Below are 228,278 nucleotides of genomic sequence, written 5' to 3'. Positions count from 1 at the left end.
TGGACGACGTCCTTCTCCTCCGCGAAGTGGCACGCCGACTCGTGTGCCGCCGGGGTGTCCGCGCCCTTGAAGCGTTCCGGGATCGCCAGCAGGGGCACCTCCTCCGCGCACTTGTCCTGCGCCTTCCAGCAGCGCGTACGGAAGCGGCAGCCCGAGGGCGGGTTGGCCGGGGACGGCACGTCGCCGGTGAGGATGATCCGCTCGCGGTGCTCGCGGGCCTCCGGGTCCGGCACGGGCACGGCCGACAGCAACGCCTGGGTGTAGGGGTGCGTCGGGTGCTCGTAGATCTGCTCGTCGGTGCCGATCTCGGCCATCTTGCCGAGGTACATCACACCGACCCGGTCCGAGATGTGCCGGACGATCGACAGGTCGTGCGCGATGAAGATGTAGGAGAGGTTGAACTCGTCCTGCAAGCGCTCCATCAGGTTGATGACCTGCGCCTGGACGGACACGTCCAGCGCCGACACCGGCTCGTCGCAGATGATGATCTCGGGGTTGAGTGCCAGGCCGCGGGCGATGCCGATGCGCTGGCGCTGACCGCCCGAGAACTGGTGCGGGTAACGGTTGATGTACTCGGGGTTGAGGCCCACGACGTCCAGGAGTTCCTGGACCTTGCGGCGCCGGTCGCCCTTCGGTGCCACCTCGGGGTGGATGTCGAAGGGCTCCCCGATGATGTCGCCCACCGTCATACGCGGGTTGAGCGAGGTGTACGGGTCCTGGAACACCATCTGGATGTTGCGCCGGACGGCCTTCAGCGCGCGCCCGGACAGCTTGGTGATGTCCTGGCCCTTGTAGAAGATCTCGCCCGCGGTCGCCTGCTCCAGGTTCATCAGGAGCTTCGCCACCGTCGACTTGCCACAGCCGGACTCGCCCACGATGCCCAGGGTCTCGCCCTGGTGCAGGTCGAAGGAGATCCCGTCGACGGCCTTGACCGCGCCGACCTGCTTCTTGAACAGGATGCCCAGCGTCAGCGGGAAGTGCTTGACGAGGTTGCGCACCTGGAGGATGGGCTCGCCGCGGTCGACGGGCGCGTCCAAGGCGGTTACGGCCTCCGCCTCGGAGTGCACCTCCGCCACCTCGACGTCGGAGACGTTCGGCGTCGCGTCCTGCGGCTCGTCGTTCTTACTGAGCTCAGCCATGGAGCGTCTCCTTCCAGAAGTGGCAGGCCGAGGCACGGCCCGGCAGCTCGCCGCCGTCCTGCTCGGTGACCGGCAGCAGCGCCGGGACGTCCGTCCGGCAGATGTCCTGCGCCTTGGGGCAGCGCGGGTTGAAGGCGCAACCGGTCGGGATGCGCAGCAGGTTGGGCGGCAGGCCCTTGATCGCGTAGAGCTCCTGGCCCTTCTGGTCCAGGCGCGGGATCGAGTCCAGCAGACCGCGCGTGTAGGGGTGCGCGGGCCGCTTGTACAGCTCGTGCACCGGCGCGGTCTCCACGATCCGGCCCGCGTACATCACGGCGATCTTGTCCGCGACGTCGGCGACCACGCCGAGGTCGTGGGTGATCAGGATCAGACCCATGTTGTACTCGCGCTGCAACTCCGCGAGCAGGTCCATCACCTGGGCCTGCACGGTCACGTCGAGGGCCGTGGTCGGCTCGTCGGCGATGATCAGCTCCGGCTCCAGCGCGAGCGCCATGGCGATCATGATGCGCTGGCGCATACCGCCGGAGAACTGGTGCGGGTAGTCGTTGACACGGGCCGCGGCGGCCGGGATCTTCACCCGGTCCATCAGCTCGATCGCCTTGGCCTTGGCGTCCTTCTTGGACATGCCGTGGTGGACGCGGAACATCTCGCCGAGCTGGTAGCCGACGGACAGCACCGGGTTCAGGGAGCTGAGCGCGTCCTGGAAGATCATGGCGATGCGCCGGCCGCGGATCTTGCGGCGCTCCTCGCCGGACATCTGGAGCATGTCCTGGCCGCGGAAGCGGATCTCGCCCTGCGGGATCTTCGCCGGCGGCATGTCGAGGATGCCCATGATGGCCTGCGCGGTCACCGACTTGCCGGAACCGGACTCGCCGAGGACGGCGAGCGTCTCGCCCGCGCTGACACTGTAGTTGACGCCGTTGACGGCCCTGACCACGCCCTCGCGGGTGTGGAACTCGACGTGCAGGTCACGCACTTCGAGCAGCGGGCCGCCGTCGCCGTCGCGCGGCGAGGGCACGGAAACTTCTTCGATGATGGTCACGTACGCCTCCCTCAGCGCATCTTCGGGTCGAGGGCGTTGCGGACGGCCTCACCGAGCATGATGAACGCCAGCACCGTAAGGCTGAGCATGATGGACGGGTAGAGCATGATCCACTTCGCGATACGGATCGAGCTGCCGCCGTCGGATATGTCGTTGCCCCAGGACACGCCGTTGAGGCCGAGGCCCAGGAAGGACAGTGTGGCCTCGGCGCCGATGTAGATGCCGAGCGAGATCGTGGCGACGACGATCACCGGAGCCAGGGTGTTCGGCAGGATGTGCCGGAACATGATGCGCGGTGTGCTCGCGCCGAGTGCCTTGGCCGCCACGACGTAGTCGGCCTGCTTGGTGCTGATGACGGCACCACGCATGACACGGGCGATCTGCGTCCAGCCGAAGAAGCTCAGCGCCCCGATGACGATCCAGATCGAGCGGTCCGTGAAGGAGTTCAGCACCACCATGGTGCCGAGCAGGAACGGAATGCCGAAGAAGATGTCCGTCAGGCGCGAGAGGACCGAGTCGGTGATGCCGCCGAAGTAGCCAGCGATCATGCCCACCAGTCCGCCCACGATCGTGACCGCGATCGTCGTACCGAAGCCGACGGCCACCGATGCCCGGGTGCCGTAGATGAGGCGCGCGTAGACGCTGCGGCCCTGCTGGTCGTAGCCGAGCCAGTCCGGCGAGCCTATGTCGCCCAGCTTGGGCTTCTGCAGGTAGTGCTTGGACAGGTCGCCCAGGATCGGATCCGCGCCGGTGAACCAGCCGGGGAAGAACGTGATCGTCAGCAGGATCAGGATCAGCACGCTGGAGACGATGAAGATCCAGCTGCGGCGCAGATCCGCCCAGGCGTCGCCCCACAGGCTGCGGGCCTTCTCCGGCTTCGGCTGGGGCAGCGGCCCGCCGGCCGCGGCGACGGCCGCTTCCTCGGCACCGGTCTCGGGCGCGGTCTTGGTCACGTCAGGCATAGCGAATCCTCGGGTCAAGGACCGCGTAAAGCAGGTCTACGAGCAGGCTGGCGAGGAGGTAGACCAGGACCAGGATGGTCACCAGGCCGACCAAGGTGGTGCCCTCACGGCGAGTGATGGCATCGGCGATCGTGCCACCGATGCCGTGAATGTTGAAGATGCGCTCGGTGACGACCGCGCCACCCATCAGCGCACCGATGTCGGTGCCCAGGTAGGTGACCACGGGGATCAGCGAGTTGCGCATGACGTGCACACCGATCACCCGCCGCCGGGGAAGGCCCTTGGCAACAGCCGTGCGGATGTAGTCCGCGCGCAGGTTCTCGGAGATCGACGTACGGGTCAGGCGCGTCACATAGGCCAGTGAGGCGGTGGCCAGGACGAAGCCCGGCATCACCAACTGTCCGTAGTTGGTGGGGTCGTTGACGCTCGGATCCGTCCAGTGCAGCTGGTCGGCGAAGACGAGCTGAAGGATGAAGCCGAGGACGAAGACCGGAATCGAGATCAGCAGCAGGGTGACCAGCAGGATCCCGGTGTCGGTGGCCCTGCCGGCGCGCAGGCCCGACACGATGCCCAGGGCGATGCCGAGGACGATCTCGATGGCGAAGGCGACGGCCGCGAGCCGGAGCGTCACCGGGAAAGCGGAGCCGAGCACGTCCGTGACCGGACGGCCGCTGGCGACCTGGGTGCCGAAGTCCGCGTGCAGGATCATGTCCCGCATGTAGTGCCAGTACTGGACCAGGATCGGCTGGTCCAGGCCGTACTCATGTCTCAGCTGGGCGATCACCTGCGGGCTGGCGCCCTTGTCGCCGAACAGCCCGCGCACGGGGTCACCGGGCAGGGCGTACACCATGAGGAAGATCAGCAGGGTGGTCCCGATGAAGACCGGGATCATCTGGAGCAGTCGTCGTGCGACGTAGCGCCCCATCGTGCCTCCATGTCAGTCACAGCGGCAGCCGACGGGCCCTTTCCTCGCGCACCGGTGCTTGATGCGTGCGGAAAGGGCCCCCCAGCCACTGCCGTTGCCCGGGGCGCGAGCAGCCGCGCCCCGGGTACGGGCTTGTGGTTACTTCTTCTTGACCTGAACGCCGGTCAGGATCGGGTCGCCGTCCTGGGCGTACTTGACGCCGGTGACGTTCTCCGAGTAGCCCGCGTTGACCTTGTAGTACCAGAGCGGAATGCTCGGCATGTAGTTCGGGAGCTGCTTCTCGATCTCCTGGTACTTCTTCTCCGAGTCCTCCAGCGTCGGCGCGGCGTCGGCCGCGGCGATCTCGCTGTCGATCGTCTTGTTGGAGAAGCCGCCCTGGTTGCCGTCCGACTTGGTGCCGTACAGGTCGCGGATGAAGTTGGCGTTGAACGGGTAGTCCAGCACCCAGCCCGAGCGGTACAGCGACTTGACCTCGTGCGCGTCACGCGCGTTCAGGTCGGCCTGGAAGTCGGCCTTCGAGTCGCCGGAGCACTTCACACCGGTGGCGTTGGTGATGGAGTTGCAGACCGCCTCCACCCACTCCTTGTGGCCGCCGTCGGCGTTGTACTGGATGTAGATCTGGTTGCCCGGAACGCCGCCGCCTTCCTTGATGAGCGCCTTGGCCTTCGTCGGGTTGTACGTCGTGACGTCCCCGGCGGCGTTCGGCTGGTAGCCGAGAACGCCCTTGGCGACCCAGCCGGTGGCGGGCTCACGCGTGCCCTGCAGCACCGTCTTGGTGATGGTGTTGCGGTCGATGGCCATCGACAGACCCTGGATGACCTTGGGGTCGATGTCCTTCCACTGCTTGGTGTAGTAGGCCACGGCGATCGTCTGGATCGCGGAGTAGGCCTGGTCCACCGCGCGGTCGCCGAGGTCCTGCTTGTAGACCGGCAGGTCCTTGGGCGCGATCTGGCGCAGCACGTCGACGTTGTTGGACTTGAGGTCCTGGTACGCCGTCTCGAGGCTGGTGTAGTTCTTGAAGATCACGCCGCCGTTCTTCGCGGCGTTCGGGCCCTTGTAGCCGTCGAACTTGGCAACTTCGATGGACTTGTTGTGCTGCCAGCTGACGAACTTGTACGGGCCGTTGCCGATCGGGTGCTGACCGGCCGCCTTCGGGTCCTTGTAGAAGGACTCCGGCAGCGGGTCGAAGACCTCGTAGCCCAGCTTGTAGACGAAGTACGGCAGCGCCTTCGACAGCGTGATGGTGAAGGTGTTGTCATCGACGACCTTCAGGCCGGAGAGCGTGGTGGCCTTCGGCTTGCCCTTCGCGGGGGCGACGTCGTCGTAGCCCTGGATGTCGGAGAACCAGAAGCTGTTGGTCTGCTTGTTGGCCGGGTTCGCGGCCCAGTTCCACGCCTTGACGTAGGAGTCGGCGGTCACCGGGGTGCCGTCGTGGAACTTCCAGCCGGACTTCAGCTTGACCGTGAAGGTCTTGTTGTCCTTGGAGTCGACCGACTGCGCGTTGACGTAGACGATCTTGCCGCTCGAGTCGTAGTCGACCAGGCCCGAGAACAGCGAGCGGATGACGATGCTGCCGTTGGACTCCATGGTGTTCGCCGGCTGCAGCGGGTTCTGCGGCTCGCCCACCTCGACCGAGAACTTGCCGTTCGGGTCGACGGCGGCCTTGCTGTCGCTGCCCTTGTCGTCACTGCCACCGCCACACGCAGTGGCCCCCAGCGCCACAACCGCAGCTATCGCAACCCACTTGGCGCTCTTGGCACCACGCATGGGGCTCCTCCTCATGAGTCCATTGGTTCACCGCATGGAGGAGCACATGACACGTCACCGTCACCGGTGCCTGAAACGGTCAAGTGCCCCCGCGCTCGTGAGTCGGCGCCGCCTGCGACGACGTGACCCGTTGATCCGAGCTCTACGCGCCTAACTATCTGCCATGCACCGTGGCCGAACCACACTGAAAAGGTCTCGGTTCGATCACACCTGACACGAACATCTTCCAAAATCCGGACAAACGGTTTGACGAAAGATCCCTGCGAAACGGACTTGTTACACACCTATCGGACCTGCATGTCCGTATACCGAACGCGAACGGCATGAAAATTCGCTTGCGGATCCGAGTCCGCTGTGTATGGGCGCCCGACAGACCGCTTTCGGCCAACAGGCCTGTGTCTGAAGGCAGTTGGCGGGCTTCACAGCGGAGGGACAGTTCTCACCCTGGCAGAAGCCTAGTGCGGTTCGATCCGCCTTTGCGGAACCGGAACGAGAACTAGGGTTTTCCCTATCTCTGCGCCCCACGCCACTGCACACATGGTCTGTGCACACAACACGGCGCCGGGCACCCCGCGTTGCGGAATGCCCGGCGCCGCGTGGGACGGGAGCGGCCGGAATCAGCCGTGCTTGGCGCGGCTCGCGGCGCGGGCGCGGTCGCGGGCGTCCAGGTTCACCTTGCGGATGCGGACGGCCTCCGGGGTCACCTCGACGCACTCGTCGTCGCGACAGAACTCCAGGGACTGCTCCAGGGAGAGCTTGCGCGGCGGGACGATCGACTCGGTCACATCGGCCGTGGACGACCGCATGTTGGTGAGCTTCTTCTCCTTGGTGATGTTGACGTCCATGTCGTCGGAGCGCGAGTTCTCGCCGACGATCATGCCCTCGTACACCTCGGTGCCGGGCTCGACGAACAGCACGCCGCGCTCCTGGAGGTTGGTCATCGCGAACGCGGTGACGGCACCGGCGCGGTCGGCCACCAGGGAGCCGTTGTTACGGGTCTGCAGGTTCCCGAACCAGGGCTCGTGGCCCTCGTGGATGGAGTGCCCGATGCCCGTACCGCGGGTCTGGGTCAGGAACTCGGTGCGGAAGCCGATGAGTCCACGGGAGGGCACCACGAACTCCATGCGCACCCAGCCCGAGCCGTGGTTGGACATGTTGTCCATGCGGCCCTTGCGGACGCCCATGAGCTGCGTGACGGCGCCCATGTGCTCCTCGGGCACGTCGATGGTCATGCGCTCGACGGGCTCGTACACCTTGCCGTCGACGTCCTTCGTCACGACCTGCGGCTTGCCCACCGTCAGCTCGTAACCCTCCCGGCGCATGGTCTCGACGAGGATGGCGAGCGCGAGCTCACCGCGGCCCTGGACCTCCCAGGCGTCCGGGCGGTCGGTGTCGAGCACGCGGAGGCTGACGTTACCGACCAGCTCGCGGTCGAGGCGGTCCTTGACCTGACGGGCCGTGACCTTGCGGTCCTTGACCGCGGCCTTCGCGTCGGCACCCTTGCCGGAGCCGCCGCGGCCCACCATCGGGGAGGTGTTGGTGCCGATGGTCATGGAGATCGCGGGCTCGTCGACCGTGATCAGCGGGAGCGGGACGGGGTTCTCGGGGTCGGCCAGGGTCTCGCCGATCATGATGTCCGGGATACCGGCGACGGCACAGATGTCACCCGGGCCGGCCTTCTCGGCGGGCTTGCGGGTGAGCGCCTCCGTCATCATCAGCTCGGAGATGCGGACGTTGCTGACGGTGCCGTCCCGCTTGATCCAGGCGACGGTCTGGCCCTTCCTGAGCTCGCCCTGCTCGACACGGAGCAGCGCGATACGGCCGAGGAAGTTGTCGGCGTCCAGGTTCGTGACGTGGGCCTGGAGCGGGGCGGCCTCGTCGTAGGTCGGGGCCGGGATGTGCTCCAGGATCGTGGAGAAGAACGGCTCCAGGCTGTTGGAGTCGGCGGGCACGGTGCCGTTCTCCGGCTTGGTCAGCGAGGCGATGCCGTCGCGGCCGCAGGCGTAGACGATCGGGAACTCGATCTGCTCCTCGTCCGCGTCCAGGTCCAGGAAGAGGTCGTACGTCTCGTTGACGACCTCGTCGATGCGGGAGTCCGGGCGGTCCGTCTTGTTGATGCACAGGATGACGGGCAGGCGCTGCTGGAGCGCCTTGCGCAGCACGAACCGGGTCTGCGGCAGCGGCCCCTCGGAGGCGTCGACGAGCAGCACGACACCGTCGACCATCGACAGACCACGCTCGACCTCGCCACCGAAGTCGGCGTGGCCCGGGGTGTCGATGATGTTGATGGTGATGACGTCCCCGCCGTCCTTGGGGTGGTACTTCACCGCCGTGTTCTTGGCGAGGATCGTGATGCCCTTCTCACGCTCCAGGTCGTTCGAGTCCATCATGCGGTCGTCGACCGAGTCGAGCTGGTGGGCGGCGAAGGCACCGGCCTGCTTCAGCATTCCGTCGACGATGGTCGTCTTGCCGTGGTCGACGTGGGCGACGATGGCGACGTTGCGGATGTCGTGGCGCGTGGCCATGAAGGCGTACTCCTGGAGTGTGAGGAAGGCCTGCGCGTACGTCGGTGATACGCGGACCCTGCCGGGCTGAACATGCCACGGGCTCACCCCATGGTACGGGGCGATGGGATGAGCGGCCTCCTGGGGCGGGATCAGGCGGCCTTCGCGGCCTTGGATCCCTCCGGACAGGTCTTGCGGGCGGCGGCACGGCCGGAGGCCTGGTCCGCGGGAATGTCACAGGACAGGAAACCGCTGCCGGTCGTGTCCCAGGTGAGCACATGGCCCTTGACCGGCTCGTCGCTCCCGCAGGTGTAGGTGAAGTCGGCGTCCACCAGCCCGACGTAGGCCCAGGAGTAGTACGCGCCCTTCAGGTCGTCCTCGGTCGTCTCGAAGTACTCGTCCTGCGCGGGCCGCTCCGCCTCGGACGGGTCGGCCAGCGGCTCCTCGACCTTCAGGTACGCGCCCAGCTGCTTGATCACTCCGGCCGCCGTGGCGCCCGTGGGGACACCCGTGACCTTGGGCCGGTAGACGGTGTCGCCGACCGGCTTCAGGTGGCTCGTATAGGACGCCGTCTTCTTCTTGAAGACGATGGGATCGGCGAGCGCGGTCAGCTTCTGCGTACGCCGAACGTCCGACCAGGCGTACGTCCCCTTCGAGCAGGCCTTCGCCCCCTCGTCGTCGCTCTTGTCACCGCCGGAGCAGGCGGTCAGCCCCGCCGCCAGCACCACCGCGACCAGTCCAGCCGCGCAGCTCCCCCGCCTGATAGTGCGCATTCCGCGCCCCCGTCTCCCCCGTGCACGAACGCCCGGCGCCCGCACCATGATCGATACCGACCTCATGGTGCGGGCGCCGGGCGGACACGGCAAGCGTGTTGAGCGACCCTTGAGCTACGACGCGCTCGCCGACGGCCTGGCCCCCTTCTTCAGGAACCCCATGTCCTCGTACACCGGCGTCTGGAAGCCGAAGGCCCCGGCGTTCACCACGTCCTTCTTGGCGGCCGTCAGCTGGGGGCGCTGGTAGAGCGGGATCGAGCCCGCCGCCGCCCAGATCCTGGAGTCGGCCTTCCTGATCAGGTCCCGGCTCTCGTCGTCGTCCAGCGTGGCCATGGCCTGGTCGAACAGCTGGTCGACCTGGTCCGTGCCGACCCGCGTGTAGTTCTGCTCGACGTCCAGCGAGCCGTCGGCCGCGGGCACCGGCTTCGCGTAGATCGGGCGGGCGTCGGTCGCCGGGAAGGCGGACGCGGGCCACGAGTACAGGGCGAGGTCGTACTGCCCGGCCGCGATGTGGTCCTTGAAGTAGCTGTCGTCGGACACCTTCACGATGTCGGTACGGATCCCGACCCGCGCCAGCATCTTGCTGATCCGCTCGGCCACGGTACGCAGCGTCTCGGACCCGTCGCCCGACGGCAGCACGAAGCGCAGGGTCAGCGGCTTGCCGTCCTTGGCCAGCTGCGCGGCCGCCGCCCCGCCCGGCGCCGCCGTGCCCTTGGGCGCGTAGGCACCCGGCGCCCCGCCCTGCTTCAGGTGCTTCTCGCCGTACTGCTTGCCGTCGGCGAGGTGCTTCGACCCGTCCTCGCCGTTGTGCCCGTTGTTCTTCGTGTCGCCCTTGTTGTCCTCGCCGACGATGTACGTGCCGTCGTCGCCGCCCTCGGACTCGTCGTCCGCCTTCTTGCCCTTGGACCCGGCCGCCTTCTCGCCCTTCTTCTGCTCCTTGATCGGCCCGCCCGGCACCCACCCGGCGTCCGCGAGCAGCGCCTGTGCCTCCGCGGTGTCCTGGCCGCCGATCGCGCCGCTGTTGTCGGCGTAGTCCTCCTGCCCGGCCAGCGCGAGGTGGCTGCCGACCGGCACCGCGGGCAGACCGAGCGGCTTCAGCACGGCCTCGGCCAGGGCCTCCCGGTCGAGGGCCCGGGCCACCGCGCGGCGGACGCGCTCGTCGGCGAGGGGGCCCTCGGAGCCGTTGAGGGCGAGCTGGGTGAAGGCCGGTTCCAGCGACTTGCGGACCTCGAAGCCGCGCAGGGTCTCCTGCTGCTTCCGGAGCTTGGCGATCTTCTTGCGCTGCTTGGCGAGGGCGCGCACCTCGTCGTCGGCCGCGTCCTCGTCGGTGCCGTGCGCCAGCGCCCAGGAGCGCAGCGACTTCGCGGCGACCCGCCCGCCGCCGACGGAACCCATCAGCGGGGAGGCGCCCTGCAACGGCGTGTTCGTGCCGGACTTCGCCCGGTCCGCGAGGGCGATGCGCTGGGCCCCCGACGGGTCGATCTCGGCCAGGTCGATCTTCCCCGCGGCCAGCGCGTCGGCACGCTTGTCACGCGGTACGGCCATCAGGTCGATCTCGGAAAGCTTCGCGGGCCGGCCCCACCAGCGGGGGTTGCGGGCGAGGGTGACCTGGTCGTTCTTGCGGTCGACCTTCTTGAGGGCGAAGGGTCCCGCGGTGACCTTGAGCTTGCGGCGGGCGCCGTCGTTGAAGGAGTCGGGGGTGCCCATGACATCCTTCGGGTACAGCGGCGAGAACAGGGACCGCCAGTCGGCGTACGGGCGGGCGAAGGTGACCTTGACCTCCAGGTCGTTCGCGCCGCGCTCGATCTTCTCGATGCGGTCGTAGCCGGCGTTGCGGGCGGTCCAGTAGGCGCTGTCCTTGCCGGACAGGGCGCGCCACTGGGCGGCGAAGTCGGCGGCGCCGATCTCGCGGCCGTCGCTCCACACCGCCTGCTGGTTCAGCTTGTAGACGACGACCTGCTTGGGCTCGGTGTCGACGACCTTGGCGGACTCCAGGTAGTCGGCGTTGCGGACGGGGCGGCCGGCCGAGTCCATCCGGTACATCGACGGCAGCACGGCCTGCGCGATGCGGCTCGTGGCCGCGTCGGCGTCCGACTGGAAGGTGTTGAGGGTCTCCGGCACGTCGTCCACGGCCCAGCGCAGGGTGCCGCCGTCCGCGACGAGCTCCCGGGCGGCGGGGGCGATGTCCTGGGCGGCGAGGGGTTTGCCCGCGGGGTCGTCCGAGCTGCATGAGGTGAGCAGGGGGATGGCCAGCGCGCCGGCGGTGAGAAAGGCGGCCGAGCGGAGTGCCGCGCGGTCGGTCGTCGGTCGTCTGCGGGTCCGTCGTGGCTTGTCGCGCTCGCGCGGCGGTAGCCGCAAATCCGATGCCGCCCCGCACCCCTCGAGGGCGCTGTCCGGGCCGTCGTTCGACATCTTTGGGTTACCTCCGGAGAGCCGCTCCCACCCATTGCCATGAATAGGGCTTCTGATCACATTTGGCGGTATTTTGGAGTTGATCAGATCTACGGCCCCACTGAAGAGGAAAGGGTTCGCCTACCGGGGGCGACACGGCGGCAGGGGCGGGCAAGCCCACCCGTGCGGCGCAATGCCGACGCAATGCGCTCCCCGGCGCACACAGAGCGCATGCGGGCGTGCACTGGAGGCGTGCAATCCGCCAATCGCTGCACATCCCTTCCCACCGACAGGTGTGACGCGCAACACTCGCAGGCGCATGAACGTTGCCACCTAGGCCGCAAGGCCGACGGAAGTGAGGTCACGTCATGTCCGTGCAAGACGACCTGACGTCAGTCCAGCGCTGCCTCGACGACCTGTCCCGCTCGGTGGGCCGCCTGGAGCAGCAGCTCGGCAGCGGCAGCCTGGACGTGCGACGCGTCCGTGCCGACGCCGACCACCTGCGCGAGAGCGTCCAGCTCCTGCGCGCGGCGGCGGCTGTCCAGGCCACGCCCCGCAAGCCCGAACTCGTCACCATCCCCGACCAGCCGTACGACGACTCTCTGTGGACGGACTCCGACGACGAGGGTCTCGGCGCGCACCACGGCAAACACCACTGAGCGCCCCCCGACACCGACCGGAGTCATGAGTTGGCCACTGGTACGGAACCACATCTGAACAGCGGCGGCGTACGCACCGGTACGCGCGCCGCGATCGACGCCCCGCATCTGCGCACCGACCGCTGGTGGCTGGCCCCCGCCGCCACCGCGGCCGGGCTGCTCGCCTTCATCGTCTACTCGACCTGGCGGGCGTTCGCCAACGCGGACTACTACTCGGCGCCGTACGTCTCCCCGTTCTACTCGCCGTGTCTGGCGGAGAACTGCAAGAACATGCCCTCGGGCCCCAACGCCGACGTCTTCGGCAGCTGGTGGGGCATCTCCCCGGCGATCATCATCCTGATCTTCCCGCTGGGCTTCCGCCTGACCTGCTACTACTACCGCAAGGCCTACTACCGGGGCTTCTGGGCGTCCCCGCCGGCCTGCGCGGTGGCCGAGCCGCACAAGAAGTACTCGGGCGAGACGCGCTTCCCGCTGATCCTGCAGAACATCCACCGGTACTTCTTCTACGCGGCGATCGTGGTCGCGGGCATCCTGACGTACGACACCGTGCTGTCCTTCCGGGACACCGACGAGAACTGGGGCCACATGGGCCTCGGCACCCTCGTCTTCCTGGTCAACATCACGCTGATCTGGGCGTACACGATCTCCTGCCACTCCTGCCGGCACATCGTCGGCGGGAAGCTCAAACACTTCTCCAAACACCCCGTGCGCTACAAGGCATGGCAGTTCGTCGGGAAACTGAACGCCCGTCACATGCTGCTGGCCTGGGCGTCGTTGGTGAGCGTGGCGCTCGCCGACTTCTACGTCTATCTGCTCGCGTCCGGTGCCTTCGACGATCCGCGCTTCTTCTGACTGAGATGAGTGGGGCCTAACTGATGTCCGTGGTCGACCGCCAGGAGTGGGACGTCGTCGTGGTCGGCGCCGGGGGCGCGGGCCTCCGGGCCGCCATCGAGGCGCGCGAACGAGGCGCCCGTACGGCCGTGATCTGCAAGTCGCTGTTCGGCAAGGCGCACACCGTGATGGCCGAGGGCGGCATCGCGGCAGCGATGGCCAACGCCAACGAGCACGACAACTGGCAGGTCCACTTCCGCGACACCATGCGCGGCGGCAAGTTCCTCAACCAGTGGCGGATGGCCGAGCTGCACGCCCAGGAGGCCCCGCAGCGGGTCTGGGAGCTGGAGACCTGGGGCGCCCTCTTCGACCGCACGAAGGACGGCCGCATCTCGCAGCGCAACTTCGGCGGGCACGAATACCCGCGGCTCGCGCATGTCGGCGACCGTACGGGACTGGAGCTGATCCGCACGCTCCAGCAGAAGATCGTGTCCCTCCAGCAGGAGGACAAGAAGGAGACCGGGGACTACGAGTCCCGCCTGAAGGTCTTTCAGGAGTGCACGGTCACAAGGATCTTGAAGGACGGCAGCCGGGTTTCCGGCGTCTTCGCATACGAGCGTGAGACCGGCCGTTTCTTCGTCCTCGAAGCGCCCTCCGTCGTCATCGCCACCGGTGGCATCGGCAAGTCCTTCAAGGTGACCTCGAACTCGTGGGAGTACACGGGCGACGGGCATGCGCTCGCGCTGCTGGCCGGAGCGCCGCTGCTGAACATGGAGTTCGTGCAGTTCCACCCGACGGGCATGGTCTGGCCGCCGTCGGTGAAGGGGATTCTCGTCACCGAGTCGGTCCGCGGCGACGGAGGTGTCCTGCGGAACTCCGACGGCAAGCGGTTCATGTTCGACTACGTCCCAGACGTCTTCAAGGAGAAGTACGCCGAGTCGGAGGAGGAGGGCGACCGCTGGTACGAGGACCCGGACAACAACCGGCGGCCACCCGAGCTGCTGCCGCGTGACGAGGTCGCGCGGGCCATCAACTCCGAGGTGAAGGCGGGCCGGGGGTCGCCCCACGGCGGTGTCTTCCTGGACGTCTCGACGCGTATGCCCGCCGAGGTCATCCGGCGTCGGCTGCCGTCCATGTACCACCAGTTCAAGGAGCTGGCGGACGTCGACATCACGGCGGAGGCGATGGAGGTCGGGCCGACCTGTCACTACGTGATGGGCGGTATCGCGGTCGACTCCGACTCGGCGGCGGCCCGCGGGGTGCCCGGGCTGTTCGCGGCCGGCGAGGTGGCCGGCGGTATGCACGGCTCCAACCGCCTCGGCGGCAACTCCCTCTCCGACCTGCTGGTCTTCGGACGCCGGGCCGGCTGGCACGCGGCCGAGTACGCGACCGGGCTTACGGACAGCCGTCCGCCGGTGGACGAGGTCCAGGTCGACACGGCGGCGGCCGAGGCCCTGCGCCCCTTCTCCGCCGAGGGCCCCGCCCCCGGCGAGGACGACGGACGCCCGCCGGAGAACCCGTACACCCTCCACCAGGAACTCCAGCAGACCATGAACGACCTGGTCGGCATCATCCGCCGCGAGGGCGAGATGGAGCAGGCCCTGGAGAAGCTCGCGGATCTGCGGGTACGGGCGCGCCGGGCCGGGGTCGAGGGCCACCGCCAGTTCAACCCTGGCTGGCATCTCGCGCTCGACCTGCGGAACATGCTGCTGGTCAGCGAGTGCGTGGCACGGGCCGCCCTGGAGCGCACCGAGTCGCGCGGCGGCCACACCCGCGAGGACCATCCGACGATGGAACGCAACTGGCGCAACATCAACCTGCTGTGCCGACTGACCGACCCCACGGGCGGGTTGGCGGCCACGGACCCCGTCCGCGGCCAGATCGACCTGACCCGCGAGACCACCGAACCCATCCGCGCCGACCTGCTCGCTCTCTTCGAGAAGGAGGAGCTGGTCAAGTACCTCTCCGAAGAGGAGCTCTACGAGTGAGCAGCTACGAGGCCCGCTTCAAGGTGTGGCGGGGTGACGTCGAGGGCGGCGGCCTGGAGGACTTCGAGGTCGAGGTGAACGACGGCGAGGTGGTGCTCGACATCATCCACCGCCTCCAGGCGACCCAGGCCCCCGACCTCGCCGTCCGCTGGAACTGCAAGGCGGGAAAGTGCGGTTCGTGCTCCGCCGAGATCAACGGCCGCCCGCGCCTGATGTGCATGACCCGTATGTCGGTCTTCACCCGCGAGGAGACGATCACGGTCACCCCGCTGCGTGCCTTCCCGGTGGTACGGGACCTGGTGACCGACGTCGGCTTCAACTACACCAAGGCGCGCGAGGTGCCGGCGTTCGTGCCGCCGGAGGGGGTGGGCCCCGGCGAGTACCGCATGTTCCAGGAGGACGTGGACCGCTCGCAGGAGTTCCGCAAGTGCATCGAGTGCTTCCTGTGCCAGGACACCTGCCATGTGGTCCGCGACCACGAGGAGAACAAGTCCGCCTTCGCCGGGCCCCGTTTCCTCATGCGGGTCGCGGAGCTGGACATGCATCCGCTGGACGCCGCCGCCGAGTCCGGCCTGGACCGCAAGAAGACCGCCCAGGACGAGCACGGCCTCGGCTACTGCAACATCACCAAGTGCTGCACGGAGGTCTGCCCGGAGGGCATCCACATCACGGACAACGCGCTGATTCCCCTGAAGGAACGGGCCGTTGACCGCAAGTACGACCCGCTGGTGTGGCTCGGCTCGAAGATCATGAGGAGGCCGTCAGGAGGCTGAGCGCCTGCCGGAGGTTGTGCTCCGCGATGTCCCGGAACCGCACCCGGTCCGGGAAGTCGCCGTCCAGCAGCCTCAACGGGCCCGCCACCAGGGACAGATGCATGGCCAGGCGATACAGCCGGAGCCGGTCCTCGTCGAGGTCCGGGACGTGCAGGGCTTCGTAGTGCCGCTGGAAGCGGAGCCGCAGGAACACGTGCTCCCACTCCACGTCGAAGTACAGCAGCCCCTCGATGTCGATGAGGGCCGGGCGCCCGTCCGGCGTCAACAGGACGTGGTCCGGGCCGAGTTCGCCGTGGATGAGGGAGTACCGGGCACGTGGGCGGACGGCGGCCGCCAACGCCCGTACGGCGTCCGTGAGTTGCTCGCGGGCCGCGGCCGCCCGTGGATCCCGTACGGCGATCTCCTCGATGTCGCGCAGAGCGCCCTCGGTGACGCGCTGTTCGCATGAACGGGCCGACGGGGTACCGCCGTTGTCGACCAGGGCGACCTTGCCGAAGGTCGGGCCCTCGTGGGCGTGCAGCTGTCCGAGCTGGGCGGCGAGCAGGTCCAGGGAGGCGCGTGCCGCGGCCGGGTCCCGGCGCAGGGCCTCCTCCAGGCTGCCGCCCGCCATGTCCTCGACGACCACCTGGCCGTCACCGGCGTACAGGAGGCGGGGTGTGCGGACGCCGGCCGCGGTCAGGCGGTCGTACGCCGCCGTGAACAGGTCGAAACCGGTGCCGTGGGAGAAGGGGTCGCGGAGGTCGGGCGGGTCGGTGTCCCAGTAGTCCTCGTCGGGCGACCAGACGTAGGCGACGGCGGTGGTGTCGTCGTCGAGGGCGAGGCGGTAGGCGCCCTTCTTGCTGCCGCCGCGCAGGCGGTCGACGGCGGACAGGCCGCGGCCGGTCGCCGCGCGCGCGAGGGGGGCGAGGTCGTCGCGGGTCAGGTGCTTGCGGGCGGCGGTCATCGGGGGATCCTCGCATCACGCCCGATGCGGCCGCAGCCGGATTTCGGCGGGCTCGGGTCACTCCTGCGTCGGCGCGGGCAGTTCCACCGCGACGAGGAGGCCGCCGCCGGGCCGCGGGGTGAGGGTCAGCGTCGCGTCGTGCGCGTCGGCGATGGTCTTGACGATGGCCAGGCCGAGGCCGACGCCCGCGTGATCGGTGTGGATGCGTGCGGTGCCGCGGCGGAAGGGTTCGGTGAGGGTCGAGGCCATCTGCGGGAGGAGCTTCTCGCCCGTGTTCTCGACCGTGAGCAGCACGGACTTGGGGCGGACGGCGGTGGAGACCCGGACGGTGCCCTTCTCGGGCAGGTTGTGGACGATCGCGTTGTGCACCAGGTTCGTGGTCAGCTGGAGCAGCAGCGCCGGTGATCCGGTCGTCGGCGTGATGTCGCCGGAGGTCTCGATGGTGACGCCGTGCTTCTCCGCGAGCGGGAGGAGGGTTTCGGTGGCCTCCTCCGCCAGGAGGGACAGGTCGACGCGCTCCCGGGTGAAGGACCGCTGCTCGGCGCGGCTGACCAGGAGCAGGGCCTCGGTGAGGTCGATCGCCCGGGTGTTGACCGCGTGGAGGCGGTCGATGAGCTCGCCGGTGTCGCGCTTCGGGTCGGAGCGGGCCACCTCCAGGAGCGCCTTGGAGACGGCGAGCGGGGTGCGCAGCTCGTGGGAGGCGTTGGCCGCGAACCTGCGCTGGTCCTCGACGTGCGCTTCGAGCCGGGCGAGCATCGCGTCGAAGGCGTCGGCGAGTTCACGGAACTCGTCCGTGCGGCCCGGCAGCCGGATGCGGTGGGAGAGCGAGCCGTCCGCGGCCAGGCGGGTCGCGTCCGTGATACGGGTCAGCGGCGCGAGCATGCGGCCGGCGAGGATCCACCCCCCGACCAGGCCGAACACGAGCAGGAACACCAGGACGGCGGCCGCCACCTCCCCGAAGGCCTGCTGGGTGTTGGAGCGCCCCGGAGCGAACGCCCCGCCGATACCACCCCTCGTGGCCCTGATCATCACGGAGTCCGGGAAGAGCATCAGGAGGACCGACCACAGGGCGAGCACCGAGGCCCCCGCGAGCACCAGGAATCCCGCATAGCTGAGGGTGAGCTTGAAACGAACGCTCAGCCCGGGTGCCCTATCCACGCTCTCCCCCTTGGTGCCCGGCCGGCGGCTGGGTGTCGATGCGGTAGCCGACGCCCGGCACGGTGGCGATGATCCACGGTTCGCCCAGCCGCTTGCGCAGGGCCGAGACGGTGATCCGCACGGCGTTGGTGAACGGGTCGGCGTTCGCGTCCCACGCCCGCTCCAGCAGCTCCTCGGCGCTGACGACCCCGCCCTCGGCGGCGACGAGGACTTCGAGCACCGCGAACTGCTTCCTGGTCAGCGCGACATAGCGGCCGTCCCGGTAGACCTCCCGGCGGAACGGGTCGAGGCGCAGCCCCGCGATCTCCCGCACGGGCGGCCTGCTGTGGCCGCGTCTGCGGTCGAGGGCGCGCAGCCTGAGCGCGAGTTCCTGCAGCGCGAAGGGCTTGGTGAGGTAGTCGTCGGCGCCGAGTTCGAAGCCGGAGGCCTTGTCGTCGAGGCGGTCGGCCGCGGTGAGCATGAGGATCGGCATGCCGCTGCCGGAGGCGACGATGCGTTTGGCGATCTCGTCGCCGGACGGTCCGGGGATGTCCCGGTCGAGTACGGCGATGTCGTAGGCGTTGACGCCCAGCAGCTCCAGCGCGGTGTCGCCGTCCCCCGCGATGTCGGCCGCGATCGCCTCCAGGCGCAGACCGTCGCGGATGGCCTCCGCCAGATAGGGCTCGTCCTCGACAATCAGCACACGCATGCTCCCGATGCTAGGAGCCCGCGCATATCGCGGGCATATCGAAAACCGCATACGGGACGGCAACACCGCGCCGTCTTGACTGGCAGCATGCATGGAACCCCGCCACCGGCCCGAACGCCGAACCGCTGCCCGCTCAGGTACGCCGCCCCCGCCCAGGACGCGAGGGCCCAGCGGTGAGCGAGACGGTGACCGACCGTACGCGGGAGCGGACGCCGGCGCGGCCGGGGGCCGAGCAGGAAGTCGCGGGCGTCCGGCGCGCGAGCCTCCGCCGGGTGATCCGCGCCGCGGCCCGGCCGGGCCCCTGGAAGCGCGGCCGGGTGCCGGCCGCGGCGGCGCTGCTGCTCGGTCTGCTCATGCTGCTGCACACGGAGATCCCGAACACCGGGGGCGTCGGCAGCCTGGTGGAGAGCGTGCTGCCGTGGTTCGGCCTGCTGCTCGTCCCGTTGCTGGCCGGAGCCCTGTGGCGCCGCTCCGCCGTCGCGGTGCTGGCGCTGCTGCTGCCGGTCACCGTGTGGCTGAACCTGTTCGGCGGCCTGCTCACGGACAAGTCCCACGCGGGCGGCGACCTCGTCGTGGCCAGTCACAACGTCGGCGCCGACAACCCCGACCCGTCCGGCACCGCCCGCGACCTGGCCGCCTCCGGCGCGGACGTGCTGGCGCTGGAGGAGCTGACCCCGCAGGCGACGGGCGCGTACGAGAAGGCGCTGGCGACGACGTACCGCTACCACACCGTCCAGGGCACGGTCGGGCTGTGGAGCAAGCTGCCGCTGTCGGACGCCCGGCCGGTCGGGATCGAGACGGACGCCGGACCGCTGGCGGCCACCAAGCCCGCCGCCGCCACACTGGCCGACAACCGGGCGCTGCGCGCCACGGTCGCCACGGACCGGGGCCCGCTGGCGGTGTACGTGGCCCACCTGGGATCCGTACGCCTGCTGCCCAGGACCGGCTTCTGGACGGAGAGCCGGGACCGCAACGCGAAGGCCCTCGCGAAGGCCGTCGCCGCCGAGCCGAACAAGCGGATGGTGCTGCTCGGCGACCTGAACGGCACCACCGACGACCGCGCCTTCGCCGGCCTCACCGCACGGCTGGACTCCGCCCAGACCGAGGCCGGGGACGGCTTCGGCTTCACCTGGCCGGCGAAGTTCCCGATCGCGCGCATCGACCAGATCCTGGTGCGCGGGGTCCGCCCGGAGAGCTCATGGGTCCTGCCGGCCACGGACAGCGACCACCGCCCGGTGGCGGCCGCGGTCAGCTGGTGACCCGGCCCCCCTCCGGCATCGTTGGCCCCATCCCGCTCGCGCCCGCGCATTCCTCCTCATACGCTCCGAAATGTGACGTCATCCTTGATTCGGGGCCGGCCCCGGCGGGCCACCTCCCACATATCCGTGCGGGTGGTGCACACCCTGGTGGGCGGGCTGGCCGGGGTGGTGTGGCTGCTGCTGCCCGGGATGACGATCAGTGACGGCGGGGCACCCCCGGACGCGCGGGCGCACTCGACGAGCGCGCAGGTCACCGCCGCCGAGGACGAGACCTCGGCCGCCGATCTGGTCCTGCCGCTGGTCGCCGTGGGGGCGGCGGTGTCGCTCGCCGCATACGGCTATGTACGGCGCACCCGGCGGTCCCGGACCCGCACGACACCCGGCGGCGCCCCCGCCCCGGCAGCACCCGGAGCGCCTCCGCTCAACGAACTGGCCGAACTGGACGATCACGTACGGGTGTTGCTCGTCGAGACCGACGACTGTGTGCGCACCAGCCGGGAGGAACTCGCCTTCGCCGAGGCCCGTTCCGGCACCGCCGCCGTGGAGCCCTTCGCGCGGGCCGTACGGGATGCCGAGGCCGAACTGTCGGCCGCTTTCCGCATGCGCCGGCAGTACGACGACGGCATACCCGAGGACGGGACGGCTCGGCGGCACGCGCTGGCCGGGATGGTCGGGCGGTGTCAGGAGGCGGGGCGGCGGCTGGACGCGGAGGCGGAGGGGTTCGACCGGCTGCGGGGGCTGGAGGACGGGATCGGGGAGGCGCTGGAGCTGGCCGAGGCCCGTTTCCGCGAGCTGGCGGGCCGGACCGGAGCGACGGAGGCTACGTCGGCGGAGCTGACCGCGCGATACGGCCCCTCGGCGGTCGCCGACATCACCGGCCACGTCGAACAGGCCAAGGACCGGCTGCTGTTCGCCACGACCCGGCTCAACGAGGCCCGCCAGTCGGCCGACAGGGGTGAGGGAGCGGCGGCGGTACGTCATCTGCGCGCGGCCGAGGGAGCGATCGCGCAGGCCGACGAGTTCATCACCGGCATCGACCGCCTGGGCACGGCCCTGGCGTCGGCGGCAGCGCTGATACCGGCCGCGCTGACGGGAGCGGAGGCGGAGCTGTCCGGGATACGCGGGGAAGGCGTCACCCACGCCGACCTCGTGCTGGCCGCCGTACGGGAAGAACTGACCGCGACCGGCCCGTACGACCCCCTCGACGCGCTCCGCCGGATCGTGACGGCGACCAGGGCGGTCGGAGTGGGGCGGACCGGAGTCCTGTCGGCCGCCGCGCTCCTGGTCGCGCGGAGCGATATCGCCGGGGCGGCCGGTTTCGTGGCGACGCACAGGGGCGCGGTGGGCGCCACGGCCCGCACGCGACTGACAGAAGCGGAACGCCTGCCTTCCGACACCCTCGCCCGCGAGTCCCGAGCCCTCGCCGAACAGGACGTACGCCTGCACGGCAACCCGTACGAGAACCACGCGGCCGGAGTGGCGGGAGCAGTCCTGGGCGGAGTGATCTCCCCCGACGGCACACCCCCGACGTACGGCGGCCCACGCACCCGCACTCGCCGAGGGAACAATTCGACTTAGGGCGCGCTCAGAACAGACTCAGCAGAGCCTCCGCAGGATCCGCGAGTCCCGTCTCCCCGTCCGGCAACGGCAGTTCGAACCACACCGTCTTGCCGCGTGGTGTACGGCGGGAGCCCCACGCGGCGCTCAGGAGGCCGACGAGCTGAAGGCCGCGGCCGCCCTCGTCGGTGTCGCGGGCGCGGCGGCGGCGGGGCTGGACGAGGCCGGAGTCCCAGACCTCGCAGACCAGTGTGCGATCCAGCAGCAGCCGCAGCCGGATGTCACCCTCGCCGTACCGCAGAGCGTTCGTCACCAGCTCGCTGACCAGCAGCTCCGTCGTGTCGACCAACGGCTCCAGATCCCATGTCAGCAGCTGGCCGCGCGCGTACTCACGGGCCCGGCCGACGCTCCGCGGCTCCCGCGGCAGCGTCCAGTCGCCCACCGAGTCGGCGGGCAGCCCCTGCACACGGGCCATGAGCAGCGCGATGTCGTCCTCGCCGTGGTGCGTGTCGAGGGTGTTGAGGACGTGGTCGCAGACGTCCTCCAGCGGACGGGTGGGATCGGTCAGCGCGCCCACGAATGCCTGGAGGCCCTCGTCGAGGGGGTGATCGCGGCTTTCGACCAGTCCATCCGTGTAGAGCGCGAGCAGGGCGCCTTCGGGTAGTTCGACCTCCACCTCCTCGAAGGGCTCCCCGCCGACGCCGAGCGGCATGCCCGGCGGGACGTCCAGCATCAGCGCGTCCTCGCCGGGTTCGACCAGGACCGGCGGCAGATGGCCCGCGTTGGCGAACGTGCAGCGGCGGGTGACGGAGTCGTAGACCGCGTAGACGCAGGTCGCGAGATACACCTCGGAGAGGTCGGCCTCGCGGGGGCGGCGGGCCGCGCGGGTGGCCTGCTGGACGCCGCCGGGCGCGCCGAGGCCGCGGGCGATCTCGTCCAACGCGCTGAGGACTTCGGCCGGTTCGAGGTCGAGCAGGGCCAGTGTCCGTACCGCGGAGCGGAGTTCACCCATCGCCACCGCCGCGCGCAGGCCACGGCCCATCACGTCGCCGACCACCAACGCCGTGCGGTGGCCCGGCAGTTCGATCACGTCGAACCAGTCGCCGCCGACCTCACTGGGGCGGTCCGCGGAGGAGTTGCCGGGGAGGTAGCGGCAGGCGATGTCGAGGCCGGAGGCGACCGGGTCGCCGGGCGGGAGCAGGGAGCGCTGCAGGATCAGCGCGCGTTCGTGCTCGCGGCGGTAGAGGCGGGCGTTGTCGATACAGACGGCGGCGCGGGCGGCGAGCTCGACCGCGAGGTCGCGGTCCCGGTCGCCGAACGGCTCGCTGCCCTTCGTACGGGCGAACTGCGCCAGCCCCACGACCGTGTCGTGGGCGACCATCGGCACGGCCAGCGTCGACTGGACGAGGCCGCCCTCCTCGGCGGGGACGAGCTGCGGGCGGGCCGTGCGCAGGGCGTCCGCGCAGGGCGAGTTGAACGGGAAGTGGTGGACCGCGCCGACCGACACGGGCGGGCCCGAGCCGATGAACGGGGCGTCGGAGACCGCGCTGGCGAAGGCCACCCGGCGCAGTTCCGCGCTGCCGTCGGCGAGGCCCGGCGGGGTCTCGTCGCCGGCCAGCAGGCCCTGGTAGAGGTCGACCGTCGCGAGGTCGCAGAAGCCGGGGACGACGACGTCGAGGAGTTCGCGGGCGGTGGTTTCCAGGTCGAGGGAGTTGCCTATGCGGGCGCCGGCCTCGTTCAGAAGGGCGAGATTGCGCCGTGCGGAGGCCGCTTCCCGGGCGGCGGCGCGGCGGGCGGTGATGTCGGTTCCGAGCCAGGCGATGCCGATGGGGCGCCCGGAGCCGCTGTGCACGCGGTAGAGGTTGATGGACCAGTGCCGGCGCTCGTCCGAGCCCGGCAGAAAGCCCGTGACGTGCATGTCCGTGATGGAGTCGCCGGTCTCCAGGACCCGGCGCAGGGTCGCGGCAACCCGCTCGGCCTCGGGGCGCGGCAGGTAGTCGTGGACGCCCTTGCCGCGGTGGTCGTCCGGGCTGCCGCCGAAGAGGGAGGCGAACCGCTGGTTGGCGCGCCGGACCCGCAGGTCGGGGTCGATCAGCAGGAAGCCGAACGGAGATTGACCGAAAATCGCCTGCGAGGCGGCGAGGTCGGTCTCGATGCTGCGGAGGGTGCGGACGTCGACGACGATGCAGACGGCCGCCTTCTCGCCCTCCTCGGTCCGCGTCGGCATGACATAGACCTCGGCGAGGCCCTCCCGGCCGCACTCGCCGTCGGCCGTCTCCGGCATCCGGAAGGGGACCACACCGGTCCACTCCCGTCCGTCGAGGATCTCGGCCATCTTGCGCTGGCCCTGCTCGCGCAGGTCGGAGTCGATGAACGCCTCGATGGGGTCCATGCCGACGGCGTGCTCCGCGGGGATGCCGAAGAGCTGCTCGGCCCTGAGGCTCCACTGGTCGACCAGGCCGTCGGGGCCGATGGAGAAGGACGCGACCTTGATGTAGTCGTAGATCGAGCCGGGCGGACTGCTCTGCCACATCGCGTCTGCGCCGGGCGGGTCGCCCAGGCCGGTGTCACGAAGCCCCGCGCCATCCGTCGTCGCGCGCGTCGTCGCGTCCGCGGCGGCATCGCCCACGGCCTCCGACCTCGCGCCGTCCGACGGGTCCGTGGACTCCGTGGCCTTCGCTGGTATCTCGCTCACGCGAACCGTCCCCTCCAGCTCACCGCGTCCGGCACCGGTCACCGGGGGCGGCTGCCCGCAGTATCCAGCACTACGGCGCCGCACAACACGGTGTTCACGATCACAGCACGGTCCCGACGGTTTTCGGTCCCGGCTGCGAGAACACTTCCAGTCTTCTAACCAGCCAACACCTCGTCGAATCACGCCCGCCGACAACTGCCACTGGCCTGAACCAGACGGTCGACAGGGTGGGGGCGGTCGTACAGCCGGATCAGCCGGGTACCGCGAGTTCGAACCACACGGTCTTACCCGCCTCGCCGGGGCGGGTACCCCAGCGGCGGGACGAGTGGGCGACCAGCTGGAGTCCGCGGCCGCTCTCGTCCTCGGGGCGGGCCACGCGTTCACGGGGCGGGTCGGGGAGCGGGTCGGAGACCTCCACGAGCAGGACGTCGGGGAGGCTCGCGGGGCGGACCAGGCGGACGCCGATGGGGCCGGTGGCGTGCCGCAGGGAGTTGGTGACCAGCTCGCTGACCAGCAGGGTTGCGAGGTCGCCGAGGGTGTCCAGGTGCCAGGTGTGCAGTTGACCGCGGACCGCTGCGCGGGCGTTGCGTACGGCGCCGGGGTCCGCGGGGAAGGTCCACTCGGCGCAGTCGCCTTCGGTGTCGATCACGCCGATCACTTCCCAGGCCAGCGAGCCCACCGATGTCTGGTTTCGTGGGGTTAATGGGGACATACCCGATATTCGGGAGGGAGTACCGTCCGGGGAGGCGCACTGTGGCACGAATGGAGTAGGGGCGTGCGCCGACTACAGGTTGGTCAGCGCGTGGATTGCTTCTACGTCCTGGTCGAGCCAGTTCACGTCCCACAGCTCGTCCTGCGTCAGCCAGCGCAGTTCGTCGTGGTCCTGGAGGGGCTTCGGGGTCGGGGAGCCCGGCAGGAGTCTCGCTGTCCAGACCTGGAGGACGTACGGCGGTTTTAGGGGCCACTCGCCCGGGACGCGGGTCATGGGCTCCGCGTCGACGCCCAGTTCCTCCTGGAGTTCGCGGGTCAGGGCCGCCTCGGGAGTCTCGCCCCGCTCCACCTTGCCGCCGGGGAGTTCCCAGCGGCCGGCCAGGGCGGGGGGTGCGCTTCGGCGGGCTGCCAGGAGGTGGTCGCCGTCGAAGAGGGCCGCGCCCACCACCACGATCCGTTCCGTCATGGGGCGGAGCCTACGGGAGGGGCGCGGCGCGGGTCAGTTGGCCGTTGCGGTGCTGCCCTGGCCGTTCTGGCCGATGCGTTCGACCCAGTAGAGCTGCTTGTGGCCGCGGTCGTCGAGGCTGTCCGCGATCTTCTGGGCCTCCGCCCTGGTCGCGTACCTGCCGACGCGGTAGCGGTTGCCGTTGTCGTCCTGCCTTATGACGAGCCAGGGAAGAGTGATCGTGCCGTCGTTCATCGCCCCCCACCGCTCCTTCCCACCTCGGCCCGCCCGCCGCCACGCGGTTCGTGCCGTGCCCCGCCCGCTAAGGAAACCGCAATCCGCATATGCCCGAGCCTACGCCTAACCTTTACGCAGCGAACACGGCTTTTCACCAAGAGGTACGCAACCGGCCAGGGCGAGGGGGGCGCACGAGTTCGAACGCGCCGCCCGTGGGCCTTGACGCATCCGGTCAGCGGCATCTCGGGCATGCCCGGGGCGACCTGCGAGAACGACCGGAATCCACCGGCGCGCGGACGGGGCGCCCGGGTGGTGGATGGTGTTGCGGAAGGGGGTCGGCGGGGGCAATCGCCGTAAAGGTGTGCGCTATTTCACCGGGAGGTGGTACGCGACCCGGTAGCGGTCGGCCGGGATGACCACGTCGGCGGTCTCCACGGGGCGGCCCGAGGCGTAGAACGTGCGCTGGATGACGAGCACGACATGGCCCGGGACGCCGCCCAGGTCGACCAGTTCCTCGGCGAGGCCGGGGCGGGCGCCGACCTCCTCCGTGACGTTGTCCACGACCACGTCGATCGCCGCCATGCGCTCCACCACGCCCATGCCGCCCAGCGGGCCCTCCTCGGGGAGCATCACGGGCGTACGGCCGGTGAGCGCGAGGGGCTCCCAGGAGGTGGAGAGCATCATCGCCTCGCCGGCCTCCCGGAACACGTACCTCGTGCACATCACGCGGTCGCCGGGCTTGATGCCGAGGCGCTCGGCGACCATGCCGCCGGCCTCGGTCTGCTCGCTGCGGGACTCCCAGGTGCCGCGGGCCGCGCCGTCGGCCTGCTCCTGCCGGAAGGGGGTGGCCCCGCCGTCGGGGCGGTAGCCGGAGCGGGCGACGCTGCGCGGGACGGGGCGCTCGCGGACGTACGTCCCGGAGCCGGAGCGACCCTCGACCAGGCCCTCGGCCATCAGCACCTTGCGCGCTTCCAGGGCGACGGTGTCCGAGACGCCGTACTCCTCGCGGATTCTGGCCTGGGAGGGGAGACGGGTGTGCGGTGGCAGCGAACCGCTGACGATCTTCTTGCGGAGATCACCCGCGACGCGGAGATACGCCGGCTGCTCACCGAAAGTCACTGGCCGCTCCCATCAGGTTGTACAGACAGCAACAGCGTGGCAACCGTGGGTTCTGCCATGCAAGCAAAGGCCAGAGAATCACTCGATGTGATGACATGTTCCGGGGGAAGGCTTTACGCAGGCACTTTCTCCCCGCTATAGCCGCCGTCACACCTGAATGTCGGAGGAGTCTCCGCCGCCGCCCCCTCCGCCGCCGGTCTCGCCGTCCGGAGGCGGAGTGGTGGCGAGGCCCAGAGCCTTGCGTGCGGTGACCGACCTGCCGGTGGTGGAGAGGGTCATGGCGCGGTCGTAGGAGGCGTAGAAGGCGTCGGCGTCGGTGGCCTTCGCGGCCTTCGCCCACTCCTCCTGGATCGACTCGACCTGCCGGGCCACGGCCGTGACCGGGGCCTGCGCGCCGGACGGCCAGTCATGGGCGCGGAGTTGCGCGGCCTGCCGGGTGAACGCGTCCGACAACCGGGCCGCCCAGCGGGTGTTGGCCTTCAGGTCGTCGTCGGGGCTGTCCACGGGCTGCGAGTCCAGGGCCCGGTTGGCGATGTTGACGGCGTTCAGGTAGGCGAGCTGGTCGGCGTCGAGGGTCCGGGCGTCGTTGCGCACCGAGCCGGTGAGGCTCGCCTTCTCGTCGGTGTTGCCGAACACGCAGGTGATCTCGCGGTCGCCGAGTCCCCAGCTGTCCCGGGTGGGCGTCAGGTAGTACACGTCCACGTCGTCGGGGACGGCCCAGGCGTCCATGGCGTAGTCGTAGCGCAGGGACCAGCACCGGGTGTCGGCGAGGTCGGTGACCTTGCGGTCGCCGGGGTAGGAGTCGTAGCCGCTCATCTTGAAGGAGGCGAAGACCTCGCCGTCGTGCTCCCCGGCGCAGGGCACCTTGTCCACGTCGTAGGCCTCGCCCTCCAGGGAGCCGCTCGGCGAGTCGAAGCACTCGCCCTTGGCGAGGGTGTAGGCGCTGCCGTTGTCGCGGGCGCTGTCCTTGACGCCGTCCCAGAAGTCGGACGCGGCGCCGGTCGCAAGGACCAGCACCCACAGGACGAGCCCGAGCGTGGAGAGCACCGACCCGTAGACCGCCATGCTCCTGCCGCGCTCGCCGTTCTTCCTGATCTGCCCGAGCGCGATCAGGCCGAGCAGCAGTCCGAGGCCGGGGACGCAGCAGAGGATGCCCAGGACGAGGGAGGCGACGGCGAGTCCGTTGACGGGAGCGGGGCGGTTGTACGGGGTGTAGCCCTGGGCCCACGGCTGGTACGGCGGGTACGGCTGGGCACCCGGCGGGAACTGGCCCTGCTGGTACGGCCCTTGGGGCTGCTGGGGCCCCGGGGGCGGGGGTATCGACACGGGTACCGTGCTCCTGGCTCGGGCGGTGGTGCGCGGGGGTGTACGGAGGCGTACGCGCCGCCGTGCGCGACGGGCGCACGGTTGGGCGCATCGTAAACAGCCGGCCGACAGGGGCGGAACGGGGGCGGCCTATCGCTCCCGGCGCTCCTTGTCCAGTACCTCCACGCACCGGCCCAACAGCCCGACCAGCGCCTCGCGTTCCCCGTCCGTGAACTCCGCGGCAAGCGCCCGCTCCACCCGTACCGCCCGGGCGTCCGCGTCGGCCATCACCTCGCGGCCCGGGTCCGTGAGGCGGGTCTCCAGGACGTTCCGGTGCCACTCGTGCGGGGTGCGTTCGATCAGGCCGCGGTCCTGGAGGTTGTTCAGGATCGTGTTGATCGTCGGGGGTGTCACCCCGCACAGACGGGCCAGGGCCGCGGCCGAGATGCCGGGGTTCTCGGAGAGGTGGAGCAGCGCGGAGTACTGCGCGACCGTCACGCCCGCCGGTTTCAGGACCGCGGCCTTGGTCGCCATGAGGGCCTGCTCGGCCAGCTTGAGGTGCGAGCCGAGGCGTTCGGACGCGGGCATGGACGTCATCTGCGCATGGTATCGGGACGACTGATGGTGCGCCTTCGCACGGCTATTAATACGTTGACGGATATTAGAGCTCTAACTTAGGTTCGTGTACGTAATGAAGTGCGAAGCCGAAACGAGAGGCACAGACCGTGTCCCGATCGATCCACCGTCGTACTTTCCTGACCGGCGCGACCGCCGTCGCCTTCACCGCCGCGCTCCCGGCCACCGCAGCCCGTGCCGCCGGCGTCCGGCTCGGTACGGCCTTCACGCTGCCCGGGGAGCGTGTCTATCCGGAGGGCATCGCCCTCGACCCGCGCACGGGCGCCGCCTATGTGGGCTCCTATGCGAACGGCGCCGTGTACCGGGCGGTGCCGGGCAGCCGTGCCGCGGAGGTCTTCCTGCCCGCCGGCGCCGACGGGCGCAACACCGCCAACGGCCTGAAGGTCGACCGGGCCGGCCGCCTGTGGGTCATCGACTCGACCGCCGGCGTCGACGTCTACGACCTGCGCGACCGCTCCCTGATCGCCCGCTTCACCGTGCCGGCCGACGGCCCGCACCTGGTCAACGACCTGGTGATCACGGCGGACGGCACGGCATACGTCACCGACAGCCTGACCCCGGTGATCTACCGCGTGACGCCGGCCGACGTGGCCCGCGGCGGCCTCGCGACGCTGGTCCCGCGCCACGACCTGAGCGGCGTCCTGGCCCCGCACCCCTCCGACGCCTTCACCCTCAACGGCATCGTCGCCGACCCCGCCGGCCGGCATCTGTACGTCGTCGACATGACCGGGGGCGACCTCTATCGGGTGGCGGTGGCCACCGGAGCCGTACGCCGGGTGACCCTGATCGGCGGCGATCTGACGCACGGCGACGGGCTGGAGCTGGCGCACGGCAGGCTGTGGGCCGCGCAGAACGCGAGCAACACCCTCAGCCGGTGGCGGCTGTCCGCGGACGGTGCCTCGGCGCGGCTGGAGCGGCGGTTCACCGACAGCGCCCTGCAGGTCCCGACCACGCTCGTGCGCGCGCACGGGCGGCTGCTGGTCGTCCGCTCGCAGTTCGACAAGGGCGGGCCGATGGGGCCGGGGGTGCCGGAGGAGCCGTTCACCGTGGCCTGGGTGGACGGGATCTGACGGTCACTCGGCCGGTGCGCCCGCCAGCCTTCGCTGTTCCTCCTCCACGATCCGGCGGGCGATGCCCGCGTCCGTGATGTCAACCGCGTCCGGTGTCGCCTCCGCGGTGTCGCTGCGGCGGGCGTAGGCGTCGAAGAGGCGGTTCTTGTTCTCCAGGATGCGCAGCAGGCGTTCGTCCACGCTGTCCGTGGCGAGCAGGCGGTGCACCTGGACCGGGCGGACCTGGCCCATGCGGTGGGCGCGGGCCACGGCCTGGTGTTCCAGGGTGGGTTTGACCTGCGGTTCGCAGAGGATCACGACCGAGGCGGCCTGGAGGTTGAGGCCCACGCCGCCGGCCTCGATCTGGGCGAGCAGGACCGCGTGGCCGTCGGCGGCCGTGAAGTCGTCGACGAGCTGCTGGCGGCGGGCGGCCGGGACCGAGCCGGATATCGGGCCGAACACGGCGTCGCCCAGGGTCTGGTGGACCGTGGCCAGGACGTCCCGGAAGTAGGAGAAGACCACCACCTTCAGGCCGTTGGCCGCCGCATCCGCGACCAGTTCGCGCAGGCGCTGGAGCTTGGCGGACTTCTCGGGGTCGGCGTACGCGGCGCGGCGCATCGCCATGAAGTTCCCCGCGGCGACCGCCGTGCGGTATGCGTCCTCGTCCGCCGCGCCGAACTCCTCCCACTCGTCGACCTGGAGCAGGGCGGGCAGTTCGGTGAGGACGTCCTGCTGGTTGCGGCGGAGGTAGGCCGGGGCGACGGACCTGCGGAAGACGTACGGGCCGGCGACCGCGTCCCCGTCGCGGATCCTGGGGACCAGGTCCGGCTGGAGAAAGCGGACCAGGGTGCGGAACTCCTCGACGTGGTTCTCCATCGGGGTGCCGGTGAGGAACAGGACGCGGTCGGCGGTCCTGGTCCAGGCGGCGATCGATCTGGCGCGGCGGGTCTCGGGGTTCTTCACGTAGTGCGCCTCGTCGACGACGAGCATGGCGGGCTTCGGGGACTTCGGGGACTTCTTGGCGTCCGGGGTCGGCAGGGTGTGGAGGAGGTCGAAGGTGGTGAGGGCGACGCCGCCGCGCTCGTGCCATTCGGCGTACGCCTCCTGCCGGCCGGGGCCGTGCACCGGGACCGCCCGCAGGGCGCTGCGGGAGCGGATCTCCCGGGTCCAGTTGATCAGGACGCCGGCCGGGCAGACGACGAGGAAGTGGGTGTGGCCGTCGGCCGCGAGATGGGCGAGGGCGGCGATCGCCTGGACCGTCTTGCCCAGGCCCATCTCGTCGCCGAGGACCACCCGGCGCTGGGCCAGGGCGAAACGGGCGCCGAAGGACTGGTAGCCGCGCAGGGACACCCGGCTGTGGGTGTCGTCGAGCGGCTGGGCGCGGACCCGCTCGGCGACCTCGGACGGCAGATAGCCCTCGGCGGCCTCCTCGTCCGTGCGGTGCGCGCAGACGTCGGCGAGCCGGCTGTAGTACTCGGCGGAGCGCAGCTCGAAGTCGACCCAGGCCTCGATGTCCGAGGCGGGGCCGCGCAGGAGGTCGGTGGAGGCCTGGGCCAGCTGGAGGCGGGTGCCGCGGGTCTCGGCGTCGGCGGTCAGTTCGAGCAGCTCGGCCGTGGCGGCGAGGGCGGCCTCCTTGCGGCGGCGGCCGGTGAGCGCGAGGCGGAGGCGGCCGGTGGCGGGGCGGGCCGCGGGAATCAGCTCCCGCAGTCTGCGGTCGAGCCGAGTGGCGGTGTCGACGGCCTTGCGGAGCTCGGGGCCGGCCTCGACCAGTCGGTGCAGGGCGACGACCAGGGCGGTGGTGCGGGGTTCGGGCTTGTCGACGTCGATGCGGACCGAGACCGTCTCCTCGACGGCGCGGGCGATCTGGCGGGCGGCGGCGAGGGCCTGGTCGGCGGTCTGGGCGCCGACGCCGGGGATCTGGCGCAGGTCGAAGCGGGTCGCCTCGTACACCGAACGCACGGTCGTGAACCCCGCCGACTCGACGGCCGTCAACCGCAGCCGGCCCTCGGTGGCGTCCTTGAGGCGGGCGACCGGGATGTTCCCCAGCTCCTCGGCGACGAGTTCGTCGCGGAGCGGGACGAGTGCGGAGCGGACGGCTTCCAGCGCGCGGGTGTGGTCGTCGAGGACGGCGCGGGCCGCGTCGTACAGCCGCGTCCCCCGCGCGCACACGTCCCGCGCCCGCCGCCCCACGGGCGCTTCCGGCACCCCCTCGACCACCACGCTCCCCACCCCTCGCACGCCACCCGACCCGTACGCCCCATAGTGGCACCGGGGTCTGACAACAGTGACAGCCCAAGGGGAGAGAGGGTTGCACGCGCGCGAGGTGCGTCAGTCGCGGAAGCCCGTCCTGCGGGTGCGCTTCTCCCAGGTCATGACGTCGTCTCGGACCTGGTCCAGGTGGTCCAGGACCGCGCTCACGCCGTCGTCGCCCAGCGGGAGGCGCAGGGGGGTGCGGTCCGAGTCCAGGGCCGTCAGGATCAGGGCCGCCGCCTTCGCCGGGTCGCCCGCCCGCTCGTCGAAGCCCGCGTCGACCATCGCCCGCGTGCCGCCCACCGTGGCGTACGCGCCCGCGTCCGTGCTGGCCTGCGTGCCGTCGTAGAGGGACGTGCGGAACGCGCCCGGTTCCACGATCAGCACCTTGACGCGGTACTCCGCGACCTCGCCCGCCAGCGCCTCGGACATGCCCTCCAGGGCGAACTTCGTGCCGCTGTACGCCGAGAAGCCGGGGTAGGAGGTCTGCCCGCCCATGCTGCTCATCTGCACGATCGCCCCCGAGCGCCGCGAGCGCATGTACGGCAGGACCGCCCGCACCAGCGCCGCCGGCCCGAAGACGTGCACGTCGAACAGGGCGCGCAGTTCGGCGTCGGTGGTCTCCTCGAAGGCACCCACGTGCCCCCGGCCCGCGTTGTTGACCAGCACGTCGATCCGCCCGTGCCGCGCCACCACGTCCCGTACGGCCGGCTCGGCGGCGTCCACGTCGGCAACGTCCAGTTTCAGCGCCTCCACCTGGTCGGGGTGGGCGGCCACCAGGTCGTCCAGCCCCTCGGGCCGCCGCGCCGCGCCGACGACCACGTCACCGTCGGCGACGGCCGCCTCGGCGATGGCCCGCCCCAGTCCACTGCTAGCGCCGGTGATCAGCCAGACCCTGTTCATGACCCGCTCCCTCCCTGGGCTGTCCGTGATTCAGGCTCCTCCCGTGGTCCGGCACCCGTCCAAGACCTACCGTGATAACCGATGGCCATGACGACGGACGTCCACGTGCGGGACCTGCGGTACTTCGTGACGGTCGCGGAGGAACTGCACTTCACGCGCGCCGCCGAGCGGCTGTACGTCTCGCAGCCCGCGCTGAGCAAGCAGATCCGGGCGCTGGAGCGGCAGTTGGGGGTCGAGCTGCTGCGCCGGGACCGGCAGGGCGTGGAGCTGACCGCGGCCGGCGCCGCGCTGCTGCCGTACGCCCGGCGGGTGTTGGCCGCGTGGGCGCAGGGCGCGGACGTGGTGGCCGAGGCGCGGGCCGCGCTGCGCAGCACACTGGTCGTCGGGATGAGCACCAGCCCGGGGCGCGGCGGACTGCTGCCCGCGATCCGCTCGCGCTTCACGGCCGCGCAGCCGGAGGCAGCGGTACGGCTGCGGCAGGTGAGCTGGGAGGATCCGACCGCGGGCCTCGCGGACGGCGACGCCGACGTGGCCTTCGTCTGGCTGCCGCTGCCCGGCCAGGAGCGGTACGCCTGGACGGTGGTCGCCGAGGAGCCCCGGCTGGTCGCCCTGCCCGAGGACCATCGGCTCGCCGCGCGCGCCGAGGTCGACTTCGCGGAGCTGGCCGACGAACCGTTCCTCGCCCTTCCGCCCAGCGCCGGGCCGCTGCGCGACTACTGGCTCGCCCTCGACGAACGCGAGGGGCGCCCGCCGCGCGTCGGCGCGGAGATCGCGAGCACCGAGGAGACGTACGAGGCGCTGGTCGCGGGGCTGGGGGTCTGCCTGGTGGCGGCGGGGAACGTGCCGCTGATCACCCTGGGCGGTGTGGTGACCCGGCCGGTTCGGGGTCTGGCGCCCAGCCGTTACGTCCTGGCCTGGCGGAAGGGGGACCGCAGACGGCTGGTCCGGGCGTACGCGGAGGCCTGCCGGCAGGTGGCCGAACAGGCTTGAGCGTCACGTAGGTTGAGCCCGTGACGACTCGAATCCCCACCGCCGAGGACCTGGTGGCCGCGCTGCCCGCCTTCGCCGGCTACCTCCGTGAGGCGACGCTGCTCCGACCCACCGCCGGCGCGCCGGGGTCCGGGGACAGCTCGGTCGGCGGCCCGCTGCTGTGGCCCGCCGACGAGCCGTGGCCGGTGTGCCGGCAACCGCATCTGGTGGAGGTCCGCGAGAAGCTCTCGGACAGGGCCCTTCTGATGGATCTCCGCGGGAGAAGGAGCGGCGTTCGGTGCGTGCGATCGGCGTGCGGTGTGGAGGGTCATGTGGCGGAGCCACCTGGCCCTCCGCGCCGTGCGGCGAGCGTGCGTGCCGGGCGTCGCGACGCCGCGGAGATCCATCAGAAGGGCCCTGGGAGCGGGAGACCTGGCAGCGTATCGACGACGCCATGCGCGCCCGGCGTCGCGAACATCCCGGACGGGCCTACGAGGTGACCTCGGAGGAGGCCGAGACGCAGCGGCGGATCATGGACGGTGCGGGCGCGCTCGACCTCATCACCTGGGAGAAGGTCCGGATGGCGCCGGACGCTTCCGGGCCCGGCGTCGCGATGGTCCCCGTCGTCCAGCTGTACGCCCGTGACCTGCCCGGCGACGACTGGCACTGGCCGGCCGGCACCGACGTACTGCAGATGCTGTGGTGCCCGAACGACCACGACGACCTCCCCGGCCAGTCCGGCTACTACGGGCCCGCCGTCGAACTGCGCCACCGCACCGCGGCCGAGGTGACCGAGGTCCTCCTCGACCCGCCGCACCCGGACCGCACCGACGACTCCTACCTGCCGCAGCCCTGCGTGCTCGGTCCGGTGCGGGTGGCCGACCTTCCGGACCGCGACGAACTTCCGGAGGAACTGGCCGAGTTCGGCGAGGACTGGGCCGAGGAGCGGGGCGTCGAGTACCACCGGAATCTGGCCTGCCGGGAGGGATGGAAGGTGGGCGGCTGGCCCAGCTGGCATCTCACCGACCTCGTCCCGGTCGACTGCACCTCGTGCGGCTCCACCATGCGGGTGCTGCTGACGGTGGACAGCTGCAACGACGGGCCGGCGATCAGCGTCGGACGCTTCGGCGAGCTGCGCGTGTTCGTCTGCCCGACCGACCTCGCCCATCCCTTCCAGCTCAACATCCAGTGAGCGAGGGCTGGTTCAGGCGCCCCGCCCGATCTGCGCCAGGATCGAGGCGTCGGTTATCCGCGTGTCGTCGGCGAGCAGGAACGCCTTGCTGAGGATCAGCGACAGGCGCTCGTCCTCGAACGGCAGGAACACCTTGCCGTCGGCGCCCTTGCCGTCTGCGCCCTTGCCGCGCGCCGGGACGATGCAGAGATAGGAGTCGTCCGGCTCCATCAGGATGTTGGCCGAGCCGAGATGGATCCTGTACGTGCGCAGCTCGCCGCGGACGACCAGGAAGCGGCCGTCGAGCGAGCAGCGGCCGGCGATCTTCAGGCGGGGCAGGATCCGCCCCAAGGCGTCGCGGCGCGCCTCGGCGCTCGCGGTCAGCTCGGCGAACCCGGCCCGCTCCCAGTAGGCGCGCACGGGGCCGCCGTCGGCCCACTCGGGGTCGGCGGCGACGGAGGTGACGCCGACGAAGAGGTCCACGTCGCGCATCGCCTCGCTGAACACCAGCGGCGGCACCTCGGCGAGCGGGGCCTCCCGCCAGGCCCCCTCCACCCGGCGGGAGAAGCGCACCTGGTCGGTCGAGGCCAGCGGCTCGTCGCCGTCCCAGTCGGCCAATGAGTGCAGGAAGCGGACCTGCCACTCTCCCGCGCCCAAGGTCCGTACGGCGCCGTCCTGTTCGCCGTCGGACCAGTGCCCGAGCAGGTTGCTCCGCCAGCCGCGCGCCCGGAACAGGGCGAACATCCTGCGGTAGTGGACGAGGTGGGCGGCGAAGCGGTTGGAGTAGGTGCGGGTGGTCTCCTCGGCCGGGGTGAGGAGGTAGATCTCGCGGAAGGCCTGCTTGAACGGCTGCCGTATCCGCCGCTCGGTCAGCAGGTCCCGCCAGGCCCGTACCGCGTCCGGGTCGGAGCGCAGGGGATGCCACAGGCGTACGGCGGCGTCCTCAGGCGCGTCGGGGAGGTCGTCGGTCTCCGGCAGGACGGGCCGCCAGTCGCCCGGCACGATCTCGACCTCCCAGATCAGGCGGCGGACCACGGAGCGGGCGAGCGGATGGGTGGCCAGACCGGTGCGCCACCAGCCGTACGGGTGGACCGCGTCGACCGTGTAGCCGCCCTCCAACGCGCGCACCAGGGTGGCGAGTTGGCTGCCGACCCGCTTGGCAAGGTCGCGCAGCTCCTTGACCAGGTCGGGGTGGTCGCGGCGTACGGGCGCGGGGACCGCGCGCAGGGGGCGGCCGTCCTTCTCCCAGGTCAGTTCGGCGGTCGTGCCGTCGACCCGGACGACGGCCGCGTACTCGCCCGCCTCCCGGCGCAGGACGCCGTCGCCCTCGAAGCCCAGCGCGGGCAGCCGCAGCGCCACGTCGGTGCGCTCGGCGAGGGCCGCGTCGATCTTCTTGAGCATCTTGGCGAGCTGCTTGGGCACGCCCGCGTGCCGGACGGTCGTGCGCACGTGACGCAGCGCGGTGACCATCTCCGGGGTGGGGAAGTCCTGGGCGGCGCGGGCCAGTTCGTACAGCAGCGCCTGCGACGGGACCGTCCTCGCCGCCGTCGGGGCGAGCGTGATGCCGGGCAGGAGGCGGTCGAGGAGCGCGGGCAGCCACGGCTCGTCGCGGAGCAGGGCGACGCGTGCGGCGTGGCCGAGGGCCGCGACCTCGCGGTCCGTGAAGGCCTTGTCCGCGCGGTACGGGATCTTCCCCGCGTGCAGGGCGTCCGCGCGGTCGGCGGCCTCCCCCAGGGCCGCGCGGGCGAACTCGGCGTACGCAGGGCTGTCTGCGATCCCGCGCCAGGCGTCCGGGTGGGGCGGCGGTGAGGTGAACGAGTAGTCCCGCTCGGCCTCGGACAGCAGCATCCGCTCGGCGTCGGTGAGGCGGGTGATCACGGCGAGTTCCGCCAGGCCGACGGGCCCGGCGTCGCGGCCGAGCCGGTCCGTGACCGCGCGCAGCGTCTCCTCGCCCGCCAGACCGGCCACCGCGAGCAGGGCGTACGGCTGGCGCAGGTCGTCCTTGGCCAGGATGAACTCGGCCAACGCGCGGGCGGGCGCGGAGAGTTCGGGCCAGGGGCCGGTGCAGCGCACCAGTGCGCCCGCGCCGAGCGTGAGGTCCGCCCAGTCGCGCACCCGGGTCCCGGCGAGCAGCGCCTCGAACATCCGGCGGCAGGCCTCGGGCGTGTAGCGCGGCTGCCGCTCCCTGCCCGCGTCCTCGACGGCGTGCCGGGCCAGGGTCGCCGGGTAAGTGGGGGCGCGGCCCAGGCCGTAGGCGGTCGGGAGGAGGTCGCCGAGCTCCTGGTCGGAGAGGCGGGCCACGTCCTCGTACCGGAACTCCTCGGTGGGTTCCGGGTCGTTGAGCAGGCGCGTCAGGCGGGTGGCGGCGGTCATACGGCGGATGATGGCAGCCGCCACTGACAATGCGGTCGGCCCGGACGGAGAATCGATCAACCCAGGCGCAACGGAAAGCACTCCCTGTACCCTGTCGCCACTGTGCGTGAGGAGCTGCCGACGCTACGCGGGGGATAGGGCGGATGAGTCTCCGGGCATTGCCGTTCGAGGACGAGGACGAACAGCGAAGGCTGTCGGTGTTCCATCTCGTCGGCCTCGCGGCCGGCGGGGTGATCGGATCCGGGTGGATGCTGGGCGCGGGCGAGGCCTACGACAAGGCCGGCTCGGATGCCTGGCTGGCCTGGCTGTTCGGCGGGCTGCTGATGCTGCTGATCGCCGGGGTCATGGTCGAACTGGGCACGGCCGCGCCCAAGACCGGCGGGCTGATCTTCCTGCCCCTGCAGAGCAGCGGCGCGCTGGTGGCGACGGTGATGGCGGCCGGGCTGTGGCTCGTCTACGCGATCAACCTGGCCAGCGAGGCCGTCGCGATGACGAAGGGCCTGTCCGGCTGGAAGGTGCACGGGCTGCTCGACCCCTCCGACACGCTGACCACCGAAGGCTGGTGCTACGCGCTGGCGTTCATGGCCGTGATCTCAGCGGTGAACCTGATCGCCCCGCGCATCTTCTTCCGCATCAACTCCTGGCTGACGGTCCTGAAGGTGGTCGTCCCGGTCCTGACCGTCGTCCTCCTCATCGCGGCCGGCTTCGACGACAACGGCCTCCGGGCGGGCGCGCACGGCCCGGGCAAGGGCGCGGCGGCGGCGCTGACCGCGGTGGTCGGCAGCGGGGTGATCTACGCGTACGTGGGTTTCCAGGGGCCGCTGGACTTCGCCGGGAACGTGAAGCGGCGGCCGCCCGGTGAGGCGGCGCGGCTGCGGCGGGCGGTGTTCGGGACGATCGTCGGCTCGATGGTGCTGTACATAGCGCTGCAGACGGTGTTCACCCGCTACCACGACGCCGCGTGGTCCACGGCCAACATGGGCTCGTCGCCGTACGCCCATTTCGCCTACGCCGCGGGCCTGTTCTGGCTCGGCGTGCTGCTGCGCATCAACGGCGTGCTCTCCCCGATGGGCGCCGGCCTGGTCTTCGCGCACTCCCTCACCCGCGAGGTCGCCGCCCTCAGCCGGGCCCACCTCACCCACCGCGGCCTCCAGACCGCGCGCAAGGCATCGCTGAACCGGCGGTACGACGTCTACTGGCTCGTGCTGGTGGTCGACTGCGTCATCGCGGGGATCGCCCTGTGGGCGGTGGGCGGCAGCTGGAAGACGCTCGTCGCCGTCACCGGCGTACTGACCCTGGTGGTGTACGCCGTCCCGGGCGTCGCCCTCGTCTCCCTGCGCGGCCACCTGCCCGCCCACTCCGACCGCCGCCGCGACGCCCACGAGGTGCTGGCCCGGGCGAGCTTCGCCCTGATCGCGCTGATCCTGTACGGCGCCGGGTGGGGCCCGCTGTGGCGGGGCATGACGGCCCTCACGGTGGGCTGCGCGCTGCTGCTGTGCCTGCCGATCCTGGCCGGCTGGCGGCCCGCCCTCGGCCGGATATACGACGCCAAGGTGCACGTCACCCAGTTCCGCGACTGGCGCACCAGCCCCGCGGCCCAGGCGGCGCTGTGGCTGATCGGCCAGCTGGCGGTGCTGATGCTGGTGACGCTGGTGCTGGGCGACTCTCCGATCACCCTCGACCACAAGGTGCTCGGGGGCTTCCTGGCGGTCGTGACGGCCTTGGTGTGCTTCGAGGGTCTGGTCAGGGCATCGAAACGGCACATGCTCGAGATACCGCCCATGTTGCCGACCCCAGGGGCGCGGGGAACTGCGCGACCAGCCCCCACCGACCCGCGGACGACGACCACACCCAACGGGACCACTACCGCAAAGACCGAATGACCTCCCGAGCCTCCGCGTCGAACCCCACTCCCCCCAGCTCCCCCACCGCCTCCTCCCGCCGCCGCGCGTCCGCCCAACGCCCCACCGTGGCCCGCAGCAGAAAGTGACGGTCCGCTTCCTTCATCGGGCTGTCGCACAGCCGCCGCACGATCGCCGCGACCTCCCGCGGTACGACCCGCTGCTCGTTCTCCAGGAACCGCTCCAGCAGATCCCAGCCGTCGCGCCCGCGTTCCTCCCCGAGCTCGTACAGCCGCGCCGCGATCTCCGCGACGACCACGCCCGCGCCCTCCGGTGCCCGTACCGGATCCGACGGGTCCGCGAGTTCCTTGCAGGCCAGGTAGACCGCCTCGCCACGCCCCGCCCTGCGCAGCCCGTCGACGTACGCCACGAACAGCCCTGGCTCGGCGCCCTGTTCGAGAACCCGGGCGGCGAGCCGCTGGGCGATGGTGTGAGCCGCGCGGTTGCGGTCCCGGGGCCGTTCGACCTTGCCGAGCAGGGTCACCAGGTCGGTGCCGGAGCGGCCGTCGGTGTGGACCGCGGCGGCGACGCGCAGCAGCCGCCGGCATTCCGGCGGGGCGTTGACGTTGCTCAACGCCGTGTCCAGGCGGTCGAGTTCGCGCGGGGAGCGGGGCCCCGCGGCGGACGCCGTGCCGCGGGCCACGATGTCGGCGAGCAGTTCCCTGATCGTGCCCTTGAGGGCGTCGGACTCGTACCAGATCCGGACGATCTCGGCGAGGTCCTCCATCTTGTCGCGGGAGGCCGCGTGCCGGCGGATCTCGGCGCACTTCTCCGCGTGCGGGGGCCTGGTCAACTGGCCGCAGATCTCGGCGATGTCGTGCCGGGTGCGCCGCTTGCCGACGTGTTCCACGAGCGTGTCGGGGCTGTCCGTGCGCGTGGCGATCAGCTGGGCGATGATCTGCCGGGTGTCGTGCACGTGGTCGTCGAGCTGGAGCTGGGCGTCGACCCACTCCTCCAGGATCCGCTCGGAGGGGCTGAGGTGGTGCAGCGCCCCGGCGAGGTCGTGGAACTCCCTGGGCACGGAGTCCGAGGCGCGCGAGCCGTTCCCGGTGATCGCGACCAGCGCCTGGCGCAGGAACTCGGCTGCCTCCTCGGGGCACTTCTCGTCGCGCAGGGCGATGTAGAGCAGCGCCTTGTCGAGGTTGGTGCGGCCGGAGCCGGGTTCGGTGAAGGCGCTGATCGTGCGGTCCACCAGGGCGGGCTCGCCGGCCCTTCGGCACTCGCGGATGAAGACGGCGACGTCCAGGACCGTGCGCTGGCAGGCGATGTCGTGGATGACGCCGTCGGTCAGCCGGGGCAGTCCCTCCTCGCCCGTGCGTTCCGCGTCCCACTGACGGATCGCGAGGTCGGCGGCCTGCCGGATGTTCCGGCACAGGGCGGCCGTGGCCAGCATGTTGACGGCGTCGCGGTAGTCGAAGCAGCGCGCGGACTCGATGAGCTGGTCGATGGGCCGCTTGACGGCGAAGGCGTGCAGGGCGCGCACCGCGGTGGCGGGGCGCGGGCGTTCACCGCCCTCGGTGCCGGGCCGTTCGCCCTCCCGCATGGCCTGCATACGGGACACGAAGGCGTCGACCGTGCAGGTGGTCACCCATTCGTAGCCGAAGCCCCACGCCTCCCCGTCCTCGGTCTCCCCCTGGTCCCCGTCGTTCATACGCGCAGTGCCTTCTCCACCTGGTTCCAGTAGCGGGCGAAGGCGTGCGGTTCGCTGAAGGCGTTGTTGGCGCGGGCGTCTATGTGCCGGGCGAGGTGCCTGCTGGCGTCGTCCTGGCGGGTGCTGAGGATGGCGACGACGTCACCGGTCTTGCGTTCGTCCTTCAGCAGGTCGTCGAGGCGGGAGTCGCGGTCCAGCATCAGGGTGCGCACCCAGTCCTCGGGGTCGACCGGGAGCTGCGGGGCGCGGTCGCGGCGGGTGGCCTCCATGCGGTTGGTGAACAGCGGGGTGCCGTCCCGGGCGTCGTTCAGCGACATGCGCGGCACCTGGTGCGGGGCGGCGGCGCAGCTCTCCATCTCCCGCCGGACCGCCTCGCGCAACAGGCCGATGGTGAGCCGCGATTCGTGGTCCTTGGTGCCGTCCTGGAGTATCCGCAGCAGGTGCCCGCTGAACGGCGTGCAGTGCGCGAGGTCCCCGGGCAGCGCCGAACAGCCTTCGGCGGGCGCGAAGTTGGCGTTCTTGACGGCCGTGAAGACACAGGTGCCCTCGTCCAGCTCGCCGAGCACGCCGGGCAGCACCGGCTCCTCCCCCAGCTGCGGCAGCAGGTTGGAGTAGCAGCAGTCGGCGATCAGCACCTTGAGCTTGGCGCGGGCGCGGCGCATCACGCGGTAGAGGTACCAACTCGACAGCCAGGTCCAGGGTTTGTCCTTGTGCGAGGACCCGACGGAGAGGTGCACCTGGGCGCCGGGAAGGTCGCTCCAGTACTGGCCGTGGCCGACGTACACGACGAGGAAGATGTCCTCGGGCCCGGTCTCGTCCGCGGCCGCCTGCAGGGCCCGCATGACGCCGTCCGCCGTCTCCACCTCGTCCTTGCCCAGGACCCGGCAGTTGTCGGCGCCCCACATGGCGTCGCCGGCCAGGACCTCGCCGTACATGCGGGCGCTCTCGCCGATCGTCGTATGGCTGTCGATCCCCGAGTTCACGGCGTAGGCCGCCGGCCCGATCACCACCGCCCTGGATGCCATGTCAGCCGTCCTATCCTTCCGGTTCCTGCGGGCCCACCGGGCCTTCCGAGCCGGCTTCCGCGTCGGGTACGGACTCCGTCGCGACGGTCACGTCCGGCGGATCGAGCCGCTCGCTCCGCCACCGCTCGACCGCCTGCTTCACGGCGTCCACGGCGGCCGAGACGCCGAGTTCGACGGTCTTGCCGACGACGGCCACGATGACGATCTCGACGATGCCGCTGCCGAGGGCGCCCTCCTCCTCGACCTCGCGCACGCTCCACGGCAGGTCGGCGGCCTCCTTGAGCTCGCCGAGCATCCGGTCCGCGTCGTCGAGTCCGGTCGGGCCCTTGACGGAAACCGAGATCTTCACTGCCATGCGCACGCCCCGTCTCGCACCAACGCTTCGGCTCACTGCTTCGGCTCAACGTTTCTGTCCAACGCCTCTGCCAGGTTACCGACTTGGGCAAGAGCCGATCAGGTGTCCGGTGAGATCGGTGGTGGGCGGAGCGCGGAGCGGGGCATGATGCCGCCATGGCCGAGATCAGCGACTCGCTGTGGAACGAGGGCATTTCCGCGTCCGACTACGGCGAGGGGTCCGAGGCCTACCGGGCCGCCGTGTTCGAGCAGTACAAGCTGTGCGTGGAGATGGCGGACCGGGTCAGCGCCCGGCGCAACCTGACCAACACCTTCTTCCTGACGCTCAACAGCGGCCTTGTCGCCTTCCTCGGCGCCTGGCTGGCACCCGTCCGGCTGCGGGACGCGCCCGTGCTGTTGCTGCTGGCCGGGCTGCCGGTGCTGCTCGCGATCTGCGCCGCCTGGTGGTTCACCCTGCGCTCCTACGAGCAGCTGAACAAAGGCAAGTGGGACGTGATCGGCGCCCTGGAGGAGCAGTTGCCGACCCGGGCGTTCTCCGCGGCCGAGTGGCGGAGTCTCGGCGAGGGCCGGGACTGGCGCCTCTACCTGCGGTTGACGCACGTGGAACGCTGGATCCCCGTCATCTTCGCCGGCACGTATGTGCTCGGCTTCCTCGCCCTGGCACTGTGACGAGAGGCTCCCAGTGATCACGATCGCCGTCACCGGCCACATGGACCTGGCCCCGGAGGCCACCGGCCCCGTGCGCGAGGCCCTGCGCGCCCTGCTCACGGGCCTGGCGGGCGACGACTTGGCGGGCGACGGCCTGGCGGGCCGCTCGTGCCTGGCCCGCGGTGCCGACTGCCTGTTCGCCGAGGAGGTCCTCGCGCTCGGGGGACGGCTGTCGGCGATCATCCCGTCCCGGGACTACCGCGCGGCGGTGGTGGGCCCGGAGGACGCCGACCGCTTCGACGCCCTGCGCGCGGCGGCCGCTGAAGTAACGGTCCTGCCATACGAACGCGCGGGGACGGAGGCGTACGAGGCCGCCAACCGCCTTCTGCTGCAAGGCGCGCAGCGTCTGGTGGCCGTCTGGGACGGCAGCGCCCCCACCGGCCGCGGCGGCGGCACCGCCGACACGGTGGCCGAAGCCAGGGCGGCCGGACTCGCGGTCGACGTGGTGTGGCCGACGGGGGCTCGGAGGACGGGGGCGCTGCGCTGAACGACGCGCACCCGGGCGACGAACTCCGACGGCGATCCGTCCCCACCTGACAGCCGACGGACCCCACCGCGACCCAGCCGCCCTTCCGCCCACGGTCTCCACCCTCGCCGTCCTACGGCCCGCGCCCCGCGGGAACCCGACAAGCACCACGCCGGATCAGCACCCCCCGAAGGCCGCAGCACCCCGCCCACAGCCCTCGCACTCCCCATCCCACGGTCCCGCCCCGAGGGAAACACCCCGCGGGAACCCGACAACCGCCACGCCGGACCAGCCCCCCCGAAGGCCGCAGCACCCCGCCCACAGCCCTCGCACTCCCCATCCCACGGTCCCGCCCCGAGGGAAACGCCCCGTGGGAACCCGAGAAGCGCCACGCCGGACCAACACCCCCCGAAGGCTGCGACGCCCCGCCACCCACAACCCGCGCGCCCCCGGAGGCCGCAGCACCCCGCCACCCACAACCCCCGCACTCCCCATCCCACGGCCCCGCCCCCCACTCCCGAGCGATACGCCCCGCCCAGAGCCAACAAGCGCCGCGCCCGACCGGCGCACCCCCAGATGGCCTCGGCACCCCGCCGCCCCCGAGGACCAGGCCCCGCCGTCGGCGAAGTGCCCCAGCCCCGCCCCCTCCCGGGTCCCGGGCGGCTTCCTGGGGCGTACGTGTCGTCTTCGAGGGATGTGGCTTGCCGAAGGCCGTCGGCGCCCGCCCTCCCCGGCCGGCATGTGCAGCTGCCAAGGGTGGCCGGGCTTCGCGGGGGATCAATTCCGGCCAAGTCGATTCGGGGCGCTCAACTGGTGCGGAAGGGAGGCGAGTTGAATCGCGCGCCCCTACAATTGACCGTGCGTCACGGCCGTACGAGGTCGTGACGCGTCGATGAAGGCCGCGTCGGGGGACGTGCAGGCCTCGAGTTCGCCCCCGGTGCGTAGCGTTTGTGAACGTGGGACGGGGGCTTTGTGATGCCGGGTTCCGACATGGCCGGCGAGGGGCTGTTCGCGCTGCCGATGGTCGTACCGCGAACGACCGAATACAGCCGCCTCGGTGTACCCCCGGAGGCCACGGCCCAGGAGATCCGCGCGGCGGCCGGACGCTACGACGCCACGCTCCAGGCCCGCGGCGCGAGCGAGGACGAGATCGTCGCCGCGCACGCCGTCAACCTGGAGAACGCCGAGGCCCGCGCCGAGCACGACGCCCGTTTCCCGCCGCTGCCGCTGCTGCGCCTGGAACCGACCTGGGAACCGGTCCTGGACGAACGGGACGCCGGACTGACCGTGCTGCGCCGGGAGATCGAGGACTTCCTGACCGCGGCCGGCGAGACCGTGCACCACCCGATGGACACCACCCGCACCGACTTCACCGGCGACTTCACCCGCACACACCTGCTCGACGGCCTGTCCGACGAGTGAACCCGCAGTGTCCCCGGAGGATCCCCTTGGAAGCTGAGCTGCACCGGGTCGTCGGCATCGACCTCGGCACCACGTACTCCGCCGTCGCCGCCTACGACCCCGACGAATTCGCGCCCACGATCCTCGCCGACCCGGAACTGGAGGGCACCGCCGCGGTCGCCACCCCGTCGGTCGTCCGCATCGACCCGGCCACCGGCGCGCTGGTCGTCGGGCACGAGGCGAAGAACGCGATCAGCGGGGCGGCCGGCGCCGGTGACGCGCTGGTGGAGATCAAGCGCGAGATGGGCGCGGTGTTCACGCCCGAGCTCCTCCAGCACTTCGGCGCGGGCGGCGTCTACGCGGTGGACGACCCGGTCCGGGCCAGGCTCGGCGACGAGTGGCTGCGCCCGCAGGAGATCAGCGCGCTGGTGCTGATGCGGATGAAGCGGATCGCGGAGCAGACGCTGGGCGGCGACATCCACGACGCGGTGGTCACCGTACCGGCGTACTTCATGGAGCGGCAGAAGAAGGCCACCGAGGAGGCCGCCCTGCTCGCCGGGCTCTACCCGCGCCAGCTGATCCCCGAGCCGACCGCCGCGGCCATCGCCTACGGCGTGGACCGGGCCGAGTCCGAGAAGCAGGTCTACCTGGTCTTCGACCTCGGCGGCGGCACCTTCGACGTGTCGATCATCGAGACCCGGGACACCGAGATCGAGGTCATCGCGACCGCGGGCGACCAGCGGCTCGGCGGCGGCGACTTCGACGACGCGGTGGCCGCGTGGATCGTCGAGCAGCTCGGCGAGGCCCTCGCCAAGGGCACCGACCGGCTGCGGATCAAGGCGGCGGCCGAGGCCGCGAAGCGCGAGCTGTCGCTGCGCTCCACCACGACCATCGACCTCGGCGGCGGGGCCCCGGCCCTGGAGCTGGACCGGGACGGTTTCGAGCGGCTGATCCAGCCCATCCTCGACCGCTCCCTGCACCAGGTCGACGAGGCCCTGAAGTTCGCGCGCACCGCCAAGGGCGTGCAGCGCGAGGACATCAACGCCGTGCTGCTGGTGGGGGGTTCGACCCGGATCCCGCGGGTGAAGCAGATCCTGCTCGACTACTTCGACCAGGACGAGGGTTTCGTACGAGGGGACGCCAACCCGGACACGCTGGTCGCCCGGGGCGCGGCGATCGTCGCCAACCGCTTCGAGCCGACGGAGGCGTTCGACCTCGCCAGCCGTCCGAACGCGGAGCGCTCGGCGGACGAGCAGGACTACACCGTCACCCTGATCACCGAGCACACCCTCGGCGTCGGCGTCCAGCAGGCCCGCTTCAGCACGCTGATCCCGCGCGGTACGAAGATCCCGGCCCGCCAGACGAAGACGTACGTGAACCCGGAACAGGCCCCCCGTATCGAGGCGGCGATCTACCAGGGTGAGGGCGAGTACGTCTACGACAACACCCTCATCGGCACGATCCACCTCGACGACATCGAGCCCAGGCCCGAGGGCTACCACCAGTTCGAGGTCGAGTTCTCGCTCGACGTGAACGGGCTCCTCGGCGTCCAGGTCACCCACACCAACACCGGCCGCGAGTACCAGGCGACCTTCGACCAGAGCACGACGATCGGCAAGGTCGACGAACTGGCGGAGCGCCGGGCCGCGTTGGTGAAGCTGTACGCGACGGTGCGGCCCGCCGGGGCGCCGGCTTCCGGGGCCACGGCCGCTCCGACGCCCGCTGCCGCGCCTGTCGGCGGGATGCCCGAGTTCTCGGTCCCGCCGCCGGTGACGGCCACCGTTCCCCCGCCGGTGACGGCCGCGATCCCCAGCCCCGCACCCGCGCCGGAAGCCGCACCGGCACCCGCCCCCGCCCCCACCTCCGCCGCACCCTTCGCCGGCGTCGACCCCTCCGTCGTACCCACCGAATACCGCCGCATGGTCAAGAAGGCCCTGCGTGCCGCGCAGGACGGGGCCGCGCCCGCTCCCCTCGCCTCCGCCCTCGGCGCCTTCCTCGACGGTGTGCGCGACGGTGTCGACGAGGACACCCTGGACGATCTCGCCGACCGGCTCGAGGACGCGTATGACGACAGCCGTCGGTGATCCGGAGCGGGTCGTCGAGGACGAGCTCGATGCCGAGTACGCCGGTGTGGGCTGGTGGGGCACGCTCTACCGCGCCCCGGGCCGGCGCCGGTGGTACCGGCTGATCCCGGTCGAGGAGGTGAGCGGCGAGCAGCGGGCCGAGCTGCTGGCCTGGCAGACCCGGCCGCGCCGCCCCGACCTGGTGCCGGTGGTGCGCGAGGAGCGGGGCGAGCAGCGGCAGTTCGGCGACCGCTGGTTCCAGATCGTGAGTTACGAGACCGACGCGGGCCGCAGTCTCGGCGATGTCCTCGACGACCCGGAACCGGCCTACCGGCTGGCCTGCGTGGCCGCCGCGCTGCGGGCCTTCCCGGGCTGGCGGGACGGCGTCGGCCCCGGCCTGGTCCCGCTGCCCGCCGACGTCGTGCTGGCCGGCCACCGCCCGCTGCTGCTGCCGCTGCCCGCGTGGGGGCCGCCCTCGCTGGGCGAGTTGTTCGCCGCGCCGGAGCGGCTGGCGCATCTGACGCCGGAGGCCGCGCGCGGCCTGCCGCCCGGCGGCCGGGACCCGGGTGTGCACGCGCTGGCGGTCGCGGCCCTGCGCTGCTTCGAGTCACTGCCACACGGCGGCGATCCGGAGCGACTCATGCAACGGACGGCCTGCGCCGGGGTGTTCGGCGGCCGGCGGGCTGACGGCCGGCTGCCGGTATGGATGCGCCGGGTACGACAAATCAGCGCGGCCCACGAGGAGTTGGCCACCGTCACCGGCCCACACGGCACAAGACCCAAAGCGACCCAACCCGACCACCCGACCGGCACACACGCCACGGCCCAAAGGCACCTGGACGGCCTCGACGCCCCGCGCGACACCAGACCCGGCGAGACGGACCCTTCGCGGCATGCGAACCCACACGCCACGGCCCGAAAGGAGTCGGCCGACCTCCACGGCCCGCGCAGCACCAGGCCCGGCGAAGCGGACCCGGCCCGGCATGCGGACGCACACCACACGGCCCGGAAGGAGCGGGGCCGCCTCGACGACCCCCGCGGCACCGGCCCCGGCGAAGCGGACCCGGCGCGGCTTGCGGACGTGCTCGATGCGGCCCGGCACTCGATGGACCCGGTGGCGACCGTGGGTTCGTTGCGGGAGGCGGGTGAGCCGCACCGGGCCCTCGGGCTCGCGCACGCGGCGCTGGTCGACCGGCCGGGTTACGACCTGCTGCTGCTCGCCGCCGCCATCGCCCGCCAGGACCTGCGGGAACCACTGGAGGCGCTGTCGTTGCTGGAGCGCGCGGTGCTGGCGGATCCGGAGCGCGTGGAGGCGTACGAGGAGCAGCTCTCGATCGTCGGCGGGCTGTCCTCTGCGGGCCGGGTCCGGCTCTCCGGGGCCGGAGAGGGTTCCGCCGACTCGTTCGCCGAGCGGCTGAGGGCGACGGCCACCGCGGCCTTCGACCGGCTGCCGGCCGGCCGACGCCGGGACCACGCCCACGAGATGGCGTCCTGCCTCATCGGCCTGGGCAAGCTGACCGCGGCCAACGCCTTCGTGCACGAGTGGCTGCACGACGGCCCGACCCTGATGTGGTGGCGCTTCGACCTGATGATCGACTACGCGGAGACCTTCCTGGGCCTCGGGCACCTCGACGCGGCCGGCCAGATCTCGGAGCAGGTCAGGGCGGGTCTGAAGAAGGTCAGGGAGAACGGGCAGATGGCCCGGGACGAGATCCACCGGCACGGCCTGCGGCTCGCGGACTTCGATCTGGCACTGCTGGCGGCCCGGGACGGGGAGACGCACACATGACCACGATCCTGCTGCTGGTGCTGCTGCCGCTGTTCTTCCTGACGACGGTGGCCAGCGGGCTGTACTTCCTGGTCGTCCTGCCGGGTCGCTGGCGGCTGCCCTACGAGGAGTCCCTGGCGCTGCTGGACAGCGACGACCGCGACGAACTGGAGCGGGCCGACCGGCTGCTCGGCCAGGCCGTCAACGCCGGCCCGCGCGGCAAGGGGCTGTCCCGGATCCGGTTCGCGCAGGCCTATGTGCGGGCGATGCTCGGGACGTACGAGCCGGCCCGGTACGCCGCCGCCGCGACCGTCCTGGACGAACTGGTCGCCGCCGACGGGCACTCGGCGCACACCGCCTATCTGGAGCTGTGGGTCCAGTCGAGGCTGGACAACCACGACCGCGTCACCGACCTGTACGCCGAGCAGCGGGAACTGCTCGACGAGCGTCCGGACAGCCGCCGTATCGCCGCCGTGTCGCATCTCCAGCTGGCCGTCGGGCACTGGCGGCGCCGGGAGACCGACGGGGCGCTGCACCACTTCGACCGGGTCCGGGAGCTGGGCGAACTCACCGAGCGCATCCCGCCCGAGGTGAACGACCTCCAGCTGGTCAAGGGCGTCCAGGCGGTCTTCGACGGGCGGACCGACGAGGCGCGGGACGCGTTCGCCGACGCGCGCAGGCGCAGCGCGGAGCGCGGAGTGCCCACCACCCAGGCCGAGTTGGGCCTGCTGGTGTGCGACTGGGCCGAGGGCGATCCCCGGCAGCTGGGCGAGTGGCTGGAGCGGCTCGCGCAGGAGGTCGAGCGCGAACTGGCCGGCCTGCCCGAGGAATCCGGGGCGGACGCCGAGACCGAGGAGCGCCGGCGCACCGCCGAACTGCTGCGCACCGGCATCGCCCTGCTGCGGCTGATCGCCCTCGTCCGGGAATGGCTGCGACGGCCCGCCCTCGGCGGGGCGCCCTCCGCGGCCGACTTCGCGGAGTTCGACCAGCGGGTGGACGCCGTGCGCGCGGCCGACCCCGAGCTCGGTGACGCGGCGCTCGTCGGCGGGCTGGTGCGCTACTACTTCGCGCTGAGCCAGCCCGAGCGGGAGCAGGCCCTCGCCGTGCTGGACGCCGGGACCGAGCTGGCCAGGGGCATCATGCTGCCCGAGGTGCTGGACCTGATGGAGCGCGAGCGTGCCCTCGGCGGCGAGGGGGACGCCATCTCCCGCTACCTCACGCTGGTCACGGAGTTCCTCGACGACCCCGACCGCTCCCCGGAGGACCGCGCCCAGTACCGCAGGCTGAAGGCCAGGTTCTCCCGGTTCCAGGACGCGCAGGGCATCGAGGACGGCGCCGTACCGACACAGCGGTCCGCGCCCGACGACCACCGGCGCCGTTCGCAGGCGCTGCGCCGGCGAATCGAGCTGATCGTCTACCCGCGGGTCCGTGACCTGCCCGACGACGCCCCCGCCAAGCTCGCCCTGCGCGAGCTCCTCGCCGACCTCGACCGCGCCTCCGGGGTGTACGCGGAGGGCGCCGAGGTGCTGCACGGCGCCGAACAGAAGCTGATCACCAGCACCGGAGCGATCCTGCTGCCCGAGGAGGCGGAATGACCAGGAACCTGCCCGCGCCCCGGGCCGGGTCGGCTCCCGGCCGGTTCGCGGCGCTTGTGGGGCTGCTGCCCGGGCGGCGCCGTACGGCCGACCACGGGGGCCTCCTCGACCGGCTGCCGCCGGTGGAGCACCGGCCCGCGGCGGACGAGGACCAGCTCTTCGAACAGGCCTCGCTGGCAAGGGTGTTGCTGCTGATGGTGAAGGTCGACCAGGAGTCCGAGTACCTGCTCTGCCGCGAACTGGCCGAGCACGCGCTGGGCTCGGTGCCCGAACCGGGCGAGTCACCGGAGTGAGGAGAGGCGCCCATGAGCGGCACCGGCCGTGACCACACCTTCCAGGAGATCCGCGTACAGGCCCTGCGCACCCAGGAGTTCGAGTTCACGGAGCTGATCGAGACCAGGGGGCACGGGGACTTCGCCGAGCACGACCGCCGCCTGGAGGAGATCGCCCGCGAGGCGGCCGCCCGGGCGGCCTCGGAGACGGCACTGGTCCTCGTACCGCCCGTCGCCGCGCTCGAGGAGATGTCGCTGGACCTCGGCGACGGCGACGAGGACCTGCTGGAGGACGCGCGGGCCAACGCGGCCGACGGCGCCTACGAGCTCGCCCTGGAGCTGCTGGCCGAGTACCTGGGGGCGCATCCCGAGCACCAGGAGGGCCGGTATCTGCGCGCGTACTGCCTCTACCGGCTGGACGGGAAGAAGGCGACGAGCGAGCAGTGGGAGGCGCTGCGCATCCTGCGCCCGCTGCGCGACGAGGACGTACCGGACGAACTGCGCGAGCGGATCGCGGAGTTGCGCCGCGAACTGCGCCGCCGGCTCACCCCGCCGGAGATCGCCACGTACACCGAGAAGGTGCGCTCCGACCCGCCGGGCGCGCAGTCCCGGCTACAGGCCTTCCTGGAGCTGGCCCCGGAGGAGGGCACCCTCTCCTACCTCCTCGCCCTCGCCCAGGCGCAGGCGGGCAGGCTGGAACTGGCCCTCGACACCGCGGAGCGGGGCGCGGCCGAGGCGGAGGTCGACCGGGAGCAGGTGGCGGCGCTGGCCCGCAGGCTGCGGCTCGCGCTGCTCGGCACCCACGCGGCGCCGGCCGTGTCCGCGTTCAAGACCGGTGACCTCGACCGCGCCCGGCGCGAGTTGTTCCGCATGGACCCGCACTGGCGGCGCAGCACGGTCCTGGACGACTTCGACGCCTATCTCGCCCTGCTGATCAGCCGCCCGGGATGGCGGTCCGCGCCGCCCGCACCGCGCCTGAGCGCCGAGCGCGCCGAGGACCTCTACTCGCTGATCGCCGAGGACGACGGGCAGCACGCCTCGATGCTGATGCAGACCGGCCGCGCCGACCAGGCCGAGCGGCTGCTGGCCCACCTGCTGACCCTGCTCCCCCGGTTCGCCTGGCTCAACTTCCTCTACGCCGTCTGCCTCTACCGGCTGCGCCGCGACCCCGACCGGGCGGCGGCCTGCGCCGAGGTCGCCCGCACGGACCGGACGCTCGTCCAGGCCGGCGAGCTCCTTGAGGCGATCCGGAGCTGGCAGGAGGCCGTCGTCATCAACCCGGCGGTGGAGGAGTACCTCGCCGCCATGGAGTCGGTGCAGGGCGGAGTCTCCGTCGACCGGCTCGCGGCCCTGCGCCGGCGCCTGACCGCGCTGGAACGGCGGCTTCCCGTGCTGCGGGGGGCGGCCCGCACCGAGGGGGGCGCGCAGGTCGTACGGGAGTTCGGGCAGGCCATCGCCGACCGGCTGCGGGAGATCGACGAGGCCATGGTGGTGGGTGGCCTGTACGAGAAGTACGACCGCGTGATGTCCTCCGTCCAGGGCGGCATCAACGGCGCCGCGCAGGCGGACCGCCTCGACGGCTCCCTCGCCGCCCTCGCCACCGAGGTCAAGTCGGTGCGCAAGAACGCCAAGGGGAACGCCCGCGGCCAGCTCGACGAGCTGACGTCCCTGGTGACCAAGAGGCGCGGCGAGCTGGAAGGGGTGAAGGCCGCCATCCAGGTCTCCGACCTCGTCCGGCGCTTCAACGAGCTGGCCCAGCAAGGCCGTTACGCCAACCCGTACACCACGCGCGCCCAGCTGACCACCATCCTCCAGGAGGCACGGACACTGCACCGCCGCGCCAAGGGACAGCTGGACTCCCAGAGCCGGGAACTCCTCGACCAGCTGATCGCGACCATCTCCAGGACCCTGCGATGACGACGACGGAGAACCCCACCGAGCAGTGGGACGTGTTCATCAGCTACGCCCGCGAGGACTACATCCAGGCCAAGGACCTGCAGGACGCGCTCGGCGAGTACGTCACGGCCCGCGGGGCGGCGCCCAGGATCTACCTCGACGTGTCCCGCAAGGACGGCACGCCCCTGGGCGCGGACTGGCAGAGCTTCCTGGAGGACGCGCTCCCGCGCAGCCGCCATGTGGTGGCGCTCTACTCGCAGACGTACTTCGACAAGCCCATCTGCCAGTGGGAGCTGCACGAGGCGTACAACCTGAACCCGAAGGAGGGCGGGCGGCTCATCCCGCTGCTCATCGATCCGGGGGCCGTCGCGAAGGTGCCGTACATCGTGCACCGGATCAACTGGATCTCGACGAACCGGCCGCGCTGGATCGACGAGGTGGCGAAGGCCCTGGGCCTGCGCGCCGCCGAGAGCCGCACCGCCCTGCGGTTCGCCACGCCGCTGACCGACGCCGTCGCGGGTCACACCCTGCCACCGGTGACGGTCACCGGCTCGGCGCCCGGCGGCGCGACCCCGTGGCCGGCCGGCGGGACGATCACGGTCTCGGCGGAGCCCGCCGACGCCGGCCTGACGGGCACGCTCACGGCCCAGGTCACCAGGGACCGGGCGGTCTTCACCGACCTCGCCTTCGCCTCCGCTACATCCGGGGTACGGCTGGTGGCGACCGCCCCCGGCTGCGAACCGGTCACCAGCGAGCCCTTCGAGGTGCGGGCGCGCGAGGAGCGGCCGTCCTGGGACGAAGCGGACCGTCCTGTGGTCACCACACGCGGCCACCCGGTGTTCTTCCCCGACGGCCTCGGCCTCCTGGTGCGCGACGGGCGGGCCCTGACCGTCCTTTCGGAGGCGTACGAGGCGGTCGTCGGCGCGGAGTTGCGGGAGCGGCCGCGGCTGTGGGCGCACGGCGCGCGCTGTGTGGCGGTGGCCGACTGGTCGGGGCGGGTGATCCTGGCCGCTCCGGACGGGCGGATCCGGACGGTGGACCTCCCCGTCCGGCAGGGCGCGCGCTTCAACGTGCCGGGCGCGCTGGCCTTCGGCGCGGACGACGTGCTGTACGCCGGCACCTGGGCCGGGACCGTGTGGCGGCTGTCGCTCGACGCCGAGGAGCCGGAGCGGGTGCTCGAACACCGGGGCGGGGTCCAGGTGTTGGCGGACGGCGGCGAAGGCCTGCTGGTCGGCGGCCTGGACGGCGGGCTCGCCGTGTACCGGGGCGGCCGGGTGGCGGCCGAGCACACGCTGGAGCCGCTGCTGCTCGCCATGGCGCGGGTACGGGACTTCGCGCTGGTGGTCGGCGAGCGGCGCGTCCACCGGCTGGACCTGGCCGGCGGACGGCTCCTCCAGGTCGACCAGCCGGTCGGGCCGGTCACCGGCACACTGCCCGGCAGCCGGCTCACCGCCGTCATCGACGCCGGAGGCCAAGGTGTCTGCTTCGACGCCGAGTTGGCGGTACGGGCCGGGTTCCGCGGGGTGCCGGGGGCGCGGCCGGTGGCGGCCGGGCTCGGCGGGCGGCTGCTGGTGCTGGAGAACCCGGACGGCTCGCACGCCCTCGTGCGGGACGGCCGTACCACCTATGTGTCGGAGCACCCGATGACCGTCTCCGCGGACGGCGGGCGGGCGGCGGTGTCGGACGGCGAGCGGCTGCTGATCGTGCCGCCCGGGGAACTCGGCGGTACGGCGCCGGTGGAGGGCGGGCGGGCATGAGGACGCGCAGGGCGCTGGAGAACCGGCCCGATGTGCTGTGGCGGATGGTCGGCGGGCTGTGGTCCGACCTGGAGGCCGGACTGCCGCTCACGCAGGGGCAGTTGGACGCGGTCGTCGAGGGCTTCTTCCGGATCGGCGTGCACCCCGGCACCGACCCGGCGACCGCGCTGGTCCTCCTGGTCCGCGCTCACCGCCTGGACAGCGCGAACCCGAAACACCCGTACCACGTGGGCCTGTTGTACCTCCGCCACGGGCGCCCCGAGACGGCCGCCCGCTGGCTGACGGCGGCGGCCGCGCTCTCCCCCGCCAACCATCGCGTCTGGGCCCATCTGAGCCTGGCGCACCGGCAGTTGGACAAGGAGTCGGCAGGCGCGCCGGGCGGCGCCGGGGACCACCCGGACCACCGGAACCGGGCGGACACCATCGCCGCGACGATCCGCGAGGGCCGAGACGACTTCGACTCGGCGGAGGAGGAGACGGGGCCCGTACTGCCGCTGCTGCGGCCCGGGGAGTGCCGCTGGTCGGGCATCTTCGACATGGACGCCGACAGCAGGCTGCGCGACCGGACCACCACCCGCACCAGGGACGCGCTCGCCGGGGAACTGGAGAGCATCGCCGCGCTGTCGAAGCGCCGCGGGGGCGGGACGGCCGCGTTCACCGTCCTCGCCGTGCAGTGGATGGTGTACGGCTATCCGGCCGCGACGGTACGCCGGCTGGCGAAGCGGCTGCCGCCGGACGACGGGCCCGCGGCGCGGCTGCTCGGCCTGGTCTGCGACCTCTTCGAGACCGACCGTGCCGAACTCCCCGAGCGGCTCGCCGCCTGTCTGGCCGAGGGCCGGCTGCCCGAGCTGCTCACCGCGCTGATCCACCGGCAGCGGCTGCTGTGGCGCCCGCTCCGCTTCCCCGACCTGGGTGCGCACGCGGCGGCCCGCGCCTTCACCGACGGCGACCCGGCGCGGCACGTGACGGCTCTGAAGGCGGCGGCCAAGGAGCTCGGCGCGGGTCCGCCGGAGGCGATGGCGGACGTACCGCAGCCGGCCGGGGACACGGAGGGGGCGGCGGCGACGCCCGACGAGCGGCTCGCGGAGTGCGAGCAGTCCGCCGCGCGACTGCAGGAGTTGATCCAGGAGGCCAAGGCGCAGGCTCAGGCGCTGGCCAAGGGAAAGGTGGGCAGCGCGGAGGACTTCGCCCGGATGTCGGGGGACGGGGAGCTTCTGACGCGGCTGGTCGAGGGGCTGGAAGAGGTACGGACGGCGTGGCTGGACACCCTGAAACAGCTCACCGGCGCCGATCCGACCGGGCTGGTGATGCCGTTCGAGGAGTTCCAGAAGCGGGCGGAGGCATGCGAGGCGGAACTGCAGAAGCCGGCGACGACACTACGGAACATCCTGAAACGGGCCGACAAGAAACTGGCCGGAAAGAAGCCCGAGTTCGGCCATGCCCCGCCGGAGCCGTCGGAGCAGGCGGTGGCTCTGGAGGGGCGGGTGGCTGTGCTTCGGGGGGAAGGGGCGGCGGGGGGCGGGGAGTCGGCGGGCGGCGCGGCGTCGGCGGGCGGCGCGGCGTCGGCGGGGGCGACGGAGCCCGCGGGAGCGGAGTGGGCCGCGGGGGCATCGGCGCTCGCGCGAGTTGAGTCGGCCGCAGGGGCGGCAAAGCCCGCGGATCCGGGCTCGGCGGGTCGGCCTCGCGCCGCTGAGCCCGCATCTGCGGAGCGGTCCGACCAGCCACCTCACTCCCCCGAACCCACGCCCACAGACCCGACCAACCCACCCCACTCCCCCCAGCCCGCAGCCTCCACCCCGCCCACCCCGCCCGAACCCCCCGCCGACGCCACCCCCCGCCGGCGCGTCGCTCATGCCCTCGCGGTCGCTGAGGGGCGGCTCGAGGCCAACTTCGTCGAGGCCTGGCGGACGTTGGACGCCTATCCGGCGGAGTTGCGGCACCGGGACGCGGTCAGCCTGCTGCGGGCGTACGTCGGTGGGCATCAGGCGGAGGCCGATCAGCGGATGGGGCGTACGGTGGCCGCCCGGCGGCGTTGGAGCGCCATGCTCGCGGACGACCCGCTGGACACCGCCGTGCTGCGCAACCTCGCCGTGGCGCACACCACTTCGGGCGACCTGGGCCACGCCGCCCAGGCCTGGCGCCGCTATCTGGAGGCGCTGTACCTGCGCGACCTGCTGCACGGCGACATCCGCCGCGGCGCCGCCGAACGCGCCGAGGTGCACCGCGTCCTGGCCGGTTCCTTCGGCACCGCCCCGCTGTGCGCCGCGTCGACACAGGACCGCGAGTTCGAGGGCGACCTGCGGCAGGTACCGCCCGTGCTGGCCAGCCGCGGCAAGGTCACCCTCGCCACCACCCACCTGAGCCTGGAGGAGCTCAACCACACCCTCGCGCACCGCGGCCCCACGCTGCTGCTCGGCGTCGGCCGCTCGGTCGGCGAGACGGAACTGGCCGCCGCCCGGGACCGCCGTACGGCCGCCGTCGACACGGCCGTACAGGCGCTCCCCGCGAGGGTCCGGGAGCCGTACGCGAAGCTGTGCCGTGAGCTGATCGACGAGGCGTTCCGGGAAGCCTCGGAGACCGGGCGGCGCACCCGCCGGCCCGGCGACGAGGCCGAGGAGCAGGCGCACATGGAGTGGGTGCGCGGGCGGATCCTGTGGAAACTGCGGGTCACCAAGGCCATCACGGGCGCGCAGGCGGAATGGCCGCTGACCGAGTACTCCGGCGATGTCATCGGCAACCTGCGGCTCATCGACGCGCTGCCCCTCGACCCCGCGGACGAGACCGTCCTGCGCGCCGCCCAACTGCTGGGCGTACAGGGCGATCCCGCGGAGTTCGTGGCACAGCACAACCAACTCTCCGAGCTGGCGGGCGCGTTCGCGCTGCGGCGGATCATCGACGCGGCCGAGGAGACCAGATCGGGCCCGGTCACCAAGGACTTCCCGGACCGCTTCCGCCGTACCGCCCGCTCCTGGGGCCGTAACGCGGACGCCATCCTCGACCGCTACACGGACCGCCTAGACGACCCGGTCGACCTCTACTACCCGTCCGCCCGCTCGGCGTTCGGCGTCCTGGAGGCGTCCGCCGTGCCCACCGACGAGCGGGAGCGCGGCATCGTCACGGCCGCGGTGGCGGGCCTGGAGCGCTGGGTGGAACGGCTGCCCGGCGCCACCGGCCCCGCCCGCGCCCTGGCCCGGCTCCTGGGCAGCCTCGGCCGGCACGACGAGGCCCGGGAGGTACTGGTCAGGGCCCGGGACGAGGCGTTCAGCGAGCGCGGGCGGGAGAAGCTCGCCGTCTCGTTCGTACGGGACTCGATCGCGCGCGAGGAGTACGCGGAGGCGGTCGATCAGGTACGGGCACTGCTGGACGGCGGCTCGGACGACGAGCGGCTGCGCTATCTGCTCATCGAGGCCTACAACCACTGGATCAGCTCCGGGAAGCTGATCCCGACAGCGCGGCGGATCACCGAGGACTTCGCGCGCTGGACCGACGACGAGACCGTCCGCAGCCGCCGGGTGCTGGTCGTCGCGGCGGCCATGGCCCGGCACCGGGACCGCCCGGACGGCACCGGCGCCGACCGGCTCGCGGACGAGCTGCGCGCGGTGTACGAGGAGGATCAGGGCAACCTGGAGGCCCGCTACCACCTGGTGCACGCCCTGTACGGCGAGGCCTGGCAGCTGCGCGAACGCATCCGCGCCTCCTCGGGCGGCCTGCGCCGCACCCTGCGCGAGCAGCTCGACGCCGTGCGCGCGGAGTGCGAACGCCACGCCCTCGGTCTCATCGACAGGGGCACGGAGACAGAGACAAAGACAGAGACAGACACGGACACCAACACGGACACGCTCATGGACCCGGAACGGCGGGCGAAGATCCAGGAGATCCTGCAGAAGATACGGCCGGTACGGCCACAGGGATGATCCCGGACCCCGGACCCCGGATGCCGGATCCCGCGTCTCAGCTCTCGTGCGTCACGCTCACCCGCACCGTCAGCGAACCCCGGTTGTCCTGCGAGCAGTAACCGGCGGTGTCGTTCATGCCGAGTTGGAGGGTGCCGCTGCCGGCCGCCCGGAAGGTCAGGCCGCGACCGACGGTGTGCACGGGAGGGTTCTTGACTCCGGCGAGGACGGCCAGCAGCGCACCGAACGGCGCCGCCTTCTTGACCTTGCAGTCCTTCGCGCCGTCGAGCCGCTTGTCGGTCTGCGCGTCGTACCCGGCGGGCCCGGTCATGGGCATGTTCGCGGTCGCGGCCGTCCACTGCCCCGACACGAACCGCACGGCGACCTGGTCCCCGCGCCGCACGGACACCCCGGTCACCGCCTGCCACCCGGCCCCCGCCTGGACGACCTGGCTGACGGTCGTCGTCTCGGCCTTCGGCCCGTCCTCGAACGGCGGCCACCCGGCGAGAAACAGCCCTCCGACGGCCCCCGCCGCCAGCACCGCCGTACCCGCCAGGACCCACCGCAGCCGCCTCGGCCGCGCCGGCCGCCCTTCCGCGGACCGGAGCGACGTCGTGCCCCAGGCCGTCGGCACCGGCTCCCCGTGCGATACGGCCGCCTGCCGCCCGGCGGTCACGGTCTCCGCGTCGGCCACCGGGTCCGAGGCCCGGCGCACCCGCACGGTCGCGGGCGGCAGCGGCCCGGTGCCGGCCTGCCCCGCCGCGACGAGCCGCAGCTCGGCGCGGACCGCGCCCGCCGAGGGCCGCTCCTGCGGGGCCTTGCGCAGCAGCGCCTCGACGACGGGCCGCAGCGGGCCCAGCCGCTCGGGCAGCGCGGGTTCCTCGTACGCCACCGCGTGCAGCGTCGCGGGCGCGGCCGGCCGGCGGAACGGGGACTGCCCGCCGCAGACCGTGGCGAGGGTGACGCCGAGCGACCACAGGTCGGAGGCGGGTCCGGCCTCGGCTCCCGTCACCCGCTCGGGTGCCATGAACTCCAGGGAGCCGACGAGTTCGCCGGTGGTGGTGAGGAAGTCCCCGTCGTCCAGGGCCGCGATGCCGAAGTCGGTGAGCACGGCGTTGCCGTCGCGGCGCAGCAGGACGTTGGCGGGCTTGACGTCGCGGTGCAGGGCGCCGACGGCGTGTACGGCCTCCAGCGCGTCGAGCAGTTGCAGCCCGACGGCCGCCGTGTGCTCGGGCGGCAGTGGTCCGGTCTCCTCGACTCGGCGGGCCAGCGAGGGCCCTTCGACGAGCTCCATGACGATCCACAGCCGGTCCTCGGCCTCGACCAGGTCGTGCACCCCGACCACATGCGGATGCGGCACCCGCGCGACGGCCCGCGCCTCCCGGATCGCCCGACGCAGCCGCACCCGATGCTCCTCGTCGCCGAGGCTCAGGATGTGCAGTTCCTTGACGGCCACCGGGCGGTCCAGCACCTGGTCGTGGGCGCGCCAGACCGTGCCCATGCCGCCCCGGCCGAGCACCTCGTACAGCAGGTACCGATCGGCGATCAGTCGCTGCGCACCGCGTTCGGAACCCGTCGTCACACGCCGGTCGCCCTCTTCGGATATCACGCGCTCGCTCACGTTTCCTTCCCGGCGGAACCGCACGCCCGCCGGCAGTCGTCCGTTCGAACGGCCCGAGCATAGCGAGCGCTTGCGGGTCACGGTCCGTCAACTGCCTTGTGGCAAAGGACTCTTGAACGATGCCTCGCCTAAGACTTACGGCGGTTCCGCCACCAGGTGACCAACCAGAGGATGTTGACGCCGCCCAGGGTGACGAGTACGGCCGCCGAGTCGGCGTTGCCGGCGAGGCCGTGGCCCGGTCCCAGGCCGCGGGCCGCGCGGAGGAGCAGGGTGATGTCGGCGGGGAGGGTCACGACGGCCATGAAGGTCAGGCAGGCGATGGTGCCGAGGACGAGGACGACGCTGTAGACGCGGACGGCCCGGCGCTCGTGCGGGGGCAGCCGGATGCTCGGGTCGGTGCCGCTCTCGCGGCGCAGCGCTCGCCGGGCCAGGTGGCGGGCGTGGGCGAGACCGTCGCCGTACAGGTTCCGGCAGCCCGTGAGGTCCTGGAGGACGAAGTACAGGTCGGTGCGGGTGAACACCATGCACTGGAAGGGCAACGGCATCAGGGCCAACAACAGGGCCGCGGCCAGGACGCGGTGGAACGTCGTGCCGGTGTCGGTGGCGGCGAGGACCAGGACGAGGGCCGACGCGACGGAGAGGTTGAGGGCGATGCCGGCCAGGTAGGCCGTCAAACGGTGGCGGCGAGGGGCGAGTTCGATGCCGCTGATGTCGGTCTGCATGACGAGGAACTGGAGCCGGGTGCCGAGCCGCATCCGCCCCGGCACGCCGGCGGCCCGGGCGGTGACGAGGTGCGCCAGCTCGTGCGCGTACAACAGGACCCACCCGATGGCGGCCCCGGTGAGCAGGACCAGGCTGCCGTGCGGGCTCCAGAGCAGGTCGCGGTAGCCGGGGAGCAGGTCGGGACGGCGGGCCAGGACGACGAGGGCGGCCGTGAGCAGCGCCGCGAAGAGCACGGGAAGCATGGGGTGCAGCGCGAAACGGACGGATCGGGGACGCAGCCACGGCAGGGACGCGCGCGGCGCCGCGACGTCCGGGACGGCCACGTCCCCGATCCGGGCCACAAACCCCAGGGCGGCCAGGCCCCGTACGAAGTCCGGGATGTCGAGTTCCTCGCCGGTCTCGTCCCACAGCACTTCGGCCGTACGGGCCACGCTGAGCCCCGCGCCGAGCAGCTCCACGGCACGCGCGCCGGCGGCGGGGAGGGCGACGAAGGTGCGGCTGGCCATACGACCGACGATCCACTCGTCACCGTCACGCCGTACGCCGAGGTCGTGGAGGAGGACACGGGTGGACGGGTCGATGCGGGGTGGCTTCTCGGCGGCGGTGTCGGTCACGACGTGTCCTCGGCGGCGGTGTGGGTCACGACGCGTCCTTGGCGGCGGGGTGGGTCGCAACGGGTCCTCGGCGATGGGCTCGGCCACGAAGGGTCCTCGGCAGCGGGCTCGCCCACGACGCATCCTCGGCAGCGATATCGGACACGAACGGTCCTCGGCAGCGATGTCGGACACGACGCGTCCTAGGCGATGGGCTCACCCACGACGCATCCTCCGCGGCGGGCTCGCCCACGACGCGCCCTCGGCGGCGATGTCGCCCACGACGCATCCTCGGCGACGGGCTCGCCCACGACCCACCCTCGGCAGCGATGGCAGTCATAGGGTTTCCCGTGCGCCTGGATCGCCGCAGGCGGGGCAGTCCGGTCGGCGCTCCGAGCGTTGCAGGATCCCGTCGCCCGGTGTCATGAGGTTGAGGCCGAACCGGCAGCCCGGCTCGACCGGCGGAATCCCGCACAGCAGCATGAGCGCCGCATGGGCGAGCAGGCTGCCGGACAGCCCCGCGGTCACGGCGTTGACCGGGTTCCACGGCATCCGGGGCGAGGCGACGTCCTCGTCCTGGCCGGGCGCGAGCCGCAGATCGCGCCGCTCGATCTCGGCGGCCCGCAGACACTCCCAGCACGCTCCCCGCCCGGGCGCGAAGACCCCGACGCTCACCAGCGGCCCCCGATAACCGGCCTCGGCCCACGCCGTACCGGAGGCGAGACACACCTGGTTGGCCCACCGCCGGATCACGGCGGGCCGATCGGCCGCAAGAAGCAGCACGTCGTACGCCGCTCCCGCGCCGGAACCGTCGAAGCCGCCGGGATTACCCGACCCGCCGAAGGCACCCGAATCACCGACCCCGCCCAAACCACCGAGAGCACCCGAACCAGCGCCCCCGCCCAAACCACCGGCCAGCAGTTCCTCCAGGTCCCCCACCCCCCGCACCACCCGCCGCTCCCCCGTGACCCTGACGTCCGAGTTCAGCGCCCGCAGTGCCGTCAACGCCGCGTCGATCTTGGGTGTGCCGAGATCCCGTTCCCGGAAGAGGGTCTGCCGGTTGAGGTTGGAGAGTTCGACGACGTCCGGCTCGACGCAGTGCAGCAGCCCGACCCCGGACGCCACCAGATCCCGCGCGGCCGCACCCCCCGTCCCTCCGACCCCGATCAGCAGGACCCGCGCCCGCCGCAACCGCACCTGCGGCTCCCACGCGCTCTCCCTGGGCCGGAGATCCATCCAGCGCATCAGGGTCATGCCCCTGCCGTACCGCTCGCGTTCCCGCTCCGTCAGCTCGGCCGGCGGCGCGGCACCGGCGTCCTCGACGTACCCGGCGGTGGTGAGGTCGGTGACCGCCTGGCGGATGTCCGCCTCCGGCAGCCGCAGTTCGGGATGGCGACGGGACACCTCGGCCACGACGTCGCCCACACCCCGCGTACCGTCCATGGCCTCGACCAGCGTCCACACCCAGCCGTCGGGATCCTTGACCTCGGCCCCGATGCCGTGGACGACGCTCCCGATCCGGACATGGCCGTCGACGGTCCGGTAGGCCCGGTGCTCCGGCTTGATCCGAGGCCGTCGTACCGCGTGCACCGTCATCTTCACGCCAATCTCGTGAACATCAACTACCCGGAGAACAACGGACGTTGACAAGCGTCACCGGCTGAGCGAACTCTGGCAAGAGCACATCGACCACGGCACGTCCCAGCCACCAACGGGAGGACAGGGCATGGCGAACAAGATCGAGATCCGTCCGCTGGACAAGAAGGAGACCACCAGCGACAGCGGTGGCAACGGCGGCTCCTGATCAGCCGCGAATGCCGGACGAGAACCTGGACCGGTATCCGGACGAGAACCTGGACCGGTATCTGACGGTCGAGGAAGTGGCCGACTCGGCACGGCAGTTGGTCTCCCGGCACCCGGGAACCGCCCGCCTGCGCCGGGTCGGCACGTCCCGTGCGGGCCGCCCGATCGAGATGCTGTCCGTGGGGCACGGCCCGCACCACGTCCTGGTGGTGGCCCGCCCGCACCCCGACGAACCGGTCGGCGGCACGACGGCACTGGCCCTGGCGAACCGGGTGGCAGGCGGCGACGGCGGGTCACCGGCGACGGACCCCGCCCGCACCACCTGGAACATCGTCCTGTGCCTCGATCCGGACGGCGCGGCCCTGAGCAAGGGCGTCGAGACGGCGACGGCGACCCCCGCCCCCACCCTCCACGACTACTACCGCACGGCCTTCCGCCCGATCGCGGCGGAGCAGCCGGAGTGGGCCCCGATCGAGTCGCGCCAACTCCCGGAGACCCAGGCCCTGTTCGCGGTGATCGACGAACTGCGCCCGTTCCTCCAGTGCTCCCTGCACAGCGTCGAAGCAGGCGGCACCTGGGTCCAGTTGACCGACGCGCTCCCTGAACTGCCGTCCCCTTTCCGCGCGTTCGCCACGGAACTCGGCATCCCGGTCCAGCTCGGCACCTTCGACGCCCTGTACTGGGAGAACCCGGCCCCCGGCATCCACGTCCTGCCCCCACCGCACAGCACGGCCCGCCTGGCACCCGGCTCGGAGAACATCGGCCTGTCCACGTGGTGCGCGCCCCAGCGGTACGGCGGGATCACCGCGATCGTCGAAGTCCCCATGTGGGCAACGGACATGGCCGGGGACCCGGCCCCGCACCCGGAGCCCGTACCGGCCCTGCGCGAGCTGGCCGGGCTGGTCCGGGACGGCGGCCGGCAGGTGACCACGGTCCTGGACAAGGCGCGCGCCTTCCTGCCCCCGCCCGAGACCGACGCGTCCCGACGGGTACTGGAGTGGATGGCCGACGGCCTGTACGACCTGGTCGCCACCTCGTGGGAGCAACTCACCCGTCGGCCCACCCCGTACCCCCTGCCGAAGGCCCAGATCTGCGCCCTGGACATCGTGGCCCGCCGCCAGCCCCTCCGCGCGGCAGGCCTCCTCCTGCGCCTCCTGCACGCGGCGCCCGACCCGGCGGCCCCGGCCCTCCACCACGACCTCAACGACCTCTACACCAGCTGGTGCACCTCCTTCGAATCCGCCCTGCGGCTGCGCTGGGTACCGGTACACGCCCAGGTGGAACTCCAGTCCCGCACGGTGGTGGCGGCAGCGGCGAGCGCGCTGCGCGCGCAGATGCCGTAACATCAACTTCCCTTCTCCACCGGCCACTTACCTCCCCGGAACTGCCCGCATGCCAGACAGAGACACGGCGGACACCAGCGACTCCCCGGACACCGGCGGCTCTCCGGACACCAGCGACTCCCCGGACACCAGCGGCTCCCCGGCAACCGGCGCCACCGCGGACAGCCACGACACGGCGGACTCCGGCCCGCGCCCGTCCTCCCTCCTGGGTGACGTGATCGAGGGCCTCTTCCCCGACGCGGCCGACCCGGACCGCCGCCGACGGAACCGGAAGATCCTCATCAGAGTGGCCTGGGTGGCCGTCAGCTCGCTCGTGCTGTTCCTGCTCACGAAGGGCGTCGACCAGCTCTCCTCGGAGCACGACGCGCGGGTGGCGAGCGAGGCCGACGACAAGGTCGACCGGGAGGGCCCCGCCTTCACCGCGAGCGTCCGGCAGGACACCCAGTACGCCGAGGCCTCCCTCTTCGACGCCCCGTTCACCGACGCCGAGAAGCGGCAGGTCGTCGGTCCGCCGCACGACCTGGGGCCGTTCAGCACGGCCCACCACGCCCGCCCGGTCTTCTACTCCGACGTCTGGCACCCCTCGATCCGCGGGGACTGGTGGGGCTACTCCGAGGCCTGGCTGGTCGACCTCATCAGCGACCGCAAGGCCGCCCTGGCCGTCAACGGCATGCGCATGAAGGACGTCACCTGCACCCCGGCCAAGGCCGACACGGTGATCGTCTCGCGCGGTGAGGGCGAGGGCAGCTACGCCGGAGTCCTCTTCGACGTCAACCGCTCCACCAGCGTCCCCGTGATCACCGGCAGCGAGGAAAAGCACTACGGCGAGCCGTACTTCACCCAGAAGAAGATCGACCTGGGCAACGGCGCCACCCCCGGCGGCCTCCGCATCCAGGTCACCTCCGGTACGAAGGACTGCACCTGGAAGGCCTTCGAGGTCACCTACGTCGACTCGAAGGGCACGCACACCCAGGACATCACGAACAACGGAAAGCCCTTCAGCGTGCACGGCATCGCGCAACACCCCAAGCAGATCTACGAGTTCAGCGTCAACGGCATCAAGGAGTGCGCTCCGCAGGAGCACGGGCAGTACACCTGCCCGGAGGATGACAAGAAGTGACCGGAGTGAGCACCTGGGGACGGAGCCTCACCGCGGCGGGAATCCGTGAGCCCCGCCTCCGCGACGACTACACCCGCGGGCGCCGGCTGGTGTCCCGCTTCCGCCGGAGCTCCTATCTGGCGGCCCGGCTGCTGCTGCCCCCGCCGACGCTGCCGCACGTGGTGGCCGCGACCGCTTTCATGCACCACGGGGACAACCTCCTGGACACCGGCCCGAAGCGGCAGCGGATCGAGGCCTGGGCCTCCTGGGAGCAACGCGTACGCAAGGCCCTGGCCCGGGGCACGGCCGACGAACCGCTGATCCGCGCGCTGCTCCACACGGTCACCGCGTACCCACGGCTCCACGGCACGGTGGAGGAGTACCTCGCCACCGCCCACACCGACCTGGACTTCACCGGCTTCGTCTCCGAGGCCGACTTCCAGTCCTACGTCGACGCCTACTCCCTCCCCTCCTTCATGCTCGTCGCCACCCTCCTGGGCCCGGAGCGGGACGACGACGGCCGCTACCGGGCGATGTGCCGGACCCTCATGGCCGGCAGCCAACGCCTGGACTTCGTCAACGACCTCGCCGAGGACACCGCGGAGGGCCGACCGGGCATCCCGTCCGAGACACTGGAGCGCTTCTCCCTCACCCCCGCGGACCTCACCCCGGGCCACGACTCCCCGGGCCTGCGCGAGCTTCTGACCCACGAGATCGAGACGGCCCGCACCGACCTCCGCAGGGCCCAGGAACTCGGCGCCCGGCTCCCACCCCTCAACCAGTCCCTGCTGAGGGCCTTCACCGAGATCGAACTCCGCACAGCCGACGCGGCACTGACCCACGGCCCGGCCCTCCTCCACGGCCCCGCCCGCCCACCGCTCCTGGCCACGCTACGAATCCTGCACAGACAACGCCGTCACTGACCGACGTCCCCCAGCGGCTGCACGGACGTGACAAGTCACCCGCTACACGTTGAAGCGGAACTCCACCACATCCCCGTCCTGCATCACGTAGTCCTTGCCCTCCATCCGCGCCTTCCCCTTCGCGCGGGCCTCCGCCACCGAGCCGGTCTCCACCAGGTCCTCGAAGGAGATGACCTCCGCCTTGATGAAGCCCTTCTGGAAGTCGGTGTGGATGACGCCGGCCGCCTCGGGGGCCGTGGCGCCCTTCTTGATGGTCCAGGCGCGGGATTCCTTGGGGCCGGCCGTGAGGTAGGTCTGCAGGCCGAGGGTGTTGAAGCCGACGCGGGCGAGGGTGGTCAGGCCCGGCTCCTCGGCGCCCACCGACTCCAGGAGCTCCATCGCGTCCTCCTCGTCGAGCTCGGCGAGGTCCGCCTCCAGCTTGGCGTTGAGGAAGATCGCCTCGGCGGGGGCGACCAGGGCACGCTGCTCGGCCTTGAAGTCGTCGTCGACCAGTTCGTCCTCGTCGACGTTGAAGACATAGAGGAAGGGCTTGGTGGTCAGGAGGTGCAGGTCGTGGAGGAGTTCCTCGTTGCCGGAGCCCTGGACGATGCCTGCAGAGAAGAGGGTGTCGCCCTTCTCCAGGATCGCCTTCGCGGCCTCGACCGCCGCCACCTTGGGCGCCACGTCCTTCTTGATCCGCGACTCCTTCTGCAGGCGCGGCAGGACCTTCTCGATGGTCTGGAGGTCGGCGAGGATCAGCTCGGTGTTGATCGTCTCGATGTCGTCCTTCGGCGAGACCTTGCCGTCGACGTGCACGACGTTCGCGTCCTTGAAGGCGCGGATGACCTGGCAGATCGCGTCGGACTCGCGGATGTTCGCGAGGAACTTGTTGCCCAGGCCCTCGCCCTCGGAGGCGCCCTTCACGATGCCCGCGATGTCGACGAAGTCGACCGTCGCCGGGAGGATGCGCTGCGAGGAGAAGATTTCGGCCAGTTTCGTCAGGCGCGGGTCCGGGACACCGACCACGCCCACGTTCGGCTCGATCGTGGCGAACGGGTAGTTGGCCGCGAGCACGTCGTTCTTGGTGAGGGCGTTGAACAGGGTCGACTTGCCGACATTCGGCAGACCGACGATTCCGATCGTGAGCGACACGTTGCGACTTCCCGTAGTGAGAGGGCCAGGGGGCCGGTGCCCGTACCGGGCGGGCCAGAGGGCCGGCGGGCCGACCGATCCCCCAGTTTACGGGCTGACCGGCCCCGCCCCGCCGGGCCTCTCGAACGCATGGCCAAGGTCTGTCCTACGGCGTGTCTGAAGGGCGATTCGACACATAAACCGACCTAAGTTGGTCGGGTGGAGCAACACAGGACGCGACCCCCGCACAACGGAACGCGACGCGGCACCCCTCCGCTGCCCCCGCAGGCGGCCCGCGGCGGCGCACGCCCGGCGACGGGCCGCCCGGCCGCCCGTCCCGCAGGGGTACGGCAACCCGGTCCCCCGCCGGCCGAGCGGGTACGGCGGCTGCCGAACCCCCGGCTGACCGGGCTGGGCGGCGGCCTGTTCTGCGGGGCCGCGATGTTCGTCCTCGGCGGCCTGGACGCGCTGCTGTTCGGGGCCTCACCGACGGTGTACGGCGTGCTGTTCCTGCCGGTGTGCGTCCTGACCGCGCTGTGGGTGCGCAAGGGCGACCTGGTGACCGCCCCCGTCGTCGTACCGATCGCCTTCGCGGTGGGCCTGCTCCCCGTGGCCGAGAGCGGCGGCGGCCTGGCGGGCCGCCTGATGGGCCTGGTGACGGCACTGGCCACCCAGGCCGGCTGGCTCTACGGCGGCACGCTCGTCGCGGGCGTGATCGTGTCCGTGCGCAAGATCACCCTGATGCGCCGCCAGGTCGCCCGGCGCCGCCCGCCGAGGGCCTGACCCGGCGATCCCGGGACTCGTCCCGGCCGAGTCCTAGCCGTCCTTCGCCGCGCGCATCGCCGCTCCCACGATCCCCGCGTTGTTCTGCAGCTGCGCGGGGACGATCTCCGCCTGGATGCCCTCGATGAAGTGCAGGAACTTCTCGGACTTGCGGCTGACTCCGCCGCCGATGATGAACAGCTCCGGCGAGAAGAGCATCTCCACATGGGCGAGGTACTTGGTGACGCGCCGGGCCCAGTGCTCCCAGGTCAGCTCGCCGTCGTCCTTGGCCTTGCTGGAGGCCCGCTTCTCCGCGTCGTGCCCGCCCAGCTCCAGGTGGCCCAGCTCGGTGTTGGGCACGAGCTCGCCGTCGACGAAGACCGCGCTGCCGATGCCGGTGCCGAAGGTCAGCAGGATGACCGTGCCCCGGCGGCCGCGGCCCGCGCCGAAGTTCATCTCGGCGACGCCCGCCGCGTCCGCGTCGTTGACCACCGTCGTGGCCAGGCCGCCCAGCCGCTCGGTGAACAACGCGCGCGCGTCCACGTCGACCCAGCTCTTGTCGACGTTGGCCGCCGTACGGATCGTGGATCCGCCGGTGACCACGCCCGGGAAGGTGAGCCCGACCGGGCCCGCCCACCCGAAGTGCTCGACGACCTGTCTCACCCCGTCGGCAACGCCGTCGGGAGTCGCCGGGTGCGGGGTGAGCACCTTGAAGCGCTCCTCCGCGAGGTCACCCCTGTCGAGGTCGACAGGGGCGCCCTTGATCCCGGACCCACCGATGTCCACACCGAAGATCTGCATGGCCCTACGTTACGACGGACGACTGACAGTCACTCGGCCGAGGAGCCCGTGCGCTCGGCGATCAGCGCCGCCGCCTCGTCGCGCAGATCCCGGCGCAGCTCCTTGGGCAGTGAGAAGGTGATCGACTCCTCGGCCGCCTTGACGATCTCCACGTCCTCGAAGCCGCGCCGCGACAGCCACTCCAGGACCTGCTCGACCAGGATCTCCGGCACGGAGGCGCCGGAGGTGACGCCGACCGTGCTCACGCCCTCCAGCCAGGCCTCGTCGATCTCGTCGGCGAAGTCCACCAGGTAGGCCTCGCGGGAGCCGGCCAGCTTGGCGACCTCGACCAGCCGCTTGGAGTTGGAGGAGTTGCGCGAGCCGACGACGATCACCAGCTCGGCCTCGGCGCCCATCTGCTTCACCGCGAGCTGACGGTTCTGCGTGGCGTAGCAGATGTCGTCGCTGGGCGGGGAGATCAGCTGCGGGAACTTCTCCTTCAGGGCGTCGACGGTCTCCATGGTCTCGTCGACGGAGAGGGTGGTCTGCGACAGCCAGACGACCTTGGAGGGGTCGCGGACCTCGACCTTGGCGACGTCTTCCGGACCGTCGACGAGCGTGATGTGGTCGGGGGCCTCGCCGGAGGTGCCGATGACCTCCTCGTGGCCCTCGTGCCCGATCAGGAGGATGTCGTAGTCCTCCTTGGCGAAGCGGACGGCTTCCTTGTGGACCTTGGTGACCAGCGGGCAGGTCGCGTCGATGGTGGCGAGCCTGCCGCGCTCCGCCTCCTCGTGGACGACCGGGGCCACGCCGTGGGCGGAGAACATCACGATGTTCCCCTCGGGGACCTCCTCCGTGCGCTCGACGAAGATGGCGCCCTTCTTCTCCAGGGTCTGCACGACGTACTTGTTGTGCACGATCTCGTGCCGGACATAGATCGGAGCCCCGTACTGCTCCAGGGCTTTCTCGACGGCGATCACGGCGCGGTCCACACCCGCGCAGTAACCACGGGGAGCGGCGAGCAGGACACGGCGGCCAGGCGAAGCAGTCATGGGATCCATCGTAGGGCCACGTTCGGCGGGTCAAAGATCGCGTCCGCGGGGATACATGCCCTGGAGTGGGAGGGGTGGGGAAGGACACGACGGGCGAGGCACTGGCGGAGGCACCATGTCCGACACCGGAACGGCGACGCGGAACCCCGAAGCGGGCCGTGACCTGCGGCGCAGCCTCGGCTTCCGGGATCTGGTGGTCTACGGGCTGCTTTTCATCGCCCCCATGGCGCCCGTCGGCGTGTTCGGCACGCTCGACGCCAAGTCGCACGGGGCGGTGGCGCTGGTCTACGTCGTAGCGACGGTCGCGATGGCGTTCACCGCGTTCAGTTACGCGCAGATGGTGCGGGTGGTGCCGCAGGCGGGCTCGGTGTTCGCGTACGCGCGCGTGGCGCTCGGGAAGGAGGCGGGGTTCGTCGCCGGCTGGATGGCGATGCTCGACTACCTCCTCATCCCGGCGGTGGCGTACCTCTTCTCCGGCATCGCGATGAACGCCCTCGTCCCCGAGGTCTCGCGCTGGGTGTGGACGGCGCTCGCGGTGGTCGTCACGACGCTCCTGAACCTCTGGGGCGTACGGGCCGCGGCCCGGGTCGGCTTCCTGGTCCTGGCGATGGAGATCGTGGTGCTGCTGGTCTTCCTGGTGTCGGCGGTGGTGGTGCTGGCCCGGGACGGCGCCGAGCGGGGCTGGCTGTCGCCGCTGTCGGGGGACGGTACGCAGGGTTCCTTCGCCCTGTCCGCGGTGATCGGGGCGGTGTCGGTCGCCGTCCTCTCGTACCTCGGCTTCGACGCGATCGCGACCTTCGCGGAGGAGGTCACCGGCGGGTCGGAGAAGGTCGCCCGGGCGGTGCTGTTCTGTCTCGCGCTGGCGGGTGTGCTGTTCGTGGCGCAGTCGTATCTGGTGGCGCTGCTGGAGCCGACGACGTCGGCGCAGCTGGCCGCGGAGCCGGGGAAGCAGGGGTCGGCCTTCTACGACGCCGTCGACACGTCCGTCGGGGGCTGGCTGCACGATCTGGTGGCCGTCAGCAAGGCGATCGGGGCGGCGTTCGCGGCGCTGGCCGGGCAGGCGGCGGCGGGGCGGCTGCTGTTCGCCATGGGGCGGGAGCGGCGGCTGCCGCGGGCGCTGTCGAAGACGGACTCCGGGGTGCCGCGGGTGGCGTTGCTGTGCGCGGCGGTGATCACGCTGGTGGCGGCGGTGTGGGCGGCGCGGCGGGACGACGGGATGGACCACCTGGTGTCGGTGGTCGACATCGGCGCCCTGACGGCGTTCACGCTGCTGCACGCGAGCGTGGTGGGCTGGTTCGCGGTGCGGCGGGCCGGGGGGCCGGTGGTTTGGTGGCGGCATGTGCTGGTGCCGGTGGCGGGGGCGGCGATCACTGTCGCGGTGATCGTGGAGGCGTCGGGGGCGGCGCAGGTGGTGGGGGCGGTGTGGTTCGTGGTGGGACTCGCGGTGCTCGTGGCCCAACGCGGGCAGGCGGGCCCGCCCGGCGATTGAGGACGTTGTCGTACCCGGCCGTTACCCTCGCGGCATGGCTCTCAACACGTCCCCCGAAACCGCCATCCCCGTCGGTGAGGTCTCGCGGCTCATCGGGGGGTGGATCGACCGGCTCGGGGCCGTGTGGGTCGAGGGGCAGATCACTCAGCTGTCGCGGCGGCCCGGGGCCGGGGTCGTGTTCCTGACCCTGCGCGACCCGTCGTTCGACATCTCGGTCAGCGTCACCTGCTACCGCCAGGTCTTCGACGCCGTCGCCGACGTCGTCAGCGAGGGCGCCCGGGTCGTCGTACACGCGAAACCGGAGTGGTACGCACCGCGGGGGCAGCTGTCGCTGCGGGCCGCCGAGATAAGGCCTGTCGGCGTGGGTGAACTGCTCGCCCGACTGGAGCAGTTGAAGAAGTCGCTCGCCGCCGAGGGGCTGTTCGCGGCCGAGCGGAAGAAGCCGCTGCCGTTCCTGCCGCAGTTGATCGGGCTGGTGTGCGGTCGGGCCTCCGCCGCCGAGCGGGACGTCCTGGAGAACGCCCGGCACCGCTGGCCCGCCGTCCGCTTCGAGGTGCGCAACGTCGCCGTGCAGGGCGTGCACGCCGTCCCGCAGGTCGTGCAGGCCGTGAAGGAGCTCGACGAGCTCGGCGAGGTGGACGTGATCATCGTCGCGCGCGGCGGCGGCAGCGTGGAGGACCTGCTGCCCTTCTCCGACGAGCAGTTGGTGCGCGCCGTCGCCGAGTGCCGCACGCCCGTCGTCTCCGCCATCGGGCACGAGCCCGACAACCCGCTGCTCGACCACGTCGCCGACCTGCGGGCCTCCACCCCGACGGACGCCGCCAAGAAGGTCGTACCGGACGTCGGCGAGGAGTACGAGCGCGTACGGCTGCTGCGGGACCGCGCGCGGCGGTGCGTGGAGGCGTTCGTGGAGCGGGAGGAGCGGGGGCTGGCGCATGCGCTCGCGCGGCCGTCGATAGAGGATCCGCACCGGATGATCGACGAGCGGGCCGATCATGTCGCCTCGCTGGTCGACCGTTCGCGGCGCACCCTCGGCCATCTCCTGGACCGCGCCGACTCCGAGCTGACGCACACGCACGCGCGCGTGGTGGCCCTCTCCCCCGCCGCCACGCTCAAGCGCGGGTACGCCGTGCTGCAGAAGGCGGACGGGCATGTGGTGCGGGATCCCGGCGAGGTGAGTGCCGAGGAGACGCTGCGGGCGCGGGTCTCCGAGGGCGAGTTCTCCGTAAGAGTCGACGCATAGGGTGGGCGGATGACCAGCAAGGTGGCCGAAGAGGCGCTCGGGTACGAGCAGGCGCGGGACGAGTTGATCGAGGTCGTACGACGCCTGGAGGCGGGCGGTACGACGCTGGAGGAGTCCCTGGCGCTCTGGGAGCGCGGCGAGGAGCTGGCCAAGGTGTGCCGGCGCTGGCTGGACGGGGCGCGGGCGCGGCTGGACGCGGCGCTGGCGGAGGAGGAAGAGGCCGGCGACGAGGAGGGCGGGGAGTAGTCCTCGTACCCGTCCGTGTGAAGCGGATCACTGCGTCCCGCTTTTTGTTGAACCTTGAACTTCCTTGGCGTACGGTCATGCCTGTCGACCGAAACGGACCGCGGTCCGGTAATCGGAGCCAGACTACCCCCGAGGAAGATCCCCACATGTCTCTCGTTCTCGACCCCGCCGCCCAGGACCTGCTGTTCCGTGAGGCCCGCACCGCGAACACCTTCACCGACGAGCCGGTGACCGAGGAGCAGGTGCAGGCGATCTACGACCTGGTCAAGTACGGCCCGACCTCCATGAACCAGTCGCCGCTGCGCATCACCCTGGTCCGCTCCGCCGAGGCCCGCGAGCGCCTCGTCGGCCTGATGGCCGAGGGCAACCAGAAGAAGACCGCCACCGCCCCGCTGGTCGCGATCCTCTCCGCGGACAACGAGTTCCACGAGGAGCTGCCCGCGCTCTTCCCGCACTTCCCGCAGGCCAAGGACACCGTCTTCAGCGCCCGCGAGGTCCGTGAGGGCAGCGCCGCCCTGAACGCCTCCCTGCAGGCCGCGTACTTCATCATCGGCGTCCGCGCCGCGGGGCTCGCCGCCGGCCCGATGACCGGTGTCGACTTCGCGGGCATCCAGAAGGAGTTCCTGGACGACGACCACACCCCGCTGATGGTGATCAACATCGGCAAGCCGGGCGAGGACGCCTGGTTCCCGCGCTCCCCGCGCCTGGAGTACGACCAGGTCGTCACCACGGTCTGAGCGAATCCCCATGCGCGAGAGGCCCCCGGCAGCGACGCCGGGGGCCTCTCGCGTACGCGGACGCGGTCACGACGTCTTCAGTGCCTGCGCCATCTCCGTCAGCTGCTTGAACGAGCCCGTGCCCGCGACCACCGTCGTCGAGCTCTTCCCGGGGAGCACGAGGGCGTCGTAACGGCCGCCCGTGTAGCGCGTCCAGGTCTCGCCGTTGATCCGCTGGGTGGTCTTCGTCGCCGACGCGCCCTGGCTGGCGTCGTCGATGAACTCCGACGCCTTCTGAGTCGACTGCTCGATCTGCACGTACTGACCGCCGGGGGCGTGGAAGCCCAGGTGCCAGGCGTCGAAGTTCGCGCCGTCGAAGCGGACCGAGGTCGCCTTCCAGGACTTGGACAGGCCCTCGGGAGCGGCCACCGGGTAGGCCGCGGCGCGGCGCGCCGTGAGCAGCTCGACCCGGTAGTCGACCCGCTTGATGTCCGGAGCGGAGTCGTCGTGCGGGATGAACACGTAGATGAGCGCCGCCGCGATCCCGATGATGCCCAGGGAGAGGATCATGTCCCGGGCCGTCTTCTGCCTGCCGTTCGAACCTGCCACGCCCTCTATCGTCGCAGGTGCCCGGTCCGCTCATCCGTGGGGTCCCCTGCTCATTTTGTCGGACTGACGATAGAGTCGAGGGTCGAACCCTCATCCGGCCGTCGTCGTATCAGAAAGGTGCGCCTCGATGACCGAGCATCATCACTTGCCGTCCGAACTCGAAGTCCCCAGCGAAGCCCCCGACCGCAACCTCGCCCTGGAGCTCGTCCGGGTGACCGAAGCCGCCGCGATGGCCGCGGGCCGCTGGGTCGGGCGGGGCGACAAGAACGGCGCCGACGGTGCCGCGGTGCGCGCCATGCGGACCCTCGTCTCCACCGTGTCGATGAACGGCGTGGTCGTCATCGGCGAGGGCGAGAAGGACGAGGCGCCGATGCTCTTCAACGGGGAGCGGGTCGGTGACGGGACCGGGCCGGAGTGCGACATTGCCGTCGACCCGATCGACGGGACCACGCTGACGGCCAAGGGCATGCCGAACGCGATCGCCGTGCTGGCGGCCGCGGACCGCGGGTCGATGTTCGACCCGTCCGCCGTCTTCTACATGGACAAGCTGGTCACCGGGCCCGAGGCGGCGGACTTCGTCGACATCAACGCGCCGGTGTCGGTGAACATCCGGCGGGTCGCGAAGGCGAAGCGGTCCACGCCGGAGGACGTGACCGTGGTGATCCTGGACCGGCCGCGGCACGAGGGGATCATCAAGGAGATCCGGGAGGCCGGGGCGCGGATCAAGCTGATCTCCGACGGTGACGTGGCGGGGTCGATCTACGCGCTGCGCGAGGGCACCGGCGTCGACATGCTGCTGGGCATCGGCGGTACGCCGGAGGGGATCATCTCCGCCTGTGCCGTGAAGTGCCTCGGCGGCACGATCCAGGGCAAGCTGTGGCCGAAGGACGACGAGGAGCGGGCGCGGGCGGTCGACGCCGGGCACGACCTCGACCGGGTGCTGATGACGGACGACCTGGTCTCCGGGGAGAACGTCTTCTTCGTCGCGACCGGGATCACCGACGGTGAGCTGCTGCGGGGTGTGCGCTACCGGTCGGAGACGGCGACGACCGACTCGATCGTGATGCGGTCGAAGTCGGGGACGGTACGGCGGATCGACTCGGAGCACCGCCTGAGCAAGCTGCGGGCCTACAGCGCGATCGACTTCGACCGGGCCAAGTAGCCCCAGAGGCCCAGGATCTGGAAGGCAAGGGCGCCCCCGGTGCGGAGGGGGCGCCCTTCTGCCGTCCCGCGGCGCCTGTCAGCCCGCCTGCGCTATACGGCCCTGAGCCCTCGCCGCCTTCTTCAGCTCCATGTCGCGGCGGCGCCTGCGGGCCAGGACCACGCGGCGTTCCGCTGCCGTCAGGCCGCCCCAGACGCCGTAGGGCTCGGGTTGCAGAAGGGCGTGCTCGCGGCACTCGACCATGACCGGGCAGCGCGCGCAGACGCGCTTGGCCGCCTCTTCCCTGGACAGGCGCGCGGCGGTGGGTTCCTTGGACGGTGCGAAGAACAGGCCTGCCTCGTCGCGCCGGCACACCGCCTCGGTGTGCCAGGGTGCGTCTTGGTCCCTGTCCCGCACTGGCACCCGCTGGGCCGGAACGGCAGCTACCTGCAGGGACGAATGCGGCGGTTGCAGCACGGTCTACTCCTGACGACGGCTTCGCGAGCGAGCGACGATGCAGCAAGCCCTACCCGCTGTGCGTGCGCCTATGCACTGAGTACCGGACCGGTCGGATTCACAACCGTCAACGATCCAGATGCTTGCGCAAACTCTTGTCCACCTTGCGCTGAACCCGATCGAGAATGTCCGCGACGAGCTTGCCCCGCTTCGGCTTCGCTTCGACATTGCCCAGTACCGCCCAGCCGTCGATGTAGACGACCGGTGCGTCCGGTTCCGTCGAATCGAGCGGCGCCACCTCGAAGTTGCCCAGCACACCACCGCCGGTGCCGCGCAGCGACACGTTCTCCGGGACGCGGATCTCGATGTTCCCGAAGACCGAGATCGTCTTGACCACGACCTGCTGGTACTCGAAGAGCGCCTCGCTGAGGTCTATCTCGACGGAGCCGAAGATCGCGTACGCGTGGATACGGCGTCCCGCGCGCCAGCGGCCCCTGCGGACCGCGGTGCTGAAGACCGCCACCACACTGTCGTCCGGGTCGGCCGGGATCGCGCCCACGGTGGGGCGGCTCGGGGCCGCGGCGAAGGAGGGGGCCGCGCGGTGTCGGTGGGCGGCGGGCAGGTCCCGTACGAAGACCTCCAGCTCGCCGACGGTCTTCGCGGCGAGCACGCCCTCCACCCGCTCGGCGTGCTCGTCGGCGGTCAGCCGGCCCTCGGCCAGGGCCTCACGCAGGATGTCGGCGATACGGTCCCGGTCGGCGTCGGAGGCGCGGAGTGCCGCCTGCTCCTGAAGATCCTGCTTCTGAAGGTCCACGGCAGCAGCGTACCGAAACGCGATAGATCGCGACTACCCCAACTGAGGATTACCTCACACGGTCCGTGTCAGAGCCAGGTTCTACGCTGGTGAAGCCTGCCAGTGTCGGCCGGCCGCCGTCTGTCGAGTGAGGAATGGGCACCGATGCCTGAGTTCGCGTACACCGATCTGCTCCCCATGGGAGAGGACACCACCCCGTACCGGCTGGTGACCTCCGAGGGTGTCTCCACCTTCGAGGCCGACGGGCGGACGTTCCTCAAGGTGGAGCCGGAGGCGCTGCGCAAGCTCGCCGAGGAGGCCATCCACGACATCCAGCACTACCTGCGCCCGGCCCACCTGGCCCAGCTGCGCCGCATCATCGACGACCCCGAGGCGTCGAGCAACGACAAGTTCGTCGCCCTCGACCTGCTGAAGAACGCGAACATCGCGGCGGCCGGCGTGCTCCCGATGTGCCAGGACACCGGCACGGCGATCGTCATGGGCAAGCGCGGCCAGAACGTCCTCACCGAGGGCGGCGACGAGGCGGCCCTCAGCAAGGGCATCTACGACGCGTACCTGAACCTCAACCTGCGCTACTCGCAGATGGCTCCGCTCACGATGTGGGAGGAGAAGAACACCGGCTCCAACCTGCCGGCCCAGATCGAGCTGTACGCCACCGACGGCGGCGCCTACAAGTTCCTGTTCATGGCGAAGGGCGGCGGCTCCGCCAACAAGTCCTTCCTGTACCAGGAGACCAAGGCGGTCCTGAACGAGTCCTCCATGATGAAGTTCCTGGAGGAGAAGATCCGTTCGCTGGGTACGGCCGCCTGCCCGCCGTACCACCTGGCGATCGTCGTCGGCGGTACGAGCGCCGAGTACGCCCTGAAGACCGCCAAGTACGCCTCCGCGCACTACCTGGACGAGATCCCCGCCGAGGGCTCCGAGCTGGGGCACGGCTTCCGGGACAAGGACCTGGAGCAGAAGGTCTTCGAGCTGACCCAGAAGATCGGGATCGGCGCGCAGTTCGGCGGCAAGTACTTCTGCCACGACGTACGGGTCGTACGGCTGCCGCGGCACGGCGCGTCCTGCCCGGTCGCCATCGCCGTGTCCTGCTCGGCCGACCGCCAGGCCCTCGCGAAGATCACGCCCGAGGGTGTCTTCCTGGAGCAGCTGGAGACGGACCCGGCGCGCTTCCTCCCGGACACCACGGACGAGCACCTCGACGAGGCCGGCGACGTCGTGAGGATCGACCTCAACCAGCCGATGGACGACATCCTCGCCGAGCTCACCAAGTACCCGGTCAAGACCCGGCTCTCGCTCACCGGCCCGCTGGTCGTGGCCCGCGACATCGCGCACGCCAAGATCAAGGAGCGGCTCGACGCGGGCGAGGAGATGCCGCAGTACCTGAAGGACCACCCGGTGTACTACGCGGGCCCGGCCAAGACCCCCGAGGGCTACGCGTCCGGTTCCTTCGGCCCGACCACGGCCGGGCGCATGGACAGCTACGTCGAGCAGTTCCAGGCGGCCGGCGGCTCCAAGGTGATGCTCGCCAAGGGCAACCGCAGCAAGCAGGTCACCGACGCGTGCGACGCGCACGGCGGCTTCTACCTCGGCTCCATCGGCGGCCCGGCCGCGCGTCTGGCCCAGGACTGCATCAAGAAGGTCGAGGTCGTCGAGTACGAGGAGCTCGGCATGGAGGCGGTCTGGAAGATCGAGGTCGAGGACTTCCCGGCGTTCATCGTGGTCGACGACAAGGGCAACGACTTCTTCCAAGATCCCGCCCCGGCGCCGACGTTCACGTCAATTCCGGTTCGGGGGCCCGGGCTGGCGTAGTACCTCGGGCGCGGCGGGAGACGGATCTCGCCCCCGCCGCCCCTACCCCCATCGGCCCCGAAGGGCCTCGTCCTCAAACGCCGGACAGGCTGACGGGTGCCGTCGGACGAACAAGTCGAACGACTTCTTCCAGGACCCGGCGCCCGCACCGACGTTCACGACGATTCCGGTGCGGGGGCCGGGGCTGGCCTGACCGGCCTCCTGGACGGACGCCCGCCCCTGATTGGAGCAGGGGCGGGCGTCTCGGATCAGCCGGAGCAGAGGACCAGGTTGACCGTGCCGCCCACCGGGACCATCTTCGGGCTGTGCGGGTCGGCCATGAACACCGAGCCCGGCTTGCAGCCCGTGACCGGCCTCTTGGAGACCGTGCCGAGCTGGAGCTGGGCCTTTGCCAGCAGCTGCTTGGCGTACACCAGGTCCAAGCCCGCGAAGTCGATGGTGAACGAATCCCCGGGCTTGCCGACCAGGACAGTGGTGAGCTTGCTCCCGTTCTGGGTGACGCCGCCCGAGGCGGCGGTGCTGCTCGCGGCGGGACGGGCCCTGTGGTCCGTGCCGCCCGTCATGGAGGCCAGGGCCGTCCCGCCGCCCGCCACGATCAGGGCGGTGGCGACGGCGGCGATGCCCACGGCCCGCCGACGGCGGGTGCGGCGCACGATCCCCGGCGCGTCGAAGTCGGGGGCCTCGGCCGAGTCGGCGTAGTCGTTCATGGCGTTCACCAGGTGCTCCTCGAAGGGTGTGCAGCCGGAGGGCCGTGCGTCACCGTACGAAGTCATCGGGATCCTCCCTGGGGCTGCTGCGGTGAAGGGCCGGAGAGTGCGGGGAACTGGCTCCTGAGCTTCTCGATCCCCCGAGCCAGCTGGGAGCGCACCGTGCTCGGCGAGATGTCCAGGTCGGCCGCGATCTCGGCGTCGGAGAGGTCGTGGAAGTACCGCAGCACCACGACCGTCCGCATCCGCATGGGCAGTTGCTGCAGCGCGCGCACCAACTGGTCCCTGCTGTCGACCTGTCCGTACTCGTCGCCGGGCGCGACCCGCTCGCCGCTGTCGGGGACGGTCCTGCGGAACCTGCGCCGGCGGTCGTTGGCGAGGTTCACCATGATCCGCCGGACGTAGGCGTCCGGGGCGTCCGCGGCGGCGACCGTGCGCCACTTGCGGCAGGCCCGCTCCAGGGTCTCCTGGACCAGGTCCTCGGCCGCGTCGCGGTTGCCGGTCAGCACGAGGGCGCCCCGGAACAGCGCGGCCGACCGGGCGGTCACGAAACTGTGGAAGTCGCTCTCCACACGCTCCTCCCTTCCTGTCACCCGTCCTCGACGTGGACACGCCCGCGTCTGCTGCACGACGGCGGTGAGACCTGGGTCACAGCCCCCGGGTGGCGCAAGGTCCGGAACATCTCCACCGTCCCGATCGCTATACGGACATGAGCGAATACCGCATCGAGCACGACTCCATGGGCGAGGTCCGCGTCCCCGTCGACGCCAAGTGGCGGGCCCAGACACAGCGGGCCGTGGAGAACTTCCCCGTCTCCGGGCAGCGGATCGAGCGTGCGCACATCGAGGCGCTCGCGCGGATCAAGGGGGCCGCCGCGAAGGTGAACGCGCGGCTGGGGGTGCTCGACAAGGACGTCGCCGAGGCCATCCAGGAGGCGGCCGCGGAGGTCGCCCGCGGGGACTGGGACGCGCACTTCCCGGTCGACGTGTTCCAGACCGGATCCGGGACCTCGTCCAACATGAACACCAACGAGGTCCTCGCCACGCTGGCGAGCGAGCGGCTCGGCAGGGACGTACACCCGAATGATCATGTCAACGCCTCGCAGTCGTCCAACGACGTCTTCCCGTCGTCCATCCATGTCGCCGCCACCGCCGCCGTCACCCGGGACCTGATCCCGGCCCTGGAGCACCTCGCCGCCTCGCTGGAGCGCAAGGCGGAGGAGTTCGGGGACGTGGTGAAGTCGGGGCGGACGCATCTGATGGACGCCACCCCGGTGACCCTGGGGCAGGAGTTCGGGGGGTACGCGGCGCAGGTGCGGTACGGGGTGGAGCGGCTGTACGCCTCGCTCCCCCGGCTCGCCGAACTGCCGTTGGGCGGGACGGCCGTGGGCACCGGCATCAACACCCCGCCCGGGTTCTCCGCGGCCGTGATCGAGGAGGTCGCCCGCGTCACGGGGCTGCCGCTCACCGAGGCCCGCGACCACTTCGAGGCGCAGGGCGCGCGGGACGGGATCGTCGAGACCAGCGGGCAGCTGAGGACCATCGCGGTCGGGCTCACCAAGATCGCCAACGATCTGCGGTGGATGGCCTCGGGGCCGCGGACCGGGCTCGCCGAGATCAACCTGCCCGATCTGCAGCCCGGTTCGTCGATCATGCCGGGCAAGGTCAACCCGGTGATCCCGGAGGCCGTTCTCATGGTCGCCGCCCAGGTCACCGGGAACGACGCCACGGTCGCCACCGCGGGCGCCGCCGGCAACTTCGAGCTGAACGTGATGCTGCCGGTCATCGCCAAGAACGTCCTGGAGTCGATCCGGCTGCTCGCCAACGTCTCCCGGCTGCTCGCCGACCGGACCGTGGACGGCATCACCGCCAACCGGGAACGGGCGCGCGAGTACGCCGAGTCCTCGCCCTCCGTGGTCACCCCGCTCAACAAGTACATCGGGTACGAGGAGGCCGCCAAGGTCGCCAAGAAGGCGCTCGCGGAGCGGAAGACGATCCGCGAGGTCGTCCTGGAGAACGGTTACGTGGAGCGCGGCGACCTCACCGAGGAGCAGCTCGACCAGGCGCTGGATGTCCTGCGGATGACGCGCCCGTAACCAATCACGGCCGGTGGAAGAACCGTGACGCTCACCGCAGCGTCGTATGCCCATGGCACCTAATATCTGTGCATGGCAGAGGGCGGAGCGGTGAGAGCGGACGAGGTGGCGGGTTCGGCGACGGGCTTCTGGGCCCCCGGGACACAGGTCCTGTGGCGGTACCGGGAGAACGCCGGCGAGCGGTTCCACATCGTGCGCCCGGTCACCGTCGTCCGCGACGACGCCGAACTGCTCGCGGTGTGGCTCGCGCCCGGCACCGAGTGCGTGAAGCCGGTGCTCGCCGACGGCACGCCCGTGCACCAGGAGCCGCTCCACTCGCGCTACACCAAGCCACGGACCGTCCGGCGCGACCGGTGGTTCGGCACGGGCGTGCTGAAGCTGGCCCGGCCCGGCGACCCCTGGTCGGTGTGGCTGTTCTGGGAACCGGGCTGGAAGTTCAAGAACTGGTACGTGAATCTTGAGGCGCCGCTTGCCCGTTGGGCCGGCGGAGTCGACTCCCGGGATCACTTCCTCGACATCTCCGTGCACCCGGACCGCAGTTGGCGCCTGCTCGACGAGGACGAGTTCGCGCAGGCCCAGCGGGACGGCCTGATGGACGCGCCGGCCGCCGAGCGGGTGCGGGCGGCGGGGCGCAGCGCGGTGGAGGTGATCCGCGCCTGGGGCAAGCCGTTCGACGACGGCTGGCAGCACTGGCGCCCGGATCCGTCCTGGGCTGTACCTTCGTTGCCGGAGGACTGGGACCGTACGCCCGCGCACGTGTCCACATGAGACCCTTGATGCGCCCCCGGTCCACAACCGTAGGATCGTCCTCCGCAAGGGCACAGGGCGGCAACTCCCGGAACATGCGCTGGGCTTGACCGAACGTCACCGAGGGGCGGCAGGACGTGAGCGAGTGGTACGAGGGCAACGGCCAGGCGAGCCGCAGACGGTTCGCGGGCTGCACAGGAACCGCCTCTGACCACGCGGGAATTCCGTTCCGGGTGCACGCATTCCGGGTATCGGAGTTTCGGCGGGACGAACCGCGCGCATGGCGCGCAGCCCCGGACGGATGGATTCGACACGCGTGACGGAGCACCCGACCTCCTTCGAGCGCCGACAGCCGGGCGCCGACCCCGCGGACCCCCGCGGGGCGCTCCTGCACACCCCGACGCCGGTCCCCCACTCTCCTACGGCCGCCTTACCCGCACAGGCGCGCACCGGAGAGACACCGTCGACGCCGGGTACGGCCACGCCGTGCGCCAAAGGAAAGGATCCGGCCTCGCCCCCCGACACCACCGGCCCCGAGCACTCCCAGCCGGCCGCCGTAGAACCAGACACGCATCGCCCGCGGCCCGTGCCCGAGGCGATCCCGGCCCAGCCCGGCACCGAGCCCGAGAAGGCGGCCACCGCGGGCCAGGAGCGCCGCAAGGGGCAGGGAGTGGCGCCCGGGCAGCCCACGCCCATGCGCCGGGACGGGGACCGGCTGCGCTTCGTGGGCGCCGCGACCCGGCGGATCGCCCGCGGCATCGACCTGGACGAGATCGTGATGGGGCTGTGCCGGGCGACCGTGCCGACCTTCTCCGACGCGATCCTCGTCTATCTGCGCGACCCGCTGCCGGTCGGCGACGAGCGGCCCACGGGCCCGCTGCTGCTGCGCCTGCGGCGCACCGACCGCATCCCGGCCGAGCGGGACACCGAGGGCGGCGGCTTCTCGCCCGCGCTCCAGCCGGAGCCGGCCGAGCTGTCGCAGCTGGACACGCTCGGTGCCGAGCTGTGCGAGGTGCGGACCGGCAGCGCGCTCGCGGAGGTGCTGCGCGGGGTGCGCCCGGTCTTCACGGACGCGCCCGCTGCCCACGCGGCCCTACCGGAACTGCTCGGCGAGGGCGGCGAGCTGGCCGTACCCGGCGGCCAGCGCTCGATCCTCGCCCCGCTGCGGGGGCGCCGCCGGGTGATCGGCGCCGCGCTGTTCCTGCGCCGCCCCGAGCGGATCCCGTTCGAGCCGGACGACCTCCTGGTCGCCGCCCAGCTGGCCACCCACAGCGCCCTGGGCATCGACAAGGCGGTGCTGTACGGCCGCGAGGCGTACATCGCCGACGAACTGCAGCGCACCATGCTCCCGGAGACCCTCCCGCGCCCCACGGGCGTACGGCTGGCCTCCCGCTACCTGCCGGCCGCCGAGACCGCGCGCGTCGGCGGCGACTGGTACGACGCGATCCCGCTGCCCGGCAGCCGGGTCGCGCTGGTCGTCGGTGACGTCATGGGCCACTCCATGACCTCGGCGGCGATCATGGGCCAGCTGCGCACAACGGCCCAGACCCTCGCCGGGCTCGACCTGCCCCCGCAGGAGGTCCTGCACCACCTCGACGAACAGGCCCAGCGCCTCGGCACCGACCGCATGGCGACCTGCCTGTACGCCGTCTACGACCCGGTCTCCCACCGCATCACCATCGCCAACGCGGGCCACCCGCCGCCGGTCCTGCTCCACCTGGGCGGGCGGGCCGAGGTGCTGCGCGTGCCGCCGGGGGCGCCGATCGGCGTCGGCGGGGTCGACTTCGAGGCGGTGGAGCTGGACGCCCCGGCCGGGGCGACGCTGCTGCTGTACACCGACGGGCTGGTGGAGTCCCGGCTGCGGGACGTGTGGACCGGCATAGAGCAGTTGCGGGAGAAGCTCGCCGCGACCGCCCAGCTGACCGGGCCGGATCATCCGCCGCCGCTGGAGGCGCTGTGCGACGAGGTCCTCGACATGCTCGGGCCGGGCGACCGCGACGACGACATCGCGCTGCTCGCCGCCCGCTTCGACGGGATCGCGCCGAGTGACGTCGCGTACTGGTTCCTGGAACCGGAGGACGCGGCGCCCGGGCGGGCGCGGCGGCTGGCCCGGCGGGCGCTGTCGCGCTGGGGGATGGAGGAGCTCAGCGACTCGGTCGAGCTGCTGGTGAGCGAGGTCGTCACCAACGCGGTGCGCTACGCGACCCGGCCGGTGACCCTGCGGCTGCTGCGGACCGACGTACTGCGCTGCGAAGTCGGCGACGACGTACCCCAGTTGCCGCGGCTGCGGCAGGCTCGGGCGACCGATGAGGGTGGGCGGGGGCTGTACCTCGTCAACCGGCTGGCTCGGCGCTGGGGGGCAACTCGGTTGAGCACCGGGAAGGTTGTCTGGTTCGAGTTGAGTAAGTCGTCCGTTCAGGGGTGAATCGGTTGTGGGGCGGCTGCGGGTTGGTTGTGGCTGATCGCGCAGTTCCCCGCGCCCCTTAGGTGCGAAAAGGCGCCCGGTGATTGCCGGGCGCCCTCTCTTTTCCGTGCCTACTGATCGTCGTTCGGGTTCAGCGGGTCGTCGATGCCGCCCGTCGGTGTCTGCGTCGGCGTCTGGGTGGGTGTCTGCGTCGGCGTCTGGGTCGGGGTCTGGGTGGGTGTCTGCGTAGGCGTCTGGGTGGGGGTCTGGGTGGGGGTCTGGGTGGGGGTCTGCGACGGGGACTGCGTCGCGCTCTGGCTCGGCGTCTGGGACGGGGTGTAGGACGGCTGGACCGCCGCGCCCTGCGTGGTGTCCAGGTCGAACTTCACGCCCGTCGCGGAGACCCCGAAGGTGTACGCCGCCCAGATCTGCGCCGGGAAGCCACCACCGTTGACGCGCGGGAAGCCGCCCGCCTTGTACATCGAGACCTGCGCGCCGTTCTTCTTGGACTCGCCGAACAGGCCCACCGAGGTGACCAGGTCGGGCGTGTAGCCGGTGAACCAGGCCGAGCGGTTCTCGTCGGACGTACCCGTCTTGCCGGCGACCTTGCGGCCGTCACGGTTGGAGTTGTCCGCCACCGACACCTTGGCCGTACCGTCGTCGACCACGCCCGTCAGCACCGAGGTGACCGAGTCGGCGGCCTCGCGGCTGATGACCTGGTCGCCGATCGGGTTCGGCAGGTTCACCTGGTGCTGGCTGCTCTCCACCGACTTGATGATCGTCGGCGTGACCTTCTTGCCGTGGTTGTCGAGGGTCGCGTACACGCCGGCCATCTGCCACGGGCTCGCGCCCATCGTGCCGAGGGTCTGCGCCGGTACGGACTTCAGGTCGGCGGTGTCCATGCCGAGCTGGCTGGCCACCTTGAGCACCTTGTCCATGCCGACGTCCACGCCCATCTGTGCGAAGACGGAGTTGACGGACTTGTTCATCGCCGTCTGGACGGTGATGTTGCCGTAGTTCTGGTCGTCCTCGTTCTCCGGGGCGAAGCCGACCTTGGTGCCGTTGTCGACGACCTGGCGCTTGCTCGTGCCGTCGTACATCGTGTTCGCGGTGATCGGCTTGCCGGTCTGCGTCTGGGCGTCCTCGTCCAGGGCCGCGGCGAGGATCACCGGCTTGAACGTCGAGGCCGGCTGGTAGTCCGTGCGGGTCGCGTTGGAGCGGTAGTGCTTGTAGTAGTCCTGGCCGCCGTAGAGCGCGACGACCGCGCCCGTCTTCGGGTTCACCGAGACCGCGCCGGCCTGCACGTCCGCGTCGACCGAGCGCTTCTTCGGGTCGAGCTTGCTGGTCAGCTGGGACTTGGCGGCCGCCTCCAGCGCCTTCTGCTTCTTCTTGTCGATGTTCAGCGTGATGGTCCAGCCACCCGCCTTGACCATCGTCAGCGCGTCGTTGAGGTTGTCCGCGGTGCCCTGTGCGACCAGCTGCTTGGCCAGCTGGTTGTTGGCGGCGTCCACCAGGTAGCCGGTCTGGCCGCCCATGCCGGGCGCGGCCTTCGGGGCCTGGGGGACCGGGAACTTCATCTCCGCGCGCTTGGTCTTGTCCAGCCAGCCCTCCTCGACCATGTTGTCGAGGACGTAGTTCCAGCGGGCCTTGACCAGTGCCTTGCCGGTGTCGGACGCGACCGCCCAGTCGTACTGGCTCGGCGCCTGGAGCAGCGCGGCGAGGTAGGCGCCCTGCTGGACGGAGAGCTCGTCGGCGTCCTTGCGGTAGTAGGCCTGCGCGGCGGCCTGGATGCCGTAGGCGCCACGGCCGTAGTAGCTGGTGTTGATGTAGCCCGCGAGGATGTAGTCCTTGGACTTGGTGCGGTCCAGCTTCAGCGAGATGACCAGTTCCTTCAGCTTGCGCGTGACGGTCTGGTTCTGGGTCAGGTAGAAGTTCTTGACGTACTGCTGGGTGATCGTCGAACCACCCTGGGCGCCCTTGCCGGAGAGCGTGTTGAACAGGCCGCGCGCGGTGCCCTTGAGGTCGACGCCGGCGTCCTTGTAGAAGGTCTTGTTCTCGGCGGCGACGAAGGTCAGCTGGACCTTCTTGGGGACCTTCGCGAGGTCGACGATCTCGCGGTTGCGCTCACCGTCGCGGGTCATCAGGGAGCCGTCGCTGTACTTGTAGACGTTGCTTTGCAGCGTCGCGTCGGCATTGCCCTTGGGAATGTCGATCATCATGTACAGCGCGATGAAGGCGCCCATGCCGAGCAGGCACACGCCGAAGAAGCCGCCGACGATCTTCTTCCAGGTGAACATCCGGCGTATGAAGCTCCGGCCGTCCTTGCCCTTGCCCCGGCCGGCCTTGCCGCGGCCCTTGCCCTGGGCCGCCCGTCGGGCCGCCGCCCGGCCGCCTATGACGGTGGGTTCCGCCTCGGCGGGGCCCGGCTGGGGCGCCGTCGCCACGGACGAGCGCGCAGGGGGCGCCGCGCGGCGGCCACCACGCTGTCGCGCTCGTCTATCGTCCGCTCGTCCCATTGGTCCGATCCGCTCCGCTTCGTTCATGTGTGCTCATGAGTCACACAGGTTCGCCGCTCAGGTCAGCTCAGAAAGCTAACACCGGGAGATGTGGCAAAGGTCCGTCGTTCCGGCCTTTTGCGGACGTGACAATCAGCACCTGCCACCAAAGGAACCGACGAGCGGGAGGGGTTGAGGGTTGCCCGCGTGGGGTAAAGTGATATCACTTAGCTAGACCGGAGATACGGGGGAACATCATGTCCGCACACGACACCGCGCCCGCCGCCGACGTACCGGAGATGCCGGCGCCGCACGTCCGCGAGTTCACCGCGCACAGCATCGGCGGCGCGCTCGCGCTGCTGCTCGGGCTGCTCGGCCTGCTGGTCGCCGTGATCCTCTTCGCGGCCTCCTCCGCGAGCCCCGGCTTCGCCGTCGGCGGGGTCCTCGTCCTCATCGCCGCGCTGATCTCGCTGCGCGGCCTGAACACCGTCGCACCGGGCGAGGCGCGGGTCGTCCAGCTCTTCGGGCGCTATCGGGGGACGATCCGGCAGGACGGCCTGCGCTGGGTGAACCCGTTCACCTCGCGCACGAAGATTTCCACCCGCGTACGCAACCACGAAACGGCAGTCCTCAAGGTCAACGACGCCTACGGCAATCCGATCGAACTGGCCGCGGTGGTGGTCTGGAAGGTGGCGGACACCGCGCAGGCCACCTTCGAGGTGGACAACTACCTGGAGTTCGTCTCCACCCAGACCGAGGCGGCCGTGCGGCACATCGCCATCGAGTACCCGTACGACGCCCACGACGAGGGCGGCCTCTCGCTGCGCGGGAACGCGGAGGAGATCACCGAGAAGCTCGCCGCCGAGCTGCACGCGCGCGTGGAGGCGGCCGGGGTGCAGATCATCGAGTCGCGGTTCACGCACCTCGCGTACGCTCCGGAGATCGCCTCGGCGATGCTCCAGCGGCAGCAGGCCGGGGCGGTCGTCGCGGCGCGACGGCAGATCGTGGACGGGGCGGTGGGCATGGTCGAGGCGGCGCTCGCGCGGATCACCGAGCGGGACATCGTGGAGATGGACGAGGAGCGCAAGGCGGCGATGGTGTCCAACCTGATGGTGGTCCTGTGCGGCGACCGCGCCCCGCAGCCGGTGCTCAACACGGGGACGCTCTACCAGTGACGGCTCCTTCCGGGGGCTCCTCCCCCCAGCGTCGGCCGCAGCAGCGCAAGCAGGTGCTGCTGCGGCTGGACCCGTCGGTGTACGAGGCGCTGGCGCGCTGGGCCGGGGACGAGCTGCGGTCGGCCAACGCGCAGATCGAGTTCCTGCTGCGGCGGGCCCTGAAGGAGGCCGGGAGGCTGCCCGGCGAGGCCGGACCGATGCCGCGGAGGGGCCGGCCGCCCGCGCCACCGCAGTAGCAGAACCGTGACAATCGGCCCCGACCTGCGCACTCCCACACCCCGCCATGATCTACACACTCCGCGTATACACGAGGGGTATACACCCCATGTAGAGTCCTCGGCATGTCCATCGGTCACACCCTTCTAGGACTCCTGGAGTCCGGGCCGCGCCACGGTTACGACCTGAAGCGGGCCTTCGACGAGAAGTTCGGTCACGACCGGCCGCTGCACTACGGCCAGGTCTACTCGACGATGTCCCGGCTGCTGAAGAACGGTCTCGTCGAGGTCGACGGCATCGAGGCCGGCGGCGGGCCCGAGCGGAAGCGGTACGCCATCACCGACGCCGGGATCACCGACGTCGAGCGGTGGCTCGCGACGCCGGAGGCACCGGAGCCGTATCTCCAGTCGACGCTCTACACCAAGATCGTCCTCGCGCTGCTGACGCACCGCGACGCCGCCGACATCCTCGACACGCAGCGTGCCGAGCACCTGCGGATGATGCGGATCCTGACCGACCGGAAGCGGAAGGGCGATCTCGCGGATCAGCTCATCTGCGACCACGCCCTGTTCCATCTCGAGGCCGACCTGCGCTGGCTGGAGCTCACCGCCGCGCGCCTCGACAAACTCGCCGAGGCGGTGGCCAAGTGACTCCTGCCGGTTCCCTGCTCGTCGCGGACGCGCTGCACAAGTCGTACGGGCCGACCACCGCGCTGGACGGTGCCGAGTTCTCCATCCACCCCGGTGAGGTCGTCGCCGTGATGGGCCCCTCGGGGTCCGGCAAGTCGACGCTGCTGCACTGCCTCGCCGGGATCGTGACGCCCGACTCGGGGTCGATCCTCTACAACGGGCGCGAGATGGCGACCATGAGCGACGCCGAGCGCAGTCAGCTGCGGCGCTCCGAGTTCGGGTTCGTCTTCCAGTTCGGGCAGCTCGTACCCGAGTTGACCTGCGTGGAGAACGTCGCCCTGCCGCTGCGGCTGAACGGCACCTCCCGCAAGGCGGCCGAGAAGGCGGCGCTGACCTGGATGGAGCGCCTCGAGGTCGACGACCTCGGAAAGAAGCGGCCCGGTGAGGTGTCCGGCGGTCAGGGACAGCGGGTCGCCGTGGCGCGGGCGCTGGTCACCGATCCGCGGGTGCTGTTCGCCGACGAGCCGACCGGCGCGCTCGACTCCCTCAACGGTGAGCGCGTGATGGAGCTGCTCACGGACGCCGCCCGCACCACCAACGCGGCCGTCGTGCTCGTCACGCACGAGGCCCGGGTGGCCGCCTACTCGGACCGCGAGATCGTCGTACGGGACGGGAAGTCCCGGGACATGGAGCGGGTCGTATGAAGTCTCGTCAGTGGGTCAGGGATCTGGCCATGGGGGTGCGGTTCGCCTTCGCGGGCGGGCGAGAGGGCTGGACCCGGGCGTTGCTGACGGCCGTGGGCGTCGGGCTGGGGGTGGCGCTGCTGCTGATCACCACGGCGATCCCGAACGCGCTGTCCGCCCGGGACAAGCGCAGCAGCGACCGGGACGACTTCACGTACAGCGCGAAGCGGCTGCCGAAGGCCGACGACACGCTGCTCATCGCCAACGCGGACACGACCTTCCGCTCCAAGGACATCCGCGGCCGGCTCGTGGAGCCCGAGGGCGTGAAGGCGCCGCTGCCGCCGGGCGTGGCGAAGTTCCCGGCGAAGGGCGAGATGGTCGCCTCGCCCGCGCTGAAGAAGCTGCTGGAGTCGGACTCGGGCAAGCTGCTGCGTGAGCGCTACCCGTACCGGATCGTCGCCACCATCGACAAGCCCGGCCTGATCGGCCCCGCCGAACTCGCCTTCTACGCGGGCACCACCGGCCTGGAGAACCACCTCTCCAACGGCTACGTCGAGCGCATCGACTACTTCGGGCCCTCCCCCAACCACACACCGGACAAGCTGGACCCGGTCCTGATCCTGCTCATCATGATCATCTTCGTGGTGCTGCTGCTGCCGGTCGGCGTCTTCATCGCGGCCGCGGTGCGCTTCGGCGGCGAGCGCCGGGACCGCCGGCTCGCGGCACTCAGGCTGGTCGGCGCGGACGGCCGGATGGCCCGCCGGATCGCCGGCGGTGAGGCCCTCGCGGGGGCACTGCTCGGGCTGGTGCTCGGCACCCTCTTCTTCCTGGCGGCCCGGCAGTCCGCGAGCGTCCTGGTGGTACGGAACGTCAGCGTCTTCCCCAGCGACCTCAACCCCTCCCCCGCGCTCGTCGCGCTGGTCGCCGTCGCCGTGCCCGCCGCGGCCGTCCTCGTCACGCTGTTCGCGCTGCGCGGGGTCGTCATCGAACCGCTCGGCGTGGTCCGTACGGCGAAGCCGCCGCGCCGCCGGCTGTGGTGGCGGCTGCTGCTGCCGCTGGGCGGTCTCGCGCTGCTGTACCCGATGATGGGCCAGGGCAACGACAACGGCAGCTTCAACGAGTGGATGGTGATCGGCGGCACCGTGCTGCTGCTGATCGGCGTCACCGCCCTGCTGCCCTGGGTGGTCGAGGCCGTCGTGGCCCGGCTGAACTCCGGCTCGGTCTCCTGGCAACTGGCCGTGCGCAGGCTCCAGTTGAGCAGCGGTACGGCGGCCCGGATGGTCAACGGCATCGCGGTCGCGGTGGCCGGGGCGATCGCGCTGCAGATGCTGTTCGCCGGGGTCGAGCACGACTACACGAAGAGCACGGACAACGACCTGAACCGGGCCCAGATGCAGGTCTCCCTGCGCAGTGACGTCCCCCTGGCCGAGGTGGGCGGCGCGCTGTCCGGGACCAAGGGCGTGCGCCACGCGTCGGCGCTCTCGCTCGGCTCGGTCGGGGAGAAGGCGAAGAACCCGGACAACTCGCTGGAGGTCGCCGTCGGCAGCTGCGCCGAACTGCGCGAGGTCGCGCGCCTCGCGTCCTGCCGGGACGGTGACGTCTTCCGCATCACCGGCGGCGAGTACGGCGACAAGGCCAAGGAGTTCACCACGCCGGGCCGGACGGTGTACTTCGACCCCCGCTACGACGACCAGCCGAGCCACACGGCCTCCTGGAAGGTGACCCCCGGCGTCCTGACCGCCGAGGGGCGCGAGGACCCCACCGGCTACGAGCGCGGCGGACTGCTGTTCACGCCGGGCGCGCTGCCCGCGTCCGCGCAGGCCGGTCTGAGCCCCATGGTGTACGTGTCGCTGAACCAGTCCGTGCCGGACGCCCGTGACTACGTGCGCAACACCGCGGCCCGGCTGGATCCGCTGTCGGAGACCTTCGACCTGGCCTCCAGTGAAACCTCGCTGCAGTTCAAGCCCATCCGCAACGGCCTGTTCGTCGGCGCCACCTGTGTCCTCGTGCTGATCGGCGCGAGCCTGCTGGTCTCCCAGCTGGAGCAGCTGCGCGAGCGCAAGAAGCTGCTCTCGTCGCTGGTCGCCTTCGGCACCCGGCGCCGCACGCTGAGCCTGTCCGTGCTGTGGCAGACGGCGATCCCGATCGCCCTGGGTCTGCTGCTGGCGTCGGTCGTCGGGCTGACGCTGGGCGCGGTGCTGCTGCGGATGACCGGTGAATCGGTGACGATCGACTGGGCGAGCGTGCTGTCGATGACGGGCATCGGGGCCGGGGTCGTCCTCGCGGTGACCCTGCTCAGCCTGCCGCCGCTGCTGCGGCTGATGCGCCCGGACGGCCTGCGCACCGAGTAGCCGCCGCACGAGCCGTGTCCAGGCCCCTCCCCCGCTTCGGGGAGGGGCCTGACCCGTTCACAGGTTGTACTCCCGCACCACCCGCCGCACCTGGGCGAAGAGCATGCCCACGTTGACCGACTTACGGCAGACGACCACGGCGACGACGTCCTGCTGCTCGTTCATCCGCACGAACAGGTGAGTGAGGTTCTCGCTGTTGACGAGGATCTCCTGGAAGAAGTGGTTCTCGCTCTGGATGCCACGGCGCTCCTTGAAGACGTCCTCGATCATCACGACCGTACGGCCCTGGAACAGATCGAGGGTGGCGCCCGCCAGCAGGTCCAGGACCTCGGGCGGGTGGTTGTCGACCGTCTCGTACGACAGCAGCATGCCGGTGGACATGTCGACGACGCCCGAGGCCACACAGTCGGGGGCGTCGGTACGGAGGGACTTGACCAGGCCCATCACCTGGTCGGAGAAACCGGGGGTCATACGCTTCGTCGCCATCCCTTCAGACTCCTTCTGCTGTCTTGTTCATGAGGATCGAGCCGATGCGGTCGAGGGCGGGCTGGGTCGCCCGGTGCAGTCGGTCGACGTCCAGGCCCTCGTCACCGAGGACGACCATCAGGGCGGTGTCGCCGACCGCGTAGAAGGCCGCACAGCCGTGACTGCCGTACGTCACGGTCTGGCGCAGCGCGCCGCGGGCGGTCGCCTGGGCGGTACGGCGGGCGAGGCCCAGGCCTGCCGCGGCGAGCGCGGCGAGTCCCTCCGGGTCGATCGAGTCGGCGGTGTCGGCCGCGATGAGCAGTCCGTCGGCGGCCGCCACCGCGGTATCGGTGATGCCCGTCACCTGCTCCCGCAGGCCGCGCATCTCGTGCGTCAGGGCTTCGTGGTCCATGTATTCAACTCCCGCAATTTTCTTGGCACTTGTTCATCTCGGGGTTTCGGCGACCGGTGGGGTCGGGGTGATCGGCTCATCTCGGGGTTCCGTTCCGGAGGCGGAAGAAGCCGCCGGGCCTGCGGCGGGGCAGGTCGGCGGGTTCCGGTGGTTCGGGCGGGGGCGGGGCGGGTGGCGGCGGGGTGCGGTGCCGGATGCCCTCGGGCGGCATCCGGACCGGGACGGGTGCGGGCGGCGGGGCGCACTCCAGCAGCCCCTCGGCGAGCATCCGGCCGACCTCGACGGTGACCGTGTAGACGCCCCGGCCGGTGCGGAAGGCGAGGTCGCGGGCGCTGCGGCGGCCGTCGGCGTGGGCGAGCAGCTCGCGCCGCAGTTCGCCGAGCTCACCGTGCTCGCCGTCGGCGAAGTACCGGACGGGGAGGGGCCGTTCGCGGTCCGGGTGGACGGGGTGCGGCAGCGCGGCGAGGGCGGCGAGCTTGCGGGCCGCGTCCTCCAGGAGGCGGGCGGGCGGCTCGCCGACGGGGACCGGGGCGGGCGGTTCGAAGCGGGCGGCGCCGGGCTCGCAGCCGTCGACCCGGCCGGCGAGGATCGCGAACGCCGCGTCCTGCAGTGCCATCACGCACACGACCCGCAACTGGGCGGCTCCGGCGTACCCGTGGGCGATCAGCCCGGCGACCGGCCAGCGCGTCCCGCCCGACTCCCGCACCAGCGCGGCCCACTGCTCGCCGGTTACCCGGCCGGAGCGCAGCAGCAGCGCTTCCGCGCCCGGGGCGCCGGGCGACTCCACGGCGACGACGAGGCCGCCGCGGAAGTGGAAGGTGCCGCCGGGCGAGCCGGACACGCGCAGCTCTCCCGTGAGGCCCTCGCGGCCGCAGGAGTCCAGGGACCGCGCCAGCAGCTCGTAGCCCGACATCACGCCCCTCGCCCGCCGCAGCCGAGTCGCACATACGCCTGACGCGTAGCGCTGAGGGGTGAAGGTCTATCAGTCTGGGGGCATATTCCGGCCGGGGATTTCCGACCTGTCTTCAGGTGACGGAAGTTGCCCGGGGGTTCCTTCCAATTCGCTTTGTTCGGCGCTCATTTGATCGATTGAACGACGGGTTGAGGCAGGGTCGTCCGGCGTGACGGCCGCACCGAGTCGGCGTTCCTCGTCGTAGGCCCGTAGGTAGCCGACCACCGTGTTCGACACCGCCACCAGGGGTACGGCGACCACCGCGCCGCCGATTCCCGCCACCATGCCGCCCGCCGCCACCGACAGGACCACCGCGAGGGGGTGGACGCGGACCGCTCGGCCGAGGATGAAGGGCTGGAGGATGTGGCCCTCGATCTGCTGGACCAGCAGGACCACGGCCAGGGTCATCACCGCGGTGAAGACTCCCTGGGTCACCAGGGCCACGACCACCGCGAGGGCGCCGGAGGCCACCGCGCCGACCAGCGGGATGAAGGAGAACAGGAAGATGAAGACGGCCAGCGGGACGGCCATCGGGACGTCCAGGAAGTAGATGCCCAGGCCGATGAAGATGGCGTCGATCAGGGCCACTATCACCGTGCCGCGGACATAGGCGGTGAGGGTGCGCCAGGCGCGGGGGCCGGCGCCGGCGACGCCGGGGCGGGCGGCGGCGGGGACCAGCTTCAGGGTCCACTGCCAGATGCGCTCGCCGTCGTAGAGCAGGAAGAGGGTGGAGAAGAAGGTCAGCAGGATGCCGGTGAGGGCCTCCACGACCACCTGGACGCCTTCCAGGCCCGCCGAGGTGATCTGGTCCGTGTTGGCGCCGACCGCGTCCCGCAGGTTCTTGGCGATCTGGTTGATCTGCTTGTCGGTGACGTGGAAGGGGCTCTTCAGGAGCCAGTCGCGCAGGTCGTCGATGCCGTTCTGGATCTGGTCGGAGAGCGTGTCGATGTTCTCCATGACCTGCCAGGTCACGAACCAGCCGATCAGGCCGAGTACGACGAAGCCGAGGATCGCGGTGAGCGCGGTCGCGGGGCCGCGCGGGACGCCGTAACCCTTGAGGCGGGCCACCGTCGGCTGGAGCAGGGCGGTGATGAGCAGGGCGACCACGAAGGCGAAGACGACGAGCTGGACGCTGCTGATGACCCGCATCAGGACCCAGACGGTCCCGGCGAGCACGAGGAGGCGCCAGCCGGCCTCGGCGGCGACGCGCACGCCCCAGGGGACCGCCTGGCCGGGGTCGGGGCGGGGCAGGGCGGGGGCCGGGGCGCGGGGCGCCTCTTCGGCGATGGGGGCCTGGTCCTCGGGCGGCGGGGGCGGGGCGGTGCGGCGGGGTCTGCGGGGCGGTGGGCCGACCTCGGACTCCTCCCGCGCCACCTCGGCGCGGCGCTCGTCCAACCGCTCACTCACCTCGGTCAGCCCGGCACCGAGCCGGCCGAGCCACCCTGGCACTCGCGACATGATCCGTCCTCTTCCCCCGCGTCCCCGGGTGCTGGCCACCACTCCCTCCCCCAGGAGCCGTCCGCGTCCGACCGTACAGGGCAGCAGCCCCTCCCCCTAGGACGGGGAGGGGCTGCTGAAGGTTGAGAGGGCCCGCCGGACGCGCCCCGAAGGGGCGCGGGGAACTGCGCGAGCAACCACATCCGGCCCGCACGTGCTGTCGGCCGAACGCAGCGGAGCGTCTAGTACCAGTGGTTGGCCGACCAGAACGACCAGGCCTCGCACGGGCTGCCGTAGCGGCTGTTCATGTAGTTGAGGCCCCACTTGATCTGCGTGGCCGGGTTCGTCTGCCAGTCGGAGCCGGCGGACGAGTACTTGCTGGCGGGAAGGGCCTGGAAGAGGCCGTAGGCGCCGGAGGAGGCGTTGACCGCGTGGTAGTTCCAGCTGGACTCGTGGTCCACGATGTTGCTGAAGCACTGGAACTGGCCGCTCGGGACCATCTGCCGGGCCATCGACTGGATCTCGGCGACGGAGTACGAGCTCTGGACCGGGAAGTCCGCGGAGCTGCGGCTCGCGGCGGCCTTTGCCTCGGCGCGCTCCTTGGCCTCCTTGGCCGCCTTCTCGGCCGCGGCCTTCTTGGCGACCGCGGTGTCGGCGGCGGCCTTGCGGGCTGCTGCCTCGGCGTCCTTCTTGGCGCTCGCGTCAGCCTGGATGGCCTGAGCGTCGGCCTGCTGCGTCAGGGACGCGGTCTGCACCTGGGCCTGCTGGCCCGTGGGTATGTCCGCGAGCAGCGTGGTGTCGGCTGCCGTCGCCTCGGCGTCGTTGTTCTGCGCGACGCTGCCCGAGGCAACTCCGACGACGCTTCCGACGGCGGTGACCGCGGTGGCCGAGGCCACTGCGAATCCCCGGACCGAAATCCGGCTCACACGGTTTCCTTCCAGCATCGCCCGCTTCGGTGACCCTGGCGGACGCAATCGTGCCCCTGACGCTGGCCTCCCAACTACGGGGTCACGGGAGACACGGGCCCGGTGGGCAACTCCCTTGCGGGAAGCGCCGCGTGGTACTCGGGCGGCATACGACGACGCTATGGAGTTAGCGGTGGTGCTGCTGTTGTTCCGTACCGCTGGGGGTACAGGTGTGTCGTATGCGGGGCCTGACAGGAGTGAGACTCTGCCGCACACGGACGCCAGGTGGCAATTCTGAGTTGCGTGTGAAAGCTCACATCCCGTTTGACCCAGGGGATTTCGGCAAACCGCACCACGCGAAAGCGCCGCCCCACTAGGCTCTAGGCCTTTGCGGGACGGCGCCAACTCCTGCCGAATCGGGCAGTTTTGGTCAGATCTGACCGTCCTCGAGCATTTCGGTCACCAGGGCCGCGATCTGCGAGCGCTCGGACCTCGTCAGCGTGACGTGCGCGAAGAGCGGATGCCCCTTCAGCTTCTCCACGACGGCGACCACACCGTCGTAGCGACCGACGCGCAGATTGTCCCGCTGGGCCACGTCATGGGTCAGAACGACCCGCGAATTCGCGCCGATCCGGGACAGAACGGTCAGCAGTACGTTCCGTTCCAGCGACTGCGCCTCGTCCACGATCACGAACGCGTCGTGCAGCGAGCGTCCGCGGATGTGGGTGAGCGGAAGGACTTCGAGCATCCCGCGCGCGGTGACCTCTTCGATGACCTCGCGGCTGGTGACCGCGGACAGCGTGTCGAAGACCGCCTGCGCCCAGGGGCTCATCTTCTCGGCCTCGGAGCCGGGCAGATAGCCGAGCTCCTGCCCGCCCACCGCGTAGAGCGGACGGAAGACCATCACCTTCTGGTGCTGGCGGCGCTCCAGGACCGCCTCCAGACCCGCGCACAGCGCGAGCGCCGACTTGCCGGTGCCGGCCCGGCCGCCCATCGACACGATCCCGACGTCCGGGTCGAGGAGCAGATCGAGCGCGATCCGCTGCTCGGCGCTGCGGCCCTTGATGCCGAAGGCCTCACGGTCGCCGCGCACCAGCCGGATGTTGCCCTCGGCCGTGACCCGGCCGAGCGCCTTGCCGCGCTCGGAGTGGATCGTCAGACCGGTGTGCACCGGCAGCTCGCTCGCCTCGGGGACGTACAGGTGCCCTTCCTCGAAGAGGATGTCCACCTGTTCGGCGCCCAGGGTGAGTTCGGACATCCCGGTCCAGCCGGAGGAGTCCGTGATGGCGAGTTCGGCGCGGTACTCCTCGGCGAGGAGACCGACGGAGGAGGCCTTGATCCGGAGCGGGAGGTCCTTCGACACGACGGTGACGTCGAACCCCTCGGCCTGCAGATTGCGGGCGACCGCGAGGATGCGGGAGTCGTTGTCCCCCAGGCGGTAGCCGGTCGGCAGAACGCTGGGGTCCGAGTGGTTGAGCTCGACACGGACGGTGCCGCCGAGTTCGCCGATCGGGATGGGGGCGTCGAGGCGACCGTGCCTGACCCGGAACTCGTCGAGCAGACGCAGGGCCTGCCGGGCGAAGTAGCCGAGCTCGGGATGGTGCCGTTTGGCCTCCAGCTCCGTGACCACGACGATGGGGAGCACGACCTCGTGCTCGTCGAAGCGGCTCAGGGCGTTCGGGTCGGCCAGCAGGACGCTGGTGTCGAGAACATAGGTGCGCCGGTCTGGCTTGTGGCGCTTTGTGCTGGTCACCACGGAAGGACGTACCCCCTCGGATGAGGTCGGGGAGCGACGGAGTGGAGCTGGGCCGGTCGACGGCCCGTTTGCACGGGCCGGGAACCGGCCCTCCGCCTTTTCGTCCGTGCTGTGACCGCACGATCGGGCTGGTGCAAAGGGCCTCCCGGGCGGACGGCCCCGTGCCGTCCGCTGAGATCCGACACCCGTGGTTCGGGCATCGACCTGTCTGGCTTATGCCCTCGAACATGCGGTGCCATGCCGACGCATATGACGGCGCCCTGGTGAACTCCTTGTTACATACGCCCCAAACGGGGTAGACGGGGGCCTCTGTACTCAGCCGCCGTAACGCCGGTGTCGCGCCGCGTAGTCGCGCAGGGCGCGCAGGAAGTCGACCTTGCGGAAGGCCGGCCAGAAGACCTCGCAGAAGTAGTACTCCGAGTGGGCCGTCTGCCACAGCATGAATCCGGACAGCCGCTGCTCGCCGCTGGTGCGGATGACCAGGTCCGGGTCGGGCTGGGCGCCGGTGTAGAGGTGGCGGCCGATGAGGTCGACGCTGACGGAGTCGGCGAGGTCCTCCATCGAGGTGCCCTTGTCCTGGGCGTCCAGGATCATCGAGCGCACGGCGTCGGCGATCTCCTGGCGGCCGCCGTAGCCGATGGCGACGTTGACCAGTATCCCGTCGACGGCCGCGGTGGACTCCTCGGCCTCCTTCAGGGCGGTCTGCATCTGCGAGGGCAGGAGGTCGGGGGTGCCGACGTGGTGCACGCGCCAGCGGCCGTCCGCGGCGAGGGTGCGCACGACGTCCTCGATGATGCCGAGCAGGGGGCCGAGCTCCTCCTGCGGGCGGTCGAAGTTGTCCGTCGACAGCAGCCACAGGGTGACGACCTCGACGTCCGTCTCGGTGCACCAGCCGAGGAACTCCTCGATCTTCTCGGCGCCGGCGCGGTGGCCGTGCACGGTGGTCGAACCCGCGGCCTTCGCCCAGCGTCGGTTGCCGTCCATGATGACGCCGATGTGCTTGGGCACCTGAGCGTGGTCCAGGTGGCCTTCCACCCGGCGTGCGTACAGCCTGACCAGCAGGCCGCGCAGCTTGTCGCGCAGGTTCACTTGAATGTCCGCCCCTCCGTCTGTCTGCGGTCCCCGTGCGGGGAGCGTACCGGGGTCGTCCCGGGCACAGAAAACGGGCCGGTCCGTGGGGGGGAGACGGACCGGCCCGAGGGGGGGGTTTCCACCATAACCCTTCGTAAGTGATGCTGCGTGCATCGGCGTGCCACAACTACTCTCCGGAACCGAACGGCGACGCGCCGGTGGCCGTCCGCGGGGCATTTCATGGCGGATCCTTGGCCGGATCACAGCGGATTCCCAGGGGAAACGGGCGGGATGCGGGGCGATCCGGAGGGTATGACGGTTCTGAGGCCTTGATTGGTGAGTTGTCCGCGGGTCCCCCGGGCGGGTGACGGGAGTGGCGAACGTCCGCTTGACGTCGCCGTGGGCCACGGACGCGTAAAAACGGCACCGCGCAGCCCCCTCCACTGCGCGGTGCCGCCGCGCAGCTTTGCTTACGCGAATTACCTTGGTCTGAACTTACGTGACGCAAGGGGCTGGAGGCGAATTCTGTGGATAACAATGTGGAAACCGTTGCGCGTGCGGGGTTGCGGCGCGCCTGAACCATCGAGGACATGATCTGTCCTCATTGGGTTCTACGGTCGGTCCATGACTGTGGGAATCACGTGGAGCGAGGCCAGTGCGCGGCGGATGGAACGGCAGTTCCTGGCCAATCCCGCCGCGAAGGACACCGGGGTCGCCGAAATCGTCGGCGCGATGCTCGGCGCGCATGCGCAGGTGCTGTCCGCGGCCGAGTTGTCGGTGGGCGTGCGGGCGGTCGGGGTGACACGGGCCGGGGTGCGGGACGCGCTCTGGGGCCGGCGCACTCTGGTGAAGACGCATGGACTGGTGAAGACGCACGGACCGCGCGGGACCGTACATCTGCTGCCGGCCGCCGAACTTCCGCTGTGGTGCGCCGTGTTGCCCGCCGTGCCGTCGGGGGCGAGCCCGTTCGCGGCGGGGGTCCGGGTGAGCGAGGAGCAGGCGCGGGAGATCGTGACGGCGATCGGCGAGGCGCTCGACGGTGTGTGCCTGACGGTCGACGAGTTGAGCGAGGAAGTCGTCGCCCGGGTCGGCTCCTGGGCCGGGGACCTGGTCATGCCCGCATTTCAGGGGATGTGGCCGCGGTGGCGGCAGGTGATGCACCGGGCGGGGCAGTCCGGGGCGCTGTGCTTCGGGCCGGATCGGGGGCGGAAGGTGACATACACGCGGCCACCGCGGTTCACGCCGATGCCGGCGGAGGAGGCCGTGCGGGAGCTTGTGCGGCGGTATCTGCGCGCTTACGGGCCGGCCACGCCACGCGGTTTCGCGAAGTGGCTGGCAGCGGGCGGGGGTTGGGCGACGGAGCTGTTCGGGCGGCTGGCCGGGGAGGGCCTGATCGAGGAGGTCGTGTTCGAGGGTGAGGCGGGTTGGTGGGTCGCCTCGGGGGACACGGAGTTCCCGAAGGAGGGTGCGAGCGGGGTGCGGCTGCTGCCCTACTTCGACGCGTACGGCATCGCCGCGCAGCCTCGGGAACTGCTGTTCCCTGGGGACGCGTACCGGCGGGCGCTGGCCCGGGGGCAGGCCGGGAACTATCCGGTGCTGCTGGTCGACGGGGTGGTGGCGGGTGTCTGGCACCAGCGCCGGCGGGGACGTCGTACGACGGTGACGGTGGAGGTGCTGGGGCGGCGGCTCGGGGCGCGGGAGGAGCGGGAGTTGGCGGCGCAGGTGGGGCGGGTCGGGGAAGTGCTGGAGGCTGAGGCGGAGTTGGTGGTGGGGACGGTGACCGCGGGGCCGCACGCCTGAGGGTCACTGGTGGGGCTTGCGGGCCTCGATCAGGTGGCGGGTGCTGTGTGCGACGAAGGGGCCCGTCCGTTGGATCTGTTCGTGCAGGGCGCGGAGTTGGGGCTCGTACGCCTCGGGGGTGAAGCCCGGGACCATCCAGATGACCTTGCGGAGGAAGTGGACGACCGCCGCGATGTCGTGGAACTCGATGCGGAGGCGTTCGGCGCGCAGGTCGACGATCTCCAGGCCGGCGGCCTCGGCGCCCGCCCGTTCGTGGTCGGGGTGGCGGGCGTTGCGGGCGGCCCCCGGCTGGGGTCCGAGGAAGTACTCGACGATCTCGACGGCGCTGGCGGGTCCGACGTGCTGGGCGAAGTACGTGCCGCCGGGTTGTAGGACGCGGGCGAGTTCCGGCCAGTGCGGGGTGACCGGGTGGCGGCTGCTGACCAGGTCGAAGGTGGCGTCCGCGAAGGGGAGCGGGGCGTCTTCGGGGGCGGCGACGACCACGGTGCCGCGGGGGCGGAGGAGGGTGGTTGCCTTGGTGACGTTCGGGGGCCAGCCCTCGGTGGCCGCGGTGAGGGTGGGGGTCTTGGGGGCGCGGGCGAGGGCGAAGTCGAGGACCTCGCCGCCGCCGGTCTGTACGTCCAGTGCGGCGGTGGCTTGCGCCAGGCGGTCGGCTAGGGAGACGGCGTAACCCCAGGACGGGCGCTCCTCCGTGGCGCGGCCCTCGAACCAGGAGAAGTCCCAGCCTTCGGTGGGGACGGCGGCGCCTTCGGCGACCAGGGATTCGAAGGTGCGCATCGGTGGGCCTCGCAGGGGGTGCGTCGTGGGTCGGGGTTGGGGCGGTACGGCGAACCCGCCGCCCACGGGGTTGGTGCGTCTTTGGGGGTGGGCCGGCGCGAATGCCATGTACGCGGCGGGTTGCGCCGTACCGCCCCAACCCGCTCCCGTGCGTGGGCGGCTGCCGGCCGGTGGGTCCTCCGCTTGCGGCTGCTGGCGGCCGGTGGGTTCTGCGCTTGCGGCTGTTGGCGGCCGGTGGTTCTCCATCCGTTACGGCACCAGGGGGCGGACCTCCTGTGCCGCGAAGCGTACGAAGGCCTCGGGGTCGGGTTCGTCGCCCGTCGGCTGGAGGATCACTCGGTCCGCGCCCGCCTCGACCAGTCGCTGGACGGCCTTGGCCACGGTGGCCGCGTCTCCGGCTACGCCCAGGTCGGGGACGTCCGCGAGGCCCTCGTCGGCCAGTTCGGCGCGCAGGCGGGTGGGGGCGTCGGGGCCGGTGGCGGTGAGGAGGTAGACGATGATCTCGTGCGGGTCGGTCCGGCCCGCCGACTTCCGTCCCTCGTCGATGAGTTGCCGGGCCTTGCGCACCCCGTCGGCCGTGGTGGCGGCCGTGAGGAGGGTGCCGTCGGCGGCCTCGCCGGAGAGGCGCAGGGAGCGTGGGCCCGTGGCGCCGGCCAGGACGGGGACGGGGTGCCGGCTGGAGGGGGGCCAGTCGAGGGCTACGCCGTCGAGACGGACGTAACGGCCGTCGGTGATCGTGAGGTGCTCGCCGCGCAGCAGGGCCCGGAGGGCTTGCAGGTGTTCCCGGAGGAGGGTGAGGGGGGATTCGACGCGGGCGCCCACCTGGCCCATCCAGCTCTGTACGCCGTGTCCGACGGCGATCACCGGGCGGCCCGGGAACATGCGGTGCAGCGCGGCCGTCTCCATCGCGGTGATGGCGACGTTGCGCAGGGGGACGGGGAGCAGGCCCACGCCGATGCGTACCCGTTCGGTCCAGGCCAGGGCTGCCGCGGCGGTCGAGATGCCGCCCTCCCGGAAGCAGTCCTCCCAGAGCCAGAGTTCCTCGAGGCCGCTCTCGTCGGCGAGCCAGGCGACCTCGCGGAGGCGCTCGGGAGGGAGTTGGGGTCGGAACACGGCGCCGAGTCCAGTCATGGCCTTCTGTCTACCCGGGCCGTCGCGGCCGTACAACGTATTTACGTGGCTGCGGCGTGGGCGTGGCGCAGGAGTACGACGCCGTTGGAGAAGGTGTGGCTCTCGACGAGGTCGAGGGGGGCCGCGATGTCGGCCTCGGGGAAGAGGCGGGTGCCGTGGCCGACGAGTGCGGGGTGGACGTAGGTCCGGAACTCGTCGACGAGGCCGAGGCGGAGGAACTCGCCGGCCACCTCCGACCCGCCGAGCCCCAGGTCGCCGGTCGCCGCCTCCTTGAGCGCCCGGACCTCCTCGGGTACGACCTCCCGTACCACTGTCGTGTTCCAGTCGGCCTTCTCCAGGGTGCGGGAGTAGACGACCTTGGGGATCTCCCGCCAGATCCCGGCGAATTCGACGGTGACGGGCGAGGCGTCGGGGTCGGCGTCGGCGGTGGGCCAGTAGGCGGCCATGGTCTCGTAGACGCGGCGGCCGCTGAGCAGGCCGCCGAGGCGACGGACGGTGTCGTTCATGTGCTGGTGGAGTTCCTCGTCGACCCGGTGCCAGCCGAGGTCGTGGCCGGGGGCCTCGATGTAGCCGTCCAGGGACACGGACATCATCAGGACGATCTTCGGCATCGGCGGCCTCGTTTCGGGCGGCTGTCCTTGTGGTCGACGGCGTTCACGGTACGCGTGCGGATACGTTCTGTTGAGGTGGCCGGCGGGCCGGTGTGGCGGATGCGGGAGGCGGGGACGGGATGGGGCGGAGATGGCGGGACGGGCGGGGGACGCTGGTCGTCCGGCCGGGCCGGGAGGATTCGGGTTCTGTTTCGGTGCCGCTGGAGATCGCCGCTTCCTACCGGGCCCGTACGAAGGGGCTGCTGGGGCGTGATGCGGTTGTCGGGGCGCTGCTGCTCTCCCCCGCCAACAGCGTGCACACCTTCCGTATGCGCATCCCCATCGACGTCGCCTACCTGGACCGCCACCTCAGGGTCATCGCCGTCCGGACGATGAAGCCGGGGCGGCTCGGGCTGCCTCGGCTTCGGGCCCGGCATGTGCTGGAGGCGGAGGCGGGGGCGATGGAGGGGTGGGGGTTGGGGGTGGGGGCGGAGGTGGAGGTGGGGGTGCGGGTCTAGGTCGCGGGGACGCCTTGATCAGTGGGTGCGCGGGCGTAGACGTTCTCCCTGGGGTCCGAACATGATCAGGTACTCGACCGGTCCGGCGGATCCGGCGTTTGCGAGTCCGTGGGGGGTACGAGTGTCGAACTCGACGACTTCCCCGGCCGTCAGGACGAGGTCCTGGTTGCCGAGTGCGAGCCACAGCCGCCCGTACAGGACGCACAGCCACTCGTAGCCGTCGTGGGCCACCTGTCGGGGCCGGCCGGGCGGCTCTGTGGCGGCGGGCAGGATGTGCTTGTGGGCGTGCAGGCCACCGACGTAAGGGGTCAGCGGCAGCACCGCCTTGTCGTCGCCGAAGCGGTACGGCGTCGTGCTGCGGGGCTCGGGGGCGGGGGTGGGTGCGGGTGCGGTGCCGGCCAGCTCGTCCAGGGTGACCGTGTATTCCTTCGCCAGCCGCAGGACCACCTCCAGGGTGGGCTTGCGCCGGCCGGTCTCGATCCGCGACAGCGTGCTGGACGAGATGGCGGTGGCGCGGCTGACATCGGCGAGGGTGACGCCGCGGCGCTCGCGCACGGCCCGCAGCCGCGGCCCCATCGCTGCCAGCGTCCGGGTCACGTCGTCATCTGTCACTGTGCCCGTTCCTTCCTCTCGTGCTAGTGCCGCTTCACCGCGCTGTCCTGCAAGCTTGCCAGGATGGCAACGCTGGTCGCGTCGAGTGGCCGCGGCGCCGCATGATCGACGGGTTCCCGCCGGCCGCCCGCGACCCGAGGAGAAGCCGCATGCGATCCGAGCCGACCTCCGCACTCCGCCACCGCGCCGTCCGGGCTCCGGCCGGGCGCCTCCACCTGGTCGAGCAGGGCACCGGCCCGCTGGTCCTGCTCGTGCACGGCTTCCCCGAGTCCTGGTACTCGTGGCGCCACCAGCTCCCGGCCCTCGCCGCGGCCGGCTACCGGGCGGTGGCGATCGACGTGCGCGGCTACGGCCGCTCCTCCAAGCCCGCGGAGACCGATGCCTACCGGATGCTGCACCTGGTGGAGGACAACGTCGCCCTCGTGCACGCCCTCGGCGAGGAGGACGCGGTGATCGTCGGCCACGACTGGGGCGCCAACATCGCCGCCGCCTCCGCGCTGCTCCACCCCGGAGTCTTTCGCGCCGTCGGCTTGCTGAGCGTCCCCTACGCACCGCCCGGCGGCCCCCGCCCCACCGACGTCTTCGGCCGGATCGGCGGCCCCGAGCAGGAGTTCTACGTCTCCTACTTCCAGGAGCCCGGCCGCGCCGAGGCGGAGATCGAGCCCGACGTCCGGAGCTGGCTCGCGGGCTTCTACGCGGCCCTGTCCGCCGACACCATGCCCGCCGAGGACGAGCCCGACCCGCACTTCGTCACCCGCGGCGGCCGGCTGCGTGACCGTTTCCCGGTCGGCCCGCTCCCGGCCTGGCTGAGCGAGGACGACCTCGACGTCTACGCCGGGGAGTTCGAGCGCACCGGTCTGACGGGCGCCCTCAACCGGTACCGCAACATGGACCGCGACTGGGAGGACCTCGCCCCGTACCGCGGCGCCCCGATCAAGCAGCCGTCCCTGTTCATCGGCGGCGCCCTGGACGCCTCCACCACCTGGATGTCCGACGCCATCGACGCCTACCCCACCACCCTTCCCGGCCTGTCGGCCTCCCACCTCCTGGAGGGCTGCGGCCACTGGATCCAGCAGGAACGCCCCCACGAGGTCAACAGCGTGCTGACCGACTGGCTCGCCGGGGCGCGGAGCTGATGACGTCTATGACGCCGATTCCGAGCCCCGTGTACGGATGCGACGCGACGGTTGCGGCCAGTGCTCCGTCGTCCAGCGGCCTGACGGTTCGGGCATTCACCGCGCATCCTCCGCGCTCGCGCCGTGGCAGCCGCACCGGCGCCCAACAACAGGCCGGTGCTGTACGGCAGCGGCACGTCCCGCAGTTGGCCGCAGGTGCCGTGCACGTCCTCATAACCCGGCCGCCGCGCGTATGCCATCCCTATCGACGTCCCCTACCTCGACCGCCACCTCAAGGTCATCGCCGTACGGCCGACGAAACCGGCACGGTAGGAGCCACCTCGGCTTCCAGGAGGCGCAGGACAGACACTGGCGCGGCCCCGGCCGAGTCAGGCGGCATGGTCGTCGAACACCACCGTGTTGTGCCCTCCGGAGACCACCCTCAGGTCGACCGTGACGTCAAGTGCCGTCGACAGCCGGACCAGCAGATCCGCAGTGAGGGGAAGCAGGCCGCCCAGTTCGACGGCTTCGACATCGTCCTCGGTCATCCCCAGACGCTCGCCCAGGGCCGCCTCGGTCAGGCCCAAGGCCGTACGCCGGTCGAACACGAGTTGCCCGAGGTCGTGCGCCAGCCGAATCTGCTCACGCTCCGCCGCCACCTCCGGAGGCTCCACGTAGCCTTCGGAGGCTCTCCGCTCGCGGGACAGCTTCCAGCGGGTGTGGTTCATAGCTCCTCCCGGAATTCACGGGTGAACTCGTCGTGCGCAGGTCCATGCTCAGCCTCGCACAGCTCCTTGGCCAGCTTGGCGCGCTTGACCTCCGCAGCCTCTCGCATTCTGGTCTTCCGGAAGACTGTAAGGAGGACGATCCGCCGTTCGGGCGCCAGCCAGTAGGTCACCCGTATGGCGTTGCCGTCCAGGATGAACCGTAGTTCGCGCACGCCTTCTCCCAAATGGCGGGCGTGGGGCTCACCCAGGGTCGTCGGCGACTGGGCCAGCAGCTCCGTCTTCTCCTCCACCTGGCGATACCGCTGCGGAGGCAGCCTCTCCAGCCAAGCCCTCGCTTCCGGCTCAAGTTCGATCACATACGGCTCGCTCACGCGGCGAACACAAGCAGCTTGGTGAAGCACGGGCCCGGTTTCCTGAACACCATCACCCATACGTGCGTCAGTCATGGCCATATCGACAGCCGATCCCGGGGCATCGACCAACGAATCGATCGGTTGACCGCCACCCGTCAGCGATTCAGGTCCATGACGCCGGCTCCGAGCCCCGTATAGGAGTCCGGGTCGACGGTTGCGACCAGTGCTCCGTCGGGAAGCATCGCGTTCGGGCTCGCGCGAGGGACCGCCCGCAAGACGTTGGTCCTGCTGGCAGAGCTGGGCTACGTACGGACGGTCGTCGGCAAGGGGTCGTTTGTCATCGAGCGTGAGAGCGAGGATCAGCCTGCCAATGCGTCCGAAGGTGCCGAGTCCGACGACTGACGGGCGCGGGCCCGCACAAAGAACACTTACAGGTACAGGGGCGCGGCAATGAGTTGCCGGCCGGTCACGATCCGCTGCGGAGGTGTCGCATGATGGTGGCCCGGACATCGGTCAGCCAGTGCCGCAGCGAGAGGCCTTGCGGGGGATAGACCCAAAGGCCGAGGACTTTCGTCACGCGGCTGAGTTCGCTGTCGGAGGCGACCATGGAGAGGAGACGATCAATCTCCTCGGACGCGTGCGTCTGTTCTTCTCTGGAACTACCGGAGAGGTAGTCATCGAGAGCTGCTTTGTGCGATCCGTACTCCTGGCTGAAGTACTGGTGGAAGTAGCCCCCGAGCAGTTGTCCCAGCTCGTAGAAGTGTTTGCCCCACTCCCAGTCGGTCTGTGGAAGGTCTGCGCGCTCATAGGAGCCGCCGTTCCTGACCCGGTCGAGGTGGTTGCGGGCCACCGCCAGGCACTCTTCCACGGTGCGTCCGGCCGGGGGGCTGATACGCGGCAGGACGTCCACGTCATCCGAGATCTCGTCGCTGAACAGCCCAACCCGTAGAAGATCGTCGATCTCCCTGATGACCGCATCCAGGAGCCCAGGAACGTTCACTGCATAGCGCGCGTACGCCTGGAGGGCCGGCCCTGCCTCTTCTGGAGTGTCCGTGAACGTCCAGCCGGCGGAGGCGTAGGAATCGAGCAGATCCCGCAGCTCGGGAAAACGCGCTTCTCGCAGCAGGTAGTCGTCGGGCAGGTCCATGAACTGACTCTCGTTCTCAGGCGACAGGGTACGAAGTATGGATGCGGAAACCGCTCGGCCTGTCGACGTCACGGCGGAGAACCAGCAGCACCTGGTGCACGTTATGAGGGTCGGCGCCTCTGACGAAGTCCTCCCTGGTCATACTGCGGCCTGTGACTTCGCTGCCAAAGTCAACCTTGATCACCAACTGCCTGCTCGTGGTTTTCTCGATCCAGCGTTTCACGTCTTGTTGCCGAGCCAGCAGCGCTCGGTCCGTGAGGTCTTGAGCCGACTCCTCGCTGATGAAGCTCGAACTCCCGTCGATGCTCTTGTCCGCGCGCATCCTGGCCCGTAGCTCGCGGTCCGTCTTCTCGACATGGCGTTCGATCGTGTGGGCGCCCTTCTGTCCCTCGTCTCCCGCCAGGTCTGACCGGTACTTCGGTTTGACCGCCCCCTTGCGTTTGCTGCGCGGCCAGGCACTGGGCTCGCCATCGCCCTTGATGAGCAGGCCGAGATCATCGAGGGAAGTGCCCACGCCGCCGGGTATGGCCAGTTCGGGGCCGAGTCCCGGCATGCGGACGCCGCCGAGCAGTTCGGTCCAGCCGCCCACGCTGCCCGCGGCGCGGATCGCGGATCCGCCTCCGCCGAGGGCGCCGCCCAGCAGGGCGCCGTAGACGCCGGCCTGGCGGGCCTCGTCGAGGTTGATGCCGCCGGTCTGCTCGCCCAGGGCCATGGCGGTGGGCTGGGCGACCGCGAGGTCGACGGTGATGGACTCGATGCCGCCGAAGGCGGCGGTGGCCAGGGTGGTGCCGGCGATGGCGGCGACCTCCTCGGTGACCGCCACGCCCAGGGAGGCGGCCAGCTCGGTGACACCGGCCGCTGCGGCCGCCGCGGCGCCTTCGGACAGGCCGGCGGTGAAGACGGCAAGTGCGGTGCCCGCCACGAGGGTCGCGCCGACGATCTCCAGTTCGTGTTCGAGGTGCTTCTTCGCGCCGTGCACCGCGTCCGCGTACGCGTCCAGCGCCTTGGCCATGTCCCGGGCCGCGTCGGCCAGATCCTTCAGCCAGCCGCGGCCGTGGTCGTAGTAACGGCGCCAGAAGGTGTCGAAGGCGTCGATCGACTCGCCCTTGTTGTCCTCGATCAGCTCGCGGGCGGCCCGGTTCGCGACGGGGGTGATGTCGTCGACGTCGTCGGCGAAGGCCCGCCAGGCCCGCGCGGCGGCCCGCAGCTCGCCCTCGTCGGCGTCCGGCCACCACATTCCGGTCAGGTCCTGGACGACCTTCCGGGCCTTGTCCGCGACGCTCACGTGCCGTCACCGGTGGTGTCGTGGCCGAACATGCCCTTAACGAGGGCTTCGTTGTCGATGTGCTTGTCGGCCATGTCGACCAAGCCCGCGTGGATGCTGGCGAGACCCTCGACGAGGATCTGCGCGGAGTGTTCGATCCGCGTGACGTGCGGGGCGTAGGCGGTGTGGAACTTCCGGCCCTGCTCGTCGTCGCCCCACGGGGCGTCCGCCGCGGCCAGGTTCTGCTGCAGCCGGGTCAGGGCGTGTGCGAGGGCAACGCTTTCGCGGTGGAAGGTGGGCGCCGCCGTCTTGATGTCGTCGACCTTGATGTCGAGTATCTCGTCCTTGCCGCCCATGACTTGGCGTCCTCCCCCTCCGTCGACCGCACGGGCATTCGACCTTAGCCGCCGATTGTTGGTTCACGACTGCGAGTCACGCAAAGCCACGGCAAAGATCCATACGAGCATGGTGAGTTGCCTCACGGGTTGCGAGCCCGGCCGCGGGCGCAGAAGAGGACCGCCGGAGGTTCCAGCTTCATCCGTCCAGATGCAGCACAGGAGTTCAACGAGCGATGGTTCTGCGGAAGCATGACGTGAAGCGCTGGCTGGACCAAGAGACCGGAGCCTGAGCTCGTGGTCAACTTCGGTCTCAGTGATCGTCATGCACAACTACGCCGGACGTGGCCCGTGCGCGCGCAAGCAGCCGATGAACTGCAATTACACGGCGTCTCATCGTCTGCGCCCCTCCGCCTCCGTGCTTTCACCAGGGCAGAGGGTCCGGACGGCGGTTCCACCACCATCCGTGTGGCGAGTCGGTGTCCTCGGGCCCTGCCAGGTCCTTGCGAAGCGAGCCGGCGTCCTCGATGGTCAGCTCGGCGAACAGGGAGTCCAGGGGCTTGAGTGCGTTCTGGAGCAAGACAGTGTGGTGATACGGCAGTTGGGCGCGCCCACGCTCCAGTTGGTCGCGGGCTTCCAGGCGTTCGCGGTAGAGGTCCAGCGGATACCAGTCGGAGGGTGCCCAAGAGCCTTCGAGTTGCCGGACGAGTTTCTCCCAGGCGCCCAGGTAGCTCCTTGCCCTCCAGATCGCGGTACCCGGGGTGCTTGCCTCTTCCGGGTGCAGGCGGTGCATGTGCGCGGCGAAGGCGTCAGCGAGTGGAGTTGCGACCTTCAGCTCCCGGACGACTTCGGGGATGCGGGCAACGGTGACGTGCGGAAGCCCGCTGACGGGAGCCTCGACCCTGTCGATCGTGTAGCGCGGTTCCTCGTCGTCGGATTCGTACAGGCGAGTTCGTGTGACGAGCCCGTCTTCGGCGGCGAGCCAGTAGGCACTCGGCCGCACCTCCTCGGTGGGAAAGAGGACCACGGTGCGCGCCGCCCGGGCGAAGGCGGACGCCAACTCGCGCTCGGCGGGCTGTGGTCGTACGGAATCCTGGACGTAGATGTCCAACGACGTGGCAACGTCGCCCCGAACCCTCGCTGTCTCGCACAGCACCAAGGCATGCCAATTGCGCAGGTCCTGGTCGGTGGTCTCGTCGGCGACGTCTACCTCGTGTGCATGAACAGACAGGCACTGGGCGAGTGCCGCCGTGACGGTACCGAGGCCCAGCGGCTGCACGGTGAGGAAGTTGTATGTCATGGACAGGTCCCGTCGTAGCCAGCCAGGGCCTTTGGTCAGCTCTCTGTCCGTGGGAAGGTGACCTCCACCCGGCGGTTCTTCTTGCGCCCCGCCTCCGTGGAGTTGTCGGCGATGGGGTACTGCTCGCCGTAGCCGCGGACCTCGAAGGTGATGTTGGGGTCGTTCAGGTCCTGGTCCAGTACGCCCTGTACGGCGTCGGCGCGTTGCTTGGAGAGGACGTCGCCGTGGGCCGAGGAGCCGAGGTTGTCTGTGAAGCCGAAGACTCGGACCTGGGTCGCGTTCTGTTTCTTGATCTCCTCGGCGATCGTGGCGATACGGGCCTTGGCCTCGGCGCTCAGCTTTGCGCTGTCCTTGCTGAAGAGGACCTCCGCCTGGAGTGCGAAGGTGACGCTCGTGTTGGTGTCCTCTCGGCGTTCGTCACCGGACTGGTCCTCGACGACCGACTTGATGTCCAGCACCTTGGGGTCGGCGAGCGTGGCGCCCTCCGGGAGCTTGAGGTCGGGGTCGTTCGGGTCGACCTTGACCGGGGCTGAGGCGGAGGCCTCGGTGTCTGGGGGGAGGGGGGTGGGGGTTTCGTCGGCATTGGCTGTCGTGGCGCCGACCAGGTTCGTGGCGATCAGGAGCGCGGCGGCTGGGATGGCCAGGGAGAGGCGTGGAGTGGTCACGGTGGGCCTCACCCGGAGATCTGGATGGTGGCGGTGGCGAAGCCCGGCAGCTGGAAGTCGACCTCCGTGGTGCTCGTCGGCGGCGAGGGGAACTGCATGAACACCGGGATGGACTCACCGGACTTCAGGGCGGGCAGCCCGGTTGTGGTGAGGGGGCGGCCGTCCGTGTCGCGCAGAACGTAGTAGCGCTTCTTCCCCTTGGAGTCCACGAGTGTGGCGCCGCCGAGCGAGCTTCCGTTCTTGATGATCTCCGTCTCGTTGCCGCTCAGGTTGGAGGGGATGACGGCGGTGCCGGCACCGTCGTTCTTTATGGTCCCGTTCACAGTGACGAAACCGCCGGAGTCGCGCTTGGCGGAGGTGATCTGGAGAAGGAGGCTCTGGGGGCCCTTGAGTTCGGCGAGCGGTTCGTCCGACTGCCCCTCCTGCGTACTCGGGTTGGATCCGCCGTCCTTGGTCGCGGAGGCCGACGTTTCAGGCTTCTTGTCGTCGCCACCGCCCGAGCCGCAGCCGGTCACCCCGAGGGCCAGACCAGCCGCAACGGTCAGCACGACCATCCCCCTGCGGGCCTTCGCAGTGAACCGAATGCTCATCTCTCTGTTTCCTTCTCCACTCGTCGTTCGCTTGTCAGTCGGCCAGATGGACGTCGAAGAGGTCCTGCGGTTCCGGGAGATCGGTGAGGTCATCCGGATTCAGGTCCCAGTTCTTGTCCTTGCAGGTGAGTTCGGGGAGCCTGGTGCCCGCACCGGCAAGGTCGAACGTACAGAGCGGTTCGATCACGGCGGTGGCAGACGCATCCGACTTGGCGTTCTCCGTGCCGGGGACGATCGAGTCACCGACGGTCTTGTTGGTCGTGACCTCGACGTCGTAGCGCAGATTGCCCGGATTGCAGGAATCCAGCGTCGCGTCGTTCTGCGTGGCGAGCTGACCGGCGCGGTCGCAGCCGTCGACCGCTCCGATTCCATCGAAGATGTCCTGCCACTTGGTCGGGTCGAGTACGTCGTCGACCCAGTCACCCGCGAGTTGGTCCCGGGTCTTCTGGGCCGCTGCCAGCGCTGCCGCGTCGGCGGCCGTCTGGGCACCGTTCCGGTTGACCGCGGCCTGGCCGACCGCGAAGTAGGCGAACGCAAGGAAGAGCAGGCCCGCCACCACCGTGATGTAGATGGGGAAGGCCTGCCCTGCGTCACTGAACCTGCGCGACGGCCTCAGGTGATCTCGGCGATCTTCGCCTTGATCTTGTCGAGGATCGTCTGTCCGATGTCCGTGCCGGTGATGGCCAGCACGATCGCCACAACCACCGCGATGATCCCCAGGTACTCGACCGCCGTCTGCCCCTTGTCGCCCGCGCGCCTGCGCATCGCCTCGGTCGTCGTGTTCTTCCAGCCGTTCACGCGCACCTTGGCCGCGACGGCCTTCTTCAGCATCAGGTCGCTCATGGCGCTTCCCTCCGGGTTCGCTTCCGACCGTGGCACCGTACGGTGCCACACCCCGGCTCCCCGAGGGCCCCTGGGCCCAAATCCGGGCCCAATTCGAGGCCCTGCCCCGCTCCCGGCCCCGCTGCCGCCCCTGCTCCCGCCCCCTCACCGCGGCTCACCCCAGCCCTCGGTCCGGGCGCGGCGCGGTGCCGAGCCATTTGGCCGTCGCCTCGGAGCGGCTCTTGCTGTGGAGCTTGGCGAAGATGCGGTTGATGTGGTTCTTGACCGTCTTCTCGCTGATGAAGCAGGTGGCGGCGATCTGCTGGTTGTTCATGCCGGACGCGATGAGGTCCATGATCTCCGCCTCCCTCGTACTGAGTCTCCACGACTGTCCCACATCTGATTGCAATCGCGAAAGCCCTTTCGCGAAAATGCCTTTTGAGCGGGGAGTTGAGGGGTCATTCTTGTGTGCAGTTGCACTTCCCAGGCCCTCGGGCAACGCCGTTCCCGTGCCCGCGGGCGTCTCCCGCAGCTGGGTCAGCAGGGCGCCCGCCGCCGTCGGCGTGAAGTGTGCCCGGCCCTCCCTGATGTCCCGTACCGCCGCTACCAGTTGGTCCGCCGTGAACTCGCCGTGGACCAGGTAGCCGCCGGCTCCACGGCGCAACGCCTCCTGGACGATCTCCGACTCCCCGCTGTACGTGAGCATCACGACCGGCGCGAGCGGCACCAGGTAGGGCAGGGCGGAGATGCCGTCGACGCCCGGCATGCGGACGTCCAGTAGGACGACGTCGGGGTGGTGTTGGTTCGTTGCCTCGTAGGCCTCTCGGCCGTCGGTCGCCTGCGCCACCACCGTTATGTCCGCTCGGCCGGAGAGCAGGGCCGTGAGGCCTGCGCGGACCACCGGGTTGTCGTCGGCCACCACCACGCGGAGGGGGGTCGTCGGGGCGGGCGGCGGGAAGTCCTCGAAGGGGCTCGGTGGGGGTGGCTGCGGGGAGCCGGGACGGGGACCGGTCGGGTCCGGCATCGGCGGCCTCCTCTCGTCGGCGTGGGGGGAGTTGGGTGTCGTGTGCGGTGACGTCGTCGTACTCATGCCGGGTCCGTCCGCAGAGCCGCCAGCGGCAGTTCCAGGTGGACCTCCGTGCCGCGGGGGTGGGTGCCGCGGCCGATGCGGATGCGGGCGCCCACCGAGGCCGCGCGCTCGACCATGCCGACCAGGCCGAAGTGGCCCGCGCGGCGCAGTTGTTCGAGGGTCGTGCCGGGGGGCAGGCCGTGGCCGTCGTCATGGACGGTGATCGTCAGGAGGCTGTTCCGGACCGCCGCGGTCACCTCGACGTGGGTCGCTTCCGCGTGGCGGTGGGCGTTCTCCAGGGCTTCGGCGGCGATGGTGAGGAGTTGGCGGGCCACGGCCGGGGGGAGCTGCGGTACGGCCTGCCCGGCGGGGGCGTGGTAGGTGGCGGGCAGTCCGGTTCGGGCGCTGAAGTCCCCTGTACGAGCGGCCAGTTCGGCCAGTACGTCCGTGCCGTGGTCGGGGTCGTGTTCGCGGCGCAGGTCGGTGAGGAGTTCGCGGGACTCGGCGGCGGCCCGGCGGGCCGATCGGGACACCAGTTCGGCTTGTTGTTTGATCAGGGGTGCGTCGATGTCGTCGGCGGCGGCCGAGGTCGCGAGGCCGTCCGCGGCCAGGGCCACTCCGTGCAGGGTCTTGGCCACCGAGTCGTGCATCTCGCGGGCCAGGCGGGCGCGTTCGGCACTGACCGCCTCGGTGACCGCCAGCCGGGCCTGTACCTGGGTGAGAGCCTGGGTCGCGGTGCCGAAGCGCAGCATGAGGCCGCGCAGGGATGAGCCGACGGCGCCCGCGATCACGCAGAGGCCGGGGAGGAGGAGCGACTCGGCGAGGTTTCCGTGCAGGTCGTGCCTGGTCGCGTAGACCAGGAGGAGGATCAGGGACTGGAGGGACGCGAAGCAGGCCGCGCCGCGCCAGCTGTAGACGATGCCGGCGAGGAGGGGGGTGCAGACGCTGACGTAGGCGAGGGTGGTGTCGGGGCCCGCCGAGATGAGGAGCAACGAGCCGAAGAGCGTGTCCGCCGCCAGGAGGGTGGGGTGGCGCAGGAGGAGGGGGCCGAAGCGTTCCCAGTCCCGGTAGAGGACGTACGAGCCCATGAACGTGACGACCACGGCGGCGCCGACCAGGCGGGTGGGTACGCCGGGGGCGGCGTTGAGGAGGGCGGCGGGGGCCGCGAGCGCGATCATCGCCAGGCGGAAGGCGAAGACCTGGCGGCACATGGCCTGGAGGGCGTTGATCTGGAGGGGGATGGCGGGGGGTTTGGGGGACCGCCGTCTCTTGGGCTGTTTGGGTACGGGGAGTTGTTCGTCCGGGGGTGTCTCCGGGGCGGGCGCCGCCGGCTCCGGCGGCCGCTGCGCCCGCGTTCCCTGCCTCGGTACCCCCGGCAGCGGCTGCGGCGCGTCCGCCGGTACCCAGCCCGGCGGCAGCGCCGGGGTCACCGAGGTCACCGGGACGTCGGGGGCGCCCGTGCGGGCGTGGTCCGGCAGGACCGTGCCCGTCGGTGGGGTGGTGATCTCGGGGGCCTTCGGGCGGCGCCACAGCAGGCCGCTGACTTCCCTCGTCGTCGCCATGTCGTCGCCCTCCCCTGGCTACTTGCCCGTGATCGTGCCGAAGTCGGTGCCCGAGCCGAGCAGCAGTCCCGCGCCGAGCAGCAGCAGGGTGGCCGGGACCATGAACGTGGTGATCATGAGGGTGGCCCGGGGTACGGCGCGCGCGGCCTTGCGGCGGGCGTTCTGGGCGTCCGTGCGGCGCATGTCCTTGGCCAGGGAGACGAGGGTGTCGACGATGGGGGCGCCGAGTTCCTCGCCCTGCTGGAGCGCGGTGACGAACATGGCCACCTGTTCGGAGTCGTTGCGGCGGCGCAGCTCCGCGAAGGCCTGTCGGCGGCTCATGCCGAGGTCCATCTGGCGCAGGGTGATGCGGAGTTCGTCGGCCCAGGGGCCCTCGTAGCGGGTGGCGACGCGGTCCAGGGCCTGGCGGAAGCCGAGGCCCGCGCTGACGACGACGGCGAGTACGTCGAGGAAGTCGGGGAGCGTGCGCTCGATCACGTCCTTGCGGATGCGGATCGCCGCCCAGATGCCGACCTCCGTCCAGAACGCGCCGAACGCGAGGAGGAGCAGGGCGACCAGGTACTGGCCGCGCATCAGGAAGACCAGGAAGCCGACCGCGCCGAGGAAGCCGTAGACCGCTCGGCGGGCCGCGTAGCGGTCGATCGTGAGGCCGCCGGGGTTGCCCGCGAGGTCGATCTTGCGGCGGTACTTGGCGACCAGCCCGGGGCCCATGATGCGCAGCACGGCGGGGGCGTAGCGCATGCCCATGCGGTCGATGAGGGAGTCGACGGCGCCGGTGCGGGTGGCGCCGACCTCCAGGGCGAGGACCAGGTCACCGGGGAGTTTGGCGTCCGCGCGGTACATGCGGATGCCGGCGAAGATGCCCCAGACGCTGAGGCCCATGGCGAGGGCGAGGAGCAGTGCCATGTCACATATCACCTTCCTCAGACGTCGATGCGGGACATGCGGCGGATGAGGAAGAAGCCGACCGCGTAGAGCCCGAAGGCGATGAGCACGCAGGCCTGGCCGATCGGGGAGCCGGTCATCCGGTCCAGGGCTCCTTCCTTGACGCCGTCCATCAGGAACAGGGCGCCCACGCCCATGACCGGCACGGCGTACGCCGTCATGTTGACCTGGGCCAGCTGGGTGCGGATCTCGCGCCGGGTCTCCTTGCGCTCCTCCAGCGTCTCGGTGAGGTTGCGCAGCGCGCCGACGACCTGGCCGCCGGCCCGGTTGGAGAGGACCAGCGTGGTGACCAGGACGACCAGTTCGCGCGAGGGCAGCCGGTCGGCGAGGTCGCCCAGCGCGTCGTCCATGGACTGGCCGATCGAGAGTTGGTTGGCGACCTTTTCCAGTTCCTCGCCGGCCGGCGCCTCCATCTCCTCGGCCGCCATGCCGATCGCGGTGCGCAGGGCGAGTCCGGCCTGGGTGGCGTTGGCCAGGATGCGCGCGAGTTCGGGGAGTTGGTTGATGAACTTCTCGATGCGCTTCTGGCGCTGCCAGTTGAGGAACTGAAGCGCCGCCCAGACGCCCAGCAGTCCGGCGATCGGGCCGAAGAAGGGGGCGAGGGAGGCCTGGCCGACGAGCCAGAGGGCGGCGACGGCGGCGAGCATGTAGACGAAGAACTCGCCCGGGGTGACGTCGAGTCCGGTCGCCGCGAGCTTCAGCTCCAGCTTCTTGCCGGCCTTGGTGCGGCGCAGCCGCCGGTCCAGCTTGCGGAAGCGGCGGGTGCGGCCGCCTGAGGTGATCTGGCCGGTCTGCGAGAGCCGCTCGATGAGTGCCGCCCGCTCGGCCCGGCCCGCGGCGTAGGCGTGCAGGCCGGCGACGGCGAGGACGCAGGTCAGCAGCGTTATGCCGGTGGTGAGTTGGACGAGGGTGTGCAGCTCCATGGGGACTACCTGGCTTCTCGGAGGGCGAGCTGGTGGGTGGTCTGGGCGACGCCGAAGGCCTGTGGGACGGGCTGGTTGGCCATGAAGAGGCGGTCGGCGGTGCGGCGGGTGAGCGGGAAGTGCTGGAAGGCGCCGTGGATGCGGCCGTCGGGGGTCATCGGCTGGGCGTTGAAGCGGGCGACGGTCGCGAGGCGGTAGGGCTCTCCGCCGTGGCTGTCGAGGAGGGCGATCTCGGTGACGCGGCGCATGCCGTCGGCGAACCGGGTGAGCTGGATGATGACGTCGACGGCGCTGTTGATCTGGTCGTGCAGGGCCACGAAGGGGACCTCGACGTCGGACATCGAGGCGAGGGTCTGCAGGCGCATCAGGGCGTCCTCGGCGCTGTTGGCGTGCACGGTGGCGAGGGAGCCGTCGTGGCCGGTGGACATGGCCTGGAGCATGTCGAGGGACTCGCCGCCGCGGACCTCACCGACGACGATGCGGTCGGGGCGCATCCGCAGCGAGTTGCGGACCAGGTCGCGGATGGTGATGCGGCCCTGGCCCTCGACGTTCGGCGGGCGGGCCTCCAGGCGGACGACGTGGGACTGCTGGAGCTGGAGTTCGGCGGAGTCCTCGATGGTGATGATCCGCTCGCCGTCCGGGATGAGGCCGGAGAGGGCGTTGAGGAGTGTCGTCTTCCCGGTGCCGGTCGCGCCGGACACGATCACGTTGAAGCGGGCCTGCACGAGCCCCGCGAGCAGGTACAGGATCGGCTCGTCGAGCGAGCCGAGGCCGATCATCTCCCGCAGCGTGAAGGAGCGCGGGAAGCGGCGGATGGTGAGGGTCGCGCCGGTCAGGGACAGCGGCGGGATGATGACGTTGACGCGCTCGCCGGACGGGAGGCGGGCGTCGACCATCGGATTCGACTCGTCCACGCGGCGGTTGACCGTGGAGACGATGCGTTCGATGGTCTGCATCAACTGGTCGTGGGAGGCGAAGCGGAGGGGCAGCTGTTCGACGCGGCCGCCGCGCTCGACGAAGATCGCGTCGGGGCCGTTGACCATGATCTCGGTGATCGACGCGTCTTCGAGGAGGGGTTCGAGGATGCCGAGGCCGAGCGCCTCGTCGACCACCCGGCGTATGAGCTGGGAGCGTTCGACGGTCGACAGGACCGGGCCCTCGCGGCTGATGATGTGGCCGAGGACGCGCTCCAGACGCGCCCGGCGCTCGGCCGCGGCCAGCGAGGACATCTCCGCGAGGTCGATCTCCTCCAGGAGCTTGGCCCGGTAGGAGGCGACCAGGTGGCCGTCCTCGCCCCGGTGGCCGTTCTCCTCCGGGGAGTTGATGCGTGCCCGCAGGCTCATGGTGCTCCTCGCTGTGCTCAGTGGTCGAGCGGCATGACCGCGGTCTTGCTGGCCTGGTAGTCGCCGAGTCCGGGGAACAGGACGGGGATGTGGACGTGCGAGGTGACCTGCACCTCGGTGCCCAGGTCCGCCCGGTCGCAGGTCGCGTCGAGGCTGACCGCGTTGGCGCAGTCCGCCGTGTAGTCCCGCTCCAGGGACGCGCTGCGCGCCCCGGCCCGCGCCGCCGTGCCGGCCTGCTGGGCGGCGTAGGCGATCAGTCCCAACTGCACGCCGGCCAGCGCGACCAGGAGCAGCACCGGGATGAACCCGAGATACTCGATGGCGACCTGGCCACGGTCCCGGCGCCCACGGCCGCCCGGCCTTCCGGGGCGCTCTTCGACGTCGTACGACATCTCACTTCGCCTCCTCTACGGCGCCGGCGTGGCCGTCGACCGTGAACGGGAAGCCGATGGCGCCGGGGAAGAGGACGGGCACCTTGAGGTGCACGTCGGCGGTGACATAGCCGCTCCCCCCACAGGTCACGGTGGCATCGTCCCTCCACGCGGCCGACAGCTCCTTCAGCGCGGCCTGTTCGCAGGCGGCCTCGCGCTCCCCCGGCTCGGCCGCCGTGCCGGCCCGTACCGCCTCGTCGGCAGCATTCCCCGCGAGCGTGTACGTGTATCCCGCCAGCACGCACTGCCACAGCAGCACCAGCGTGACGATGATCAGCGGGGTCATGCCGAGGAACTCGATGGTGACCTGGCCGGCGTCGCGGCGCCGTATCGCCCCCGGCGCCCTCACGGCCCCAGCTCCCGTCGGCGCCGGAAGCTCACCGCGCCGCGGTCGCCGCGGAGCCGCCCGCCGCGCTGGACCGCTCCCTCGGGCGTCTTGACCAGGCCCAGCTCCCCCGCCAGCCCCCACAGGGCCTGCTTCACCGTGCCCTTGTTGTCCAGTTCGTGGATGCGGCCCGCGTCGACCGCGCCCTGCAACTCCTTGAAATTCGCCGGGATCGCGGTCGCGGCCACCGCCGTGCCGGTGATCCTCTGAATCAGCGGGGGCTGGATCTCGGAGCCGCGGGAGAAACGGTTGACGACCACCGTGGTCTCCTCCGCCTTGCGGATCTGGAGCCGGTCCCACATGCGTACGGTCCGTTTGGCGCCGCGTACGGCGAGCACGTCCGGGGTGGTGACCAGCAGGGCCAGGTCCGCCATCTCGACGGCCGCCGCGCCCGCGCCGCTCAGCTGGGCCCCGCAGTCGACGACCACGACCTCGTAGCGGGAGCGCAGGGCGCTGACGATCTGCCGGGCGGCCCGGTCGGTGACCTCCTCGCCGCGCTCGCCCTCCCCCGGCGCGAGCAGCAGCGCGACCCCGGTGTCGTGCCGGTAGACCGCGTCGGCGAGCACGCGTGGGGAGATGTCCGTGATGGCGGCCAGGTCGACGACCGAGCGGCGGAACTGGACGTCCAGGTAGGAGGCCACGTCGCCGGTCTGCAGGTCCATGTCGACCAGGGCGGCGCTGCGGCCCGAGGCCTGCGCGGCGAGGGCCAGTTGGATCGCGGTGAGGGTCGCGCCGACCCCGCCCTTCGCGCCGCTCACCGTGACGACCGTGCCGCCGACGCCGGTGAACACGTCGAGGCCCGCGGCGGCGCCGAGGTGCCGCCGTACGCCCACCGACCACTGGGCGACCGCCTGGACGCGGCTCGCGAGCTCCTCGTAACTCAACGGCAGGGCGACCAGGCCGCGGGCGCCGTAGTCCATGGCCGCCTGGAAGAGGCCGGGGCTCGCGTCGGAGGTGACGAGGATGACGCCGACGGCCGGGAACCGCAGGGCGACTTCGCGGATCAGCTCCAGGGCCGGGACCGGGCCGATGCGTTCGTGGACGACGACGACCTCGGGCAGTTCGTCGACCGACTCGGCGGCCAGGCGCGCGAGGGTGTCCACGAGCTGGGTGGAGTCCACGACCGGCGTCACCGGCTCGGCGTCCGGGAGCTGGCTGAGCAGGGTCGTGATGGACCGTACGGCGTCCGCGTCGCCGACTGCCGGGAGGATCCTCGTGGGCATGGCGGCCTCTCACTTGTCCTTGGAGAGTTCGTACGTGCGGTCCTGCTCGGGGATGCTGCCGGTCTCGCCCGGCGCAACCAGTGCGAGCCGGACCCGCTTGGCGAAGGACTCGGCGTAGGTGAGGCGCTGGGCGTCGAGCGCGGAGAGCGCGAAGGTGATGGGGACGACCTCGGTGGCCTGGGAGGTGCGGTCACCGGAGTCGGGCTGGAGGGACTTGAGGTCGCCGACGTCCAGGACCCGGGCGTTCGTTACGATGATCTTGGACAGGTCGGGATCACCCTCCTTCTGTCCCTCGAAGGTGGCGTAGACGTTGACCCGCGAGTCCGGCGATATCTTGCCGGCGACGCCGGTCGCCGCATCGATCATGATGGCGACCTCCTGCTGCCCGGGCTGCAGAGCGGGCTGATCGGCGATCATGTCGCTCTGCAGCAGGGAGCCCTTCTTGAGGGTCGTCACGGCGACCTTGTCGCGGATCGCGTTCAGGTCGGTGACCGCGGTGGCCGACAGCCAGCGCTTCGGCATCCTCGTCTTCTCGAACTGGGACGAGTTGAGGCTGGTGTACGGCTGGATGTCGCTCTTGATCTCGTACGCCGTCACCTCCGGTCCGACCTTGGACTTCACGTCGCTGATGACGGACAGGACGCCGGCGAAGGCGCCGATGGCGCAGATCACCGACACGATCAGCAGGAGCACGCCGCGGCGCTGACGGGAGTTCATGAACCGTACAACCTCATTGGGGGATATGGGTCGAGCGGATGGGGGGTTTCGTGCGGGTACGTCTGCGAGCGGTCAGGAGCCTCTCCCGGCGGGGAGTTCGTTGTTGACCGGGGGGTTGGCCAGGGGTGCGGTGGCGGAGCAGAAGACGCAGCGGTCGCCGATGACGTCGATGCCGCACCAGTGGCAGCTGCTCTGCCGGACCGAGGTCACCAGCTGGTAGAGGACGGAGAGGTCGGGCAGGAAGGCCGCGAACTCGACCAGCTTGTTCGTGCCCCACCAGGCGGCGGACTCGGCGGGCGGCGCGATCTCCCTGAGGCCCTGCGCGCTCCACTGCTTGGCGAGCGTGGCGGTCACCCAGTCCGACTGGAGCTGCCCCTTGGCGACCAGCATCCAGGTGCCGAACTCCGGTCCGGCCAGGGACGCTCCCGGGCCGAGCTTCACCAGCTGCGGCTCGGGGTGCGCGAGCACCGCGAACTGGCTGCCCGGGACCCAGGACTTGGCGTGCGACCGGAGACCGACGGGGATGCGGTCGAGCCGGGCGACCGAGCCGAGCAGGGCGCCCGCGTGGATGTAGTGGGTGAGCAGCCGGCCCGCGGAGGCGAGGACACCGGGGCTGAGGTCGCAGGAGGCGAGCTGCCTCAACTGGCGGGCCAGGACGGCGAGTCCGAGCGGGGGCAGATCGGGACGGAACAGGGCGATACGGTCGCTCTCCAGCAGGGAGCGGATGGTGTGCAGCCGCCACTCCACCCCGGGCGGCGCGGCCTGCGAGCACACGACGACGAGATGGCCGTACTGGTCGATGAGGGTCTGGACGGCGGACAGCGCCTGGTCGAGCGGCTGCCGGTCGAGGTCGCGCAGCACGACGGCGGGCAGGGTCCGCTCGTCCAGCGGCGGCAGCGCCATGTCGGCACTGGTCACGGCAATGGCAGTTGGCACGCGCGGCTCCCCGTGTTACGCCGTCGATCCACCGGGGTCACTCCGGTACACCGAGATGACTTCACTCCGTGACTACCTGAGCACTGTAACCACGCCTCTATGACCGGAGAACAGCGTTTCTGTAGCTGATGGGGAACTGTCGACTCACAAGACACGCCAAATCGGGGCAGGTTGAGCATCTTACCGATCCCCAATTTGGTCTGGACCTCTTGACAGGAGAATTGGTCTGGACCAACTTATTGTCATGTCCCCTCAGAGACGATCAGCCCGGCTCTGGTCAGGAGCCGTCACCGCCGCCCTCGCCCTGTCCTTCCTGGGTGCGGGCCAGGCGTCCGCAGCGGACGTCAACAACGCCAAGAACGCCGGTTTCGAGTCCGGCCTGAGCAACTGGACCTGTTCCGCGAGCAGCGGTACGACGGTCTCCTCCCCCGTGCACGGCGGCTCGGCCGCGCTGAAGGCCACCCCGGCCGGGCAGGACAGCGCGCAGTGCAGCCAGACCGTGGCCGTGAAGCCCAGCTCGACGTACTCGCTGAGCGCGTGGGTGCAGGGCGGCTACGCGTTCCTGGGCGTCACCGGCACGGGCACCACGGACGTGTCGACGTGGACACCCGACTCCACCTCCTGGAAGCAGCTGACGACGAGCTTCACCACGGGGTCCGCGACGACCTCGGTGACGGTCTACACGCACGGCTGGTACGGCCAGGCCGCCTACTACGCCGACGACATCTCGGTGTACGGCCCCGACGGAGGCGGCGGCACCGACCCGCTGCCGACGGTCCCGGCGACACCGAGCGGCCTCGCCGTCTCCGGTACGACGTCCTCGTCGGTGTCGCTGGCCTGGAGCGCGGTCTCCGGCGCGACCGGCTACAACGTCTACCGCGACGGTACGAAGATCACGGCGGTGACCGGCACTTCGGCGACCCTGACCGGCCTCGCCGCCTCCACCTCGTACTCCTTCCAGGTCACGGCGACCAACTCGGCCGGCGAGTCGGCGAAGTCGACGGCGGTGACGGGGACGACGACCTCCGGCAGCTCCGGCGGCGGGGGTTCGGTGCCGAAGCACGCGGTGACCGGCTACTGGCAGAACTTCAACAACGGGGCCACGGTCCAGAAGATCTCGGACGTCTCCTCCCAGTACGACATCATCGCCGTGGCCTTCGCGGACGCGACGACGACGCCGGGCGCGGTGACCTTCAACCTGGACTCGGCCGGTCTCGGCGGCTACACGGTCGACCAGTTCAAGGCGGACATCAAGGCGAAGCAGGCGGCCGGCAAGAAGGTCATCGTCTCGGTGGGCGGCCAGAACGGCACGATCTCGGTGACCGACTCGGCCTCGGCGACGAACTTCGCCAACTCCGTCTACTCCCTGATGCAGACGTACGGCTTCGACGGCGTCGACATCGACCTGGAGAACGGCATCAACGCGACCTACATGTCGCAGGCCCTGCGCTCGCTGTCCTCGAAGGCGGGCTCGTCCCTCGTCATCACGATGGCCCCGCAGACGATCGACATGCAGTCGACGTCCAACGCCTACTTCCAGACGGCCCTGAACATCAAGGACATCCTCACGGTCGTCAACATGCAGTACTACAACAGCGGTTCGATGCTGGGCTGCGACGGCAAGGTGTACTCGCAGGGCTCGGTCGACTTCCTGACGGCCCTCGCCTGCATCCAGCTGGAGGGCGGCCTCTCCCCGTCCCAGGTGGGCCTCGGCCTGCCCGCCTCGACGAGCGGCGCGGGCAGCGGTTACGTCTCGCCGACGGTCGTCAACAACGCCCTGGACTGCCTGGCCAAGGGCACCAACTGCGGTTCCTTCAAGCCGTCGAAGACCTATCCCGACCTGCGCGGCGCGATGACCTGGTCGACGAACTGGGACGCGGCGGCGGGAAGCGCCTGGTCCAACGCGGTGGGGCCGCACGTGCACGCCCTGCCCTAGTCAGCTCCTGCGCAGCACACGGCCGGCACCCGCCGCCACGGTGGTGGCCAGCAGCCAGCCGGTGCCGATGAGTACGATCCCCGCCCACTGCATGGCCCCGGACGGCTCGTACGCCCGCTCCTGGCCGAGGTCGACCAGCGGCAACAGCAGGTCGAGCGTGTAGATGACCGGCTGGAAGCGGGGGTACGGGCCGCCGCCCACGGGGTGGGGGTGCCAGGTGGCGAAGAGCGCGGAGCCGACGGCCAGCAGGCACAGCAGCAGCCATACCGCCCGCAGCGGGCGGTATCCGTAGCCGACCGTCGCGTCCTGGAGCAGGCTCCACAGCCGGGCGGGAAACGCGAGGGTCGGCCGCAGGCTGCGCTGCTTGGCGACGAGGACGGTGCGGGCGTCGGCGTCCCGGCCGTGGCGTTGGTAGACACTTGCCAGTTGCTCGTAGGGCTGGGGCGCGAAGCCCTGCGGGTCACGCGCGAGCCACGGGAGGCGCTCCTCGGCGTGCAGGGTGGGCCGGAGGATGTCGTAGACGGTGCCGTCCAGGATCAGGGAGGCGGGCCAGGTGGCGGGCTCGTCCCAGATCAGTGCCGCCTTGGTACGGCTGAGGTCGACGCCGCCCCTGGGAGGCTCTTGGAACTGGAGAAACAGTGCGGCGGCTGTCGTGCCGCGGCAGACGAGGGCTTCCCCGTCAACGGCCGCGTCCAGGATCGCCCCCTTGAAGGACAGGGAGCTGCGGACGGTGGCGTTGCTCATGCCGACCTTGCCGTGGACGGTGAACCCGCGACTGAAGTGCGCGACGCCTCCGACGTCGATGCCGTGGGCGCTCAGGGCGGTCGGGCTGCTGTCGGGCGCGGTCAGTTCGGCGCCGTCAAGCACGAGCGAGCCGCCGATCCGGGCGTCGCACAGGTCGACGGTGCCGTGCGCCGACAGTCCGCCGCCGCAGTCGAGGTCGCCGCCGATGTGTGCGCGGGCCGCCGTGAGTGCCGTACCCGAAGGATGGTTCAGGCGGGCGCCCCTGAGGACGACGCTGCCGCGTACGGTCGTGTCAGCGAGGGTGATCGGGCCGTCGACGACGAGTCCCCGCTCGGCCTGGATGTCGCCGCCGACCTGGGCGCAGCCGAGGTGGAGGGCGTGGTCGCCCGCGTCCAGACCCGGGCCGGTGAGGGTGGCGTCGAGCAGTTCCAGCGTCGCCCCGATCGAGGCGCCGCAGAGGTTGACCGTGCCGGCGCAGGAGAAGCCGCGGCCCATGTACAGGCCGCCGCCGACGGTGAGTTCGGACATCTGGAGGTTGCCCCTGGGGGTGCTGATGGTCGCTCCCCGGAGTATGAGCAGGTCCTGCACGCGGGCGTTGCTCAGGTAGAAGCCGCCCGCGCAGTCCAGACCGGTCGCGGACAGGGACTCGTCCACGGCGACGGACCGGGCGTCGATGGCGGCTTCCCCGGGCCCGGGGCGGACCTTCGTGCCTTCGAGGGAGAGATGGGTGCCGACGGTCAGTGAGCGCAGGTCGAGTGTGCCGTCCACCGTGCAGCGGGTGACGTTGAACTCCCGGGCGGTCCGGGCGCTGTGGGCCCGCAGCCCGGGCAGCCGGCACTCGTCCAGTTCGAGCGCCTCCAACTGCGCTCCCTCCAGGCGCGGTTCCTCGTCGAAACGGCACCGCCGCAGCCGCACCGCCCCGCGCACCACGGCCTCGGACAGGTCCAGTTCCCCGCGTATCCGCACGCCCCGCAGCCGGAGCCGGGCGAGGTGGCCGGGGTGTGGTGGCGGCGCGGTCAGCAGCAGGCGGCGTACGGCCGCCCCGCGCACTTCCGGCAGCCCCTCGCACCACTCGCCGCGCCGGTAGGCCTCCCACATCCGGCACTCGCCCTCGTCCCACCCGGCCGGCGGGCCGTCGTCGTCCGCCATGTGATCCCCCTTGTCCCCGGAGACTCCCCGAAGATTCCTGAAGACTCTCCGAAGCTTCGGGGAATCTTCCCCGAGCATGAAACATTTCCCCGGGCCCATCGCATCAATGAAGTGAGGGCGGCGCCGGGGGACTGGGGGAACGGTATGAGACAGGCACGCGCGGACGAGTACGCGGAGTTCGCGGCGGTGCGCGCCGGTCATCTCTACCGTTCCGCCTGCCTGTTGACCGCCGGGGACACGCATCTCGCCGAGGACCTGGTGCAGGAGACCCTCGGGCGGCTGTACGTCGGCTGGGGGCGGATGTCGCGGGTCGGCAACCCCGCCGGGTACGCGCAGACCGTACTGACGCGGACCTTCCTCGCGCATCAGCGGCGGCGCTCCAGCACCGAGCGCGCCACCGACGTACTGCCCGACCGGCCCGCCGACGGAGGTGACCCGTCCCTGCGGCTGACCCTCCTGGAGGCCCTGTCCCGGCTGCCCGCCAAGGACCGGGCCGTGATCGTCCTGCGCTACTGGGAGGACCGGTCGATCGAGGAGACCGCCGACGTCATGCACGTCAGCTCGGCCGCCGTGCGGACGCGGTGCGTGCGGGCGCTGGGGCGGCTGCGGGAGCTGCTCGGCGAGGACCTCGACGAATACGCGCGTCCCTGAAAGGACGAATTCGCGCGTCCCTGAGAGCGCGTCCCTGAAAGCTCGTCCCATCCCCTTTCACGAAACGGTGGTCCGTCATGCCCGTCGAACAGCACAGCGACCCCTTCGAGGAGCGGCTCTCCGCCGGTCTGCGCGACACCGGCGCCGTCTTCGAGACCGACCGGGCCGCGCTCGTCACGGCCGGTGCGCTCAAGGGCCGCCGACGGCTGCTGCGGCGCCGGGCCGCCGTCGCGGGCGGGGCCGCCTCCCTCGCGCTCGTCGGCCTGGGCGGCGCGCTGCTGCTGCCCGGGAGCGGCTCCCCGGACCGGGACGAGTCCTCGGTCGGCACGAGCAGTCCCAGTGCCACCGCGCCCACCCCCACCCGCGCCCCCTCCCCCGTCTCCGGCGACGAACTGATCCGCACGCTCGAAGGCCTGCTCCCCGAGGGCAAGTTCAGCCAGGCGGAGGCACGCGGCACGAGCGAGGAGCCGGGGCCGTACGTGCATCTCGTGTACGACGACGGGAAGGGCGCCGCCGCGATCGGCGTGAGCCTGGGGCGGGTGGAGCCGGGCAGTGACGAGGCACGGCAGGTCACCCAGTGCCCGGGCAAGATCTACTACCACTACGACGCCTGCACCCGGACCCGGCTGCCGGACGGCTCGGTGGTGATGGTGCTCCAGGGGTACGAGTATCCGGACCGCCGCGTGGACACCAAGTGGTGGAACGCCGAGCTCGTGACGCCTGAGGGGCAGCACGTCAGCGTGAGCGAGTGGAACGCGGCGGCCGAGAAGGACGCGCCGACCACGCGGGCCGAACCGCCGCTCTCCGCGGGTCAGTTGAAGAAGCTCGCGGCAGCGAAGCCCTGGCGGGACGCGATCGACGCGATGCCCGAGGACACGGCGAGGCCGAGCACGCAGCCGAGCGAGTCCACGCCGGTGTCCACCGCGGCGGCGCGCACCACGCTCAAGTCCCTGCTGCCGAGGGGGATCAAGGCCATCAGCGACGACAGCGGCGACGACCCCGGCTTCGGTTACCTGGTCCTCGACGACGGCAAGGGCAAGAGCCTGGTCCAGGTCAATGTGCAGGGCGACATGTCGGACGTGGCCGGGGACCTCTTCGGCGCGGACTCGGAGACCCTGGCCGACGGGACGAAGGTCGCCGTGCGCAAGGGGCCCGGGGACAAGGGCGGTTCGGGGGTCGTGATGTGGACCGTCGACACCATGCGCAGCGACGGCCGGCGCGTGGTGGTCAGCGCCTTCAACTCCGGGGCCCAGGACACCGCGGCGACCCGCGCCACCCCGGCCCTGACCATCGCACAACTCCGCGCGATCGCCCTGAGCCCCAAATGGTGGTCGTAGGAGGAGGTGACGGCCGCCCGGCGCCTGGATGAACCCCGAGCGGCCGAACCCAGCGGAGCGTTACGGCTGTCGCCGACCGCAGCCGTCCAGTCCGCGGGTGCCGAGCTCGAACCACACGGTCTTGCCCGGCCCGTCCTGGTGGCAGCCCCAGCGCAGCGCGAGAGCGTCCACCAGGAACATTCCACGTCCGTTCTCCGAGGTACCCGCCGCCACCACCCGCGGGACACGGCGTCCCGAGTCGCTCACCTCGCAGCGCAGGACGCCGTGCGCGGCCGACAGGGTGAGCCGGAAGCGGCTGCGCGAGTGCAGCAGGGCGTTGGTGACCAGCTCGCTGACCAGCAGTTCGGTCACGTCGACCAGGTCGCCGCCGGCCCGGTCGCCGTCCCCCGCCGCGTCCCACCCGCTCAGACCCCAGCGCTCCAGCTGTCTGCGAACCTCCACGCGGGCCTCCCGGACGGCGGTGGGACGGGGGTCGTACTCGACACTCAAGTGGCCGGCGTGCTGAGGGTCGTGGTCCGGGCGGGGGCTCCCGGAAAGTTGCAGCATGGGAGAAGACTGGCCTCCCCGCGGGTGCGGGGCACGGGGAGGACTACCCGAATCCATACCTGCGTACGTACCCACGGGCTACCCGAACTGCAGCCGTACGGTCGCCCCGTGGGCGTCGTCGCGGACGTCGACGTACGCGCAGACCTGGCGGGTGAACCACAGGCCCTGGTCGGGTTCGAGGTCGGGGACGGGGGGCGGCACGAAGCCGGCCAGCGGGTCGTCGACCCGGCGCGGCAGGCGCAGTTCGACGACGCAGGCCGGTGCCTCGCCCCACAGCAGCGCTCCGGTGACCGGCCCGTACGCGGCGGCCGCGGCGGTGACGGCCTCGGTGAACAGCTCGGCGTCCACCCGGGACAGCCCGTGCGCGGCGGCCCGGGAGCGCACGGCGTCGGCGTACGGCTCGCCGAGCGGCTCGGCGTCGTGCGGGGGCGGCGCCAGCGGTACGGCGTCCAGCTCGGCGGTGAGCCGCACCGGGTCCTCGTACACGCCGGTGTCGGGGTGGGCGCGGCGGGCGGCCTCGACGATGGCGGTGCCGGCGGTGCGGGTGTCGTAGGCGCACAGGACGGTCGTGGCCAGCGGCGCGAAGAGGAGGTTGGCGAGGGCCTCGTAGCGGATCCACTCGGTGGTCTCCCGGGCCGACCGGCCGGCCCGGCCGTCCCATTCGGGTTCCATGAGGAGATGGATACGGCCGCCGGGGCCGGCGTGGGCGGCGAGATAACCGGCGCCCTGGGCCACGGCGTTGGCGGCGGAGCCGGTGTACCACTCGGTGTGCGGCATGAGCCCCACGTCCTTGGCGTCGGTATCGAGGGCGTCGCGCAGCAGTTCCAGCTTGTCGGGGGCGGCGACGACGACGGGCGGGGGTTCGCCGTGCGCACCGAGGCCTTCGGCGAGGAAGGGCAGGGCGACGGCGACGAACTCGTCATCGCCGCCGAATACGGCCATGCGGTGGTCGAACGGCGCGGCATGGGGGGCGGGTTGAACGGTCATGACATCCTCCGTGATCCTGGCTCTCCGGTCAGAGGGCGCGGTGGCGTCTCCGGCGGGTGGGCGCGGGGCGTCTCCGGCGGGAGGGCGCGGTGGCGGCTCCCCGGCAGGTGGGCGCGATGGCGGCTCCCTGCGGGAAGGCTCGGCGCCGGCTCCTCGGTGTGAAGGCGCGGTACCGACTCCCCCGGGGGGGAAGACGCGGTTCCGACTCCCCGGCGGGAAAGCGCGGCACCGACTCCTCCGCGGGAAGACGCGGTGCCGACTCCCCCGCGGGAAGACGCGGTGCCGACTCCCCCGCGGAAAGACGCGGTGCCGACTCCCCCGCGGAAAGACGCGGTGCCGACTCCCCCGCGGGAAGACACGGCACCGAGGGCTCCCGACGGGAAGGCTCAGCGCCGACTCCTCCGTGGGAAGGCGCGGTTCCGACTCCCCAGCGGGAAGACGCGGTAGCAACTCCCCCGCAGGAAAGCGCGGCACGGACGCCCCAGCGGGAACACGCGGTGCCGACTCCCCGCAGGAAGACGCGGCACCGACTCCTTCGCAGGAAAGCGCGGCACGGACGCCCCAGCGGGAACACGCGGTGCCGACTCCCCGCAGGAAGACACGACACCAACTCCCCCGCAGGAAGACGCGGCACCGACTCCCGCGGGAAGACGCGATCCGGCTCTCCGATGGGAGGGCGTGGGTGGGCTCGGTCGCGGGGAGGGGTGCGGGCCTCCGCCGCGGAGTGCGGGGCGGGTCGGTTCAGCGTTGGGCCGTTATCCAGGTGGCGATCTGGCTGCGGTTGCTGAAGCCGAGCTTGCTGAGGATGCGTTCCACATGGCCTTCGGCGGTTCGGCGGGCGATGACGAGTCGGTCGGCGATCTGTTGGTTGGCGAGGCCCTCGGCGACGAGCTGGGCGACCTCGGTCTCGCGGCGGGTGAGCCGGACGCCGCCGCCCGCCCGGCCGTCGGAGGTGGGTTCGGGCTCCGGGAGCTGCTGTTGGGCGCCGGTGTCCGCTTCCACGGCGTATCCGACGACCCCTTCCATCCCAAGCGCGGCCCCGCACTCGTACGCCTTCTCGAAGACGGTCGGCTCCATGGCGCCGCGGGCACGCACCTCGCTGTCGCGGCGGGTCGCGCCGAGGGCCTTCGAGCCCCAGCGGAAGCGGTCGACGTCGGCCCAGACGCGGTCGGCGCCGCCGAGCAGGACGGCCGCCCGCTCGAACGCGCCGCGCCGGGCGGCGGTCTGGGCGAGCAGGTCGAGGGTGAGGCCGATCCCGATGACGTCGGACACGGCGAGCTTGAGGCGCAGGGCGTCGCGGGCATGCCGTTCGGCCTCCTCCCAGTCCTCCTTGACGGCGTGGGCGAGGGCGAGTTGGCGCAGTACGTAGGAGAGCACCCACTCCTCGCCGTGCTCCTCGCACAGCCGGCGGGTGCGGGCGCAGACGGCGGCGGCCTGGTCGGGTTCGTCCAGGAAGTTGAGGGCGCAGGCGAGTTCGACCTGGTCGAGACCGACGAGGCTGAGGTGCTGGCCGGGGACGCGGCCGCGGGCGACGGTGGCCCGGTAGTGGTCGAGGGCGCCGCGGACGTCGTTGTTGAACAGGCGCAGTACGCCGATGACGTACTCGGCGTGCGCGACCTCGGCCTCGTCGCCGAGCGAACGGGCCAGGACCCGCCCTTCCTCGGCGCGCCCGAGCCCCAGGGTGAGATCCTCCGCGGAGCCGGCGAGCAGCCCGACGATCCACAGGGCGCGGGCCCGCTCCCTGGTGGGCCCGGGACTGGCGGCCAGGGCCCGGTCGAGCCAGTAGCGGCCCTCCCGGGGCGCCCCGCAGGCATGCCAGTAGAACCACAGGGTGCCCGCGAGGCGCAGCCCGGCGAGGGCCTCGCCGGGGGCGGTGAGGCTGAAGTCGAGGGCGGCACGGAGGTTGTCCCGGTCGGCGCGCAGCCGGGCGACGACCTCCCGCTGCCCCGGCCCGAACCAGGCCCGCTCGAAGCCGGCCGCCCGCCGCTGCATCCAGTCCCGCTGCCGCCGCCGGGCCGCGCTCTCCTCGCCGTCCCACTGCCGCAGCCGGTCGAGCCCGTACTGGCGCAGGGTGTCCAGCAGCCGGTAGCGCACCCCGTCGGGCCCGTCCTCCCGCGCCAGCACGGACTTGTCGACGAGCCCGGCGACGGCTTCCAGCACCTCGTACGAGCGGACCCTCCCGCGGCCTCCGGCCGGGGAGACCCCCGGCTCTCCGCGCTCGCCGTCCGCGCACACCGCCTCGGCGGCCTCCGCGTCGAAGCCGCCGGCCAGCACGGACGCCCGCGCCCACACCAACTGCTCCTGTTCGGTGCAGAGTTCGTAGCTCCAGTCGACGGCGGCGCGCAGCGTCTGGTGGCGGGGCAGGGCGACGCTGGAACCGCCGGTGAGAAGGCGGTAGCGGTCGTCGAGGCGCTCCAGGAGCTGTTCGACGCCGAGGACGCGCATGCGGACGGCGGCCAGTTCGATGGCGAGCGGGAGGCCGTCGAGGCGGCGGCACAGCCGGGCCACGGCGGCGCGGTTGGCGGCGGTCAGCTCGAAGCCGGGGACGACGGCCGCGGCCCGGTCGGCGAACAGGGCGAGGGCCGGGTAGCCGTCGGCGGCGCTCGGACAGGCTCCGAGGTCGCCGTCCGGGTCGGGGACGGGTAACGGCCGTACCTCCAGCAGGTGTTCCTCGGTCAGGCCCAGGCGGTGGCGGCTGGTGGCGAGGACGCGGACGCCGGTGGTGCCGCGCAGCAGGGCGGCGGCCAGGTCGGCGCAGGCCTGGAGCAGGTGCTCGCAGTTGTCGATGACGAGGAGCAGCTTGCGGTCCCGTACCTGTTCGACCAGGGCGTCCAGCGGGGGCTGGCGGGAGTGGTCGTGCAGGCCGAGCGCGTCGGCGGCGGCGACCGGGACGAGCGCCGGGTCGTGCAGCCCGGCCAGCTGTACGAAGCGCACGCCGTCCGGGAAGGTGCGCTCGACGCGGGCCGCGATGCGCATGGCGAGACGCGTCTTGCCGACGCCGCCCGGTCCGGTCAGCGTGACCAGGCGTGCCCTGGCGAGCAGTTCCCGGCCTTCGGTCTGTTCGCCGCGCCGGTCGACGAAACTCGTGGTCTCGACCGGCAGATGACGGTCCCGTCGCGGCGCTGATCCGCCCATGATCAGCCTCCCCTGGCAACGGAATCCAACTCTCCTCCGCACCCGGCATATATGCACGTGCCGCTCACACGGGCGAGTGACCTTTGCCGGAGGTGGGTGCGGGGGAGGCGGTCGCGCGTACACTACGCGGCCGGTTTACCTTCTTGACCTGTTCATGCCATTCCCTGACCATGGGCGTCACCCGCACTGCACGTCGCACGAACGAACCACCCCCCAGCTCCACTCCCCACTTCCGGAGACCCCGGAATCCCTGGAGAAACAAGGAGACTTCATGCGACTTCGGATACGAGGCTCGGGCACCCGCGGCGGCAGACGCGGCGCCGCCCTCGCCGGCCTCCTCGCCCTCGCCCTCGCGGCACCGGTCTCGGCCACCGCCGGCCACGCCTCCGCGGACAGCGCGCGCCCGACCGCGCCGTCCGCCGACGACGTCCGGCAGTACGAGATCCACGTCGACCACAACACGCCCGTGACGCGGACCGCGATCGCGGCGGCCGGGGTCACCGTGGACGAGGCCGACGAGGAGACGGTGGTCGTCTCGGGGCGGGCCGCGCAGATCGCGGAACTGCGCCGGCAGGGCTACGACGTGTCGCTGTCGGGCGCGGCCCCGGACCGCTCGTCCGGCGCGGGCGACCTACGGCTCTACGACTTCCCCTCGGCCGACTCGAAGTACCACAACTACGCCGAGATGAACACGGAGATCGACCAGCGGCTGGCCGCCTACCCGAACATCATGAGCAAGCGGGTGATCGGCAAGTCGTACCAGGGCCGGGACATCGTGGCCATCAAGGTCAGCGACAACGTGGCGACGGACGAGAACGAGCCGGAGGTCCTCTTCACCTTCCACCAGCACGCGCGCGAGCATCTCACCGTGGAGATGGCGCTGTACCTGCTGCGGGAGCTCGGGGCCGGGTACGGGACCGACTCCCGGATCACCGACATGGTGAACGGCCGCGAGATCTGGATCGTGCCGGACCTCAACCCCGACGGCGGGGAGTACGACATCGCGACGGGCTCGTACCGCTCCTGGCGGAAGAACCGGCAGCCCAACTCCGGGTCCTCGTACGTCGGTACGGACCTGAACCGCAACTGGAACTACAAGTGGGGCTGCTGCGGGGGCTCTTCGGGGTCCACCTCCTCGGAGACGTACCGGGGTGCCGCCGCCGAGTCCGCGCCCGAGGTGAAGGTCGTCGCCGACTTCGTGCGGAGCCGGGTGGTGGGCGGCAAGCAGCAGATCACCGCGGGGATCGACTTCCACACGTACAGCGAGCTGGTGTTGTGGCCGTTCGGGTACACGTACTCGGACACGGCGACCGGGATGACCGCGGACGACGCGGCCGCGTTCAAGGCCGTGGGGCAGAAGATGGCCGCGAGCAACGGGTACACGGCCGAGCAGTCCAGTGACCTGTACATCACGGACGGGTCGATCGACGACTATCTCTGGGGTACGCAGAAGATCTTCTCGTACACCTTCGAGATGTATCCGACGTCGAGCTCCGGGGGCGGGTTCTACCCGCCCGACGAGGTGATCGAGCGGGAGACCTCCCGGAACCGGGACGCGGTGTTGCAGTTGCTGGAGAACGCGGACTGTATGTACCGGTCGATCGGGAAGGCCGCCCAGTACTGCAGCTAGTCGGCGCCCTCGGCGTCTTCTTCGAAGTAGGCGTCGAGTACCGCGTCCAACTCGTTCTCCCACTCGCTGAAGCGGGCCCTGGCCGTCGCCTCGATCTCGATCGGGTACCAGCGGCGGTCAGGAGTGTGGACCGTGATGGTGAAACGCTTGCCGAAGCGGGGGGACTCCGTCTCCACCGCGCCGATCTCGTCCCAGCGGAACTCGCAGGCCTGGTCGTCGAGGGTGAGACGGACGCCGTCGCGATCGGCGACGATCCTCGCGCGCCGGTCGGAGGCCTCGAAGACGGGCCCTTCGGGGGCCTCGGAGTCGTCGTCGGAGTCGTCGTCGGAGGCCTCGGGCTCAGCGGCCTCGGCCTCTTCCGTCTCCTCGGCGTCCTCCGCCTCCTCGACGTCCTCCTCGGTGGCCTCGTCCTCCGGCTTCGTGTCCTCCGGCTCCTCGGACACGGGTGAGGTGAGCCCGGGAATGAAGGCCGGGTCGAACCCGGCACCCTTCACGGGCTCGCCCTTCAGGGGCTGGCTGCTCGAACCTATGCGCTGCTCCACAGCGGGCAGTATGGTCGACGATCCTGTGTCGGACACAGCCAGCCCCTACTTCGTTATCAGACGCCTACACGCGCCTTACACGAACACACTGACCGAACCGGCCACCACGAACCCCACCACCGACAGCACCGTCTCCAGCACGGTCCACGTCTTCAGGGTGTCGCGTTCGCTGATGCCGAAGTACTTGGCCACCATCCAGAAGCCGCCGTCGTTCACATGGGACGCGAAGATCGAGCCCGCCGAGATGGCCATGATGACCAGGGCCACGAAGGCCTGGGAGTGGTGGCCCTCGGTGAGGAGGGGGGCGACGATGCCGGCCGTGGTGACGATCGCGACCGTGGCCGAGCCCTGGGCGACCCGGAGGACCACCGAGATCAGGTAGGAGAGGACGATCACCGGCAGGCCCACGTCGTGGAAGGTGTCCGAGAGGGCCTGGGCGACGCCGCTGGCCTTCAGGATCGCGCCGAAGATGCCGCCCGCGCCGACCACGAGCAGGATGTTGCCGACCGGCTTCAGGGATGCTGTCGACACCGTCTCCAGGGACTTGCGGGACCAGCCGCGGCGGATGCCCAGGAGGTAGTACGCCAGGAGCAGCGCGATCGTCAGGGCGACGAAGGGGTGGCCGAAGAACTCGATCACCGAGCGGCCCGTGGAGGGGTCCAGGGCGATGGAGGAGAAGGTCGCGGCGAGGATGAGGATCAGCGGGGTGCCGATGATGCCGAGGACCGTCGCCAGCGGGACCGGCTGCTCGCGCGGTTCCACGCCTGACTCGCGCTGCTCGTTGATCACAGCCAGCCTGGCCTCCGCCGCCGCCTCCACCATGTCCTGCGGTACGGCGACGAAGATGCGGTTGCCGATCCACGCCGAGTAGGCCCAGGCCGCCAGCACCGCGGGGATGCCGCAGACGATGCCCATCAGGATGACCCAGCCGAGGTCCACGTGGAGGAGGCCGGCCGCGGCCACCGGACCCGGGTGCGGCGGCAGGAACGCGTGGGTCATGGACAGGCCCGCGAGCAGCGGCAGGCAGTAGAGGAGGATCGACTTGCCGCCCCGCTTCGCCGCCGCGTACACGATCGGCGCGAGGACGAAGATGCCGACGTCGAAGAAGACCGGGATGCCGAAGATCAGGCCCGTGAGGCCCATGGCGAGGGGGGCCCGCTTCTCGCCGAACAGGCCGAGCAGTCGTGACGCCAACACCTCCGCCCCGCCGCTGACTTCGAGGATCGCGCCGAGCATCGTGCCGAGGCCGATGATGATCGCGACATGGCCGAGGATGCCGCCCATGCCGGACTCGATGGTGGACACGGCGTCCGACCGCTGGACCGTGCCGAAGAGTTCGGTGACCGAGAGGCCGGCCATCAGGCCCACGGCTATGGACACGGCCAGGAGTGCCACGAACGGCTGGAGTCTGACCCTGATGATCAGGAAGAGGAGGAGGGCGATGCCGATGGCGGCGACGGTCAGGAGACCGGCCGTGCCGTCGATCAGGAGGAGCAGTCCGCCGGTGTGGGGTGGGGTGGCGGCGGGGGCTGTTGCGGCGAGCGGATGGGACATTCGGGGGTCCTCTACGTAAATGCATGCTGCTTTCGGGCAGGGGGGATCGCGGCATGGCGCGCGCGGGCGCCATGCCGGTTACGGCGTGCGGGAGTTGAGGGGGGAGGTCGTCAGCCGAGTACGGCCAGCGCGTCGATCTCGATGAGGAGTCCGGCGGGGAGGCCGACGTAGACCGTCGTGCGGGCGGCCGGGGGCGCGGTGAGGCCCTGCTCCTCGAAGTAGGTGTTGTAGATGCCGTTCATCTCGGCGAAGTGGTCGACGTCCGTCAGGTAGACGCGGATCATCATCACGTCGTCCCAGCTCGCACCGCCCTCCTCCAGGATCGCCTTGACGTTGGCGAGGGTCTGCAGGGTCTGCTCGCGCAGGGTCGGGCCGGCCGGCGTCGGCGGCCTGCCCTCCTCGGCGGGCAGGAAGCCGACCTGGCCGGCGACCTGGAGGATGTTCCCCTTCTTCACGCCGTGCGAGAACTTGGCGGGCGGGGTGGTGTGGGTCTTGGGGGTGAGCGCGGTCTTCTCGGTCATGAGGTGACTTCCTTGACGGGGGTCTTGCCTGAGTACTCGCCGCTGATGGCGTCCGCGGTACGGCGCACCAGCGGGAGCAGGGTGAGGAGTTCGTCGGCGGTGACGACGACGTTGGGCGCGGAGACCGACATGGCGGCGACGACCCGGCCGTCCGCGCCGCGGATGGGGGCGGCGACGCAGTTGATGGACTCCTCGTGGCCGCCGAGGTCGGTGGCCCAGCCCTGTTCGCGCACCTTCTCCAACTCCCGCAGGAAAGCGGGGGCGTTGGGGGTGGAGCGGGACGTGTACATGGGGTAGTCGAGCTTGTCGGCGAGCGTGCGCCGCTCGGCGGCCGGGAGGTCGGCGAGGAGCAGCTTCGCCACCGCGGCCACGGTGATGGCGACGGGCTTGCCGATCCGCGAGTACATCCGCACCGGGTAGCGGCTCTCGACCTTGTCGATGTAGAGCACCTCGTCCTCCTCGTACACGGCGAGGTGCACGGTGTGTCCGCACTGCTCGTTGAGGCGTACGAGGTGGGGGTGGGCGATCTCGCGGATGTCGAGGTTCTCCATCGCCTCCTGGGCGAGGGCGATGAGGCGGGCGCCGAGGCGGTAGCGCTGGTCGGACTGGCGGTAGACCATGCCGTGTTCGTGCAGGGTGCGCAGGAGGCGGAGGGCGGTGGACTTGTGCACGCCGAGGCGGTCGGCGACCTGGCCGAGGTCGGCGGGGCCCTCGGCGAGCAGCGGCAGGATGCTCAGCGCGCGGTCGACGGTCTGGCTCATGGGGTACGTACCTCCTCCGGGGCCTGCTCGGCTTGCGTCCAGCCGGGGCCGAGTCGAAGTGTCTCCCACGTCCCGTCGTCGAGGGCGGCGAGGCGGTCGGCGTGTGCGCGGGCGGGGGGCGGGGCGAGGTCGCCGGGGACGGTGAGCGCGGCGGCGGCCGTGAGGTGTCCGTGCCTCACACGGGCCTTCACGGGCAGTCCGCGGAGGGTGGCGGAGAGGAAGCCGGCGGCGAAGGCGTCCCCCGCGCCGACGGCGGCGACGACGTCGACCCGCGGCGCGGGGACGAAGGTGACGTCGTCCTTGGCGAACACGGTGGCGCCGCGTCCGCCCTGCTTGACGACGAGGGTCTCGGGGTCGGGGAAGGCGGCGCGGACGGCGTGGGCGCCGTGCAGGCCCCAGACCTCCTCGGCCTCGTCCTCCCCCACGAACACGAGGTCGGCGCGGCGCGCCAGTTCCAGCAGCTCCTGTGGGCCGTCGCCGTGCTGCCACAGGCCCGGCCGGTGGTTGACGTCGAAGGAGACCAGCGGCCGGCCGGCGCGCAGCGCGGTCAGCTCGCGCATCAGCTCCAGGCAGCTCTCGGACAGTGCCGCCGTGATCCCGGACAGGTGCAGGACCCGCCCGGCGCGCACGGCGTCGAGGTCGGTGTTGCCCACGGCCATCGCGGAGGCGGCGGAACCGGCCCGGTAGTACGCGACCTCGTGCGTGTCGGTGGCCCGGTCGCCGGCCGTGCGGAAGTAGATGCCGGTCGGGCGTGCCGGGTCGCGGCGGACGGCGGTGACGTCGACGCCGTAGGAGCCGATGGTCTCGACGAGGTGGTCGCCGAAGCCGTCGGCCCCCACCCGGCTCACCCAGCGCGTGGAGTGCCCGGCCGCCGCGAGCACGCAGGCCACGTTGGACTCGGCGCCGCCGATCCCCCGCTCGAACGACGGAACGTCGGCGAGGCGCCCCGGCCTGGTCGGCAGGAACGTGACCATGGACTCGCCGAGCGCGACGACGTCCACGCCGTCGGGGGCATTGCGCTGTCCGTCGGTGGTCACGATCGTCGTAGCTCCCGGGTGCGGTGCGGGGTGGCCGGTCCGTTGACCCCGCGTTGGCCGAGATGTTAGACAGCAGTAAGCGACATACGCAATGGATGTTGCAGAGCATGCAACAGGCCAGATCAGGGAGGCTCCATGACAGCCGACAGCCCCGCCGAGGCTCTCGCCCGCCTCGCCGCCGAACGCGTCGACCACCGCTTCAAGGGCCTCCCCCCGGACGCCGACGGCCACACCGTCGCCGAGCTGGCCGCCGAGCGCCGCAACCTCTTCACCGGCGGCTTCGCCACGCCGGTGCTCGCGCTGTCCGCCGAGCGCCTGGAGCACAACCTCGCGCTGATGGAGACGTACGCGACCCGGCACGGTCTGGCCTTCGCCCCGCACGGCAAGACGACCATGGCGCCACAGCTCTTCCACCGGCAGATCGAGCGCGGCGCCTGGGGCATCACCCTCGCCGTCCCGCACCAGGTGCGCGTGGCCCGGGCGTTCGGCGTCCGGCGCGTCTTCCTCGCGAACGAGCTCGTCGACCCGGCGGCCCTGCGCTGGATCTCCCGCGAACTCGACACCGACCCCGGCTTCCGCTTCATCTGTTACGTCGACTCCGTGCGCGGGGCCGAGCTGATGGACGCGGCGCTGCGGGGGGCCTCCCGCCCGCTCGACGTCGTCGTCGAGTTCGGCGCCGGTGAGGGGGCCCGTACCGGTGTGCGTACGGAGGCGGAGTGCGCGGCGGTCGCGGACGCCGTGGCCGGTACCCGCACCCTGCGGCTCGTGGGCGTCGCCGGTTACGAGGGCGAGGTTCCGCGGGCCGACCCGGAGCGGGTGCACGCCTGGCTGCGCCGGCTGGTGGGCCTCGCCGTCGACTTCGACAAGGCGGGGCGGTTCGCGGGGCTGGACGAGATCGTGGTCAGCGCGGGCGGCAGCGCCTGGTTCGACGCGGTGGCCGACGTGTTCGCGGAGATCCCCGAACTGTCCGCCCCCGTACTGAAGTTGCTGCGTTCCGGCGCCTACGTCTCGCACGACGACGGCCACTACCGGAAGGTCACGCCCTTCAACCGGGTCCCCGAGGAGGGCGCGCTGGAGCCGGCGTTCCGCCTCTGGGCGCAGGTCGTCTCCCGCCCCTCCGCCGAGCAGGCCTTCGCCAACGCGGGCAAGCGGGACGCGGCGTACGACCTCGACCTCCCGTTCGCCCAGGTGGTGCACCGGGACGGCGCCGAGCGGCCCGCGACCGGGGTCTCGGTGACCGGCCTGTCCGACCAGCACGCCTGGCTGCGCACGAGCGAGGACGCGGACCTGGAGGTCGGGGACTGGCTGGGCATGGGGCTCTCGCACCCGTGTACGTCCTTCGACAAGTGGCCGCTGATCCCGCTGGTCGAGGCGGACGGCACGGTCGTCGACTACATCCGTACCTTCTTCTAGGAGGCAGGCCGTGGAGGAACTCGTCATCCGGGACGCGGACGTGGTGGACGGCAGCGGTGAGCCGTCGTACCGCGCGGACGTGGTCGTCGACGGCGGCCGGATCGTCTCGATCGTCAAGGAGGCCGCGGCGGCAGGGTGTCAACGCCCCAAGGCGCGGCGCGAGTTGGACGCGGAGGGCCTGGTCCTCTCCCCCGGCTTCATCGACATGCACGCGCACAGCGACCTCGCGCTGCTCCGGGACCCGGACCACAGCGCGAAGGCCGCGCAGGGGGTCACCCTCGAAGTCCTGGGCCAGGACGGGCTGTCGTACGCCCCCGTCGACGACCGCACGCTCGCCGAGGTCCGCCGTGCCATCACCGGCTGGAACGGCTACGGGGACGACATCGACTTCGACTGGCGCTCGGTCGGCGAGTACCTGGCCCGCCTGGACCGGGGCATCGCCGTCAACGCGGCCTATCTGATCCCCCAGGGCACGGTCCGGATGCTGGCCGTGGGGTGGGAGGACCGGGAGGCGACGCCCGAAGAGCTCGACCGTATGCGGCAGTTGGTCGCGGAGGGGCTGGAGCAGGGCGCGGTCGGCATGTCGTCCGGGCTGACGTACACGCCCGGCATGTACGCGAAGGACGCCGAACTCACCGAGCTGTGCCGGGTGGTGGCCTCCTACGACGGCTACTACTGCCCCCACCACCGCTCGTACGGCGCCGGCGCGCTGGAGGCGTACGAGGAGATGGTGGCCCTCACCCGGGAGGCGGGCTGCTCCCTGCACCTGGCCCACGCCACCATGAACTTCGGGGTGAACGAGGGCCGGGCGCCGGAGCTGCTGGCGCTGCTGGACAAGGCGCTGGCGGAGGGCGCCGACATCAGCCTCGACACCTACCCCTACACGCCCGGCTGCACGACTCTCGTGGCGATGCTGCCGAGTTGGGCGAGCGAGGGCGGGCCGGAGGAGATTCTCAGGCGGCTCGCGGACGAGGAGACGGCCGAGCGGATCCGGCACCACATGGAGGTGATCGGCGCGGACGGCTGCCACGGGGTGCCCATCGAGTGGGACACGATCGAGATCTCGGGGGTGACCCGCCCTGAGCTCGCGGACTTCGTCGGCCGTACGGTCCGGCAGTCGGCGGACGCACGCGGCGAGGCCCCCTGGACCACCGCCCGGCGGCTGCTCCTGGACGACCGGCTGGGCTCGACGATCCTCCAGCACGTGGGCCACGAGGAGAACGTACGGCAGATCATGCGGCACCCGGTCCACACCGGAGGCTCGGACGGCATCCTTCAGGGCACGAAGCCGCATCCGCGCGCGTACGGCACGTTCCCGCGGTATCTCGGCCACTACGTGAGGGAGTTGGGCGTCCTGTCGCTGGAGGAGTGCGTCGCGCACCTCACCTCCCGCCCGGCGGCGCGCCTGCGTCTTCCCGACCGGGGTCTGGTCCGCGAGGGATACCGGGCCGACCTGGTCCTGTTCGACCCGGCGACGGTGGCGGCCGGAGCGACGTACGAGAACCCGCGAACCCTCCCGACGGGCATCCCGCACGTCCTGGTCGACGGCCGTTTCGTGATCGAGGACGGCCGCAGGACGGACGCACTGGTGGGCAGGGCGGTCCGTCGCAGTCCCGTGCGACGGAGCGCCGGTCGCCGCTGAACTACGGCTCTACGGCTTGGGCAGGGTGCAGCCGCTCGCGTTGAGGTTCAGGACGTTGCCGGTGGTGAAGCAGGCCGGGATGTTGTAGGTCTCCTCGGCGTAGTTGATGCCCTCGCGGACGGTGACGTTGCCGTTCTCGTCGACCTCGCAGGGGTTGTTCTCGGTGCAGCGCTCGCCGTCCTCGTTGCCGGTGTTGTTGACGGCGACGACCTTGCCGGTGGCGTTGTCGATCACGGGCGAGCCCGAGGTGCCGCCGATGGTCTGGCAGGCGGAGGTGTAGCGGACCGAGTCCTTCCAGGTCCAGTCGCCCTCCTTGAGGCGGTAGACGAAGCCGTCGATGTTGCAGGCGTAGGTGCGCTTCCAGTAGCCGGAGACGACGGTGATCGCGGTGCCGGCGGTCGGATGGGTGTCCTGCACGGTGAGCGGGCTGATGCCGTAGGAGCTCTTGATGGCGGAGTACGTGGTCGTCAGCCGGTAGATGGTGACGTCCGTGTCGGTCATGGTCGAGTAGACGACCTGGTTGGCCCGGAGCGTGGCGACCCGGGTGGCGGAGGCGTTGAGCAGGCCGAAGGTACGGCTGGAGGACTGGCCGGTGATGACCTCGCCGGGCTCCGGGAAGCCGGTCTCCAGGCAGTGGCCGTTGGTCATGACCAGCGCCGGGTCGGTGTCGGCGGAGTTGGGGAAGCGGATGACCGAGCCGGAGCAGTTGCTGAGCGAGACGGTGCCGGCGAAGTTGACGGCCTGGATCGCCGGTGCGGCCGTGGTGTCCTGTACGGGCGCCGCGACCGCTGGTGCCGCGCCGGCCCCGGCGAGTACCAGGGCGGTGACGACGGCGCCGAGAGGCTTCTTCATGTGGGGGTCCCCTCTTGCGAGTTGGGCGACCGGAGATCTTCCGGCCGCCCACTTTTTTGACATGTGCATTGTGAGGGGAGAGGGGTGGTTGAGCAAGGAGTTGTTTCCGGCCGCCCGGGGCTCACTTGGGCCGCTTGGTCCGGCCCTGTCCCCGGCCGGGGTGCCCGCCCGAACCGTCCGAACCGTCCGACGCGGACGGGCTCGCGGTCGGGGCGGTGGTCGTCGTGACGGACGCGGGCGGTGATGCGCTCGTGGAGCCCCGGAGCGCGGACGGGCTCGACGTGGCGCCGGGGGTCGTGGCCGTCGTATCCGAAGACGCGCCCGTGTCCGACGAGTTCCGCCCCGGGGTCCCGTCCGAAGGGTTCGCCGGCGCGCCCGCCGTGTCTCCGGGCGCCCCGGAATCGGTGGCCGTGGCCGACGGTCCCGGCCGTCCCTCCCTGCCCTCCGCCCCGTCCGGCGTCGACGATCCGGACAGCGACAGTCCGGCGATCACCGCGGCCAGCGAGACCGCGCCCACCGCACCGGCGACCACCAACGGCCGCCGCGAGCGCCGGGCGGCGCGCCGGCGCCGGCCCCGGCCGCCGACAGCGGGGCGTCCGCCCGGAGCCGTACGCCCGTCGGCCGCAGAGGCGCGCAGCTCCCCTTCGGTCACCGCCGGCAGCTCCGCCGTCGCGTCGTACGCGTTGTCCTCCCACCCGTGCGCCGCCGCCGGATCCGCGTACGCGTCATAGGCGGGGGCCGTCCCCACTCGCGGGTGGTACACGTTCGGCGGGCCTTGACGGTCGCCGCCGTTCTCGTCGTCAGCTCGTCCCGGCATGGCCGCGCATTGTAGGGACGGGTGGGGCGGCTGGGACAGCTACCGGCGATAACAGGTCAAACCATCGCGTCTCGCGTGGTGGAAAACACGGTCCGGGAAGCGTTACCGGGCCGTAAGCTCCCAGACATGCAGGTGATCCAGTCGACCAAGCTCGCCAACGTCTGTTACGAGATCCGGGGCCCGGTGCTCGAGGAGGCGATGCGGCTCGAGGCGGCCGGGCATCGGATTCTCAAGCTGAACACCGGCAACCCGGCGGCGTTCGGCTTCGAGTGCCCGCCCGAGATCCTGGAGGACATCCTCCGCAACGTGTCGAGCGCCCACGGGTACGGCGACGCGAAGGGGCTCCTCGCGGCCCGCCGCGCGGTCGTCATGCACAACCAGACCCTCGGCATCGAGACGGACGTCGAGCACGTCTTCGTCGGCAACGGCGTCTCCGAGCTGATCGTGATGGCCATGCAGGGCCTGCTCGACGACGGCGACGAGGTCCTCGTACCGTCGCCCGACTACCCGCTGTGGACCGCCGCCGTCTCGCTCTCCGGCGGCACGGCCGTGCACTACCGCTGCGACGAGCAGTCCGACTGGATGCCCGACCTCGCCGACGTCGAGCGCAAGGTCACCGACCGCACCAAGGCCATCGTCATCATCAACCCCAACAACCCGACGGGGGCGGTGTACGACGAGGCGATGATCAAGGGACTCACGGACATCGCCCGGCGGCACAACCTGCTGGTCTGCTCCGACGAGATCTACGACAAGATCCTGTACGACGGCGCCACGCACACGCCGACCGCCGCCGTCGCCCCGGACCTGCTGACCCTCACCTTCAACGGCATGTCGAAGGCGTACCGGGTGGCCGGCTACCGGGTGGGGTGGATGTCGATCTCCGGGCCGCGGGCGCACGCGGACTCCTACATCGAGGGTCTGACGATCCTGGCCAACATGCGGCTGTGCGCGAACATGCCGGGACAGCACGGGGTGGTCGCCGCGCTGAGCGGACGGCAGACCATCAACGACCTGGTGCTGCCGGGCGGGCGACTGAAGGAGCAGCGGGACGTCGCGTACGAGCTGCTCACCCAGATCCCGGGCGTGACCTGCGTGAAGCCCAAGGGCGCGCTGTATCTCTTCCCGCGGCTCGACCCTCAGGTGTTCAAGATCAAGGACGACCGGCGGATGGTCCTGGACCTGCTGCGCCGCGAGAAGATCATGGTGGTGCAGGGGACCGGGTTCAACTGGCCCGAGCCCGACCACTTCCGTGTCGTGACCCTGCCGACGGTTGGCGACCTGCGGGACGCGGTCACCCGGATCGGGAACTTCCTGGACGGATACAGCCAGCCGTAGATCATTCACCGCGGCTGTAGATCTTTTTGATTCGCTCAACTTTAGACGGAATCTAAGCTAGGATGGTTTCCTGATAGCTCAGGAGGCCATCCCATGTACGAACCGATCCGCACCAAGTCGGTCCACAGCACGATGGCCGGCACCACCTCCGACTTCCCCCACCGGTCGCGCGAGGAGGAGCTGGACATCCAGCTCGCGGGGCATCTCGCGGCGCTGCTCGCGGTGACCGACGAGCTGCGGGCGCTGGCCCCGGCGGCGGATCTGGACACCGCGGCCGAGCGGCTCGCCGAGCAGGTGTCACGCCTTCGCGGTGGTACGACGCCGGTCCGCATGTCCGTGGTGCCGGCCGACGACGACCCCCTGGCCCTGCACGAGCGGGCCCACGCCCTGGCCGGCCGCGCCCTGGTGGTGGCGGCGTCCCGGGCGGACACGGCGGTGGCGATCCTCGCCGCCGAGCAGATGGACGTGCACGCGGCGGCACTGGAGCCGCGCGAACTCGCGTCCCGCTGAGCCCTCGCCGGGGCTCCTCCGACGGCCCCGGTCCGCGTGCACCCGCAGCGACGCGCGGACCGGGCGCCACGCACTGCGTTGGCTTGAGTGGCGGTGCCTAATCGCCGTGGGGGTTCTTGTCTGTCGGCGGGTGCGGGTTCGTTGTGGCTTGTCGCGCAGTTCCCCGCGCCCCTTTGGCGGCGTTGCAGTGCCGGGGCTGGCTGGACACCGTCCGTTCATCCCTTCCGCCAGGGAATGTTGGGTTCCGCGAGCACTCTCCACCGCGTGAGACGTATCGCAGGGATCGTCCTCGCGGTTCTGTTGATGGGCGGCGTGGTGGCCGCCGTCTTCGCGGGCCGGGAAACGGACGACAAGGGCACGGCAACGAAGACCGTGCGTATGGTGATCGGGTCGGAGAAGGCCGAGTACTTCTCGGATCCGGCTGTGGTGAAGGCCCTCGCCGCCAAGGGCTTCACCGTGAAGGCCGAGACCTCCGGGTCCTGGGCGATGGAGGGGCTCGACCTCAAGGGGTACGACCTCGCGTTCCCTTCCAGCCAGGCCCCGGCCGTCGAACTGGCCTCCCGCTACAAGGTGCACGGCACCCTCCCGCGGCCCTTCTACTCGCCGCTCGTCGTGGTGGCCCACCGCAGCGCCGCCCAGGTGCTCGCGGCGAACGGCCTCGCCACGCTCGACACCGAGCACCGCGGCGTCCTGAAGATGACCGCGTACGTGGACGCCGCCGAGCACGACCGCACCTGGCAGCAGCTCAAGGGGGCCGGAAAGTACGGGGAGTTGGGCGGGACGCTGTTCATCTCCAGCACCGACCCCGAGTCCTCCAACTCCGGCGCCCTGTATCTCGCCGCCGCCTCCTATGTGGCGAACGGCGGCAAGGTGGTCGCGGACAAGGCCGAACTCGACCGCACCGAGCCGCTGTTGAAGAAGCTCGTCAGCGTCCAGGGCGCCCAGCAGTCCAGTTCGGACGCGGTCTTCCGGGACTTCGTCAGCGGGGCCGGCAATCCGCTGGTCTGGGTCTACGAGTCCCAGGTCGCCTCGCTGCTGACGGGCGGGCAGAAGCCCGACGACCTGGTGGTGCTGTACCCCGACACCACGGTCAACAGCGACCACACCGTCGTACCGCTGACCGAGAACGGCAAGGCGCTCGCCGAACTCCTGTCCACCGACCCGCAGTTGCGCAGGCTCGCGGTGCGCCACGGGTTCCGGCCGCAGGGGGCCGCGTCCGAGTTCGCCTCGGACACCACCTATCTCAAGCAGGAACTGACCGGTGTCCGGCAGGCGCCCGTGCCCACCTCCGCGGTGCTGCACGAGATGGCGCGCCGGGCGCGCGGCTGAAACGGGGGGATCCATCATGACCAGCAGCTTCAACACCAGTCAGAACAGTCACCAGAACACCCTCAGCGGGGACGACGTCTTCACGCTCACCCCGCCCGAGGCGGTCGCGCCCGTGCCGCGCGAGAAGGCCGGCGGGCTCGTCCCGGTCGACGACAGCGTCCGCGGCGACATGGCGCGGAAGGCCTCGGCGTACGTCGCCGATCTCGCCGCCCTGGACGCCCGCTCACCCGAGTTCGCGGGCAAGGTCGGCGAGATCACCGGCCTCGGCGCGGGCGAGATGCGTACCGCGGCCGCGCAGTCCAACCGGATGCTGGAGCGGACCGTCAACTCGCTGCCCACCAAGGGTGGGGACGCGCAGTCGAAGGTCGCGGGCTCGCTCGTCGAACTCCGGCGCGTGGTCGAGGACCTGGACCCGCGTGACCTGCCCGCGAACAAGGGGCGGAAGTTCCTGTCCCGGCTGCCCGGCGGGAACAAGCTGCGCGACCACGTCGCCAAGTACGCCTCCGCGCAGGGCACGTTGAACAAGATCGTGGGCTCGCTGCGCGGCGGGCAGGACGAACTGCGGCGCGACAACGCCGCGTTGCAGACCGAGCGGGTGCGCCTGTGGGAGACCATGGGGAAGCTGCAGGAGTATGTGGTGCTGACGGAGGCGCTGGACGCGGCCGTCGAGCAGCACATCGCCGGGGTCCCGGACCCCCAGGCGGCCGACTCGCTCCGCGCCGACGTGCTCTTCCCGGTCCGGCAGAAGCACCAGGACCTGCTCACCCAGCTCGCGGTGTGCGCCCAGGGCTACCTCGCCATGGACGTCGTACGCCGCAACAACGACGAGCTGATCAAGGGCGTAGACCGGGCCGCCACGACGACCGTGTCCGCCCTGCGGATCTCCGTGATGCTGGCCTCCGCCCTCGACAACCAGAAGAAGGTCGTCGAGCAGGTCAACGCCCTGCGCGGGACGACCGAGGACCTTATCCGGGGCAACGCCGAGATGCTCGCCACGCAGAGCGGGGAGATCCAGCGGATCGCCGCGGACCCGGCCGTGGGGGCCGAGACCCTGCGTTCCGCGTTCCAGCAGATCTACCGGACTCTGGACGCGATCGACACGTACAAGGTGCAGGCGACCGAGGCGATGGCGTCCACCGTCGAGTCCCTCACGGTCGAACTCCAGTCCGCGAGCGCCTACTTGGAGCGCAGCCGCTCCCGGGGCGCCCTGGAAGGGGGCCTCGGATGAGACGCGCGCTGCTGGTCTCCCTGACGGCCCTCGGCCTGCTCACCGCCTGCACGGCGGAGAAGGACCCCGGCCTCGACATCTCCACACCGGGCGTGCCCGGCCCCGCCAAGCCCGGCACCCTGCGCGTCCTCGCCTCCAGCGAGCTGAGCGACATGGCCCCGGTCCTCGCCCAGGTCGAGAAGGACACCGGCATCAAGGTCCGGCCGACGTACATCGGCACCCTGGACGCCGTGAACATGCTGGCGAAGGGGAAGACCGACGGCCAGTACGACGCCCTGTGGCTGTCCTCGAACGACTACCTCCGGCTGAACTCCGCCGCGGCGGACAAGGTGGTCTCCGAGACACCCGTCATGTCGAGCCCGGTCGCCATCGGCGTCAAGCCGGCGACGGTGAGCAAGCTCGGCTGGCGGCCCGAGGACGTCACCTGGTCCCAGGTCGAGAAGGCCGTCCAGGACGGCAGGCTGACGTACGGCATGACCGACCCGGCACGCTCCAACTCCGGCTTCTCCACCCTGGTTTCGGTTGCCTCGGCGCTCTCCGGCGCCCAGTCCGCCCTGACCGACGCGAACGTCCTGAAGGCCACGCCCCGGCTGAAGGAGTTCTTCAAGGGCCAGCAGCTGACCTCGGGTTCGTCCGGCTGGCTGGCCACGGCGTACGAGCGGCGCGGCGACGTCGACGCCCTGTTCAACTACGAGTCCGTCCTCAAGGGCATCCCCGGCCTGACCGTGATCCGCCCCAAGGACGGCGTGATCACCGCCGACTACCCGCTCACCTCCCTCAAGTCGACGAGCGCACAGACCCGCGAGGACGTCCGCCGGCTGACCGAGGACCTGCGCACCGAGAAGATCCAGCGGGAGATCACCGAGCGCACCCACCGCCGCCCGGTCGTCACCACCGTCCGGCCCGCCGCCGGCCTCGACACGGCCCGCCGCCACGAACTCCCCTTCCCCGGCAGCAGTTCGGTCGCCGACGGCCTGCTCGACTCGTACGAGAACGAGCTGCGCCGCCCCTCGCGGACCGTATACGTCCTGGACACCTCGGGCTCGATGCGGGGCGACCGCCTGAACCGCCTGAAGACGGCCCTCACCGACCTCACCGGCGACTTCCGCGACCGCGAGGAGGTGACGCTGATGCCGTTCGGCTCCCACGTGAAGAGCGTCCGGGCGCACATCGTCGACCCGGCCGATCCGCAAGCCGGCCTCGCGGCCATCCGCAAGGACACCAAGGCACTGTCCGCGAACGGCGGCACCGCCATCTACACCTCGCTGGAGAAGGCGTACGACCATCTCGGCACCGACCGCGACACGTTCACGTCGATCGTGCTGATGACCGACGGCGAGAACACCGAGGGCGCGAAGGCCGGGGAGTTCGACTCCTTCTACCGCTCCCTCGGCACGGACCAGCGCGAGATCCCGGTCTTCCCGATCCTCTTCGGCGACTCCAGCCGCAGCGAGCTGTCCCACATCGCCGACCTGACCGGCGGCCGCCTCTTCGACGCCCGACAGGGCTCGCTGGACGGCGCCTTCGAGGAGATCCGTGGCTATCAGTAAGTACCTCGAGTCGCGCAAAAACATCGCGGGCAGCGCGTGCGGACTGCTCGGCCTCGTCCTCACCTTCACCGGCGTGGCGGGACCGTACTGGCCCGTGGTGGTGGCCGGTCTGTACGGCGCGGGCGCCCTGATCGCCCCGCCGGAACGCCCGCCGCTGCCCGACTTCCCGACCCCGTCGGCCCAACTCGACGAGCTGCGGGAGGACTTCGGGAAGCTCGGCGACTATCTGCTGGAGGTGGACCTGCCGCGCGCCGCCAAGCACCAGGAGACCGACCTGATGCTCGTGCTGGCCGCGCTGCTGGAGCCCGGCTGGGTCGCCGAGGCCCTCGCCCAGGACCCGGAGGCCGTGCACACGCTGTCCCGGGTCGTACGGCAGGACCTGCCCGAGGCCGTCGACAGCTTCGTACGAACGCGCTGGTGGACGCGGATGACACCGGGCGCGGAGCCGCCGGAGCGGCACCTGGAGCGGCAGTTGGCCATCCTCCAGGAGGAGGCGGAACGGCTGGCCGCCGCGCTGCGCGAGACGGAGGCGCGGCGGCAGGAGTCGCACACGCGGTATCTGGAGGACCGGTCGAAGTGAGGCGGGCGGTCACAGACGCGGCGCGACGATCAGGATGATCAGCAGGAGTGCGACCAACAGCGCGACACCCACCAGCGGACTGAACCGGCGTGCCGCAGCCGGCTGTTGAGGTGGAGCCGGGGTCGGTACGGGGACCGACCGCGGGCCGTTGAAGACGTCGTGGCCCGTCGTCGCCGCCCGGGTGCACCACGGGCAGGTCGGCAGGTGGGAGCCGTAGGTGTGCAGGGGGCGTGCGGGGCACACCCGTACCTGGGCGCGTTCCTTGTCGAGGGCGCGGAGCCAGGCCTCCGCGGAGGGGCGGGCCGCAGGGGCGTGCACGCCGGGGCCGAAGGCCGAGCGGGCCAGGGTGAGGAGTTCGGGCGGGAGGACGGACGGGTCGACGGTGCCGCGCGGGACGACGACGAGTTCAGGGCGGACGACGTAGGAGACGCTGGCGGCGATGTTGTCCTTGACCGTCGACTCGGAGGTGCTCTCGTGCGGGACGCCCCCGAAGGGGTGGTTGCCGGCGGTGAGCAGCTGGTAGACGAGGACGGCGAGGGCGAAGTCGTCGCTGGCGCGGGTCGCCGGGCCGCCCGCCTGCCGCTCGGGCGAGGAGTAGTCGGTGGTGTGCATCAGACAGGGGAAGGCCTCGCCGGTCACCGGGTCGGTGAAGGCGATGGAGTCGCAGTCGAGGAAGGTGACGAAGCCGTTGGCGTCCACGACCACGTTGCTGCTGGAGAAGTCGCCGATGACGAGGTTGTCGTGGTGCATGCGGGCGGTCATGAAGGCGAGGTTCCAGGAGACGCCGAGCAGGAACCGCCAGTCCGCGCGGTCGAGGAAGAGGCGCAGTCGCTGGGCGCGGGTGAACAGGCCGACGAGCTGGACGTGTCCGGGCTCGCCGAAGCGGTGCATGGCGTAGCCGAGGAACTCGCCCTCGGGGCCGCGGGCCAGCGCGGTGGGCCAGGCCAGTTCGGGGGGCTGGGAGGCGTCGGTGGGGCGGGCGGCGAGGGGGGACATGGCGAGCATCCGGGTGAGCCGGCGTTCCTGGTCGGGCCCCGGGCGGTCGCGGTAGAGCTTGACGACGGTGTGGTCGTCGCCCTCGACGGGGAAGACGGCGGCCTGTCCGCCGCCCTTGAGGGGATGCTCGGCGAGGGTGACGCGCCTGCCGTCCAGGAACACCGTGCGGCCGCTCATGGGCGCACCTTGCGCACGGCCCGCAGCAGTGTCTTGTCGTCGGCGTTCAGGGCGGTCAGCCGGTCCGACCTGAGCAGCGCGGTGAGGCTCTCGTGGGCGCTCTCGGAGACGGGTCCGGGGGCGTCGAGGGAGCGGAAGACGGCGTCGGTGAAGGAGGAGTTCGGGATCGGGGGGCCTGCGGCGGAGCGGGAGAGCGCGGCCTGCGCGAGTCCGTCGGTGGACAGCAGTACGCCGTCGATGCCCGGGTCGGAGACGCAGTCGGTGTGGACCCAGCGGGACGCGTCGGGCGAGGTGAGGAAGACGGTCTCGTTGCTGTACTCGCCGGCGGGGTCCGGCTGCGGCAGCAGATGGAACTGCCGTTCGCCGTCCTCGGTGCCGGCCCGCAGTACGACGAAGCCGTCGCCGACGCTGAGGTGGCCGAGCCAGTCGGGGGTGAGGACGACGACGGTGAGGGTGGTGGCGAAGTCCGCGGCGGCGGGGCCGGTGGTGTCCAGGAACACCTTGGTGACGGCGTGGAAGGCGTCCACGAGCAGGTCGTGCACGGCCTCGCCGGGCTGGGTGTCCACGGCGGCAGCCGCCCGCCGTACGAACTGTTCGGCGGCCACGTCGACCGCGAGCCGGGAGCCCTCGTCGGAGCGCGGCCGGCTGCCCGCGCCGTCCGCGACGGCGAGCACGGCGACCGGGCCGGCCTCGGTGTGGGCGTACGCGTCCTGGCAGGGCAGGCCGTCGCGGCGGTGCCGGTAGCCCTCGACGCTGATGCCGTGGATCCGCCAGAGTGCGGTGCCCATCGTCTAGCTCTCCCAGGCCGGCCGCTGGGTCTTGAACTGGCTGAAGATCTTCTCGAAGACCTCGTCCCCGGCGCCCTTCTGCTCGGCGTTGGCGCTGGCGGACATCATCTGCAGCAGCTCGCGGAACGGGAAGCCCTGGATGCGTGCGTTGAAGGTGGGGGCGAAGGCGCGCAGTACCTGCTCGCCGAGGTCGGTGATGCCGCCGACGCCGATGGCGTAGAGCCGGAAGCGCCGGGCGCGCTGCTCCTCCTCCAGGACGGGGACGAGCCGCTGCCAGGAGTCGGTGCGGTGGCCGGTGCCGTCGGTGGGCAGGCCGTCGGTGACGAGGCAGATCTGCGGGCGGTAGTACTGCAGTCCGGAGGCGCGGAGTTCGGCCTTGCGCGCGGCGACGATGTGCATCGACAGCTCCAGGGCCTCCGTCATCAGGGTCACGCCCGCGGCGCCGAGCTGGGGCGGGCTGAACATGTGGGCGGGCACGAAGGGGCTCACCGGGGCGCCGGGGGCGAGGGGCTGGGGGCCGCGCCAGGCGGCGACGCCCTGCCCGCCGAAGGTGACGACGGCGACCTCGACGCTGTAGCTGAGGGCGACGTCGTCGTGGAGCTCGCGGGTCCATTCCACGAGGGCGTTGTTGAGGGTCTGGATCGGCGGCCCGGCCATGGAGCTGGAGGTGTCGAGGCAGAGCACGAGCGGCAGCCGCTGGGCGTTGTTCTCGAACTCGATGTCGGCGTACTCCGCCGGCAGGGTGGGCGGGTATTCGCTGGACATGGCTACTCCTGATGAACCGGTGCGTTCAGTGGGCACGGGCGTGCCGGGCGGGGGCGGGCGGGTAGGCGTACAGCACGTCGGAGCCGGGGTCGGGCGGATCGGCGACGTCGACGCGGGAGCCGGGCGCCGACGGCGGCTCGGCGGGCTCGGCCCACACCGCGCGATAGAGGACCCGGCCGAGCTCGACGTAGCCCTGGGGGTGGAGGGGGGTGCGGACGGTGGCGGGGTGGGTGGGGCCGACGCGACGGGAGGGGGCGGCGCGGGTGGTGGTGCGCAGGGCGCGGGTGGGTTCGTCGGCGGTGCGGGGGGTGGGGGTGGCGGCGGGGGCGGCGCGGGTGCGGCGTACGACGAACACGAAGGCGATGAGGAGGACGGCGAGGGCGGTGGCGGTGCCGAGGAGGAGCCACTTCTCGAGGCCGTCGTCATTGCCGAGGGAGCCGACCTCGTATTCCTGGTGACTGGTCGCCAGGCCCTTCCTGATCAGATCGTCCCCGGTGAGCGCCTTCTTGTCGTCGACCGCGGAGCAGAACGACTCCCGCTGTGAGCAGAGCTCGTCGAGCTCGTTGCGAGTGTCCGAGGACAACGGGGTGATCACGGCCTTCCGGTCGACGAGCCGGTGGCCCTGTGTCGCCAGCATGAGGAGGACCGTGCCGCCTTCGCCGGTGGTCGCTCCGGCCGGTACCTGAACCTCCAGGTTGCCGCTCTGCCCCAGGACGCCCTTGATCATGGCCGCCCGGTCGGTCTTGGTGCCGTCGAGCCGGAGTTCGCTTCGTAGGGTGACGCCGACAACCCCGTCGTTCAGCCCAGCCTTCCAGCACTGCAGCCTGGCCGGGAAATCCCCGCCGCACTCCTTCGCACTCGCCGGTGCCGCCACCCCCAGAACAGCGACCACCCCGAGCAGCAACGCACAACACAGCCAACGCCTCATGGGCGACCCCCCGTGGCCCGAAAACCCCCGCCCATAATGGCGGCAACGAGCCCGAACCCGAAAGGGGTTGAAGGCACTCTCGCAATTCACTTCTACAGCTTGAAAACCTCATGGCAGCGCAGGAACATCTGTCGCGCCCGTTCCACCCAGTCACTGGCCAGCGCGTCGAAGTCCGCCTGGGTGACCCGGCAGGTCAGCGGCAGATCGCAGACCCCGGCCAGACACGGCCGCGGTCCTCGTACATCCCAGACGGACAGCATCGGGTTCAATTGTTCGGTATTCCACGCGTTCGAAGCCGCCGCCGCAACCGCCAGCTGATCGTGGCGCAGAGAATGACCGTCCGTTACGAAAGCGACAAGCAGCCGCTTCGTGGTCATGAATCTGACCGTGAGCGTCCGCCCTGTTTCCTCCAGGTCGAATTGGAGGGACACCGAATCCGTGTCGATGGCGGCACGGTAATTCCGCCCGTCCCCCCAATTCCGTACCAACTGCCGCCAGTGCGTACCGATTTCGAGGACCGCCCCCGGCTGCGACTCAGACGCTGCCACGGCCCACCGCCCGCACGACCATCCCGTCGGTGAGCCCGGCGTCCAGCAGCGCCTGGGCGTGCAGCAGCAGACAGGACGGCACGGAGACACTCGTACCGGCCCTGCGCCACGCGGCGAGTTCGTCGACCCGTATCTCGATCGTCCGTCTCACCTTCGGCGGCGGCCAGGCCGATGCCTTCGGCGTCTCCTCCAGCAGCGCGCCGAGCAGTTCGTCGAGCCGCGGCCGGTCCTCGGGCCGCTTGGCGAGGCAGTGCGCGATCAGCGGACGCATGGACGCGGGTACGGCGTCGAGGTCGGGCTCGCCGAGGACGACCCGGTAGCGCACCGCCTCCCCCGTGCCGTGCGGCGGCTTCCCGGTCAGCGCGTACACCAGCACGCCGCCGAGGGAGAACACGTCGCTCGGCGGCCCGACCGCCGCCCCCTTCATCTGTTCCGGCGACATGAACGGCGGTGTGCCGACGACGATTCCGGCCTGGGTGAGCCCGGGCGCCCCGTCGACGTGGGAGATCCCGAAGTCGATGACGCGCGGACCGTCGGAGGCGAGCAGCACGTTGGCCGGCTTGAGGTCGCGGTGCACCACCCCCGCGCCGTGGATGGCCTGCAGCGCCTCGACGAGGAACGCGCCCAGCCGGCGCACCTGGGGTTCGGGCAGCGGACCGTCCGTGCGGACCGCCTCCGCGAGCGAGGGCCCGGGCACGTACAGCGTGGCCAGCCAGGGCAGTTCGGCCTCGGGGTCGGCGTCGACCACGGCCGCGGTGTAGGCGCCGCTCACCACCCGGGCGGCGGCGACCTCGCGGGCGAAACGCTCCCGGAACTCCTGCTCGGCGGCGAGTTCGGGCCGTACGACCTTCACCGCGACCTCGCGCCCGGCGGGCGAGCGGCCGAGATACACCCAGCCCATGCCGCCCGAGCCCAGACGCCCGACGACGCGGTACGGCCCCACCTTCAGGGGATCGCTGACCGGTGTGCGCACCCCGCTCACCTCATTTCGGGGTTCGTTGCAGGATGTCCCGAGTGTGCCGCGAAATCCCGGTCCGTACAGAGGTGATGGCGGAAAAACAGGGGTGATACGGAAAAAGACGAAGGCCTGTCGTCGCCTCTCCCATCGGGGCGGACGGGAGCGGTGACGACAGGCCCAGGGCCCCGTACGCCGTTGTACGGGACCTCGTCGGCTCACACCGCGGCCGGCCGTGACGATCACTGGTCAGGGCACATCCCAGCCGGCCGCGGAGTCTTGCGGGTGCGGGCTCAGCCCAGGCGCTGGACCAGCGCCCGGTACTCGTCCCACAGCTCCTTCGGGGTGTGCTCGCCGAAGGTGTTGAGGTGCTCGGGGACCAGGGCGGCCTCCTCGCGCCAGACCTCCTTGTCGACGGTGAGCAGGAAGTCCAGGTCGGACTCGGAGAGTTCGAGACCCTTGGTGTCGAGGGCGTCCTTGGTCGGCAGGATGCCGATCGGCGTCTCGACGCCCTCCGCCCTGCCGTCGAGGCGGTCCACGATCCACTTCAGGACGCGGCTGTTCTCGCCGAAGCCGGGCCACACGAACTTGCCCTCGTCGTTCTTGCGGAACCAGTTGACGTAGTAGATCTTCGGGAGCTTCGACTGGTCCCTGCCCTTGGCGACGTCGACCCAGTGGCCCATGTAGTCGCCCATGTTGTAGCCGCAGAACGGCAGCATGGCGAAGGGGTCGCGGCGCAGCTCGCCGACCTTGCCCTCGGCGGCGGCGGTCTTCTCGGAGGCCACGTTGGCGCCGAGGAAGACGCCGTGGTTCCAGTCGAAGGACTCCGTCACCAGCGGTACGGCGCTGGCGCGGCGGCCGCCGAAGAGGATCGCCGAGATCGGCACGCCCCGTGGGTCCTCCCACTCCGGCGCGATGATCGGGCACTGCGCGGCGGGCGTGGTGAAGCGGGCGTTGGGGTGGGCGGCGGGCGTCTCGGACGCGGGCGTCCAGTCGTTGCCCTTCCAGTCGGTGAGGTGGGCCGGGGTCTCCTCCGTCATGCCCTCCCACCACACGTCGTTGTCGTCCGTCAACGCCACGTTGGTGAAGACCGAGTTGCCCCACAGCGTCTTCATCGCGTTGGCATTGGTGTGCTCACCGGTGCCGGGCGCGACGCCGAAGAAGCCGGCCTCGGGGTTGATGGCGTACAGGCGGCCGTCCTCGCCGAAGCGCATCCAGGCGATGTCGTCGCCGATCGTCTCGACCGTCCAGCCGGAGATCGTGGGCTCCAGCATGGCGAGGTTGGTCTTGCCGCAGGCGGACGGGAAGGCGGCGGCGACGTACTTCGACTCGCCCTGCGGGGGCGTCAGTTTGAGGATCAGCATGTGCTCGGCCAGCCAGCCCTCGTCGCGCGCCATGACGGAGGCGATGCGCAGGGCGTAGCACTTCTTGCCGAGCAGGGCGTTGCCGCCGTAGCCGGAGCCGTAGGACCAGATCTCGCGGGTCTCCGGGAAGTGCGAGATGTACTTGGTGGAGTTGCACGGCCAGGGAATGTCCTCCTGGCCTTCCTCCAGCGGCGCCCCGAGGGTGTGCACGGCCTTCACGAAGAAGCCGTCGGAGCCGAGCTCGTCGAGGACCGGCTGCCCCATGCGCGTCATCGTGCGCATGGACACCGCGACATAGGCGGAGTCGGTGATCTCGACGCCGATCGCGGAGAGGTCCGAGCCGAGGGGGCCCATGCAGAACGGGACGACGTACATCGTGCGGCCCTTCATCGAGCCGCGGAAGACGCCCTTCTCGCCCTGGAAGATCTCCCGCATCTCCGCGGGGGCCTTCCAGTGGTTGGTGGGGCCGGCGTCCTCCTCCTTCTCGGAGCAGATGAAGGTGCGGTCCTCGACGCGCGCGACGTCGGTCGGGTCGGAGGCCGCGTAGTAGGAGTTGGGGCGCTTGATCGGGTCGAGCTTCTTGAAGGTGCCCTTCGCGACGAGCTCCTCGCACAGGCGCTCGTACTCGGCCTCGGATCCGTCACACCAGACCACGCTGTCCGGCTGCGTCAGTTCTGCGATCTCGTTCACCCACGAGACCAGTTCCTGATGGTTGGTGGGGATGACGGTGGGAGCCGCGATGTCGCGCGCCACGATTGCTCCTAAGTGAGGGATTTGTTGTTGGAGGCCCCGTGGGGGCTGCGGCCCGGACGCTTCGTGGCTGGATCTTCAGCGCTCATCCGGTGCCGACCGCACTCATTTGATCATCCGACGCCTCCGCCCATATGTCCAGAGGGCCGCACAGGTGAGCGGAGTGGGGATCGTCACGTGCCTTTCGTGCACGAGGCGTTTATTTGCGTGCACGTAGGGTTCAGGTGACCGTTTCTTTGCGCGGCAATCCTGAGTGGTCAACTGCCGTGAGATGATGGCCACTCTTCGCCGGTTCTCAGCCCGCACTAATCCGTAACTTACGGTTCCGTAGGTACGATGCAGGGCATGACTGCGCCCGTCCCCGACGCACGAACGGACACGCCGGCCGTCGGCCGCGGCTCCGAAGCGCCTTCCATTCCGCACCAGCTGAAGCAGCACGCCCAGCACCTCGCCGAGCCGATCAAGCCGAAGCTCCGCGGCTGGCTGCACCTGGGAATGTTCCCCGCCGTGCTGATCTCCGGCCTGGTGCTCACCGCCCTCGCGGACTCCTCCCGGGGCCGGATCGCCTGCGGGATCTACGTCCTGACGGCCTGCCTGCTCTTCGGCGTGAGCGCGCTGTACCACCGGGGCAACTGGAGCCCGCGGATGGACGGCATCCTGCGCAGGCTGGATCACGCCAACATCTTCCTGATCATCGCGGGCACCTACACGCCCCTGACGATGCTGCTGCTCCCCGGCGCGAAGGGGCAGTGGCTACTGTGGGGCATCTGGGGCGCCGCGGCGGCGGGCATCGTCTTCCGGGTCTTCTGGGTCGGCGCCCCGCGCTGGCTCTACACCCCCTGCTACATCGCGATGGGCTGGGCGGCGGTCTTCTTCCTGCCCGACTTCATGCGCACCGGCGGCATCGCGGTCCTGGTCCTGGTCATCGTCGGCGGCCTGCTCTACAGCGCGGGCGGCGTGATCTACGGCATCAAGCGGCCGAACCCGTCACCGCGCTGGTTCGGCTTCCACGAGGTCTTCCACTCCTTCACGCTGGCCGCCTTCGTCGTCCACTACGTCGGCATCTCGCTGGTCGCCTACCAGCACGGATAGCACCGCACAGCGCCTCGCAGCACCTCCAGGGTCACGGCTTCCACGCCGTGGCCCTTTTCGCATGCCCGAAGCAGATGGACAGCCGAAGTAGATTGACAGCATAACCCGATTGACAGGAACAATATTTTGAGAGCTACTCTCATTTCATGGTTACTACCACCTTGAACCCACGGCGCTGGTGGGCCCTCGGGGCCCTGGTCGCGAGCATGCTCACGCTCGGCTTCGACACGACGATCCTCAATGTGGCGCTGCCGACGATGGCCGCCGACCTGGGCGCGAGCACCGGCGAGCAGCAGTGGATGGCGGACTCGTACGTCATCGTCTTCGCGGCGCTGATGCTGCCCGCCGGACTCCTCGGCGACCGCTTCGGACGGCGCCGCATGCTGATCGCCGGACTCGGTGTCTTCCTCGCCGGCTCGCTGCTCGGCGCCCTGGCCGGGGACGTGAACTGGGTCATCGTGGCCCGCGCCCTGATGGGCGTCGGCGCCGCCCTGATCACCCCGCTCGCGCTCTCCGTACTGCCCACGATGTTCGACACCGACGAGCAGCCCAGGGCCACCGCCATCGTCTCCGCGGCCTCCGCGCTCGGCCTGCCGCTCGGCCCGATCATCGGCGGCTGGCTGCTGAACCACTTCTGGTGGGGCTCGGTCTTCCTGGTCAACGTCCCGATGGCCGCGATCGGCATCGCCGCCTGCGTCTTCCTGCTCCCCGAGACCCGTGACCCCGCCTCCCCCAAGGTCGACACCCTCTCCACCGCGCTCACCGCGACCGGCCTCGGCGCCCTGGTCTACGCGATCATCGAGGCGCCCACCCGCGGCTGGGGCGACCCGCTGGTCCTGGGCATGCTCGCGGCAGCCGTCGTACTCATCGCCGCCCTGGTCGTGCGGGAACGCCGGGTCGAGCGCCCCATGCTGGACATGACCCTGCTCGCCCACCGCGGCTTCCTCTTCAACACCATCGCCGCGACCCTGGTGATGTTCGTGCTGTCCGGCCTGCTGTTCGTGCTGCCGCCCTACCTCCAGGCCGTCCTCGGCAACGACGCCCTCGGCACCGGTGTCCGGCTGCTGCCGATGATGGGCGGCATCCTCCTCGCCTCCCGCACCGCCCCGCAGGCCGCCGTGCGCTTCGGCGGTCGCGCCACGGTGAGCGCCGGCCTGGTGATCCTGGCCTTCGCGGCCATCCTCGGCAGCCGTACGAGCATCGACTCCGGCTACGGCTACACCGCGCTCTGGCTCTCCGTCACCGGTCTCGGCTTCGGCTTCGCTCTCATGCCGGCCATGGGCAACGCCCTGGCCGCCCTGCCCCGCGACCGCGCCGGCAGCGGCTCCGGGCTGCTGATGACGATGCGCCAGGTCGGCGGGGCGATCGGCATCGCCCTGCTCGGCAGCCTGCTCGCCGGCACCTTCCGGGACCGGCTCGACGTGACCGGCCTGCCCGCGGGGGCTGCCGACACCGCAGGGGAGTCGGTGGTCGCGGCGCACCTGGTCGCCGAGAAGACCGGCTCGGCGGACCTGCTGGCCTCCGCCGACAGCGCGTACGTGCACGGCATGGGCGTCGTCCTGCTGGTGTGTGGGATCGCGGCGCTGGTCTCGGCACTGGTGGCGGCGGCCTTCCTGCCGAAGCCGGCGGCGCGGGAGCGGGCGGCCGGGAGCCCCGAGCCCGACATGGTCGCGGCCACGGAGGATGCCTGACAATGAACCCCATGACGGCCGCACGTTCCCCCTTCACCTCCCCCTCCGACAGCCCCCGGCTCGGTCTGCGCGAACGCAAGAAGATCAAGACCCGCGAGACGATCCGCGCCGCCACCTACGCGCTGATCAGGGAGCAGGGGTACGACGCCACGACGATCGAGCAGATCGCCGAGCGGGCCGAGGTGTCGCCGTCGACCGTCTTCCGCTACTTCCCCACCAAGGAGGACATCGTCCTCACGGACGAGTACGACCCGCTGATGCTGGAGGAGTTGCGCAACCGGCCGGCCGACGAGCCGTGGATGGAATCGGTACGGCACATCCTGCGCCTGGCCACCGACGCACTCATGGCGGAGGATCCCGAGGTGATCCGGATGCGGGCCCACCTCGGGATCACGGTCCCCGCGGTCCGGGCCCGCATGTACGAGAGCATGTCGCAGACCGGGCGGATGCTCCGCGCGGCCATCGGCGAGCGGGCCGGTCTGGACCCGGACGGCCTGGAGGTGCGGGTCTGCGCGATGTCCCTCGTCGGCGGCCTGATGGAGGTCAACATGGCCTGGGCGGAGAACGACTTCAAGGACGACCTGCCCGCCATGCTGGAGCGCGCCCTGGACGTCATGGAACACGGCCTCCCCACCGAAAAGCCCTGAACCCGCGGCCCCCTCCCGTGACATCCTGACCGGGTGAACGGTCCCGAGATCCACGTCGAGTTCGCCCCCGAGCTGACCCTGTTCGTGCAGCGCGCCCCGCGCCGGACCGTCGTCACCGACGGTGTCTCCTCCCTGGGCCATGTCGTCGAGTCGACCGGCGTCCCGCTCACCGAGGTCGGGGCGCTGTGGGTCGACGGCCGCGAGGTGCCGACGTCGTACGTCCCCGCCGCCGGCGACTCGGTCGAGGTGCGGTCCGTCGACCGCCCCCAGCAGGTCCCCGGCGCTCCCCTGCGCTTCCTGCTCGACGTCCACCTCGGCACCCTCGCCCGTCGGCTGCGCCTGCTCGGCGTGGACACGGCGTACGAGTCGACGGACATCGGCGACCCGGCCCTCGCCGCCCGCTCGGCCGCCGAGAAGCGCGTGATGCTCAGCCGCGACCGGGGCCTGCTGCGCCGCCGCGAACTGTGGGCCGGCGCCTACGTCTACAGCACCCGCCCCGAGGACCAGCTCCGCGACATCCTGGACCGGTTCCGCCCCGAACTGCGGCCCTGGACGCGCTGCACCGCCTGCAACGGCCTGCTCAAGGAGGCCACCCTGGAGGAGGTGGCGGACCAGCTGCACGGCGGGACGCAGCGGTCGTACGACGTCTTCGCGCAGTGTCAGGACTGCGGGCGCGCCTACTGGAAGGGCGCGCACCACGAGCAGCTGGTGGCCATCGTGGAGCGCGCCCTGGAGGACTTCGCGAGTTAGCTTCTGCGGAGGTCCGCCTTCCCGCAGGCGACGCCGTCCCCGCTCGGGTCGAGGCCGAGCGGGTCGTCCTTGCCGTTGACCTTGAGGCGGCCGTAGTCGTTCTTCTTCAGCCAGGCGCAGCGCGAGGCCGTGGTCTTCTTCACGCCCTTCGGGAAGGCCGTCGGCACGCAGACGTTGACGGTGCCGTAGTGCCGGTCGCAGCCGGAGATGGTGACGGGGACCTTGACCGACGTCTTCTTCTTGCCGGGCTCGGCCACCTTGCCCGACAGGGAGTCCGCGAAGGAGTGGACGTGCGCGTCGGCGGTGTCGGCGCTGAGGGCCTGCGGGCCCGCCAGGTGCACCCACTTGGCTACCGACGGCACGCCGTTGGCGTCGACCGCGAAGAGCATGTACCAGCCGGGCGGCGCCACGTTCGGGTTGCTCGTCACGTTCAGGTCGACGTTGTTGCCGTCGACGGACAGCGGCAGGTCCACGAACCGCTGGTTGGGGTCCGAGGAGTGCGTGACCGCGGCCGGGCGGATCAACTCGGCCTTGGCGATGGGCCGGTCGACGGTGATCCGCTGGGTGTCGCCGTAGTTCCACTCGGTGTCGATCACCGAGGTGATCGTCGGCCGCGTGCCCTTGAGGAGGTACGGCGGGGTGTAGATCGACACGTTGTGGTTCCAGGTGCCGTTGCCCGGGTTGTCACCGGTGGCCATCACCCGGCCGTCGGGCAGCAGGAACGCGGACGAGTGGTAGCCGCGGGCCTCCGGGTCGGCGGCCACCTGGTCGAAGGTGCCCGAGTCCGGGTCGTAGATCGACGCCTCGAAGACCGGGTTGGCCCGGTTGTGCAGACCGCCGCCGGTCTCCAGCACCTTGCCGTCGGGCAGCAGTACGGCGGAGACGTACATCTTGCCCTGGTTGCCGGTCTCGGGGACCTTGCCGTTGCCGAGGTCGACCGTGCCCTGCGGGATCAACGGGCCCGCCGTGTAGGCCGGGTTGGCCTGCTTGAGGTCGATGACGTCCGTCAGGCGGTTGCCCTCCGGGTTGGAGTCGATGTTGCCGCCGCCGATGGTGAGGACCTTCTGGTCCTGCGCCGGAGGCAGCAGCACGCTCGCGGACTGGTCGCGCTGGTCCTTGTTCTGCAGCCCCGGGACCTGCGTGACCGTGTTCGCGCTGTAGTCGTAGATCGCCGAGCCGGTGCCCGGGATGTTGTTGCCGAAGACATGGCTGCCGGAGTAGAAGAGGCGGCCGTCCTGCATCAGGATCATCGACGGGTACAGACCCCAGTACGACCAGGTCTGGTTGACCTGCCACAGCGCCAGCCACTTCTGCTCGGCGTCCGACCAGTACTCGGCGGTCACCGACCCGGTCGAGTCCTCGCGCAGCCCGCCGAAGGAGATGACGTCACCATTGCCGAGCTCGGTCGCCGACGGGTACCAGTGGCCGTCGTTGAGGTCGTTGGTCTTGCTGTAGGTCTCGGTCTTCGGATCGAAGATGTACGAGTCCTTGTAGCCCTCGTAACCGTGCGAGCCGTCCGCCGCCGGGAACGCCTTGTTGCCGCTCAACACCAGGACGCGCCCGTCCTGGAGCTGGATGTGGCCCGAGCAGAACATGTCCTTCGGGGTCGGGATGACCTTGTAGGAGCCGTCCGCCGGGTTGTAGACGGCACTCGTGAACGTCCCGGCGTTGAAGTTCTCCTCGCTGTTGCCGGAGCCGGCGATCAGCAGGACCTTGCCGTTGTTGAGGACGACCGAGTGCATGGAGCGCACCGGGTTCTGTGTGGGCAGCACGTCCCAGCGGCCGTCGGCGCACTCGGCCGCGGTGCCCGTGCAGGTCGCGGGCGGGGTGACGTCGGGGACCTGGTCCATCGTGTAGTCGTCGGTGGTCGCCGAGCCGGTGCCGTAGACGGAGACGCCCCAGGTGATGCGGTCTGTGCCGGCCGGGACCTCGGGTGTGCGGACCGTGGCCTGGGTCCAACTGCCCTGCATCTCCAGCGTCTTGAGGTCGGTCCAGTACTGCCAGCCGGCCGTGCTGTCGTGCCGGAACAGGGTGATGTTGGCGTCCGGCGTGGTCGTCTTGTACCAGAGCGAGAGGTCGTACTGCTTGCCGACCGCCACGGCCGGCGCGCAGTCCGCGGTCTCCAGGATCAGGGCCTTGCGGTCGCCCGAGACCCGGCGCGTCAGCGTGACCTTCATGGCCTTGGAGCCGGAGTGGGCGTCCGAGGTGGTCTCGAAGCTGAAGTCGTTGTCACCCCACCCGGACTTCTCCCAGCAGTACGGCATGTCGCCGGAACCGGCGGTCTCGAAGCCCGGGTTGACCACGAGGTTGGCGGCCTGCGCCGACTGGGGTGAGGTGAGCAGCAGACCGGCGGTCAGGGCCCCCACCCCGAGCAGCGCCGTTCTCCTACGGGATCTGTTCACGCGGCTCTCCTTGCCTTGCTGTGTCCCCCGCGCCCCCTGCGCGGGAGATAGACCAGCGCTTCGGTCCCCACGAAGCGCAGGACGAACGTCGTCACCAGCGCGAGCGCGGTGGCGGACAGGGCCCCCATCCCCAGCCGGTCCACGAACAGCGCGATCAGGGGGATGCGCAGCACCAGGTCGGCGTTGGCGAGCAGCGCGAACCGGCCCGCGCGGTCCCAGCGGTTGCGGTGCCGCCGGCGGTCGCGGAACAGCAGGTGCTCGACGAGGACGAAGTTCCAGGCCACGCCGAGCTGGTTGGCGAGGATCTCGGCGGGCACGTAGTGCAGGCCGAGGGCCATCAGGGCCCACAGGCCGACCAGGTTCGGCAGGAACCCGCTCGCGCCGATCAGGCCGAAGCCCACCATGCGGGCGACCGGCGAGGCGGTGCGCAGGCCGATCAGGTGGCGCAGGAAGCGGAAGCCCTCCTGCGCGCTCGACTTGGACTCCCCGGCGAACCGGTCCTGGAAGACGAACGGCACCTCGGTGACCTGGCGCGGACGGCTGCGGACCGCCAGCTCCAGGAGGATCTTGTAGCCGAGCGGCTTGAGGGCGTCGGCGGTGATGTCGCTGCGGCGGATCGCGAAGAAGCCGGACATGGGGTCGCTGATGCCGTGCAGCCTGCGCGGGAAGAGGGACTTGGTCAGCCAGGTCGCGCCGCGGCTGACGGCCACCCGGTAGCTGCCCGCGAGCCCCGCCCGGCTGCCGCCCTTGATGTACCGGGAGGCGACCACGAGCCCGGCGTGCGCACGCTCCCCGGTGGCCACCAACTCCGGTACCAGGGAAGGCGGATGCTGGCAGTCGCCGTCCATGACGACGATCCAGTCCGACCCGGCCGCCTTCATGCCCTCGACGACCGCGCCGCCGAGTCCGCCGACGGGCTCCTCGCGGTGCAGCAGGGTCACCGGGAACGGGCAGTCCTTGGCGGCCTCCTGGATGACCTCGGGCGTGTCGTCGGTGGAGTCGTCGACGAAGACGACCTCGCAGGGCAGCCGGGTCGGCACCGACTCGGTGATCTGGTGCAGGAGTTGACGGATGTTCGCCGACTCGTTGTACGTCGGTACGACGATGGTGACGGCTCCGGGCTCAGCGACTTCCGCGCCGCGTACGGCGGGATCGCCCAGCTCTCCGGGGGCGGTGTACTCGTGGGTCATCGCAGGCCTCCGTCAGCCGTACCGGTCGTCTGGACGTGCCGGATCTCGATGCGGTCGGGACCGGTGCCGAAGGTGGCGACCGGGGTGGAGTGCTCGATGGCCGCCTTCACGTTGGGCAGGTCGACCGCGTCGCGCCGCACGGTCGGGGAGGCGACGACGTAGTCGATGTCCTTCCAGCCGTTCGGCATGGTCTTGGTGACGGCGGGGTCGAGGTCGGCCTTGTAGAACCAGATGGCGCCGAGCCCGGGCCGGTACCCGTCGTGCACCAGGTCCAGCCAGAGCGCGTCGTCGACCAGGACGCGGGTGTCCTTCGGGTCGGCGACCTCGCTGGTGAGCCACTTGGAGGCGGCCCGGTAGGGGGCGTTGGCGTCGGCGGTGACGGCGGTGTGATCGCCGTCGTACCACTTCGGTACGACGTACGCGCCGGCGGCTAGCGCGAGGACGGCGGCGAGGCTGTAGCGGCCGTACGTCATCCACTTCCGCTCGTCGGGGCGGCGCCACCTGCGCAGGACGCCGTGGGCGACGGAGGCGGTGCCCGCGGCGAGGACCAGGGCGAGGAAGGGCAGCGCCTGGATGACGTACATCGCGGGCAGGTAGCCGTTCGGGCGCAGGGCGAGCGCCGTGAGGATCGCGACCGTGAGGGCCGGGCCGGCCAGGGCGCGGGCGGTGACCGACCAGCGCCAGGTGGCGATCAGCAGCAGGGCGCCCGCCAGGCCGCCGAGGGGCAGGACACGGTCGTAGTAGAGCCAGGAGTGGAGCACGCCGTGCGAGCCGGAGGACTGGTCGAGGACGAAGCCCGAACCCGGCCTGGTCATCTGGTACTTGATGCCGTCCCACAGCGAGACGTGCCCGCCGCCCGGGAGCAACTCGCCCTTGAGCAGGGCGAAGAGGGGGTAGCTGAAGCCGATCAGGGCGCAGGCCGTGACGGCTCCGGTGACCGCGAACTTGCGGGTGTCGCGGTGGCTGTGGCGCCACATGGTGACGAACAGGGCGGGCAGGACGACGAGCATCGTCTCCTTGGTGAGCACGGCGGTCGCGGCCGCGAGGCCCGCGCCGAAGTGGTGCCAGAGGTGACGGCTCGGCGAGGCGGCGAGGGTGAACGCGACGAGCGTCCACATCACCGCGAGGTTGTCGAGGAAGATCTCGCGCTGGAGCACGACCGAGAGCGGCGAGAGACCGAACAGGGCCATCGCGAGGCCTGCGGCCCAGCGGGGCAGTGACAGTCGGCGGCCGAGGACGTAGACGAGGACGGCGCTGACCGCGGAGATGAGCAGCATGACGACCCGCATGGAGCCGACGGTCATCGAGCCGGGGCTCAGCCACGACGGGATCCAGGTCAGCACGGCTATCTGGATCCAGCCGAGCGGCGGATGGTCGTACCAGTACGTGTAGTGGGCCAGGCCCCGGCCCTGCTGGACCGCCCAGGCCTGGGCGAGGTAGGTGCCCTCGTCGTCGCTGAGCGTCGGGTAGTCGGCGATGTTCCAGGCCTGCACGACGAGGATCGCCACCAGGAGCGTGCCGCACAGGAGGAGGTCGGGGCGGGAGGAACGGAGACGTTGAGACGGAGTCGTTCGACTGGTCGAACGGACTTCAGGCACAGGCTGGCGCTGCGCGGGGACCGTCGAGGTGGTCACCGCGGGAAGGGTGGAGGTCACGCAGGGACGTCCTCTCGGATTACCGCAGTGTCGTGGAGATGTGCGCCGACATGGCTGGTCAACTCCCAGTCGTTGCGGCCGCGTTGCTCACGCCAGACGGCGCGGATCGCGGCCCCGGCGAGGAGGACCTGGTAGAAGGGGCCGCCCACGACGAGCTTGAGGTAGTGGACGAGCCGGACACGGAGCCCGTACTGCTTGCCGAAGTCATGCAGGCCGACGACCTCGAAGACGAAGGTGACGGCCGCCGTGACCAGCGGCAGGAAGGTGAGGAAGGCGATTCCGACGGGCACGTCCAGGAAGAGCGCGACCGCCGCGTTCAGCGGGATGATCACGCCGGAGAAGGCCTGCAGGAACGGTGTCATCAGGGTGTAGCGGGCGAGCAACCGCTGCCCGAAGCCCGGGAGTTGCTTCCAGTCCCTCTTCCGGTAGACCTGGAGGAAGCCCTGGTTCCAGCGCGTGCGCTGCTTGAGCAGCGACATGAGGCTGCCGGGCGTCTCCTCGCGGGTCACCATGTCGGAGTCGTAGGCGACGACGACCTTCTTGCCGACGCTGGACAGCCGCACGCCCAGGTCGCAGTCCTCGGCAAGGCAGTTGGGGTCCCAGCCGTCGGCTTCCCTGAGCACGTCCGTGCGTACGAAGACGGTGTTGCCGCCGAGCGGGATGAACCCCTTCTGCGCGTGCAGATGCAGCCGGGAGCGGAACCAGAAGAAGTACTCCAGGCAGTTGCGCAGGGAGTACCAGCTGGAGTGGAAGTTGATCAGCTGGACGCCGCCCTGCACGACGTCCGCGCCGGTGGTCCGGAAGGCGTGGTCGACGTGTGCGAGGAGCTCCGGGTGCACCTGGTCCTCGGCGTCGAAGACCCCGACGACGTCGCCGCGGCAGTGCGGCAGCGCGGTGTTCATGGCCTTCGGCTTGTTCTTCTTCTCGTGGGTGTCGACGACGACCCGCACGCGCGGGTCGCGCCCGGCGGCCGCCTCGGCCACCGCCGTGGTCTCGGGGTCGTCGTGTCCCACGATCACGATGATCTCGAAGTCGGTGTGTGTGGACTCCAGCAGCCGCTGGATGGTGTGGTCGAGGACGGCCTGTTCGTGCCGTGCGGGAAGCAGCAGCGAGAACGAGACATGTTCGTTCCCGTCCGGTCTGCTGAACCGGGTGGAGGCGAGCACTTCCGGCGTGCGCCATGCGTGCATCTGCCACCACAGAGTGAAGGCGGCCATCCAGAACAGGGCCAGTGAAACGGCAGCGATGAAGACAGACGTAAGCAACAGATCCCCCCAGATCCCCAATGCCCCCTGCCGCGACCGTGCGTCACACCTGTCGCGTTACTGTGTAGACATTAGGGGTGAACTGTGAAGCGCGCAGGCCGTTTGGATGAAGAGCGCGTTTCGTCACAACGGGACCGTAGAGTGAACAATTCGAACACCCACTGCGTGCGGGTTCGTTGCGTCCTTGTCGTTTCAGCTGTTCAGCGCGGCCCGCAGTCGCTCGGCATCGGTGGTCGGCGCGTCGCAGGTGAAGTTACGGCAGACGTACGCGGTGGGTGCGCCGCCGACGAGCGGCCGGTCGGCGAGTAGCGGGAACTCATCGCTCTCCGGGACCCCCACGGCGACGACCGCCCCCGGGGCGGTGCCCAGAAGTGCCGTACGGTGCAAGGCCCTTGTCGCCTCGTCGTCCAGCGCGGGCCCGACGATCGCGACCTCGCGCGGCCCGTCGAGCAGTGCCTCGGCGACGGCGAGCCCCCACCCGATGAACCGGGGCACGCGCGGCCCCAGCGCCTTCACGACGCCCAACGCCCGCTCGGCGGCGGCACGATGGGGCTCGGCGCCGGTCTGCGCGGCATAGCCGAGCAGCGCGCCCGCGGCGGCGGTCCAGCCGGAGGGCGTCGCGTTGTCGGTCGGGTCCTGCGGCCGGCGGATCAGCCGCTCGGCGTCGGCGGCGGTGTCGTAGAGCGACCCCGACTCGGCATCGACGAACCGCGCGAGGACGTGGTCGAGCAGGAACCCCGCGAATTCCAGCCACACCCCCTCCCCCGTGACGGACCCGAGCGCGAGGAACCCCTCCGCCACATCGGCGTAGTCCTCCAACACCCCGGCATTCGCCCCGACTTGCCCGTCCTTGCTGGTACGCGAGAGGCGGGCCTGCTCGTCCAGATGCAGTCGTACGAGGAGGTCGGCGGCGCCGGTCGCGGCCTCCACCAGGTCGGGGCGGCCGAAGTAGGCGCCGGTCTCGGCGAGCGCGGCGACGGCGAGGCCGTTCCAGGCGGCGACGACCTTGTCGTCCCGGCCGGGAGCGGGGCGCTCGGCCCGCGCGCTCAGCAGCCGCTCACGGATGGACGCGATCTTCTCCGCGTCGAACACGCCTTCGTGCTGCGGGAGTTGGAGGACCGACTGCCCGTGTTCGAAGGTGCCTTCCTCGGTGACGCCGAAGTAGTGGGCGGCGAGTTCGGCGTCGTCGTCCCCGAGCGCCTCCCGGAGTTGCTGTGGGGTCCACACGTAGTAGGCGCCCTCGACGTGCCTGCCGCTTCCGTCGTCGCTGTCGGCGTCGAGCGCGGAGGCGAACCCGCCCTCGTTCGTGCGCAGTTCGCGGACCATGAAGTCGGCGGTCTCCAGCGCGACCCGGCGGGCGAGTTCGGAGCCGGTGGCGCGCCAGAGGTGGGCATAGACGCGGCAGAGCAGGGCGTTGTCGTACAGCATCTTCTCGAAGTGCGGCACCACCCAGTCGCGGTCGACGGAGTAGCGGGCGAAGCCGCCGCCGAGCTGGTCGTAGATGCCGCCGCGGGCCATCCGCTCGCAGGTGTCGGCGGCCATCTGGAGGGCGCCCTCGGCGCCGGTGCGGGCGTGGTGGCGCAGCAGGAACTCGATCACCATGGACGGCGGGAACTTGGGGGCGCCGCCGAAGCCGCCGCGCTGCGGGTCGTACTCGCGGGTGAGCCCGAGCAGGGCGCCCGCGAGCTCCTCGTCGCCGGGGACCTGGGCGTCGCCGTAGGAGATCTCCCGCTGTGCGAGGTCGCGCACGATCTTGCCGGCGACCTCCGCGACCTCGTCCCGCCGGTCGGCCCAGGCGGCGCGGACGCCCTCCAGGACCTGCCGGAAGGAGGGGGAGCCGTGGCGGGGGGCGGGCGGGAAGTAGGTGCCGAAGTAGAAGGGCTCGGCGTCCGGGGTGAGGAACACGGTCATCGGCCAGCCGCCGTGGCCGGTGGCGGCCTGGACGGCCTCCATGTAGACGGCGTCGACGTCGGGGCGCTCCTCGCGGTCGACCTTGACGCTGACGAAGTACTCGTTGAGGAAGTCGGCGGTGTCCTGGTCCTCGAAGGACTCGTGAGCCATGACGTGGCACCAGTGGCAGCTGGAGTACCCGACGCTCAGCAGAACGGGCTTGTTCGTCTTGCGGGCTTCCTCGAAGGCCTCGGTCGACCAGGGCCACCAGTCAACGGGGTTGTCTGCGTGCTGGAGGAGGTACGGGGACGTCTCATGGGCCAGTCGGTTCACTGTTCCACTCTCCCACGGGCTCGGGAGCGGCGTAGAAGCGCAGATACATGTGGCGCGCCCCTTCCGGGACGTCCTCCGGGGGGCGGCCGTAGCGGTCGAGCAGCTCCTGGTAGGCGCGGACGAACGCCATCAGGTCCTCGTGGGTCATCCAGGTGCCGGTCCGCTGGACCTGGGCCCAGCCCTCCGGGCCGCGGTACTCCTCGTGGGCGCGGCGGAACAGGCGGGTGTCCATCTCGATCTTCAGCAGGGCGAGTTGCTCGGCCGCCGCGTACTCCTCGGGGCCCATGGTCGCCGGGTCGGGCGTGGTGTGGCTGAACGGCAGCGTCCGCCACCAGCGCTCCCGGCCGCCGGACTTCTCCGGGATCTCCTCGATCAGCTTCTGCTCGGCGAGTTTGCGCAGGTGGTAGCTGGTGGTGCCGGAGCTCTCGCCGAGTTCGCGGGCGAGCACGGTGGAGTTGGCCTCGCCGTGCCGGCCGAGGTAGTCGAGGATCCGGCGGCGCAGGGGGTTGCCGAGGGACTTGTAGAGGGCGGTGCGTTCGAGGCCGGTCATCTCGGGCGTGCCGTCGGTCATGCGGCCCACGGTAACCCTGAGAACCCTGACTGGTCCCTGATGTCTGCCGAGTTTTCTTTGCAGAATTTTCTCTGCGGTCTAGCGTGGAGGCATGGGAACGGAGAAGCGGGACTACGGGAAGCAGTTCATGGGGTGGACGCTGCTGTTACTGGGCGTGGCGGTGGGCGCGGTGGCCGTGGGCCTGCGCAGATGGTCGCCGGCCCTGCTGGGCGCCGCGGCGGTGCTGCTGGTGCCGTGGACGGTGGTGCTGGGGCTGACCCTCCCGGCCGACACCGAGGTGCGGAACTGGTCGGTGGCCTGGATCGGCCTCGACGTCCTGATGGCGGCGGGCTGCGCGGCAACCGCTCTGCTGGGCCTGCGCGGCAACCCCCGGGCCCGGCTCACGGCCTCGGCGACGGCGGCGGTCGCGGTGCTGGACGCGTGGTTCGACATGACGACGGCCCGTCCCGGCGCCGAGCTCACCCAGGCCGTGGCCTGCGCGGTGGCGGAGGCGACGCTGGCCGCGGTCTGCGTCCGCCTCGCCGTCACGGACCGACCCGCGCCTCGCGAGTGATCGCCGCCCTCTGTCGCTCACGGCTTGCCCGAAGGACACTCGTAGGCAAAGGAGTTGACGCCGGAGGGGGACGTGACATGCGGGACAGCCACCGGGCCGACGCCGAACGGCTGTTGGCCCGGGCCGTGGAGGAGGAGGTGCGGCGCTCCGGCGGGCGTACCGACGCAGCCGTGCTGCTGTCACGGTCGCGCGCCGCGCTGGACGCGATGGCGGAGACGGCCGCCGAGGAGTACGAGGCCTACACGCGGGCGCTGGACGAGACGGAGGCCGGCCGCCTCACCTTCGGACAGCGGTACGCCAAGGAGGGCGCCGGAACTCCCCTGCTCGTGGCGGTGGTCGCCGCGGTCGCGGCCGTGGTCGCCGACCTCGCCCTCGGCACCGGCACGGGCACGGCGTTCGGCGTGGGCGCGACGGTCGCGGTCGTCGGCGCCGCCGCGACGGTGGTGAAGGTGGCCGGCTCCCATCTGCCCGCCGCACACCACCGCGCGGGCGCCGCGAGCCAGCCGGGCGGCCCCGAGCAGCTGCGCCTTCAGTGGCTGACGGCTCTGGAGGTACGGGGTATCCGCCCGTTCCTCGACCAGCAGCGGGTGCTCACCGCCGCGACCAGGACGCCGAAGAAGCCGGGCGGCCCGCAGCTGAAGGGCGCGGACAAGAGCGCGGCGGCCCGCGGGCGCAGCGTGCTGGCCCAGTCGTTCGGCCAACTCCCGGACCCGGAGGGCGCGTTCGCGGGCCGGCGGCAGGAGATGGCGCGGATCCGGCAGTGGGTGCAGGCCTCGCGCGCGAGCACACAGACCCGGCCGACGGTCGTGGTGCTGCACGGGGAGCCCGGCAGCGGCCGTACGACCCTGGCGGTGCGCGCCACGCACGACCTGAAGGACTACTTCCGCGGCGCCTGCGTCGTCGACCTGCGCGGCGAGCTCAGCGAGGAGCAGCCGCTGTCCACCCGGGACGCCCTGCTGCACCTGCTCAACCGGCTGGGCGCGCCGCGCGAGCAGCTGCTGTTCCGTGAGCGTTCCTCCCCCGACCAGCAGGTCAAGCGGCTGAGCGAGCTGTACCACCAGCATCTGACGGGCCTGCCGGTCACGATCGTGCTGGACGACGCCTGGGACCCCGAGCAGGTGCGCACACTGGTGCCGGAGCGCTCCGACAGCCTGGTCCTGGTGACCGCCCGGCAACCGCTGGAGCTGCCGTCCGATCTCCCCGCCCAGGTGCACCAGTTGGCGGTGGAGGCGCTGGACGCGGCGGGCGCCGAGGAGTTGCTGGAGGCGGCGGCGCAGGACAGCACGGGCCCGTACGACGCGGATTCCGCGGACCGGATCAGGGAGCTGTGCGGCGGGCTGCCGCTGGCGCTGAGCATCGCCGGCTCCTCGCTGGGCCCGCGCTCACCGCGCCAACTGGCCACGGACCTGGGGGCGTACGGCCCGGTCGGACCGATCGAGCGCGCGCTGTGGCTGCGTTACACCGACCAGTCCGACACCGCCCGCCGGCTGCTGCGCCGCCTCGCGCTCGCGGGCCGCGCCTCCCTCGGTGCCGCCGCGGCCGCCTCGCTGCTGGCGACCGACGAGACGGAGGCGACCCGGCAGCTGGTCGCCCTCTCCCGCGCGGGGCTGATCGACCACGTCCGCGGCGACCGCTACCGGCTGCACGACCTGGTGCGGGCCTTCGCGCAGGCCCGGCTGCTCGACGAGGAGGAGCCGGCCGAGCGCACGGCGGCCCAGGAGCGGCTGATCGTCAACTACGCCGACCTCGCCGACTCCGTGCTGCGGCTGGTGGACGGCAACATGTCGACGCGCTCGGACCGGTTCAGTCCGCACGGCTTCACGTCCCTGGACGAGGCGCTGCGCTGGCTGGACGACGAGTCGAGCTTCATCACCTCGACACTGCGGCACGCGGAGGGCGTGAACCAGGCGGCGGTGCTGAACCTGCTCGGCGCCCTGTGCGACTACTGCCTGCTGCGCGGCGACCTCTACCGCCTGGGCGAGATCAGCGAGCTGGCGCAGGCCGTCGACCAGGGTCTCCTGGTCCGCTCGGTGCAGTGGCGCACGGGTATCGCGGCCCGGCAGCTGGGTGAGCTGGACAAGGCGCGCACGACGCTGAGCTCGGTGGTCGACCTGTACATGGAGGCCCACCACGACGCGGGCGCCGCCCGTGCCCTGTGCTCCCTCGGCATCACGCTCCACCACCAGGGCAACCTCACCGAGGCGGCGGCGAAACTCCGCGAGGCCCTGGACCTGCAGGCCGCGCCCGAGCTGGCGACGGACCGCGCCTGGACGATGCACGCCCTGGCGGCGGTGGAGCGCGACCGGGCCCACCTCTCGGAGGCGATGCGGCTGCTCACCCAGTCCCTGGTGCTGCACCGGGCGGGCGAGTCCGTGCACGGCGAGGCCTGGGCGCACTTCCAGCTCGGCCAGCTGGGGCTGCGCATGGGCGACGTACCGCGCGCGGAGGAGGAGCTGAACGCGGCCCTCGACCGCTACTCCCGTACCCGCGACGCCCGTGGCGAGGCCTGGGCGCTGACCCAGCTGGCCCGCGCCCGCCTGGTGGCCGGCGACCCGTCCCCGGCGGTGGACGGCCTGCGCCGGGCGGCGGCCCGGCACCGGGAGAACGAGGACGCGCGCGGCGAGGCCTGGACCGTCTACTACCTGGGCCAGGCCCTGGAGGAGACGGGCAACCTCGACCACGCGGTCCGCGAACTGGAGCGTTCCCGCACGATGTTCTCCCGCATGCGCGACGTCTACGGCCTGGCCTGCGCCCGCCACCACTCGGCCAGAGTCACCCGCGACCAGCGGGCGGCCCAGACGGGCTCGCTGCGCAACTCGGGATTCGCCCGCCAGCTCCTGGTCGACGCCCGCGCCGACTTCCAGCGCATCGGCGTCGCCCACGGCGAGGCCTGGACCTGCCTGGAACTCGCGGTCGTCGACGCCGGCAACGCCCGCGTCCAGCAGGCCCTGACCCTGTGCGACGACGCGACGACCCTGTTCGCCTCGTACGGCGACCGCCGCGGCGAGGACTGGTCCCGCTTCCTGCGCTGCACCCTGCTCCCGTACGCGGCCCCCGGCGGCGTGGACGTCGGCACGGCGGTGGCCCAGGAGGACCTGGCCCAACTGACCCGCACCCGCCATCCCCTGCGGGACGAGAAGCTGGACGAGTACGTGGAGGCGTACGCGCTGTTGCTGGAACGGGGCGTGAACCTGGAGGCGGGCTGGCAGGCTTGGCGCTTGGGGATGGTGCCTAACCGGCATGCGCGGGAGGTGATGGGGGTCACCGTAACGGTGCAGGCGCAGCGCACGGCATGACCCCATGGCACCCGGTGGGTGTCACGGAGCCATGCCGGTCGATCCTGTGCCCGGCGGTCGGGCCCGGTGCTCAGCCGGGCCCGGTGCTCAGCCCTTGGCGGGTGAGGTCTTGTCGGAGCTCTTGGAGCCCGAGCCCGTGGACGTCTCGGCGTCGGTGGGCTCGTCGGCGGAGGACTCCGCCCTGGGGTCCGGGACCTCGGTGAACTCGACCTTGTTCATGTGTCGGCTCATCGACTTCATCAGCCACCACACGGCCAGCGCCATCGCCGCGAAGACGATGAAGCCGAGGACGCCGGGGGTGACCTTGTTCTCGTCCACCTCCTTGGCGAGGGGGACGAGGTTCGTCAGTGCCAGGCTCACGCTTGCGCTCATGTCAGGCATTGTCGCGGATGCCCGCGAAGAGGTCGTCCTCGGGGAGGGAGGTGTCCACGAGGGACTTGGCGAGCTCGTACTCCTCCGTCGGCCAGACCTCCTTCTGGATCTCCATCGGGACCTTGAACCAGCCGCCGTCGGGGTCGATCTGGGTGGCGTGGGCGATCAGGGCCTTGTCGCGGATCTCGAAGAAGTCCGCGCACGGCACATGCGTGGTCAGCGTCCGCTCGGTGCGCTCGAACTCGCTCCAGCGCTTGAGCCAGTCCCCGTACGGCGACTCCAGACCGCGCTCAAGGAGCGCGTTGTGCAGCGCCTCGGTGCGCGGGCGGTTGAAGCCCTGGTTGTAGTACAGCTTCTGCGGCTGGTACGCGGGGCCGAACTCGGACTCCGGGAACTTCTCCGTGTCCGCCGCGCCCTCGAACGCCACCATCGAGATCTTGTGGGTCATGATGTGGTCGGGGTGCGGGTACCCGCCGTTCTCGTCGTAGGTGGTGATCACCTGCGGGCGGAAGGCGCGGATCTGCTTCACCAGCTCGCCGGCCGCCTTGTCGACGTCCTCCAGCGCGAAGCAGCCCTCGGGGAGCGGGGGCAGCGGGTCGCCCTCCGGGAGCCCGGAGTCGACGAAGCCGAGCCACTCCTGCTTGATGCCGAGGATCTCGCGGGCCTCGTCCATCTCCTTCTTGCGTACCTCGTGGATGTGCTCCTCGATGTACTTGTCGCCCTGGAGCTTCGGATTGAGGATGGAGCCGCGCTCCCCGCCCGTGCAGGTCACGACCAGCACGTCCACCCCCTCGGACACGTACTTCGCCATGGTGGCCGCGCCCTTGCTCGACTCGTCGTCGGGGTGGGCGTGCACGGCCATCAGTCGCAGCTGGTCAGTCAAGACTCAATCCTTGGTAAGTCGGCGCCCCGGTGACTTCGTGGGCGATCGGCGGCTTCTATAGTGACCGAATCGGGGGGCGAATAATTCCGCGGTCCGGCTCCGGGAGCCTTTTGCCGAGAGGACGATCATGAGTACGGCGAGCACGAAGCTGCCCGAGGGCCGCTACGGCCGCTCCTCGGACGAGCGCGCCGACCACAGGCTCAAGGTCGCCGGAGCCGTGCTCGGGGCCCTGCTTCTCGCCCTGATCGGCTACTTCGCCTACCACTACGTCGGCCAGAACAAGATCAGCGGCGAGGTGATCACGTTCGAGCCGCACAAGAACTCGGTCTCGATCCATCTCGAGGTCCGCAAGGACTCCGGCACCTCCGGCTACTGCACCGTGCGCTCCCAGGCGGCGGACCAGTCCGAGGTCGGCCGGGCGGACTTCCGCTTCGACGGGAAGGCGACCCGGATCGACAAGGTCGTCACGCTCCGCACCACGGCCCCCGGCACCACGGCCGAGCTCCTCGGCTGCCACGCGGACTGACTTCACTCCGATCCTTCCGTGCTGACCTGCGGCGACGTAATTCTGATGGCTTATGTCCTCCCCCTTGGGCCGCTGAATTGTTAGGCTCGTGGTTTCGCCCTTCCGTGAAGGAACATTCTTCTGGGTAGGGCGATGCTTTGTATTCCCAGTACCTACGAGGAGCACCTGTGACCCAGACCAGCGAAGACGTCACCTGGCTTACGCAGGAGGCGTACACCAAGCTCAAGGAAGAGCTGGCGTACCTGTCTGGTCCCGCGCGCGAGGAAGTCACCGCGAAGATCGCGGCCGCGCGCGAGGAGGGCGACCTGCGCGAGAACGGCGGGTACCACGCGGCCAAGGAGGAGCAGGGCAAGCAGGAGCTCCGCATCCGCCAGCTCACCCAGCTCCTGGAGAAGGCCAAGGTCGGCGAGGCTCCGGCGTCCGCGGACGGCGCGGTGGCACCCGGCATGGTCGTGACGATCGCCTTCGACGGCGACGAGGACGACACGACGACCTTCCTGCTCGCCTCGCGCGAGTACGCCAGCGCCGACATCGAGACCTACTCGCCGCAGTCCCCGCTGGGCTCCGGCGTGATCGGCCACAAGGTCGGCGAGGACGCGGAGTACGAGCTGCCGAACGGCAGGAAGGCCTCCGTGAAGATCCTCAAGGCCGAGCCCTACAACGGCTGAGCCCACCCCACTCCGGCCGCCTCGGCCGAAGCGCCCTTGACGAGCCCCCGGTGTCCTGGTGACCCCGGGGGCATCGTCATGCCCGGCCGGTCAGCGCCGCGTACGCCTCACGCCGTCGCCGAGCGGTACTTGCGCACCGCCAGCGTCCTGAATATGACGACGATCAGGAGGGAGTAGATCAGCGAGGCCCATACCGGGTGCACCATCGGCCAGGCGTCGGACTGCGACTGGCCCGGGTTCCCGAAGAGCACTCGGGCGGCCTGGACGGTGGCACTGAAGGGGTTCCACTCGGCGATGTGGCGCAGCCACGGGGTCATGTGGCTGGTGTCCACGAAGGCGTTCGAGATGAACGTCACCGGAAAGAGCCAGATCAGTCCGCTGGACGTGGCCGCCTCGGGGGTCCGGACGGACATCCCGATCAGCGCGCCGATCCAGGTGAAGGCGTAGCCGAGCAGGAGCAGCAGGCCGAAGGCGCCGACGACCTTCGCGGCGTTCGTGTCGCCGTCCGTCCCGACCCGCCAGCCGACCAGCAGCGCGACCACGGCGAGGACCACCAGGGTCAGCGCCGTCTGCACCAGGTCCGCGAGGGTGCGCCCGGTCAGCACCGCGCCGCGCGCCATGGGCAGGGAGCGGAACCGGTCGATGAGGCCCTTGTGCATGTCGTCGGCGATGCCCGCACCCGAGCTCGCGGTAGCGAACGTGACGGTCTGCGCGAAGATGCCGGCCATCAGGAAGTTCTTGTAGTCGGTGGCGCTGGTGCTGCCGCCGATCTGCATGGAACCGCCGAAGACGTACGTGAACAGCACCACGAACATGATGGGCTGGATGAGCCCGTAGATGATCATCTCGGGGATCCGGCTCATGCGGATCAGATTGCGTTTCGCGACGACCATCGAGTCCCGGAAGGACTGGCTGACGGGGTTCCCGGTCGGCGCTACCCGCACCGCGTCGGTGACGGCGCTCACTGGGCGGCCTCCTTCTTGTGCTTGCGGTCCTTGGCGGGGGCGTCCGCCGTCTCGCCGTTCTCCTCCGGCTTCACCTCGGCCACGTGTCCGGTCAGGGACAGGAACACGTCGTCGAGGGTGGGCCGGCGCAGTCCGATGTCGTCTATCTCGATGCCGCGGGCGTCCAGCTCCCGGATGACCTCGGCCAGCAGCTTGGCGCCGCCGGTGACGGGCACGGTGAGCTTGCGGGTGTGCTCCTCGACGGTGAGCTCGCCCTTGCCGAAGCCGGCGAGGACCTCGCGGGCGGTGGGGATGTGCTCGCGCTCGTGCACCACGACCTCGACGCGCTCGCCGCCGGTGCGGGCCTTGAGCTGGTCGGAGGTGCCCCGGGCGATGACCTTGCCGTGATCGACGACCGCGATGTCGTGCGCGAGGTGGTCGGCCTCCTCCAGGTACTGCGTGGTCAGCAGCAGTGTCGTACCGCCGGAGACGAGCTGTTTGATGACCTCCCACAGCAGCTGGCGGTTGCGCGGGTCGAGGCCGGTCGTCGGCTCGTCCATGAACATCACGGGCGGCGAGACGACCAGGGCGGCCGCGAGGTCGAGCCGGCGGCGCATGCCTCCGGAGTAGGTCTTCGCGGGACGGTCGGCGGCGTCCGCGAGGTCGAACTGGTCGAGAAGCTCGGCGGCCCGGGCCTTCGCGGCCTTGGCCTTCATCTGGTAGAGCTGCCCGACCATCTGGAGGTTCTCGCGGCCGGTCAGGTATTCGTCGACCGCGGCGAACTGGCCGGACAGGCCGATGGAGCGGCGCACCTCGTTCGGATGCCTGAGCACGTCGAGGCCGGCGACGACCGCCTTGCCGCTGTCCGGTCGCAGCAGGGTGGTCAGACAGCGGACCGTAGTCGTCTTGCCCGCGCCGTTCGGCCCGAGCAGGCCCAGCACGGTGCCCTCGGGGACATCGAGGTCGACGCCGTCCAGAGCCTTTACGTCGCCGAAGGTCTTGACGAGACCTTCGGCATAGATGGCGCCTGGCATGTGAGTCTCCACGTCGTCGGGGATTCTTCGGAAAGCCTAGATTTGTACTTTTTGTTCCGCCTAGCGGATGACGATGAGGCGGGGCACTCGACACACCATAACGCGATGTATCGCGTCTCTCAACGGTTTTCCCCGAACGAGTGAACAGGCCCCCTGAACTGGGAGTTCCGCTTTTCTGTCCGGCTGTCGGAGCTTCCGTCCGGCCGCCGGACGCCTCAGTCGATGACCGTGTAGCCCGCTTCGCGCAGGGCGCGGCCGACCTCGGCGCAGTGCTCCGGCCCCTTCGTCTCCAGATGCAGCTCGACCTCCGCCTCCGTGAGCCCGAGCCGCGGATCGGTCCGTACGTGACTCACGTCGAGCACGTTAGCGTCGACCACTGACAACGCCCCGAGCAGCGAGGCCAGCGCCCCCGGCCGGTCGGTCAGCCGCAGCCGTACGGCCAGGTAGCGGCCCTGCGCGGCCATGCCGTGGCGCAGGACGCGCTGCATCAGCAGCGGGTCGACGTTGCCGCCGGACAGCACCGCGACGACCGGGCCCTCGAAGCCGGCCGGATCGCCCATCAGCGCCGCCACCGGGCTCGCGCCGGCCGGCTCCACGACCAGCTTGGCCCGCTCCAGGCACAGCAGCAGGGCGGCGGAGAGCTGGTCCTCGGTGACCGTGCGGACCTCGTCCACCAGCTCGCCGACGATCCCGAACGGCACGTCGCCGGGCCGCCCGACCTTGATGCCGTCGGCCATCGTCGCCGGGTTCTCGATCGACACCGGGCGGCCGGCCCGCAGCGAGGGCGGGTAGGCTGCCGCGCCCTCCGCCTGCACGCCCACGATCCGCACGTCGGGCCGCAGCGCCTTCACCGCGACCGCGATACCGGCCGCGAGGCCTCCGCCGCCGATGCCCACGACGATCGTGCGCACCTCGGGGCACTGCTCCAGGATCTCCAGGCCCACCGTGCCCTGACCCGCGATGATGTCCGGGTGGTCGAAGGGGTGGATGAACACCGCGCCCGTCTCGGCCGCGTACGCCTGCGCCGCGGCCAGCGTCTCGTCGACCACCTGGCCGTGCAGGCGCACCTCGGCGCCGTACTCGCGCGTGGCGCTGATCTTCGGCAGCGGGGCGCCCCTCGGCATGAACACCGTCGCCCGCACACCGAGCAGGGAGGACGCGAGGGCGACACCCTGCGCGTGGTTGCCGGCGCTCGCCGCGACGACCCCGGCGGCCCGCTCCTCGGGGAGCAGTCCGGCGATACGGACGTACGCGCCGCGCAGCTTGAAGGAGCCCGTGCGCTGGAGGTTCTCGCACTTGAAGTGCACCGGCGCGCCGACCAGGCGGGACAGGTGCCTGCTGCCCTCCATCGCCGTCACCCGCGCCACGCCCGAGAGCATCTTCTGGGCGCCCCGTACGTCGTCGAGGGTCACGGGCCGCAAGGAGTCAGCCGTGCTGTAGCTCATGACACCAGCATCGCAGTTCACAGGGGCACATGAGCGGTGTGACCAACCTCCGAGACTGGTTTGCGCAGCGCCGGTACGGCCCGCCTTCCGGCCGCGTACTCTGTCCCCCATTCCAGACCACCCTCATGAAGCGAGCCTCCGGCCATGCCCACAACACCTGAAATGTCGATGGACATGACGACCGTCGGTGACACCGGTCTCCTCGACACGCTGCAGCACGAGGTGGCGGTGTTCGCCCGTCGTGCCGAACAGACCCGGCTCGGCGGGGTCGGGCAGGTGCGCAACTCCATGGACCGCGCCGCGTATCTGCTGCTCAACCGCCTCGACAAGGAAGGCCCCATGGGCGTCAAGGCGCTCGCGGCCAGCATGGGCATCGACTCCTCGACGGTGACCCGGCAGGTGGCCCCGCTCGTCGACACAGGGCTCGTCAAGCGCACCTCGCACCCCGAGGACGGGCGGGCGGTGGTGCTCCAGTTGTCCCCGCGCGGGATGTCGCGGCTGGAGGAAGTGCGCTCGTCCAGGCGTCAGTTGATGGCCGAGCTGACACACGACTGGGCGCCGGAGGAGCGCGAGGCGTTCTGCACGCTCCTCACGCGCTTCAACACCGCGCTCTCCACACGGATGGCCGCCCAGGGCGTCCCCGGACCGGAGGCGTCGTCGCCGTCGTAGGCGCTCGGCACGCGCGTGTACGTCCATGGTCTGTACGTCCATGGTCTCCAGGTCCCGCACGCGCGTGTACGTACTCGGTCTCGCATCCGCGTGTGCCCGTCTGCCGCGCGGCTCTTGACCGAAAGGCCACCCCTGCCCTCATATGAGATCGGGCCCCGTCGTACGCGGTTCCGGATGCCGTACGCGGCCGGGTCCCGCATCCTCGGGGCCGCGTCAGGCGGGAGGCTCGGTGCGATCACGGCAGGCGTCACAGGGCGTCCGCCGGGCCCGTGAGTTCGAGGCGTTCGTCGCGGGCGCGGCTGGACGGCTGCTGCATGCCGCCACGCTGCTCACGGCGGAGGCGCCGGACGACAACCCGCGCGCGCGGCGCCTGCTGACGCTTTCGCTCGGGCACACGTACGCGTGCTGGGACCGGCTGCGCGGCGAGGACCCGTACAACCGCACCCGGCAGTACCTGGCCACCCGTTTCGCGCGCACGGCCTGGCACCAGTACGGCGCTTTCGGCCGCGGCCGCCCGCACCCCGGCGCCGCCCTGGCCGGCCTCGGCCCACAGGAGCGCCTGATCCTGGTCCTGCGGCTGTACGAAGGGGTCGCCGAGGAACAGACGGCGGCGCTGCTCGGCCTGCCACCGGACCGCGTCCGGGCAATCTGCGACCGCGCGACGACAAACCTGCTGCATCCACCGCCGGAACGGCCACGGAGAGCGTTCGGAGCGAAGGTGGCACACCCGTGACGGGCGGGGCGAGAGCCGTAGGCATGCCGACCGAGGGGGCGGGCGACGGAGGCCATGCGCGGGTGGACGAGCGGATGGCGGCCGTGCGTGGAGCGGGGGCAGGGGGATGGCGGCCATGCGGGCGATCAAGCGGGGGGCGGCCCACGGACGTGGTCGAGCCGGTCGGGCAGGGGGGTGGCGGCCAGGCGCGCGGTCGAGCAGGTGGCGCCTGCACACGCGTGGTCCAGCCGATCACGGCCACGCACGCGTGGGCGGGGGATGGCGGCCAGGCGCGAGGCCAAGCGGGTGGGGGCTGCAGACGCGTGGTCAAGGCGATCGCGGCCGCGCGCGGTCGAGCGGGTGGCGACCGCACACGCGTGGTCCAGCCGATCACGGCCACGCACGCGTGGGCGGGGGACGGCAGCCAAGCGCGAGGTCAAACGGGTGGCAGCCGCACACGCCTGGTCCAGCCGATCACAGCCACGCACGCGTGGGCGGGCGATGGCCGCCATGCGCGCGGTCGAGCAGGTGGCGACCAAAACACGCCTGGTCGAGCCGATCACGGCCACACGCACGTGGACAGGGGACGGCGGCCAGGCGCGTATGGGCACGGAGGCGGCGGACCTGTGTGCCTCTGTGAGGGGAGGTGGTGGTGGTGAATCGGCCTGAGCGTGAGGCCTCGGCGCGGCGGATCATGGAGCGGGTGCCGCCGCCCGTGCCGCCCGAGCTGTACGCCGAGGTGATGCGGCATGGCGCCCGGATGCTGCGGCGGCGGGTGCTTGCCCGGCGGCTGATGTGGCTGCTGCTGTGGGCCGCAGCCGTGACGTTCGTGGTGTGGGCCCTGATGGCCCGCCCGTGGGTGGAGCCGCCCTCGCAGACGACTCCCCCGTACACGGGATGGTGAGGCTCGCGAACGGCTAGCCGAGCGCCTGCTGCAGGTCCTCCAAGAGGTCCTCCACGTTCTCGATGCCCACGGAGAGGCGCACCAGGTCGGCCGGCACCTCAAGGGCCGAGCCGGCGGCGGACGCGTGCGTCATCCGGCCGGGGTGCTCGATCAGCGACTCGACGCCGCCCAGGGACTCGCCGAGCGTGAACACCTTGGCGCGGTTGCAGACCTCGACGGCCGCCTCCTCGCCGCCCTCGACCCGGAACGACACCATGCCGCCGAAGGCCCGCATCTGCTTGGCGGCGACCTCATGACCGGGGTGGTCCTCCAGACCCGGGTACAGAACGCTCGTCACGCGCGCGTGTCGCGTGAGCATGTCGGCGACCTTGGTGGCGTTCTCGCTGTGCCGGTCCATGCGGACCGACAGCGTCTTGGTGCCGCGCAGCACCAGCCAGGAGTCGAAGGGCCCGGCGACCGCGCCCATCGCGTTCTGGTGGTACGCCAGTTCCTCGCCGAGCGCCTCGTCGGAGACGACCAGGGCGCCGCCGACGACGTCGGAGTGGCCGCCCATGTACTTGGTCAGCGAGTGCACGACGACGTCCGCGCCGAGCGCCAGCGGCTGCTGGAGGTAGGGCGTGGCGAAGGTGTTGTCGACGACGAGCTTCGCGCCCGCGTCCCGGGCGATCTGCGCGACGACCGCGATGTCGGTGATGCCGAGCAGCGGGTTGGAGGGGGTCTCCACCCACACGGCCTTGGTCTTCGGGGTGAGTGCGGCCCGTACGGCGGACGGGTCGCTGGTGTCGGCGACCGACCACTCCACCCCCCACCGCGAGACGACCTTCGCGAAGAGCCGGAAGGTGCCGCCGTACGCGTCGTTGGGGATGACCACGTGGTCGCCGGGGCTGAGCAGCGTACGCAACAGGCAGTCCTCGGCCGCCAGTCCGGACGCGAACGCGAGCCCGCGGCGGCCGCCCTCGAGGGCGGCGAGGTTCTCTTCCAGGGCGGTCCTGGTGGGGTTGGCGCTACGGCTGTACTCGTAGCCCCCGCGCAGGCCGCCGACGCCGTCCTGCTTGTAGGTCGAGACCTGGTAGATCGGCGGGACGACCGCGCCGGTCAGGGGATCGGCGGTGTTGCCCGCGTGGATCGCGAGGGTCTCGAAGTGCTGACTGATGTGCCTGTCGCTCATGGGCACCGAGGGTAGTGCGCCCGCGGGGCGGGTGTCGGACGGCGGGGCTCGGGCGGCCGTACTGCCGGGTTTTCCCTCGGTCCAGGTCCGGTGCCACGCAGACCTCGGCGAGACGCCACGCGAGCCTCGGTGAGATACCTAGCGAGCCTCGGCGAGATGCCACGCGTGCCTCGGTGAGACGCCTTGCGAGCCTCGGGGTGCCACGCAGTCTCGGCGGGGTGCCACGCGGTCTCGGCGGAGTGCCACGGGGCCCCGGCGGAGTGCCCCGCGGCCCCGCAGCGTGCGAGGCGGCCTCGGCGGTCCCTCGCACGGTTATCCACAGGTCCGCGGTTCGGTTTTCCACAGGCCCGGGACCGGGTTCGCCAATTGTCGGCGGCGTCTGGAACGCTTGAGGCATGGAAATCCTCTGGGTCCTGGTCGCGGCGGTCATGCTCGGCTTCGTGCTGCTCCCGTTCCTGCGACGTCGACGGGGCGCGATCGAGCAGGTCCCGGCCGGCCACCCGGACGCCGCCGACCCCGCGAACTACGGCTTCGTGCGCGAGGAGGAGCTGGACGTCCGGATGCCCGGCCCCGACCAAGACCTGCTGGACGTCCTGGACCTGGTCCAGCGCACACAGGACTACCGGGCAGCCTCCCAGCTGCTGGCCGGCACGGAGGCGGAGGGCGAGCCGCGCTGGCAGCGCGTGCAGGCATTCGCGGGCGCCGCGTCGCTGGAGCTGCAGCAGCGGCCGGGCGGGGTCAGCGAGTCGCCGGGCGGCCAGTGGCTGCGGGTGTGGCGGGCCGAGCAGCCCAAGGACGCGGGCGGCGCGGCGGTGCACGCGGAGTTCCTGGTCCAGCAGGCGTGGCGGACGTCGACGCCGGGCACGGACGAGTTCCGGATCATCATGGAGGAGGCGAAGGCGGCCTGCGGCGAGGCGGCGCTGCTCGCCCCGGGCGATCCGGTCCCGTACATCGTCGAGTTGTCGGTGGCCCGTGGCCTCGCCTACTCCCAGCCGGAGTTCGAGCAGCTGTGGCTGAGGATCCTGGACCGCGCCCCGTCCCACATGGGCGCGCATCTGGCGGCCCTGCACTACTGGTGCGAGAAGTGGCACGGCTCGCGCGAACTGGCGTACTCCTTCGCCGAGGCGGCGGCCGCCCGCGCCCCTCAGGGCTCACTCCTCGCCGCGATGCCCCTGTTCGCGGTCTTCGAGCACCTCCCCGAGGTGAACCTGGTCAGCAGCTTCTACCAGAGCGAAGTGGTGACCAAGGCGATCCACGGCGCCCTCCACGCGGTCCACTCGGCCCGCCCGGACGACCCGATGCTGGCGCACGTCCGCCACCTCCTGGTCTTCTTCCTGGTCCGCGCCGAGCGCTGGTCGGAGGCGATGCACCAGCTCATACACATCGACGGCCACGTCGGCGCCCCGCCGTGGACCCTCAACCCCGACCCGGCGTCGGCATTCGCGGTCTACCGCGCGCTGGCGGTGGCGGGCTACGAGGCGAACGGGGGGAGCCCGGCGACGTTGCCGCAGTAGCCGGGGCGGACGGTGCGGGGGTCAGAGGTCAGGGGGCAGAGGTCAGGGACCCGGGGCCCGCGCCCCGGGCTGAGGCCTGCGGTCCGGCCCTGAGGCCCGGGATCCGGGCCCGGAATTCCAGACGCCGTCCGTAGGTTGACGACTTCGCCCCCGCCTCCCCCTTGCCACCGGCCCTTCCTGGAGAGCGCATGTTCCTGTACAGCCGTTCGCCACAGCTGCCGACGCCCGAGCAGGCCCTGCAGGGCCGCGCGGAGCCGGTGTTCCGGGTCCCCGAGCGCCACACGGTCCTCGGGAACGCCCTGCTGGGCCCCTACCCCGAGGGCCTGGAGGTCGCGGACTTCGGGATGGGTTGCTTCTGGGGTGCGGAGCGCAAGTACTGGCAGTTGCCGGCGGGTGTGTGGACGACCCTGGTCGGCTACCAGGGCGGCTACACGGAGCACCCCACGTACGAGGAGGTCTGCTCGGGCCTGACGGGCCACACGGAGGTCGTCCGCGTGGTCCACGACCCGAACCTGATCTCGTACGACCGTCTCCTGAAGACCTTCTGGGAGTCCCACGACCCCACCCAGGGCTTCCGCCAGGGCAACGACGTGGGCACGCAGTACCGCTCGGCCATCTACACCCACACCCCCGCCCAGGCGGCCACCGCAGCGTCCTCCCGCGAGACCTACCAGAAGCTACTGACCGGCTCGGGCCACGGCACGATCACGACGGAGATCCTCCCGGCGGAGGGCAGGACCTTCTACCCGGCGGAGGGCTACCACCAGCAGTACCTGGACAAGAACCCGGCGGGCTACTGCGGCATCGGCGGGACCGGTGTCTCCTGTCCGGTCGGTATCGGCAAGGCCGACGGCTGATCCGACGTGACCGAGACGGAGAAGCTCACACGCCTGTTCGCCGCGCTCGGTGCCGACGATCCGCAGGGGTGGACGGAGTCGGAAGTGGCGGAGGACTTGCCTCAGCTGGCGCGATACCGGCTCCTGCGGGCGCTGTCGCAAGACGTCCGGTCCTGGGACACCTCCGCGAGCGACTCCCCTCGCGCCGTCGCCCGGGAAACGACCTTCGGCATCCTGTACCTCCTGGCAGACCCGGACAGCGACGACCTCCCCGCCGACCTCCGGCACCAACTGCCAGGCTGGATCCTCATGGAGACAACTCCCGCCGGCGAGCTGACGCACCGGAGGTTGGACGCCCTGTACGAGGATCTCGACTCCCTGGATCCCCCGGCCGACGGGACTCGTGGCAGGACGGTCGCGGAAGGCTGGATCCGGGAGACCAACCTCCGCCCCTTCTGTGAATCCCTCGCCGCGGAAGTGGCCTACGACTTCGACGACAGCGACTGGCTGGCCATCCAGACGGCGCTCCCCGACACCGACGACGAACAGCCACGCTCGGCCTGGTACGCGTACCCCCTCGTCGGCCGGGACCGTGTCGATCTCCGCATCGCCCGATCCGTGGGTGGCAGCGAGATATCGGTGAGCGTCGAGGGAACCGTGCCCGACCACACGCGAAGCCGCGTCGGACTGCTCCTCGACATCATGGCCCGCTACGAGATCGCGCCGGACTGAACATCACAACTGGCGTGAGTCGAAAATCAGTGGCCGCCTGAACCGGCCGACCCCACGCTGCACGCCATGGAAGAACCGCAACACAGGATCCGTGCGGCCCACTCGGAGGACACGGTCACCGTCTACCAGGCGTACTCCCCGGAATCGGCCTGCTCGCTGTCATGCCTTCAGACTTCGGGCGAGAGTCGGAGCAGCAGCGCCCGCAGAGGCCTGCTGCTGGCCGACGAGCTCGCGCCGATCCGGACCGGATAGCTTCGGTCGGGTGGAGCTCAATCTCAACGCCAAGGAGCCCGAGGGGCTGACGCGGCGGGCCCGACGCTATGTCGGCACGCATGGCATCAAGGTCGACGTACCGCCAGTGGGTCGGCTCAGGGAGCAGTGGGTTGCACTCGGGGTTCCGCCGACGGAATTGGACCGCGTGACGGCGTACCAGGAACGTTGGGGTGGTCTCGTCCTGCCTCCTGCTCCGTACTACGACGGTGGACCCAAGTATCTGGATCCCGACCTTCCGGAAGGTTCGCCGACTGAAGGGTGTTGGCTCGATGCGGGGCCCCAGCGGACGGCGCTCCCGTACTCGTTCGTGATCGGTCCCGGGGGCGAGTTCGGCATCCTTGGCGATCGTTGGACGTCCCTGCACCAGACCGTCGAGGGATGGGTGGAGTCCCTCGCGCTGGCCCACCATGCGTCTACCCGCGCGAAGAGGATCACCAGGATTACCGGCGATGCGGTCGACGCCATTGCCCTGGACTCCTTCACGCTGGTGAAGGAGGTCATGGGGCTGGCGGACACCTGGTGGCGGGGTCGCGACTCGTTGGTGGCGATTTACGCCGGGGAGGCCGAGTGCTTCTCAGATTCCACGTGCCGCACCGCGTGGATCTACTCGGGTCTCGATGAGTGGGGACTGTATGGCGGTGTCAGGGACGATGACGGGTGAAAGGATTGTGAGCGAGGCTTGACGTGGGTCATCAAGCCGCGTTGACAGACACTTGCCCGTCGCCGACGTCGAAGAGCGCGGATCGGAGGGCATGCGGACGTGCCCTGCCATGCCGCCCGGTAGTTGTCTCCGACCGTGCGTTAGCCTCTCGATCCATGTCTGACCTGCCCGACTACTCCAGTGCGATCATCGACGCGATAGTCGATCGCGTCGGCCGCTCGACGCTTCCCTTCCAGCGAGCTCACCGGGAGGAACAACACGCGACGGCCTTCTGGTTCAACGAACTGGTGGAGGCTACCTCCGAAGGCGAGGTCATCCGGCAGTACCTCGTGACCGCCAGTGAGCCGGCGCGAGTCGAGTTGGCTGAGTTCACCCTGCGCCCCGCACTGTGTGCACCCGTGATGAGCGCCGAGAAGCTGATGATGCTCGACTTCGCGGAGGGGTGGACTCATCTCGGCGATCTGGGGGTGGCGGTCATGCCCTCCACCGGGCTGCACGCGCACGGCGCCCGCAAGGGCTGGCGCTGGACAACCGACGAGATCACCGACGGCATCGCAGCCACGGAACAGGACATCGCCGGCCTCGGTGAGCCGCCGGTCCCGGCCTATCTGCTGGGGCACGTCCATGACGGGGACGTTTCACGAGAGCAGGCTGTCGTGATCGGCCGGATCACACGCTCAGGCGACGGCGGCATCCGGTGGATCGGAGACCTGCCACAAGGGTGCGTGGGCGCACCGGTCTTCATTGGCGCACCCCTCAGCGAGAACAGTTTCAAGCTGGTGTGCGTCGGAGTGGTACTTCCCGCCGACGACCACCACACCGTTGCCCCGTTCGATCGCATCCGCGCCGCCTTGAAAGCCTTCCCGCCGAACAGCACGTCAGCCCCTGATGGGGCCGGGACCGGTCCTCACACAGGCGAGCAGAAGCGGCGCTGGTGGCAGCGACGCGGCTGACGCCGCACACCACCGCCGGGCCACGAACAGCCTGAACACCACTGGACGGAAAAGGTTGTGAACGCGGCTTGACGTGGATCAAGCCGTCGTTCCTGTGGATGATGTACCGCTGCGGCTGGGGCGCCAAGGGAGGGCAGGAGACGGTTCTCGCTGTCGAGATCACCCGGGGCGGCTTCGAGTGGGCGCTGGGCCGTGCCTGTCTGTCGAGTTACGTTCGGGGGATCCACCCCGACCACGCCACCTGGCAGCGTCAGTTGAAGCGCGCGCCCACGCGAGTGCAGTGGGATCCGGAGCGGGATCTGCGCTTGCAGCCCCTGCCGTACCGGTCTCTGCAGCTCGGCCTCGGCGGTGAGGCGGCACGACGTTACGCGGACGAGTGGACGGTCTCCATCCGCGATGTGACCCCGCTTGCCCACGAGATCCACGGCCTTGTCAGGAGTGGGGATCTGGACTCCGCCGCCGGGCTCCTGCCCCAGGAACGCCCCTACCCCGTACGCGATGAACTTCTCGCTCACCTATGCGGCTGACTGGCCGGGCGTCGGCGGCGGCAGCGGGCTGACGGGTACGGCGAGATATCGGAACTCTCCCCCTGCTCCGGCCAGTTCGGAGTACGGCTCCCAGTTGAGGGGATACGCGGCCCGCAGTGTGCATGTGTTCGGCTTGTAGGTGCCCTCGGCCCACAGCAGCGTACCGGCGAGTTCACGGCCCTGGTGGATCCTGAACTCCTGGTCCCGAGTCCGCCCGCGGGCGGTGCCGGGTGGAGTCCACAGGGAGGGGTCGTTGGTCAGCATGACGGCGAGGCCGTTCTGGTCGGAGTGGCGGCAGAAGTTCTCCAGCCTGGCTATGTCCCGGACGAAGTGCAGCCGAGCGAGGTCCGCGGCCGCATGCCCTTTCAGGGCGTAGTGCTCGGCGGGGACACCCGCCGTGCCCGTCCATCTCCGGGTGAAGTACTTGAACTCGATCGCGGTACGGGTCGAGGGGCCGATGCACAGGAGGTCCAGGTGTTCGGTCCTGCTTCCCGCCCGCTGCGGCACCTCGAGTCTGGAGTGCACATCCGGCGACAGTTCCCACAGGGCCCGCGCGAAGCTGTGCTGAAGATCGGCTTCGGAGTGGAACACCGGTCTGTGTCTGGCCAGTTGTGCCATAACTTCGCCGAGTGAGACACGTCCGGCGACAGTTCTTGGTTCTGTGACTTCTGTAGTGCTGTTGTCGTCCATCTCTATCTCCCCCCCGGCCGGCTACGGCTCAGCTCTGGGCCCGGCGGCGGCGTGCGATGGCGAGCATGGCCGCGCCCGTGGCTGTCGCCGCGGCCGCCACTCCCGCGACGGGCAGCGCCAAGGGCCCCGTCTCTGCCAGGCTGTCGCCGGTCGACGACGAACCGTCGGGCGGGCTGCTTGAGCCGTTCCATGCGTTCCGGCCATCCGTCGCGCTGCCCGGTGAGTCCGTCGCGCCCCCGCCCGTGACGTCCAGTGTGATGTCCGCCTTGTCGTTGGTCTTGTCGGGGTCAAACGGCCGTGCCTCCGTGCTCAGGGTCACTGAGCCCTTGGCATGCGCCATCCGTCTGCCGATCTTCAGCTGGAAGGTGTAGGTCAGCCGACCGCCCTCGTAGAGAGCGAGCTCGCTCGTGCCGCAGTCGTACGACCTGCCCTTCGCCTTGCAGTAGCCGGGGGTCTTTACGGCCGACGTTCCGGCGGGCCCCGCGTTGGTGAACTCCACCTGCAGAGGTGACGGGCACATCGACGACCCGCGCCGACCCCTCGCCCCCTGCCCGGCTTTCGACGAGTTTCACCGCCGGTGCGGTTCCCGGCACTGGCGGAGTGCCGTTGTCGTCCGCCCCCGGGTCGTCATCGTCCTGCCCGACGCGCAGGCGCAGTTCGTCGTGGAACGCGCGGTCCAGTGCCCTGACGCGGAGAGGCGTCTCCGGCGTGTAGACGACGCCCGGCTCCACCACCTGGTCGAACTCGCACACTGCGGTCTGCCTCTCGGGCATCTCGTCGTAGGCCCGGACATGCTGTGTACGGCAGTTGGAGGGCACCTCCGTGAAGTCGAGTCCGCGGGTGACCGCGTAGGTGACCCACACCTTTCCGGCGGCCCCGGTGTTCGTCGGGTGCGGCTTCGTCGGCGGAGGCGGCGGGAGCTGCGGCCAGCGCGATCAGACCGGCAGCAGCGAATGCAGCAGTGGCAAGAACCTGCATTCGCCGGGCGGTGGGCGAAGGCGGAAGGCGGATGCCTTCGCCCACCGGAGGGATCAGTCGGAGGGGTCAGAGGGAGGGATCAGAGGGAGAGGTCAGGGGGCGTCGATGAGGCCGTACTTCGGTACCGTCACCGTGCGCGCCCCCGGTGTGCCGCCGAGGACGACCTTGCGATAGGTGATGTTGTTGGCCGTGCTCTGTTCCTTGAGCCGGTTGTCGGGGTTGGCGATGACCTCGATGTAGTACGTGCCGTTCGGCAGGTCCGAGACGTCGAAGGACTGGCCGGGGCGGTACTGGCTGTAGGTGTCGCCGTTGCCCACGTCGAGCACCTCGCGCACCGACACCGCGGTCTCCTCACCGCACGCGGTGGCGAGATCGGTGTTGTACGGGTGCCAGTTGGCGTTCTTCACCGTGTAGTCGATGGCGTCGGTGTTGGCCAGGCAGAACGCCTCCTTGCCGCTGCGGACGATTTCCTGCTTGTCCGCGCCGAGCAGCCGGTAGCTCGCGAAGTCGCTGAAGTGCCAGTGCTGGTGGCCCTCCCGCGGGTCCCACTCCATGGTGCCGGTCGGCGTGTACCCGACCTGCTTGCCCTTGGCGTCGTAGAAGTACTGGTACGCGTCCATCTTCTCCGCGCCGGGCTTGCGGAATCCGTCCACGACCAGCGGCGAGGGGCCGCCGTTCCAGACGGTGGCGCTGAAGGCGAGGTAGTCCTTGCCCGCGGCGGCGCCCATCCCGCCCTCGTCCCCGTTGGTGATGGCGATGCCGTACGCGGGGAGGGCGCGCAGGTCGGGCTTGGGCACGTCGGCGGGGACTCCCGCCCTGCCGACGGGACGCGCCGCGGCCGGCTTCAGGGTCTTCGACGTGTTCTTACGACCGCTCTTCGCGCCGGTCAGGCCCTGTCCCCCGCCCGAGTCCTGGCGGACCGTCACCTTGATGGTCTGCGTCTTGTCCGGCATACCGAACAGGTCGCGGTACTTCTTCGCCACCGACACCTTCGCGGTGTAGACGCCGGCCTTCAGGTCGAGCGGGTTGTCCCCGCGGAAGCCCTGGGAGGTGGCCGCCGCCCAGCCCTTCTCGACACCCCAGACGCCGCCGAGCGCGAACGGGTTGTCGGAACAGCTCTCGGGATACTTCGAGGTGGCCGGGGCGTCCGGCCTGATCCGGCCGGCCCGGTTGTTCGGGCAGAAGGACTGCGTGGTGTCGGCCACCTTCGTGCCCGACGCGTCGCTGATGCTGACGTTGAGGAAGTCCGGCAGGCCCGAGAAGTCCTTCACCAGGCCCTTCGGCAGGGCCTTGGTGACGGTCCGGCCGCCGGAGCGGATCACCTGCGACGCGACGACCGGGTCGTTGTACGACTTCCGTGTCACCTTCAGCTCCAGCGGTCCCCCGTCGACCGTCACGTACGTGCCGAGGTCGAGGTAGACCCCCGGCTCGCCTTCGTACCGGTCGACCGTCACCGCGGGTGTGGCGGCGATGAGTTGGAGCTTCGGCGTGCCCGCCGGGGTTGCCGCTCCGGCGCCGGGCGCGGCGAGGGTTGCGGCGGTGCCTACGGTGAGCGCGGTAGCGGCGATGACCGCGGAACGCCGTAAGGCGGTGGGGTGGTGTCTGGTCATGAGTGCTCTTTCTGCGTCTGGTCGGGACGAGTCGTGCACGTCTTGCCGGCACGGGAAGTTGAACTTGTGTGCCATCTGTGAACAGGGTGAGAAGGCGGCTCAGGTTGCCCGGCCGTCGAAAGTCGCCCTGAATGTCGCTTCTGTCGGCCGGCGGGGCCGCGTCCGCCGGCCTGCCGTCACGTCACCCGGCGGAGCTCTTGGGGAGGGCCGGTACGCAGGTCGGCGGGGTGCCGTCGATCCGGCCCGCCTGGATGACGTAGCCGGCGTGGTCGGGGTCCGTGCGGGCGAGGGGGAAGGCGACCAGCAGGTGCTGTCCGGCGGGGATCCTGTCGGGCCGGACGGAGAGAATCGGCTTGCCGCCCTTGGCCAGTTCGATGTTCCAGGTGTCGCGGGGTGAGTCGTCGCCGGTGCCGGTCGGGGGCTTGGTGCATTTGGGGTCGCCGGTGTAGACGAGGGCCGGGACGCCGAGGCTGTTGAGGTCGCGCTGGAGCCTGGCCGTGTCGAGCAGCTTGCCCGCGGCATCGGTGATCGCGAGCCGGACCCGGCCGTCCTCTTCCCGTTGCAGGGTGTAGGCGGCCGTCGTGATCCTCTGCGGCTGCGAGGTGACCGCCGTTCCGGTGGCCTGGCCGGGGTCGGGGGTGGCGGAACGGTGGGCGGGCAGGGTGGCGAGAGCGACACCGACCGCGGCCACGCCCGCGACGGCCAGGGGCAGCCGGTGGCGTACGGCCCAGTGGCGCCGCCGCCAGGGGGCCGGGTGAGGTGGGGCGTCGGGGACGGCGACGGGGACGAGGACAGTGCTGGGGACGGGGACGGTGCTGGGCGCGGTGCCGGGTGCGGAAGCGGTGGCGGTCGCGGTCTCAGTCGTCGCCGCCGTCGCGTTCTCTGCCGCGAGGGCGGACAGCTGGTCGCCGAGGCGTTGCCGGAAGCCGGTGGGCGAGGCGGGGGTCGTGGTCATGACGCGTTCTCCAGGGCGGTGTCGGGGAGTTGCGGACGGTCGGCGTCCTGCCGGAGGACGCCGGGTTCGTCTTGCTGAAGGGCGGCGGGCGTCCCATGAGCGGTGGGGCTGTCAGGAGTTACGTGGGTTGTGCCGGGCGATCCGTGAGCCGCACCCGGCGATCCATGGATCGCGCCCGGTGATCCGTCGGCCATGCTGGGCGACCCGTAGGCAGCGCCGGGCATCCCGTCGGCACCGGAGCCGCCACGCGCCTCCCGGCCGACAGCACCGCCCGCACCGGACCCGGACCGCAGCACGCCCGGGCCGGCAGCACCACCGGCCCCAGCCCCAGCCCCGGCCCCAGCCCCGGCCCCGGCCCCGGCCCCGGCCCGCAGCATCCCCCGGCCAACAGCACCACCGGCCCCACCCCCGGCAGCACCCCCGACCCCAGCCCGCAACACCCGCCGAGCCCGGTGCAACCGAACCCGTACCGTCGCCTGGCTGATGCCAAGGACCTGGGCGGCCTCCCGGGGCGTCAGCCCGTCCACGGCCACCAGGTCCAGCACCGCGCGCAACGGTTCGCTGAGCGCGCTGTGCTGTACCGCGAGCTCCCGGACCGCGCGCTCGGCGTCGATACGTTCCTCCAGGGCCGCGATGTCCTCCGTGTCGAGCAGCCGGCGTCCCTTCAGGCGAGCCACCGCTCCGAGTTCGCGGACCGTGCCGCGGCCGTGGGAGGCCACGACGTTGCGTGCGATGCCGTACAGCCAGGCGATCGGTGTTCCCCGCCCGGCGTCGTAGCGGTCGGCGGCCTCCAGCGCGGCGACGAAGACGTCGGCCGTGAGGTCGGCCGCCACGTGGGGGTCGCTGGTGCGGCGCGTCACGAACGTGAGCACGGCCTCGAAGTTCTCCTCGTAGAACGCCGAGAATCCGGCCGGATCGCCGCTGGGTGGCGTCGGTTGTCGTCGGCCACCGCCGTCGGGTGTACGCACCCGTTCCTCCAAGGGGGCAAAGGGGTCGGTCATCCTTGCACCCGTACTTGGCCGCAGCATGGCGGAGCGTTACATCACGCCCGGCGCCGGGCCGGACATCGGCTGCGGGCGGTCGCAGTCCGCGCCGCGCCGGGCCGGGCCGGAGATCAACCGCCCCCGCCATCCCGCCCCGGGCCGGAGATCAACCGCCCCCGCCATCCGCCCGGCGCCGGAATTCAGTTGCCGTCGATCTCCCCATGCGGGCTAGATGTCGCACATGGCTGACATCCAGGGCTCGTACGACGAACTCTTCACCGCCGTCCCCACCGCACTGGCCGAGTTGCTCGACGACGGCGACGTCGGCGGGTCCGTGGCCGTGTTCGTGGACGGGGAGCCGGTCGTCGACGTGTGGGGCGGGTACGCCGACGCGGAGCGGACCGTGCCGTGGGAGCGGGACACGATCGTCGGGGTGTACTCCGTCACCAAGACGATGACCGCGCTGTGCGCGCTCGTGCTGGCCGACCGCGGGGAGTTGGACCCGGACGCCCAAGTCGTGCGGTACTGGCCGGAGTTCGGCGCGGCGGGCAAGGAGAAGGTGCTCGTACGGCATCTGCTGTCGCACACCGCGGGGCTGCCGGACTGGGAGTGGCCGGTGGAGGAGCTGTACGACTGGGCGACCGCCACGGGCCGGCTGGCCGTCGCGGCGCCGAAGTGGGAGCCGGGGAGCGCGGCCGGGTACCACTCGGTGACGCAGGGGTTCCTGGTCGGTGAGGTGGTGCGGCGGATCAGCGGGCGGAGCGTGGGCGAGTTCTTCGCCGAGGAGGTCGCGGGGCCGCTGGGCGCGGACTTCCACATCGGGCTGGGCGCCGAGCACGACCACCGCGTGGCGCTGACCGTGCCGCCGCCCGGCCAGGACGAGGAGTACCTGGCGAGCGCGCCCGGCGGCGAGGCGCGGCACTCCGCCGCCACGGGGTTCCGGGTGCGGCACGGCAACGGCCTGCCCTGGCGCCGCGCGCAGATCCCGGCCGCGAGCGGGTACGGCAACGCCCGCTCGGTCGCCCTCGTGCAGTCCGTGATGGCCTGCGGCGGAACGGTGGGCGGCACCCACCTGCTGTCCCCGGCGGGCTGCGACCGCGCCTGGGAGGAGCAGTTCGACGGCGAGGACCTGGTGCTGGGCATGCCGATCCGGTGGGGCCTCGGCTACGGGCTGTTCGGCAGTACCTACGGCTGGGGCGGCTGGGGCGGCTCCCTCGTCATGATCGAGCCCGAGTCACGCATGGTCGTCGCCTACGTCACCCACCAGATGCGCGAACCCGCGCAGGACCAGCGCGGCCTGAACATCGTCATGTCCGCGTACGACGGCCTGACGGGGCTGCGGGCGTCGTGAGTGAGCGGCGAGGGGAGACGGATCCGGGCGTCGTACCCGACGAACTGGGGGCACTCTGGCGCGAGCACCACCCGTCGACCCCACCCCTCGCCCACCTCTTCCGCGACGCCCTCCACGACCGCTGGGTGCGCTTTCACAGCCTTCCGGGCTCGAAGCGCTACCCGGAGTCCGAGGACGAGTACGCGACGGTGCTGGACCGCCACAACACCGTCCTCGACGAACTCTTCGCCGGCCAGGACGTGTTCGTCGTGTCCATGGACTGGTCGGACGCGACCGGGATCCCGCGCTGGCCCGAACGGCGTTCCCTCCACCCGGCCGCCGTGCGCTGGTGGACGGAACCGGACCACCACGACCCCGACCCCGCCTTCCACGTGTACCGGCACCTGTACGCCGAACTCCGCCCCTGGTCACGCGGTCTCGTCGACGCCCTGCTGCGGGCCGTCGCCGACGACACCTTGGCGGAGGTCTTCCTCGCCGACACGGGCCTACGGCGCCTGTACCACCCGTACGACGGTGGCGCGGACGTCATCCTGGCCGGGCCCGAGGAGCGCGACCGGCTGCGGGAGCGTCACCGGGGCTGGCTCTCCTCGCATCCGTGCGGCCTGTGATGAACATCCATGCGGCCTGGCATGGCCCATCTGCCCGCCCCCCATCACCACGGCACCCCCGTCCCGTCCCACGAGAAGAACTCCCCCGTCGGGCCGTCGTCCGGGAGGAGGGCCAGGTGTACGGCGCCCTCGGCCGCCTCCGCCGGGTCGCCGCCGGAGGTTCGCGCCCCGGGGACCAGGTCCGTGGCGCGGCGGCCGGGGGCCAGGGCGTTGATCCTGAAGCCCTCCTCCGAGAGGGTCTGGGCGTAGAGGAGGGTGAGGGCGTTCAGGGCCGCCTTCGAGGCTCGGTAGGCGGCCGAGCCCGGAGCGCCCGGTGCGAACTGCGGGTTGGGGTGCGTGCTCCAGGTCAGGGACGCCGTGCCGCTGGAGATGTTGACGATCCGGGGGTGCGGGGAGCGGCGCAGGGCCGGGAGGAAGGCGTTGGTCACTTCCAGGACGGCCACCACGTTCGTCTCGTACGCCCGGCGGAACTCGGCCGCGTCCGACTCCGTCGGCGGCGCCAGGGACGGGTTGACGCCGGCGTTGTTGACCAGGACGTCCAGGCGGTCCACCCGCGCCGCGGCCGCCGCGATGCTCTCCGCGTCCGTCACGTCCAGGAGCAACAGCCGCGCCGCGTCGCCGATCTCCGCCACCGCCCGCTTCCCGCGCTCCGCGTCCCGCGAGCCCACGAGGACCGTGAAGCCCTCGGCCGCCAGCAGCCTCGCAATATGCAGGCCGATTCCCTTGTTGGCACCGGTGACGAGTGCTGTTCGTTCGTTCATGGGAGCCACGGTCGTCCTGGACGCGTCCCCGTCGCCAGGGACAGCCTGTACCAGGTAGTGAGGACAGCCCTGTACCAGGTAGTGAGGACAGCCTGTACCAGGCAGGAGGAGGCGGGCTCATGGCCAGGCAGGAGCTGGCGCGGTTCCTGCGGGAGCGCAGGGCGGGACTGCGGCCCGGCGACCTCGGGCTGCCGGACGTCGACCCGCGGCGCACTCCCGGCCTGCGGCGCGAGGAGCTCGCCGAGCTCGCCCACATGTCGGTCGACTACTACGTACGACTGGAACAGGCCCGCGGACCGAGACCCTCCGCCCGCATCCTGGACGGACTCGCACGGGCCCTGCGGCTCAGCCCCGCCGAGCGCGATCACCTCTTCCGCCTCGCCGGGTCCGCCACGCCACCCGGCGCGGGGCCGGTACGGCAGGTGCGGCCGCATGTGGTGCGGATGCTGGAGCGGCTGCCGGAGACCGCCGCGATCGTCACCGACGCGGCATACGGCCTCGTCGCCTGGAACCCCCTCGCGCAGAGCCTGTTCGGCGGCGATCTCGGAGCCGGCACCACCAACCTCGCCCGGCGGCGTTTTCTCAACGAGGGGCGGATGTACGGCAGTTCCAGCACCGAGGAGTTCGGGCGGATCGTCGTCGCCCGGCTGCGCCGCGCCGCCGACCGCTACCCGCACGACCCCGCACTCGCCGCCCAGCTGGCCGAACTGCACGCCGGCAGCGCGGAGTTCGGGCACCTGTGGGAGAGCCGGCCGGTGCACGCGCCCGGCCACCGCACCAAGACCGTCGACCACCCGGTCATGGGCCCCCTGCACCTGAACTGCGACGTCCTCCTCGTCCCCGAGGACGACCAGGAGGTCGTCCTGATCACCGCGGACCCCGGCTCCCCCTCCGCCCGGGCGCTGCGCGAACTCGCCGGGAAGGAGAGGGAAGACAGCGCTACGGGGGCGTCGTGACACCACACGCTTACGCAGCCGCCCCAGCCCCGCTCCCCACCCTCTCCGCCAGGAACTCCTCCCACGTCCGCTTCCCCAGGTCCGCGCCCTCCACCGTGAGGTTCTCGCCCGCCCGGTAGGCCCGGCCCGCCCTGCCCGGGATGCGCACCGGGAGCTTCGGCCTCGGGCGCCTGCCACGGAGTTCGAGGTACGGGCGGGCTAGGGACGGGATGTCGTAGAGCTTCGGGCCCGCAAGATCCGGGACCAGGCCCGCGGGGGCGCCCAGGGTCAACTCGGCCAGCCGCGCGGCGACTTCGCGGGCGTCGACCGGCTGGAGGCGCAGGCCGCCGGGGGCCGGGAGGACGGGCAGCCGGGTCATCTTCTCGACCATGGTGAGGGCGAGGTCGTGGAACTGGGCCGCGCGCAGGGTCGTCCACGGGATGCCCGAGGCGGCGACGGCCCGCTCCGACTCCAGTTTCGTGCGCATCCAGGCCAGGGGCACGCGGTCCGCGCCTATGACCGAGATGTACACGAGGTGGCGGACGCCGGCCGCGCGTGCCGCCCGTACCAGGTTGCGGGTCGCCTCGTCGTCGCCCTTGGGACCGCCGGAGAGGTGGAGGACCGTGTCGGCGCCGGTGACCGCGGCCTCGACGCCCTCGCCCTTCAGGAGGTCGCCGGTGACGTACTCGACGCCGTCCGCGGCGGGACGGCTGTGCCGGGTCAGCACGCGCACCTCGTGTCCGGCCGCCCGCAGCAGCGGGACGACATGGCCGCCCAGTGTGCCCGTACCGCCCGTGACCAGGATGGATGTCGTCATGGTGCACCGCTCCCCAACTCGTGGCGCCCGCGGTGGATCTCGCGTGGCGCCCGCCGGCCTGTGTCTTCGCCGGTATGACGCGTGGAGGAGCGGTGATGTGACAGGGGCGGAGAGCGGAGAGGTGCGTGACCCGGCCCCGTCAGCCTCCGCTGCCGTAAGGCCTGGTCAGGATCTCCAGGTTGTGGCCGTTCGGGTCGTCGAAGTACGTGCCGCGGCCGCCGTCGTTGTGGTTGATCTCGCCGGTGCGGCGGTGGTACGGGTCGGCCCAGTAGGTCAGGCCGGCCTGCCGGACGCGGGCGAAGATCGCGTCGAAGTCGTCCTCGGAGACGAGGAACGCGTAGTGCTGCGGCGTGATGTCGCCGGTCGCGTCCATGTAGTCGAGCGTCACGCCGTTCGGGATCTCGACGGGGATGAAGGGGCCGTACTGCGGGCTCACTTCCAAGCCCAGGATGTCGGCGAGGAACCGGGCCGACGTGTTCTTGTCGTATGCGGCGACGATGGTGTGGTTCAGCTGCACGGTCATCGTGTGGGCCTCCTCGTGACCAACATACTCCGGCAACCAGTTAAGGTAAGGCTTGCCTTAGCTAATGATCGGAGCAGTGCTGTGCGTGCAGTGGGAATGAAGGCCGTGCTGGCCGCGACCGTCGTGGGAGGGCTGCTCGCCGGCTGCTCGTCGTCCGGCAGCGGCGGTGACGGGGAGGCGAAGGCGGACGGCTCCCGTAACCAGGTCATCGGCGCGAGCGAAGGGCCGTCCGCCGCGCCCAGCGCCCTCGCCGACGGGATGGGTTCCGACCAGGACACCGACGGGGCCTTCCCCCGGACCGTCAAGCACTTCGAGGGCAGCACCACCGTCAAGGCCGAGCCGAAGAAGATCGCCGTGCTCAGCACCGGTCAGCTCGACGACCTGCTCTCCCTCGGGATCGTGCCGACGGCCGGCACCCGCGCCGACAACGCCGGCCTGGTCCCCGACTACCTCGCGGACGCCTTCCCGGCCGACAAGTCGAAGCTCGCCGCGATGGCCGACGCGGGCACCCGGCAGGCGCCCAACCTGGAGTCCCTCGCCGCCGCCAAGCCCGATCTGATCCTCGCCAACGACTCGCTCGGCGACCTCTACCCCAAGCTCTCGAAGATCGCGCCCACCGTGATCACCGCGGGCAACGGCATCAACTGGAAGCGGGACCTGCTGCTGGTCGGCGACGCGGTCGGCAAGGGGCAGGCGGCCCGGGAGCTCGTCGATGACATCGTTGCCGACGCGAAGAAGGAGGGCGCGGCGGTCGAGGGCGACCCGACCGTCTCGATGCTCCGCTTCACTCCCGACCGCACGCGGATGTTCGGCGTCTCGTCCTTCACCGGGTCGATCGCCGTGGACATGGGGCTGAAGCGGCCCAAGGCCCAGCGGTTCGCGGCGATTTCGGAGGACATCGGGGCGGAGAGCATCGACAAGGCCGACGGCGACTGGATCTTCTACTCCGTGCAGGGGGACGCGGACAAGACGGACGCGGGGAGCGTCGTCGCCGGGCCGCTGTGGAAGTCCATGAAGGCGGTCGAGGCCGGCCACGCCGTGAAGGTCGACGACGACCCCTGGTACCTCAACGCCGGTCCCACCGCCGCGCGTCTGGTCGTACGACAGCTCGCCGGGCACCTCGGCAAGTGAGCCGACACCTGGTCTGGCCGGCGGCCCTCGCCGCGGTGGCGGTCGCGGTGCTGCTCAGCCTTGCCGTCGGCACGCGTCCCGTCCCGCCGTCCGCCGTCCTCGACGCCCTGCTGCACGGCGGGGCGTCGCCGGACGCGCTGGTCGTACGGTCGCTGCGGCTGCCGCGGACCGAGGTGGGGCTGACGGCGGGGGCGGCGCTGGGGGTCGCGGGGGCGGCGTTGCAGGCGGTGACGCGGAACCCGCTGGCCGATCCCGGGATCCTGGGGCTGAGCCAGGGGGCGGCGGCGGGGGTCGTCCTGGCCATCGGGCTCGGGCTCGCGAACGGGTTCGGCGGGTACGTCTGGTACGGGTTCGGCGGGGCCGTCGTCGCCGCGTGTCTGGTGTACGGGGTCGCTTCGCGGGGGCGGGGTGGAGCCTCGCCGGTGAAGCTGGCGCTCGCCGGGACCGCGTTGTCGGCGATGACCGCGGGTGGGACGACCGTTGTTCTGACGTCGAGTTCGGCGACCTTGGACCAGTTCCGGTTCTGGCAGGTGGGGTCGTTGAGCGGGCGGGACGCGGGGGTCGTCGTGTCGATGCTGCCGTTTCTGGTGGCGGGGGCCGGGCTGGTGTTCGCGTGTGCCCGGGGGCTGGACGCGTTGGCCCTCGGTGACGAGACGGCTCGGGGGCTCGGGCATCGGGTGGCGGTGGTGCGGGGTGTGGCGGCGCTGGGGGCGACGTTGCTGGTCGCCGCGGCGGTGGCCGCGGCGGGGCCGATCGCGTTCGTGGGGCTTGCGGTGCCGCATCTGGCTCGGCGGGTCGGGGGTGGGCGCGGGGGGTATCGGGGGGTGCTGCCGCTGTCCGGGGTGCTGGGGGCTGGGTTGTTGGTGGGGGCGGATGTGGTGGGGCGGGTTGTGCGGGCTCCTGCGGAGGTGCCGGCGGGGGTTATGACGGCGTTGGTGGGGGTGCCGGTGTTGGTTGTGCTGGTGCGGCGGAGGGGTGCGAGCGCGTGACGCGTCGGGGGTGGGGGGTTCGGTTTTCGGGCGTGTGCGGGTTCGTTGGGGCTGGTCGCGCAGTTCCCCGCGCCCCTGGGGGGTGGTCGCAGCTGTCGGCTGTGAAGTCACACCTCGTTTTTCGGCCTTCCGCCCGTGCCTCCCTCCTCCTTCACCGGCGTTCCGCCCTCACCGGCGCCCTTCTCCTCGGGCTCCTCGTCCTCCTCATGGTCGCCTCCGCCTGTCTCGGGCAGACCTACGTCTCCCCCGGCGACGTCTGGCACACCCTCGGCACCGGGACCGGGCCCCACGAGCTCGTCGTCAACGAACTCCGCGTCCCCCGTATCCTCGTCGGCGCTCTCGTCGGGGCCGCTCTCGGGCTCTCCGGGGCCCTCGTGCAGAGCGTCACCCGGAATCCGCTGGCCAGTCCTGATGTGATCGGGGTCGGGCATGGGGCCGCTGCCGCGACCGTGGTGGCGCTCGCCACCGGGGTTGTCGCCTCGCCCGGGGCCCTGCCCCTTGTCTCCGTGGCAGGAGGGCTCGCGGCCGCCGCGCTCGTGTATGTGCTCGCCTGGCGGCGGGGGATGCAGGCAAGTCGGTTCGTGCTGACCGGCGTCGGGATCGGGGTCGCGCTGGGCGCCGTCGTGCAGCTGTACCTCGCCGACAGTGAGCTGGAGGCGGCCGAGCAGGTCAAGCTGTGGCTGACCGGGAGTCTCAACGGGCGGGGCTATGAGCAGGCGGGGCCGTTGGCGGTCGTGCTGGTCGCCTCCGTGCCCGCGTTGGTGTGGGCGAGTTGGGCGCTGCGGACGCTCGGGCTCGATGCCGACACCGCCGCAGGGCTCGGCGTGCGGGTGGACCGGGTGCGGCTCGGGCTCACGGGGCTCGGCGTCGTGCTCGCCGCGGTCGCGACCGGGGCGGCCGGGCCGATCGGGTTCGTGGCGCTGGCCTCGCCGCAGCTGGCCCGGCGGATCACCCGTACCGCTCAACTGCCGCTGTTCAACAGCGCGTTGACCGGTGCCGTCGTACTCGTCGGGGCCGATCTCGCCGCACGTACGCTGCTGCCGCCGCTGGAGATTCCCGTCGGCGCGCTCACTTCGCTCGTCGGTGGGCCGTATCTGCTGTGGCTGCTGGGGCGGCGGTCGGCGGTGCGCTGAGGGCCCCGGAGGAGTTCGCCTCCGGGGCCCTCAGGGAGGGGGAACGCGGTCAGATGGTCGCGTTGTCGATGACGAAGCGGAAGCGGACGTCGCTGGAGAGGACCCGCTCGTACGCCTCGTTGACCTCGTCCGCGCGGATCAGCTCGATCTCGGCGCCGATGCCGTGCTCGGCGCAGAAGTCCAGCATCTCCTGGGTCTCCCGGATGCCGCCGATGCCGGAGCCCGCGAGGGTCTTGCGGCCGCTGATCACCGAGAAGAGGTTGAGCTTGACGGGCTCCTCGGGGGCGCCGACGTTCACGAAGGCGCCGTCCGTCTTGAGCAGGGACAGGAACGCGTCCAGGTTCAGCGGCGCCGAGACCGTGGAGAGGATCAGGTCGAAGGTGCCCTTGAGGTCCTGGAAGGTCTGCTCGTCGCTGGTCGCGTGGTAGTGGTCGGCGCCCAGCCGCAGGCCGTCCTCCTTCTTGCGCAGGGACTGCGAGAGGACCGTGACCTCGGCGCCGAGCGCGTGCGCGATCTTGACGCCCATGTGGCCGAGGCCGCCCATGCCGAGGATCGCGACCTTCTTGCCGGGGCCGGCGTTCCAGTGGCGGAGCGGGGAGTACGTGGTGATGCCGGCGCACAGGAGGGGCGCGGCCACGTCCAGGGAGAGTCCGTCGGGGATGCGGACGACGTAGTTCTCGTCCACGACGATCTTCTCGGAGTAGCCGCCGTAGGTCGGCTCGCCGTCCTTGCCGACGGCGTTGTACGTGCCGACGCCACCGCCGGTGCAGTACTGCTCCAGACCGGCCTTGCAGTTGTCGCACTCGCGGCAGGAGTCGACGAGGCAGCCGACGCCCACCCGGTCGCCGACGGCGTACTTGGTGACGCCGGGGCCGACCTCGGAGACGATGCCCGCGATCTCGTGGCCCGGGACCATGGGGAAGATGGCCTCGCCCCAGCCCTCGCGGGCCTGGTGGATGTCGGAATGGCAGATGCCGGCGAACTTGATGTCGATCAGGACGTCGAACTCGCCGACCGGACGGCGCTCGATGGTGGTCCGCTCCAGCGGAGCCTTGGCGGCGGGAGCGGCGTATGCAGCGACGGTGGTCATGCCGGGGTTCTCCTAGTGGAAGGTGCGCGCCCGGCTGCCTTCCGACCGGGCACGACGTCCACTGTGCCGGTCGGCGCGGGGTTCACCCAGCCCACGCTTCTGCGTACGTCCGGTGTTCCTACTACTGGCGGGGGCAGGCTCGTGTTCGTACGACCGTGAATACTGGACACATGGACGAACAGCCCCACCCCGTACAGGACACCGTCGAAGGGACCGGCGGGGCCCTGGACCGGCGTGCCGAGCTGAGCGAGTTCCTGCGCACCCGGCGGGCGCGGCTGAAGCCCGAGGACGTGGGGCTGCCCGACTTCGGGCGGCACCGGCGGGTGCCGGGGCTCAGGCGCGAGGAGCTGGCGCAGCTGGCGGGCGTCTCGGTGGCGTACTACACGCGTCTGGAGCAGGGCAACGGGCGGAACGTGTCGGCGGAGGTGCTGGACGCGATCGCGCGGGCGCTGCGGCTGACGGACACCGAGCACGACCATCTCACCCATCTCGCGAAGCCCAAGCAGAACAAGAAGAAGTCGCCGGTACGGCCGGAGCAGGTGCGGGTGTCGCTGCGGCAGCTGCTGGACACGCTGGACGGGGTGCCGGCGTACATCTCCGGGCGGTACTGCGACATCCTCGCCTGGAACAGCATGGCCGCGGCCGTGTTCGGCGACTGGGCGCGGATGCCGGTGCAGGAGCGGAACTGGGCGCGGCTGGTGTTCCTGAACCCGGAGTACCGCGAGCTGTTCGTGGAGTGGGACCAGAAGGCCAGCGACATGGTGAGCTATCTGCGGATGGCGGCGGGTGTCTACCCCGACGACCCCCGGCTGTCCGCCCTGGTCGGCGAACTCTCCGTGAAGAGCGAGGAGTTCCGTCGGCTGTGGGCCACGCACGACGTCAAGGAGAAGGGCCACGGCGTCAAGCACCTGCGCCATCCCCTGGTCGGCGAGCTGACCCTGAACTTCGAGTCCTTCCGCCCGCCGGACAACTGCGACCAGGGTCTGGTCATCTACCACGCCGAACCGGGCTCCGCCTCGGCCGACGCCCTCCGCCTGCTGGCGAGCTGGGGCGCGGACGCGACGCGCTCGGGGAAGACCTCCGTCAGCCCCGATACGGCGGCATAGCCCCCCAGTTCCACCGCGGTACCGGCTGCTCGGCCGGCGGCTTGGCGTCGGGGCCGGAGAAGTAGACCGCGAGCCTGGTGCCCCACTCGATGTACGCCAGGAACGCGGAGCGGAACTCGGCGTCCGTCGGCAGGCCCGCCTCGTCCGCCGCGTCCTGGATCAGGTTGACCCAGCGGCGGCGCTGGGGCTCGGTGATGTGCTTGCCGAAGTGCTTGGCGACCATGTGGCCGTGGCCGCCCTGGGTGAGGGAGTAGGCGGGCGGGCCGCCGAAGACCTCGGCGAGCCAGAGCGCGACATGCTCGGCGTGGTCGGGGGCCAGGTCGGCGAAGAGCGGGGCCAGGAGGTCGTCCGCGAGCACCTTCTCGTAGAACGCCGAGGTCAGGCGGGAGAAGGCCTCCGCGCCGCCCGCCCAGGTGTACAGCGACGGCACCGAGGAGCCGGTGCCGCGCACCACCGTCGGCTTGTAGTGCCGCATCTCCTCGATGTTCTCGACGTACCGCCGGATCTCCGCGAAGAACGCGGGGAACAGCTCCGACTTGCGGAAGCCCTCGACGTGGTCCTCGGTCGACGTCCAGGTGATGCGCAGGACGAAGTGCTCGAAGTCCTCCTCGCAGCGCGCCAGTTCGTAGTCGACGCACTGCGGTGCCGCCGCGAGCTGGGCGGCGGCGCGGGTGTAGGCGGCCAGGAACTCCGCCGAGCGGTCCTCCGGGACGCGGTACCGGATGTATTCGACGGTCTCGGTGGTCATGCGCCCACACAAACACGGACGGCCCACCGGAGGCTGCACCTCCGGTGGGCCGTTCGCTCAGCGCTCAACGCGCCCGCGGGCTACTTGCCGTAGTAGGCGTTGTAGATCGTGACCGAGGACTTGTTGTTCTTCTTGTCGGTGATCTTGGCGCGGAAGGAGATGGACTTCCCCTTCGCCGGGTTCTTCACCTTGATCTTGCCGCCGACCACGGAGACCTTCGTCCAGGTCTTGTTGTCGTACGACACGTACACCGCGAGGGACTTGAGGTTGCTGCCCTTGGCGGCACCCTCGACGACGACCGGGATGGTCTTCGTCTGGCCGGCCGTGACCTTGCTGCCCAGGTCCGTGGTCGCGGCGAAGCGGGCCGTGGACGCGGGGAGCTTGGCGAGGTCGGCCTTCTTGGAGCGGAACTCCCAGGTGGCGTCGATGCGGGTGGAGGCCGCGGCGACCTTGACGCTGCGCTTGACCGAGGTGGTCAGCTTGTACGCGGCGTCCGCGGACGGCACCTTGAACGACTTCTCACCGAACAGCGGGTCGTCGTTGGAGCCGACCTTGGTGCCGTTGCGGTACAGCGTCGTGACGACCGACGAGAAGACCGAGGAGCCCGAGTGGGTCTTGCCGTCGGCGAACAGCGGGACGACACCGTAGATGTCGTTGCCGTCGCGGTAGAGGCCGAAGTCGGCGTTCAGGTGCGGGCCGAAGACGGCCGTGTTGAACGTCTTCGAGTAGGACGTGCCCGCCTTGAAGGACTGCGGCGCGCCGATGGTGTAGTACGCCTCGGCGATCGGGAAGCCGTCCGCGTCGACGCCGCCGTCCTGCTCGAACTCCAGGTTCCACTTCACCCCGCCGGTGGCGGACAGGTGCAGCTTGCGGGTGCCGGGCAGGGTCTGCGGGATGGAGATCCCGGAGGCGCTGTTGACGCCGGGCAGCCAGCCCATGGCGGTGACGGCGCCCTTCTTGCCGCTCGCCGAGGCGCCGAGGCCGACCTTCACCGTGGCCAGGTCGCCGGTCTTCCAGTGCTTGGTGTAGCCGGTGGCGAGCTGCTTGACGACGCTGCCGGTGGTGGCGTCGTACTCCTCGGTGGTGCCCTTGGACCAGTGGCCGTCCCACGACTGGGTCAGCGACCCGTCGGTGATCTGCGGGCCGAGGCCCTTCGAGCGGAAGCCCTCGTACGTGTTCAGGAACCAGCCGAAGCCGTAGCCGGAGTCGCCGACCTCGACGTCGTAGCCCGGCGCCGCGAACTCGGACTTGGCGGCCGCGTCCGGCACGGTGATGTCGACCGGCTTCGCGGTGCGGGCGTCCAGCGTGACCGTGGTCTTCTTGGTGACGTCGAGCTTCGGCTGGGCCAGCCAGTCGATGCCCTTGGTGGCGTCCTGCGGGTCCACGGAGATGCTGCCGTCGAGGACGTAACGGCCCTTGGGCAGGCGCACCTTGGCGGTGCCGGACTCGTCGTACGGGGCGTAGAACTTGTCCTTGCCGAGGCCGGAGACGCCGACCAGGGTGACGCCGTAGTTCTTCGTCGGCTTCCCGTCACGGCCGATGGCCTTCAGCGTGACGTCGTACGACTCCACCTCGCGCTGCACGGCCGCGGCCGTCCGCACGGTCTGGCCGTCGCCCGTCGCGGTCACGTACGCGGAGTACGCGCCGTCGACCGTGCCGCCCAGCTTGGTGTCGGCGGTGAAGTCCACGGAGGCCTTGCCGCCCGCCGGGACGGTGACCGTGGTGGCGGCCAGCTTGAAGAAGCCGGACGGTGCCGCCTGCCCCTTGGGGTTGGTGGCGGTCGACGTCAGCTTGAGCGTGACGTCCTTCGTGCCGAGGTTGCGGTACGTCAGCTGCTTGGTGATCGGGGTGTCGTCGGTGTGCGGCCACTGGGCGATGCCGAAGCTCACCGAGACCGGGTCGGCGATCACGGTCTGCTTGATCGCCTTGTCGACCGCGATCCGGCCCGAACCCTGCTCGAACGGCGTGTACTTGCCGCCCTTCGCGGAGCCCGTGAGCGCGCCCTTGAGCTCGGAGAACTTCCAGTCGGGGTGCTGCTGCTTGAGCAGCGCCGCGGCACCCGCGACGTGCGGGGTCGCCATCGACGTACCCGAGATGGTCAGGTAGCCGGGCGGGTTCTCGCCGACCTCCTGGTCGATGACACTGCCCGGGGCGGCCGCCGCGGTGATGTCGACGCCGGGGGCGGTGACATCGGGCTTGATCTGGCCGTCGAGGCCGGGGCCGCGACTGGAGAAGGAGGCCAGCTTGTCGTTGTCGTCGACCGCGCCGACGGTCAGCGCGTCGGCCGCGCTGCCCGGGGAGCCGATGGTCTGGTCGCCGAAGTCGCCCTCGTTGCCGGCGGCGATGGCGAAGAGGATGCCCTTCTCCTCCGACAGCTTGTTGACCTCGGCCTCAAGAGGGTCGATCTCCGGGGTGTCGCCGCCGCCCAGGCTCAGGTTGACGACGTCGGCGCCCTGCTCGGCCGCCCACTCCATGCCCGCGAGGATGCCGGAGTCGTCGCCGTAGCCGCTGTCGTCGAGGACCTTGCCGTTGAGCAGCTTGGCGTCCGGGGCCACACCCTTGTACTTGCCGCCGGACTTGGCGCCCGTACCGGCCGCGATGGACGCGACATGGGTGCCGTGGCCGAAGTGGTCGGTGGCGTCGGCGGCGGTGGAGAAGTTCTTCGCCGCGATCACCTGGTCCTTGAGGTCCGGGTGGGTGGCGTCGATGCCGGTGTCCAGGACGGCGATCTTGACGCCCTTGCCGGTGTAGCCGGCGGCCCAGGCGGTCGGGGCGCCGATCTGCGGCACGGACTTGTCGAGGCTGGCCTTGCGGACGCCGTCGAGCCAGACGTGCGCGATGCCGGAGGCGGTCTTGTCCCCGTTGGTGACGGCGTCCCACAGTTCGGGCGCGTCCTGCTTCGGCGTCTGCACGGCATCCGCGTTGAGCGCCTTGAGGCTCTCGCGGAGCGTGCCGGCGTCGCGGACCTCGGACTTCGCGGCCGCGGCGGCGCCCTTGTAGCCGACGATGACCTTCAGGCCCTTGGCCTGGGACTTGAGGGTCCTCGCCTTGCTCAGTTCGGTGACGTCGAACAGCCGCTGGTCGACCTTGCCGGTCGCGATCATGCGGGCGACGTCGGCCGGTACGACCAGGGTGTGGCCGTCGGCCTTGCGGATCTGGACGGGTATGTTCTCGCGGCCCTTGGCGGGCTCGATGCCGACGACGCGGCCCTTGGCGTCGACCGCGACGCGGTCACCCGTGATCAGCGTGATGCGGTGCTTGACGGTGAGCTTCGAGGCGGCGGCCTGGGAAACGGCGGTGCCGGTCCGCTCCGCCGTCGCCTGCGCCGGGCTGGTCATGCCCGCCGCGAGAGCCACGGCCGCTGCCGCGGCGATCGTGCCCGCGCACGCTCTTTTCACTTGTCTGCGCAAAACTCCCCCTAGCTGAAGTTCCGGGTGAAATATCCCCGTTCACCCGGCCGAGGGAGGTCTCGCACACGTGAACGTGTGCACCCCCCGGAATACGCAGTATGCCGGGGGGTGATCACGTGCCTCAAGAGATGAGAGAAGGGTAAGAGACGGACTTCACGTCTGTTACGCGCCTACTGGAAAGCCGTTACAGACCTGTCGCACCGAATGCCCTCAATTCCCTTGACAGCCTTGCTATTTGCCGTAGTACGCGTTGTAGATCGAGAGCGCCGACTTGTTGTTCTTCTTGTCGGTGATCTGGGCGTGGAAGGAGATGGACTTGCCCTTCGCCGGGTTCTTCACCTTGATCTTGCCGCCGACCACGGAGACCTTCTTCCAGGTCTTGCCGGAGTCGTAGGAGACCGTCACCGTCAGCGACTTGAGGTTGCTGCCCTTGGCCGCGCCCTCGACGACGACCGGGATGCTGACCGTCTTTCCGGCCTCGACCTTGTTGTCCAGGCCGACGGCCGCCTTGAAGCGGGCGATGGACGCGGGCAGCGTGGTCACGTTGCCGGTGCCCGGCTTCTTGGAGCTGAACTCCCAGCTCGCGTTGATCTGGGTGGAGGCCCCGGCGATGTTCGCGCTGCGCTTGACCGAGGTCGTCAGCTTGTACTTGGCCTCCGCGGACGGCACCACGAACTCCTTGTTGCCGAACAGCGGGTCGTCGTTGGAGCCGACCTTGGTGCCGTTGCGGTAGAGCGTGGTGACGACCTTGGTGAAGTCCGAGGAACCGGCGTGCCCGGCCCCGTCGGAGAACAGCGGGAGGACGCCGTAGATGCTGTTGCCGTCCCGGAAGAGCCCGTAGTACGTGCTCAGGTGCGGGCCGAAGACCGCGGTGTTGAAGGTCTTCTTGTAGCTCTGGCCCGCCTTGAACAGCTGCGGGTCGCCCAGGGTGTAGAACGCGTCCGCGATCGGGAAGCCGTCCGCGTCGACGCCCTTGTGCTGCTCGAAGTCCCAGCTCCACTCGATCTTGTCGGAGGTCGAGAGGTACAGGGTGCGGCTGCCCGGCAGCTTCTGCTCGACGCCGGTGCCGAACACCACGTCACTGGGGAAGAGGCCCACCGGGTACAGCGCGCCGGTCTTGCCCGCGGCGCCGGCCCCGATGTTGTTCTTCACCGTGGCGAGCTCGCTCGCCTTGAAGTGCCGGACCTTGTCGCCCTGCACCTTCTTGACGGTCGCGGTGGTGGCCACGTCGTACTCGGCCTTGTCGCCCTTGGTCCACTGCCCGTTCCAGGTCTGGTGCAGGCCGGAGACCTCGCCGCCGAGCGGCGCCATCCGGATGTCGGCGAAGGACTGCGCGCCGAAGGAGATGCCGATGAACGCGGGGTCGTAGGTGTAACCGATCATGGCCAGCTGCTGCTTGGCCGCCGCGTCCGGCACCGTGACGTCGGCCGTCCTGGTCTTGCGGGCGTCGATCGTCACCGTGGTGTTCTTGGTGACGTTCAGACTCGGCTGGACCAGCCAGTCGATGCCGCCCTGGAAGGTGACGAGGTCTTTGGCGATCCAGGCGTCCAGCAGGTACTTGCCCTTGGGCACGCGCACGGTCGTCGTACCCGAGGCCGCGACCGGCACCTGCATGCCGCGGTTCTCGGCGAGACCCGAGTAGCCGAGCAGGATGGTGTTGTAGTCGGGGGTCGGCTGACCGTCCTTGCCGATGTGCTTGATGGTGACGTCGTACGACTCCACCTCGCGCTGCACGGCCGCGGCCGTCCGCACGCTCTGGCCGTCGCCCGTCGCCGTAACGTACGCGGAGTACGCGCCGTCGACCGTGCCGCCCAGCTTGGTGTTCACGGTCACGTCCACGGACGCCTTGCCGCCCGCCGGAACCGTCACCTTGGTCGCGCCGAGCTTGAAGAAGCCCGCCGGAGCCGCCTGCCCCTTGGGGTTGGTGGCGGTGACGGCGAGGCTCAGCGTGACGTCCTTCGTGCCGAGGTTGCGGTACGTCAGCTGCTTGGTGACCGGGGTGTCGTCGGTGTGCGGCCACTGCTGGGTACCGAAGCTCACCGACACAGGGTCGGCGATCACGGTCTGCTTGATCGCCTTGTCGACCGCGATCCGGCCCGAACCCTGCTCGAACGGCGTGTACTTGCCGCCCTTCGCGGAACCGGTCAGCGCGCCCTTGAGCTCGCTGAACTTCCAGTCCGGGTGCTCCTGCTTCAGGATCGCCGCCGCGCCCGCCACGTGCGGCGTCGCCATCGACGTACCCGAGATGGTCAGGTAGCCGGGCGGGTTCTCGCCGACCTCCTGGTCGATGACGCTGCCGGGCGCGGCGGCCGCGGTGATGTCGACGCCGGGGGCGGTGACGTCCGGCTTGATGGCGCCGTCGACGGTCGGGCCGGTCGAGGAGAAGTCGGCCAGCACGTCCTTGTCGTCGACCGCGCCGACGGTCAGCGCGTCCTCGGCGCTGCCGGGCGAACCGACCGACTCCGGGCCGGAGTTGCCCGCGGCGATCGCGAAGAGGATGCCCTTCTCCTCCGACAGCTTGTTGACCTCGGCCTCAAGGGGGTCGATGCCGGGCGAGTCCTGGCCGCCGAGGCTCAGGTTGACGACGTCGGCGCCCTGCTCGGCCGCCCACTCCATGCCGGCGAGGATGCCGGAGTCGTCACCGGAGCCGGTGTCGTCGAGGACCTTGCCGTTGAGGATCTTGGCGCCGGGTGCGACGCCCTTGTACTTGCCGCCGGACTTGGCGCCCGTACCGGCCGCGATGGACGCGACGTGCGTGCCGTGGCCGAAGTGGTCGGTGGCGTCGGCGGCCGTGGAGAAGTTCTTGGACTCGACGACCTGCGTCTTCAGGTCCGGGTGGTCCGCGTCGACACCCGTGTCCAGTACGGCGATCTTGACACCCTTGCCGTCGTAGCCGGCCGCCCACGCCTTCGGGGCGCCGATCTGCGGCACGGACTTGTCGAGGCTCGCCTTGCGGGTGCCGTCCAGCCACACGTGCGCGATGCCGGACGCGGTCTTGCCGCCGTTGGTGACGGCGTCCCAGAGCTCCGGCGTCTCCTTGACCGGGGTCTGGACGGCGTCCGCGTTCAGGGACTTGAGGGTGCGACGCAGGGTGCCCGCGTCACGGACGTCGGCCTTGGTGGCCGTCGCCGCGCCGCTGTAGCCGACGATGACCTTCAGGCCCTTGGCCTGCGACTTGCGGGTCGCCGCCTTGTTGAGTTCGGTGACGTCGAACAGTCGCTGGTCGAGTTTGCCGGTGGCGACCAGGCGGGTCGCGTCGGCCGGTACGACCAGCGTGTGGCCGTCGGCCTTGCGGACCTGGACGGGTATGTGCTCGCGCCCCTTCGCCGGCTCCAGGCCGACGACCCGGCCCTTCGCGTCGACCAGCACACGGTCGCCGGTGATCAGGGTGATGCGGTGCTTGGACGAGAGTTGAGCGTGTGAAGCAGTCGCCGACTGCTCCGTCTTGGCCGACGCCGGACCGGTCATGCCCGCCGCCAGGGCCACGGCCGCCGCGGTCGCGACGGACGCGGCGCATGCCCTTTTCACTTGTCTGCGCAAGTCTCCCCCTGGAGATGATGCCGGGGGCGGTCTCGCACGCACACGCGTACACCCCCCGGAATACGCAGTATGCCGAGGGGTGATCAGACGCCTCAAGAGATGAGAAGAAGGTAAGAGACGGCCCTTCCCGACTGTGACAGACCCATCAGAAAGCCGTTACCGTTCCGCGTTGTTACGCGCCCGCGTTCTCCTTGACGGTCAGCTTGCCCTTGCGGATCGTCGCAAGGCGCAGGGCCTTCTTCGCGATCGCGGAGTCGTGGGTGACCATGATGAAGGTCAGGCCCAGCTCCTTCCACATCCGCTCCAGCACGTCCATGATCTCGTCGCGCATGGACTCGTCGAGGTTTCCGGTGGGTTCGTCGGCGAGCAGTACCTTCGGCTGCTTCACCAGGGCCCGCGCGATGGCGACCCGCTGCTGCTGGCCGCCGGACATCTCGCCGGGCAGGTGTCCCAGTCGCTCGCCGAGACCGACGGATGTCAGCGCTTCGGCCGCCCGCTCCCGTCGCTCCTTGGTCTTCACTCCGAGGGGTACGAGGGCGGTCTCGACGTTCTCCTGGGCGGTGAGCGTCGGGATGAGGTTGAAGGACTGGAAGACGAAGCCGATGTTCTCGCTGCGGACCTTGGTGAGCCGAGCCTCGCTGAGCTTGGCCAAGTCGGTGCCGTCGAGGGTGACTTCGCCGTCGGTCGGCCGGTCGAGCCCGCCGAGCATCTGCAGGAGGGTGGACTTGCCGCCGCCGGTGGGGCCCTGGATGACGAGCCGGTCGCCGTCGGCGATGGACAGGTCGACGCCGTCGAGGGCGTGGACGGTGTCCTTGCCCCGGGTGTAGCGCTTGGTGACGTTTCTGAGTTCGTACATGGAGTGACTCCTGGGGTGCGTAAGGAAGTTGGGGTCGGCTACTCGACGCGCCGCAGCGCGTCCGCCGGACGCAGTCGCGACGCCCGCCAGCCGCCGAACGCACCCGCGATCAGACCACCCGCGACCGCCAGGCCCACCGCCAGCACGATCGTCGTCACGTTCACCGGGGCGGTGAGGGCGACCTCAAGGGTCTTCGCCGCCTGGCGGCCCGGGCCGCCGAAGCCGCCGCCACCGGGGCCGCCCCCCGCGTTACCGCCGCCGCCCCCGCCCAACTGGGCCTGCAGCGTGGGGCTGATGCTGGTCACGACGTACGCGCCCGCGAGACCGAGCGCGATGCCCAGCGCACCGCCCAGCAGACCGTTCACCATCGCCTCGCCGACGACCTGCCGGGTCACCCGGCCGGACTTCCAGCCCAGCGCCTTCAGCGTGCCGAACTCGCGCACCCGGCGGGAGACCGCGGAGGAGGTGAGCAGACCGGCGACCAGGAACGCGGCCACGAGCACCGCGATGGACAGCCACTTGCCGACGTTGGTGGCGAGGGAGGACGCGGTGGAGAGGGAGCCGGAGACGGTGTCGGCGAGGTCCGCGGAGGTCGTCACCGTCGTACCCGAGACGTTCTTCTGGATGGTCGACTTGACGTCCGAGATCTGCTTGGAGTCGGTCGCCTTGACGTAGATCGTGGTGACCTTGTTCTTCTCGCTCGCCAGCGTCTGCGCCTGCTTCAGCGGGATGTACAGGTTGGCCGCCGAGTCACCGCTGTCCGCGGTCGCGATGCCGATCACCTTGAACTTGACGCTCTTGATGGTGACGGTCGAACCGACCTTGTACTTCTTCTCCTTGGCGTACGCGGAGTCGGCGACGACGACCTTCGCGTCGGTCTCGGTGGTCTTGAAGGTACGGCCGCTGGTGATCTTCGAGGAGGTCAGCGGGCCGAGCGCGGTCTTGGTGACGTCGGTGCCGAACACGGTGTACTGGTTGAGGCTGAAGTCGGCGCCGCCGCCGCGCACTTCGCCCTGCGGCTGGCCGGTGCCGCCGCCGTTCTGGCCCCCGCCGTTCTGGCCGCCGCCGTTGCCGCCCTGCTGGTTCTGCTGGAACTGGCCGCGGGTGAACTGGCCGCTGACCTTCACCACGTTGAGGCTCAGCCCGCCCACGGCGGAGGAGACGCCCTTCTGGTCCCCGACCTTGGTGACGGTCGAGGAGGCCAGTGTGGTGAAGCCCTGCACCATCACCCGGTCGCTGCTCTGCGTCGTCGACGAACCGTTGTTCTGCGCGTCGAAGTTGAAGCGCGGTCGCTGGGAGTTGCTCGCCGTCGGCGTCGCCGCCTTGGTGACCGTCATGTCCGTACCCAGGCCGTAGAGCGACTGGAGGACCTTGTCCTGGGCCTTGCCCATGCCGGACGACACGGAGCTGACCACGATGACCAGCGCGATTCCCAGCGCGAGCCCGGAGGCGACGACGAGGGCCGCTTTTCTGCGGCGGCGCAGTTCGCGCCTCAGGTAGGTGAAGAACATGGCCGCAAGGTAGGGACGGCGCGTGATGACTGGATAAGGCCGAAATAAGAGATGCATGAGAAGGCTGTGGCCGACCCCAGAAAGGCCCCAGAAACACCGATGCCGCCCCTGGGGGCGGCATCGGAAGCTGTGAGGTACCGGTGGCTCAGACCGCCGAACCCGCCTTCCAGTCGGCCCAGCTGAGGTTCCAGCCGTTGAGGCCGTTGTCCGGCTGGACCGTCTTGTCGCCGGTGTTGGAGACGACCACGACGTCACCGATGATCGAGTGGGTGTACATCCAGTACGCGGGCGTCCCGGTGTCGTTGGCGCCCTTGGTGTCCGACAGGCCCACACAGCCGTGACTGGTGTTCACCGAGCCGAAGATGGACTTCGCGCCCCAGTAGTTGCCGTGCAGGAACGTGCCGGAGTTGGTGAGCCGGATGGCGTGCGGCACGTCCTTGATGTCGTACTCGCCCTTGCCGTCGTCGTCGGTGAAGCCCACGGTCGCGCCGTTCATGCGCGTCTCCTTGAACTTCTCGGACATCACCATGATGCCGTTGTACGTCTTGTTCTCCGGCGAACCGGCCGAGATCGGGATGGTCTTGATGGTCTTGCCGTCCTGCGTGACCTTCATCTGCTTGGTCTTCGCGTCGACGTAGGAGACCTGGTTGCGGCCGATGTGGAAGGTGACCGTCTTCTGCTGCACGCCGTAGACACCGGAGGCGCCCTCGACACCGTCGAGCGCGAGCTTCAGCGTGACGGTGGAGTTCTCCTTCCAGTAGTCCTCGGGGCGGAAGTCGAGGCGGTTGGCGTTGAACCAGTGCCCGACGACCTCCTGGCCGCTGCTGGAGGAGACCGTGATGCCCTTCTGCACCGCGGCCTTGTTGGTGATCGCCTTGTCGAAGTTGATCGACACCGGCATGCCCACGCCGACCGTGGAGCCGTCCTCGGGCGTGAAGTTGCCTATGAAGCTGTTGGCCGGGGAGACCGTCGTGAAGGACGCGTTCTCGTGCGCGACCAGACCGTTCGCGTCCTTGGCCTCGGCGGTGACCTTGTAGGTGGTCGAGCGCTCCAGCTGGGCGCTCGGCTTCCAGCTGGTCTTGTCGGCGGACAGGGCGCCCGCGACCGCCGTACCGCCGGCCGTCGTCATCTTCACGCTCGTGAGCGTGCCCTTGCTGACGGTGACCGCGGCGGAGTTGTTGATGGAGGCGTTGTCCGAGCCGTCCTTGGGCGTGATCTTGATGTCGGCCTCGGAGGACTTCTTGGCCGCCGCCTCGTCGGCCTTGGCCTGTGAGGTGTCGTTCCCGCCGCCGGAGGACTTGTCGTCGCCGCCGCCGGAACAGGCCGAGAGCACCAGAACCCCGCCGAGCAGTGCGGACGCGGCCGCGAGGCCCCTGCGCCGCTTACTGTTCGTCATCACACGCTTCTCCATCGTTGCCACAACTACAGCCGTCAACGAACTTCAACGCTACGACCGGTCCCGCCCGTTCCACATTCCTGGGATGTGTGGGGCACACCACGTCCGCCGAGGCGGAAGGCGTGGATGCCGGTCCGTGCGCATCACTGCGCGTCAGTGCGCACCCCTGAGACGACGAAACCCCGGACGGCAGTTGCCTCCCGGGGTCACGATTTCCCCAAGCCGCTCAGCCGACGCCGTCCTCCTCGTCGTCTTCATCTTCCTCGACATCATCCTCGTCCAGGTCCCAGTCCGGCGAATCAGGGTCGTAGTCGACGGGCTCGCTCGACCAGGAGGCCTGCGCGAGCTCCACCCCCGGCACCTCGTTGACCAGGTCGAACGGGTCGACGAGATACGCGAGCGCCTCCGCGGTGTCTTCCGTCACAGCGTTCTCGGCGTGTACCCGCTCATCGGCCGGCATATCGGGCTCGTCCGCGATCCGCCGCAGCGCCGCCTTGGTGACGGCGTCCGCATCCTCGACCTCGACGACGAGTTCCACCCGAAGCCGGACAAAACGTGATGTCTCTTCAGTAGTCATGGCGCGAGCGTAAGGCTCAAACCTCCCGTGACTTTCCCGTGACCCGCGCCTTTCACTAACATCGCTCCACACGGCCAATTCGCCAGCGCCACAAGGGGATCGATATTCCGTGTCATCCGCTCGCCGTCCGTTGCTGACCGCCACCGCCGCAGGCACCCTGCTGGGCGCCCTGTGGTTCGTCCCGTCCGCCAACGCGACCCAGGACACCCCGGCGAGAGACGAGCCCTCGGCGACCGCGACGACGCAGGCCAGGCCGGCGACGCAGGAGTCCTCGGCACCGTCCGGAGACGGCACCGAACTCGCCGACACGGGCAGCATCGACACGACTCCGTACGTCGTCGGCGGCACCCTCTTCCTCACGCTGGGTGCCGGTTTCATCGTCTATTCGGTACGCCGCGAACGCCTCGGCTTCTGACGGCGGTTGACGGCCGCCACGGCTACTGCAGCGGCCCGGTGACCGTCTCCACCGCGGCCACCACGTTCCCGCCCCGCACGAACGCGTCCGCCGCCGCGAGGTCGGGCGCCAGGAACCGGTCGGGTCCCGGCCCCTCCACACCCGCGGCCCGTACGGCCTCGATGACGGCCTGCGAGGCGGGCGCCGGGGTCAGCCCCTCGCGCAGCTGGATGGCCCGGGTGGCGGCGTACAGCTCGATGGCGACCACGCGCGCGAGGTTGTCGACGGCGGTGCGCAGCTTGCGCGCGGCCGACCACCCCATGGAGACGTGGTCCTCCTGCATGGCGGAGGAAGGAATCGAGTCGGCGGAGGCGGGCACGGCCAGCCGCTTCATCTCGCTCACCAGCGCGGCCTGCGTGTACTGGGCGATCATCAGCCCGCTGTCCACCCCGGCGTCGTCGGCGAGGAACGGCGGCAGCCCGTGGCTCCGGTTCTTGTCGAGCAGCCGGTCGGTCCGCCGCTCGGCGATCGACGCGAGATCGGCGACGGCGATGGCGAGGAAGTCCAGCACATAGGCGACCGGCGCACCGTGGAAGTTCCCGTTGGACTCCACCCGCCCGTCGGGCAGTACGACGGGATTGTCGACGGCGGAGGCAAGCTCACGCTCGGCCACCACCCGCGCGTGCGCGATGGTGTCCCGCCCCGCCCCGGCGACCTGCGGAGCACACCGCACCGAGTACGCGTCCTGAACCCGGGGCGCGTCGTCCTGATGATGCCCGGTGAGCTCCGACCCCTTCAGCACGGCGAGCATGTTGGCGGCGCTGGCCCCCTGCCCCGGATGCGGCCGGATGGCGTGCAGCTCGGGCGCGAGCACCTTGTCGGTGCCGAGCAGCGCCTCAAGGCTCAGCGCGGCGGTGACGTCGGCGGACTTGTACAACATGTCCAGATCGGCCAGGGCCATCACCAGCATCCCGAGCATGCCGTCGGTGCCGTTGAGAAGGGCGAGCCCCTCCTTTTCCCGCAGCTCGACGGGCTTGATCCCGGCCTCGGCGAGCAGCTCACCAGCGGCCCGCACGACCCCGTCCGGCCCCTCGGCCTCGCCCTCCCCCATCAGCGTGAGAGCACAGTGGGACAACGGCGCGAGGTCACCGGAGCACCCCAGCGACCCGTACTCGTGCACCACGGGCGTGATCCCGGCGTTGAGCACGTCGGCCATGGTCTGCGCGACCTCGGGCCGAACCCCCGTATGCCCGGAACAGACGGTCTTCAGCCTCAAAAACATCAGAGCCCGTACGACTTCCCGCTCCACCCGCGGCCCCAGCCCCGCCGCGTGCGACCGCACGATATTGCGCTGCAGCTGGGCGCGCAGTTCCTGGCTGATGTGCCGGGTCGCCAGAGCACCGAAGCCGGTGCTGACGCCGTAGACGGGCTCGGGCTTGGCGGCCAGCGCGTCCACGATCCGCCGGGCGCCGGCCAGCGCCGCGACCGCCTCCCCGGAGAGCTCGACCCGGGCCCCGCCACGCGCCACGGCGAGAACGTCGGACGCGGTCACCCCGGACGTCCCCACCACCACAGTGTGCATATCCATATTCAGGAGCGTACGCAGTGAAGACGGAGATGTCACTACCGGGTGGCCGATACGCCCCTTACACGCGCCGCCCCCGGAAACGCCGCCGTTCGACGACCGCCTCCGCCGAGGGCGCGTCGGCCAGCCGCACCACGGGATCGTCGGCCCCACCCCGCCCGGCCACGACGGGCTTGGCCGCCCGCTCGGCCTTGGCCCGGTACTGCGCGGCATCCGCAAGCCGAAACAACCGCCGAGCCGACCGCACCACCCCAATGGGATCCTCAGTCGAGGCAACCCCGCAGGCCACCCCCTCCCCCAACTCCAACTCGGCGGCCCGCCGACACAGTTCATCAGCGGCCTTCACCACTTCATCAGCGCTCGGCCCGACGGCCAGCAGACAGAACTCGTCACCCCCGAGCCGTGCCGCGAGCGCCCCCGGCAGCATCGCGCCGCACAACGACAACACCGACCCGAACCGCTCAAGCAGCCGATCCCCCACCGCATGCCCCCGAGTGTCGTTGACCCGCTTAAGCCCATTGAGATCACACACCACAAGACTCACCACAGTCCCGTCGACCCGATGCCGCTCGATCGCCTCGTCGAGCTTCACGTCCACGGCTCGGCGATTGGCGAGCCCGGTGAGCGCGTCGGTGTAGGCGAGCCGCCGCGCCTCCTCCAGCCGCTCGGCCTGCGCGATCCCCGCGGCGACCACGGCGGCCAGTACGGTCGCGAAGTCGGCGTCGGCCCGGTCGAAGACGGGCGTCCCGGCGGGCCGGGCGACGTACAGCTCACCCCAGGCGCGCCCGTTCAGCACGATGGGCGCGACGACACAGCAGCCGCGCCCCCGCCGCCGCAGCGCCGCCACGCGCTGATGGACGTACCCAGGCCGACGCCCGGCCGCAGGCCCTTCAGCGGTCTCGACCCAGGCATTGGGCTCACCCCCGCCGGCCCACCGCTCATGCAGGAACTCAGTGATCTCCGGAAACTGATGGACCGGGTAGGACTCGTCGTCCGGAAACTCGTCCTCCCCCTCCGCCCGCTCCCCCACATTGACCAGCACCCTGAGCCGCCCGAGCTCCCGCTCCCACACGGACAGCGCGGCAAAACTCCCCCCGAGCGCCCGGCACGCCCCGACGGCAGCGGCCCGCCACGCCCCGCGCGAGCCGTGAGCGGCCGCCATGCCCTGCGCCAACGCAACGACAGCCGCGAGCCGCTTGTCCTCACCCATTACTCCAGGTTAGGGAGGTTTGCGGTGATTAGTGGATGTTGATACGGCGCTGGGGTGACCACCCCCGAACACTCAACCCACCCTGCCGCTCACTCCCCCGGCCACCGAGGCGCCCGCTTCTCGTTGAAAGCGGCCACCCCTTCCGCCCGATCCCCGGAAAAGGCCACCGCCCGCCAGGCGGCGTCCTCGACCTCCAGCCCGGCCCGCAGATCCAGCCCCTGCCCGAGCCGCAGGGCCCGCTTGGCAGCCCGCAGCCCAACGGGCGAATGCCCAGCGATACGCCCCGCAAGCACGAGGGCCTCCTCCCGATCCCGCCCCTCCCCCACCACTTCATCGACGAGCCCCAACTCCCGCGCCTCGTCGGCCTCCACCCTCCGGGCCGTGAAGATCAGCTCGGCCGCACGGGCAGCCCCCACCCGCCGCGGCAGCAATTGCGTACCCCCACCCCCCGGAATAACCCCCACCGACACCTCCGGCAGCCCCACCACGGCCGTACCGTCGGCCACGATCAGATCGCACGCCAACGCGAGCTCGAAGCCCCCGCCCAGCGCGAATCCGTGCACCGCCGCGATCGTCGGCACGGGCAGCTCCAGCACGCCGGTGTACGCCCCGCGCGCGACGGGCCGCTGCCGCACGAGATCCGCGTCGCTGAAGGAGTTCCGCTCCTTCAGATCCGCCCCCACGCAGAACGCCCGCTCGTGCGTGGAGGTCAGCACGACCACCCGCACGTCCCGGTCGGCGCCCAGCGCGGCGCACGCCCCCGCGATGGACCGTGCCATGTCCGTCGACACGGCGTTCATGGCCTTGGGCCGGTCGAGGGCGAGTTCCGCGACATGCCCGTCCGCATGCCGCCGCACCAGCACGAACTCCCCGAACCGCTCCTCGCTCATGACACCCTCCGGTTAACGCGGGTTAACATCCGACACCCCGATCATCGCAGCCCCAACCCACCAGGAAAAGGCCGACGCCACCCGGTTCCCGCGGCGAAGCCCGACACCCCGTTCGAGTGACATCCCACCCAACTCCCAACCGACCGCCCACAGGAGCGCATAACGTGCGTCCGCCACGGCGCATCGGGGGCGCGAGCGCATTGGGGAGGGACAACGAGATGCCAAGAAACATGGCGACCAGGCCACGGGCGGCGGGGGCTTTGGGGGCGATGGGGACTTCGGGGGCTGCGGGGACGCTGGAGCCTGCGGCAGCCTCAGGGGCTGCGGCAGCTGCGGGGACACCCGGGGCGCTGGAGACCGCGGCAGCTGCGGGGTCTGTGGGGGCACAGAGGGCTGTGGGGGCGCAGGGGGCTCTGAGGACATCGGGGGCTGCGGGCGCGCCGGAGGCCTTGAAGGCATCGGAGGCGGCAAGGACTTTGGGGACGCCGAGGACACCGGGGGCACTGAAGACACCAGAGGCTGCGGGGGCACGGGGGGCTGCGAGGAGGCCGAAGGCTCCCGGGTCGGCGAACACGCCGAAGACACCGGACGCACCGGGGACTACGGGAGCACCGGAGACTTGGGGGACTTTGGGAACTCCGAGGTCTACAGGGACTCCGCAGACCCCGCCGACTCCCGGAACCGCGAGGTCCGCGGGGGCTCCGCAGACCCCGACGACTGCCGGGACTCCCGAAGCCCCCACCCTCGGCCCCCGCCTCTTCGGCCCGCGCATCCGAGGCCGTCACCGCAGGCCCCGCCCCCGGAAGCTGATGCTGGCCGCCGGTGGGGTCGCGCTGGCGGCGGGTGTGCTGAGCCTCGTACGAATGGCGCCCGAGTCGGGAAGCGGAGGCTACGGCACCGCGGAGGCCGAGCCCCGGCAGGACCCCGTCACCGGAGCCGAGCGCTCCACCAACGCCGCCGCAACCGTGGGCACGGCCCCGCGGGTGAGCCCGTCGGCAACGTCACCGATGGGCGGCATCAGCGGCACACCGACCGCAGGCTCAACGCTCGTACCCCTACCAACCACCTCCACGCCCCCCACGTCCCCCAGGCCCCTGAACCAGCCCGACACAACAATCCCCGAGGCCCCGAACACCCCAGCCCCCACAACAACCCCACACCCACCCACAACGACCAACCCCGCCCCGCATTCCCCACCCCCCGCGGACCACACCACGCCCCCACCCACCCCCCAGCCGACCCAGACGTCCAACCCCGGCGTGTGCGTCCCCCTGGTCGGCCTGTGCGTGGGCCCACTGACCCGCTGAACCCCATCCCGCAGCCGCCCACGCACGGGAGCGGGTCGGGGCGGTACGGCGCAACCCGCCGCGTACATGGCAGTAGCGCAGGCCCGCCCCTCAAGAAACGCCAACCCCGTGGGCGGCGGGTTCGCCGTACCGCCCCGACCCCGACCCACAACGCACCCCCGGCGCACCCGGCGCTGCCGCCCTACGGCTCCTGCGCCCGCCGAGTGAGCAACCAAGGCTCCACCACACCCAGCCCCCGCACCGGCCGCTGCCACATCGGCTGAAGCGCGAACCGATACGTCGGCGCCTCCTCCCCCTCCTTCTCCGCCGCCGCAGCCGCCTCCGCCGCCTCCGCCTCAGACGCCGGCGCCTCCCCGCTCCGGATCAGCTCCTCCGCAAACGCCGTATCGACCAGCACGGCATCCCGCGGCGCTATCGACGTAAGCCGAGACGCAAGGTTCACCGTCGTACCGAACACGTCCCCCATCCGCGTCGTCACCGTCCCGAACGCGATCCCCACCCGCAGCTCCGGCATCGTCTCGTCGTTCGCCATCGTCTCGATGAGCCGCAACGCGATCTCCGCGGCCACCCCCGCGTCGTCCGCCGCGTACAGCACTTCGTCCCCGAGCGTCTTGATCAGCCGCCCACCGTGCGCCGCCACCAGATCCGCCGCCGTCGTCTCGAAGGCCTCGACGAGCTCGCCGAGCTCCTCCTCCTCCATCCGCCGGGTCAGCCGCGTGAACCCCACGAGATCGGCGAAGCCGACAGCGAGCCGCCGGTCCACCATCTCCTCGTCGTCGGCCGCCTGCACAACCCGCCCCGCGGACGCGGCCAGCTGCCGCCGCCACACGTAGACGAGGAACTCCTCCAGCTCGGGCAGGAGCAGCTCGACGATCGGATACGTGACCTCGGTCCGCGTCATGCCCGGCTCCGGCGGCTCGGTCAGCCCCTCCAGAAAGGAGTCGATCTGCCACTCGGCCAGCCGCGCCGTGGTCTGCCCGGTAGACCGGGCCACCTGCACGGCCATGGCCTCACTCAGCAGCCCCGCCTCCACCAGACCGGACAGCCGCCGCAGGGCCAGCACGTCCGCCTCCGTCAGCGCCTTGGCCTGCCCGATGTCGGCGAACCCCATCGCCCGCCAGAAGCGCGTCGCCAGCTCCACGGACACGCCGGCGCTACGAGCCGCCTGGAAGGGCGTGTAGCGCCGCTCGGCGCCGAGGATCAGATGCTCCAGGCGCAGGGCGAGCGGGTCCTCGCCGTCCGCGTCCGCGCCGGAGCCCGTGTCGTCGACGGTCACGCCTGCTGCCCTTCCGATCTGCCGCGGTCAGGTATCGACCGGCCTTAACTCTACGGCAGGTGTGCCGTAGCTCACTCCCGTGGAGACAAGTCACCCGGCGTCGGGGCCGCCGTCCGGGTGCTGGTGATACCTGGTGACCCGGTGACACGGCCGGGGATACTCACGCAGGCCTCAGATGCACGACATCCCCCGCCCCCACCGGTTCCTGCACCCCCTCCCCCGTAGCGATCACAAGCCGCCCGTCCCCGTCGATCGCCACGGCCTCCCCCACAACCGCCCGATCCCCCGGCAGCTCGGCCCGCACTTCCCTCCCCAACGTCGCGCACCCCGCCGCATACGTCTCCTGCAGCCCGCTCACCGCCGGATCCCCCCCGGCCTCCCGCCACCGCCCGTACCACTCCTCCAGCGACCGCAGCACGGCCCGCAGCAGCGGATCCCGGTCCGTGCTCACCGCCCCCGCCAGCCCCAGCGACCCCGCCGTCGGCACCGGCAGCTCGTCCTCCCGGAGGGTGACGTTGATCCCCGCGCCGATCACCACCCCGTCGTCCCCGGCCCGCTCGGCCAGGATCCCGCCGGTCTTGCGCTCCTCCCCGCCGATGGAGACGAGCACGTCGTTGGGCCACTTGAGTGCCGTGTCCACACCCGCGGCCCGCGAAAGCCCGGTCGCCACCGCCACGCCGGTGAGCAAGGGCAGCCACCCCCACCGAGCCACCGGCACCTCGACGGGCTTCAACAGCACGGAGAAGAACAACCCCGACCGAGCAGGCGCGGTCCACTGCCGATCCAGCCGCCCCCGCCCGGCGGTCTGCTCCTCGGCGACCAGCACGGCCCCTTCCCCGGCCTTCCCGGCCCCGGCCAGCGCGACCAGGTCGGAGTTGGTGGAGCCGGTGCTCCGCACCACCTCCACGTCCCGCCACAACCCACCGTCCCGCACGAGCCCGCGCCGCAGCGCGGGAGCGCTGAGCGGTGGCCGCTCCAGATCGGACCAACGGCTGTCATCAGATGCATCTCGCGGCGTCATGCAAGCCACCCTAGGTGTGTGAAACGCCGCACTGCTGATTCGTGAGCCCACCACTACTCTACGGATGAGTAACCGTCCCCCCTTTTGAGCAGGCAGGGAGCCGCGAGACCGATGTCCGAGCCGGAAGCGATCGACATTCACACCACCGCGGGCAAGCTCGCGGATCTCCAGCGTCGCATCGACGAGGCGACGCACGCCGGCTCGGCACGCGCCGTCGAAAAGCAGCACGCCAAGGGCAAGTTGACGGCCCGTGAGCGCATCGAACTCCTCCTCGACGAGGGCTCCTTCGTCGAACTGGACGAGTTCGCCCGCCACCGCTCCACCAACTTCGGCCTGGACAAGAACCGCCCCTACGGCGACGGCGTCGTCACCGGCTACGGCACGGTCGACGGCCGTCCCGTCGCCGTCTTCTCGCAGGACTTCACCGTCTTCGGCGGCGCCCTCGGCGAGGTCTACGGCCAGAAGATCGTCAAGGTCATGGACTTCGCGCTGAAGACCGGCTGCCCGGTCATCGGCATCAACGACTCGGGAGGCGCCCGCATCCAGGAGGGTGTCGCCTCCCTCGGCGCCTACGGCGAGATCTTCCGCCGCAACACCCATGCCTCCGGCGTCATCCCCCAGATCAGCCTGGTCGTCGGCCCCTGCGCGGGCGGCGCGGTCTACTCCCCCGCGATCACCGACTTCACGGTGATGGTCGACCAGACGTCCCACATGTTCATCACCGGCCCCGACGTCATCAAGACCGTCACCGGCGAGGACGTCGGCTTCGAGGAGCTCGGCGGCGCCCGCACCCACAACTCGACCTCCGGCGTCGCCCACCACATGGCGGGCGACGAGAAGGACGCGATCGAGTACATCAAGCAGCTGCTGAGCTACCTCCCCTCCAACAACCTCTCCGAGGCCCCGGTCTACCCGGAGGAGGCGGACCTCGCCGTCACCGCCGAGGACCTCGAACTGGACACCCTGGTCCCGGACAGCGCGAACCAGCCGTACGACATGCACACGGTGATCGAGCACGTCCTGGACGACGCCGAGTTCTTCGAGACCCAGCCGCTGTACGCGCCGAACATCCTCACCGGCTACGGCCGCGTCGAGGGCCACCCCGTCGGCATCGTCGCCAACCAGCCCATGCAGTACGCCGGTTGCCTCGACATCAAGGCCAGCGAGAAAGCCGCCCGCTTCGTGCGCACCTGCGACGCCTTCAACATCCCGGTGCTCACCTTCGTCGACGTCCCCGGCTTCCTGCCCGGCGTCGACCAGGAGCACGACGGCATCATCCGCCGCGGCGCCAAGCTGATCTACGCCTACGCCGAGGCCACCGTCCCCCTCATCACCGTCATCACCCGCAAGGCCTTCGGCGGCGCCTACGACGTCATGGGCTCCAAGCACCTCGGCGCCGACATCAACCTCGCCTGGCCCACCGCCCAGATCGCCGTCATGGGCGCCCAGGGCGCGGTCAACATCCTGCACCGCCGCACGATCGCCGAGGCCGAGGACGCGGAGGCCGCCCGGGCGCAGCTCATCCAGGAGTACGAGGACACCCTCCTCAACCCCTACATCGCGGCCGAGCGCGGCTACATCGACTCGGTGATCATGCCGTCCGACACCCGCCGCCATGTCGTACGGGGCCTGCGCCAGCTCCGCACCAAGCGCGAGTCCCTGCCGCCCAAGAAGCACGGCAACATCCCCCTCTAGCCCGGCCGGGAGCCACGATGAACATCAAGGTCGTACGGGGCAACCCCACCCCCGAGGAGCTGGCCGCCGCCCTGGCGGTGGTCAGGGCCCGCGCGGCAGCGGCATCAGCCACGACGCCGGAAGCCGCGCGAGCAAGGGACTCCTGGTCCGACCCGGCAAGGATCGCGACGCACCGCATCCCCCAGCCGGGCCCGACATCATGGACCCGCACTTACTGGCCCAGCTGAGGCATTTCAGGGGCGCGGGGAACCGCGCACAGAAGTACAACCGAGGGCGCCAATCTGAGTACGGCTACTCAGGCGCCCTCAAAGTCCAACCCGCACCCTGGAAGCATGCTGTGGTCGGACCCTGAGAACGAACCTCCGGAGGAACTGCGCGACACGCAGGACATGTTGCGCAGACTCGGCGTTCTCATGGCCCTCGCGATGGTCCTGGCGATGATTGTCATCGGACTACGCTGAACCACATGACCGACCATCCCCGCCGCCGCCTCATCCTCGCCTCCCAGTCCCCCGCCCGGCTGAACCTCCTGCGCCAGGCCGGCCTCGCACCGGAGGTCATCGTCAGCGGCGTAGACGAGGACGCCGTGACGGCCCCCACCCCCGCCGACCTGGCCCTCGCCCTGGCCGAGGCGAAGGCCTCCGTCGTCGCGGCACGCCCGGACGCCCGCGGCGCGATCGTCATCGGCTGCGACTCGGTCCTCGACCTCGACGGCGAACCCCTCGGCAAGCCCGCGGACGCCGAGGAGGCCACCGCGCGCTGGAAGGCGATGCGCGGCCGCGCGGGCACGCTCCAGACCGGCCACTGCGTCTACGACACCGGCACCGGCCGCTACACCTCCGCCACGGCCTCCACCGTCGTCCGCTTCGGCGAGCCCACCGACGAGGAGATCGCCGCGTACGTGGCCTCCGGCGAACCCCTCCACGTCGCGGGCGCGTTCACGCTCGACGGCCGCAGCGCGCCGTTCATCGAGGGCATCGACGGCGACCACGGCAATGTGATCGGCATCAGCCTCCCCCTGGTCCGCAAGCTGCTCGCCCGACTGGGCGTCGGCATCACGGAGTTGTGGGCGCCGGCGGAGGGCTGACCGGCGACCCGTCGTCGCCCTTGGTGTCCTCGGGGTCCTCCGCGGCCGGCGTCGGCGGGCGGTCGTACGTCATCAGCAGGAGCACGATCAGCCCCAGCACGACCACCATGAAGAGGAACGCCGACCAGCCGACCAGGCCCCACGCGAAGGCGCCGAGCAGCCCGTGCACGACGGCCGCGCTGATGAGGAGGATGCGGCCGAGGCCGGCCGGCGGCCGGTTGCGCAGGGCCACGAAGAGCGCGGCCACGCCGCACAGGGCGAAGTAGGCGCCGAAGAGGAGTCCGCCGATCTTCGAGGACATGGACATCATGTCGGGGTCGAGCCCGGCCAGGGACATGTCCTGGCGGTCGACGACGATCCCGAGGAACCAGTTCAGCGCGGCGACGCCGAACGCCTCGACGAAGAGCACGACCGCCACCACCCACGCCACCGGCCTGCGTATCACCGGTCCCCACCCACTCTCGAGCCGAGCTGTTGTTACCTCAAGTACGTTTCGGTACCTCGCGAACGCTACTAACGGGTAAACCCTGGGACAAGGGTTGTGCCGACCGCAAAGAATCGTTGGGCCATTCGTAGGGACTCCACAAAGAAACGGAGTGGCCCGCAGCACGCTCTCACAGAGACCTTGACCACATGAGAGGGCTAGGGTTGCCGGAAGGAGTCCTGCATACCTAGGTGCGACAAGGGATTTCACGGGTCGAGCAAGCCTCGAATCACGCTCCGTGTGGGCAAGCTCACCATTGGGGATGGGTCGAAGTGCCTCGTCGGCAGTCCCTAAACTCGGCTTGTTTCAAGGAGGGAGCCTCAATCG

202 protein-coding genes (1 of these 202 running past the window's edge) are annotated in these 228,278 nt (G+C 70.9%); 83 read left to right on the top strand and 119 right to left on the bottom strand.

Going from position 1 to position 228,278, the window contains the following annotated elements; all coding sequences use genetic code 11:
- The 8 genes from MQP27_RS17350 to MQP27_RS17315 all read right to left on the bottom strand — a co-directional run.
- Positions 1 to 1,139: the 5' portion of an ABC transporter ATP-binding protein gene (locus MQP27_RS17350; protein ID WP_242766091.1), read on the bottom strand. 10 nt of this gene lie to the left of the window's left edge; the window shows 1,139 of its 1,149 coding nt (coding positions 1–1,139); its start codon is at positions 1,137 to 1,139; its stop codon lies beyond the left edge, outside the window.
- Positions 1,132 to 2,181, bottom strand: coding sequence for an ABC transporter ATP-binding protein (locus MQP27_RS17345; protein WP_242766090.1), 1,050 nt, complete (start codon positions 2,179 to 2,181; stop codon positions 1,132 to 1,134). The genes MQP27_RS17350 and MQP27_RS17345 overlap by 8 nt, the downstream gene beginning before the upstream one ends.
- 11 nt (positions 2,182 to 2,192) lie before the next feature.
- On the bottom strand, positions 2,193 to 3,143 hold the full coding sequence (locus tag MQP27_RS17340; RefSeq protein WP_242766089.1) for an ABC transporter permease: 951 nt from the start codon (positions 3,141 to 3,143) through the stop codon (positions 2,193 to 2,195).
- Positions 3,136 to 4,068, bottom strand: a complete 933-nt coding sequence (locus MQP27_RS17335; RefSeq protein WP_242766088.1) for an ABC transporter permease — start codon at positions 4,066 to 4,068, stop codon at positions 3,136 to 3,138. The genes MQP27_RS17340 and MQP27_RS17335 overlap by 8 nt, the downstream gene beginning before the upstream one ends.
- Before the next feature lie 138 nt (positions 4,069 to 4,206).
- On the bottom strand, positions 4,207 to 5,835 hold the full coding sequence (locus MQP27_RS17330) for a peptide ABC transporter substrate-binding protein (protein WP_242766087.1): 1,629 nt from the start codon (positions 5,833 to 5,835) through the stop codon (positions 4,207 to 4,209).
- Positions 5,836 to 6,452: 617 nt separating this feature from the next.
- Entirely contained in the window at positions 6,453 to 8,360 is a 1,908-nt protein-coding gene (gene typA, locus MQP27_RS17325) for a translational GTPase TypA (protein WP_242766086.1), read from the bottom strand.
- A gap of 131 nt (positions 8,361 to 8,491) precedes the next feature.
- Complete coding sequence (locus MQP27_RS17320; RefSeq protein WP_242766085.1) at positions 8,492 to 9,112, bottom strand: hypothetical protein; 621 nt, start codon at positions 9,110 to 9,112, stop codon at positions 8,492 to 8,494.
- Between the two features lie 114 nt (positions 9,113 to 9,226).
- Complete coding sequence (locus MQP27_RS17315; RefSeq protein WP_242766084.1) at positions 9,227 to 11,524, bottom strand: ABC transporter family substrate-binding protein; 2,298 nt, start codon at positions 11,522 to 11,524, stop codon at positions 9,227 to 9,229.
- Between the two features lie 347 nt (positions 11,525 to 11,871).
- On the opposite strand from MQP27_RS17315, the gene MQP27_RS17310 reads away from it, so the two are divergent.
- The 4 genes from MQP27_RS17310 to MQP27_RS17295 are packed head-to-tail and all read left to right on the top strand — an operon-like array spanning position 11,872 to position 15,754.
- Positions 11,872 to 12,162, top strand: a complete 291-nt coding sequence (locus MQP27_RS17310; RefSeq protein WP_242766083.1) for an Rv0250c family protein — start codon at positions 11,872 to 11,874, stop codon at positions 12,160 to 12,162.
- A 30-nt stretch (positions 12,163 to 12,192) separates the two neighbouring features.
- Entirely contained in the window at positions 12,193 to 13,014 is an 822-nt protein-coding gene (sdhC, locus tag MQP27_RS17305; protein ID WP_242766082.1) for a succinate dehydrogenase subunit SdhC, read from the top strand.
- A gap of 23 nt (positions 13,015 to 13,037) precedes the next feature.
- The gene (locus tag MQP27_RS17300) at positions 13,038 to 14,981 is read left to right on the top strand and encodes a fumarate reductase/succinate dehydrogenase flavoprotein subunit (protein WP_242766081.1); all 1,944 of its coding nucleotides are present in this window, start codon (positions 13,038 to 13,040) and stop codon (positions 14,979 to 14,981) included.
- Positions 14,978 to 15,754: a succinate dehydrogenase/fumarate reductase iron-sulfur subunit gene (locus MQP27_RS17295; protein ID WP_242766080.1), complete on the top strand. Its 777-nt coding sequence runs from the start codon at positions 14,978 to 14,980 to the stop codon at positions 15,752 to 15,754. Before MQP27_RS17300 ends, MQP27_RS17295 begins: the two co-directional genes overlap by 4 nt.
- Here MQP27_RS17295 and MQP27_RS17290 read toward each other — a convergent pair.
- From MQP27_RS17290 to MQP27_RS17280, 3 genes are read right to left on the bottom strand one after another with little or no spacing between them, the layout of a single operon-like run.
- A complete protein-coding gene (locus MQP27_RS17290; RefSeq protein WP_242766079.1) occupies positions 15,729 to 16,697 on the bottom strand; it encodes a phosphotransferase in 969 nt (322 codons plus the stop codon). The genes MQP27_RS17295 and MQP27_RS17290 overlap by 26 nt on opposite strands.
- A 57-nt stretch (positions 16,698 to 16,754) precedes the next feature.
- Complete coding sequence (locus MQP27_RS17285) at positions 16,755 to 17,855, bottom strand: sensor histidine kinase (protein ID WP_242766078.1); 1,101 nt, start codon at positions 17,853 to 17,855, stop codon at positions 16,755 to 16,757.
- A complete protein-coding gene (locus MQP27_RS17280; RefSeq protein WP_242766077.1) occupies positions 17,848 to 18,543 on the bottom strand; it encodes a response regulator transcription factor in 696 nt (231 codons plus the stop codon). The genes MQP27_RS17285 and MQP27_RS17280 overlap by 8 nt, the downstream gene beginning before the upstream one ends.
- Before the next feature lie 272 nt (positions 18,544 to 18,815).
- Here MQP27_RS17280 and MQP27_RS17275 point away from each other — a divergent pair, with 272 nt between their 5' ends.
- Both MQP27_RS17275 and MQP27_RS17270 read left to right on the top strand, forming a co-directional pair.
- Positions 18,816 to 19,802: an endonuclease/exonuclease/phosphatase family protein gene (locus MQP27_RS17275; RefSeq protein ID WP_242766527.1), complete on the top strand. Its 987-nt coding sequence runs from the start codon at positions 18,816 to 18,818 to the stop codon at positions 19,800 to 19,802.
- 72 nt (positions 19,803 to 19,874) lie between these two features.
- Complete coding sequence (locus MQP27_RS17270) at positions 19,875 to 21,380, top strand: hypothetical protein (protein ID WP_242766076.1); 1,506 nt, start codon at positions 19,875 to 19,877, stop codon at positions 21,378 to 21,380.
- 7 nt (positions 21,381 to 21,387) lie between these two features.
- Here the strand turns inward: MQP27_RS17270 and MQP27_RS17265 are convergent, their stop codons facing one another.
- The 7 genes from MQP27_RS17265 to MQP27_RS17235 all read right to left on the bottom strand — a co-directional run bounded on the left by MQP27_RS17265 (position 21,388) and on the right by MQP27_RS17235 (position 28,468).
- The gene (locus MQP27_RS17265; RefSeq protein WP_242766075.1) at positions 21,388 to 24,054 is read right to left on the bottom strand and encodes a SpoIIE family protein phosphatase; all 2,667 of its coding nucleotides are present in this window, start codon (positions 24,052 to 24,054) and stop codon (positions 21,388 to 21,390) included.
- Positions 24,055 to 24,304: 250 nt separating this feature from the next.
- Complete coding sequence (locus tag MQP27_RS17260; protein WP_242766074.1) at positions 24,305 to 24,733, bottom strand: ATP-binding protein; 429 nt, start codon at positions 24,731 to 24,733, stop codon at positions 24,305 to 24,307.
- Between the two features lie 105 nt (positions 24,734 to 24,838).
- Positions 24,839 to 25,231, bottom strand: coding sequence for a (deoxy)nucleoside triphosphate pyrophosphohydrolase (locus MQP27_RS17255; protein ID WP_242766073.1), 393 nt, complete (start codon positions 25,229 to 25,231; stop codon positions 24,839 to 24,841).
- Between the two features lie 33 nt (positions 25,232 to 25,264).
- A complete protein-coding gene (locus MQP27_RS17250) occupies positions 25,265 to 25,465 on the bottom strand; it encodes an SPOR domain-containing protein (protein ID WP_242766072.1) in 201 nt (66 codons plus the stop codon).
- A gap of 348 nt (positions 25,466 to 25,813) precedes the next feature.
- Positions 25,814 to 26,566 (bottom strand): GntR family transcriptional regulator, encoded by a 753-nt coding sequence (locus MQP27_RS17245; protein ID WP_242766071.1) that lies wholly within the window; start codon positions 26,564 to 26,566, stop codon positions 25,814 to 25,816.
- A 147-nt stretch (positions 26,567 to 26,713) separates the two neighbouring features.
- Positions 26,714 to 27,892, bottom strand: coding sequence for a DUF4190 domain-containing protein (locus tag MQP27_RS17240; RefSeq protein WP_242766070.1), 1,179 nt, complete (start codon positions 27,890 to 27,892; stop codon positions 26,714 to 26,716).
- A 129-nt stretch (positions 27,893 to 28,021) separates the two neighbouring features.
- Positions 28,022 to 28,468, bottom strand: coding sequence for a MarR family winged helix-turn-helix transcriptional regulator (locus tag MQP27_RS17235; RefSeq protein WP_242766069.1), 447 nt, complete (start codon positions 28,466 to 28,468; stop codon positions 28,022 to 28,024).
- Between the two features lie 128 nt (positions 28,469 to 28,596).
- Here MQP27_RS17235 and MQP27_RS17230 point away from each other — a divergent pair, with 128 nt between their 5' ends.
- Complete coding sequence (locus MQP27_RS17230) at positions 28,597 to 29,577, top strand: SMP-30/gluconolactonase/LRE family protein (RefSeq protein WP_242766068.1); 981 nt, start codon at positions 28,597 to 28,599, stop codon at positions 29,575 to 29,577.
- A 3-nt stretch (positions 29,578 to 29,580) separates the two neighbouring features.
- Here the strand turns inward: MQP27_RS17230 and MQP27_RS17225 are convergent, their stop codons facing one another.
- Positions 29,581 to 31,776 (bottom strand): DEAD/DEAH box helicase, encoded by a 2,196-nt coding sequence (locus MQP27_RS17225; RefSeq protein WP_242766067.1) that lies wholly within the window; start codon positions 31,774 to 31,776, stop codon positions 29,581 to 29,583.
- Between the two features lie 108 nt (positions 31,777 to 31,884).
- On the bottom strand, positions 31,885 to 32,709 hold the full coding sequence (locus MQP27_RS17220; RefSeq protein ID WP_242766066.1) for an SDR family NAD(P)-dependent oxidoreductase: 825 nt from the start codon (positions 32,707 to 32,709) through the stop codon (positions 31,885 to 31,887).
- Between the two features lie 81 nt (positions 32,710 to 32,790).
- Here MQP27_RS17220 and MQP27_RS17215 point away from each other — a divergent pair, with 81 nt between their 5' ends.
- Positions 32,791 to 33,699: a LysR family transcriptional regulator gene (locus MQP27_RS17215; RefSeq protein ID WP_242766065.1), complete on the top strand. Its 909-nt coding sequence runs from the start codon at positions 32,791 to 32,793 to the stop codon at positions 33,697 to 33,699.
- 433 nt (positions 33,700 to 34,132) lie between these two features.
- Complete coding sequence (locus tag MQP27_RS17210) at positions 34,133 to 34,870, top strand: hypothetical protein (RefSeq protein ID WP_242766064.1); 738 nt, start codon at positions 34,133 to 34,135, stop codon at positions 34,868 to 34,870.
- 12 nt (positions 34,871 to 34,882) lie between these two features.
- On the opposite strand, the gene MQP27_RS17205 is transcribed toward MQP27_RS17210, so the two are convergent.
- Entirely contained in the window at positions 34,883 to 37,222 is a 2,340-nt protein-coding gene (locus tag MQP27_RS17205) for a DUF4132 domain-containing protein (RefSeq protein ID WP_242766063.1), read from the bottom strand.
- Positions 37,223 to 37,365: 143 nt separating this feature from the next.
- Here MQP27_RS17205 and MQP27_RS17200 point away from each other — a divergent pair, with 143 nt between their 5' ends.
- The gene (locus MQP27_RS17200; protein WP_242766062.1) at positions 37,366 to 39,105 is read left to right on the top strand and encodes an APC family permease; all 1,740 of its coding nucleotides are present in this window, start codon (positions 37,366 to 37,368) and stop codon (positions 39,103 to 39,105) included.
- Here the strand turns inward: MQP27_RS17200 and MQP27_RS17195 are convergent.
- The 3 genes from MQP27_RS17195 to MQP27_RS17185 are packed head-to-tail and all read right to left on the bottom strand — an operon-like array spanning position 39,086 to position 42,154.
- Positions 39,086 to 40,774, bottom strand: a complete 1,689-nt coding sequence (locus MQP27_RS17195) for a hypothetical protein (protein ID WP_242766061.1) — start codon at positions 40,772 to 40,774, stop codon at positions 39,086 to 39,088. The genes MQP27_RS17200 and MQP27_RS17195 overlap by 20 nt on opposite strands.
- The gene (locus MQP27_RS17190; RefSeq protein WP_242766060.1) at positions 40,771 to 41,799 is read right to left on the bottom strand and encodes a caspase family protein; all 1,029 of its coding nucleotides are present in this window, start codon (positions 41,797 to 41,799) and stop codon (positions 40,771 to 40,773) included. Before MQP27_RS17190 ends, MQP27_RS17195 begins: the two co-directional genes overlap by 4 nt.
- Before the next feature lie 10 nt (positions 41,800 to 41,809).
- Positions 41,810 to 42,154: a hypothetical protein gene (locus MQP27_RS17185; RefSeq protein WP_242766059.1), complete on the bottom strand. Its 345-nt coding sequence runs from the start codon at positions 42,152 to 42,154 to the stop codon at positions 41,810 to 41,812.
- A 155-nt stretch (positions 42,155 to 42,309) separates the two neighbouring features.
- On the opposite strand from MQP27_RS17185, the gene MQP27_RS17180 reads away from it, so the two are divergent.
- From MQP27_RS17180 to MQP27_RS17135, 10 genes are all read left to right on the top strand, one after another.
- On the top strand, positions 42,310 to 42,822 hold the full coding sequence (locus MQP27_RS17180) for a RipA family octameric membrane protein (RefSeq protein ID WP_242766058.1): 513 nt from the start codon (positions 42,310 to 42,312) through the stop codon (positions 42,820 to 42,822).
- A gap of 13 nt (positions 42,823 to 42,835) precedes the next feature.
- Positions 42,836 to 43,348, top strand: coding sequence for a hypothetical protein (locus MQP27_RS17175; RefSeq protein WP_242766057.1), 513 nt, complete (start codon positions 42,836 to 42,838; stop codon positions 43,346 to 43,348).
- 954 nt (positions 43,349 to 44,302) lie between these two features.
- Positions 44,303 to 44,749 carry a J domain-containing protein gene (locus MQP27_RS17170; RefSeq protein ID WP_242766056.1) on the top strand — a complete coding sequence of 149 codons (447 nt, stop codon included), beginning with the start codon at positions 44,303 to 44,305 and terminating at the stop codon, positions 44,747 to 44,749.
- Between the two features lie 26 nt (positions 44,750 to 44,775).
- The gene (locus MQP27_RS17165; RefSeq protein ID WP_242766055.1) at positions 44,776 to 46,812 is read left to right on the top strand and encodes an Hsp70 family protein; all 2,037 of its coding nucleotides are present in this window, start codon (positions 44,776 to 44,778) and stop codon (positions 46,810 to 46,812) included.
- Positions 46,793 to 48,580: a hypothetical protein gene (locus MQP27_RS17160; RefSeq protein WP_242766054.1), complete on the top strand. Its 1,788-nt coding sequence runs from the start codon at positions 46,793 to 46,795 to the stop codon at positions 48,578 to 48,580. The genes MQP27_RS17165 and MQP27_RS17160 overlap by 20 nt, the downstream gene beginning before the upstream one ends.
- Positions 48,577 to 50,154 (top strand): hypothetical protein, encoded by a 1,578-nt coding sequence (locus MQP27_RS17155; RefSeq protein WP_242766053.1) that lies wholly within the window; start codon positions 48,577 to 48,579, stop codon positions 50,152 to 50,154. The genes MQP27_RS17160 and MQP27_RS17155 overlap by 4 nt, the downstream gene beginning before the upstream one ends.
- Positions 50,151 to 50,447 (top strand): hypothetical protein, encoded by a 297-nt coding sequence (locus MQP27_RS17150; RefSeq protein WP_242766052.1) that lies wholly within the window; start codon positions 50,151 to 50,153, stop codon positions 50,445 to 50,447. Before MQP27_RS17155 ends, MQP27_RS17150 begins: the two co-directional genes overlap by 4 nt.
- 12 nt (positions 50,448 to 50,459) lie before the next feature.
- On the top strand, positions 50,460 to 52,343 hold the full coding sequence (locus MQP27_RS17145; protein ID WP_242766051.1) for a tetratricopeptide repeat protein: 1,884 nt from the start codon (positions 50,460 to 50,462) through the stop codon (positions 52,341 to 52,343).
- A complete protein-coding gene (locus tag MQP27_RS17140; protein ID WP_242766050.1) occupies positions 52,340 to 54,079 on the top strand; it encodes a TIR domain-containing protein in 1,740 nt (579 codons plus the stop codon). Before MQP27_RS17145 ends, MQP27_RS17140 begins: the two co-directional genes overlap by 4 nt.
- Complete coding sequence (locus tag MQP27_RS17135) at positions 54,076 to 57,993, top strand: tetratricopeptide repeat protein (protein WP_242766049.1); 3,918 nt, start codon at positions 54,076 to 54,078, stop codon at positions 57,991 to 57,993. Before MQP27_RS17140 ends, MQP27_RS17135 begins: the two co-directional genes overlap by 4 nt.
- 37 nt (positions 57,994 to 58,030) lie before the next feature.
- Here MQP27_RS17135 and MQP27_RS17130 read toward each other — a convergent pair whose 3' ends face one another.
- The 3 genes from MQP27_RS17130 to MQP27_RS17120 form a co-directional block, all read right to left on the bottom strand.
- Positions 58,031 to 59,593: a serine/threonine-protein kinase gene (locus MQP27_RS17130; RefSeq protein WP_242766048.1), complete on the bottom strand. Its 1,563-nt coding sequence runs from the start codon at positions 59,591 to 59,593 to the stop codon at positions 58,031 to 58,033.
- Between the two features lie 128 nt (positions 59,594 to 59,721).
- Positions 59,722 to 60,930, bottom strand: a complete 1,209-nt coding sequence (locus tag MQP27_RS17125) for a hypothetical protein (protein WP_242766047.1) — start codon at positions 60,928 to 60,930, stop codon at positions 59,722 to 59,724.
- Between the two features lie 315 nt (positions 60,931 to 61,245).
- On the bottom strand, positions 61,246 to 62,505 hold the full coding sequence (locus MQP27_RS17120) for a HesA/MoeB/ThiF family protein (RefSeq protein WP_242766526.1): 1,260 nt from the start codon (positions 62,503 to 62,505) through the stop codon (positions 61,246 to 61,248).
- A gap of 257 nt (positions 62,506 to 62,762) precedes the next feature.
- Here MQP27_RS17120 and MQP27_RS17115 point away from each other — a divergent pair, with 257 nt between their 5' ends.
- From MQP27_RS17115 to MQP27_RS17105, 3 genes are read left to right on the top strand one after another with little or no spacing between them, the layout of a single operon-like run.
- On the top strand, positions 62,763 to 64,055 hold the full coding sequence (locus MQP27_RS17115; protein WP_242766525.1) for a M14 family zinc carboxypeptidase: 1,293 nt from the start codon (positions 62,763 to 62,765) through the stop codon (positions 64,053 to 64,055).
- A 49-nt stretch (positions 64,056 to 64,104) separates the two neighbouring features.
- Complete coding sequence (locus MQP27_RS17110) at positions 64,105 to 65,175, top strand: hypothetical protein (protein WP_242766046.1); 1,071 nt, start codon at positions 64,105 to 64,107, stop codon at positions 65,173 to 65,175.
- A 5-nt stretch (positions 65,176 to 65,180) separates the two neighbouring features.
- Positions 65,181 to 66,077 (top strand): squalene/phytoene synthase family protein, encoded by an 897-nt coding sequence (locus tag MQP27_RS17105; RefSeq protein ID WP_242766045.1) that lies wholly within the window; start codon positions 65,181 to 65,183, stop codon positions 66,075 to 66,077.
- 42 nt (positions 66,078 to 66,119) lie between these two features.
- On the opposite strand, the gene ychF is transcribed toward MQP27_RS17105, so the two are convergent.
- Complete coding sequence (gene ychF, locus MQP27_RS17100) at positions 66,120 to 67,208, bottom strand: redox-regulated ATPase YchF (RefSeq protein ID WP_242766044.1); 1,089 nt, start codon at positions 67,206 to 67,208, stop codon at positions 66,120 to 66,122.
- 198 nt (positions 67,209 to 67,406) lie between these two features.
- On the opposite strand from ychF, the gene MQP27_RS17095 reads away from it, so the two are divergent.
- Positions 67,407 to 67,970 (top strand): DUF6542 domain-containing protein, encoded by a 564-nt coding sequence (locus tag MQP27_RS17095; RefSeq protein ID WP_242766043.1) that lies wholly within the window; start codon positions 67,407 to 67,409, stop codon positions 67,968 to 67,970.
- 33 nt (positions 67,971 to 68,003) lie between these two features.
- On the opposite strand, the gene ppgK is transcribed toward MQP27_RS17095, so the two are convergent.
- Entirely contained in the window at positions 68,004 to 68,750 is a 747-nt protein-coding gene (ppgK, locus tag MQP27_RS17090; protein ID WP_242766042.1) for a polyphosphate--glucose phosphotransferase, read from the bottom strand.
- Positions 68,751 to 68,779: 29 nt separating this feature from the next.
- A complete protein-coding gene (locus MQP27_RS17085; RefSeq protein WP_242766041.1) occupies positions 68,780 to 69,790 on the bottom strand; it encodes a 4-hydroxy-3-methylbut-2-enyl diphosphate reductase in 1,011 nt (336 codons plus the stop codon).
- 106 nt (positions 69,791 to 69,896) lie between these two features.
- On the opposite strand from MQP27_RS17085, the gene MQP27_RS17080 reads away from it, so the two are divergent.
- The 4 genes from MQP27_RS17080 to MQP27_RS17065 all read left to right on the top strand — a co-directional run bounded on the left by MQP27_RS17080 (position 69,897) and on the right by MQP27_RS17065 (position 73,496).
- Positions 69,897 to 71,270, top strand: coding sequence for an APC family permease (locus MQP27_RS17080; protein WP_242766040.1), 1,374 nt, complete (start codon positions 69,897 to 69,899; stop codon positions 71,268 to 71,270).
- Between the two features lie 34 nt (positions 71,271 to 71,304).
- Positions 71,305 to 72,513: an exodeoxyribonuclease VII large subunit gene (xseA, locus tag MQP27_RS17075; protein ID WP_242766039.1), complete on the top strand. Its 1,209-nt coding sequence runs from the start codon at positions 71,305 to 71,307 to the stop codon at positions 72,511 to 72,513.
- 9 nt (positions 72,514 to 72,522) lie between these two features.
- Positions 72,523 to 72,759 carry an exodeoxyribonuclease VII small subunit gene (locus tag MQP27_RS17070; RefSeq protein ID WP_242766038.1) on the top strand — a complete coding sequence of 79 codons (237 nt, stop codon included), beginning with the start codon at positions 72,523 to 72,525 and terminating at the stop codon, positions 72,757 to 72,759.
- A gap of 146 nt (positions 72,760 to 72,905) precedes the next feature.
- Positions 72,906 to 73,496, top strand: a complete 591-nt coding sequence (locus MQP27_RS17065; protein WP_242766037.1) for a malonic semialdehyde reductase — start codon at positions 72,906 to 72,908, stop codon at positions 73,494 to 73,496.
- A gap of 66 nt (positions 73,497 to 73,562) precedes the next feature.
- Here the strand turns inward: MQP27_RS17065 and MQP27_RS17060 are convergent, their stop codons facing one another.
- Positions 73,563 to 74,084, bottom strand: coding sequence for a DUF4245 domain-containing protein (locus MQP27_RS17060; RefSeq protein ID WP_242766036.1), 522 nt, complete (start codon positions 74,082 to 74,084; stop codon positions 73,563 to 73,565).
- A 127-nt stretch (positions 74,085 to 74,211) separates the two neighbouring features.
- Here MQP27_RS17060 and glpX point away from each other — a divergent pair, with 127 nt between their 5' ends.
- On the top strand, positions 74,212 to 75,246 hold the full coding sequence (gene glpX, locus MQP27_RS17055; protein WP_242766035.1) for a class II fructose-bisphosphatase: 1,035 nt from the start codon (positions 74,212 to 74,214) through the stop codon (positions 75,244 to 75,246).
- Positions 75,247 to 75,324: 78 nt separating this feature from the next.
- Here glpX and MQP27_RS17050 read toward each other — a convergent pair whose 3' ends face one another.
- The gene (locus MQP27_RS17050) at positions 75,325 to 75,702 is read right to left on the bottom strand and encodes a WhiB family transcriptional regulator (protein ID WP_242766034.1); all 378 of its coding nucleotides are present in this window, start codon (positions 75,700 to 75,702) and stop codon (positions 75,325 to 75,327) included.
- Positions 75,703 to 75,808: 106 nt separating this feature from the next.
- Entirely contained in the window at positions 75,809 to 76,495 is a 687-nt protein-coding gene (locus MQP27_RS17045; RefSeq protein ID WP_242766033.1) for a DUF1707 SHOCT-like domain-containing protein, read from the bottom strand.
- A gap of 144 nt (positions 76,496 to 76,639) precedes the next feature.
- Here MQP27_RS17045 and MQP27_RS17040 point away from each other — a divergent pair, with 144 nt between their 5' ends.
- A complete protein-coding gene (locus MQP27_RS17040) occupies positions 76,640 to 78,307 on the top strand; it encodes a fumarate hydratase (RefSeq protein WP_242766032.1) in 1,668 nt (555 codons plus the stop codon).
- A gap of 248 nt (positions 78,308 to 78,555) precedes the next feature.
- Here MQP27_RS17040 and MQP27_RS17035 read toward each other — a convergent pair whose 3' ends face one another.
- Together MQP27_RS17035 and MQP27_RS17030 are read right to left on the bottom strand one after the other, a co-directional pair.
- Positions 78,556 to 79,080: a PASTA domain-containing protein gene (locus MQP27_RS17035; protein WP_242766031.1), complete on the bottom strand. Its 525-nt coding sequence runs from the start codon at positions 79,078 to 79,080 to the stop codon at positions 78,556 to 78,558.
- Positions 79,077 to 79,586: a SigE family RNA polymerase sigma factor gene (locus MQP27_RS17030; protein WP_242766030.1), complete on the bottom strand. Its 510-nt coding sequence runs from the start codon at positions 79,584 to 79,586 to the stop codon at positions 79,077 to 79,079. The genes MQP27_RS17035 and MQP27_RS17030 overlap by 4 nt, the downstream gene beginning before the upstream one ends.
- A 137-nt stretch (positions 79,587 to 79,723) precedes the next feature.
- Here MQP27_RS17030 and MQP27_RS17025 point away from each other — a divergent pair, with 137 nt between their 5' ends.
- The 3 genes from MQP27_RS17025 (at position 79,724) to MQP27_RS17015 (ending at position 84,281) form a co-directional block, all read left to right on the top strand.
- Positions 79,724 to 81,109, top strand: a complete 1,386-nt coding sequence (locus tag MQP27_RS17025; RefSeq protein WP_242766029.1) for a class II fumarate hydratase — start codon at positions 79,724 to 79,726, stop codon at positions 81,107 to 81,109.
- Between the two features lie 72 nt (positions 81,110 to 81,181).
- Positions 81,182 to 81,877: a cytidylyl-2-hydroxypropylphosphonate hydrolase gene (gene fomD, locus MQP27_RS17020; protein WP_242766028.1), complete on the top strand. Its 696-nt coding sequence runs from the start codon at positions 81,182 to 81,184 to the stop codon at positions 81,875 to 81,877.
- A gap of 280 nt (positions 81,878 to 82,157) precedes the next feature.
- Positions 82,158 to 84,281, top strand: coding sequence for a SpoIIE family protein phosphatase (locus tag MQP27_RS17015; RefSeq protein WP_242766027.1), 2,124 nt, complete (start codon positions 82,158 to 82,160; stop codon positions 84,279 to 84,281).
- A gap of 110 nt (positions 84,282 to 84,391) precedes the next feature.
- On the opposite strand, the gene MQP27_RS17010 is transcribed toward MQP27_RS17015, so the two are convergent.
- Positions 84,392 to 86,776: a transglycosylase domain-containing protein gene (locus MQP27_RS17010; protein ID WP_242766524.1), complete on the bottom strand. Its 2,385-nt coding sequence runs from the start codon at positions 86,774 to 86,776 to the stop codon at positions 84,392 to 84,394.
- 236 nt (positions 86,777 to 87,012) lie between these two features.
- Between MQP27_RS17010 and MQP27_RS17005 the strand changes: the two genes are divergently transcribed.
- From MQP27_RS17005 to MQP27_RS16985, 5 genes are all read left to right on the top strand, one after another.
- Positions 87,013 to 87,930 (top strand): SPFH domain-containing protein, encoded by a 918-nt coding sequence (locus MQP27_RS17005; RefSeq protein ID WP_242766026.1) that lies wholly within the window; start codon positions 87,013 to 87,015, stop codon positions 87,928 to 87,930.
- Positions 87,927 to 88,166, top strand: a complete 240-nt coding sequence (locus MQP27_RS17000) for a type II toxin-antitoxin system antitoxin (protein ID WP_242766025.1) — start codon at positions 87,927 to 87,929, stop codon at positions 88,164 to 88,166. The genes MQP27_RS17005 and MQP27_RS17000 overlap by 4 nt, the downstream gene beginning before the upstream one ends.
- Positions 88,167 to 88,271: 105 nt before the next feature.
- On the top strand, positions 88,272 to 88,796 hold the full coding sequence (locus MQP27_RS16995; protein WP_242766024.1) for a PadR family transcriptional regulator: 525 nt from the start codon (positions 88,272 to 88,274) through the stop codon (positions 88,794 to 88,796).
- Positions 88,793 to 89,479 (top strand): ABC transporter ATP-binding protein, encoded by a 687-nt coding sequence (locus MQP27_RS16990; protein WP_242766023.1) that lies wholly within the window; start codon positions 88,793 to 88,795, stop codon positions 89,477 to 89,479. The genes MQP27_RS16995 and MQP27_RS16990 overlap by 4 nt, the downstream gene beginning before the upstream one ends.
- The gene (locus MQP27_RS16985) at positions 89,476 to 91,809 is read left to right on the top strand and encodes an ABC transporter permease (protein WP_242766022.1); all 2,334 of its coding nucleotides are present in this window, start codon (positions 89,476 to 89,478) and stop codon (positions 91,807 to 91,809) included. Before MQP27_RS16990 ends, MQP27_RS16985 begins: the two co-directional genes overlap by 4 nt.
- Before the next feature lie 57 nt (positions 91,810 to 91,866).
- On the opposite strand, the gene MQP27_RS16980 is transcribed toward MQP27_RS16985, so the two are convergent.
- The 7 genes from MQP27_RS16980 to MQP27_RS16950 all read right to left on the bottom strand — a co-directional run bounded on the left by MQP27_RS16980 (position 91,867) and on the right by MQP27_RS16950 (position 98,825).
- Positions 91,867 to 92,295, bottom strand: coding sequence for a hypothetical protein (locus MQP27_RS16980; protein ID WP_242766021.1), 429 nt, complete (start codon positions 92,293 to 92,295; stop codon positions 91,867 to 91,869).
- 4 nt (positions 92,296 to 92,299) lie between these two features.
- Positions 92,300 to 92,686, bottom strand: coding sequence for a roadblock/LC7 domain-containing protein (locus tag MQP27_RS16975; RefSeq protein WP_242766020.1), 387 nt, complete (start codon positions 92,684 to 92,686; stop codon positions 92,300 to 92,302).
- Positions 92,687 to 92,762: 76 nt separating this feature from the next.
- Complete coding sequence (locus MQP27_RS16970) at positions 92,763 to 93,599, bottom strand: MarR family transcriptional regulator (protein ID WP_242766019.1); 837 nt, start codon at positions 93,597 to 93,599, stop codon at positions 92,763 to 92,765.
- Between the two features lie 69 nt (positions 93,600 to 93,668).
- Positions 93,669 to 95,096 (bottom strand): AI-2E family transporter, encoded by a 1,428-nt coding sequence (locus MQP27_RS16965; protein ID WP_242766018.1) that lies wholly within the window; start codon positions 95,094 to 95,096, stop codon positions 93,669 to 93,671.
- A 221-nt stretch (positions 95,097 to 95,317) separates the two neighbouring features.
- On the bottom strand, positions 95,318 to 96,001 hold the full coding sequence (locus MQP27_RS16960) for an aggregation-promoting factor C-terminal-like domain-containing protein (protein ID WP_242766017.1): 684 nt from the start codon (positions 95,999 to 96,001) through the stop codon (positions 95,318 to 95,320).
- Positions 96,002 to 96,410: 409 nt separating this feature from the next.
- Positions 96,411 to 97,736 carry an RNA 5'-3' helicase PhoH2 gene (gene phoH2, locus MQP27_RS16955; protein WP_242766016.1) on the bottom strand — a complete coding sequence of 442 codons (1,326 nt, stop codon included), beginning with the start codon at positions 97,734 to 97,736 and terminating at the stop codon, positions 96,411 to 96,413.
- A 315-nt stretch (positions 97,737 to 98,051) separates the two neighbouring features.
- A complete protein-coding gene (locus MQP27_RS16950) occupies positions 98,052 to 98,825 on the bottom strand; it encodes an isoprenyl transferase (protein ID WP_242766015.1) in 774 nt (257 codons plus the stop codon).
- A gap of 606 nt (positions 98,826 to 99,431) precedes the next feature.
- Here MQP27_RS16950 and MQP27_RS16945 point away from each other — a divergent pair.
- Positions 99,432 to 100,607 (top strand): winged helix DNA-binding domain-containing protein, encoded by a 1,176-nt coding sequence (locus tag MQP27_RS16945; protein ID WP_242766014.1) that lies wholly within the window; start codon positions 99,432 to 99,434, stop codon positions 100,605 to 100,607.
- A 3-nt stretch (positions 100,608 to 100,610) separates the two neighbouring features.
- Here MQP27_RS16945 and MQP27_RS16940 read toward each other — a convergent pair whose 3' ends face one another.
- The 3 genes from MQP27_RS16940 to MQP27_RS16930 all read right to left on the bottom strand — a co-directional run bounded on the left by MQP27_RS16940 (position 100,611) and on the right by MQP27_RS16930 (position 103,126).
- The gene (locus tag MQP27_RS16940) at positions 100,611 to 101,384 is read right to left on the bottom strand and encodes a class I SAM-dependent methyltransferase (protein ID WP_242766013.1); all 774 of its coding nucleotides are present in this window, start codon (positions 101,382 to 101,384) and stop codon (positions 100,611 to 100,613) included.
- A 249-nt stretch (positions 101,385 to 101,633) separates the two neighbouring features.
- Positions 101,634 to 102,515 (bottom strand): LLM class flavin-dependent oxidoreductase, encoded by an 882-nt coding sequence (locus MQP27_RS16935; protein WP_242766012.1) that lies wholly within the window; start codon positions 102,513 to 102,515, stop codon positions 101,634 to 101,636.
- A 41-nt stretch (positions 102,516 to 102,556) separates the two neighbouring features.
- Complete coding sequence (locus tag MQP27_RS16930; protein WP_242766011.1) at positions 102,557 to 103,126, bottom strand: dihydrofolate reductase family protein; 570 nt, start codon at positions 103,124 to 103,126, stop codon at positions 102,557 to 102,559.
- Between the two features lie 119 nt (positions 103,127 to 103,245).
- Here MQP27_RS16930 and MQP27_RS16925 point away from each other — a divergent pair, with 119 nt between their 5' ends.
- Entirely contained in the window at positions 103,246 to 103,623 is a 378-nt protein-coding gene (locus tag MQP27_RS16925; RefSeq protein ID WP_242766010.1) for a DUF192 domain-containing protein, read from the top strand.
- Between the two features lie 18 nt (positions 103,624 to 103,641).
- Here the strand turns inward: MQP27_RS16925 and MQP27_RS16920 are convergent, their stop codons facing one another.
- On the bottom strand, positions 103,642 to 104,235 hold the full coding sequence (locus MQP27_RS16920) for a helix-turn-helix domain-containing protein (RefSeq protein WP_242766009.1): 594 nt from the start codon (positions 104,233 to 104,235) through the stop codon (positions 103,642 to 103,644).
- Positions 104,236 to 104,384: 149 nt separating this feature from the next.
- Between MQP27_RS16920 and MQP27_RS16915 the strand changes: the two genes are divergently transcribed.
- Complete coding sequence (locus MQP27_RS16915) at positions 104,385 to 105,371, top strand: alpha/beta fold hydrolase (RefSeq protein ID WP_242766008.1); 987 nt, start codon at positions 104,385 to 104,387, stop codon at positions 105,369 to 105,371.
- A 368-nt stretch (positions 105,372 to 105,739) separates the two neighbouring features.
- Here the strand turns inward: MQP27_RS16915 and MQP27_RS16910 are convergent, their stop codons facing one another.
- The 20 genes from MQP27_RS16910 to MQP27_RS16815 all read right to left on the bottom strand — a co-directional run bounded on the left by MQP27_RS16910 (position 105,740) and on the right by MQP27_RS16815 (position 122,088).
- Positions 105,740 to 106,078, bottom strand: a complete 339-nt coding sequence (locus tag MQP27_RS16910) for a helix-turn-helix domain-containing protein (protein WP_242766007.1) — start codon at positions 106,076 to 106,078, stop codon at positions 105,740 to 105,742.
- Entirely contained in the window at positions 106,075 to 106,449 is a 375-nt protein-coding gene (locus MQP27_RS16905) for a type II toxin-antitoxin system RelE/ParE family toxin (protein WP_242766006.1), read from the bottom strand. The genes MQP27_RS16910 and MQP27_RS16905 overlap by 4 nt, the downstream gene beginning before the upstream one ends.
- Before the next feature lie 448 nt (positions 106,450 to 106,897).
- Positions 106,898 to 107,578, bottom strand: coding sequence for a contact-dependent growth inhibition system immunity protein (locus MQP27_RS16900; RefSeq protein ID WP_242766005.1), 681 nt, complete (start codon positions 107,576 to 107,578; stop codon positions 106,898 to 106,900).
- Positions 107,579 to 107,594: 16 nt separating this feature from the next.
- The gene (locus MQP27_RS51385; protein ID WP_242766004.1) at positions 107,595 to 108,863 is read right to left on the bottom strand and encodes an RNase A-like domain-containing protein; all 1,269 of its coding nucleotides are present in this window, start codon (positions 108,861 to 108,863) and stop codon (positions 107,595 to 107,597) included.
- Complete coding sequence (locus MQP27_RS16890; RefSeq protein ID WP_242766003.1) at positions 108,860 to 109,198, bottom strand: hypothetical protein; 339 nt, start codon at positions 109,196 to 109,198, stop codon at positions 108,860 to 108,862. Before MQP27_RS16890 ends, MQP27_RS51385 begins: the two co-directional genes overlap by 4 nt.
- A 403-nt stretch (positions 109,199 to 109,601) precedes the next feature.
- Entirely contained in the window at positions 109,602 to 110,477 is an 876-nt protein-coding gene (locus tag MQP27_RS16885) for a hypothetical protein (protein ID WP_242766002.1), read from the bottom strand.
- A gap of 35 nt (positions 110,478 to 110,512) precedes the next feature.
- Positions 110,513 to 111,142, bottom strand: a complete 630-nt coding sequence (locus MQP27_RS16880; protein WP_242766001.1) for an OmpA family protein — start codon at positions 111,140 to 111,142, stop codon at positions 110,513 to 110,515.
- Positions 111,143 to 111,150: 8 nt separating this feature from the next.
- Positions 111,151 to 111,732 (bottom strand): hypothetical protein, encoded by a 582-nt coding sequence (locus tag MQP27_RS16875; RefSeq protein ID WP_242766000.1) that lies wholly within the window; start codon positions 111,730 to 111,732, stop codon positions 111,151 to 111,153.
- A gap of 34 nt (positions 111,733 to 111,766) precedes the next feature.
- The gene (locus MQP27_RS16870; protein WP_242766523.1) at positions 111,767 to 112,348 is read right to left on the bottom strand and encodes a pilus assembly protein TadG-related protein; all 582 of its coding nucleotides are present in this window, start codon (positions 112,346 to 112,348) and stop codon (positions 111,767 to 111,769) included.
- Positions 112,345 to 112,575, bottom strand: coding sequence for a hypothetical protein (locus MQP27_RS16865; RefSeq protein WP_242766522.1), 231 nt, complete (start codon positions 112,573 to 112,575; stop codon positions 112,345 to 112,347). Before MQP27_RS16865 ends, MQP27_RS16870 begins: the two co-directional genes overlap by 4 nt.
- A gap of 154 nt (positions 112,576 to 112,729) precedes the next feature.
- The gene (locus MQP27_RS16860) at positions 112,730 to 113,578 is read right to left on the bottom strand and encodes a response regulator (protein ID WP_242765999.1); all 849 of its coding nucleotides are present in this window, start codon (positions 113,576 to 113,578) and stop codon (positions 112,730 to 112,732) included.
- 62 nt (positions 113,579 to 113,640) lie between these two features.
- A complete protein-coding gene (locus tag MQP27_RS16855) occupies positions 113,641 to 115,185 on the bottom strand; it encodes a sensor histidine kinase (RefSeq protein WP_242765998.1) in 1,545 nt (514 codons plus the stop codon).
- Positions 115,186 to 115,203: 18 nt separating this feature from the next.
- Positions 115,204 to 116,091 (bottom strand): DUF5936 domain-containing protein, encoded by an 888-nt coding sequence (locus MQP27_RS16850; protein ID WP_242765997.1) that lies wholly within the window; start codon positions 116,089 to 116,091, stop codon positions 115,204 to 115,206.
- A 17-nt stretch (positions 116,092 to 116,108) separates the two neighbouring features.
- Positions 116,109 to 117,053: a type II secretion system F family protein gene (locus MQP27_RS16845; RefSeq protein WP_242765996.1), complete on the bottom strand. Its 945-nt coding sequence runs from the start codon at positions 117,051 to 117,053 to the stop codon at positions 116,109 to 116,111.
- A 5-nt stretch (positions 117,054 to 117,058) separates the two neighbouring features.
- Entirely contained in the window at positions 117,059 to 118,396 is a 1,338-nt protein-coding gene (locus MQP27_RS16840; RefSeq protein WP_242765995.1) for a TadA family conjugal transfer-associated ATPase, read from the bottom strand.
- A 17-nt stretch (positions 118,397 to 118,413) separates the two neighbouring features.
- Entirely contained in the window at positions 118,414 to 118,788 is a 375-nt protein-coding gene (locus tag MQP27_RS16835; protein WP_242765994.1) for a TadE/TadG family type IV pilus assembly protein, read from the bottom strand.
- Between the two features lies 1 nt (position 118,789).
- The gene (locus MQP27_RS16830; protein WP_242766521.1) at positions 118,790 to 119,113 is read right to left on the bottom strand and encodes a pilus assembly protein; all 324 of its coding nucleotides are present in this window, start codon (positions 119,111 to 119,113) and stop codon (positions 118,790 to 118,792) included.
- A 59-nt stretch (positions 119,114 to 119,172) separates the two neighbouring features.
- Entirely contained in the window at positions 119,173 to 120,435 is a 1,263-nt protein-coding gene (locus MQP27_RS16825; protein WP_242765993.1) for a CpaE/TadZ family protein, read from the bottom strand.
- A 9-nt stretch (positions 120,436 to 120,444) separates the two neighbouring features.
- Positions 120,445 to 121,152, bottom strand: coding sequence for a Flp pilus assembly protein CpaB (cpaB, locus tag MQP27_RS16820; protein ID WP_242765992.1), 708 nt, complete (start codon positions 121,150 to 121,152; stop codon positions 120,445 to 120,447).
- A 72-nt stretch (positions 121,153 to 121,224) separates the two neighbouring features.
- Positions 121,225 to 122,088, bottom strand: a complete 864-nt coding sequence (locus MQP27_RS16815; protein ID WP_372511210.1) for a hypothetical protein — start codon at positions 122,086 to 122,088, stop codon at positions 121,225 to 121,227.
- A gap of 244 nt (positions 122,089 to 122,332) precedes the next feature.
- On the opposite strand from MQP27_RS16815, the gene MQP27_RS16810 reads away from it, so the two are divergent.
- Positions 122,333 to 124,024: a chitinase gene (locus MQP27_RS16810; RefSeq protein WP_242765991.1), complete on the top strand. Its 1,692-nt coding sequence runs from the start codon at positions 122,333 to 122,335 to the stop codon at positions 124,022 to 124,024.
- Here the strand turns inward: MQP27_RS16810 and MQP27_RS16805 are convergent, their stop codons facing one another.
- Entirely contained in the window at positions 124,025 to 125,917 is a 1,893-nt protein-coding gene (locus MQP27_RS16805; RefSeq protein ID WP_242765990.1) for a hypothetical protein, read from the bottom strand.
- Between the two features lie 144 nt (positions 125,918 to 126,061).
- Between MQP27_RS16805 and MQP27_RS16800 the strand changes: the two genes are divergently transcribed.
- Together MQP27_RS16800 and MQP27_RS16795 are read left to right on the top strand one after the other, a co-directional pair.
- A complete protein-coding gene (locus tag MQP27_RS16800; RefSeq protein WP_242765989.1) occupies positions 126,062 to 126,568 on the top strand; it encodes a SigE family RNA polymerase sigma factor in 507 nt (168 codons plus the stop codon).
- 77 nt (positions 126,569 to 126,645) lie between these two features.
- The gene (locus MQP27_RS16795; protein WP_242765988.1) at positions 126,646 to 127,905 is read left to right on the top strand and encodes a hypothetical protein; all 1,260 of its coding nucleotides are present in this window, start codon (positions 126,646 to 126,648) and stop codon (positions 127,903 to 127,905) included.
- Positions 127,906 to 127,965: 60 nt separating this feature from the next.
- On the opposite strand, the gene MQP27_RS16790 is transcribed toward MQP27_RS16795, so the two are convergent.
- The 3 genes from MQP27_RS16790 to MQP27_RS16780 form a co-directional block, all read right to left on the bottom strand.
- The gene (locus MQP27_RS16790; RefSeq protein ID WP_242765987.1) at positions 127,966 to 128,451 is read right to left on the bottom strand and encodes an ATP-binding protein; all 486 of its coding nucleotides are present in this window, start codon (positions 128,449 to 128,451) and stop codon (positions 127,966 to 127,968) included.
- Between the two features lie 78 nt (positions 128,452 to 128,529).
- Positions 128,530 to 129,438: an anti-sigma factor RsbA family regulatory protein gene (locus MQP27_RS16785; RefSeq protein ID WP_242765986.1), complete on the bottom strand. Its 909-nt coding sequence runs from the start codon at positions 129,436 to 129,438 to the stop codon at positions 128,530 to 128,532.
- A gap of 741 nt (positions 129,439 to 130,179) precedes the next feature.
- The gene (locus MQP27_RS16780) at positions 130,180 to 132,573 is read right to left on the bottom strand and encodes an ATP-binding protein (RefSeq protein WP_242765985.1); all 2,394 of its coding nucleotides are present in this window, start codon (positions 132,571 to 132,573) and stop codon (positions 130,180 to 130,182) included.
- A gap of 271 nt (positions 132,574 to 132,844) precedes the next feature.
- Here MQP27_RS16780 and MQP27_RS16775 point away from each other — a divergent pair, with 271 nt between their 5' ends.
- Positions 132,845 to 134,203 (top strand): M14 family metallopeptidase, encoded by a 1,359-nt coding sequence (locus tag MQP27_RS16775; protein WP_242765984.1) that lies wholly within the window; start codon positions 132,845 to 132,847, stop codon positions 134,201 to 134,203.
- Here the strand turns inward: MQP27_RS16775 and MQP27_RS16770 are convergent.
- From MQP27_RS16770 to MQP27_RS16750, 5 genes are all read right to left on the bottom strand, one after another.
- Positions 134,200 to 134,745: a hypothetical protein gene (locus MQP27_RS16770; RefSeq protein WP_242765983.1), complete on the bottom strand. Its 546-nt coding sequence runs from the start codon at positions 134,743 to 134,745 to the stop codon at positions 134,200 to 134,202. The two genes, MQP27_RS16775 and MQP27_RS16770, sit on opposite strands and share 4 nt — an antisense overlap.
- Positions 134,746 to 134,820: 75 nt before the next feature.
- The gene (locus tag MQP27_RS16765; protein ID WP_242765982.1) at positions 134,821 to 136,299 is read right to left on the bottom strand and encodes a GntP family permease; all 1,479 of its coding nucleotides are present in this window, start codon (positions 136,297 to 136,299) and stop codon (positions 134,821 to 134,823) included.
- 110 nt (positions 136,300 to 136,409) lie between these two features.
- Complete coding sequence (locus MQP27_RS16760; RefSeq protein WP_242765981.1) at positions 136,410 to 136,820, bottom strand: RidA family protein; 411 nt, start codon at positions 136,818 to 136,820, stop codon at positions 136,410 to 136,412.
- Positions 136,817 to 137,581 (bottom strand): IclR family transcriptional regulator, encoded by a 765-nt coding sequence (locus MQP27_RS16755; RefSeq protein WP_242765980.1) that lies wholly within the window; start codon positions 137,579 to 137,581, stop codon positions 136,817 to 136,819. Before MQP27_RS16755 ends, MQP27_RS16760 begins: the two co-directional genes overlap by 4 nt.
- Positions 137,578 to 138,618: a sugar kinase gene (locus MQP27_RS16750; RefSeq protein WP_242765979.1), complete on the bottom strand. Its 1,041-nt coding sequence runs from the start codon at positions 138,616 to 138,618 to the stop codon at positions 137,578 to 137,580. Before MQP27_RS16750 ends, MQP27_RS16755 begins: the two co-directional genes overlap by 4 nt.
- Positions 138,619 to 138,753: 135 nt before the next feature.
- Between MQP27_RS16750 and MQP27_RS16745 the strand changes: the two genes are divergently transcribed.
- Together MQP27_RS16745 and MQP27_RS16740 are read left to right on the top strand one after the other, a co-directional pair.
- Positions 138,754 to 140,031, top strand: a complete 1,278-nt coding sequence (locus MQP27_RS16745) for an amino acid deaminase (protein WP_242765978.1) — start codon at positions 138,754 to 138,756, stop codon at positions 140,029 to 140,031.
- Between the two features lie 10 nt (positions 140,032 to 140,041).
- Positions 140,042 to 141,673 carry an N-acyl-D-amino-acid deacylase family protein gene (locus tag MQP27_RS16740; RefSeq protein WP_242765977.1) on the top strand — a complete coding sequence of 544 codons (1,632 nt, stop codon included), beginning with the start codon at positions 140,042 to 140,044 and terminating at the stop codon, positions 141,671 to 141,673.
- A gap of 9 nt (positions 141,674 to 141,682) precedes the next feature.
- On the opposite strand, the gene MQP27_RS16735 is transcribed toward MQP27_RS16740, so the two are convergent.
- Together MQP27_RS16735 and MQP27_RS16730 are read right to left on the bottom strand one after the other, a co-directional pair.
- Entirely contained in the window at positions 141,683 to 142,525 is an 843-nt protein-coding gene (locus MQP27_RS16735; protein ID WP_242765976.1) for a trypsin-like serine peptidase, read from the bottom strand.
- A gap of 121 nt (positions 142,526 to 142,646) precedes the next feature.
- Complete coding sequence (locus MQP27_RS16730; protein ID WP_242765975.1) at positions 142,647 to 143,342, bottom strand: hypothetical protein; 696 nt, start codon at positions 143,340 to 143,342, stop codon at positions 142,647 to 142,649.
- Between the two features lie 126 nt (positions 143,343 to 143,468).
- Between MQP27_RS16730 and MQP27_RS16725 the strand changes: the two genes are divergently transcribed.
- The 6 genes from MQP27_RS16725 (at position 143,469) to MQP27_RS16700 (ending at position 149,877) form a co-directional block, all read left to right on the top strand.
- Complete coding sequence (locus MQP27_RS16725) at positions 143,469 to 144,680, top strand: pyridoxal phosphate-dependent aminotransferase (RefSeq protein ID WP_242765974.1); 1,212 nt, start codon at positions 143,469 to 143,471, stop codon at positions 144,678 to 144,680.
- Positions 144,681 to 144,773: 93 nt separating this feature from the next.
- Positions 144,774 to 145,190 (top strand): SCO4983 family protein, encoded by a 417-nt coding sequence (locus MQP27_RS16720; protein ID WP_242765973.1) that lies wholly within the window; start codon positions 144,774 to 144,776, stop codon positions 145,188 to 145,190.
- Positions 145,191 to 145,454: 264 nt separating this feature from the next.
- Positions 145,455 to 146,519 (top strand): hypothetical protein, encoded by a 1,065-nt coding sequence (locus MQP27_RS16715; protein WP_242765972.1) that lies wholly within the window; start codon positions 145,455 to 145,457, stop codon positions 146,517 to 146,519.
- Between the two features lie 16 nt (positions 146,520 to 146,535).
- Complete coding sequence (locus MQP27_RS16710) at positions 146,536 to 147,747, top strand: toxic anion resistance protein (RefSeq protein WP_242765971.1); 1,212 nt, start codon at positions 146,536 to 146,538, stop codon at positions 147,745 to 147,747.
- Positions 147,744 to 149,297 (top strand): substrate-binding and vWA domain-containing protein, encoded by a 1,554-nt coding sequence (locus tag MQP27_RS16705; RefSeq protein ID WP_242765970.1) that lies wholly within the window; start codon positions 147,744 to 147,746, stop codon positions 149,295 to 149,297. Before MQP27_RS16710 ends, MQP27_RS16705 begins: the two co-directional genes overlap by 4 nt.
- The gene (locus MQP27_RS16700; protein ID WP_242765969.1) at positions 149,284 to 149,877 is read left to right on the top strand and encodes a hypothetical protein; all 594 of its coding nucleotides are present in this window, start codon (positions 149,284 to 149,286) and stop codon (positions 149,875 to 149,877) included. The genes MQP27_RS16705 and MQP27_RS16700 overlap by 14 nt, the downstream gene beginning before the upstream one ends.
- A 9-nt stretch (positions 149,878 to 149,886) precedes the next feature.
- Here the strand turns inward: MQP27_RS16700 and MQP27_RS16695 are convergent, their stop codons facing one another.
- The 7 genes from MQP27_RS16695 to MQP27_RS16665 form a co-directional block, all read right to left on the bottom strand.
- Positions 149,887 to 151,050: a hypothetical protein gene (locus MQP27_RS16695; protein WP_242765968.1), complete on the bottom strand. Its 1,164-nt coding sequence runs from the start codon at positions 151,048 to 151,050 to the stop codon at positions 149,887 to 149,889.
- On the bottom strand, positions 151,047 to 151,838 hold the full coding sequence (locus MQP27_RS16690; protein WP_242765967.1) for a PP2C family serine/threonine-protein phosphatase: 792 nt from the start codon (positions 151,836 to 151,838) through the stop codon (positions 151,047 to 151,049). The genes MQP27_RS16695 and MQP27_RS16690 overlap by 4 nt, the downstream gene beginning before the upstream one ends.
- A gap of 3 nt (positions 151,839 to 151,841) precedes the next feature.
- Positions 151,842 to 152,603, bottom strand: coding sequence for a vWA domain-containing protein (locus tag MQP27_RS16685; RefSeq protein ID WP_242766519.1), 762 nt, complete (start codon positions 152,601 to 152,603; stop codon positions 151,842 to 151,844).
- Between the two features lie 25 nt (positions 152,604 to 152,628).
- A complete protein-coding gene (locus tag MQP27_RS16680; protein ID WP_242765966.1) occupies positions 152,629 to 153,531 on the bottom strand; it encodes a hypothetical protein in 903 nt (300 codons plus the stop codon).
- A gap of 92 nt (positions 153,532 to 153,623) precedes the next feature.
- Complete coding sequence (locus MQP27_RS16675; RefSeq protein WP_242765965.1) at positions 153,624 to 153,908, bottom strand: hypothetical protein; 285 nt, start codon at positions 153,906 to 153,908, stop codon at positions 153,624 to 153,626.
- 157 nt (positions 153,909 to 154,065) lie between these two features.
- The gene (locus MQP27_RS16670; RefSeq protein ID WP_242765964.1) at positions 154,066 to 155,052 is read right to left on the bottom strand and encodes a serine/threonine-protein kinase; all 987 of its coding nucleotides are present in this window, start codon (positions 155,050 to 155,052) and stop codon (positions 154,066 to 154,068) included.
- Between the two features lie 275 nt (positions 155,053 to 155,327).
- Complete coding sequence (locus tag MQP27_RS16665) at positions 155,328 to 157,151, bottom strand: phosphoenolpyruvate carboxykinase (GTP) (RefSeq protein ID WP_242765963.1); 1,824 nt, start codon at positions 157,149 to 157,151, stop codon at positions 155,328 to 155,330.
- Between the two features lie 342 nt (positions 157,152 to 157,493).
- On the opposite strand from MQP27_RS16665, the gene trhA reads away from it, so the two are divergent.
- From trhA to MQP27_RS16645, 4 genes are all read left to right on the top strand, one after another.
- Positions 157,494 to 158,240, top strand: a complete 747-nt coding sequence (gene trhA, locus MQP27_RS16660) for a PAQR family membrane homeostasis protein TrhA (protein ID WP_242765962.1) — start codon at positions 157,494 to 157,496, stop codon at positions 158,238 to 158,240.
- A 146-nt stretch (positions 158,241 to 158,386) separates the two neighbouring features.
- On the top strand, positions 158,387 to 159,931 hold the full coding sequence (locus MQP27_RS16655; protein ID WP_242765961.1) for an MFS transporter: 1,545 nt from the start codon (positions 158,387 to 158,389) through the stop codon (positions 159,929 to 159,931).
- An 11-nt stretch (positions 159,932 to 159,942) separates the two neighbouring features.
- Positions 159,943 to 160,578 carry a TetR/AcrR family transcriptional regulator gene (locus MQP27_RS16650; protein WP_242765960.1) on the top strand — a complete coding sequence of 212 codons (636 nt, stop codon included), beginning with the start codon at positions 159,943 to 159,945 and terminating at the stop codon, positions 160,576 to 160,578.
- A 33-nt stretch (positions 160,579 to 160,611) separates the two neighbouring features.
- Positions 160,612 to 161,328, top strand: a complete 717-nt coding sequence (locus tag MQP27_RS16645) for a Mut7-C RNAse domain-containing protein (RefSeq protein ID WP_242765959.1) — start codon at positions 160,612 to 160,614, stop codon at positions 161,326 to 161,328.
- Here MQP27_RS16645 and MQP27_RS16640 read toward each other — a convergent pair.
- From MQP27_RS16640 to MQP27_RS16615, 6 genes are all read right to left on the bottom strand, one after another.
- Positions 161,325 to 163,730 (bottom strand): galactose oxidase family protein, encoded by a 2,406-nt coding sequence (locus tag MQP27_RS16640; RefSeq protein ID WP_242765958.1) that lies wholly within the window; start codon positions 163,728 to 163,730, stop codon positions 161,325 to 161,327. The genes MQP27_RS16645 and MQP27_RS16640 overlap by 4 nt on opposite strands.
- A complete protein-coding gene (locus MQP27_RS16635) occupies positions 163,727 to 164,920 on the bottom strand; it encodes a glycosyltransferase (RefSeq protein WP_242765957.1) in 1,194 nt (397 codons plus the stop codon). Before MQP27_RS16635 ends, MQP27_RS16640 begins: the two co-directional genes overlap by 4 nt.
- The gene (locus MQP27_RS16630) at positions 164,917 to 166,575 is read right to left on the bottom strand and encodes an ArnT family glycosyltransferase (protein ID WP_242765956.1); all 1,659 of its coding nucleotides are present in this window, start codon (positions 166,573 to 166,575) and stop codon (positions 164,917 to 164,919) included. The genes MQP27_RS16635 and MQP27_RS16630 overlap by 4 nt, the downstream gene beginning before the upstream one ends.
- Complete coding sequence (locus MQP27_RS16625) at positions 166,572 to 167,840, bottom strand: glycosyltransferase (RefSeq protein ID WP_242765955.1); 1,269 nt, start codon at positions 167,838 to 167,840, stop codon at positions 166,572 to 166,574. Before MQP27_RS16625 ends, MQP27_RS16630 begins: the two co-directional genes overlap by 4 nt.
- A gap of 192 nt (positions 167,841 to 168,032) precedes the next feature.
- Entirely contained in the window at positions 168,033 to 170,063 is a 2,031-nt protein-coding gene (locus tag MQP27_RS16620; RefSeq protein WP_242765954.1) for a thioredoxin domain-containing protein, read from the bottom strand.
- On the bottom strand, positions 170,044 to 170,634 hold the full coding sequence (locus MQP27_RS16615) for an ArsR/SmtB family transcription factor (RefSeq protein WP_242765953.1): 591 nt from the start codon (positions 170,632 to 170,634) through the stop codon (positions 170,044 to 170,046). The genes MQP27_RS16620 and MQP27_RS16615 overlap by 20 nt, the downstream gene beginning before the upstream one ends.
- Before the next feature lie 91 nt (positions 170,635 to 170,725).
- Between MQP27_RS16615 and MQP27_RS16610 the strand changes: the two genes are divergently transcribed.
- A complete protein-coding gene (locus MQP27_RS16610; protein WP_242765952.1) occupies positions 170,726 to 171,187 on the top strand; it encodes a hypothetical protein in 462 nt (153 codons plus the stop codon).
- 77 nt (positions 171,188 to 171,264) lie between these two features.
- On the top strand, positions 171,265 to 174,483 hold the full coding sequence (locus MQP27_RS16605; protein ID WP_242765951.1) for a tetratricopeptide repeat protein: 3,219 nt from the start codon (positions 171,265 to 171,267) through the stop codon (positions 174,481 to 174,483).
- Between the two features lie 87 nt (positions 174,484 to 174,570).
- Here MQP27_RS16605 and MQP27_RS16600 read toward each other — a convergent pair whose 3' ends face one another.
- A complete protein-coding gene (locus MQP27_RS16600; RefSeq protein WP_242765950.1) occupies positions 174,571 to 174,864 on the bottom strand; it encodes a hypothetical protein in 294 nt (97 codons plus the stop codon).
- Entirely contained in the window at positions 174,857 to 175,738 is an 882-nt protein-coding gene (mca, locus tag MQP27_RS16595) for a mycothiol conjugate amidase Mca (RefSeq protein WP_242765949.1), read from the bottom strand. The genes MQP27_RS16600 and mca overlap by 8 nt, the downstream gene beginning before the upstream one ends.
- 127 nt (positions 175,739 to 175,865) lie before the next feature.
- On the opposite strand from mca, the gene MQP27_RS16590 reads away from it, so the two are divergent.
- A complete protein-coding gene (locus MQP27_RS16590; RefSeq protein ID WP_242765948.1) occupies positions 175,866 to 176,264 on the top strand; it encodes a DUF4307 domain-containing protein in 399 nt (132 codons plus the stop codon).
- Between the two features lie 167 nt (positions 176,265 to 176,431).
- The gene (gene greA / locus MQP27_RS16585) at positions 176,432 to 176,932 is read left to right on the top strand and encodes a transcription elongation factor GreA (RefSeq protein ID WP_242765947.1); all 501 of its coding nucleotides are present in this window, start codon (positions 176,432 to 176,434) and stop codon (positions 176,930 to 176,932) included.
- A 107-nt stretch (positions 176,933 to 177,039) separates the two neighbouring features.
- Here the strand turns inward: greA and MQP27_RS16580 are convergent, their stop codons facing one another.
- The 3 genes from MQP27_RS16580 to ilvA form a co-directional block, all read right to left on the bottom strand.
- Entirely contained in the window at positions 177,040 to 177,897 is an 858-nt protein-coding gene (locus tag MQP27_RS16580; protein ID WP_242765946.1) for an ABC transporter permease, read from the bottom strand.
- Positions 177,894 to 178,910, bottom strand: a complete 1,017-nt coding sequence (locus MQP27_RS16575; protein WP_242765945.1) for an ATP-binding cassette domain-containing protein — start codon at positions 178,908 to 178,910, stop codon at positions 177,894 to 177,896. The genes MQP27_RS16580 and MQP27_RS16575 overlap by 4 nt, the downstream gene beginning before the upstream one ends.
- Positions 178,911 to 179,125: 215 nt before the next feature.
- Complete coding sequence (gene ilvA / locus MQP27_RS16570; protein WP_242765944.1) at positions 179,126 to 180,355, bottom strand: threonine ammonia-lyase; 1,230 nt, start codon at positions 180,353 to 180,355, stop codon at positions 179,126 to 179,128.
- 162 nt (positions 180,356 to 180,517) lie between these two features.
- Here ilvA and MQP27_RS16565 point away from each other — a divergent pair, with 162 nt between their 5' ends.
- From MQP27_RS16565 to MQP27_RS16555, 3 genes are all read left to right on the top strand, one after another.
- Entirely contained in the window at positions 180,518 to 181,024 is a 507-nt protein-coding gene (locus MQP27_RS16565; protein ID WP_242766518.1) for a MarR family winged helix-turn-helix transcriptional regulator, read from the top strand.
- A gap of 229 nt (positions 181,025 to 181,253) precedes the next feature.
- Positions 181,254 to 181,757, top strand: coding sequence for a sigma factor-like helix-turn-helix DNA-binding protein (locus MQP27_RS16560; RefSeq protein WP_242765943.1), 504 nt, complete (start codon positions 181,254 to 181,256; stop codon positions 181,755 to 181,757).
- A gap of 634 nt (positions 181,758 to 182,391) precedes the next feature.
- Entirely contained in the window at positions 182,392 to 182,640 is a 249-nt protein-coding gene (locus MQP27_RS16555) for a hypothetical protein (protein WP_242766517.1), read from the top strand.
- A gap of 13 nt (positions 182,641 to 182,653) precedes the next feature.
- On the opposite strand, the gene MQP27_RS16550 is transcribed toward MQP27_RS16555, so the two are convergent.
- Positions 182,654 to 183,808 (bottom strand): cystathionine gamma-synthase, encoded by a 1,155-nt coding sequence (locus tag MQP27_RS16550; protein ID WP_242765942.1) that lies wholly within the window; start codon positions 183,806 to 183,808, stop codon positions 182,654 to 182,656.
- Positions 183,809 to 184,203: 395 nt separating this feature from the next.
- Here MQP27_RS16550 and MQP27_RS16545 point away from each other — a divergent pair, with 395 nt between their 5' ends.
- The 7 genes from MQP27_RS16545 (at position 184,204) to MQP27_RS16515 (ending at position 189,304) form a co-directional block, all read left to right on the top strand.
- Positions 184,204 to 185,322 carry a hypothetical protein gene (locus tag MQP27_RS16545; protein WP_242765941.1) on the top strand — a complete coding sequence of 373 codons (1,119 nt, stop codon included), beginning with the start codon at positions 184,204 to 184,206 and terminating at the stop codon, positions 185,320 to 185,322.
- A 188-nt stretch (positions 185,323 to 185,510) separates the two neighbouring features.
- Positions 185,511 to 186,179: a peptide-methionine (S)-S-oxide reductase MsrA gene (gene msrA / locus MQP27_RS16540; protein WP_242765940.1), complete on the top strand. Its 669-nt coding sequence runs from the start codon at positions 185,511 to 185,513 to the stop codon at positions 186,177 to 186,179.
- 6 nt (positions 186,180 to 186,185) lie between these two features.
- Positions 186,186 to 186,890 carry a hypothetical protein gene (locus MQP27_RS51380; protein WP_308289938.1) on the top strand — a complete coding sequence of 235 codons (705 nt, stop codon included), beginning with the start codon at positions 186,186 to 186,188 and terminating at the stop codon, positions 186,888 to 186,890.
- Positions 186,891 to 186,956: 66 nt separating this feature from the next.
- On the top strand, positions 186,957 to 187,142 hold the full coding sequence (locus tag MQP27_RS16530; protein WP_242765939.1) for a DUF4291 domain-containing protein: 186 nt from the start codon (positions 186,957 to 186,959) through the stop codon (positions 187,140 to 187,142).
- Between the two features lie 10 nt (positions 187,143 to 187,152).
- Positions 187,153 to 187,824, top strand: coding sequence for a hypothetical protein (locus tag MQP27_RS16525; RefSeq protein ID WP_242765938.1), 672 nt, complete (start codon positions 187,153 to 187,155; stop codon positions 187,822 to 187,824).
- 155 nt (positions 187,825 to 187,979) lie between these two features.
- Positions 187,980 to 188,777, top strand: coding sequence for a hypothetical protein (locus MQP27_RS16520; RefSeq protein ID WP_242765937.1), 798 nt, complete (start codon positions 187,980 to 187,982; stop codon positions 188,775 to 188,777).
- 41 nt (positions 188,778 to 188,818) lie between these two features.
- Entirely contained in the window at positions 188,819 to 189,304 is a 486-nt protein-coding gene (locus MQP27_RS16515) for a DUF4291 domain-containing protein (protein WP_242766516.1), read from the top strand.
- On the opposite strand, the gene MQP27_RS16510 is transcribed toward MQP27_RS16515, so the two are convergent.
- From MQP27_RS16510 to MQP27_RS50955, 5 genes are all read right to left on the bottom strand, one after another.
- Entirely contained in the window at positions 189,293 to 189,895 is a 603-nt protein-coding gene (locus MQP27_RS16510) for a hypothetical protein (protein ID WP_242765936.1), read from the bottom strand. The two genes, MQP27_RS16515 and MQP27_RS16510, sit on opposite strands and share 12 nt — an antisense overlap.
- Before the next feature lie 127 nt (positions 189,896 to 190,022).
- Positions 190,023 to 190,493 (bottom strand): hypothetical protein, encoded by a 471-nt coding sequence (locus MQP27_RS16505; protein ID WP_242765935.1) that lies wholly within the window; start codon positions 190,491 to 190,493, stop codon positions 190,023 to 190,025.
- 571 nt (positions 190,494 to 191,064) lie between these two features.
- Entirely contained in the window at positions 191,065 to 192,582 is a 1,518-nt protein-coding gene (locus MQP27_RS16500; protein ID WP_242765934.1) for a lysyl oxidase family protein, read from the bottom strand.
- A gap of 181 nt (positions 192,583 to 192,763) precedes the next feature.
- Complete coding sequence (locus MQP27_RS16495; protein ID WP_242765933.1) at positions 192,764 to 193,537, bottom strand: hypothetical protein; 774 nt, start codon at positions 193,535 to 193,537, stop codon at positions 192,764 to 192,766.
- Positions 193,534 to 194,538, bottom strand: coding sequence for an RNA polymerase sigma factor (locus MQP27_RS50955; RefSeq protein WP_278196195.1), 1,005 nt, complete (start codon positions 194,536 to 194,538; stop codon positions 193,534 to 193,536). Before MQP27_RS50955 ends, MQP27_RS16495 begins: the two co-directional genes overlap by 4 nt.
- Before the next feature lie 223 nt (positions 194,539 to 194,761).
- Between MQP27_RS50955 and MQP27_RS16485 the strand changes: the two genes are divergently transcribed.
- Together MQP27_RS16485 and MQP27_RS16480 are read left to right on the top strand one after the other, a co-directional pair.
- Complete coding sequence (locus MQP27_RS16485; protein ID WP_242765932.1) at positions 194,762 to 195,871, top strand: serine hydrolase domain-containing protein; 1,110 nt, start codon at positions 194,762 to 194,764, stop codon at positions 195,869 to 195,871.
- Positions 195,868 to 196,479, top strand: a complete 612-nt coding sequence (locus MQP27_RS16480) for a DUF3885 domain-containing protein (RefSeq protein WP_242765931.1) — start codon at positions 195,868 to 195,870, stop codon at positions 196,477 to 196,479. The genes MQP27_RS16485 and MQP27_RS16480 overlap by 4 nt, the downstream gene beginning before the upstream one ends.
- A gap of 44 nt (positions 196,480 to 196,523) precedes the next feature.
- On the opposite strand, the gene MQP27_RS16475 is transcribed toward MQP27_RS16480, so the two are convergent.
- Positions 196,524 to 197,240, bottom strand: coding sequence for an SDR family oxidoreductase (locus tag MQP27_RS16475; protein ID WP_242765930.1), 717 nt, complete (start codon positions 197,238 to 197,240; stop codon positions 196,524 to 196,526).
- A gap of 119 nt (positions 197,241 to 197,359) precedes the next feature.
- Here MQP27_RS16475 and MQP27_RS16470 point away from each other — a divergent pair, with 119 nt between their 5' ends.
- A complete protein-coding gene (locus MQP27_RS16470; protein WP_242765929.1) occupies positions 197,360 to 198,196 on the top strand; it encodes a helix-turn-helix transcriptional regulator in 837 nt (278 codons plus the stop codon).
- Between the two features lie 10 nt (positions 198,197 to 198,206).
- Here MQP27_RS16470 and MQP27_RS16465 read toward each other — a convergent pair whose 3' ends face one another.
- Positions 198,207 to 198,992 (bottom strand): SDR family oxidoreductase, encoded by a 786-nt coding sequence (locus MQP27_RS16465; RefSeq protein ID WP_242765928.1) that lies wholly within the window; start codon positions 198,990 to 198,992, stop codon positions 198,207 to 198,209.
- 139 nt (positions 198,993 to 199,131) lie between these two features.
- Positions 199,132 to 199,515: a VOC family protein gene (locus MQP27_RS16460; protein WP_242765927.1), complete on the bottom strand. Its 384-nt coding sequence runs from the start codon at positions 199,513 to 199,515 to the stop codon at positions 199,132 to 199,134.
- An 81-nt stretch (positions 199,516 to 199,596) separates the two neighbouring features.
- On the opposite strand from MQP27_RS16460, the gene MQP27_RS16455 reads away from it, so the two are divergent.
- The 3 genes from MQP27_RS16455 to MQP27_RS16445 all read left to right on the top strand — a co-directional run bounded on the left by MQP27_RS16455 (position 199,597) and on the right by MQP27_RS16445 (position 202,768).
- Entirely contained in the window at positions 199,597 to 200,646 is a 1,050-nt protein-coding gene (locus MQP27_RS16455; protein ID WP_242765926.1) for an ABC transporter substrate-binding protein, read from the top strand.
- Positions 200,643 to 201,635: a FecCD family ABC transporter permease gene (locus MQP27_RS16450; RefSeq protein WP_242765925.1), complete on the top strand. Its 993-nt coding sequence runs from the start codon at positions 200,643 to 200,645 to the stop codon at positions 201,633 to 201,635. The genes MQP27_RS16455 and MQP27_RS16450 overlap by 4 nt, the downstream gene beginning before the upstream one ends.
- A 92-nt stretch (positions 201,636 to 201,727) precedes the next feature.
- Complete coding sequence (locus MQP27_RS16445; protein ID WP_278196228.1) at positions 201,728 to 202,768, top strand: FecCD family ABC transporter permease; 1,041 nt, start codon at positions 201,728 to 201,730, stop codon at positions 202,766 to 202,768.
- Between the two features lie 49 nt (positions 202,769 to 202,817).
- On the opposite strand, the gene MQP27_RS16440 is transcribed toward MQP27_RS16445, so the two are convergent.
- Positions 202,818 to 203,858, bottom strand: coding sequence for an NAD(P)-dependent alcohol dehydrogenase (locus MQP27_RS16440; protein WP_242765923.1), 1,041 nt, complete (start codon positions 203,856 to 203,858; stop codon positions 202,818 to 202,820).
- Positions 203,859 to 204,028: 170 nt separating this feature from the next.
- Between MQP27_RS16440 and MQP27_RS16435 the strand changes: the two genes are divergently transcribed.
- Positions 204,029 to 204,964, top strand: coding sequence for a helix-turn-helix transcriptional regulator (locus MQP27_RS16435; RefSeq protein WP_242765922.1), 936 nt, complete (start codon positions 204,029 to 204,031; stop codon positions 204,962 to 204,964).
- Here the strand turns inward: MQP27_RS16435 and MQP27_RS16430 are convergent.
- From MQP27_RS16430 to MQP27_RS16400, 7 genes are all read right to left on the bottom strand, one after another.
- The gene (locus MQP27_RS16430; protein ID WP_242765921.1) at positions 204,942 to 205,712 is read right to left on the bottom strand and encodes a group II truncated hemoglobin; all 771 of its coding nucleotides are present in this window, start codon (positions 205,710 to 205,712) and stop codon (positions 204,942 to 204,944) included. The genes MQP27_RS16435 and MQP27_RS16430 overlap by 23 nt on opposite strands.
- 80 nt (positions 205,713 to 205,792) lie before the next feature.
- On the bottom strand, positions 205,793 to 209,110 hold the full coding sequence (locus MQP27_RS16425; RefSeq protein ID WP_242765920.1) for a S8 family peptidase: 3,318 nt from the start codon (positions 209,108 to 209,110) through the stop codon (positions 205,793 to 205,795).
- A 243-nt stretch (positions 209,111 to 209,353) separates the two neighbouring features.
- On the bottom strand, positions 209,354 to 212,650 hold the full coding sequence (locus MQP27_RS16420) for a S8 family peptidase (RefSeq protein ID WP_242765919.1): 3,297 nt from the start codon (positions 212,648 to 212,650) through the stop codon (positions 209,354 to 209,356).
- A 184-nt stretch (positions 212,651 to 212,834) separates the two neighbouring features.
- On the bottom strand, positions 212,835 to 213,518 hold the full coding sequence (locus MQP27_RS16415; RefSeq protein ID WP_242765918.1) for an ABC transporter ATP-binding protein: 684 nt from the start codon (positions 213,516 to 213,518) through the stop codon (positions 212,835 to 212,837).
- A 38-nt stretch (positions 213,519 to 213,556) separates the two neighbouring features.
- Positions 213,557 to 215,029: an ABC transporter permease gene (locus tag MQP27_RS16410; RefSeq protein ID WP_242765917.1), complete on the bottom strand. Its 1,473-nt coding sequence runs from the start codon at positions 215,027 to 215,029 to the stop codon at positions 213,557 to 213,559.
- Between the two features lie 145 nt (positions 215,030 to 215,174).
- Positions 215,175 to 216,440, bottom strand: coding sequence for a L,D-transpeptidase (locus MQP27_RS16405; protein WP_242765916.1), 1,266 nt, complete (start codon positions 216,438 to 216,440; stop codon positions 215,175 to 215,177).
- Between the two features lie 211 nt (positions 216,441 to 216,651).
- On the bottom strand, positions 216,652 to 217,002 hold the full coding sequence (locus MQP27_RS16400; protein ID WP_242765915.1) for a hypothetical protein: 351 nt from the start codon (positions 217,000 to 217,002) through the stop codon (positions 216,652 to 216,654).
- Positions 217,003 to 217,111: 109 nt separating this feature from the next.
- On the opposite strand from MQP27_RS16400, the gene MQP27_RS16395 reads away from it, so the two are divergent.
- Positions 217,112 to 217,417: an LPXTG cell wall anchor domain-containing protein gene (locus MQP27_RS16395; protein ID WP_242765914.1), complete on the top strand. Its 306-nt coding sequence runs from the start codon at positions 217,112 to 217,114 to the stop codon at positions 217,415 to 217,417.
- Positions 217,418 to 217,439: 22 nt separating this feature from the next.
- On the opposite strand, the gene hutH is transcribed toward MQP27_RS16395, so the two are convergent.
- From hutH to MQP27_RS16370, 5 genes are all read right to left on the bottom strand, one after another.
- Complete coding sequence (hutH, locus tag MQP27_RS16390) at positions 217,440 to 218,978, bottom strand: histidine ammonia-lyase (RefSeq protein ID WP_242766515.1); 1,539 nt, start codon at positions 218,976 to 218,978, stop codon at positions 217,440 to 217,442.
- 64 nt (positions 218,979 to 219,042) lie between these two features.
- The gene (locus MQP27_RS16385) at positions 219,043 to 220,191 is read right to left on the bottom strand and encodes a GGDEF domain-containing protein (protein ID WP_242765913.1); all 1,149 of its coding nucleotides are present in this window, start codon (positions 220,189 to 220,191) and stop codon (positions 219,043 to 219,045) included.
- Positions 220,192 to 220,280: 89 nt separating this feature from the next.
- Positions 220,281 to 221,081 carry an enoyl-CoA hydratase/isomerase family protein gene (locus MQP27_RS16380; protein ID WP_242765912.1) on the bottom strand — a complete coding sequence of 267 codons (801 nt, stop codon included), beginning with the start codon at positions 221,079 to 221,081 and terminating at the stop codon, positions 220,281 to 220,283.
- Positions 221,082 to 222,569: 1,488 nt separating this feature from the next.
- Entirely contained in the window at positions 222,570 to 223,664 is a 1,095-nt protein-coding gene (locus MQP27_RS16375; RefSeq protein ID WP_242765911.1) for an adenylate/guanylate cyclase domain-containing protein, read from the bottom strand.
- Between the two features lie 160 nt (positions 223,665 to 223,824).
- Positions 223,825 to 224,685 carry a biotin--[acetyl-CoA-carboxylase] ligase gene (locus MQP27_RS16370; RefSeq protein ID WP_242765910.1) on the bottom strand — a complete coding sequence of 287 codons (861 nt, stop codon included), beginning with the start codon at positions 224,683 to 224,685 and terminating at the stop codon, positions 223,825 to 223,827.
- 111 nt (positions 224,686 to 224,796) lie between these two features.
- On the opposite strand from MQP27_RS16370, the gene MQP27_RS16365 reads away from it, so the two are divergent.
- From MQP27_RS16365 to MQP27_RS16355, 4 genes are all read left to right on the top strand, one after another.
- Complete coding sequence (locus MQP27_RS16365; protein ID WP_242765909.1) at positions 224,797 to 226,380, top strand: acyl-CoA carboxylase subunit beta; 1,584 nt, start codon at positions 224,797 to 224,799, stop codon at positions 226,378 to 226,380.
- A gap of 17 nt (positions 226,381 to 226,397) precedes the next feature.
- A complete protein-coding gene (locus tag MQP27_RS16360; protein ID WP_242765908.1) occupies positions 226,398 to 226,607 on the top strand; it encodes an acyl-CoA carboxylase epsilon subunit in 210 nt (69 codons plus the stop codon).
- A gap of 105 nt (positions 226,608 to 226,712) precedes the next feature.
- A complete protein-coding gene (gene mmpB, locus MQP27_RS50950; protein ID WP_107416103.1) occupies positions 226,713 to 226,841 on the top strand; it encodes a morphogenic membrane protein MmpB in 129 nt (42 codons plus the stop codon).
- A 5-nt stretch (positions 226,842 to 226,846) separates the two neighbouring features.
- Entirely contained in the window at positions 226,847 to 227,467 is a 621-nt protein-coding gene (locus MQP27_RS16355) for a Maf family protein (protein ID WP_242765907.1), read from the top strand.
- Here the strand turns inward: MQP27_RS16355 and MQP27_RS16350 are convergent.
- Entirely contained in the window at positions 227,436 to 227,912 is a 477-nt protein-coding gene (locus MQP27_RS16350; protein ID WP_242765906.1) for a hypothetical protein, read from the bottom strand. The genes MQP27_RS16355 and MQP27_RS16350 overlap by 32 nt on opposite strands.
- Positions 227,913 to 228,278 lie beyond the last annotated feature (366 nt).

This window comes from Streptomyces cylindrosporus, assembly GCF_022698165.1.
Taxonomy (GTDB): Bacteria; Actinomycetota; Actinomycetes; order Streptomycetales; family Streptomycetaceae; genus Streptomyces; species Streptomyces cylindrosporus.
The sequence above is the reverse complement of the archived record's forward strand: the minus strand, read 5'-3'. Positions and strand labels throughout refer to the sequence as shown.

What these genes read in the sequence shown, in the direction of transcription:
- MQP27_RS17340 (WP_242766089.1), bottom strand. Translation starts at nt 3,143, where the DNA reads ATGCCTGACGTGACCAAGACCGCGCCCGAGACCGGTGCCGAGGAAGCG.
- MQP27_RS17335 (WP_242766088.1), bottom strand. Translation starts at nt 4,068, where the DNA reads ATGGGGCGCTACGTCGCACGACGACTGCTCCAGATGATCCCGGTCTTC.
- MQP27_RS17330 (WP_242766087.1), bottom strand. Translation starts at nt 5,835, where the DNA reads ATGCGTGGTGCCAAGAGCGCCAAGTGGGTTGCGATAGCTGCGGTTGTG.
- typA (WP_242766086.1), bottom strand. Translation starts at nt 8,360, where the DNA reads ATGGCCACGCGCCACGACATCCGCAACGTCGCCATCGTCGCCCACGTC.
- MQP27_RS17320 (WP_242766085.1), bottom strand. Translation starts at nt 9,112, where the DNA reads ATGCGCACTATCAGGCGGGGGAGCTGCGCGGCTGGACTGGTCGCGGTG.
- MQP27_RS17315 (WP_242766084.1), bottom strand. Translation starts at nt 11,524, where the DNA reads ATGTCGAACGACGGCCCGGACAGCGCCCTCGAGGGGTGCGGGGCGGCA.
- MQP27_RS17310 (WP_242766083.1), top strand. Translation starts at nt 11,872, where the DNA reads ATGTCCGTGCAAGACGACCTGACGTCAGTCCAGCGCTGCCTCGACGAC.
- MQP27_RS17300 (WP_242766081.1), top strand. Translation starts at nt 13,038, where the DNA reads ATGTCCGTGGTCGACCGCCAGGAGTGGGACGTCGTCGTGGTCGGCGCC.
- MQP27_RS17290 (WP_242766079.1), bottom strand. Translation starts at nt 16,697, where the DNA reads ATGACCGCCGCCCGCAAGCACCTGACCCGCGACGACCTCGCCCCCCTC.
- MQP27_RS17280 (WP_242766077.1), bottom strand. Translation starts at nt 18,543, where the DNA reads ATGCGTGTGCTGATTGTCGAGGACGAGCCCTATCTGGCGGAGGCCATC.
- MQP27_RS17255 (WP_242766073.1), bottom strand. Translation starts at nt 25,231, where the DNA reads ATGACGGAACGGATCGTGGTGGTGGGCGCGGCCCTCTTCGACGGCGAC.
- MQP27_RS17250 (WP_242766072.1), bottom strand. Translation starts at nt 25,465, where the DNA reads ATGAACGACGGCACGATCACTCTTCCCTGGCTCGTCATAAGGCAGGAC.
- MQP27_RS17235 (WP_242766069.1), bottom strand. Translation starts at nt 28,468, where the DNA reads ATGACGTCCATGCCCGCGTCCGAACGCCTCGGCTCGCACCTCAAGCTG.
- MQP27_RS17220 (WP_242766066.1), bottom strand. Translation starts at nt 32,709, where the DNA reads ATGAACAGGGTCTGGCTGATCACCGGCGCTAGCAGTGGACTGGGGCGG.
- MQP27_RS17215 (WP_242766065.1), top strand. Translation starts at nt 32,791, where the DNA reads ATGGCCATGACGACGGACGTCCACGTGCGGGACCTGCGGTACTTCGTG.
- MQP27_RS17210 (WP_242766064.1), top strand. Translation starts at nt 34,133, where the DNA reads ATGCGCGCCCGGCGTCGCGAACATCCCGGACGGGCCTACGAGGTGACC.
- MQP27_RS17205 (WP_242766063.1), bottom strand. Translation starts at nt 37,222, where the DNA reads ATGACCGCCGCCACCCGCCTGACGCGCCTGCTCAACGACCCGGAACCC.
- MQP27_RS17200 (WP_242766062.1), top strand. Translation starts at nt 37,366, where the DNA reads ATGAGTCTCCGGGCATTGCCGTTCGAGGACGAGGACGAACAGCGAAGG.
- MQP27_RS17195 (WP_242766061.1), bottom strand. Translation starts at nt 40,774, where the DNA reads ATGAACGACGGGGACCAGGGGGAGACCGAGGACGGGGAGGCGTGGGGC.
- MQP27_RS17190 (WP_242766060.1), bottom strand. Translation starts at nt 41,799, where the DNA reads ATGGCATCCAGGGCGGTGGTGATCGGGCCGGCGGCCTACGCCGTGAAC.
- MQP27_RS17185 (WP_242766059.1), bottom strand. Translation starts at nt 42,154, where the DNA reads ATGGCAGTGAAGATCTCGGTTTCCGTCAAGGGCCCGACCGGACTCGAC.
- MQP27_RS17180 (WP_242766058.1), top strand. Translation starts at nt 42,310, where the DNA reads ATGGCCGAGATCAGCGACTCGCTGTGGAACGAGGGCATTTCCGCGTCC.
- MQP27_RS17170 (WP_242766056.1), top strand. Translation starts at nt 44,303, where the DNA reads ATGCCGGGTTCCGACATGGCCGGCGAGGGGCTGTTCGCGCTGCCGATG.
- MQP27_RS17160 (WP_242766054.1), top strand. Translation starts at nt 46,793, where the DNA reads ATGACGACAGCCGTCGGTGATCCGGAGCGGGTCGTCGAGGACGAGCTC.
- MQP27_RS17155 (WP_242766053.1), top strand. Translation starts at nt 48,577, where the DNA reads ATGACCACGATCCTGCTGCTGGTGCTGCTGCCGCTGTTCTTCCTGACG.
- MQP27_RS17150 (WP_242766052.1), top strand. Translation starts at nt 50,151, where the DNA reads ATGACCAGGAACCTGCCCGCGCCCCGGGCCGGGTCGGCTCCCGGCCGG.
- MQP27_RS17145 (WP_242766051.1), top strand. Translation starts at nt 50,460, where the DNA reads ATGAGCGGCACCGGCCGTGACCACACCTTCCAGGAGATCCGCGTACAG.
- MQP27_RS17140 (WP_242766050.1), top strand. Translation starts at nt 52,340, where the DNA reads ATGACGACGACGGAGAACCCCACCGAGCAGTGGGACGTGTTCATCAGC.
- MQP27_RS17135 (WP_242766049.1), top strand. Translation starts at nt 54,076, where the DNA reads ATGAGGACGCGCAGGGCGCTGGAGAACCGGCCCGATGTGCTGTGGCGG.
- MQP27_RS17120 (WP_242766526.1), bottom strand. Translation starts at nt 62,505, where the DNA reads ATGACGGTGCACGCGGTACGACGGCCTCGGATCAAGCCGGAGCACCGG.
- MQP27_RS17110 (WP_242766046.1), top strand. Translation starts at nt 64,105, where the DNA reads ATGCCAGACAGAGACACGGCGGACACCAGCGACTCCCCGGACACCGGC.
- ppgK (WP_242766042.1), bottom strand. Translation starts at nt 68,750, where the DNA reads ATGCAGATCTTCGGTGTGGACATCGGTGGGTCCGGGATCAAGGGCGCC.
- MQP27_RS17085 (WP_242766041.1), bottom strand. Translation starts at nt 69,790, where the DNA reads ATGGATCCCATGACTGCTTCGCCTGGCCGCCGTGTCCTGCTCGCCGCT.
- MQP27_RS17080 (WP_242766040.1), top strand. Translation starts at nt 69,897, where the DNA reads ATGTCCGACACCGGAACGGCGACGCGGAACCCCGAAGCGGGCCGTGAC.
- xseA (WP_242766039.1), top strand. Translation starts at nt 71,305, where the DNA reads ATGGCTCTCAACACGTCCCCCGAAACCGCCATCCCCGTCGGTGAGGTC.
- MQP27_RS17070 (WP_242766038.1), top strand. Translation starts at nt 72,523, where the DNA reads ATGACCAGCAAGGTGGCCGAAGAGGCGCTCGGGTACGAGCAGGCGCGG.
- MQP27_RS17065 (WP_242766037.1), top strand. Translation starts at nt 72,906, where the DNA reads ATGTCTCTCGTTCTCGACCCCGCCGCCCAGGACCTGCTGTTCCGTGAG.
- glpX (WP_242766035.1), top strand. Translation starts at nt 74,212, where the DNA reads ATGACCGAGCATCATCACTTGCCGTCCGAACTCGAAGTCCCCAGCGAA.
- MQP27_RS17040 (WP_242766032.1), top strand. Translation starts at nt 76,640, where the DNA reads ATGCCTGAGTTCGCGTACACCGATCTGCTCCCCATGGGAGAGGACACC.
- MQP27_RS17035 (WP_242766031.1), bottom strand. Translation starts at nt 79,080, where the DNA reads ATGACTTCGTACGGTGACGCACGGCCCTCCGGCTGCACACCCTTCGAG.
- MQP27_RS17025 (WP_242766029.1), top strand. Translation starts at nt 79,724, where the DNA reads ATGAGCGAATACCGCATCGAGCACGACTCCATGGGCGAGGTCCGCGTC.
- fomD (WP_242766028.1), top strand. Translation starts at nt 81,182, where the DNA reads ATGGCAGAGGGCGGAGCGGTGAGAGCGGACGAGGTGGCGGGTTCGGCG.
- MQP27_RS17015 (WP_242766027.1), top strand. Translation starts at nt 82,158, where the DNA reads ATGGATTCGACACGCGTGACGGAGCACCCGACCTCCTTCGAGCGCCGA.
- MQP27_RS17010 (WP_242766524.1), bottom strand. Translation starts at nt 86,776, where the DNA reads ATGGGACGAGCGGACGATAGACGAGCGCGACAGCGTGGTGGCCGCCGC.
- MQP27_RS17005 (WP_242766026.1), top strand. Translation starts at nt 87,013, where the DNA reads ATGTCCGCACACGACACCGCGCCCGCCGCCGACGTACCGGAGATGCCG.
- MQP27_RS16995 (WP_242766024.1), top strand. Translation starts at nt 88,272, where the DNA reads ATGTCCATCGGTCACACCCTTCTAGGACTCCTGGAGTCCGGGCCGCGC.
- MQP27_RS16985 (WP_242766022.1), top strand. Translation starts at nt 89,476, where the DNA reads ATGAAGTCTCGTCAGTGGGTCAGGGATCTGGCCATGGGGGTGCGGTTC.
- MQP27_RS16980 (WP_242766021.1), bottom strand. Translation starts at nt 92,295, where the DNA reads ATGGCGACGAAGCGTATGACCCCCGGTTTCTCCGACCAGGTGATGGGC.
- MQP27_RS16975 (WP_242766020.1), bottom strand. Translation starts at nt 92,686, where the DNA reads ATGGACCACGAAGCCCTGACGCACGAGATGCGCGGCCTGCGGGAGCAG.
- MQP27_RS16970 (WP_242766019.1), bottom strand. Translation starts at nt 93,599, where the DNA reads ATGTCGGGCTACGAGCTGCTGGCGCGGTCCCTGGACTCCTGCGGCCGC.
- MQP27_RS16965 (WP_242766018.1), bottom strand. Translation starts at nt 95,096, where the DNA reads ATGTCGCGAGTGCCAGGGTGGCTCGGCCGGCTCGGTGCCGGGCTGACC.
- MQP27_RS16945 (WP_242766014.1), top strand. Translation starts at nt 99,432, where the DNA reads ATGACTGTGGGAATCACGTGGAGCGAGGCCAGTGCGCGGCGGATGGAA.
- MQP27_RS16940 (WP_242766013.1), bottom strand. Translation starts at nt 101,384, where the DNA reads ATGCGCACCTTCGAATCCCTGGTCGCCGAAGGCGCCGCCGTCCCCACC.
- MQP27_RS16935 (WP_242766012.1), bottom strand. Translation starts at nt 102,515, where the DNA reads ATGACTGGACTCGGCGCCGTGTTCCGACCCCAACTCCCTCCCGAGCGC.
- MQP27_RS16930 (WP_242766011.1), bottom strand. Translation starts at nt 103,126, where the DNA reads ATGCCGAAGATCGTCCTGATGATGTCCGTGTCCCTGGACGGCTACATC.
- MQP27_RS16925 (WP_242766010.1), top strand. Translation starts at nt 103,246, where the DNA reads ATGGGGCGGAGATGGCGGGACGGGCGGGGGACGCTGGTCGTCCGGCCG.
- MQP27_RS16915 (WP_242766008.1), top strand. Translation starts at nt 104,385, where the DNA reads ATGCGATCCGAGCCGACCTCCGCACTCCGCCACCGCGCCGTCCGGGCT.
- MQP27_RS16910 (WP_242766007.1), bottom strand. Translation starts at nt 106,078, where the DNA reads ATGAACCACACCCGCTGGAAGCTGTCCCGCGAGCGGAGAGCCTCCGAA.
- MQP27_RS16900 (WP_242766005.1), bottom strand. Translation starts at nt 107,578, where the DNA reads ATGGACCTGCCCGACGACTACCTGCTGCGAGAAGCGCGTTTTCCCGAG.
- MQP27_RS16890 (WP_242766003.1), bottom strand. Translation starts at nt 109,198, where the DNA reads ATGGGCGGCAAGGACGAGATACTCGACATCAAGGTCGACGACATCAAG.
- MQP27_RS16885 (WP_242766002.1), bottom strand. Translation starts at nt 110,477, where the DNA reads ATGACATACAACTTCCTCACCGTGCAGCCGCTGGGCCTCGGTACCGTC.
- MQP27_RS16875 (WP_242766000.1), bottom strand. Translation starts at nt 111,732, where the DNA reads ATGAGCATTCGGTTCACTGCGAAGGCCCGCAGGGGGATGGTCGTGCTG.
- MQP27_RS16865 (WP_242766522.1), bottom strand. Translation starts at nt 112,575, where the DNA reads ATGAGCGACCTGATGCTGAAGAAGGCCGTCGCGGCCAAGGTGCGCGTG.
- MQP27_RS16860 (WP_242765999.1), bottom strand. Translation starts at nt 113,578, where the DNA reads ATGCCGGACCCGACCGGTCCCCGTCCCGGCTCCCCGCAGCCACCCCCA.
- MQP27_RS16855 (WP_242765998.1), bottom strand. Translation starts at nt 115,185, where the DNA reads ATGGCGACGACGAGGGAAGTCAGCGGCCTGCTGTGGCGCCGCCCGAAG.
- MQP27_RS16850 (WP_242765997.1), bottom strand. Translation starts at nt 116,091, where the DNA reads ATGGCACTGCTCCTCGCCCTCGCCATGGGCCTCAGCGTCTGGGGCATC.
- MQP27_RS16845 (WP_242765996.1), bottom strand. Translation starts at nt 117,053, where the DNA reads ATGGAGCTGCACACCCTCGTCCAACTCACCACCGGCATAACGCTGCTG.
- MQP27_RS16840 (WP_242765995.1), bottom strand. Translation starts at nt 118,396, where the DNA reads ATGAGCCTGCGGGCACGCATCAACTCCCCGGAGGAGAACGGCCACCGG.
- MQP27_RS16835 (WP_242765994.1), bottom strand. Translation starts at nt 118,788, where the DNA reads ATGTCGTACGACGTCGAAGAGCGCCCCGGAAGGCCGGGCGGCCGTGGG.
- MQP27_RS16830 (WP_242766521.1), bottom strand. Translation starts at nt 119,113, where the DNA reads ATGACCCCGCTGATCATCGTCACGCTGGTGCTGCTGTGGCAGTGCGTG.
- MQP27_RS16825 (WP_242765993.1), bottom strand. Translation starts at nt 120,435, where the DNA reads ATGCCCACGAGGATCCTCCCGGCAGTCGGCGACGCGGACGCCGTACGG.
- cpaB (WP_242765992.1), bottom strand. Translation starts at nt 121,152, where the DNA reads ATGAACTCCCGTCAGCGCCGCGGCGTGCTCCTGCTGATCGTGTCGGTG.
- MQP27_RS16810 (WP_242765991.1), top strand. Translation starts at nt 122,333, where the DNA reads ATGTCCCCTCAGAGACGATCAGCCCGGCTCTGGTCAGGAGCCGTCACC.
- MQP27_RS16805 (WP_242765990.1), bottom strand. Translation starts at nt 125,917, where the DNA reads ATGGCGGACGACGACGGCCCGCCGGCCGGGTGGGACGAGGGCGAGTGC.
- MQP27_RS16800 (WP_242765989.1), top strand. Translation starts at nt 126,062, where the DNA reads ATGAGACAGGCACGCGCGGACGAGTACGCGGAGTTCGCGGCGGTGCGC.
- MQP27_RS16795 (WP_242765988.1), top strand. Translation starts at nt 126,646, where the DNA reads ATGCCCGTCGAACAGCACAGCGACCCCTTCGAGGAGCGGCTCTCCGCC.
- MQP27_RS16790 (WP_242765987.1), bottom strand. Translation starts at nt 128,451, where the DNA reads ATGCTGCAACTTTCCGGGAGCCCCCGCCCGGACCACGACCCTCAGCAC.
- MQP27_RS16785 (WP_242765986.1), bottom strand. Translation starts at nt 129,438, where the DNA reads ATGACCGTTCAACCCGCCCCCCATGCCGCGCCGTTCGACCACCGCATG.
- MQP27_RS16780 (WP_242765985.1), bottom strand. Translation starts at nt 132,573, where the DNA reads ATGGGCGGATCAGCGCCGCGACGGGACCGTCATCTGCCGGTCGAGACC.
- MQP27_RS16775 (WP_242765984.1), top strand. Translation starts at nt 132,845, where the DNA reads ATGCGACTTCGGATACGAGGCTCGGGCACCCGCGGCGGCAGACGCGGC.
- MQP27_RS16765 (WP_242765982.1), bottom strand. Translation starts at nt 136,299, where the DNA reads ATGTCCCATCCGCTCGCCGCAACAGCCCCCGCCGCCACCCCACCCCAC.
- MQP27_RS16760 (WP_242765981.1), bottom strand. Translation starts at nt 136,820, where the DNA reads ATGACCGAGAAGACCGCGCTCACCCCCAAGACCCACACCACCCCGCCC.
- MQP27_RS16755 (WP_242765980.1), bottom strand. Translation starts at nt 137,581, where the DNA reads ATGAGCCAGACCGTCGACCGCGCGCTGAGCATCCTGCCGCTGCTCGCC.
- MQP27_RS16745 (WP_242765978.1), top strand. Translation starts at nt 138,754, where the DNA reads ATGACAGCCGACAGCCCCGCCGAGGCTCTCGCCCGCCTCGCCGCCGAA.
- MQP27_RS16735 (WP_242765976.1), bottom strand. Translation starts at nt 142,525, where the DNA reads ATGAAGAAGCCTCTCGGCGCCGTCGTCACCGCCCTGGTACTCGCCGGG.
- MQP27_RS16730 (WP_242765975.1), bottom strand. Translation starts at nt 143,342, where the DNA reads ATGCCGGGACGAGCTGACGACGAGAACGGCGGCGACCGTCAAGGCCCG.
- MQP27_RS16725 (WP_242765974.1), top strand. Translation starts at nt 143,469, where the DNA reads ATGCAGGTGATCCAGTCGACCAAGCTCGCCAACGTCTGTTACGAGATC.
- MQP27_RS16720 (WP_242765973.1), top strand. Translation starts at nt 144,774, where the DNA reads ATGTACGAACCGATCCGCACCAAGTCGGTCCACAGCACGATGGCCGGC.
- MQP27_RS16710 (WP_242765971.1), top strand. Translation starts at nt 146,536, where the DNA reads ATGACCAGCAGCTTCAACACCAGTCAGAACAGTCACCAGAACACCCTC.
- MQP27_RS16705 (WP_242765970.1), top strand. Translation starts at nt 147,744, where the DNA reads ATGAGACGCGCGCTGCTGGTCTCCCTGACGGCCCTCGGCCTGCTCACC.
- MQP27_RS16695 (WP_242765968.1), bottom strand. Translation starts at nt 151,050, where the DNA reads ATGAGCGGCCGCACGGTGTTCCTGGACGGCAGGCGCGTCACCCTCGCC.
- MQP27_RS16690 (WP_242765967.1), bottom strand. Translation starts at nt 151,838, where the DNA reads ATGGGCACCGCACTCTGGCGGATCCACGGCATCAGCGTCGAGGGCTAC.
- MQP27_RS16685 (WP_242766519.1), bottom strand. Translation starts at nt 152,603, where the DNA reads ATGTCCAGCGAATACCCGCCCACCCTGCCGGCGGAGTACGCCGACATC.
- MQP27_RS16680 (WP_242765966.1), bottom strand. Translation starts at nt 153,531, where the DNA reads ATGAGGCGTTGGCTGTGTTGTGCGTTGCTGCTCGGGGTGGTCGCTGTT.
- MQP27_RS16675 (WP_242765965.1), bottom strand. Translation starts at nt 153,908, where the DNA reads ATGACCACGAAGCGGCTGCTTGTCGCTTTCGTAACGGACGGTCATTCT.
- trhA (WP_242765962.1), top strand. Translation starts at nt 157,494, where the DNA reads ATGACTGCGCCCGTCCCCGACGCACGAACGGACACGCCGGCCGTCGGC.
- MQP27_RS16655 (WP_242765961.1), top strand. Translation starts at nt 158,387, where the DNA reads ATGGTTACTACCACCTTGAACCCACGGCGCTGGTGGGCCCTCGGGGCC.
- MQP27_RS16650 (WP_242765960.1), top strand. Translation starts at nt 159,943, where the DNA reads ATGACGGCCGCACGTTCCCCCTTCACCTCCCCCTCCGACAGCCCCCGG.
- MQP27_RS16635 (WP_242765957.1), bottom strand. Translation starts at nt 164,920, where the DNA reads ATGACCCACGAGTACACCGCCCCCGGAGAGCTGGGCGATCCCGCCGTA.
- MQP27_RS16615 (WP_242765953.1), bottom strand. Translation starts at nt 170,634, where the DNA reads ATGACCGACGGCACGCCCGAGATGACCGGCCTCGAACGCACCGCCCTC.
- MQP27_RS16610 (WP_242765952.1), top strand. Translation starts at nt 170,726, where the DNA reads ATGGGAACGGAGAAGCGGGACTACGGGAAGCAGTTCATGGGGTGGACG.
- MQP27_RS16605 (WP_242765951.1), top strand. Translation starts at nt 171,265, where the DNA reads ATGCGGGACAGCCACCGGGCCGACGCCGAACGGCTGTTGGCCCGGGCC.
- MQP27_RS16600 (WP_242765950.1), bottom strand. Translation starts at nt 174,864, where the DNA reads ATGCCTGACATGAGCGCAAGCGTGAGCCTGGCACTGACGAACCTCGTC.
- MQP27_RS16590 (WP_242765948.1), top strand. Translation starts at nt 175,866, where the DNA reads ATGAGTACGGCGAGCACGAAGCTGCCCGAGGGCCGCTACGGCCGCTCC.
- MQP27_RS16575 (WP_242765945.1), bottom strand. Translation starts at nt 178,910, where the DNA reads ATGCCAGGCGCCATCTATGCCGAAGGTCTCGTCAAGACCTTCGGCGAC.
- ilvA (WP_242765944.1), bottom strand. Translation starts at nt 180,355, where the DNA reads ATGAGCTACAGCACGGCTGACTCCTTGCGGCCCGTGACCCTCGACGAC.
- MQP27_RS16565 (WP_242766518.1), top strand. Translation starts at nt 180,518, where the DNA reads ATGTCGATGGACATGACGACCGTCGGTGACACCGGTCTCCTCGACACG.
- MQP27_RS16550 (WP_242765942.1), bottom strand. Translation starts at nt 183,808, where the DNA reads ATGAGCGACAGGCACATCAGTCAGCACTTCGAGACCCTCGCGATCCAC.
- MQP27_RS16545 (WP_242765941.1), top strand. Translation starts at nt 184,204, where the DNA reads ATGGAAATCCTCTGGGTCCTGGTCGCGGCGGTCATGCTCGGCTTCGTG.
- msrA (WP_242765940.1), top strand. Translation starts at nt 185,511, where the DNA reads ATGTTCCTGTACAGCCGTTCGCCACAGCTGCCGACGCCCGAGCAGGCC.
- MQP27_RS16530 (WP_242765939.1), top strand. Translation starts at nt 186,957, where the DNA reads ATGGAAGAACCGCAACACAGGATCCGTGCGGCCCACTCGGAGGACACG.
- MQP27_RS16520 (WP_242765937.1), top strand. Translation starts at nt 187,980, where the DNA reads ATGTCTGACCTGCCCGACTACTCCAGTGCGATCATCGACGCGATAGTC.
- MQP27_RS16500 (WP_242765934.1), bottom strand. Translation starts at nt 192,582, where the DNA reads ATGACCAGACACCACCCCACCGCCTTACGGCGTTCCGCGGTCATCGCC.
- MQP27_RS16495 (WP_242765933.1), bottom strand. Translation starts at nt 193,537, where the DNA reads ATGACCACGACCCCCGCCTCGCCCACCGGCTTCCGGCAACGCCTCGGC.
- MQP27_RS50955 (WP_278196195.1), bottom strand. Translation starts at nt 194,538, where the DNA reads ATGACCGACCCCTTTGCCCCCTTGGAGGAACGGGTGCGTACACCCGAC.
- MQP27_RS16485 (WP_242765932.1), top strand. Translation starts at nt 194,762, where the DNA reads ATGGCTGACATCCAGGGCTCGTACGACGAACTCTTCACCGCCGTCCCC.
- MQP27_RS16475 (WP_242765930.1), bottom strand. Translation starts at nt 197,240, where the DNA reads ATGAACGAACGAACAGCACTCGTCACCGGTGCCAACAAGGGAATCGGC.
- MQP27_RS16470 (WP_242765929.1), top strand. Translation starts at nt 197,360, where the DNA reads ATGGCCAGGCAGGAGCTGGCGCGGTTCCTGCGGGAGCGCAGGGCGGGA.
- MQP27_RS16465 (WP_242765928.1), bottom strand. Translation starts at nt 198,992, where the DNA reads ATGACGACATCCATCCTGGTCACGGGCGGTACGGGCACACTGGGCGGC.
- MQP27_RS16460 (WP_242765927.1), bottom strand. Translation starts at nt 199,515, where the DNA reads ATGACCGTGCAGCTGAACCACACCATCGTCGCCGCATACGACAAGAAC.
- MQP27_RS16440 (WP_242765923.1), bottom strand. Translation starts at nt 203,858, where the DNA reads ATGACCACCGTCGCTGCATACGCCGCTCCCGCCGCCAAGGCTCCGCTG.
- MQP27_RS16435 (WP_242765922.1), top strand. Translation starts at nt 204,029, where the DNA reads ATGGACGAACAGCCCCACCCCGTACAGGACACCGTCGAAGGGACCGGC.
- MQP27_RS16430 (WP_242765921.1), bottom strand. Translation starts at nt 205,712, where the DNA reads ATGACCACCGAGACCGTCGAATACATCCGGTACCGCGTCCCGGAGGAC.
- MQP27_RS16415 (WP_242765918.1), bottom strand. Translation starts at nt 213,518, where the DNA reads ATGTACGAACTCAGAAACGTCACCAAGCGCTACACCCGGGGCAAGGAC.
- MQP27_RS16410 (WP_242765917.1), bottom strand. Translation starts at nt 215,029, where the DNA reads ATGTTCTTCACCTACCTGAGGCGCGAACTGCGCCGCCGCAGAAAAGCG.
- MQP27_RS16405 (WP_242765916.1), bottom strand. Translation starts at nt 216,440, where the DNA reads ATGGAGAAGCGTGTGATGACGAACAGTAAGCGGCGCAGGGGCCTCGCG.
- MQP27_RS16400 (WP_242765915.1), bottom strand. Translation starts at nt 217,002, where the DNA reads ATGACTACTGAAGAGACATCACGTTTTGTCCGGCTTCGGGTGGAACTC.
- hutH (WP_242766515.1), bottom strand. Translation starts at nt 218,978, where the DNA reads ATGCACACTGTGGTGGTGGGGACGTCCGGGGTGACCGCGTCCGACGTT.
- MQP27_RS16385 (WP_242765913.1), bottom strand. Translation starts at nt 220,191, where the DNA reads ATGGGTGAGGACAAGCGGCTCGCGGCTGTCGTTGCGTTGGCGCAGGGC.
- MQP27_RS16380 (WP_242765912.1), bottom strand. Translation starts at nt 221,081, where the DNA reads ATGAGCGAGGAGCGGTTCGGGGAGTTCGTGCTGGTGCGGCGGCATGCG.
- MQP27_RS16370 (WP_242765910.1), bottom strand. Translation starts at nt 224,685, where the DNA reads ATGACGCCGCGAGATGCATCTGATGACAGCCGTTGGTCCGATCTGGAG.
- MQP27_RS16365 (WP_242765909.1), top strand. Translation starts at nt 224,797, where the DNA reads ATGTCCGAGCCGGAAGCGATCGACATTCACACCACCGCGGGCAAGCTC.
- MQP27_RS16360 (WP_242765908.1), top strand. Translation starts at nt 226,398, where the DNA reads ATGAACATCAAGGTCGTACGGGGCAACCCCACCCCCGAGGAGCTGGCC.
- mmpB (WP_107416103.1), top strand. Translation starts at nt 226,713, where the DNA reads ATGCTGTGGTCGGACCCTGAGAACGAACCTCCGGAGGAACTGCGCGAC.
- MQP27_RS16355 (WP_242765907.1), top strand. Translation starts at nt 226,847, where the DNA reads ATGACCGACCATCCCCGCCGCCGCCTCATCCTCGCCTCCCAGTCCCCC.